The organism is Paenibacillus sp. Paensp111, assembly GCF_059492195.1.
The window spans coordinates 568,700-747,500 of record NZ_CP168527.1; the positions used below are offsets into that span (position 1 = coordinate 568,700).

The following is a 178,801-nucleotide window of genomic DNA, read 5'->3' on the forward strand; positions in this document are numbered from 1 at the left end:
TCCGCACGGATTCAAGCAGCCTTTTTGGATAGAGATACGGTAGGCGGAAGATTTGTAGAGAAGATTCTCGAGATGAACAACCTGGATAAGAACGACCGGGATTCGGAGTTCTACAAGAAACACCTTCGTGACCTTGAATATGACACGACCAAGGATATCTGCATTGACAACCTGGCTGCAGGACAGAGCGTATTCATGATCTCGCCGTTCACCTCCGAGCTTAAGAATCAGGCCTGGATTGAAGAGGTAGTGGCTGCGGCCGGGCTCACTCTGAGTGAGGTTGACGTTAAGGTTGTTGTGGTTACACTCAGCGATATGGACGTGCAGAAGGAACGGATTATTGAGAGAAAGACCGAGCGGGATACCTGGAAGCTGAATCACTGGGATAACTTCAAGCAGCGGGTTGAATTTGTGCCGGAAGTGAATTGGAATATTCCAGCTTCCTCCGTAACCGTATTTGATAACAGCGGAGAGCTGACCGATGCGAAGATCGAAGGCTTGTATCAATTTATCACGGCTGATCCGGAAAAGAACTAAGTGGAGCGCTGCGGATACCCGCCCTGCCCGTCTGATGACACTTAAATTGGTGTATGTAAGCTTCATGATCTTCTTATAAAAGAGTTCAAATGGCCTCGCCCTTTCTGATCAGGGCGAGGCCATTGTGTTTGTTGTGGGGAGAACTGCGCTCTGGAGGGGATGCTGGAATTGTAATGGTAGACGACTATCAGCAGCATGCAGCTGAACCTGTAGGTGCGCAAGCACAATTCCTTATTCATATAACACAAACAGGGTCAGTCCTTATAGGACTGACCCTGTTTAAACTTCTTAAAGTTGGTCTGACAACTTACAAATCGTCAAAACCGTTATCGTCGCCGACTTTACCGTAGTTACGGGACTTCGCTTCGAAGAAGTCGGTCTTCGTAGCATTTAGCGCTTCATCGGAGAAAGGCTTGATCCAAGGCATGCAGTTCACATCCACGCCTTCATAAGCTTTTTCCAGACCCATGAGGGTCAAGCGTTTGTTGGCAATGTATTTGATGTAATCGGACAGCTCATTCAGGTCGATACCGCGAACTTCTTTCAGTGTATAGAAGGCCCAGTTCGTCTCGAGCTCTACGGCGCGGTTGATGGTGCTGTACGCCCAGTCCATGTTGGCTTTGGTGTTCAGCTCTGGATAATCCACCAGCAGCTGCTTGAATACCTCAGCGAAGAAGTAGCAGTGCTGATTCTCATCACGCTGAATGTAAGAGATCATTTGGCTCGTACCCATCATTTTCTGGTCGCGTGCCAGGTTATAGAAGAAGGCAAACGTACTATAGAAGAAGATCCCTTCCAGAATCAGGTCAGCCACGAGCGCTTCGAAGAACGTCTGCGGCGTAGCATCATTACGGAAGTTCTGATAAATATCAGAGATGAACTTGTTGCGCTCCAGCAGAACTGGGTCATGCTTCCAATATTCGAAAATTTCCTTCTGCTCCTGCTCGGACACGATGGAGGACAGTACATAGGAATAAGACTGGTTATGGACAACCTCCTGCTGACCGATAATCGCGGAGATCGCTTCGAGCGAGGAATCGGTGAAGTAGCGCTTCACGTCGCCCACGAACATGGTCTGCATGGAGTCCAGCACCGCCAGCAGGGAGATGTTGATCTTGAACGTCCGCTGCTCCTCACTATCCAGACGTGCGAATTGCTGCGCATCCTTGGACATCGGAATCTCATCTGCGATCCAGTGGTTCAGAAGGAGCACTTTATACAGCTTATACATATGAGGCATCCGGATGTCGTTCCAGTTCAGAATCCCTGAACACTCCCCGCCAATGATCCGGGTGGATTGGTTAGGCGCCTCTGTATTAAAAATCGTTTGTAATTGCATAAAATCATCTCCTTAAAATAATGCGAGAGGCGCTCCGATAACGAAACGATCAGCCTTGTTACGTAGAGACGCTCCGAGTACGAAACGATCCTACGACCGCTGTTATCTCCAAGTTTCTTGATTCGAACCGCAGCAGCAGTAGAAACTCGGAGATAAAGGCGGACGCTCCGCTTCTACGGATTCGTTTCGTTCTCTCCGCTCCCGTTGCAGCAGAACTGATAAAAACCTATCCCGGCTCAGGGTACTCCTTGCCTCTCGCTCCCGCTGCTCTGCACCAAGCCCGAGCGAATCCCAAAGGGAGAGCGCCACTCAGCAGACCAAAACAACAAAACGTTCGAAGTCCCGTCCACGCTGATCTGTACCAAACCCGAGCGTATCCCAAAGGGAGAGCGCCCTCTCAGCACGCACTCCCTAACAACAATCAACCTAACTCACACACCAGCCGCAGGAGCTCCACAAGTAGAGCGTGCCCCAAAGGGGCGACAAGCGGCTCATATATCCAAAGTCACCCGGGTGCGAACTCAGCAGCTCCCAAGCGACTGAAACAGGTAACTAAACACAGCCAAACTGTAAGCGGGTCCCGAAGGGACGGCAAGCGATCCTAACACCCACCTAACTCACATCCGCCTCTGTAACTCCCACGTTACCTCCAGTGGGTGTCCAGAGGGCGGAGCCCTTGGGGCCCTCCCTTAGGAAGGGAGGGTTTGGGTGGGTTGGAAAAAGCCTTTGAAGGCTCTTTCGGATGTTACGATGCACACGACTCGCATTCCTCGATCGTCAGCGCGCGGCTGCGAACATAGTACGTGGATTTGATGCCGGCTTTCCAGGCATGCAAATGCAGGTTCAGGAACTCGGTCGCCTTGATGTCAGGGCGCACGTACAGGTTGAAGCTTTGGGCCTGATCGACGTGACGCTGACGGGCGGAAGCCATTTTGATGGACCAGTTCTGGTCGATCATGAAGGCTGTTTTATAGTACCAAATCGTCTTCTCGGACAGGTCCGGAGCCGGATTGGCGATTTTGTAAGTCGTCTTCTCTTCGTAAGACAATAACTCATACAGTGGGTCGATACTTGCGGTAGAACCGGCAATGATCGAAGTCGAGCCGTTCGGCGCGATGGCGAACATCCAGGCGTTACGAACGCCGTTCTCATGAACTTCCTTCTGGAGCGCACGCCACTCTTCTGTGGTTACATATTTACCTTCACGGGTTCCGTCAGTGTAATGACGGTAAGTGAAGTAATGGCCTGTATCCCAGTCAGAGCCTTCGAACTTCGCGTAGCGGCCTTTCTCCTTGGCCAGCTCCATGCTGGAGCGGACAAGCAGGTAGTTGATCTTCTCGTAGAGGGCATCGTTGTAAGCCACAGCCTCGTCGGATTCCCAGCGGATGCCTTCCAGGGCAAGCAGGTGATGCAGACCGAAGGTACCAAGTCCGATTGCACGGTACTGGCTGTTCGTGTATTGAGCTTGCAGCACTTCAATATTGTTGATGTCGATGACGTTGTCGAGCATACGTACCTGAATCGGCACAAGACGCTCAAGCACTCCGGCTGGAACAGCACGTGCCAGGTGAATGGAGTTCAGGTTGCAGACAACGAAGTCACCAGGGATCTTGGAGATGACGATACGGGTCTGTCCATCCTTCGTTACAAGTTCTTCTTGCTCAACCACGGTTGCCGACTGGTTCTGCATAATTTCGGTACACAGGTTGGACGAGTAGACCATACCATGTGCACGGTTCGGGTTGGCACGGTTCACGGTATCCCGGTAGAACATGTAAGGAGTTCCGGTCTCCAGCTGGGATTTCATAATCCGTTTCATGATATCGATAGCCTGTACCGTAATCCGGGACAGTGTAGGATGCGCCACGGCTTCCTCGTATTTCTCGCGGAAAGCACCTTCGCCAAAGTTATCATCATAGAAGTCTTCCAGACCGAGTGGGCGGCCGTTCGCGTCTTTCCAGCCCATCGTCTTCTTCACTTCGTGCGGACAGAACAGATTCCACTCATCGCGGTTCTCTACTGCTTCCATGAACAGATCGGGAAGGCAGACCCCGTGGAACACGTCATGCGCTCTCATGCGCTCGTCGCCGTTGTTCAGCTTCAGATCAAGGAAAGCGAGAATATCTTTATGGAAAACGTCGAGGTATACAGCAATGGCACCTTTGCGTGTACCGAGCTGATCGACGCTGACTGCGGTGTTGTTCAGCTGGCGAATCCATGGGATGACGCCGGAGCTGGTATTCTTGTGGCCGCGGATATCTGAACCGCGTGCCCGTACTTTGCCGAGGTAGACACCGATACCGCCGCCCATTTTGCTCAGACGGGCTACATCTGTATTGGAATCAAAGATGCCCTCAAGGGAGTCGTCCACGGTATCAATGAAGCAGCTGGAGAGCTGTCCGGCCACTTTTTTGCCCGCATTGGACATGGTTGGTGTAGCGGCGGTCATGTAGATATTGCTCATCGCCCAGTAAGCTTCCTTCACCAGGTGCATACGAGTCTCAGCAGGCTCCTTGTGCATCAGGAACATGGCGATTACCATGTAACGCTCCTGCGGAAGCTCCATCACGCGGCCGTCGAAATCGTTAGCCAGGTAACGCTCAGCCAGGGTAAGCAGTCCGATATAGTCAAACAGCAGATCGCGCGAAGGATCAATCATTTCGCCGAGTTCTTCAATCTGCTCTTTGGTATAAACTTCGAGCAGGTCCTCTTTGTATATGCCGGCTTTGGTCAAATCGACAATCAGATGATAGAACGATCCGTAAGGCTCTTCCGGATAAGCTTTGTACCGGCGGTTATTGGCCGCTTTCTTGTATAGCGTGGTAAGCAGGGCGCGTGCGGCTGCGAATTTCCAGTCCGGCTCTTCTTTGGTTACAAGCTCAAGGGCGGACATGGTAAAAGCACTGCTGATTTCTTCTCCTGTTACTTCATCCCGGCGGAGCTTGGAGGTCACGCCGCGAAGCAGGCGCTCCTTATCCAGTGTAGGCAGGCCTTCGAGTATACGGTCTGCATAAATGCCCAGACGGTTGTTGTCGAAAGCGAGTTGACGGTTGTTCGGTTTATTGACGAAGGATGGCATAGAAGAGAATCCCTACTTTCTAAATGAAATAAAATGTATGCATGGTAAAATTACAGCTGCCAGATTGGTATTAACTGTAATGAATAATCTGATTCTGGAAAAAATTAACCCGTTCCGGGAAAAAAGGACCACAAGAAGCAATTATACTAGAAAGATGGATAGCGATAAAGAAAGAATTAAAGACTTTGCTGCCGATATTTGTATTCGTGCAATTCGGTGTTTCTATTTCATTTACGTGGTGAACGAAGATTGCCATAGTACGGCCTCACCCTGCTCAAGGCTTTGCTTGATGTCGATGAGCCTCTGATTGGAGCTTCCCCGGTACAGCAGGGAGGGGTCGCGCAGGGCTTCTACATAACGCCCATCAACCAGTACATCACAGCGGCCGAGAAGCGCATATTCCTCTGAATCCGGCGCAGCGCTTAATTCCTCATAGGTATAGCCGCTGTAGATCCACACGGGGACCGGGCCGGCTTCTAGATGAAGCAGATCGATGAATCCGCTGACCTCCCGGGCAGAGAAGAATGGATCTCCGCCGAGAATCGTCAGCCCGTCCAGCAGGGGATTGCCGGCAATATCCCGGATGATCTCCTGCTGTCTTGCTAGCGTGAACGGCTCACCGTATTCGAAATTCCAGGTCTTCGGGCTGAAGCAGCCCGGACAGTAATGCTTGCAGCCGCTGATGAATATGGCTGCCCGAAGCCCTTCGCCTTCATTGATCGACTCCGGGGAGTATCCGCATAGGTTCATGGGGTGTGCTTCACCCGGTCTCTGACTTCGGCCTGCTTGGCACTGTTGAACCGGGTCTGGAAGTCCCCGGTCAGATAACCGGTGACCCGGCGCAGCCTGCGGATATGAACCTCGTTCTCATGGCTTCCGCAGGAAGGGCAGGTGGCCCCGATAATGCCCTCGTGGCCGCAGGCCGAGCAGCGGTCAATCGGATGATTAATACTGAAATAGCTGACCTGCTGCTCTAGGGCATACTGAATAATTTTCAAGAATGCAGCCGGGTTAGCACGGGCATTGCCGTTAAGTTCAATGTAGGAGATCGCTCCGGCATTGCACAGATCGTGGAAGGGGGCCTCTAGCTTGATCTTGACGGCTGCGGTAACGGGATAATACACAGGAACATGGAAGGAGTTCGTGTAATAATCCCGGTCGGTTACGCCGCTGAGCGAGCCGTAGAAGGCCCGGTCGCGTTTCGTGAATTTCCCGGACAGGCCTTCTGCCGGTGTGGCGAACAGCGTCACATTGAGGTTCAGCTTCTCGCTCTGGCGGTCACAGAAGCTGCGCAGGTAGCGAATCAGCCTTACCGCCTTCTGATAGACCTCTTCGTCCTCGGCATGATGCTTGCCGTACATCGCCTTCATGCACTCGGCGAGACCGATGAATCCGATCGACAGACTGCCATGCTTCAGCAGCTCTCCGACCGGCTCTTCTGGAGCGAGATGCTCGCCGCCTTCCCAGACACCTTCACGCATCATGAAGTCGGAGGCTTTGGCTTTCTGGGCAGACTGGATACGGAAGCGGTGGAGCAGTCCTTCCATGGCAATGTCCAGATAATGATCCAGCTCCTGATAAAAGCCTGCTTCATCAGCTTCCCTGCGGCGTCCGAGGACAATTCCGTGTTCGATTCCCAGCTTCACCAGATTCAAGGTATTGAAGCTCAGGTTCCCCTTGCCGGACAGATGATTCCGGCCGAACCGGTCAGCCAGGACACGCGTGCGGCAGCCCATTGTTGCGAACTCGGTATCCGGGTCACTCGGATCGTAATAGGCAAGGTTCAAGGGAGCATCCAGATTGGCGAAGTTCGGATAGAGCCTGCGGGCCGAGCACTCGGCCGCCTTCAGGAACAGGTCATAGTTCGGTTCACCGGACGCTTGATTGATCCCCTTCTTGCATTTGAAGATCTGGATCGGGAAGATCGGCGTCTCGCCGCTTCCTAGTCCCTTCATGGTAGCTTCCAGAATCGAATCAATCACAAGCCTGCCTTCCGATGAAGTACAGGTTCCGTAGTTGATGCTGGTAAAAGGAATCTGACCACCGGCCCGGCTCGACATCGTGTTCAGATTATGAATAAGGCTCTCTGCGCCCTGCAGCGTCTCGCTCTCGGTCTCCCGCATGGCATAGCGGAAGGACCTTGGGTAACGCTCCTGCAGATCAAGGCGGCTCATCGAGATCTCACCAAGGTCTGTGAGCTCATCCTGCTCTTCAAAGTAATCCAGCCCTTTGAGGAAGTATTTGGCGAAGGATTTGGCCACATAAGGGGCCAGGTCATGATCCAGCTTGTTGCCGGATACTCCGCCGTACTGGGAGTTCTGCTGGGATTGAAAGATAATGGCGACAAGGGCCATAGCCGTCATGATCGAGTTCGGCGGCCTCACGCTGCCGTTGCCTGTATTGAATCCTTGGCCAAGCAGCTTGCCGAATGGAATGAAGATACAGTTCGTAGTTCCAATTGCATATTGATCTAAATCGTGGACATATACGATATTATCCTGAATGGCCTGCACGAGCTGGCCGGGCATGATGAAGTGGTTAGCATACCACTTGGCATATTCACTGCCGAATTTGCTCATTTTTCCGGAGAAGCTCTCTCCATTCAGGTTGGCGTTCTCTCGCAGCATCTCAAGATCGCGGCTGTCGACAATATCCTCACCGAGCCGGATGACCTCATCCAGAATATGATCCTCTTTGCTGAATGCTTTGGTAATAAGGGCCATGACTAACTACTCCCCTCGATTTACTTGTATATACGGATGCAAAAGAAACTCCCTTGCCGGCAAGAGTACTCGTACCGTAATGCGAGGCAGTGCAGCTTATATCTTGAAGTATGTAATCCGCATCCGGACACCTGAATTCGCCATTAGCAGAAGATAAGGTGTCGTGAAACAGGCACAGGCAGGTATATGGGTGATTCTCTAAAGCAAAGGCCGTTTACACTATATTTTGTTTCGGTTTAATTACATTACCACAATATCTAGTGGTTAAACAAGGTTTGAAAATCCAAAACTACCTATAAAAAGTTCTTGACATGTCCCTTTCCCGCATCCCGCTTGGGCCTGTCCCCTTCAAATAAATTTCATAAAAATATTTTGTTGAAATTTGAAGGAAATTGTATGTATGGGAGCTTGAAAATTTCATAATTTTCAGACCAAGTTTTGGTTTTTAAGCAGCGAACTGTTAAAATAGAAGGAAAGATTTACGGTGGGAGATGCTTCAAAGCCAAGGAGGAATTTGATTATGGCAATTGCAGAGGTAACGATCATTCCGGTGGGGACGGGATCAACCAGCCTAAGTGCGTATGTGGCCGAAATGCAGCATGTCCTGGAGCGTCAGGAAGGGGTCGAGTTTCAATTGACCTCGATGAGTACGATCATTGAAGGACCGCTTGAGAATGTGTTCGCGGCCATTGCTGCGCTGCATGAGGCGCCATTTCAGGCGGGGGCGGGGCGTGTCTCTACATCCATCAAGATTGATGACCGCCGGGACAAGCCGTCTTCCTCGGAGCAGAAGCTCCGCTCAGTAAGAGAGAAGCTGTAACTAACTGCAGCTCTCTCTAGAACGGTAGGAACATACCACTTGAGTGGTCCCTATATGGATTCGAGTCTAGTCCTCCCCTAAAAGATGGCCAAAACGGAGCTTGATATAACCCGCGGAGCAAACGAGATACAGCAGAAGTTCGGCTAACAGGCTCCATGGCTGGAGGCTGATCAGATTGGAACACCACGTACACAGAACAATTAAAAGTTCAAAGAACAGAAGATCGGCCAGAAATATAACAAGCCCGGATTTGAAATAGGAGAAGAGCTGCAGGGCCCTAAAGTTCCAGGTTGTAGCAAGTACCTCCAGGGCTATGACGCCCAGAGACATGCTCAGGTATCCGAGTCCAGGCCGAGCGGCCACCATATAGAGTATGGTGAAGTTCGTCAATATTCCCAGTGCGAGTCCCACAAGAGGGACTCTTTTTTGATTTTGGGCCCATAATAGGCTGGTGGTGATCTCCCGGAGGCCGACGATCAGCGGAAGCAGCGCGAGTAGCTTGATGGACAGCTCAGCGTCCGGAACTCTAAATATATACCGTGATATTTCGGGAGAAAAGTTGAAGATAAACCAGCTGCAAGCCCAGCCCCACACCCAGGTGAGGTTAATGGCTTTGTTCCTTTTCTCATAGTATTGATCAAATCTTCTATGGATCCAATCCGAAGAGATTCTCATCGTCAGGGTGTGTGTTAGCGCAGCGGTGAATAGAGTAGGCATATAAGCCACAACAAGAGCGATGCCAGAGAAGACCCCAAGCATCTGCACGGCTTCACCGGAGGTAAGTCCGGATACCTGAAGCCTTTGGGGAATCAGGATGGCATCCACAAAGTCAGAAGCGGGGACCAGGAGGCGGGTAAGGGTAATCATCAGAGATACTTTTAGTACGGTCTTGAAGCCGGAGCTGTTATCCACTGATACTGTGGTTAGGAAGGCAGGCTGCTTGTACCTCATAACGACAATAATAAAGACAAAGGCGAGCACCGCTGCCAAGGAGGTGCCTACAATCGCCGCACCTACAGCCCATTTGAGACCCGAGCCTATAAAGATAGGAATAAGGAAGATTAATGAACCTATACGGACCACTTGTTCGACCAGCTCGGATACAGCGATAATTCCGTACTTCTCGTGACCCTGCAGGTATCCTCTAAGCAGGCTGAGCAGAGGAACTGCGAGGATGGCCGGTGCAAGGCAGCGTATCGCAAAATCCAGCTGCGGATAATGAAGCAGTGAGGCAATCTTAGAAGATAAGAGGTAAGTTAGAAGACTGCAGGCTGCTCCGATTAGCAGCAGAATAATAGAGAATTTCCTGAACAAGGTCCAGCCCTTGGCGGGATGGCTTGAAATATACATAGCCAATGCGGTCGGAAGGCCGCCTGATATCACCATAAGGACCAGGGCATAGAAGAAATAGGTCAGTTGATACAGACCCATTCCTTCGACGCCCAGGGTTCTTGTAATATATATTTTGCCGAAGAGACCAACTGATTTCACTACAATCATGGCATTGGCTCTCACAAGAGTTTGTTTGACAAGCAGAGGTAGCTTCAATTTCGGTCCTCCCCGTTAGACGGCTGTCCAATAAATCTTATGACAGCGGTCTTGGGGTTATGAACAAAGAGAAGCTCCTTAGTCCCGAATGTGAATGACCTGGTACTTCGTGTATTTATCCCATCCCAGATCGAAGGGAACCTGGAAGCGGTCAGCCGTGTGGGAATTAACCAGCGGATACCCGCTTTGATCGAAGCCTGTAATGATCGAGAAGTGGTCGATATCGCCCTTGATCTGGTAAGCGATAAGGTCGCCTGCCTGAAGCTTGTAAAGCTGGGATTCATCCTGCTGGATTTGGTTCGCGAACTTTACAACTTTGGCGAAATCTCCATGAGCCACCACAGTTCCATAGCCCGAACGAACCAGAAAGCCCTTGAAGGAGTCCGTTCTTACCCAGGCTGCGCTTCCTCCGCTGCCGTCGTAGTAGTGCCACCCCCCTCTCATCCGCAGCCCGCCGCCTTCCTTGTCCCCGATGGTCTGAGAAGAGAAGTTGGTACAGTCTCCCCCTTGGGAATTGTAGTCCTTATACTTTGGATTATAGCGGTGTTTGTTCCCCGCACCCCAGGCTAGCCCGGCATACTTGTTGGCATATTCAACTGCCCGCTGGCGGTTGTATCTAGGATTGTCCTTGGACTGCATTGGGGCCCTTAGGGGGACAAAATCCATCTCGCATTTTTGGATCGTCTTGGGATTCTCCTCAAGAGGGTCAAGGTACCACTCGCGTTCCACAGTCCAGACGTTGTTATGCTTGTGCAACTTGATGGCATGGCGGGTTCCGATCCCGAAATCTTGATGACCCGGATACTTATCCAGATACTCGTAGCCTAATTTGAGAGCCTGCACCACAGATACCCTCGCGGTTTCTCCCTCAACCTTCAAGCGAACAATCCGAATAGTGCTCTCGGCATTCATGAATTTCGCTCTTCGCTCCCGGGCCCAGGCCTGAATATATTCGGACCGGTTCATCTCATGATGCATGGCATGCCGGCTGTATGGATTGCCTGGAAGGTAGTGATCCTTAATATGAGCCATGTTGTGATCAAGAAGCAGCTGGGTACGGTCTGCGAACAGATCCTGCAGAAACCGTGTAATCTCTTCGGATTCCGCTGGTTTGGGGGATTCAGCGTAAGCCCGTGGTGGGGAACCGAACCAGCCAAGCTGCGGCAGGGTAAAAATGACAATAAGGAGAGCCTTTAGAATTCGTTGCACGATTGTATACTCCCTGTGTGTTTGTTGAAATTAGAGTCATGGCCAAGTTATAAGTCATGTTCGCTAGGCTTGCTGCTGTACAATTTGGTATATACAACAAGCCTTCCCTCATGCTCATGACGGCTTCTGCTGTAACGGCCGGCGCAGGTAATCAGATTAAGGCCATGTTCAGATGATGGTCCGAAGATCGTCCCCACTGGAGCGTCTGCCGTTGGGTAATAATTTACGGACTTTACAATGAAGCGAAGCTTGTATCCTTTGGCATTGAAGATATAGACGGAATCGCCTTTTTTTAATTTCTTCAATGGATAGAACACGGCCGGACCCGTATAGGTATCCACATGCCCATCCATTACAGCATTCCCCGCTGAGCCAGGTAATACTCCGGAAGCCAAATAGCCTACACGATCAGTTCTAGCAGGGACGTCCATTTGTCCATTCTTCAGATATCCGACAGGCTCAGTTCTTGCCTCTATATGAACAGCAGGAATGCTAATGTGAGAAGGAGTGATTCCTTTGAAGCGGCTTGTCCAGCTGCGAACCTTTTCTTGTGGCTGCTTTATAAGTATTTGTACGGGCTGATGCTTAATTTCTGACTGCATTCGTATAGGGCCTGAATGAGGAGCCGGCCTTGATGGAGATGAAAATGAACAGCCTGTACAGGACAAAATATATAATATTCCCACGATAATAAGGCCGATACGGATACTTTTCATTTTAGAAAAAAGAGAGGATCATATAACCTCCTCTCTTGTCCTCCCTATTCCATTTGCTCGCTGGCACCGCCAAAACCTGTTTTAGGCATTTTGTTCGTTGTTGCTTTCGTTTTCAGGCTCTTTGCTCCGATACTCTTCGCATGAAGCTTCTTAGCATGGCTAGAGCTTTTTGCGTGCATTTTTGATGTTTTGTGTGCCGCATGTGTTTTGTGCTTAGCATGAGCTTTGTGTTTATGGGTACTTTGGGCATGGACCTTTGTCTGGTTCTTTTTGTGTCCGGAATCCTCAGCGGCAGATGATACTGCCATACCTGCATTTAGAAGAACTGCCAGCGATGCAATAGTTGCGATAAGCTTCTTCATTTGTGTAGCCTCCTTGGTGGTGTAATGGAAGTTCGACTTTATGTTGTGCAACTTGCAGTCATTTATGGTGCGAAATTTTTGCCATCTAGATTGTACCGGGTCGTTCTGGCAGTGTCGGCTTGTTCTTCTACGTTTAGCTCTATGGAGGATGGTTAAATACATTACAAATATCTGCACGCCTTAGGCAACTAGGGAACAATGGAGGTTAATCATATGACCGAGAAAATTGTAGGTGTATTTCAGACTGAGGACGAAGCGACAAGAGCGATATTGGAATTGAAGAATCAGGGATTTAAAGCGGAGGATATCTCTATCATAGCTAAAGACCGAAGTCATCTGAGTTCAATAAATGACGAGACAGGGACCAAGTCGCCTGAGGGCATAGCGACAGGAGCGGCGGCGGGCGGTGTGCTCGGGGGAGTAACGGGACTGCTTGCCGGGCTTGGAGCCTTGGCTATTCCCGGAATAGGGCCCATACTGGCGGCTGGTCCAATAGCTGCTGCCTTAACAGGAGCTGCGGTTGGCGCTGGCGCAGGGGGACTTGCAGGCGGGCTTATAGGCCTTGGAGTTCCGGAGGAGCAAGCCGGTGAATACGATACGATGGTAAATGAAGGCCGCATTCTCGTTCTACTTGATGCCGAGCCTTACCAGATGAATGGAATTTATCAGGTGTTCCGGGATCATAACTCCTTGAATGCCCATTATTATAGCAACAACAATTCTACTGATCAGACCGAAGAACAGGAGATAGTGGGTACGCATGTAAGCAGAACGGACAAGGAGAACATGCCTTGGTATAACGAAAAGGATGTGCCGCCTGATCCGGAGGCCGTTGTCTCGAATGCGGAGAGCAAGGAGAAGGAGCTTCACCAGCTGCATGAAGAGCAGGTTAGAAAGCACCAATGATTCCTATATAACGAGCACCAATAGACCGCCTTGCCGCAGGCGGTCTATTGGTGCTGGGGCTGAATTTCTCATGTACAGCCAGTCCTGCGAGAGGAGCTACTTCAGTAGGTCCATGGTGGATATTACCTTTGAGTATATCTTGTAATTTCATGTTTAGCTCTCGGAGCAGTGGTTAATTACATGTTACGCTTTACGAATCACCTATACGGAAAGCACTAAGCTGTTCAACCTTAGCTTTTTCCCTATGATGGATTCGGTTAAGCAGATTAACTACAAAAATACGAACAACCTGGAGGTAACCAACATGACTAAGAAAATTGTAGGCGTATTTAGAAACGACAACGAGGCAACTAATGCGATTGAAGAGCTAAAGCGTCAAGGTTTCAAGGCAGAAGATATCTCCATCGTAGCTAAAGACAAGCGTGATATATCCGCAATTAGTGATGAGACAGGTACCAAGGCACCTGAAGGAGTAGCGACTGGTGCGGCTACCGGCGGAATTCTAGGAGGCGTGACTGGCCTGCTTGCAGGACTTGGCGCACTCGCAATTCCCGGCATCGGACCGATCGTAGCAGCCGGCCCAATTGCGGCGGCACTCACAGGTGCAGCTGTAGGAGCAGGTGCAGGCGGCTTGGTTGGCGGTCTGGTAGGGCTTGGTATTCCTGAGGATGAGGCGAAAGAATACGATACCATGGTCAATGATGGCCGTATTCTGGTTATGGTTGATGCCCACCCTACTCAAGAGGGGAGAATTTATCAGGTTTTCCGTGATAACAACTCCTTGAATGCTCATTATTACAATAAATATCAAGATGGCACCCAAGCTACAACCCAAGATGCGGTTGGAACACATTTGAGTGCTACAGACACAGGCATCAAGCCGGTGTATAACGAAACGGATACTGTGGGAACTTCCCCGGTAACAGATCGTACATCTGCTGAGACAGAATCCGACAAGCTGCGCCTTCATGAGGAACAGCTGAAAGTAGACAAAAACCGCGTTCAGACAGGCGAAGTTCAAATTCACAAGGAAATTGTTGAGGAGCAGAAGACGATCAATGTCCCTGTTACTCACGAAGAGGTCGTTATCGAGCGTAGAGCGGTACAGGACGGGGTAACCGACCAGCCGATCGGCAAGGATGAGACGATCCGCATTCCGGTCAGTGAAGAGAAGGTCGAAGTGAACAAGCAAAATGTGGTGACCGGTGAGATTGAGGCCCGCAAGCGCGAGGTTCAAGAAACCGAGCAGGTGCAGGATGTAATCCGCAAGGAAGAAGCGCGTGTGGAACGCAGCGGATCTCCTGAAGTGAGAGAAGAGCAGCTGAATAACCGCCGCTGATCAATTAGAACTTGATAATAACGGGCCGCCCTTAGGGGCGGCCTGTTTTTTGCGATTCAAAAATGGATTCAAAAGGTAATAAAAGGAACAAAAGTACATAAAAAGGGGTGTTAACGCATGGACATGGATCGGAAGAAATCCTCAAACTGGCTGTATCAGCTAATCTTTGTCGGGCCTTCCGCCGTTTTCTTCTTCCTGATTGTGGCGGTCCCGTTCTTCCTGGGGCTGTATTATTCATTCACTAGTTGGAATGGAATCTCCAAGCATGTCACTTGGGTTGGGCTAAACAACTACATTCATATTTTCACCAAAGACCCGGATTTCCTAAACTCCTTCTGGTTCACGGTTAAATTCACGGTGCTAGGCGTAGTTCTGACCAACTTGCTCGGGTTCATACTTGCCTATCTGCTGACGAAACCGCTGGCTACCCGAAATGTGATGCGTACGGTGTTCTTCATGCCGCATGTCATTGGGGGACTGCTGCTCGGGTTCATCTGGCAGTTCATCTTCGTTCGCGGATTCCAGTCGATAGGCGGGCCCTTCTTCAGCCTTCCTTGGCTCGGAACGGAAGCGACTTCATTCTGGGCGATCGTAATCGTCTTTATCTGGCAAAATTCAGGTTATCTGATGGTCATCTACATCTCCTCGCTGGGAGCCATACCAAGCTCGCTGATCGAAGCAGCCAAGGTAGACGGGGCAAGCCGCAAGCAGGTGCTGCGCCACATTATTCTTCCTCTGGTCATGCCGGGAGTAACCGTCTGCCTCTTCTTGGCGATCTCCTGGTCGTTCAAGCTGTTCGACCTGAACCTGTCGCTGACCAAGGGCGGTCCATTCAAGTCTACGGAATCGGTAGCGCTTAACATTTACAATGAAGCCTTTAACATCAGCCGGTTTGGCATGGGCTCAGCGAAAGCAATTATTTTCTTCATCATTGTCGCGATTATATCGATTCTCCAGGTCCGGGCGACCAAGAGCAGGGAGGTTGAGGTCTGATGGATACAATCAAAAAGTACCGGTCGTCGTATTTCCTGATCGAGATCATTCTGATTCTGCTGGGGCTGGTGTTCCTGGTTCCGTTCTACTTCCTGTTGGTCAATTCGGTAAAAGAATTCGGCGAGATTCTGACCAACTCGGCAGGCTGGCCGGCCGCATATAAATGGAGCAACTATACCGAAGCCTGGACGAAAACGACGTTCCCGCAGGCTTTCGGCAACTCGCTGGTGATTACCATCATCAGTAATATCCTGCTGGTTCTTATGTGTTCGATGGCCGCTTACCGGATGGTGCGTCACGCCACGCTATTTAACAGGCTGTTGTACGGCGCATTCGTGGCGGCGATGGTCATCCCGTTCCAGTCGCTGATGATTCCGCTGGTGAAAGTGGTCAGCGCGCTTGGCGTTATGGATACGCGGACAGGCCTGATCCTGTGTTATCTGGGATTCGGAGCCCCGATTACCGTCTTCCTGCTGCACGGATTTGTGAAGACCGTGCCTGTCGACATTGAGGAAGCCGGCCGGGTTGATGGCAGTTCGACCTTCGGCATTTTCTTCCGGCTTGTGCTGCCCTTAATGCAGCCGATTATTGTCACGGTCATTATTCTGAATACGCTGTGGATCTGGAATGACTACCTGATGCCGTCCCTTATTCTGCAAAGTCCGGAGATGCGTACGATTCCCATCGCGACCTACGCTTTCTTCGGCCAGTTCACGAAGCAATGGGACTTGGCGCTGCCGGGACTGGTGCTTGGCATTGCCCCTGTGGTCATCTTTTTCCTGGCGATGCAGAAATACATCATTGAAGGAATTGCTCAAGGGTCAGTAAAAGGGTAGGCGCAGCGGAGGGGAAGCTTGGAACTGTAGGAACGAAGTGATCGCCTTTGTCTCCGGATTTCATCCGTACTACGGTATGAATCAAGAAATCTGGTGACAACAGCGACCGAAAGTCCAAGCATTCCACGTAGTATATAGATGGGAAAAAGGGAGGTTGCAAGATATGAAAGCTTGGGCGAGAGGACTCGCGCTTCTGATCATCACCGCATTGACCACTACCGGCTGCGGTAAGAGCGGAAGCGAGAACGGCGGCACGAAGACGGTGCATATTTTTCAATTCAAGGTTGAGATCTCCGAGGCGATGAGCCGCCTGAAGGTGCAGTATGAGAAAGAGCATCCGGGTGTGAAGCTGGACATACAGACCGTAGGGGGAGGCAGTGATTATGGAGCCTCGCTTCGGGCCAAGTTCTCCTCGGGCAAGGAACCGGATATTTTCAATATCGGGGGTTACCGGGAGCTGGACATGTGGCAGGATTACCTGGAGGACCTGTCGGGTGAGCCCTGGGTGAAGGATGTCAAGCCGATTGCGAAGGAGCCGATGACCAAGAACGGGCATCTATACGGTCAGCCGATGAACCTAGAGGGCTACGGGTTTATCTATAACAAGGATCTGTTCAAGAAAGCGGGAATCGATCAAATTCCCGTGACACTGACAGAGCTTGAGGAGGCCGCGAAAAAGCTCAAGGCGGCGGGAATCATTCCTTTTGCCAATGGGTATCAGGAATCCTTCGTCCTCGGGAACCATAATATCAACCTGGCCTTTGCTTACCAGAAAGATCCGGGGGCCTTCATTCAGGGATTGAATAACGGCAGTCAGAAGTTCTCCGGCAATGAGGTGGTCAAGGAATGGTCGGACCTCTTCGATCTGACCCTGAAGTACGGCAACGATAATCCGTTAACGACGGATTATAATACGCAGGTGACTATGGTAGCGAGCGGCAAGGCTGCCATGATGCAGCAGGGGAACTGGACCCAGGGTCAAATTGACGGTATTAATCCGAAGCTGAATCTGGGGATCCTGCCTATGCCGATCAACAACGATCCGGGGAATGACAAGCTGTTCGTGGGGGTTCCGAATAACTGGGTAGTGAACAAGAACTCCCCGGTGAAGAAAGAAGCCAAGGAGTTCCTGAACTGGCTGGTTACCTCAGAGACAGGCAAGAGTTATATTACGAAGGAGTTCAAGTTCATCCCGGCGTTCGACAATATTAAAGGCCGGGAAGAGGACTTGGGGGCGCTGGGTATGGAGGTGCTGAAATATACGGATACAGGCAAGGCCTTGACCTGGAACTGGTTCCGCTTTCCTAACGGCATGTCTCCCGAGTTCGCCAGCAGTATGCAGGCCTATATTGGCGGCAAAATCAACAAGGATGAAATGTACGAACAGTTCCAGCGGAACTGGGACAATCTAAGTGCCCAGTAGACGCCAAGTTACCAAGAGAACTACTATAGTAAGCTTCAGTAAGGGTGCCTCCAAAGGTCTACGGGCCTTGGGGGACACCCTTTGTCTGCTGCCTTGTCACAAAATTTAACACGACTAACCCTATGGAATATGTTACTTTTTAACTATTTACATATAATATTGGTAGATTTATTGTAATAATAGGAAATAATTTACTTCATGGAAATTACATCTATTTTCATAAGGGAGGAGGAATAGAAAAGCTTAGTGGATAGGATCAGGTCTGACGTTGATGGAAGACTGCAGTACACCAAATTAAATTAGAGGAGTGGAGTTTTGTGAAAGCAATGAAGAAACTATTTGCTGGATTGATGATGTTTTCTCTGATTTTTGGTATAACGTTTACTGGATCGGCATTTGCGAGCGGGGATGAGGTCAAGCTGATCGACTCGGATGTCAGTGTTATATACAAACCTGGATATGTCGGCTTCAGCGGCGATGTTGAGGTTGCAAATCTGGGGCCTGTGAAGAACGTGACCGTACATTACACAACAAATAACACAACTTGGTATGATACGAGTGCGTCTTATGTAGGGCCGACGGATGCAAGCCACGAGAAATGGCATTTTGGGATTTTCACCAATGATTCTACTACGGCAGAACATGCCGAGCTGAAGAATCTGTCCTTCATCAAGTTCGCTATTAAATACGATGTGAACGGCCAAACCTATTGGGATAACAACGGGTCAGCGAATTATTACAATGAAGTAAATAATCAATATCCGCTTACCTCCATCATTCTGGGAACTCCTAATGTGCTTAACGCCAGCAGCTCTCTGAGCAATGGTACATTCAGCGGCAATATCTATGTGAAGAACCTGGATCCAACAAAAACAGTGAAAGTACGGTACACCACGGACAACTGGGCAACGAGTCATGAGGGCAACGCCACTTATTATGGCCGCTTGAATAATTTCAACACTGTTGAAGGCTGGAAGTACAGCTTCGACGTTCCGGGTGCAACCAATGTTAAATATGCGATTTCGTATACAGTAAACGGACAAACGTACTGGGATAATAACTACGGCCATAATTACGAAGTACAATAACTGAACGTGGCTGAGGGCCGATTAAGGCCCGGCAAAATAGACGCGAGCGCCTGACAGGGAAACCTGCGGCGCTCGCTTTGTTTTACATATGAATTATTGTAATCCCTGTCTTCGTGTACACGTGCCGAAAACAAGGCGATGTTCCTGCTTCAGATCATAACTGACGTTTTTCTAAAACAACAAAAGCCCTACCTCTCTCTTGTCCTTGCGGCTCCAATGACCGCGCCAGTGTGAATCAGAATACTCCAAAATTCTTACTCTTAGGGTTAGTTCAAATAGGAATTTCATACAGATGCTTAAGGAGAGTTATCATCTTTTGAGGAACTACATATATGAGGGTTTACAACCTAAATATTTATTATACAGCATATTCAATAAGAATACAACACCACTTATGAAATGAAAGCTTTTAGGTTAGAAATAGACTAGGGTGTTTATTAAATCATACGAGGTTTTTTGGCTTGTTCTCTAAATATGGAAGGGGAGTTCGAAATGGGTTTTGGTTCAGCAGAAGATGTATGGTATACCGTAGGTTTCTATGTGCTCCTGGCTGTCGGCATTATTGGTCTGGGCGGCTGGCTGATGTGGCTTAACAAGAAGGCTAAGAATAGCAAGAGATAGGCGACGGATCCACTCCATAGGGTACTGGACAAAAGAGAAACCCGCCAAAGGTTAAATGCCTTTGGCGGGTTTTTGCCGTCTAGGTGGATCGCGGAACGGAATGTTGATCCTCTATAAGGGGTCCTTCAGATCGGGCTCGCCGGGCTCCTTGCTCTTGCTGAGATCGGGTTCTCCCGGAATCAGTTCAGGCTCGGGAGCCGCAGGAGCAAAGGGAACCTCCTGGAAGCGGAACACATTCTTAATCCGTTCCCGCTCCGACTTGGGACCGAGGATATACAGCGTATCGCCTTCTTCGATCATCGTATCTCCAAGCGGGGTGACAATCTCCTCACCGCGTATAACGGCGGTCACCAGCACATCAGGGGGCAGCCCTAAGTTTCGGATTTCCTGGCCGATTACGACCATGCCTGCATGTACGTGCAGATGATTAATCTCGGACTTGGTCTTGCCTAGAGAGACAAGCTCAAGCAGCGAGTGGGACTGATTACCCGTAGCATCGACGAGACCGAGCTTAACCGCAAACGGATTAATGGTAGCTCCCTGAATCAGTGCTGAAGTCAGGATGACGAAGAAGACGACATTGAAGAACATCCTTCCGTCAGGCAGACCGTTAATGAGCGGATAGGTGGCAAGCACAATGGGAACGGCCCCTCTTAATCCGGCCCAGGAGAGCACGAGCTTCTCTTTGTAGCTGAACTTGGAGAACAGGGTACTGGCGAATACACCGATTGGACGGGCGACCAGCATTAATATAAGGGATAAGGCAAGACCCTGGAGCATGATTGCCGGCAGTTCACTGGGGAACACAAGCAGACCGAGCAGGGTGAACATCGTAATCTGCATGATCCAGCCAAAGCCCTTGTTAAAGTGGAGGATCGACTGCCGATGGGTGAGATCGGAGTTGCCGAGCATGAGAGCCATGACATACACAGCGAGCAGGCCGCTGCCATGAAGTGCCGAGGTTACACCATAAGTCAGCACGGCAAAAGCAATCGCGAGCACAGGGTACAGTCCGGATGAATCGAAGTTAATCCGGTTGATCACCTTCACGGCGATCCAACCGAGCAGAAGTCCCAAGCCGAGGCCCAGGCCCATTTCCAATGCAAAATTGAAGATTAATTTAACGATGCTGTGGTCGTCCGGGTGCTGAATCCAACCAATCAGAGTGACCGTCAGAAAGACCGCCATCGGATCATTGCTTCCGGATTCGGCCTCAAGCGTTGAGGTGAGACGTTCCTTGATATTCTTGCCGCCAAGTACCGAGAATACGGCAGCAGCATCGGTCGAGCCTACGATCGCACCGAACAAAAGACCGTCCACGAGGGGAACATCCAGAATCAGCATGGCGCTTACGCCGATGACAGCGGTTGTAAATAGAACACCTACAGTAGCGAGAGAGAGGGCGGCGGGTAGAATGGGTCTTATGGTGATGAACTTGGTCTGCATCCCTCCCTCGAACAGAATGACGATCAAGGCGAAGGTGCCGACGAGCTGGGTGATAAAGGCGTTATCGAAATAGAGAAAATTGCTAAGGATCATTCCGGCTGCGATGAAGAACACAAGCGCGGGCAGGCCGAAACGGGTTGAGAATTTAGTAGCTATAACACCAACTAACAAAAGGCTGGCCAGCAGAATGATAATCGAACTGGTTAAGGCTGTTAAGTCCATGGCCACCTCCGGAAATAGAAATATTTTTACCATAGTGTACTTCTTCTCCACTGAAATTATTAGACATAAATCGTATTTCTTGAAACAACCTGGGATACAGCAAGCTTAAGGTTCATAACCGGGCAGAAGGTAAATATGATGCGACCGCCGAATATTATGTAGGGTACTGTCAATTTATTGTCAGAATGTGCCGATAATGACTAGGTAGTCTTTTTTAGCAAAGGGAAGGGGCGACAGGCCTAGATGATTTACCGTACCTTTATTTCCCGGATTATGCTTAATTATCTCATTGGATCCATTACCGCCGTTGCCGGCGTAGGCGGTCTGATGATATTTACGACACTTGATATAACGAGCACGGAGTACCTGTGGCTTGTTTTTGTTCTGGCCATCTCCCTGATCTGCATGCTGGCCCTGGAATGGACGGTCTTCCGTATTCATATCAGGCCGATTAAGATGGCCTTTCACCAGGATATTTGCGATTATTCGCAGCTGCAAAAGATCTACATGCGTCTTCATCAGCTTCCTTCCTTGGCGGTAAAGAGGATACTTGGGCCGCATTTCTTCGGTCTGTCTATTCCTGCCGTTATCCTTACAGAGTGGCTGATTTATTCGGGAAGGCTGCATTTCCCGCCCGAATTCGTTATTCTGGCGATTCTGGGTGCGGTGCTCGTCGCTGCCATGCATGCGATGATTGAATTCTTCTTAACCTCCTACGCGATCCGGCCGGTGCTCGAAGAGGTTCAGCGTATGAGCAGCCGCAGATTCGGACTTGAACTGTCTCTGGGTGGTCAGGTTCTCATCTCCATTAAGCAGAAGTTCAGATGGGGTGCCTTCCTGATCGGGGCATTTCCGCTGCTCCTGTACGGACTTGCCGTACAGCTCCGAATTGGCAATCTTCAGGGCTCAGGTGAGGAATACTGGAAATGGGCCGGTTATATTCTGATCGTGGCACTGGGGTTCGCCTTCTTCGGAGCCTGGCTGCTGACAAGGGATGTGGAAATTCCGATCCAGCATCTGTATGAACGTATGGCCGAAGTGAAAGAGGGCAACCTGAATGTTCAGGCTAACGATATGTTCTCGGATGAATTCTCCAAGCTGGTATCCGGATTTAATCACATGCTCAGCGGGATTAAAGTGCAGTCGAATCTTAATAATCAGCTGATTGAGAGTTACTTTGCCACCCTGGCAGCGGCACTGGATGCGCGTGATCCTTATACGGCTGGACATTCGCTGCGCGTGGCGGATTACGCAGTCCAGATTGGACTGCTTGCAGGCCTCTCAGCCGAGAAGGTGGATGCGCTCCGCAAATCCGCCCTGCTGCACGACATCGGTAAGATCGGAACAAGGGACTCGGTTCTCCTTAAGGATGGCCGTCTTACCGATGAGGAATTTGAGCAGATCAAGCAGCATCCGGTTATGGGGGAGAGCATTCTGCGGCAGATTGAACCTGCAGATGCGATGGCCCCTTTTCTCCCCGGGGTCAGGTCCCATCATGAACGGTTTGACGGGAAAGGTTATCCCGATCAGCTAAAGGGAGAAGAGATCCCGCTGTTCGGGCGCATAATTGCTGTTGCGGATGCCTTTGATGCCATGACTTCCAACCGGCCATATCGGAAGGGCCTGGATGCAGACCGGGCGATACAGATCCTTGAAGAAGGCAGGGGAACCCAGTGGGACCCCTATTATGCCGGACTGTTCGTAGAAGACTATCGAAAGCGCAAGAATAGAGATGAACATGCAGGTTAATACATTAGAAGACTCTCCGGTGGAATTGGAGAGTCTTCTTTTTTGTACTGCCTAATGGAGCGGAACCAGGCATAGCTGACGGGGGGATTCAGGCACAGGGCAAAGGGGTAATATATGAAAGAACATCCTTCATCGTCACTTCGTGAACTACATCAATTATAGATTTCAAGGAGCTGATAATCATGGATAATAACGTATTTAAAGGGAAATGGAACCAGATTAAAGGTGAAGCCAAAGTACAGTGGGGCAAACTGACGGACGACGATCTTGATGTTATCGGCGGCGAGAAGGACAAGCTTGTCGGTAAGCTTCAGGAGCGCTACGGCCATACGAAGGATGACGCGGAGCGCGAATACAACGAGTGGGCTCGCAGCCGTCAATAACATAATCCGGGAATAGATGGATATTAGACATAAAGACGCAGACCTTTCCTAGGTCTGCGTCTTTATTTGCTGCTGCCAAGCTATCCCTATATTCTGCTTCATGCTATGATAAGAAAGATGGAATATTTCCGAAATAGTTCATAATATCAACGGTTCTAACAACAGGAGTGAGCGAATGGGCTTTAGGGACATGTTCCTGATGAATTTGGGAATGTTGATCAGTGTGGCTTACCTGGCCAATGTACTGCATAAGTATCTGTTCAATTTTACTTCGGGTAAGGTAAGGTATGTCGGTTCCGTCGTATTGATGATTATTGCCGGCTGGATCTGTATGAAGTTCGGATTTCGGCTTAGGGATAATGTGATCTTTGATTTGAGATTTGTACCTTTGCTCATCTCGGCATTCGTCTATTCACAGCCGCTGACCATTCTGATTATCGGGGTAGGAATCGGGCTGGCAAGGCTTACCTTCGGGATTAACGAAGCGGCCATGGCAGGTCTGTTCAATCTTACGATCCTCGGCATCCTGTGTGCAGGGCTAAATATATGGCTGAGGCGAAGCCAGCTCCGCCTACTGGTGAGAGCATGCATCATGATCCTGATTGTAAATATCTTTAACACGCTTGATGTCAGCATCCTCGGCGTTATTCCTTTCGACCAGTACATGCTGGAGATCGCACCTATTGTCTTCCCATTAGGAATTGTCTTAAGTGCAGTATTCGCTTTGATCCTGCGAGACTTTCAACTGGAGAAGAAATTGAATATGGAACTGAAATACACGAATGAGCTGCTCAAGAACCAGGCTGAGGAGCTTCAGAAGACCAGAATCAAGCTGGAGGAGCGGGCCCACCAACTGACGCTCGCCTCCCAATATAAGACTGAATTTCTGGCTAATATGTCTCACGAGCTGCGTACTCCGCTTAACAGCATCTTGAATTTGGCCCAGATGATCGAGGAATCCGGCCCTAAGAGTGCGGATGATGATAACCCGGTATACGGGTCGATTATTCATAAATCCGGCCAGGATCTGCTCCAGCTGATTAACGATATCCTGGATCTGTCGAAGGTGGAAGCCGGCCATCTGGAAATTTCCCAGGAAGAGATTAGTCTCAGGGAGCTTGCGGAAGTTACCGATATGCAGTTCAGGCATCTGGCAGAACGCAATGGACTTGAATTCGAAGTAAGGCAGGATGAAGGATTGCCGGATACGATGGTGTCAGATTCTCTGCGGTTACAGCAGGTGCTACGCAATCTGCTGGCGAACGCCTTCAAGTTCACCGAGAAGGGCAAGGTCAAGCTGGAGATTCGCCGGGAGAAGCCGGAGGACCTTATTCCGGGAGAATGGATTGTATTTGCCGTGACGGATACCGGAATCGGCATTGCAGAAGACAAGCATAGCGTAATCTTTGAGGCATTCCAGCAATCGGATAGTTCGATCAGCCGTACCTACGGAGGAACAGGACTCGGACTATCCATCAGCCGGGATCTTGCCGGACTGCTTGGAGGCTTCATACGTCTGCAGAGCAAGAAGGGACTGGGAAGCACATTCTTATTCTTCGTCCCTCTAAATAACCATATAGAAAAGGAAGGGATTTCACAGTGAACAAAAATGCTATCTCAACTACAGAGGCGCCCGGCGCTATTGGACCTTATTCGCAGGGCGTGGAAATTGGCGACCTGATCTACACGTCAGGGCAGCTTGGACTCGATCCGGCAACCGGAGAGCTTGCTGAAGGGGTCGAGAAGCAGACGGTACAGTCGCTTCGGAATGTTCAGGCTATTCTCGAAAAAGCGGGAAGCGGCATGGATAAGGTAATCAAGACCACGGTATTTCTGAAGGACCTCGGGGATTTCGCCAAGGTGAACGAAATCTACAGCACCTTCTTCGTAGAGCCATATCCAGCCCGCAGTGCGGTTGAGGTGGCTAGGCTGCCGAAGGATGGACTGGTTGAAATTGAAGTTATTGCCCTCAAGAAATCCTAATGATGGGACCTGCGAAATAGATGCAAGCAGAAAGAGACAGCTCCAGTTGAAGAGCTGTCTCTTTCTGCTTGATATCCCCTTATCTTAGTCCCGTTCACGTGTTCGAATGATCAGCAGCCAGATTGCATATACAAAGAGGATAAGAGCCAGCAGGCCTGCTACGAGGTATACATTACGTGTATCTTGCTGCTTGAGCGCGATGGCGATATAGGCCCAGACGAACACCAGCGGAAGTACACCGTCACGCGCCGGATAACTGATAAGCACCGCTAGAATAGCACCGATGGCCAGCATGATGATGGCCCGCCCTGGACTGGAGAGTCCGAATCCATCCCACTCATTCTTGGAGAAGACCACGGCCACATTGACAAGGGTAGCCACCAGGATCCAGCCGAGATACACGCTGAACGGCAGACGGACGAACCAGGTTTCGCCAAGTGTGGGGAAGGTCACGGCGCGGGTTCTGCGATAGATCACAAGTAAGCTGAATAATAGTGCGAACATAGCTATTAGAGAAAGCTCTATGTATAAATACTGCCACAAGATAATCCAGCTCATATTGAAGATACAAGAAAGTACGAACCAGATCCCGATGGCTTGTACCGAATCCCGGCCTTCATGGGACCGGTTCGCCTGGTAGATCACAAAGCCTGCCAATAGCAGGTAGATGACGGACCAGATGGAGAAGGCATATCCTGCAGGAGTGATCGGAGTAGGGTACATATCCGAAATTTCGCCTGTAGATCTCCCGCCAAGCGGCAGAACAACCGCAAGGGTATTGATGATGATTACGCCAATATAAAACACGATATTCCACCATTTATAGGGATTTCGAGTATACATGCAGACCCTCCAGTTCATTGTTTATTATAATGAATATACCCACAAGCTGGATATTACAAGCGTTCCGGCAGATAGACCGGATTGCTCTTGTCCTCTCCTCAGATTCATATGCGGGGTCTGTGGATTCAAGGACTAATTTGAAACATTTTAGGCGGAAAAGGCAAGGACCGTTTTTAAAACTACGGTTTTTCGTATAATATGTTAGTAATGTATGTGTATCGGCTATGCAATCGTGAATAGACAGGAGAAAGCAATGAATCAACATCTGTATGGAATTTGGCTCGGAGACGTATTCTTCTGCTTCTCGGGAGAAGCATCAGAATCGAAGGTCGATGCCTGGACCGCCTCACTGAGAAGGCTTGAACTTGCTTACGGGGCCCGTCCCTTTCAGCAGGCGGCACTGCGGCTGGCTGAGCTGCGCTGGACGGCTCCGGCTCTTCGCGGAGTGCCCCGCCGCGCTGAACGGAAGGGACTGCTGGGCAGAACCCTTGAAGGGCTGGCTCTTGCCACGGAGGAAGCCTGGGCCATGCTGCTCAATTATGAGGAGTCCGAGCTGACGGCAAAAGGAATTATGCCTGGGGCGGAGATGAACTATTGGAGCGGCGCGGCCAAATTCGCGCTGGAGCTCATGCTCCGCGGCGCAATTGCACCTTCCGCCCGTCCGGCTGCAGTGCCGGGCGCCCGCAGACGGAGCGGCCAGCTGGCGCTCAGGGCGGTATGGGGACCTCGTCTGGATGATGTCAACGACGAGGCAAGATTCCGCCAGCTTGCCAGCAGCATGCCGCCTATCGGTCTTGCGCCTGTTCAGCTTACAGCCGTAGATGATGAGCCCTCCGTAGAAGCTCGTCAGCTTGGTGTGCTGCATTCTTTTCTAACGGCATTCATTGATCATGAAGTGCGCAAGACCACCAAGGAGCTTGGTAAGGAGCTTAACTCTGTAAAAGGCAGATACCGCAGAGGCGTGTCGCCGCTCATGGAATTATGGTGGGAAGGACTCCTCAGTGGAGACAGACCCCTTGATATCCAAGGCACGGCGGCAGAAATAGAGGAGCTGACGGAGGAGATCTCCGTGCTTGGCGGAGAGCTGCCGAGTGCATCCTCAGAGGATGAACCGGCTACTGGTGCCGGATTCCGTCTCTGCTTAAGGCTGGAGCCGCCGGATGAAGCAGGGACCGCTGAGCCTTCAGCCCGCACGTGGGGGCTGTCGATCTGGGCGGAGGTGCCCGAGGATGCTTCGCTCCTGCTTCCGGCTGCCTTGATCTGGAACCAGCCGAACCAGGAAATGCTCATCCGCGGACGGAAGTACAGCGGTGTCCAGGAGAACCTGCTGCTGCGCCTGGCCAAGGCGGCGGAGGTATCACCGGAAGTGGCGGCTGCCATGCAGGCACCCCGGCCGGAATTCGCCAAGCTGAGTCCTGAGGAAGTCTATTCGTTCCTCAGCAAATCGGTACCCGTTCTGCGCAGGCATGGAGTCACCGTGCAGATGCCGGTGCGCTGGACCAAAGAGGGCAAGCGGCGGGCAGGCGTTCGCATCAAGACTTCAAGCTGGGACCCGGCCCAAGCAGGCAAAGGCGAGAAGCCTAAGCTTGGGGTGGAACAGGTCGTTCATTTCGAGATGGAGGCTGTGCTCAGCGGCCAGAAGCTTACCCAGGCGGAGCTTGCAGAGCTTGCTTCGGCCCGGGCACCGCTGGTGCTTTTCCGCGGCGAATGGATTGAGATTGATGTGAAGGAGATCCGGCAGGTCCTTCGCTATATGAAGAAGCACGAACAGGGCAGTATGACCTTTAAGGAGCTCATGCACCTGACGAATGACACTCTGGACGAGGGGCGCTATGAGGGCCTTTATGTCGAGGGAGTGGAGACCACCGGCCTGATCGCCGCGCTCATGGAGGGGGGAATCCTTCAAAGCCTCAGACCTCTTCCGGTTCCGGTATCTCTACAGGGGACCCTCCGGCCGTATCAGGAGCGGGGATATCAGTGGCTCTCTACGATGAAGTCGCTGGGATTCGGGGCGCTTCTGGCCGATGATATGGGTCTTGGCAAGACCGTTCAGGTGATAACCACGCTCCTAAGCGATTCTGCAGAAGGAACCAGACTGATTGTCTGCCCGACTTCGCTTCTCGGGAACTGGCAGAAGGAGCTAAGCCGCTTCGCTCCGGAGCTCCGGCTGTATATCCATCATGGAACGAACCGGCTGCATGGAGAGCCTTTCATGAAGGCCTGCCGGGAGCATGATATTGTTCTTACGACCTATCATCTGGCTGGGCGGGATGCCAAAGAGCTGAAAGAAGCCCAGTGGGAGTCCATTATTCTGGATGAGGCTCAATATATCAAGAACTACAGCACCAAGCAGGCTCAAAGTGTCATGAAGCTGAGTGCCCCGCATCGTATTGCCATGACGGGCACACCGGTAGAGAACCGGCTTAGTGAGCTGTGGTCGATCTTCCAATTCTTGAATCCCGGGTATCTTGGCACGTATGCTTCCTTTCGCAAGCAGTATACGGGAGGCGGTGAAGAGCAGGCGGTAGAGCTGCTTCGTCTGCGCAAGCTTGTAGCTCCATTTCTGCTGCGCCGCTTGAAAAGTGATCCGGATATCCGCAAGGACCTGCCGGAGAAAATCGAGATTAAATCCTACTGCTCCCTGACGGTAGAGCAGGCTAGGCTGTACCGGGTGGTCACCGATGATCTGATGTCCCGGATTGAGGAGAGCACCGGTATTGCACGCAAGGGACTCGTGCTCTCCTCCCTAACCCGGCTCAAGCAGATCTGCGATCATCCATCGCTGTTCGATCCGTCCAGGCGGGAAGGGGCGAACGGACGGTCAGGCAAGACGGAACGCCTCTTGGAGCTGCTTGATATGATTCGGGAGAACGGCGAGGCCGCCCTGATCTTCACCCAATATGTACAGATGGGTGAGCTGCTTGTGAAGCAGCTGGCTGACCATTATGACACCGCGCCTTTCTTCCTTCACGGCGGCATAGCGAAGAATGACCGTGACCGGATGGTGAATCTCTTCCAGGAGGGCAAAGGCCCCTCCATCTTCATCCTGTCTCTTAAGGCAGGGGGTGTGGGGCTTAATCTGACCCGCGCCAACCACGTTATTCATTTCGACCGCTGGTGGAACCCGGCGGTGGAGAATCAGGCCACCGACCGAGTATTCCGGATTGGCCAGGAGAAGAATGTGGAGGTTCACAAATTGATCTGCCAAGGTACACTGGAAGAGCGGATAGATGAACTGATCGAACGGAAGAAGTCCCTGTCCGAGCAGGTGGTAGGCTCCGGCGAGCAGTGGCTGACCGAGATGTCAAGCGAAGAGCTGCAAAGCCTGATTACCCTGCAAGCGGGCGATTGGAGCTAGGTTATGAGTTAGACAGCCCGCGCTGCATGCAAGCTTTGTCAGGAAGCGGGATGTGGATATGTTCTTCTGTACGGTTGTGGGTTCGAATACAGTGTGGAGTCCTATGACGAAGATGACAGGTGAACGTGTGAGAGTGCAAGTTCGTTAGAGCTTAGCTGATCGGGATATATTAGTTCGGAATTGTGATCGAATTGCAATCCAGAAGGAGGGGTTAAGGTGAAGAAGACGACTCAGCCGCAGGGCCGGGTGACGGCTGCCGAAGGCGAGCTTCAGGTGGAGCTGAATGTGAACGAGGTTCGCCCTGAAGCGGATGCAGCGGATGGGAAAAGCGTGAGCTCCGTCTGCACCGTAACGTTCCCTCTTGCTTCGCCAGACGCCGGGCTGCTGGCCCGGCTTGTGAACCATCTCGGCTCGCACCCCCTGGAGCTCGCCGAGCTGCTCCAGGGCGGGCAGCCCGCTGGCGCAGCGGCGCTGCTGCCGGCGGAGCCGCCATGGGCGCAGGCGCCCGGCGCTCAGGGCGCCTGCAGCAGCTGCGGCACAGCCGGCTGCGCGCATGCCGCCGCGGCCGCAGAGCTGGCCGCGGCGCAGTGGGCAGCATCGCCGCCGCTGCGCTGGGCGGCGCTGGGCCTTACGCCGCAGCGCCTGCAGGGCGCCGTCTTCGCGGCCTGGGCCGCGGATGCCCCTGCGGGCGCATCCGAGCTGCCGGCCGCGGCTGACCGCCGGGGCGAAGCGGGCAGCCGCGCGGAGCGCCAAGGCCCGGCCCTGGCCGAATGGCTGGCAGAGGCGGCGGAACAGGACCGGCTGCATGTGCCCGGTCCGCAGTTCCATGACGTCAAGATAGACTTGACGTCCGGGGAAGAGCAGCCGGGGCCAGCTGCAGATATGCAGGCCTGGGCCGAGCTGCTGCCCGGGATTCCCGGTGCAGCAGCCGGGGTAAGACGAATCGAGGCCCGGCTGATGGAGCGGACCCGGGAACAGGGGAGAAGACTGGCCGCCATGCGGCAGTCCCCTTCATCTTAGAGACGGACGGCTTGTTCGCTTGAATAACAATAGGGCTGGCTTTGCGAGAATTCTCGCAAGGCCAGCCCTTGTTTTTTGAGTATCCAGTTTTTATTTATTAGTCGGTGAACCCTCGCCATAACCCTTGTGATCATAATCCGAATTCTCGAGCTTGCCGAGTACCCCCAGGCTTTCAATAGCCAGCCTTGTCTTCTCATCGCCGATCTGATGCAGGTACGCATAGACTTCCATAAGTTTGTCATTGTAATGATCGGTAGCCTCGTCCTTGTCAGCCGATTTATACGGTACAGGTGCCCGCTTCAGGGTGTATTCATCCTCTTTGGAGAGATCGTCCAGCTTATCCCGGAGCAGCCCGAGCTCTTCATCGTCCAGGTAGACTTCATATTCTGTCGATTCATTCTGTACATCTTGAATGAGATGATGTGTGACCGAAACGTAATAACGCGTTTTCGCATTATTCATCATGAGTTCACTCCCGGTTTTTTTATACTTTAATACACGGGGTTACGCCGGATGAATCAGAGCATTTTCCCAGAAAGGTTGAAATCTGGTATGATATATGGGATGAATGATATACGGCATGAACAAGCCTGGTTTGCTCAGGTCAATTATTCATAGGATGAAATATTAGGAATTTGACATGGATATCGGTTTCAATTCATAGTGAAGTGTATAAGACAATTAAGAAGCCAGAGTGCCGCCTTTCAATTCAGGGAAGGTTTTAGGGGAAATGGGAGGAGAACGTTTATGGATTTCTTGCAGCGAATCAAAAAAGGTGCAGGCAAGGCGACTGAGCGTGCGCAAAATGCGGTTGAAATCAGCAAGCTAAATAACCAAATTTCAAATATTGAACGTGAGATGGGGATTTACTTCCAGCGTATGGGGCAGGTCTTCTATGAAGGCTACCGCGATTCGGATATGTCCAAGGCGGAGAAGGAAATGATGGATCTGGCCAAAACCTGTGATCTTCTGCACGAAGAGAAGGATGAAGTCAGATTGAAAATCGCTTCTTTGCGCAATGAAAGATTGTGTGCGTGCGGTAAGGTCGTTCCGGAAGAAGCGATCTTCTGTCCTTATTGCGGACGGAAGCTGGAGCGTTATGACGGAGCAGCGCCGGTAAGGAAAGCTCCAGAAGACGAGCCTGAGGCGGAAGTCCGGGAAGAAGCAGCCCCTACATACCAGGAGAAGAAATCCATTGATTTGGATCCGATTATTCTGGAACCAGAATATGTATCGCAGCGTGAACGGCTGAGCCCGGAAGAGGAAGAACGCCGCCTGCGTGAGCTGGAGCGGGAACGGGAGCGGCAGCTCGAACTCGACCGTCGTATCCGCACATGGAAAGAGAACGTGCTGAGCCCTGACCAAGAGCGGGAACAGGAGAAGCCGGCACATTCGGATTATCCCGCGGAAGACAAAGAGTACGCGGATGCTCCGCTTGAGACGACGAACTGCCAGATCTGCGCAGCCCCGATTGCCAAGGGGAGCAAGTGGTGCCCAAGCTGCGGATCGGAACAGATTTAAGCTCTTGGCATTTTGGTAGTTTGGCAGTGAAATAACGCACATCGCATTAATTTAATCTGTATTAGGGTAGACTTCTAGAAACGACCAAGGAGTGTTGAAGATGGAGTGTATCGTGCATTTTGATGTGGTTCATCCGGATCAAGTCAAGGAGCTGCGGGGATTGATTATGCTGGATGCGGGCAAAGCCCCCACGGAGGCTGATTTTCTCAGCATGTTCAAGGATATGGGATATGAACTGAGACTGTCGGACAAGGAGAAGCTGGTATTTACTCCGCTGAATGCGAACGCAGACTATAAGGAGATTCGTATTCGCAATCTGGATACGGGGCAAGACTCGTATGTGGAGGACCGCAACTTGAAGTCGGTGATCTCCAATCTGCTTCCTCCACAGTCCAAGCCGCTTTAGGTAGCAATTAGAATAGGACTGCTCTGATAAAAGAAGGCCAACCGAAATAGGTTGGCCTTTTGTTACGCCTGCCCCGCTCCCTCAGCCTCCAGCACCGAGGTGCAGTGAGCGCACCGCGTCGCTTTGGCGGGAATATCGGACATGCAGTATGGGCATTCCTTGGTAGTCTTCTCGGGCTCCGGCTTCTTCTCTTCCGCACGGCGAACGAAGTTAATGCCTTTAATTAACATGAAGATACATAAAGATACAATAATGAAATCAATCAGCGTATTGATGAACTGGCCGTAGGCGATAACGGATTTGCTATGTTCTGTAACCTGCGCAAGTGGAGGCCAAGGGGATCCTACATCGTCCAGCGGAAAATAAAGATCCTTAAAATTCACATTGCCCAGAATCTTGCCGATCGGAGGCATGATGATATCATTGACCAGTGAAGTGACGATCTTCCCGAAAGCCGCCCCCACAATCACCCCGACTGCCAGATCAATCACATTTCCTTTTACCGCGAATTCCTTGAATTCTTTTATAAAACCCATTCTCATACCTCTCTCTTCCCTAAGTTAAAGTCCATGCTGTTAATTGTACATGAATGCTCGTATTGGGCAATAGTGTCTTTAACAGTAAAATTTTAGGATGCACATGATGAGAAAGTTGTCGTAATTTGCAAAAAAATCAAAAACTCCACGAAATTCCTCTTTATTTCTGGGCTTTCTTTAAGTTATACTTCTAACATTGAATGAAACCTATTTTTTATATTTTCATTTCTTTTTCATTGGGAAATGATTCATATCTTCTCGTATATGTGCAGGAATGGGCCTGCACGTTTCTACCAGATCACCGGAAATGATCGGACTACGAGTACAGGCGGATCGTAATTCATTCTGTGCATGAGTGAATAACGTTCGCCGATTCTTAGCCCATTCTCCGTTACCGGAGGGTGGGCTTATTCATTGTTCAGGAACAAGGCGGTCTGCTGTTCAGAAATTTGAGGGGGAAGAAGAAGTGAAGCTGCTAAGAGATAAGGTTATGGAAGAAGGGATCGTGCTGAGCGATCAGGTGCTGAAGGTGGATTCCTTTCTGAATCATCAGATGGATCCGGTACTCATGAAGGAAGTGGGGCGGGAATTCACCCGGCGCTTCGCCAGTGAGCAGATTACCAAAGTGCTGACGATTGAGTCTTCGGGCATCGCTCCGGCCATTATGACTGCACTCGAACTGAATGTGCCGATGATTTTTGCGCGTAAGCATAAGTCGTTAACCCTCCGGGATAACATCCTGGTCGAGAAGGTCTACTCCTTCACGAAGAAGGAGACGAATGAGATCACGGTATCGAAGAAGTTCCTGTGTCCCGAGGACCGGGTGTTGATTATTGACGATTTCCTGGCTAACGGGGAGGCTGCCTTCGGACTGGCCCGTATTGTGGAGCAGATCGGCGCGAAGGTAGCGGGTATCGGTATTGTGATCGAGAAGGCGTTCCAGCCGGGAGGCAGACTGCTGCAGGAGGCCGGTTACCAGGTGGAATCCTTGGTACGCGTGGCCTCACTGGAGAACGGAACAGTCACTTTTGCAGAAGAAGTTATTTCATAATTAGGAGGCCCATTCATCATGGCAAGAGAACGAATTTTTCAGAACAACAGACATCCCCTGCAGACCTTCTCACTCGGGATTCAACATGTACTGGCTATGTACGCCGGTGCGGTCATCGTACCCCTGATTGTGGGCGGTGCTCTGGGCTTGTCTCAAGAGCAGTTGACCTACCTAATCGCTATCGATCTGCTGGCTTGCGGAGTGGCATCCCTGCTCCAGGTATGGGGGAACAAATATTTCGGGATTGGACTCCCGGTTATGCTTGGATGTGCCTTTCAGTCGATCTCGCCGATGATCGCCATTGGAACCGAGAAGGGAATGGGCGTATCCGCCATATATGGCGCAATTCTCGCCTCCGGGTTGTTCGTGTTCCTGTTCGCAGGAGTATTCAGCAAGCTGATTCGCTTCTTCCCGCCGGTAGTTACGGGTTCGGTCGTTACCATTATTGGTGTGACCCTGATACCTACGGCACTCGGTGATCTTGGTGGCGGGAATCCCGGCAAGAATCCCGAATTCGGCAGTCCGCTGAATTTGGCGCTGGGCTTTGGTGTCCTCCTGCTGGTGATTCTGCTGAATCGTTTTGCAAAAGGATTTGTGCGTTCGATCTCCGTCCTGTTAGGCCTCATCTTTGGAACCGTGGCCGCGGCCCTTGTCGGTAAGGTGGATTTCACTCCTGTGCTTAAAGCAAGCTGGTTCCACGCGGTTCAGCCACTTTATTTCGGTGTACCGACCTTTCACGTATCTGCAATTCTGACGATGATTCTGGTTGCGATTGTCAGCGTGGCCGAATCCACAGGGGTGTTCCTGGCACTTGGCAAGATCGTCGGCAAAGAAGTAACCTCGAAAGACCTGGCCAAGGGCTACCGGGCCGAGGGACTCGCTATTATGCTGGGAGGGCTCTTCAATTCCTTCCCTTACACCACCTATTCGCAAAACGTCGGACTTGTCCAAATGAGCCGCGTGAAGACCCGCGATGTCATTGTTGTAGCTGGCAGTCTGCTTGTTCTGATTGGCTTCGTACCGAAGATCGCGGCACTGACTCAGATCATTCCAACGTCCGTACTTGGCGGAGCGATGGTATCCCTGTTCGGCCTGGTTCTCTCCTCAGGCATTCGGATGCTCGGAGACCAGGTGAACCTGAACCGGTATGAGAATCTGTTGATTATTGCCTGCTCGGTTGGAATGGGTCTTGGAGTAACTACGGTGCCAACCCTGTTCGATCAGCTTCCAAGCTGGCTGCGTATTCTTGTAGATAACGGCATCGTAGCGGGCAGTGTGACCGCCATTGTGATGAATCTGTTATTTAACGGGCTTCGGGGGGCTGCCGAAGCATCGTCCGCAAGTTCCTCAGGCGCAGCATCAGACGCTGCCAATGAAGAATCCTCTGTTGCCTAAATTTAATATTCACATTATAAGCCGCAAGATCCTGGTCTGGGATCTTGCGGCTTTTTTAGCTGTGTGACATGAGGGAGGGCGTGGCCCTTTTCCTGGAGACCCGTTTATTCGCCAAGACTACAAGTCCTATTCTGACATACTTATGAATTATTACTGAATTGAGGTGAATAGAGATGGTTCAGTCCAGGGTGAAGACATACAAATACCGCATAGGCAAGAACAACTTTATTGTAATTAAGATATATCAATCCACCCATGCCAAAGCTCTAAGCGGTAATGTGCTCGCGAGTAATGCAGTAAATGTGAAGATATTTGAGAGACCAGGACGAAGATAATGTGGCCGCTGGGGCTAAAGGGAGGTGATGATGTTGTCCAGAGTGAAAAGAAGCCGCTTCAAGAACAAGAAGATATCCGTAAATGTCCGCCAGTCCTCATCCGCCAGAACAGGACAAGGGGGCAATCCGATTGCCATTAATGCCTCTGATGTGGGTGTCGTTAGGACAGAGGTTCGGGAAAATAATTAATAAAGAGCCGCAGTATCCCGGATGGGATACTACGGCTCCAACTATAGACGCCGCATCTGATGCTCCGCAATATCGCCGATGTAAGGTACTTTATAGAATTTCCCCTGCAGGGCCGCCAGCATGAGCAGGAGCCAGAAGACCAGGCCGGTCAGATGGAGCAGCATAGCGAATAGCATCCCGATCAGCGGGATAAAGCCAGCCACCATGTGACCTGCGATCAATAGGCCGAATAGAATTATAGATTGTAGTGCGTGGAACATTACATATTGGCTGCGCTTCTCCAGGGCAAGCATAACCGCACCCCCGGCAAAAGGGACGAGATAACAGAGAAAGCCCGCCAGATTCTCGGGCAGACCTGTGGATGATCTAAAGGGCGACACGGGATCACCTTCTACACATGCAGGATGAAGGACGGCCCTTCGGCCACTTGTCCTTCTCTCTACATTCTATGCCTGGTCTGCCATCGCAGAACCGTTTCCTTCATCTAGGCTTAGACGGCTCCAACCGGAGTGAGCTCTGCACCAGCTGCTGCAGGACTCTCTTCCGCAGAGAACCACTGCTCCAGAATATCATTTACAATGACCTCAGCGGAGTTGGGCCTCCGCAGCAGATCGATCCGCTCCTGCCTATCTGTGAGAATATCTTCAGCTGCGAACAGCTCCTTCACCTGGTGAACCAGTTCGGAAGGCGTGTAAGCAACGGAAGCGATACCCTTACTCTCCAGATAGAGCGCGTTATTAAGCTCCTGCCCAGGCACCGGCCGGTACAGGAACATCGGCAGGCGGCTCGCCAGCGATTCGGATAGGGTAATACCTCCCGGTTTGGTAATGATGCAGTCACAGGTCTGCATGAGCCTTGCAACCTCATTCACGAAGCCAAACACCTGAAAGTTCGGTCTATCCCCGTACTGTTCCTGGAGGATGCGCTGCAGCTCTGTATTTTTGCCGCAGGCGGCAATAATCTGGAACTCCTCACTGTCAACAAGGGGCTGAATCATATCCCGAATCCCCTGCATGACACCATATGCACCGGCCATAAGCAGAATGGTCTTCTTCCGGGAATCCAGCTTGCTGGTAAATTGGGGATCAGGTTCATGGGTCCGCTCAAAATCCGGCTTGATGGGGATACCGGAGGCCAGAACACGATGCTCCGGGATCCCGCGGCTGACGGCCTCATCCCTTAAATCTTCCGTTGCCACATAGTAGCGGTCTACCTCCGGGTGAATCCAGCGCCCATGGAGGTCGAAGTCAGTCACGATATTAACAAGCGGAAGAGAAAGACCCGTCTTCTTCATCAGCTTGGGCATCACCATCTGGGGAAAGGTATGAATAATAAGATCCGGTTCATGATCGTTGATCATCTGCTCAAGCTTGCGCATCCCGAATGAGTGCAGAATATTGGAGAAGGGCGTATCCGGCTGCATATCCTTGGTGATGTTGTATACCCAGCCATAGACGGCGGGAAGGGTCCTGAAGCTTTGCATATATACGAATTTGGTAAGCCCGTTAATGACAGGATGTGCCATGGCCATAAGATCGAGAAGCATCACATTATGAATACCCTTTTGATGAAAAGAAGCTTCAATTGCCTTGGAGGCCTGATAATGACCGTCCCCGTAGCTTGCGTAGAGCACCATAATTTTCGGTGATTTAGAATTCATAAAGTTCAATTCCTCCTCCTGACATCTAGGGCTTGAATGTACGATTCTTAGGTTCGTAATGCGGGAATGATATAGTTCCTCAGCAGCTGCCGGGGGTTTCTCCAGCGGCTCACCGTGCTGTCGGCCGTAAATACCACGGCGGCATCCAGGGAGGGAATCAGGATGATCTGCTGGCCTCCATGACCATGGGCATATGTAAAATCAGTTCCGTCTTCAGTTCCATTCCACCACTGGCATCCATAGCGCCCATATCCGAAATAAGGCTCGGACTGCGGGGCGAACGACTGTTTCAACCATGCTTCGGATACGATCCGCTCTCCTTCCCAAAGGCCGCCACTTAGGCACATCTGACCGAATTTGGCCATGTCTCTAGAGGTAAGCGAAAGTCCTATATGGCCCATAGTATGTCCTTCCGCGCTTGCTGACCATCCGGCGTGATGAATGCCGAGGGGCCCGAATAAGTGGGTCTGCGCATAGCCGAAAGCACTGGTTCCCGTCATCTCTGTCAATAGAACCGAGAGCAAATGGGAATCGGTGCTTCTGTATTGAAACAGACCCTGCTTCTCCTCCTGGACGGGAAGCCGCAGGATGAATTTCGCTAAGCTTCGGCTTTTGTGGAACCGGTGTATGAACCTCTCCCCAAGCTTGGAACCGGTCTCCCAGTAGAGTCCCGAAGTCATGGTCAAGAGATGTCTCAGCGTTATTGTACTCCATAGCGGGTCAGGCCGGTGAGGGGCATATTTACTGACTTGCTCCCATACCGAACTATCGAGCCCCAGCATCTCGCCCCGCTCCATGGCAATCCCGATAAGTACAGACATAAAGCTTTTGGTTGCAGATCTAAGATCGTGAAGTGAAGCCATATGATAGCCATTATAATATTTCTCATAAATCAGCTTGCCGTGCCTGACGACGAGGAAGCTGTGCATCCGCGGATATTTGCGCAGAATGGCTTGATCCGCCGCATCCAGTAATGCGGGATCCGTATCCAGATCGCCTGGCATTGCAGACGGGAAGGATGGAATTGAGACAGCGGATGAGACAAGAATAGGTGTGAGCGGGTTCATAGTGATCCGTGTCCTCCTGCTGAATTTTTGGACGCTACTCTTATTTTAACCACTAGCTTGCCCGATAAATAAACTATATGCAAATTATTTACCTTATTGCCGGGCAAAAAATGTGCGAAATGAAGAAAGCTGAAACCCTTTGGTGAATATGATACAATGGAAAAGGATAGGAGGTCGTTCCATAAACCGGATTCAGACTAGAGAGACCGGTCTGTGCGACAAGAGACTTATCAGGCTTGTTTCAGTAAGACTCAAGAAGGGTATTTAAAATGTCAGATGCCTGCCGGAAGGCAGAGTAATGTTCCTGGACCGCTGCTAAGCTTGGTTATTTTTTTTCGCGAAAGCTTGCCGGGTGGCTGTGAGGACATGTTGGTCCCACTCAAACTCCATAGCGGTATACAACCACCATATGATAGTACTTGCAGATCTTTTCGGCATTCTCAAAATCGGAGCATTAACTACACGCGTTCTGGGAGGGAATTACTATGGCAACGAAAGGTCATAATGAAGTCAAAGAAAGTCTGCGGGAGATGACACGGATTTTCAGGCCAAAGGACCCCAAGAAATTTGTCAAGGAGTATGTCCGTAAATACCGCATCATGGGTGGCTATGAAGAAGAACTTACACATCTGGTTGAGCACGAAATGGGCAAATTGGACTCCTCTGTATCCTGATCGTCTAGAACAACGAAGTAATAACGCAACACTACCATATAGACTTACACCAAACCGCCTACGAACAGGCGGTTTTTTTTCTTATCCTGCATACATATATTAAATCACTCTGTACGGAGTGGACTTAACGAGCAGGAGGCGGGGACGCGCTTTGAAACCAAGTATAAAGTCAAAGGAAGAAATCAAGCGGATGCGCGAAGCGGGACGTATTCTTGCCGCATGTCACCGGGAGATCGGAAAGCTGCTTGCCCCGGGAATCTCTACGCTTGAAATTGATGCTTTTGTGGAGAGCTTCCTAATCAAGCACAAGGCTACGCCCGAGCAGAAGGGTTATCGGGGCTTCCCGTATGCCACGTGCGCTTCCGTTAACGATGTGGTATGCCATGGGTTCCCGGATTCCCGGCCGCTGCAGGCGGGTGATCTGGTAACCATAGATATCGTAGTGAACAAGGATGGCTGGCTGGCGGACTCAGGCTGGTCCTATGCAGTTGGAGAAGCCGGTCCTGCCGGCAGGTATTTGCTTGATCAGGCCCATGCGGCGCTTTATGCCGGGATTAAGGAGGCTGTTCAAGGCCGCAGAACGGGAGATATCGGTCATGCGGTGCAGCTAGCGGTGCAGAATGCCGGTCTCGGCATAGTCACTCCGCTGGTCGGCCACGGCATCGGAAGGAAGCTTCACGAGCCGCCGGATGTACCGAATACGGGCAATCCCCGCACGGGCACTCTGCTGCGGCCCGGAATGGTGATAACGATTGAGCCGGTAGTCACGATCGGCGAGACCGGGGCGGTATTCTGGGAAGAGGATGGCTGGACCATAAGGACAGCGGACGGCTCCCTGGGTGCGCAATTTGAGCATACGGTGGCGATCACGGAAGAGGGCCCGTATATATTGACCGACTGAGAAAAGAGAGGAGACTCTCTTTTTTTGTCTTTCATTTTCGTGAAAATGGGAGGAAAGTTAAGAAAAATGTCATATTTTGAAGCTAGCATTTAGAGCTCGGAAATAGCTTGTCAAGAGTACCTGCGGAGTGAGGCAAGGCGAAAAGTAAATGGCTGAAATCGCTTGCAAACCCAGTATTGACGCGACTTTTCGGAATTTTGAACAATTTGTGAACTACCCTTGAATCATTGACAAAATTGTGTACTAATCATATATTTAATTAGTGATTGTTCGAATTGACAGGATAGCAGTTTCCGTGATAGAGCAAGTCGATTGTTTCCTGATTATGGGGAAGGTTACTTGTCACTACGAGCGGAAGACAAACGTTAAAAGTGGGGTAGATCAATGATGAAACGGTGGCAGGCTGTGAAACGGCTCCTTCCTTTATTTGCGGGGCTGGTGCTGTTATTGTCCGCTTGCGGTCGCGAGGATTTGTCTGCATTAAGACCTCAGGGACCTGTAGCGCAAGGACAATTTGATTTAATGAAGCTTTCCATTGCAATTATGATTGTCGTTCTGCTCATTGTGTTCGGTATTGCGGCCTATGTTTGGTTGCGTTTTCGCCGTAGACCGGAACAGACAGACATTCCTGAACAAGTGGAAGGTAACTTCAAGCTTGAAGTGCTCTGGACGGTAATTCCTCTGGTATTGGTACTTATTCTGGGGGTTGCAACGGTTCAAAAGGTATTTTCTTATGGTGAGAATTACTGGAATGACAAGGACGCGGTGAAGGTGAAAGTTACTTCGCACCAGTTCTGGTGGGAATTCAACTACCCTGATTATGGGGTGACTACAGCTCAAGAGCTGGTTATTCCGACAGGCAAGAAAATTGCATTCCAATTGAAGACAGCAGATGTGCTTCACTCGTTCTGGGTTCCTTCACTTGCAGGGAAGACGGATACCAACCCTGAAGGCGCGATCAATAACGCCTGGTTCACTGCAGATAAAGAAGGCGTTTACTTGGGTAAATGTGCTGAGCTATGCGGTCAATCCCATGCTCTTATGGAATTCAAGGTCAAGGCGGTTAGTCAGGCTTCGTTCGACAGCTGGGTGAAGGATATCAAAGCACCTGTGGCCATGCCTGAAGACAAGGCAACCGCAGAAGTCTTCAAGAATCAGTGTCTGACCTGCCATGCGATCGGCAGCGAGGGCGGTCCGTCCGCGCCGAACCTGACAGGAATCGGTGGACGTGAGTCAGTAGCCAGCATTCTTATTAACGGCAAGGACGGTACAACGAAAGAAAATATCAAGACTTGGCTTGAAGATCCTCAAGCGGTGAAACCGGGCAACAAAATGCCGAATCCGAAGAAGGATCTGAAGCTGACGGATGAACAAATTGACGCAATTGCCGATTACCTGGCAAATTCAAAATTAAAGACCCAATGATTCACCGCACGGCGCAACTTGGATAGGAATTTTTAAAGGGGGTACAAACCTTGGCTCACGCTCACAGTGTCAAGCGCCATACGGGGCTGATGGACTGGTTAACTACCGTTGACCACAAGAAAATCGGCATCCTGTACTTAATTGCCGGGGCTTTATTCTTCGGAATCGGCGGAATCGAAGCCTTGATGATCCGCTGGCAGCTTATTAAACCCATGAACGACTTTGTTTCGGCCCAGACTTTTAATGAACTTATAACCATGCATGGTACCACAATGATCTTCCTTGGCGTAATGCCACTTATCTTCGCCTTGATGAATGCGGTTGTTCCGCTTCAGATCGGCGCGCGCGACGTCGCGTTTCCTTTTCTGAACTCACTCGGCTTCTGGACATTCCTGTTCGGTGGAATTCTGCTGAACATCAGCTGGATGATGGGCGGAGCACCGGATGCCGGATGGACGGCTTACACGCCGCTGTCCACGGTTGCATACAGTGGCACACACGGGGTAGACTTCTACACCGTAGGTCTTCAGATCGCGGGTCTTGGAACCCTGATCGGGGGCATCAACTTCCTGGCTACCGTTATTACGATGCGTGCGCCGGGAATGACGTTCATGCGGATGCCAATGTTCACATGGACTGCATTTATTACTTCAGCCATTATTCTATTCGCTTTCCCTGCCATTACCGTAGGCCTTGTCCTGCTAAGCTTTGACCGGATTCTTGGCGCTAACTTCTTCGAAGTCAGCAATGGCGGTAACCCGGTTCTCTGGCAGCATATATTCTGGATCTTCGGACACCCTGAGGTTTACATACTCATTTTGCCGGCCTTTGGCGTCATCTCCGATGTTATTCCAACCTTTGCCCGTAAGCGGCTGTTCGGTTACAGCTCGATGGTGTTCGCAACCATCCTGATTGCCTTCCTGGGCTTCATGGTATGGGCTCACCATATGTTCACGACGGGAATGGGTCCGGTAGCGAATGCGCTGTTCTCAATTTCTACTATGCTGATTGCGGTTCCTACGGGAATCAAGATCTTCAACTGGCTCTTCACCCTGTGGGGAGGGCAGATCCGCTTCACGGCAGCTAACCTGTACGCATCTGGCTTCATTCCTACGTTCGTTATGGGTGGGGTTACCGGGGTTATGCTTGCATCCGCACCTGCGGATTACCAGTTCCATGATACGTATTTCGTAGTGGCACACTTCCACTATGTTATCGTTGGTGGTCTGGTTCTCGGATTGTTCTCCGGCCTTCACTATTGGTGGCCTAAGATGTTCGGTCGTGTACTCGATGAGAAGCTTGGCAAAATCGGCTTCTGGTTCTTCATTATCGGCTTCCATCTGACCTTCTTCGTACAACATTTCCTGGGCCTGATGGGGATGCAGCGTCGTATCTTTACTTATTTGCCTGGTCAAGGCTTCGATACTTTGAACCTGGTAAGTACAGTGGGCGCCCTGATGATGGGTGTTGGCGTTCTCGTATTCCTGCTTAACGTAGTAGTGACTACAAGAAGACCTGCGGATGCTCCTAACGATCCTTGGGAAGATGGCCGTACACTGGAATGGTCCATTCCATCCCCTCCTCCAGAATATAACTTCAAGCAGACTCCGCTTGTGCGTGGGCTTGATGCTTACTGGAAAGAGAAGATGGCTGGACATACGGAGATGACCCCGGCAGAACCGGTCGGTCCGATCCATATGCCATCGGCTTCCATTCTTCCATTTGTCATGTCAGTCGGTATCTTCGTTGCCGGACTTGGATTTATGTATCATCAATATGTAGTAGTTGGCCTTGGTCTGTTAGTTACCTTCATCTGCATGGCGATTCGCTCCTTGTATGATGATCATGGCTGGCATATTGATCCAGAGGAAACTACAGAGAAGGGGGTCAAAGCATGAGTGCACCCCATGCTGAACAGGTGACATCGGCTCTTCCCCATGAACCGGAGAAGGCCACACTTGAAGGCCGCAATAAAGTACTTGCGTTCTGGTTGTTCCTGGGCGGTGAGTCCGTTCTCTTCGGAACACTCTTCGCCACATTCCTGGCGCTGCGGGAGCAGATCGCTGACGGTCCAAGCGCGGATGAGCTGTTCAAGCTGCCTACAGTTGCAGCGGCGACCTTCATCCTCCTGGTAAGTAGTTTGACAAGTGTATTTGCCATCCAGGCTATGCATAAAGGAAATCGCAAATCGTTATCCTTATGGTTGATCGTTACGGTTATTCTCGGACTTGGCTTCTTGGGACTTGAGATATACGAGTTCGCGGAATATGTGAATCACGAGAAATTCGGCATGACGACGAGTGCGTTCAGTTCAGCGTTCTATACGCTGGTCGGCTTCCACGGTGCGCACGTATTGTTCGGGGTTGTATGGATCTCGCTGCTGATTGGCCAACTGGCGAAGAAGGGCCTGACCGTAGTTACAGCACCGAAAATTTATGTATCCGCGATGTACTGGCACTTTATCGACGTCGTCTGGGTATTCATCTTCACCGTCGTATACCTCCTTGGAAAGGTGGGTTAAGACATGTCAGAGCATAATACAAATCAAGGCAGTGCGGTGAGACATAGACACCGTACGGAAGGTCCCCAGAAACACGTAATTGCCTTTATCTTCTCCATCGTGCTTACCCTGATTGCCTTTGCGGCAGTAGCTGCTGGTGGAGTCAACGCCTCATTTACGATCATTCTATTGGTCGTCATGGCCGTCCTGCAGGTGCTCGTTCAGTTAGGTTACTGGATGCACCTCAAAGACAAGGGACACATGATCCCGATCCTGTTCATGGCCTTCGGATTCTTCGTAGCCGGGACAGCCGTAATTACAGCTTTATACTGGGTTTGGTGGTAAAATAGAGAGGAGGCTGGGTGACAGCCCCCTCTTTTTTGTTCAGTGAGACATTTGTCACACAATCGACAGTAAATCCGTGCCAGCAGATAAGGAGGTTTTGGTATGCTGGGATTAGAATATTTCAGCTTTAGAGATTTATGGAGCCCGTTGTTCATGGCCGCTGATCTTCTGATTATTGCAGGCTATTTACTGCTGATGGGCCCGCTAAGTGAGCGGTTTAAGAGCGGCCGCCCCGTAAGTGCCGGGAGGAAAATCGCTTTTATAACCGGAATGCTCGTGATCTATCTGGCCCAGGGAGGGCCCATCAGTCTGATGGGCCACATCATGTTCAGCTTCCATATGCTCAGCATGGCACTGACCTATCTCGTTGCGCCTCCTCTCCTGATGCTGGGAATCCCGGATTGGGCGTGGAGAGGGATTCTGAAGTACAATCCCTTGCGGAGGCTGTCCTTTCTGGCTCATCCCATCGTAGCGGCCGTGCTGTTCAATGGCTTGTTCTCGTTCTATCATCTTCCGGTCGTCCATGATTACGTCATGCTTCACTTTGGAATTCATCGTCTGTATTACGTGATCTTATTCGCTGCCGCAGTCCTCATGTGGTGGACGCTGGTGAACCCGCTTCCGGAATATTCGGAGACCAAGGGTCTGAAGAAGATGGCCTATATCGCCATTAACATGGTGCTGCTTACCCCGGCATGCGGACTGATTATCTTCTCGTCAACCAGTCTCTATGCGACTTACAATGATCCGGCCGTGTGGGCCAAGGCAATGGGATATTGTGTGTCGGGAGATACGACTATGCTTCTGCGGACATTCGGCGGGCCGGGATATTTCGCCTATATGGATCCCCATGTTGACCAGCAGGTGGGCGGAATTGTAATGAAGTTCATACAGGAGATTATTTTTGCATCCATGCTTGCTGTAGTGTTCAGAAATTGGTACAAGCAGGAGAACAAGGATGATGAAGTATATGGCAATGAGTTAAAGAATGCAACAGGAGGATGAAATTAAGATGGATGTGTATACCCTGTTTCCCACAATCAGTACTTCCTTTATCGTCATTAGTGCGATTCTGGTTGCCATTGGCTGGGGACTCATTATTAAGGGAAGAAGAGAAGCGCATAAGAAGGTGATGCTTGCCGGAGCTGTAGCGGCTCTGATCTTCTTCATCATTTATGCGTCCCGGACGATATTAATCGGGAATACGAACTGGGGCGGTCCGGCTGATCTGGCGATCTATTATCAGATCTTCTTGATCTTCCACATTATTTTGGCCACGGTTGCCGCCGTGTTTGGTATTACGACGATCGTTCTTGCTTTCAAAGAGAGATTCGCCAAACACCGCAAATGGGGCCGGGTTACGGCCGTGATCTGGTTCTTCACCGCAATTACTGGTGTAGCCGTATATGTTCTGCTGTATGTTATGTATCCAGGCGGACACACCAAGTCGATGATTGATACGATTTTCGGGTTATAGACAAGTGATTTTAACTGAATAAGATGATCGATAAGAGCCGGCGAGGGGATCGCCGCCTCAGTCTGTAGACAAAGTTCCAACCGGAGCGGTCTACAGACTTTTTTTTGTTGAATAAGTAAGGAGAAGGTTGAGTTGAGGTGTCTGGGAGATTGTCTGCAATTTGAGCAGCTATGAAAGGTGCCCTTTTTATGAATAATTGTTAGTTCAAGGTTCTAGCAGTTTAGATCGTGGAGAAACTTTGAACCAGTTATCAGAACCGATTTGGTCTAAGATTCGTTCTTTATCGGTAGTATTCTGGAAAGCCTCACTATACTTAAATTTCTTAATATAATCATTTCCCTCTGAATCAATAATGTACATATAGTATTCTGAGGTTGAGGTACCGTTCATTTCATAATCATACTGAAAAATATAGATACGATCGATTTTTTCGGCTGAGGGGAGCGCAGTAGCCATACTATTGTCCTTCCAGTCATTCACATGATTTAAAATACTCTTATCCCTTTGTACCGAAAATAATTCAGGCTGAGGCTTTTTTGATCCTGTCTTGTAAACAGATACATAAGCTATTGTCGGAATCTGCTTAGTTTCAGTTAAACTTGATTGGCTTTCAGTGGAATTTGAATGAGTACTTGCAGTTTGGTTTTGGGTCTTAACCTCTGAACAAGCTGTTAATGTTACAACTAATATAGATGTAATTAATAAAAGTTTCTTCGGCACTTTCACAAAATAACCTCCAAAATATAATTCTTTAAATATAGAATTTTACATATACTGTATAGGATTCCTATTATAGTAGATTGTTTGATACAAAAGGAAGGCGTATTTTTATATTAGACTTAACTGACTCCTTTAATTTGAAGCAAGTATACGATACGGATAAATCAAGGAAAGGCAAGGCTAAGGTCGGTTTCAGAGAACGGACTGGACAATCTTATCCGTAGAATCATATGGAAACAAGAAGTGTGTCTGGAATTGAGCTGGCGAATTTATTCGCCAGTCTTTTTTTTTGTAGAAATTTTACAAAAAGCTCATTGACATGGTTAATTCTGGACATTATACTGTGTATAAAGATATACACACTAAGCACACAGTATGCACAGTAAACAATACAGCAAATGTGCTTACACACTGTACCCTACAAAACGGATCTTTTACATCAAGACAAGAAAGGTTGATTTTGATTGAACACGTGGAGAGAAGGTTGGTTTATTTTTTGGAACAATTTAAGGAGTGCGCCACTCTATCTCTTATGGAATGTCGTCTTCATGCTCTATATGGGCCTGACAACCAGCTTTTTGTTCACGAGGAGTGACAACGGCCCTGTTGATCCCCTGCCGGATTTCATGCTTCTGCTGCTCGTTCCGCTTACAGGCTTTCTATTCTGCCGGAGGGGATTTCGTTACCTTAAAGATGACTCCTATACGAAGATGCTGTACTACTACCGAATTCTTCCTATCCCGCTGAAATTTATCATGAGCAGTAGAATCATTCAGTTGTTATTCGCCCTGGTATTCAATAATGTAATTTTCTTCGGCTTCCTGCTGGTTATGTCCTATTCCTACTGGGTGGAGATGAACGCAGTAAGCTATATATCCTTTGTTATTACATGGGTGGGTTACGGGCTGCTCATGACAGGCAGTTATATCTATTACGAATTCCTGAAGCGGGGAGTGATCTACATGTGGGCAAGCATTACCGTGAATGCGTTGGTCGCCTCCCTGGCTTTCGTAATCTATATGAACGGGGGCAATCTTGTCCGCTTTGTGATGGATTATTCGAAGCAATATGGACTGCTCTCCCCGTTAATGTGGGGAACCTTGGCGGTAGGAGGACTGGTTCTAGCCCTGATCTGCCGGATTACGCTCCGGAAGATGGCGGTAAGGGATTTGGCTTAAGTCTTCGGGTGACGATCATTTTGAGCCTTCAGTCCCGCTGCATATACAACCAACATAATTGACTTAGAGAACTGAAGGTGAGGTGCGAAGGGTGTGGATTCCCATTCAAATTAATGAGAACAGCGCCGAGCCTTTGTATCACCAGATCAAGACACAGCTTCGCTCGCTTATTGTCAGTGAGCAGATTGAGGAAGGAACGTTGCTTCCTTCCATCAGGGAGTTCGCAGGAAGTCTGAACTGCAGCGTGATTACAATTCGGCGCGTATATCAAGATCTGGAAAACGAGGGATTTCTACGAACAAGGCAGGGAACAGGTACGTTCGTAGCCAAGGTGGACCAGGGCGAACGAAGTGAGTACCGGAGAACGGTTGTACAGGAAGCGGTAGAGGCTGCTGTAGACGCTGGGCTTGCCGTTCAATTTGGAGAAGACGAGCTTAAGACACTGTTTTTACAAATATTGAAGAAGAAGTATCACAGCAATCAGAAGGAGGAGGATGCCAAGTGACAGAAGCATTGGCCGTGCAGATGAACGGGATCCGCAAGCGCGGAAGGCGGAAGCCGATAGGGCCGCTGAATCTGGAAATACCGTCCGGTTATGTAGTGGCTTTGGTTGGACCTAATGGCTCCGGGAAAAGCACAATCATGAATCTTATCCTGCAGACGCTCCAGCCAGATGAAGGGGAGATAATCTGGTTCAGCAGGAATGCTCACGGGGTGCTGCCAACAGAGCTTAGACAGCTGATTGGTTATGTGCCTGAGGTTCCTCTATATGAAGAGAATCATAAGACTCCCGAGGAAGCGGCTGCTTTCAGGGCACGCTGGTATCCAAGATGGGACCAGCATAGGCTTGAGGAATTGCTCAGACGCTTCGAGGTGCCTGAGAAGGTGAAGCTGAGCAAGATGTCCAAGGGAGAGCGGCGAAAGTTCGAGATTGCGGCAGCGTTAGCCTGCCGGCCCAAGCTGCTGCTGCTGGATGAACCGTCATCGGGACTGGACCCTTTTGCCTGGAAGCATATGATTGACGTGCTCCGCAGCTGCCTCGAGGAAGAGGAGATCACGATTGTGCTGTCCACTCATATTGTGGATGAGGTGAAGCGCCTGGCCGACTATATCGCGCTAGTTCATCAGGGCGAAGTCAAAGGCATGGTGGAGAAGGATGTGCTGATGGGGAACTGGAAGGAGCTGTGGGTTCGGACAGATAGAGCCCAGCTCGAAGGACTGCCGGATATTCTTGAGATTCACGAGGATGGCCCGTCCAACTGGCGGCTTCTGGTACAGAATCTGGCAGAACTTGAAGACATTTTGGTAGACCGCGGTGTTAGTATATTGAAGAGCCGGGGGCTTGAGCTGGAGGACATTCTCACACTATGGATGAAGGGCGAGTTGCCTGAAGAGATCAAATGGAAGAGGGGAGAATTTTAATGACACAACCTTTGGTAATTGACAATCTGTTCAAGCAGTATGGGGAGAAGACAGCCGTGAACGGGGTCTCGCTCGATGTGAAAGAAGGCGAGATTTACGGACTGCTTGGCGGGAATGGCGCCGGAAAGACCACGACGATGCGGATGGTTCTGGGGATTATTTACCCCGATGGAGGACGTATTCAGTATCACGGCAAGGATTACAGCAGCGAGCTTCAGCACGGCATGGGTTACCTGCCTGAAGAGCGGGGCTTGTATCCGAAGGTGAAGGTTAGTGATCAGATTAATTATTTGGCCCGTCTGCGCGGGATGTCATCCAAGGATGCCGACAAGAGTCTCCGCTACTGGCTGGACCGGTTCGAAGTGCCTGAGTATTACGACAAGAAGATTGAAGAGCTCTCCAAAGGGAATCAGCAGAAAATGGGCTTTATCGCAGCCGTGGTTCACCGTCCGAAGATCCTCATTCTGGATGAGGCTTTCAGTGGTCTGGACCCGGTGAATGTTGAAATTCTTAAGTCTACCGTGAAGGAGCTTCGCGATAACGGCACCAGCATCCTGTTCTCCACCCACCGAATGGAGCACGTTGAGGAGCTGTGTCAGCGGATTACGATTCTTCACCGCTCCAACCCGGTTCTGCAAGGCAACATCAGAGAGATCAAGCAGCGTTATCCGAGAGAGCAGATTGTACTGAACACCACAGGAGAAGTAACAGGACTTGAACAAATACAGGGCGTGCAAAGTGTTGAGAAGCGTGAACGCGGCTACCTGATACATATTACTAACGTTGCGGCCGCACGAGAGATTTTGAATATGGCAATGCAGCAGACAGAAGTTGAACATTTCGAGATTAAAGAACCGACGCTTAACCAAATCTTTATTCAAGAGGTGGGTGAATCCAATGAATAAGCTGGGTACGGTAATTGGCTTTACATTTTGGAATAAGGTGAAGACTAAGGCTTTTGTAATTACAACGATTATATTCGCACTTCTGGTTACCATTGGGGTTAACGTGCCATATCTGATCAAATTGTTCACTGGGGATGATGGCAATAAAGACACCAAGATCGGGCTGATCTACGGCAGTCAATCCGAGATTGCTCTTCGTCTGGAGCAGTTCGCAGCAAGTCAGCCGAAAGCGGGCTTCAAGCTGGTTAAGTATGAACAGGCCGATGAGAAGGTTCTCGCCAAAGATATTGAAGATAAGAAGATAGACGGGTACTTGCAGTTCAAGGATGCACCAGCCGGGCAGTTCCCGCAGGCAGTGTATACCTCGAAGGATGGCAGTCTCGACATGGGACTTCAAAGCACCCTGCAAAGCGGACTGCAAATTGTGAAGACACAGTATATTACCAAAGGGTCCCTAACTGATGCTCAGGTAGCCGCATTGAACCAGCCGGTTCAGATCGACGCCCAGCAGGTTAAGGGGCAGGACGGTAAGGAAGCTTCGGGCAAAGGTAAGCAGACCGGTGCAAACTATGTGTTCGTCTATATTATGATCGTGCTGTTCTGGATGACGACCATGATGACCGGGAATATGATTGCTGCCGAGGTAACTTCCGAGAAGAGCTCGCGGATTATGGAGATTCTGATTACCAGCGTGTCTCCGTTAACCCAAATGTTCGGCAAAATTGTAGGCATGTTCCTGATTGGGATCCTGCAGATCGGAATCTTCGGGGCGGTAATTGCGATCAATGTAATGCTGCCTCATAACCGCGAGGCGTTCAGTCAGCTCAATATTGATATCAATCAGCTTGATCTCAGTGTGCTGCTCTATGGATTAGTGTTCTATGTACTCGGATATATGCTGTTCTCAACTTTGTTCGCTGCTGTGGGTTCTATGGTCAGCAGAACCGAAGACCTGGGTCAAGCGGTTATGCCGATTACGATGATCAGTCTGGCTTCGTTCTATATTGGAACTTTCAGTGCTTCATCTCCTAACTCAATGATTCTCAAAGTCGCATCCTATATCCCATTTACTTCCCCGGTATCGATGCTGATCCGTGTGGGCCTTGGAGATGTAGCGATGTGGGAGGTTGGCTTGTCACTCCTGATCCTGCTTGTCTCGATCTTCGTGTTCGGATGGCTGTCCGCCAAGATCTACCGCACCGGGGTGCTGATGTACGGCAAGCGTCCTACTTGGAAGGAAGTCCGCAAGGCTATGCAGGCTTACAAGATCTAAGGGAGGAATTGAAATGACAAAGCAATTCTATCTGTTAATCATGCTGATGCTGTGTCTCACTAATACATTGATATTAACGAATCACTATGAGCTGCCCATTAATGATTTCTTTAAAGGGATTATAAGTGGTATCACGATAGTCGGGAACATCTATATCCTTGTCCAGTTGAGCAAGAGAAAAGGTCTAAAGAAAGTATAGATTTCTGATAGCCCAACAGCAGACTAACAAATAAAGTGAGGTGCTGCCATGATGAGAAGAAAAAGCATGGGAAGAGGATTGGCCATAGGGATTGCGTTTGGAGCTGCACTGGGTGTAACTATGCACAATATAGCTGTCGGAATTACTATTGGAGTTGCTCTGGGAATCGCGTTCGGGGCTGCCTATGACAGAAGGAACCGACATAAGTAACAGGATAGAGAAAAGATAATTGACCAGCAGGATGAGTGATCCTGCTGGTCATTTTCTTTTTAATGAGAGATAGTATGGGTTTAATTGGGCTGGTTGCGTGTCCCGCCACTTATCTGCAGCAGTTTAGCTCAAGTTATCCGTAGAAGTCTCGAATCCCCTTTTCGAACCAAACAACTTGATTTTCAACCCAATACATGCAGAAGCAAGCACGAGAAACAATACTCCACTCCAAGCAATCAGGTGTGTTCCCATCTGGGATAGAAACCATCCGCCTATGGTGGTGCCAATCGTGATCCCTAAGTTTCCAAAGGAGACAAACAGGCTATTAGCAAATTCAGGTGCTTCTGAGGCTTCAGAAGTTAACCAAGTTTGACTTACAATCAGGCCGCCGGTAAATACAGCCCCCCATATAATTATGATAATACTCATGGGAATGGAATAGCTTCCGAGGTAGTAGATCAGACAATAGATAGCTCCGAGCACAAGAGGATAAGAAATAATGGTTTTTACCATATTTCTGCTCAGAAATTTAGCGGCCTGCATATTGCCAATGATCCCGCTTGCGCCAAATAGAATTAACATGATGCTTACCATTTTACCGCTCATCCCTGTCACGACCTCGAGATATTCAGCAAAATAGGCATAGACAGAGTATAAGGACGCCAGGATACAACAAGCGGCTGCAATATTAAGCCACAATTGGGGCTTGGTCAGAACATTTAGCTGTTTCCCGAAGGATAACCGTCTCTCAGCGGGCATAGATGGAAGGAAGATCAGAATGCCAAGCAGTGAAATGGCATGGACGACGGAGGAAAAAAGAAACGCGGCTTCAAGTGAAAACTGATCTCCTATAAAGGATGTGATCGGAACGCCTAATACCATCCCCACCGTTAACCCGGTGAACACTTTAGCTACCGCTAGGGCACTTTGTTCTTTTGGGACAGAGCTTGCCGCTGCCGCAAAGGCAACTGAGAAGTAGACAGGATGGAGAAAAGCAGGAATTAGCCGAAACATCATCAAGAGGTTATAACTTGGGGCAAAGGCGGATAGAAGGTTAGAGATCGTAAAAACAACTAGCACGCCAGCCAAAATCTTTTTCCGATTTACTCCAGAGAATAATAAGGTCATGAATGGACCGGAAATGGCAATGATCAGGGCAAACATGCTAACGAGCATACCAGCTTGGGATGCACTTATATGGAATTTATCGGTTATGATTGGCAATATGCCCACGATACCAATCTCTGTATTTGTAATGCCAAATACGCCGAGGGCAATAGCATAAGTGAGAAATGATTTTTTGGAATGCAAAAGAATTCATCCTTTCATTATACATATTAATTTCATGTGTTTAGTTGGTATTGTGAGTGAAACTCTCCAACACCAAATGAAAAATAGCCGTGGACTCATCCATTTGATGTTCGTGAGTTTTAAATAGAGAAGATCTGTGCTGCTTACCCGGAGGATTTTTGCCTTAATCGGTAATTATCTTCCATTCCTTTATAAGTCACGATTTTATCAGCCAGTAAATCAAGATTTTTCTGAAGTTCCATAATTCTGTTCTGAACTTCAGTATAATGCTCTTCGAGAAGAATCCTCCTTGCCGTTAGAGTTGGATCACCTTGCCTCCGGAGTTCAGCAATTTCCTGCATTTTGGTAATAGACATTCCCGTGGCTTTAAGACGGGTTAGAAATTCAATCCAAGTAACGTCCATTGAAGAATAACAACGATACCCATTTTCATCGCGATCAATGGAACACAGAAGGCCTATATTCTCATAATAGCGAAGAGTATGGACACTAAGACCAGTGACAGCTGCGACCTGACGAATGGTTAATAACTTTTCCATGAACCCAATATACACCTTCGAGTTAACTCTAGAGCAAGCTTTTTTTGCGGGGGAGGAAATATAGAATAAAAGACCCGTAGAATCAGAATTACCTGATCTTACGAGTCTTTTTTGGATTGGTGGCTCTATTGTTAATTAACTTTAAGACTGAAAAGAAGGCTTCTTCAGTGAACAGTTCGAGGCAACATCCCTTAACTCAGGTACATAGGCACTTAAGCTTATAAGGAAATAGCAGGTCTCGGGGAAATGATGCTCAAGGAACCGAAGGTTTGTCTTGTTAAATACCTCCGTGTTCTTGAAACGCGTGACCACCATACTGATGAAGCTGTTCATCTCAAGTACGGTTACGCCTACTTCATGAGCCATAAGCTGCTGGCGTCTGAATCCGGGAGGAGTGAACCGGAGATAACTTTTCATTTCCCGGTTCTGGATCATAAAGCTCTCGAATTTCTGGGAGTAACCATCGAGACGATGAATAAGATCTATCTCTATGGGATCAAGCATATTTCGTAGCAGAATAGCATGCCCAAGCTGGTCTTCCAGCCACAGATCGAGCAGCTCGACAATGGAGAGCACGGGTGCCGGTTGTCCCTGTACATAATATGACAGCTGGCGTAAGTACTCCTGGTTCTCATTCAGAGTACCGTTGAAATAAGTGGGAGAGAGACTAATCTGCACTTCATTGTTGATTCGATGTCTCTGCAAACTCCCTTCAAAATCATAGTATCCCTTGGCGACAGGCCAGATTTCCTTGGCTAGCTGGATCATTCTTTCTGAGCTTACAGCTTCATCCCCAGGCAAATTATTCAATTTGATAAGAAGATCTCCAAATGCTTGAATATATTGATCTGCCGCAGCTATCCACTGTTTCTCATAAGGGGCCAGCCCTTCGAGTACGAATATGGCATGATCCTGCAATATGGCAATCCAGAAGGCATGTTCCTCCCAAGTTGAAATGTTCCTAATCCCTGTCAACATGATTCACCCCGTTCTACCGATATCTTCCTGAAATTCATGCATCTAATTATATGTGCCGGTAGGAGGGGAAATTCCTGATCCAGACTTAGAGACTGGGGAATTATTCTTTACATTTTGAGCTGCTCCTTGTTATAATGACGCTAGAATTGGATATCGGAGATCACCGGAGGAGCCTGCCAACAGCGGGCTCTTTTTGTCTTTTTCTCATTGTGAAGCTTAGCCGGGCTCAGCAAGTGCTTTAAACTATACATACCTGGTTATGATGAGAAAGAGAAAGTAAGCTCCTTAGTCAGTATGGAGTGCGCTGTGGAGTTCAGATATAGAGATGAAGGAGGGCCAAATGGGTCATGCATCAATTTAACGAAATTTTCATCCAATTATTAATTCTTCTGGCGGTCTCCATGTTCGTGATTGCGATTGCCAAGAAGCTGAACCAGCCTTATTCGATAGCGTTGGTTATCGTCGGTCTTCTGCTGGGTGTGACGCATATTCCTTTCCTAGAGGAGGCTGAGGCGTACATAACACAGTCGCATGTTTTTCAGGCGGTCATTATCTCCCTATTCTTGCCAATCCTGCTTGGAGATGCGACACTTAAGCTGCCTTTCTCGCATCTAAGAGAGCAGAGCAAGCCCGTACTGGCCTTATCCCTGGGAGGAACCCTGTTGTCCTTCCTGATTATTGCACTCAGCAGCTATTATGTGATGGGCCTGCCGCTTATTGTGGCGTTTACCTTCGCTTCCCTGATGAGCGCAACAGATCCGATTAGCGTCATCTCGATCTTCAAATCACTCGGTGTGCCGAAGTCAGTGGTCACGATTATTGAAGGCGAGTCGTTGTTCAATGACGGTATTGCCGTGGTATTGTTCCAGATATCTTCTATTTACCTGCTGTCTTATATGGAGATGGGCTGGGCTCTTGGAATCGGAAGTGGAGTGCTCCTTTTCCTTAAATTTGCACTGGGCGGCATGGCCATTGGGGCGGTAATGGGCTACATTTTCTCGCAGATTATCCGATTCTACGATGATTATCCGCTGGAGATCGGGTTCTCCATGCTGCTGTTCTTCGGCAGCTACTTTATCGCAGAGCATTTCCACGTATCGGGCGTTATTGCGGTGGTGGTAAGCGGACTCATCTTTGGCAGTTATGGCGCGAAGATCGGCATGTCGGAGACCACGGAAATGAACATTAACTCGTTCTGGGATGTCATCACCTTGATCGCAAATTCACTGATTTTCCTGATGATTGGACTGGAGATCAAAAATATTGATTTTGCCCACAGGTGGCAGATGATCCTGCTGGCCATTGTGATTGTGCTCGTTGGACGGACCCTTGCGCTGTATACCAGTGTATCGGTGCTGCGGAATTTCCCAAGGTCATGGAAGTCCGTACTCAATTGGGGAGGCTTAAAAGGAAGCCTGTCCATTGCGCTGGCACTTAGTCTGCCGCAGTCGTTCGAAGGGCGGGAAGATGTGCTGGTGCTGACCTTTAGCGTAGTTCTGTTCTCGCTGCTGGTACAGGGATTAACGATTAAGCCGCTAGTATTGAGGCTTGGTCTCAGCGGTCAGAATCAGAAGTCCGAGCACAATTAACCTTTACATGTTCAGGTACGCCTTGATATAATAGCTTAGAATTTGATATCGGAGATCACCGGAGGAGCCTGCCAACAGCGGGCTCTTTTTGTCTTTTTCCGGGCATATTATCATCCACAGAGAAGCACACAGAACACGGACGACGAAGGGGAGGGACGTATGGAACAACAGGCTTATTGGGCAATAGGTATATTTCTTGTTATTTACGCACTGATTATTTCAGAAAAGATTCACCGGACCATTGTTGCCATGCTGGGCGGTATACTGATGGTATCCTTCGGGATCGTCAGCCAGGAGACGGCTCTGGAACACATTGACTTCAATACACTCGGACTGCTCGTTGGAATGATGATTATCGTAAGTATTACCGCGGAGACGGGACTTTTCAAGTACATTGCGATCTGGGCGGCCAAGAAGGTCAAGGGCGAACCCGTACGTATACTCATTGTACTGGGGATTATAACGGCCTTTGGCTCGGCGTTCCTCGATAATGTGACAACCGTACTGCTCATGGTCCCTGTAACGTTCAGCATTACCAGGCAGTTGAAGGTGAACCCGGTGCCGTTCCTGTTCACCGAGATTATCGCCTCCAATGTCGGGGGGACGGCCACACTGATTGGAGATCCGCCGAATATTATGATTGGCTCAGCGGTCAAAGAATTGACGTTCATGGCCTTCATCTCCAATCTGACGCCGATTATTATCATTATCATGCTGGCCTATATTCCTTTGCTCGTTTTGATGTTCAGGAAGAAAATCCAGACGACACCCGAGCTCAAGGCAAGCCTGCTGAAGCTCGATAATTCGGAGCTGATCACTAATCATAAGCTGCTCCGCAAATGTCTGGTTATCCTTGGGCTAACCATCCTTGGATTCTTCCTGCATCAGACGCTGCATCTGGAGTCAGCAACTGTAGCCCTTGCGGGAGCATTCCTGCTCCTGTTAATGACCGGGGAGCATACGATGGAGAAGGCACTAAGCCGGGTAGAGTGGACGACGATCTTCTTCTTCGTCGGACTGTTCGTTCTGGTCTCAGGTCTTGTGGAGACTCATGTGATTGCCAGGCTGGCGGCAGGGGCTATGGAGTGGACAGGAGGAGATCCGCTGGCTACCTCCATGCTGATACTGTGGCTCAGCGCTATTGCTTCAGCCTTCCTGGATAACATTCCTTTTGTGGCTACCATGATTCCCATGATTCAGGAAATGGGCCAAATGGGTATGCAAAACCTGGAGCCGTTATGGTGGAGTCTTGCACTTGGTGCCTGCCTGGGAGGGAACGGTACCTTGATTGGGGCGAGTGCCAACCTGATTGTGGCAGGCCTTGCCGGCAAGGAAGGTCACCCGATCCGCTTCGTGGACTACCTTAAGCTTGGATTTCCGCTGATGCTGCTATCCATAGCACTGTCGAGTGTCTATATCTACCTGCGTTATTTGATGTGAGGAACGGGGGATGGTTATGCTAACCTATAAGTTTGATTCAACTGTACTTGATCTCCAGGAGAGCCAGGATGGCACGGATGTGGAGTTCAGTATCAAGCTTCACGATGGAAATTCTGTCGATCAGTTACGGCTTGTTCAGCAGGTCTTCGATAGTAATACAGACTACACGGATGTGCTGTTCTATGCGTACGCGAATTATGAATATAAGATTATCGTGCGGCAGGAGCACTACAACGATTTCGTGATTGAGTTGTTTAAGGCCCGCTTGCTTCGGAGTCTGGAGTGGGCGGATTAGAAGACATCTAACATTTGAATAGGTTGTACCTGGAGGAGCCTGTCACCAAGGGAGATCTGTGTCTAATCACAGTTATCCCGTGGTGGCAGGCTCTTGTTGTCTATATAGCAAGGCCATAACTATTGCGATACAGAAGAAAGGGAAGGTGGAAGCATATGCTGATTTTTGACATGGCGATTATTTTATTGGCGTCCAAGCTTGCCGGGGATCTGAGCGTGAAGATGCGCCAGCCCGCGGTGCTTGGCAAATTATTGATTGGGATTCTATTAGGACCGGCCCTGCTTGGACTTATTCAGGAGACGGATGTCTTGAATGAGATTAGCCAGATCGGTGTGATTCTGCTGATGTTTATCGCGGGACTGGAGACCGACACCGAAGAGTTCAAACGAACAGGGAGAGCTTCGGCTTATGTTGGGCTGGCTGGTGTGATATTTCCGTTAGCCCTTGGCTACGGAGCCGGAGTTCTTCTGAGCATGCCTCCGCTGCATGCCGTGTTCCTGGGACTGCTGCTGTCAGCCACAAGTGTAAGTATCTCGGTGCAATCTCTGAAGGAAATGGGGCAGCTGAAGTCTAGGGAGGGCACGACCATTCTGGGTGCTGCCGTTATCGATGACGTACTGGTGATTATCGCCCTTGCTTTCCTGATGAGCCTGTCTGGTGGAGATGTTAATCTAGGTCTGGTTATTCTCAAAAAAATAGCTTTCTTCGCCATAGCGATCCTGTGCGGATGGAAGCTGGTTCCGTGGATAATGCGGAGGCTTGCGAAGCTGCGCGTCTCCGAGACAGTCGTGTCTGCTGCACTTATACTCTGTTTTGCCTTCGCATATTTGGCGGAATACGCCGGAGTCGCGGCGATCATCGGAGCGTATATCGCTGGGATCTCTATCAGCTTGACGGGATACAGACATGAAGTGACAGAGAAAGTGGAGACGATCAGCTACGCGTTCTTTGTTCCGGTCTTCTTCACAACCATAGGAGTGAAGGTGGATTTCACAGGCATGTCGGCTCATCTCGGTCTGATTGTACTGCTGAGCCTGCTGGCCATCGCGACCAAGCTGTTCGGTTCGGCAATCGGCGCAAGGGTGGCCGGCTTCAACTGGCGGAGCGCCATGGCTGTTGGCGCAGCGATGGTGTCACGTGGTGAAGTTGCGCTGATTATAGCCGCAATTGGGCTTGAATCCGGGTTATTATCCCCGGAAATGATGACCGTATTGGTTATTGTAGTGCTCATTACCACGATGGTTACGCCGATACTGATGAAGCTGTTCTTCAGAGAACGGAGCGAGGATATGCATGTGGGTGTAACAGAGAGGGACTAAAGAGAGAAGCCAGAAACACAGCAACTCTAGGTCAAGCCAGCGAATCAGTTACCTGAAAAAAGGCTGATTCGCTGGCTTTACTATTTATTCGAAGCTGTTTATTTTCAGCAGGAGTAAGATTCTAAAGTGCTAGACTGATGCAGTTTCAATAAGTTAATGGGCAGTTTATCAAACAGCTTCCATACATAAGATGGGCGTAGAAGTTTATTTTTCGCTGAACCCTGTTGACAGATCTAACAAGATATATTATCTTTAATTCAAGATAATTAAATCAAAGATAAAAGGTGGTGACCATCATGACAATGGTCAATAAGCTCCTAAGCAAGGAATTCGAGGCGGCCTTTGAAGGTAGAGGGTAGAAGAGTCCGAGGTGGGGTGCCCTCAGGCGAAAGCTTAAAGTTGAGCATTCGAAACGATTGGCAAAAGTCAGTTGGTGGCTCATATAAACAGCAAGTCACTTTTTCAGAAATGATATCTTGAATTAAAGATAAATTCAAAAAACTAAAATTGGAGATGATTATTATGATGGAATTAGGGTTGTTGATTATTCGGGTGGTTATTGGGTTATTGTTCATTGGTCACGGGGCACAGAAGCTGTTCGGGATGTTCGGGGGTTATGGACCGAAAGGAACGGGAGGTTGGATGGAGTCAGTTGGCATTAAACCGGGAGTAGCCATGGCGGTTATCGCAGGCTTGATCGAATTGATCGGAGGAACTATGTTCGGTATCGGACTGTTCACTCCCGTGGCAGCAATTCTGATTGCCTTGACTATGGTAGGCGCGATTGTAAAGGTGCATGGACCGAATGGTCTGTGGGCAACTTCTAATGGTTATGAATATCCGCTGGTCGTTCTGGCGGTAGTCATTGGTGTAGCTCTTACAGGAGCCGGTGCTTATTCCTTGGATGCAGTTCTTTTCTGATTGCCTGTAACAGAACGTGCTGCCTTTCCCATTCAAAATTAGGTTCAGAGGAGCATAGCTATGATCTCAATCGATCCATCTCTGCAGGAAGATAGGGATAATTATAAGCTGCTTATTGGAAGTGTCGTGCCGAGGCCGATTGCTCTCGTTACTACACTTACAGAGGATGGGGTGCTGAATGTCGCCCCGTTCAGTTATTTCTCTATCGTATCCAGTAATCCGCCACTCTTATCGGTGTCGGTCCAGCGTAAGAACGGGGAAATGAAGGATACAGCCCGCAATGCCATCAGGCAGGGTGAGCTTGTCATCCACATTGTCGATGAATCGAACGTTGAGGCAGCCAATCAAGCGGCAGCCAGCCTGCCGCCTGAAGAAAGTGAAGCTGCTGCTGCCGGGCTAACCCCGGTGAATAGTGAAGCAGTCCGCGTGCCGGGAATTGCTGAAGCAAAGTTCAGAATGGAATGTATTCTTGATCATGCCTTCCAGCTTGGAGGTACCGGGGGAGAGCCAGGATGCGACCTGCTCATTGCCCGTGTAGTCCGGTTCCAGGTCGCGGAAGAGATTCTTCAGGACGGACGAATCGATGCCGGGAAGCTGGCTCCCGTCAGCCGTATGGCGGGTGACTATTACTCAACATTGGGACGGTTGTTCTCTATAGAGCGGCCGCAATAAATAGATTGAAAGAAAGCCAGCATAAGATGCTGGCTTTCTTTGTTATTTCCTCATTTATGGTAGTATTAACATATTAAGGAGAGAGGAAGTGACTGCGGATGAGTCAAACCGTTAATTTTAAGATGAAGCAATCCTTGCCAGAAGATTATTACTGGGTAAATGAGCCAAAGCGTGTGGAATGGAAGGAGAGGCAAGGGCTGGTAATGACTACAGAGCCGGATACCGACTTCTGGCAGAGGACGCATTATGGCTTTCAGCGCGACAATGGGCATTGTCTGTTCACGAAGGTGCAGGGAGATTTCGCTTTTACCGCGGAGGTCTCATTTGAACCCCTGACTCAGTACGATCAGTGCGGCGTGATGCTGCGTGCTAATGAGGATCACTGGATCAAAGCCTCGGTAGAGTATGAGAATGAAGCCTTCAGCCGGCTCGGGTCGGTGGTCACGAATAAGGGCTATTCGGACTGGGCGACAACCGATATTTCAAGCAATATTAAGTCGATGTCCTACCGGATCAGCCGCAGGGGAGATGATGTATTAATCGAATATAGAGCCCCGGGGGCTGATTCCGGCTGGAAGCAGATGCGGATCGCCCACCTGCATGAGGCTGAGGCAATGATGGAAGTAGGCATCTATGCCTGCAGTCCGCGCGACCGTTCATTTATCTGTTCAGTTATTGAGCTGGCCATCGGGCCTAATCAGTGGGAGCAGGAGGAATAGAAGCTGGAGGCTTAGCTGGAGGAATGGGTTCTCTAAGCTGTACGCTTACGAACTCCAGCATCGTATCAGCATCAAGGCTGTACGGGGAGCCCGGCATAATCTCCAGCACGTCGCCGGACTTGACGGCCCGTGGGCTTTCATTAACCTTCACTTGTCCTGAGCCGGATAGAATCATCCAGATCAGCCTCCATTCCGGCCCGGCGGGTTCCCCCATGTGCTTGCCTTGGAGAACATGAACGACGGATATGATCTCATCCGGTGCCTTCACAGGTCCGGATCGGCGCAGGATCCTTGTACTTCCCCAGCTGTACTCTGTAATGGAAGGAAGAATAGTTCGTCCCGGATCAAGTTCCTTAATCCGGCTGCTGTTCTCTTTGGAAGCAACCAGGATCCCGTCGGGACTTGCGGCAACGATCAGATCAGAGACCCCGATCACATGAATCGGCTGGTCCAGCTCGCTGACAAGATGAGTATCTATGGAATCCCCGGAGATGCTTCCGGGTCCAATGGAGTTCGTACCCAGGTGCTTGGTGAATGTATCCCAGCTCCCCAGGTCTTCCCAAGCCCCCTCATAAGGAACTACAACCGTATTCTTGGTATGCTCCACGATTTCCTTGTCAAAGCTAGCCTCTGACAACCCTTCATACAGCTGCAGAAGCTGGTCATAATCGCTTGGCAGACCATACCCTAGAAGTGCTTCAGAAATGAACCTCAGCGAGAAGGCAAACACCCCGCAGTTCCATAATGCTCCCTTCTCCAGTAGGCTGCGTGCCTGGTTCATATCCGGTTTCTCCGCGAATTTGGACACCCGCTGATAGATATCACCCTTATTGGACTCCGCAGCTTCGGGCACAATATAGCCGTATTGGGTTGAAGGGAATGTAGGCCGGGTCCCGATCAGCGCAATATTAGCGCCTGAGCTTGAGAGAACCGATGGCAGGGTGCGAAGCAGCTCGAAGAAGCTTCCCTCTACATAAGGATCGACGGGCATGAAGACGAGAGACTCGTCCGGGTCAGCTCCCGGCTGAGACTGAAGATAGGTGCAGGCAAGCGCAATTGCGGTCAGAGTTCCCCGCTTGTGGGATTCGGTCAGAATCGGTATGAGATGCCCGATCTGACTGCGCATAAGCTCAAGCTGACTGTGATGGGTGACAATGGTAGCGGAGTCCAGCAGTCCGGCCTCACCGAGCTGCCGGCATACCCTTTGAATCATCGATTCCCGGCTCCCGTCAGGGGCGGGCAGCAGCTTGAGAAAGGTTTTGGAGCGGACCTCTCCGGATAACGGCCACAATCTTTTACCGGATCCTCCGGACAACAGGATGATTTTCATATGCACACCTCCTTGGGAAGACAAATCTGGGAACAGACAACGGCGTTATACTGACTTCTTGGGGCGGAGGGAATAGCCGCTGCGTTTATGGAAGGACAAGGAGCGGAAGGAGCTGGATAACTGCTGCCGTTCTGCAGCGGGAACCGCCAGGATGGATTTCTTGAATTCCTTGTTCAGGGCAGGTCTCAGCTTGATCGAGCCCGGATAATTGGTGCGGACGTAATTGCCATAAGTCTCAAATTCCGAGAAGCCGAACTGTTTCTTGCGGTTAAGCTGCTTCAGGATAGCAGTGTACCAGCGGGCCCCATGTCTCTTCTCTATCATCTTCTTGAGCCTGGCGAGCTTGACCGAATCATAGAGCATATAGTGATTGACAAAAGATTGGGGTGAGCTTGCCTTCTGCCCGGTCAGCCGGGCGTGAATATGGAGGTATTCCGGATGCGTCCATTTCCGGTAGAAGAATGTGGTCTTGCCGTCCGCAAGAAAAGTATGGGGCCGAATCATGACCGTATCCGCATCGGTCACCAGAAAGTGCCGATTCCTGCACACCTTGTCACCGTTCAGCTTGAGCAGCTGCTGATAGAGCCAGCCGGAGCGGTCCCACGTACTGGACCGGTAGGTAATATCCTTCTTGGTAATTGGCAGTACGGTATTCTCATGTACAAAGGTACATTTCTTCAAGCGGCATAGACTTCGGATTCGGGCACTGTCCGGGGATACGATATAAATGGTGCCAACGGGATGGTTGACATATTTGCGTATTCCGTCAATCACAAAGGGCAGGGTGCCCAGATCCTTCTCAATAGCGGGTATCAGCACATCGATTGGGGTTCGTGCGCTTAACGATGCTTGAGACACGGTGTCATTCATCTCCCTTTTATGGAATCTATAAAACTCATGCCGTCTTGAAATTCGCAAGCTATGGTTACAAGATATGCTGCGGATTCCGCCGCTGTTTGTGTATCTGTCTTCGGCCCTGTGTTACTCATCAAATTCTTATTTTTCTCTCATGCTGCTGTAATTCAGCCGTGTTACATTGGGCTTACAAATGCAGAGGAAAAGGTGACTTCAAGATGTTAAGCAATCTCGATTATGATATATTTCAGATGATCAACCACTTCGCCGCAAGCGTCTCTGTACTGAATCCGGTTATGAAATTCTTGGCGGAAGACGCAGAATATCTGTTTTTTGCCGGCGTGCTGCTGTATTGGTTCATCCGGACCGACCGCAACCGGAGAATGACGTTCGAGGCACTAATTGCAGCATGCATAGGCCTTGGAATTAGCGGATTGATCGGGCATTTCCTGTACCGGGATCGTCCCTTTGTTACACATCCTGTGATTCAGCTGATAGCTCATCCGGCGAATGCATCTTTTCCAAGCGATCATGCCCTTGGAGCTTTTGTTATTGCGTCTACGATCTGGTTATATCATAAGAAGACGGGCATCCTATGGCTCATTCTGGGTGGATTGATTGCACTGTCGCGGGTCTGGACAGGGGTTCACTATCCGTCGGATGTCATCGCGGGTGCGGTGATGGGTAATCTCATTGCGCTTACTGTGCATGGGGTATTCAAGTACTCGGCACGCCTTCGCAGAATAGAGACGACAATCATCGGCATATATGAGAAAATTGAACATAAGATATGGGCCAAGAAACCGGCCGTGAAATCTTCATAATAGAGACGATCAAGGTCAAGTAGAAGGGGGAAGCTGATTTGAAAAACACGTTGTTAGTGCTTCTTCTATCCGCTGCGCTGCTGTCAGGCTGCTTCTCTAATGGAGCATCCGCCTCGAATCCCGTGCCTGCTAAAGGCAGCACGAGTATAACCCCGGCTGAATCTTCCCGCCCGGCTGGTGCCGTGAAGAAGTATGACCATGTGGTTATCCTCGTTGAGGAGAATCACTCCTACAACCAGATTGTGAACAGCAATCAGAATCCGTTCATGCAGTCCCTGATCAAGAAGGGCGCCTTGTTCACAGACGCTCACGGGATTACTCATCCGAGCCAGCCGAACTATCTGGCGCTGTTCTCGGGTTCTACGCAGGGCATCAAGAGCGATGCCTGCAAGGGTCCGTTCCAGGCTCCCAATCTGGCAAGCCGCCTTGCCGCAGCGCACCTTAGCTTTGCAGGTTATTCCGAAGATCTGCCGTCTGTCGGCTTCGCCAAGTGTTACTCTAAGGGATATGCACGGAAGCATAATCCCTGGGCCCAGTTCACGAATGTGCCGAAGGAAGCGAACCGGCCCATGACCGATTTCCCTACAGATTTCTCGAAGCTTCCTACGGTATCGTTCGTCATTCCTGCGCTGGAGAACGACATGCATGATGGAACTGTCAAGGAAGCGGATGATTGGCTGAAGAAGCACCTTGGTGCTTATGCAGCCTGGGCAGAGAGTCATAACAGCCTGCTTATCATCACTTGGGATGAAGATAATTTCGCAAGGCCGAATCATATCCCGCTGATCTTCGCCGGCGCGGGGATCAAGCCGGGCAAGTATACACAGACCGTGAATCACTATCATGTTCTGCGCACCCTTGAAGCGATGTATGGGCTTGACCCTCTAGGAGAAAGTAAGAAAGCTCAGCCTATCACGAATCTGTGGGCAGCACCCGCAGCCCAATAGCACACTTTGAACGTCCTTCTGCTCCGGCAGAAGGATATTTGTTCATGAGGACAGGAATGAATCACTTAAGAAAAGGGCTGGCAGATAATGAGTGACACCATATTAATTATTGAAGACGAGGATAAAATAGCCCGCCTGCTGGAGATGGAGCTCAGCTATGAGGGTTATAAAGTCGAGCGGGCATCCACGGGACGGGAAGGGCTGATGAAGGGGCAGTCGGGAGGGTGGAGTGTCATTCTGCTGGACATTATGCTGCCGGAGCTGAGCGGAACCGAAGTGCTCAGACGTCTTCGTCAGACGGATCCAGCTACTCCCGTTATTCTGCTTACAGCAAGGGATGCCGTACCGGATAAGGTAAGCGGACTGGACTTGGGAGCGAACGATTATATTACGAAGCCGTTTGAGATCGAAGAAGTACTTGCCCGGATTCGGGCATGTATCCGTAACCGGAGACAGGGGGATACCGGGTATCTGGAGATGCAGGAATTCCCCGAGCTTAACCTGGGCGACTTGACCGTCGTTCCTCTAATGCGGAAGGTGACCCGGGGAGAGGACCTCATTGAGCTGACACCCAAAGAGTACGAGCTGCTGCTCTATCTGCTGGAGAACCGCAACCAGGTGCTGACGAGAGATCAAATTATTAGCCAGGTCTGGGGTTATGATTTCTCCGGGGACACGAATGTGGTGGATGTGTATATCCGTTATTTGCGCAAAAAAGTGGATTATCCCTATGAGCATCAGCTCATTCATACCCATCGCGGTGTAGGCTACTCCATAAAGGAGACCTGACATGACCATCAAGAAGAAGGTGGTCCTCCTCACCACACTGTGGCTGATTGGGATCCTGCTAGCTTTTAATATTACGGTATTCTATGCCTTTCTCAAGATTACGACCCAGAATGAGAAAGATCTATTGATAGACCGGGTGAACAGCATATTCGAGAAAGCTGGGCCTGAGGATATTCTAGGAGGGAGGAGAACAGAGCTGCTGACCAGCTTCTTGCCGGACGACGGCATGATCCGGGTGCTTGATAATCAGGAGAAAGAGATTCAAATGCTGCAAAATGATGATGATATTGTCCCCATGGAGCGTGAGGCCGTCGAGAAGCCTGAATCCGAATTGTACTACCAGAGGAAAGGAACGGTGCTCGTTGTCCGGGTTCCCATCCTCCTGAATGGCAGCGTGGCCGGAACGATTGAAATGGGTGAAAGTCTGAAGTCGATCAAGAACAACATCAGCATTCTGATCTCGATTCTAGCCCTTGCCAGCCTTGGAGCTATCGGCCTGAGTCTGGTCGGAGGAATCTATCTGTCCAAATGGATATCGCGGCCTATATCGGGGATGGTCACGACTATGGAAGAAATCGAACAGAGCCTGGAATTTCGCAAAATCCCGCTTAGACCGGATGCAACCGACGAGCTGAGCATGATGGGCAGCACGTTCAACCGGATGATTGACCGGCTTGAAGAGAATTTTGCCCGGCAGCAGCAGTTCGTATCCGATGCTTCGCATGAGCTGAAGACACCGCTCACCAGCATTGAGGGATACGCCAATATGCTTCGCAGATGGGGACTGAGGGACGAGGAGAGAGGCAGAGAGGCGGTAGAGCACATCTACTCCGAAGCGGTTCGCATGAAGGAAATGACCCAGCAGCTGCTAGACCTGGCTTCCACGGAGAATCAAGCCCGTTATATGCCGGAGACGGTAGAGCTGGTTGGGCTCAGCAGGAAGACGGCGAAGCTGCTTGATAAGGTATACAGTAGGCAAATAAAGGTTCGGGCTTCTACGGAGAAGCTATATCTGAATGCGGATCCTTCGCGGATCAGCCAGCTGCTGCTTATTCTCCTGGATAATGCACTCAAGTACAGTAAGGAACCGGTCGAGCTGAGTCTGTCCGAACAGACTGACTCTACAGCGGGCCCGCAGGGACTCCAGGTTCGAGTGAAGGATTCTGGGATTGGGATCCCGCAGGAGGACCTGAACCGGGTGTTTGAACGCTTTTACCGGGTAGATTCCTCCAGACATCGTAAGACAGGCGGTACCGGACTCGGTCTGGCTATTGCGAAGAATCTGGTGGAACTGCATAAGGGAACCATCCGGATTGAAAGTGAAGAGAACGTGGGAACGGAGATTATCGTATTCCTTCCCCTTCGTTAATCATAGAATACTCAGGACCCGCATTGTATTGACAATGGGGGTCTTTCTCTTTATAATTACCCTAGCCAATAATGATAATCATTATCAATACCATCATTATCATTTAGTTCGGATGTTTTACATTTGCTTAAAGACAGGGAGTTGAAGATATGTTAGGCATGGGCTCGAAGTGCAGTCGGGTTCTTCTCATAGTGATGTTCTTGCTTATCCAGGCGGGAGGTACGGTATCTCCGCTTAGCCTGGTACCCTCTACAGCAGCAGCTGCAGAGGAGTCCGGTACGAGCAAGGGGATAGAGGGAGTTCTCGGCCATGTGGGCGAGCTCAAGACAGCTCTTGGCCAAGGTGATCTTGAACAGGCTGCAGCAGCCTTCCGGCCGATTAAGAAATGGTGGACTACGAGCAAGAGCGAGGTCAAGAAAAATTCGCTTGCGATGTCTCTCGAGATAGAGGGGCAGATTGCCGGAATTTCGATCGCTTTGCTGAACAAGGAAGCTTCTAAGGCTTTGGATAAAGCGGGCACCCTGGAATTCTCACTCGTTAATTACCGCGATGGAGCCTATGTCGGCAATGACGGAAAGCAGCAGATGACCTTAAGCGTCTATATTATGAAGCTTAGAGGTGCTGCAGATCTCATCGGGAAGCAGCAGTGGACCGAAGCAGGAGCCGAGGTTAAGCAGCTGCAGCAGCAGTGGTTGACCGTGGAAGGCGATATTGTCAGCAAATCAGCTGAGGTCTACAGCAGCACCGAAAGGGATCTGGTACTGCTGGACGCTTACCTGGCAAGTCCTGATCAGAGAAGTCAGGCCAAGCCGGTCATTGACCGGATGATCAGCGGACTTGCGCCGCTGGCCGGCGCGGAGTATACCTGGATCGATGCGGCTCTTATCCCGTTACGCGAAGGGCTTGAAGCGCTGCTGGTGGTTGGCGCCCTGCTCATGTACGGGAAGAAGGCTGAATCCAAGGCTGCCAGCCGTTATGTGGTCCTGGGTTCGGCAGCAGGGCTTCTCACCTGTATAGCTGTGGGATTTGCCGTTGCCGTCTTCCTGTCCTCCAGCTCGTTCGGTACGAGCAATTCCTTGATTAACGGCTGGACCGGCGTACTCGCCAGCTTCCTGCTTCTATATGTCAGTTACTGGCTGCACCGCTATGCGGATGTGAAGCGCTGGAAGCAATTTATGGAGAGCAAGAGCTCCAAGGCACTGTCGGGCGGGAAGATGTTCTCGCTTGCCCTCCTTGCTTTCTTCGCTATCGTACGTGAAGGACTGGAGACCGTCATCTTCCTTATCGGTATGGTTGGCAAAATGCCGGGAACAGCACTCGCCGGCGGCATCGCTGCTGGGTTCGGTGTGCTTGCCCTGGGTGCGGTGATCCTGATTAAGGCAGGAACCAGGCTGCCAGTACGTCCTGTATTCCTGGTATCCAGCGTGATTGTATTCTATCTATGCTTCAAATTCATGGGTTCGGGGATTCACAGCCTGCAGATGGCGGGCGTACTTCCGTCCACGGTGAAGGAGTACCTGCCGGAATATGCGGCAATCAGCCTGTATCCATCCTGGTACAGCACGCTGCCGCAGCTGATCTTCCTGCTGACCGGAATTCTGATGCTCGTCTGGGGCAGAACATCTGGAAGACGCACAAAGACAAAGCTTCACACGATATCATCGGTGTAAGAACACTTTTAATCATAACGGGGGAATATAGCTTATGTTGTTCAAAAAGATAACGTCCATCGCTTCAATATCAGTTGCCAGTGTACTACTGCTGAGCGCATGTAATCAGGCAAGTCCGAAGGAGGCGGCTCCGGCCGTACAGACAGCCGATAGTAAAGAGCAGGCTGCTGCAGATACGAAGAATCCGGTTGCCGAGGATGCAGGAAAGCTGCAGGAAGAGGTCAAGAAGCTTCAGGATGCAATCAGCAAGAAGGATGCAGCTGAGGTTAAGAATCTGGGCAAGTCGATTAACGATATGTGGCTTTCTTTTGAGAATACGGTACGCCAGGCATTCCCGCTGGAATATACAGAAGTTGAGAAGTATGAAATGCCGATCTTCTCGGCATCCGCGTATGACAAGGTGGATTTCGAGAGCTTGAAGCCTACCGCCGACAAGCTGCACGGGGCACTCGAACAGCTGAAGAATGCCAAGCCGAGTACGGCGAATACGTCTGAGCTGCTTAATAAAGCTGTAGAGAACTACAAAGCATTTGTTGATGAACAGGCCGATAATCTGGCCCTGCAGACCAAAGCCTTCGCAGAAGCGGTGAAGTCTGGCGATGCGGAGCTGGCGAAGAAGGAATATACGAAGGCCCGGGTATATTTCGAGACGATCGAACCGATCGCAGAGAGCTTCGGAGACCTGGATCCCAAGATTGACGCGCGCCTTGCAGATGTCGAGGATGAAAGCACATGGACCGGGTACCACCGGATTGAAAAGGCCTTGTGGAAGGACAAATCTTTGAAGGGCCAAGATAAGTATGCCGACCAGTTGATCAAGGATACCGAAGAGCTGCAGAAGCAGATCAAAGGCCTTAAGCTTGAGCCAAAGGTTATGGTTGCGGGTGCCATTGAACTGCTGAATGAAGCAGCTACGTCCAAAATCACGGGTGAAGAAGAAATCTATTCCCGTACAGATCTGGTCGATCTGGCAGCTAACGTGAACGGCTCCAAGACCGTGTATCTTGCCATTATTCCTGCGCTGAATGAGAAGAATCCGCAGCTTGCGGATCAACTGGATAAGCTGTTCCTTGCAACAGAAGAGCTGCTTCGCGGCCATCAGAAGGATGGACAGTATGTAACCTATGACAAGCTGTCGACCGAGCAAATTCGCAAGATCAGCGATCAACTCAGCCAACTGTCCACGTTGATGACTCAGACAGCAAGTATTCTGTAGGTATCGGGGGAGATAAGAATGGAACTCGAACCTAAAGAGACGCAGAAGCAGAGTGTATCACGACGGGACTTCCTCAAGTTATCGGCCATAGCCGGAACTGGAATTACGCTGGGTGCGGCAGGCATGGGAGCCATCATGGGAATAGTGAAGCCGGAGAGCGGGAAGGCGGCTGCGCTGTCAGATGATCGGATATCCCTCTACGGACAGCATCAGGCCGGAATTATTACTCCCCAGCAGACCTATATGTATCTGGCGAGCTTTCATCTTAGCGGTAATGACCGTTCTTCGGTTATTCGCCTATTCAGGGACTGGACCAAGTTCTGTGATCTAAGCACGGCCGGAGGAACGATGAAGACGGGAGACAATACCCTGCTTCCGCCAAGTGATACGGGGGAGACGCTGGATCTGCCTGCCGCAAAGCTGACTATCACCTTTGGGTTCGGACCTACCTTTTTCAAGGAGAATGGCAGGGACCGATTTGGTATTGCAGCGAAGGCCCCGCGCTATCTGAAGGATATTCCGCGTATGCCCCGCGAGAATCTTGACGCTTCGCTGTCAGGCGGAGATGTCTGTATCCAAGTGTGCGCGGAAGATCAGCAGGTGGCGTTCCACGCGGTGCGCAACCTGATCCGTCTGTCGACGGGCTATGCCACTGTGAACTGGATGCAGGAGGGATTCATTAGTGCAACGCCGGGGAAGACGCCCCGGAATCTGTTCGGATTCAAGGATGGTACGGCGAACAGCGAGCATGATACCTCTACCGGTTATGATGATGTGGTCTGGGCTGGGGAAGGAGAACCCGAATGGATGAAAGGCGGCTCTTATCTGGCTTACCGCAAGATCCGCATGCTGCTGGAAGTGTGGGACCGCACTTCACTGAAGGACCAGGAGGATACGTTCGGAAGATATAAGGAATCCGGAGCTGCCTATGGGAAACCGGGTGAATTCGATGCTGTGGATCTGTCGAAGCAGCCCGCTTCGGCCCATGTGAATTTAGCCAAGCAGACGGGCCAGAGAATTCACAGGAGAGCCTATTCCTATACGAATGGGGTAGACCCGCGTACAGGCAATGTAGATGCCGGGCTGCTGTTCCTGAGTTATCAGAAGAACCCCGATACACAGTTCATTCCCATGCTGAGAATGATGCAGTCCAAAGATAAGCTTAATGAGTACACTTCACATGTGGCGAGCGGCCTCTTCGCATGTCCGAGAGGACTTAGGGAGGGGCAGTATATTGCCCAGAATATTTTAGAAGGATAAGTCTTGAATCTCCTCCCATAAATGGGCAGGAGATTTTTTTGTGAAATTTAATTGACAAAATAAAGGGGGAAGATTATATTCTTAGTAAGCGTTTACGTTATGTGCTGCGTAAGGGCTGAATGCAATCGGCAGGGCCGATTGATATTTTTTAATCCTGAAGTTAAACGTTTACTTTACTTCGAAAGACAAAAGGGTGGTGTTGGTTAGAATGCTTGCTCACCGTAAGGTGTGCCAGCTGCTCGTGGCCGCCGCAGCGAACCATTTATAGTACTTATGTGGCGAAAGAGACTAAAGGATTTTTGTAAGCGGTTTATTTTGCTCGTGAGATGGGAAAGACACCTTGGAACCAAATCATCAATGTTATTTTACAGAAATAAAGTAAACGTTTACTGCCTGTATCCTTTCAAACAACAAAACCTTATTCAGGGGGAAACTACAATGAAAATGAAAAAAGCCATCATGCCGCTTCTTGCAGGAGTGTTAGCTATGTCGATGTTAAGCGGATGCGGATCCAAGAGTGACGGAGGCGCGTCAGGCGGAGCGGTAAAGATCGAGTTCTTCCAGAATAAGACCGAAGCCAAGGCTACCTTCGATAAGCTGATTGCCAAGTTCAACTCAGCGAATCCGAACATTAAAGTCACCCAGGTGAATCCACCGGATGCGGAGACCGTGCTCAAGACACGCGTCGCCAAGAAGCAAATTCCAGATGTCATCGGTATTGGTGCAACAGACACCTACTCCACCTTGTCCAAGAGCGGCCTGTTCGAGGATTTCTCGAATGATCCGCTGACCAAGAACATTCAGCCGGCCTACCTCGATATGCTGAAAGCCCAGACCGGACTCACCGAGCTGAACGGGATACCTTTCTCCACGAATGCCAATGGTGTGATCTATAACAAAGCCATGTTCAAAGAAATGGGCCTAACCGTGCCAACAACATGGGATGAATTCATGGCTACCGCGCAAAAAATTAAAGATGCAGGCAAGGTGCCATTCTATCTGACGCTGAAGGATTCCTGGACTACACTCATTCCATTTAACGGCCTGGAGCCAGGGGTTGTAGGGATCGACTTCTTCAAACAGCGCAAGGAAGGCACTGTTACCTTCAAGGATAAATTCCGTGAAGTCGCTGACAAGCAGCTGCAATTGCTGTCGTTCGGTCAGAAGGACATGTTCGGTAAAGGGTACAACGACGGTAACGTAGCGTTCGCGAAGGGTCAGTCCGTAATGTACCTTCAAGGCGTATGGGCGATTCCTGAAATTCAAAAGGCTAACCCTAGCATCGAGCTTGGCGTATTCCCATTCCCGGCTACCAACGATCCATCGAAGAACAAGCTCGTATCTGGGGTAGATACCCTGCTGACTGTGTCCAAGAGCTCTGAGCATAAAGCGGAAGCCAAGAAATTCATTGACTTCCTGCTGCAGCCTGACAACGCGAAGCAGTACATTACCGAGCAGAAGGCATTCCCGGCGATCCAAGGTGTAACTCAGGATGATCCGAGTGTAGCTGATCTGAAGCCTGCCTTCGAGAAAGGCGACCTGGTTGACTTCGCAGATCACTACATCCCGGGTGCCATGAAGGTTGATACCATCATTCAGGGCTTCCTGCAAAAGAAAGATGTGGACGCTTACCTGAACTCCCTGGATACAGAATGGGATAAAGTCGCTAACCGTAAGTAATCAAGCAAACAAGACGGGAGAAAGGTGAAGCTGATCCTTTCTCCTGTATTTGTCAGGGAGGACTCAAGATGGCTAAGCGCCGAATTGCCTATTATCTGATGACCATACCAGCTCTCGTGCTGTTCTTTGCTTTTCATACGTTCCCGGCGATCAAGGGGATCTACTACTCCTTCACGAACTGGGATGGATTTAGTAAAACCCTCGACTTTGTAGGTTTCAAGAATTACGGTAACCTCTTTAAGGATGAGAACGTGCTTAATTCCTACTTGTTCACTTTCAAATACGCCATAGTGGTCACGATTCTGATTAATGTGCTCAGCCTGCTTATTGCGCTTGGCCTCAACGCAAAGATCAAATTCAGGAACTTCTTCCGCGGTGTGTACTTCCTGCCCAATATTCTAAGCATTCTTATTGTGGGCTATATCTTCAACTATATCTTTGCCAACGTGATCCCTGTATTCGGGGAGAAGATCGGCAGTGCATTTCTATCTGACAACATTCTTGGGAATGAGAACTGGGCCTGGATCGGAGTAGTTATTGTAGGCGTATGGCAGGGCATTGCCTTCAACACGATTCTGTACCTTGCCGGGCTTCAGACCATCTCCAAGGACTTGTATGAAGCCTCAAGCCTGGATGGAGCCAGCCGCTGGAGAGAATTCTGGAGCATTACCTTCCCGCTGCTTGCTTCATTCTTCACGATTAACATGGTGCTTGCGATGAAGGGAGCCTTGATGGTATTTGACCAGATCATGGCCTTAACGGGCGGCGGACCGGGCCGGGCGACGCAATCGATCTCGCTCCTGATCTATACCGGCGGCTTCCAGGGCGGGGAATTCGCTTACCAATCGGCCAACGCAGTCATTTACTTTATCGTGATTATCGTGATCTCCGCGCTGCAGCTTAAATTTTTACAAAAACGGGAGATGGATATGTGATGAGAAAATCTACGAATTGGACGATTACCACCCTCGTTGCGCTGGGATCACTGCTCATTTTATTCCCACTGTACTTAACCGTAAGCATCGCCCTGAAGAATCCGGAAGAGATGGCGAGCTCCCTCTTCGCACTGCCGACAGGGCTGCACTTTGAGAATTTCGCGAATGCGATTGCGGCCACTGACTTCTTCACCGCGTTCAAGAATAGCGCGCTCATCACGATCATATCGGTCCTGTTCATTCTGCTGACGAACTCGATGGTGTCCTATGCCATTGCGCGCAATATGAACAAGAAGTTCTTCAAAGGCCTGTATTTCTACTTCATCAGTGCGATGTTCATTCCATTCCAGATCATCATGCTTCCAGTCGTCAATCAGACAACGACCTTCCACATGAATAATATTGTGGGATTGATGATTCTCTATGTTGTGTATGGACTTGCATTTAATGTATTTGTATATGTAGGTTATATTCGTTCAATTCCTATTGAACTGGAAGAAGCGGCGACTGTGGACGGGGCAACGACTTGGGGAACGTTCTGGAGAATTATTTTCCCACTGCTTGCGCCTATCAATGCCACTATAGGAATTCTGGCCTGCTTGTCCTCCTGGAATGACTTCCTGCTTCCACTGGTCCTGCTGGGCGACCCGGAATCCTACACACTTCCGCTGGTTCAGTACGTGTTCCAAGGGCAGTTCAGCACGGATTTCAACCTGGCTTTTGCGTCGTATCTGCTGGCGCTCCTGCCTATGGTCATTGTATATCTGTTCGCACAGAAATGGATTATTAACGGGATTACTCAAGGGGCCATTAAGTAAGACTTGGTGGGTCAGGTAAGAAGTCAGCATGATTAACATTAGAGAAATATAAATTCGCAATAAGAGGAGAATGGAAATGGATAGACAGTGGTGGAAAGAAAGCGTAGTGTATCAAATTTATCCGCGCAGCTTCATGGACAGCAACGGAGACGGTATAGGGGATCTGCAGGGCATCATCTCGAGGCTGGATTACCTGAAGACGCTGGGAGTGGACGTAGTATGGCTATCCCCGGTGTATGAATCTCCGAATGATGACAACGGATATGATATTAGTAACTACCAGGCGATTATGGATGAATTCGGAACGATTGAGGATTGGGAGGAGCTGCTTCAGGGCCTTCATGAGCGGGGGATGAAGCTCATTATGGATCTGGTGGTCAACCACTCTTCCGACGAGCATAAGTGGTTTGTGGAATCTCGTAAGTCCAAAGATAATCCTTACCGTGATTATTATATTTGGCGTCCGGGCAAAGACGGCAGGGAGCCGAACAACTGGGGATCCTTCTTCAGCGGCTCGGCTTGGGAATATGACGAACACACGGAGGAGTATTTCCTTCATCTATTCTCCCGCAAGCAGCCTGACCTGAACTGGGAGAACCCGAAGGTTCGCCAGGAAGTATACGATATGATGACCTGGTGGCTCGACAAGGGCATTGACGGTTTCCGGATGGACGTCATCAACCTGATCTCCAAAGAGCAGCAGCTGCTGGATGCGGAAGGTCCCGAGGGACAGTACCATTTTGGCGGCAAAAGCTTTGTCAACGGACCGCGCATTCATGAATTCCTGCAGGAGATGAACCGTGAGGTGCTGTCCAAGTATGATGTGATGACCGTGGGAGAGACCGTTGATGTGACGCCTGAAGATGCGGCGCTGTTCGTCGGCAAGGATCGCGGCGAGCTGAACATGGTCTTCCAGTTTGAATTAATGGGGATTGACAGCGGCCCCACCGGCAAGTGGGATGTGACTCCGTGGACTCTCGCAGATTTCAAACGGGTGGTTAGCAAATGGCAGACCGCGCTGCAGGGCAACGGCTGGAACAGTCTGTACCTGAACAATCATGATCAACCGCGGATGGTGTCCCGGTTCGGCAATGATTCATCTCCGGAGCTTCATAATGTATCCGGCAAAATGCTGGCTACTCTGCTTCATACGCTGCAGGGAACGCCTTACATCTACCAGGGCGAAGAGCTTGGTATGACCAATGTGCGCTTTGAGTCGATTGAGGATTACAAGGATATAGAGATACTGAATATGCATAAGGAATACATGGATGCCGGCCGAGATGAGAAGACGATCATGGAATCCATCTACAGCAAAGGCAGAGACAATGCCCGTACTCCAATGCAGTGGAACAGCGGCCCGCAAGCCGGATTCACGACGGGAACTCCGTGGCTGACGGTTAATCCCAATTACAAGGAGATTAATGCGGAGCAGGCGGTTGCTGATCCGAATTCTATTTTTCACTACTATAGAAGACTGATTGAACTTCGTAAGCAGCATGACATCATTGTATATGGCGACTATCAGATTCTTAGAGAAGAAGATGAACAAATCTATGCTTACCTGCGTTCACTAGGGGATGAGAAGCTGCTGGTAGTGCTGAACTTCTTCGAAGCTCCGGCAGAGTTCGTGCTGCCTGATTCGATCCATTTCTCCGGGCAGGAGCTGCTCATCAGCAACTATGAGGTTCCGGCAGATAGCAATATTAAACATATGAATCTTCGACCTTATGAGGCTAGAGTCTATAAGCTATAAATCAGGTTGAGAGGAGCCCGTGAACTAGAGTTTGCGGGCTTTTGAAATCAGCGGCTGGCGATGAGTACGAATCCTGTCTCTATTCCGGATTTTGGGAAAATGAGTTATGCTATAGAAATAAAATGATTCATTAAAGAGGAATGTGTAATTATGAATCCAACCATTAAGGATGTGGCCAAGAAGGCCAATGTCTCCATAGCGACAGTATCGCGGGTTCTGAATAACCTGACGGGATATTCGGACAAAACCAAGCAAAAGGTGATGCGGACGATTGAAGAAATGGGGTATCAGCCCAACATGATCGCCAGGGGCTTGATCAATAAGCGAACCCGTACCATTGGCGTGCTGTTCCCCAACGTATCAAGCTCCTTCTCATCGGCCCTGCTTCACGGGATTGAGGAGTTCGCTTATAACCATAACTACAGTGTTGTAGTGTGCAATACAGACGAGGATGGGAAAAGAACACTCAAGTGTCTTCAGGTGCTAAGAGAGAAGCAGGTTGATGGTATCGTCTTCGCAAGTGAGCTGCTTAAGGAAGAATACTATAAAGCACTTGAAGCTATAGGAATCCCGGTCGTTCTAATCTCGTCAGAGACGAATTATCCGGGTATACCGTATGTCAAAGTAGATGATAGAGTAGCAGCTTATGAGGCAACTGAGTATCTCATACATAAAGGGCACAGACGAATTGCGATGATCGGGGGGACAAAGAGTGATCCGATTGCCGGTGTGCCCAGAGTAGAGGGATACATGAAGGCTCTCAAAGAACATGGCATTCCTTGTCTGGAGGAGTATATTGCTTATGGAGACTTCGGTTTTGCCAGCGGTTGTAGTGCTATGGAAGAGCTGCTCAGCCGTTCTCTGGATATGACAGCCGTGTTCGCAGCCAGTGACGAGATGGCCATTGGCGTGCTCTCGGTGGCCGCGCGGCGGGGAATTCGAATACCTGAGGAATTGTCAGTAATTGGATACGATGACGTCGAGCTGGCGGAGATGGTCGTTCCTCCGTTAACCACGGTGAATCAACCTCTGAACGAGATGGGAAGCTCAGCTTGTATGAAGCTTATTGATATGATTGAGACGGGCAAGATTGCCCAGAATTCAATCGCCCAGCACCATATTGTGGAAAGACAGACCGTAAGGGCGCTTGATTGAGGGAGCAGCTCTGATATAATAGACAGCTTAGTGTAACTTTTATAAGTTGAACTTAAGAGTTACCCATAGGCAAGAGTGTGAAATGATTCTGGAGAAGCGAAGCGTTCGCCTTTGTGACTGGATTTCCCCCTTATCAATTTAATTAAGAAATCTGGGAGCAACAGCGATCGGAAGAATATTTCACACGGCTGCCTAATGTGTAACTTAATAGCTCAACTTATAGCAATCAGAGGTGTGGGTAAGCGTGAATATTTTAATAGGATTATTATGTCTGATCTGGGGATTTAACTGGGTATTTATGAAGCTTGCGAACGGGGTATTCCCGCCCGTATTATTCGCAGGTTACCGGTTCGCCCTCGGTGCGCTGGTGCTGCTGGCCGTGTGTTATTTCAGAAAGGTGCCGATCCCGCGCGGGAAAATTATGACCTGGTACGCTATCTGCGGGATTCTGCAGACCATGTACTTTAACCTTGCAATCCAGTTGTCACTGGTGGATCTCAGTGCAGGTCTAACCTCGGTGTTAACCTATAGCATGCCGCTCTGGCTTACGCTGATGGCTCATTACTGGCTTCCGGGTGAACAGCTCAGGGCTCGTAAGCTGATCGGCATTGTTGTAGGGATAATCGGGCTGTTCGTTGCTATGGATGCGCACTTTGGCGGAACAACGGGAGCCATGCTGCTGGCGCTGTCTTCAGGGTTGTCCTGGGCATTCTCGAATTTGATTATCAAGCGCAAGCTGGCAAGCTGCGACATGCTTCAGTTCACGACCTGGCAGATGGTATTCGGGGCTGCAGGGCTGCTGCTGTATTCCTTCGTCTTCGAACATGGACCGAGTCACTGGGGCCTTATGCCGATTGTTTATGTGGGCTTTGCAGGTGTGGTGGGCTCAGCGCTGGCTTTTGTGATGTGGTCGTACATTTTGTCCAAAGTGGAAGCAAGCAAAGCGTCGATCTCCCTGCTGCTCGTCCCCGTAGTCGGCGTAATCTCCGGCTGCCTGGTTCTGCACGAAAGTCTGAACCAGTTCATGGTGGTCGGCATTGCGCTGGTCCTGCTGGGGATCTGGCTGGTAAATGGAAAGTCACAAGCGGCCGCGCCAGCCGGCAAGTTAGGCGCTTGAATAGTAAGGCGAACAGGAACTGGACTCATGTCGGGTTCCTTTTTTGTTGCGGGAACAGAGCGGTACGCGGACCTGCCAGGAAGGAAATTCCTTTCCAAAAGAGCAGAAATATTAACAATCGATACTAGGTGCGGTTTGTATAATTTTTTAGAATGAAGAGAGATAGACAAAAAGGTATAATAGGAGAATCCCATTCGGGCGTGATACCGCTTTCAGCGCTGCCGTGAAGCGGATATTTATAAGCGGCGGGAAGCCGCCTAATTCTATAGAAGCAAGGTGTGAAGCTTGTGCCCAGACTAACGCTATTTCGCAAAATGGCTATTTTACTCATCGTGATGTTGATCCCGATTATCATACTCTACTTCTATTCCAACCGCACCAGTACAGAGGTGCTTGGCAAAGAGCTCAACAAATCCAATTCGAGCCAACTGGACTTCTTTCAGTCCCAGGTGAATTCCAATATTGATCTGTTCTCCCTGTGGCCGAATTTGATGATCCAGGACCCGGATATTTTTGGATTCAAGGATATATTCCTGAACAGTGAGTACTTCAATCTCGATTTCATTAATCTGGTGAAGCGAATTGAGACCAAGCTGAATATTCAGGAGAGTTCCTCCAATTGGAAAACCAAGCTGTTCATCTACTCACCCTCGCTGGGGAGGGTGGTATCGGATAACGATATCCGGGTCTATAACGATGCGGATCTGAAGAGACGGATGAAGCCGGGGTGGCAGGTTACACGGGAGGATTCAGGGGAGAATGAGCATTTCACCTTTTCCCTGATCACGGCGTATCCCTATTCCTCCTTCAATCATCCGGAGGATGCCAACCTGATTATTGAAGTCCGGTTCGACAGCAGGAACATTCAGGATATGCTGGATAAATTCAAGAGCGACAGCCGCAGAGATCCTGTGTATTACAAGAAGGATGTCGGGATTATCTACAACCGGTCGGCGAACCGTTCCCTGACGCAGGAATTAATGAATTCCTTGAAGGATCAGCACTTGGAAGATGTGGAGAACCGGACTGTACAGCTGCGGGGAGAGGACTATATGGTCAACATCGTCTCTTCCGCAACAACGGGCTGGTATCTGGTCGATTACATGCCGCTGAAGGATATTGTGGCGCCGATCGAGAAGTCCAACCGGCTGTTCTACTTCGCTGTCGGTTCATTACTGCTGATGAGCTGTCTGGCTGCTTATATGCTGTACGCCCAGGTTCAGGTGCCGGTGAAGAAGCTTGTGCTTGCCTTCAGCAAGCTTAAGAACGGGGATTATTCCGTTAGGCTGGAGGTCAAGGGGAAGAATGAATTCAGCTTCGTGTTCAAAAGGTTCAACCTGATGGTGACGCAGATTCAGGAGCTGTTCGAAAATGTATACATGGAGCGAATCCATGTTAGAGAGGCCCGGCTCAAGCAGCTGCAGTCGCAGATTAATCCTCATTTCTTCTATAACTGCTTCTCGTTCATTTCCAGCATGGCCAAGCTGCAGAACATGCAGGCGGTTGTGGCCATGTCTCAGAATTTATCAAGCTACTACCGTTACACTACACGGCAGGAAAGGGATGTTGTGCCGCTGGAGGAGGAGCTCGGGTTTGTCAGGAACTATCTCGAAATTCAGAAGATGCGTAAGCCTAAGCTTGAATTCTCCATCGATATTCCCGCACGTATGCTGAAATGGGAAGTTCCTCTGCTGGTGGTACAGCCGCTGGTTGAGAATGCGGTTCTGCACGGAATTGAGTCGGGATCAGGCGGGGGACAAGTCCGGATCTATAGCGAACTGCAAGAGCATGAGACCTGTGTCGTAGTAGAAGACAGCGGCAAAGGAATGACTGAAGAAGCCATGGAGGAACTCCGCAGTAGCCTTGATGTGCCTATGGATCAGGAGATGGGCTGCGGGCTGTGGAATGTGCAGCAGCGAATGCGGATTCGTTATGGTGATTCTGCCGGGCTGCGCTTCTCCCGGTCGGAGATGGGCGGTGTTAAGGTCACACTTCACTGGCCGAATCAGCTTGAAGATATGAACAACAAGGGGGAGCTTACATGATTGAAGTTCTGTTAGTGGATGATGAATCTTACGTTACCGAAAGTCTTGCCGCTACGATTCCCTGGCAGGAGCTGGGGGTTAAGCAGGTGTACCAGGCAAGCTCGGCTGCGGACGCGTTATCCATCCTGAGGGAACAATCCATTGATATTGTAGTCTCAGATATTCGGATGCCCGAGGTAGACGGGCTCAGCTTAATCGAGTCGATTAATCAGGAATGGCCGCACATCCGCTCCATGCTGCTTACCGGATATTCGGATTTTGAGTATGCCAAGAAGGCGATTCAGCTGCAGGCTTCGGACTATATTCTGAAGCCTGTGGATGATGAAGAATTCATTAATAGCCTGTCCAGTATGATCGAGTCTTTAAAGGACGAATGGGAAGCGTCCGATAAATACAACCAGATGCTCTACACGATGAAGTCGGAATCCGGTGTGCTTCGCTCCAATCTTATGCATGATCTGCTCCTCGGAAGAACCTGGTCCAAGCAGATGATCAGCGAGAAGCTTCAGCAGTACGGGATTGGATTGAATGTAGATGAACCTGTTGTCATGCTGCTTGTTCAGCTCGGACATCAGTTCGCCCACTATGATTACCATTCTTCGTCTCTGATTGAGTTCGCGGTGGGTAACATTGCCGAGGAGATATTTGCCGAGGCCTTTGAGGTATGGCACAGCAAGGCCCCTCATGAATGCATGGTCATTCTGCTCTCGCTCCAGTCCTCCTATCAGGCTGGTATGGAGCTGGCAGTAGATTTCGAACGGCAGCGCAGAAGCAAGCTTCAAGAGCTGGCCGGCCAGTTCCGCAAGCAGGTCAGCAATTACCTGAAAGGGGATATCTCCACGGTCATCACCGGCTGGTTCTCCTTCCCGGACGAGGTCGCTGCGGCTTACCGGGCCGGGCTCAGCACCTTTATTGTCTCGGGACTTGAAGAGCAGGGCTCGATCCTGTTCATGGAGGATCTTCCGGGCGGCTCAAGCGCGCCGGTTAAGTCGCTTGAAATGCTGTACAAACCGCCTACCTTGATTCATTTACTGGAATCCAAGCAGTGGGAGGCTGCCCGGCAGAAGGTCAGTGACGTGTTCGCAGACCTTGAGAAGACGAGGTACTCGAGAGAACATCTGTATGAGGTGTACCTGTCGGTAACCAATGCTTTCATGTACATTGCCCATAAGCAGGGGCAGTTCGTCTACCAGATCGATCAATCCGGCTTCGATCTTCTGCACGATCAGAGCATGATCCTATCCCTGGATAAGCTGAGGGCCTGGTCCATTGGCATGCTGGAGAAATTCAAGGCGGAGCTGTCCGCGAGCGATCACTACACCCGGAGCTATATTATCAAGGAGGTTCAGGAGCTGGTATCCAGTGACCTGGGCCAAGACACCTCTGTCAAGACGATTGCGGACAAGGTGTACCTGCATCCGGTCTATTTGTCCAAAATTTATAAGGCAGAGACCGGGGAGAGCCTGGGCGATTATATTATCCGGATGAGAATGGAACATGCCCTGTACCTGCTCAAGAAGACCAACAAGAAGATCTATGAGATTACCGCTGAGCTGGGCTATCAGAATCCGCAGTATTTCAGCAAGATGTTCAAGAAGCATTACGGACTCACTCCGAATGAGTTCCGGGATCAGTAACAGGTTGCAAAAGGTGCAGAAATCTTCCGAGAATGACATAGGCCGCGGGAAATACGCCCTCTATAATTAGAACTGTAGAACACGATCACTAAGAGGGGGAGCTACATGAAAGCTTATACAAAGAAACTGACAGCGCTTGCATTTAGTCTGGTTATGGTTGGCGCATTGTTCACCGGATGCTCTGAGGATAAAGGAGCTACAGAAGCTGCGGGGACAGCTTCGACTAACACTGGGAATGTCTATAAAGAGAAATATGATCCACCTGTAACGATCTCCACGGTATGGGGTGTAGACCCGGAGCTTAAATTCAAGAACGGTGAGAATATTGAGAATAACGTGGCCACGAAGTGGGCGAAGGATACGCTGGGGATTGATATCAAATCCTTGTGGTCCGTGACAGACACCAACAATGCTTTTGCAACGAAGCTGAGATTGTCCATGGCTTCCGGTCAGCAGATGCCTGACGTTGTGACGGTGGGGGATGCCCAATTGGCACAGGACTTGATTGATTCCGGCATGTTCCAGGATGCAGGAGCGCTCTTCGACAAATACGCTTCTGATACCTGGAAGAAGGCTATGGAACAGGACCCTAATGTGTGGAATACCTATATCCGTGATGGCAAAAGAATGGGTATCCCGGTTCTAGACTATGCCTACAACCACGATTATATCCTGTGGATCCGCCAAGACTGGCTGGACAAGCTGGGAATGGCTGCACCTAAGACGATGGATGAGCTTGAGAAGGTCATGGAAGCTTTCAAGAACAACAACCCGGATGGACTTAAGCCGGAAGATGTTATTCCGCTGAGTATCGGATTCAAGACTACGATGAACACGTGGATGGGTGACCCATCCTGGATCTTCGGCGCTTATGGCACCATTCCGCAGCAGTGGAACAAGGGCGCAGACGGCAAGCTGGAATATGGCTCCATTAACCCGGCTATGAAGCAGGGTCTAGTGAAGCTGAATGAATGGTATAACAAGGGCTTTATTCCAAAAGAAGCAGCGCTATGGGATGAGAACAAAACTTCTGAGCCTGCGGTTGCAGGTAAAGCCGGTATTCTCCCAGGACCTTACTGGATGAGCGGCTGGCCGTTGTCCGACACGGTTAAGAATGTCAAAGGTGCGGTATGGAAGCCGATCGCTCTTCCAACTGGACCTGACGGGAAAGCGGGCCGTCACGGAACCCAGTTCACGAATGGTGTAACCTTGATTAGCACCCAAATGCAGCACCCAGAGGCTTTCTTCACTTATCAGAACTACATGTTCAAGAACTTGGCTGATTCCCAGCCTGGCGGTGTATTCGACAACGGTCTGTTCAAGGGCTACGACTACGATATGGATGCAAGCGGCAAGGCACTTCGGTATGAAGACATTCCAGGCGGTTATGTGAACAGTATCCGTTACCTGCTTGTTCGCGATGGCGCCCGTATTCCTGACGCTCAGATGAAGGCACTGCTGAATCTGGCGGATGGTAAGGAAGCGACTACCAGACTGGAAAAAGAAGTGAAGCTGAACTACGGCCTGGATACTCCAGCCGCTGCGAAGGTATTGATGTCCCAAGAGGGGATTGCTTATCCGAACCTCTATACAGGTCCTACAACACCTACCATGAAGTCTAAGATGGATTATCTGAACAAGATTGAGAACCAGTCTTTGAATGAGATTATTTACGGCAAGCAGCCTGCGGATAGCTTTGATAAATTCGTAGAGAGCTGGAAGTCTGCCGGCGGAGACCAGATCACCAAGGAAGTGAACGACTGGTACTCCCAGCTGAACACCAAATAATACCCTTTTTGGGGACGCTACGGCATGCTGAGGCATGCCGTTTTGTCGTCTTTGCAGGTTTTTTTTCAAGTCGGTGCCAGGGCAGTTTCCAGTCTGTAGGAGGTTCATTTCAAATGGTTGCAATAGTGCCATTTATATTGGTTTTGTTAGCTATTTATGCGGATTTGGCGTTGCTATAATGACCATACCAAATAGATTTCAAGACTATATACAAAGGGGATTAACGCAATGAAACATCTCAAGCGCAATTGGCCGCTGCACCTGATGCTCGTCCCATCGCTGATTTTTCTGATCGTCTTCAGCCTGGTGCCTATGGGAGGCATTGTCATGGCATTTCAAAATTATAAACCCTTTCTTGGATTCACCAAATCCGCATGGGTCGGATTAGATAATTTCCGGGCCCTGTTCGAGCGGCAGGATAGTATTGAGGTGATCTGGAATACGCTCATTATTTCGGGTCTCAAGATTATATTCAACCTGCTTGCGCCCTTCGTGTTTGCTCTCTTGCTCAATGAAGTGAGGAAGGCCTTCTTCAAACGCTTTGTACAGACCCTGGTCTACCTGCCCCATTTCCTCTCTTGGGTAATTCTCGGAGGAATCCTGCTGGACGTGCTGTCCACAGACGGCGGATTTGTGAACCAAATCCTGACCTCCTTGTTTGGAATTAAGCCGATCTTCTTCCTCGGAGACAACAACTGGTTCCGGTTCACGGTTATCGTCTCCGATGTCTGGAAAGAGTTCGGATTCGGAACGATCGTATTCCTGGCTGCCCTTGCGAATGTGAATCCTTCCCTGTATGAAGCGGCTGAGATTGACGGAGCTTCCCGCTGGAAGCAGACCCTTCATATTACGATCCCCTCCATGCTTCCAATTGCTGTCGTAGTCGGTACCCTGGCACTCGGAAACATTCTGAATGCGGGATTTGACCAGATTTTCAACTTGTACAACCCGCTCGTGTACCAAAAAGGCGATATTATCGATACGTTCGTGTATCGTACAGCCATTTTGAATGGAGAAATGGGACTTGGAACAGCAATCGGGCTGTTTAAATCCGTGATCTCCATGGTGCTCATTCTGGTGTCCTACAGACTAGCCTACAAATTAGCGAATTACCGGATTTTCTAAGAATGGGGGAAGATGAACGATGTATCACAAAACAAAGGCGTACCGCCTGTTTAGCGTAATAAATACGATAGTCCTGATTATATTGTCCCTGCTGTGTATCATTCCTTTAATTCATGTGCTTGCGGTATCCTTCAGCTCTAAGGCTGCTGCCGATGCCAATCTGGTTAGCTTATGGCCCGTCAACTTCTCGCTGGAAGCCTATAAGAAGACGATCGATAATCCGGTCTTCCTGCATTCGATCTGGGTATCCGTGAAGAGAACGGTGATCGGAACCGGTTTGACCCTGCTTCTATCCTTCATGGCTGCCTATCCGCTGTCGAAGGAGAACTCCGTATTCAAAGGCCGGAACTTCTACTCCTGGTTATTCGTATTCACCATGATCTTCAGCGGCGGTCTGGTGCCGTTCTATATTGTCATTCAGAAGCTCCATCTCATGGATTCCTTCTGGGTCCTGGTTCTGCCGGGCGCTGTGAATGTGTACTTAACCATCCTGCTCATGAACTTCTTCAGGGGAATTCCAAAAGAACTTGAGGAAGCAGCATTCATCGATGGGGCCGGGCATTTCCGTACACTGTTCAGTATCTTCCTGCCAGTCTCGCTGCCGTCCATTGCAACGCTTGCGCTGTTCAGCGTGGTCTTTCACTGGAACTCGTGGTTCGACGGACTGCTGTATATGAACAACTCCAAATCGTTCCCGCTGGCAACGTTCCTGCAGACGGTGATCGTACAGAAGGATATGAGCTCCATGAGCATCAATCCGAAGGAGTTTGAACTATTGTCCCAGAAGACGGTCAATGCGGCTCAAATCTTTATTGGAGCGCTGCCGGTGCTGCTCGTATATCCTTTCCTACAGAAGTATTTTGTTAAAGGGCTTGTAATGGGATCCGTGAAAGAATAACAGGAGGTAAGCAGCATGACACACACGTGGATCAAAGGAATGGATGTCTCCTTCCTCGATGAAATCGAGCAGGAGGGAGGCAGGTTCTATACTGAGCCGGGCGGCGAATCGGAAGATTGCCTGGATATTCTGCGGGCGCAAGGCACGGATTCGATCCGCCTGCGGCTATGGAATGATCCGGCTGGAGGCTATTGCAACCTGGAGCGTACCTTGTACATGATCAAGCGGATCAAGGAGAAAGGCTTTCATGTGCTGCTGGATTTCCACTATTCCGACAAGTGGGCGGATCCTGCCAACCAGTGGAAGCCGAAAGCTTGGGAGAACCTGAGTTACGATGAGCTGAGACAGGCTGTCTACGACTATACGTTCGTGGTGCTGAACATGCTGAGGGCTCAGGGTACACTGCCGGACATGGTGCAGATCGGGAATGAAATTACACCCGGTATGCTGTGGGGTGAAGGTCGGGTGGACGGCGAGGGATATGACACGGATGAACAGTGGGAGCGTTTTGCTGGCCTTGTGAAGGCTGGGATTGCAGCCACTCGGGAGGTAAGCGAATCAATCCGTATCATGATTCATATTGACCGGGGCGGGGACTATGCGTCCAGTCAGAAATTCTACGACCGGTTCACCTCGCTTGAAGTCCCTTTTGATGTCATCGGATTGTCTTATTATCCATGGTGGCATGGGACCTTGGAGGACCTGCAGTTCACTTTGAACAGCCTGGCTCTGCGCTATCATAAAGACATTGTTGTTGTGGAGACGGCGTATCCTTGGACTTTGGAGCAGAAGGAGGAAGGCTTCCCGCTGATTGTGGAGAAGCCGGAGCAGCTTCATCCAGGATATGAGGCATCCCCTCAAGGACAGCTGAAATATATGCAGGATTTCGTTCAGGTGATCCGGAATACCCCGGAAGGAAGAGGGATCGGATTCTATTATTGGGAGCCCTGCTGGATTCCGTCGAAGACCGAGTGGTCAGTAGGACATGCCAACAACTGGTCGAACCTGACGATGTTTGATTACAGCGGAAGCGTGCTGCCAGCGCTAAATATCTAACAAAGAGAGTGGGAATGTCATGACTTATTCATTCAAGCCAATCAGCCCCAAGCTGACGGGATTTATGCATGGAGCAGATTATAACCCGGATCAGTGGCAGCATGCCCCCGAGGTGCTCGCGGAAGATATCCGTCTGATGAAGCTGGCCAAATGCAATGTGATGGCAGTCGGGATCTTTGCCTGGGCGGCACTTGAGCCTGAGGAGGGTACGTTCACCTTGGAATGGCTGGACAGGGTACTGGATACGTTCGCGGAGAACGGCATCTATGCCTGGCTCGCAACGCCGAGCGGGGCCAGACCGGCCTGGATGTCCGAGAAGTACCCTGAGGTTCTGCGGGTAGAGAAGAACCGGGTACGCAACCTTCACGGCGGCCGTCATAACCACTGCTATTCCTCTCCTGTGTATAGAGAGAAGGTCACCCTCATGAACAGCAAGCTGGCTGAGCGTTATGCGAATCATCCGGCTGTGATCGGCTGGCATATTTCCAATGAATACGGTGGTGAATGCCACTGTGACTATTGTCAGGAGCATTTCCGTGAATGGCTGCAGGAGAAGTACGGCACACTGGAAGCCCTGAACCGAGCTTGGTGGGCGACCTTCTGGAGCCATACGTATACGAGCTGGTCGCAAATTGAATCCCCGGCTCCTCACGGCGAGAGCATGGTTCATGGCCATAACCTGGATTGGAGAAGATTCGTAACCGACCGGACAGTGGACTTCTGCAAGCATGAGATCGCACCTCTGAAGGCTGTTCGCCCGGATCTTCCCGTGACAACGAATATGATGGACTGGTTCGATGGCCTGGATTACCGTAAATTTGCCGATGTGCTTGATGTCATCTCCTGGGATGCCTACCCGACATGGCATGATCTGCAGGAACCTGGGAAGCTTGCGGCCTGGTTCTCCTTCAACCATGACCTGTTCAGGTCGCTCAAGGGCGGACAGCCGTTCCTGCTGATGGAGAGCACACCGAGCCTGACGAACTGGCAGCCGGTAAGCAAGCTGAAGCGTCCGGGCATGCATAAGCTCTCTTCTCTTCAAGCGGTCGCGCACGGCTCCGATTCCGTGCAGTACTTCCAGTGGCGGAAGAGCCGCGGATCCAGCGAGAAATTCCACGGTGCCGTGGTGGATCATGTAGGGACAGAACACACCCGGGTCTTCCGTGATGTTGCCCATCTAGGAGATACGTTAGAGCGCCTTGCCGAAGTGGTGGGCAGCAGCGTTCCTGCCGAGACCGCAATTATTGCTGATTGGGATAACAGATGGGCCGTAAATGATGCGCAGGGTCCGCTCAACCGGGGGATCGAATATGAGCAGACGGTGATGCAGCATTACCGGGCTTTCTGGGAATTAGGCGTGCCTGTAGACATTATTGGTTCGGACGACGACCTGTCGAAGTACAAGCTGATTGTGGCCCCGATGATGTACTTGGTTACGGAGAAGGCAGGAGCCGCCATTGAGGCTTTTGTAGCGGGAGGGGGAACTTTCGTTACAACCTATTGGTCCGGTATCGTCAATGTGAGCGACTTATGCCATCTGGGAGGGTTCCCGGGTCCGCTCAGGAAGACGCTTGGAATTTGGTCGGAAGAGATTGAAGGTCTGCATGCCGATGAGACCAATAAGATCCAAATGTTAGAGAATAATGAGTTTGGACTGAGCGGATCCTATGAGTCCTATGATTTGTGTGATCTTATTCACCTGGAGGGTGCTGTGGCGCTGGCAGAGTATCAGGAAGACTTCTATGCCGGACGGCCTGCTTTGACCGAGCATGCATTTGGAGAAGGGACAGCCTATTATTTGGCTACCAGAGCCAAGGAGCCCTTCTATGAAGCTTTCTATGAGAAGCTGATCCAGAAGGCTGGGATTCGGCGCGCAGTAGATACGGAGCTGCCGAAGGGCGTTACCGCCCAGGTGCGGACGAAGGGTACAGAAGAATATCTCTTCCTGCTCAACTTCAGCGACCGGGATCAGACCATCCAGCTGAACAGACGAACATACACAGATCTGGAGACGGGCGAAGAGACGGGAGCCACCGTAAGCCTGGAATGCAATGGCGTAAGGATCCTCAGATCCCAGGTACAGTAATACCCGAAGCGACAATACGCAGAAGGAAATAATGCTTGAGGGAAATAATGCTTCAAGGAACCATCCTTTGAATTGGTTGTTCTACACTTCCAATTTACCAAAGGGTGGTTTCTTTTTTACAACAGCGATTGGAACAGCAGTCTTGTTCGCGGAGCGCCCCACTAAGCGATTATGCCTTTTTCGAGATTCCATATTGTGACATTAGGCGCAGGGATGTTAAGGTTAAGTGAGGAGTTTATTTTACAAGGGCAGGGCGGGAAAGAGTGTGCAGCAAAAGATATTGTTAATTGAGGATGATCAATCCATAAGTGAAATGGTGCGAGACTACCTGATCCGAGAGGGTTATGAGATCACTGCCGTATTTGACGGTATTGAAGCGGAGAAGGCCTTCGCCCGGACTACCTATGATCTGGTTCTGCTTGATCTGATGCTTCCCGGAAGAAGCGGGACAGATGTGCTTCAGCTGATCCGGCAGCAGAGTCTGGTCCCGGTTCTTATTATGTCCGCCAAGGATAGTGATGTCGATAAAGCGCTGGGTCTTGGATTCGGTGCTGACGACTACATAACCAAGCCGTTCTCCATGATCGAGCTTGCAGCCAGGGTGAAGGCGGCGATTCGGCGGGCCGGATATCATTCAGCTTCAGAGCAGCAATCAGAGACCACGAGCAAGCCTATACATATTGGAGAACTAGCCATTGACCTGGATAACTTCTCCGTGAACAAGGGCGGGGAAGAAGTGAAGCTGACCGCCAAGGAGTTCAGTATTCTTAAGCTTTTCGCAACCAATCCAACCCGGGTATTCACCAAGGCTCAGGTATACGGATTCGTCTGGAACGATGATTATTTCGGGGATGAGAACGTAATTAATGTACATATGCGCAGACTGCGCGAGAAAATTGAAGACGACCCTTCGCATCCCAAGTATATTCAGACGCTGTGGGGGATCGGCTATAAGCTGGGGGAATTTTAACGTGATTCTGCTATTAACCATCATGGTCCTGATCTTGGCAGCCCTGCTTATTATGCAGCTTATGAAGAACAGGAACCGGTCCCGGCAGCTGGATGAAATTCACCAGATTGTACATGCGATCCAGGATGCCGGCACCATGGAGAGGGTCCTGCTGTTCACTGACGATGGGCAGCTCCAGCGCCTGCTCGTGGACATGAACCGCTTAATTGAGGCCACACATCAGGTGGATGCGAGGCAGAGAGAGCTGGAGTCCTCCATGCGAAAGATGCTGTCCAACATTTCTCATGATCTCAAGACCCCCCTCACGGTAGTCCTGGGATCTATGGAGACCGTTCTTCAGGATGATCGCCTCTCAAGTGAAGAGAGGGACAAGCTTCTGCTTAAAGTTCACAGCAAGGCGGCAGAGGTGTTGGAGCTGATCAACAAGTTCTTTGACCTGGCCAAGCTGGAATCCGGAGACAAGCAGCTGCCGCTCACTCCGGTAAATGCCGGAGAAGTGTGCCGCCGGAACATCCTTTCCTTCTATGACTTAATTGTCTCTCAGGGGATGGAGGTAAGCATTGAAATTCCGGACAGCCCCGTCTTCCTACTCTCGAATGAAGAGGCGCTTGACCGGATTCTGAACAATCTGATCTCCAATGCGATTCGCTACGGAAGCGAAGGGAAGATGCTGGGGCTTAGTCTGCGCGCCGAAGAATCAGAAGTGGTGATCGAGGTATGGGACCGGGGGAAGGGGATCCATGAGATCCACCAGGATAAAGTATTTGAGCGAATGTACACGCTGGAAGACTCGAGGAACAAATTCTACCAGGGAAGCGGCCTTGGCCTAACCATTACCAAGCGGCTTGTAGAGCAGCTGAATGGCCGGATTGCCTTAAGCAGCAAGCCTTATGTGCGCACTACGTTCACGGTGATTTTTGCGCGGATGAAAGTGTAGAAGATGTCCGAAGGGATTCATACTTAAGATTTAAGTAAGATTCAGTTAATAAAAAAGAGAAGTCCTCTCCTTAAGATAAAGATATACAGATGAAGCAAAGGAGATAAGGATATGGGATATATACTAAAAACCAGTCATTTAACCAAAACGTTCGGCGGTCAAGAGGTTGTTCAGGATGTAAGTATGAAGATAGCGCGAGGGGAAATTTACGGTTTCCTCGGACCCAACGGTGCCGGCAAGACCACGGTCATGAAGATGATTACCAATCTGGTTAAGCCAACAGCCGGAGAGATTGAGATTTTCGGGGAGAAGCTGACAGACAAATCATACAGCGTGCTCAAGCGGATGGGCAGTATTATTGAGTATCCGGTGTTCTATGACCGGCTGACAGCCCGTGAGAATCTGGATCTGCATTGTGAATACATGGGCTTCTATGACAAGAAAGCGATCAAGGATGCCCTGGAGCTTGTGAACCTACAGAATATTGAAAAAAAGGCAGTCAAGGACTTCTCCCTCGGGATGAAGCAGCGCCTGGGTATTGCAAGAGCGATCATCACCAAGCCTGAATTCCTGATCCTGGATGAGCCGATCAACGGACTCGACCCCGTAGGGATCAAGGAGCTTCGGGATATATTCAAAATGCTCAGTCAGCAGTTCGGAATCACCCTGCTTATTTCGAGTCACATTCTTGGAGAAATGGAGCAAATCGCCGATACGATTGGCGTCATCCGGGAAGGGCGGCTTCTTGAGGAAGTGGCGATGAGTACGATCCGGGAGAAGAATACGGAATATATTGAGCTGACGACGAATGATTATAAGAAAGCTGCATTCGTGCTTGAGAACAAGCTGAATATTCGTAATTACAAGGTGATTGACGATAAATGCCTGCGAATATACTCGGACGGCTCAGACGGGGTCTCCCAGCGGGACCTGACCAAAGCTCTGGTGCAAGAGAACGTGGATATAGAATCGCTTAACCTTAAGCGCCTTTCGCTTGAAGATCACTTCCTTAGCTTGATTGAAGGGGGTGAGGGCGTTGCTTAAGCTGATGAGACTTGAGATGAAGAAGTATAAGCTTGGGGGACTGCTGAAAGGGGTAATCATCTGTAACCTGGCGATAATGGCTTTATTGACCATGATTTATTTTGCGGATAAAGCGGACTCAGCAGATACATTTACTTCATATCATACGATCTTCGGTATCATTGGTTCACTTGTCCGGATGACCTTTGTCATTTATGCGTCTGCTATAATTGCAAGGATCATTATAGACGAATATAAGAATAAGACGATTAACCTTATGTTTGTCTATCCGATCAGCCGTAAGCATATTATGGTTGCCAAGCTGAGCATTGTATTCTTGTTCACTTTAATTACCGTGCTGCTGTCCAATGTATTTCTGGATGGTATGGTCATGCTGGTAGATCGGGCGTACGACATTGTTCCTGAATCTTTGACGATGGACATGGTAAGGGGTCAGGCCTCCAGCGTAATGTTGTCGGCTGTGTCGGCTGCGGGAATCAGTCTGATTCCTTTATACTTTGGAATGCGCAGACGTTCAGTGCCAATTACGATTGTATCCGCTATGTTAATCGTTAGTCTGATATCTTCAAATAACAACGGCTTTGCACTGAGCAGTATTATCGCCATACCTATCGCGTTATGCTTCATAGGGATTCTGATTGCCTATATGACGATAAGGAATGTGGATACCAAAGACGTCGTATAAGAAAGGAATGCAAGGATGTTCTACAAAATAAGCGGTTATAAAGGCATTATTATTCTGTGCCTCATGAATCTGCTGCTGAATTATCTGGTCCTCTATCCGCTTGGATTAGATCAGTATATAGGGCCGGAGCACCCGTACTTGTTCGGGATCATTAATCTGGTCATTGGACTTATCATGCTCGCTGTGACGATCCTATATATCCGAAGAGTCGACCGTAAGCCGGTCGCCTCTATCGGACTCAGGAAGGGCCGTAAGCACTTGATCTTTTCGCTTGCGGCCATCGCAATGACGATTGTCCTGCATCTTGTCTATCTGAAGAGTCTGGACGAGGCAGGGATTCTGAGGGCGTACTTCAATGTCCATTATTTCGAGAATGTGCAGATTGTCCCCATGCTTCTGGTGACCGGGGCAGGCTGGTTCGTCAACGCTTTCTATGAAGAAATGCTGCGGGCCTATATTGCGGTGAAGCTAAAGCACTGGGGTCCGCTGCTTATGTTCCTGACCCTGGGTCTGATCTCTATCGTGATGTCCATATTTAATGGGCTGGATCTGATCTACTCGATTCTAATCTTTATTGTGAGCTCCGCCTTCTTGTATGTGTATCTTAAGAGCGGCTCCATCATTCCGACGGCCTGCGCGCATTTCATCTATAACTTTACCCTTGGGCATCTCTTTGGGAGTGGAGCCGTAGCCTTCCTCAGAGTGGAAGGGGAGACCACGCTATGGTATGGACTTGCGCCATTCCTGCTCTATATCATTATCCTTGTAGTGATGGCCAAGCTGATCTATGGAGATGCTTCTGTAGGGCACTGTATCAAGAGAATAGATAAAAGTGGACATCAATCCACAGGCCAATCGCATTCATCAACGATGTAACTTGGTGGGACAAGGAGGCTACAGACACACAGCCGATCCAGACCGCCCTTAGTCATAAGGAAATCCACAGCCCAAAATGGCCCCGGAAGAGATACCTCTCTTGGGGCCATTTTGCTGTGCTGTTCTTGACTAGTCCGAGGCCTTAGGCCGCGTCTGACTCAAGTCAGTCCTGTCAGCTTGTCATGAGCCGCCTTCATGCAAGCTGACTCTCCGTCCAAACAGCTGGCGGAGTGCCGGAGCATTGATCAGAATAAGTCCGGCAATAATGGTCAGCACGCCGGTGAATGTGTTCCAGTAGACGGGCTCATGGTACAGGAGCATGCCTAACAGCAGCGCAATGACGGGGGAGATGTACAGCCAGGTCGAAGGAAAGAGCGGCGTAGTCACGGCGACCAGCCAGTAAAAAATCGTATGAGCAACCATGGAGCCCATCACAATCAGATAGAGCAGGGAGTAGACGGCATGAGGCTGAAGCAGGGACCTTGGCTGGATATTTTCTGTGAAGAAAGACAACACCAGCAGTCCAGCACCCCCATACATCATCTGGGCCGCATTCAGCGCGATTGGAGAGACCCCCTTAAAGCGGGGCATAACTTGCTTGGAATAGAGTGTTCCGCCTGCATAGAATATTTCACCAATCAGGATGGTGAGTGAGGCCAGAAGCCAGAGGGAACTGACCCGGACGGTAATTCCCGGCAACAGCAGCAGAACAACACCTGCGAGCCCAATCAGACAACCGAATATAGCCGTTAATCTTGGCCGCTTATGAAGAAGCACCGTCTGAAGCAGCAGAATCATAATCGGCCCTGTGGCAGACAGAACCGCAGCAATGCCCGAAGATACATATTGTTCGGCCCAATATAACGAGGCGAAGGTCCCGAAGGTAAGGCCAAGTCCTGTGAGCATCATTTCCTTGCGGAGCAGCAGAGAGAGCGGGGCCCGCCTTGTCCCTACCATGAGGCAGAAGAGAATCAGCCCGGCAAGAAAGAATCGGCACCCTCCCCCGAAGAATGGAGTAAGCCCTGCATCAATTCCCCATTTGATAGCCAGAAAGGTAGTCCCAAATATCATACACATGATAGAAAAAGCCAAATAAACCATGCACGTATCCCCCTTTTGACTCTATTATAGTGAATATACAATAGAACAGATGGAATCCAAGCAGACCAGATATCCCGGATAGGCCGGTATTATGAAATGAGTTAAGGGGTGTTGACATGAATAAGCGGTTATTCCGGCAGGTCTATGACTTACTGCTTGGGAAGCTTGAGAATAAGGAGTGGAGAGAGCATGAGAAGCTCCCTTCTGTACGAATTCTGGCTGAGGAGCTGAGTGTGAACCGGCTTACGGTGCTTCGGGCTTATCAACTGCTGAAAGAGACAGGACTGATCTACGTCAAGGAGAAGTCAGGCTATTACGTGCTGCCGGAGAAGCAGCGTGAAGGCCAAGCACGCACGGGGGCGGAAGTACATCCCCGCGAATTAGCATCCGGATCTGAGCACGGTGTAGGACGGTCCGCCGGGCGGAATTCGTTCTCACAGGCTCTCGTTGATCCGGCTCTGCTGCCGAATCGATACTTCTCGGAGTATGCCAAGAAAGTGTTCGACTTATATCCGAAGGTGCTCAGCACCTATTCCTCAGTGCAGGGAGATGAGGAGCTGCGATCTGTACTATGCCATTACTTCGCCAAGACCCATCAACTGCATCTCAATATGGAGGACCTCATGATCACAACCGGAGCCCAGCAGGCGATTGACTTAACGGCAAGGGCTTTCTTACAGAGCGGCGATATCGTTCTCATCGAGAGACCTACCTATCATGCGGCGATCAACATCTTTGAGGGGTGCGGAGCCCGGCTGGTCCCCGTGGAGATTCATCCGAACGGGTATGACATGGACCACCTTGAGGAGCTGCTCAGACAGTATCAACCCAAGCTGTTCTATATCAATCCCACCTTTCATAATCCGACCGGGTATACCGTGCCTGTCCGGCAGCGCAAGCTGCTGGCCGAGCTCGCCGAGCGATACCGGTGTCTGATTGTAGAGGACGATTCCTTTCGCGACATCTATTTCGGCGAGGCACCGCCTCCACCTGTGGCATCCTATGACACGGAAGGATGGGTGATCTATATCCGAAGCTTCAGCAAATATGCAGCTCCGGGTCTGCGAGTGGCAGCCTTATGTGCCCAGCCGCCGAGGATGCACCTTCTGCTGCAGTATAAGTATCAGATGGATAACGGGGCGCCGCTGCTGAATCAAAAGGTATTTCTGCTGTATCTGGCCTCCGAGCGGTTAACCGGACATTTGGAGAAGCTAAGAATAGCGCTGGGCATTCGCAAGGCTGTCATGGAAGAGGAGCTCCGTGCTGCCGGCTGGACATGGGAAAGTCCGCAGGGCGGGTTAAGCTTATGGGTTCGGCTTCCGCACGGAGGCGTGCCGGCCGAGGTGCTGCTGGAACGTTGTGCGCAGCATGGCGTCTCGTTCTCTCCCGGGACTGCTCACGATCCCCTTCGGGAACTGCGAAGCTATATCAGGCTTAGTTACTCCTTCGTCAATGAAGCAGGAATCCGGGATGCAATGAGAAGACTGATCTCCTGTACGGATACACCGGATGAAGGGTAGGCGGCAGTTTACCATACCAGACGCAGGGTCACTTCATAACAAATAAGCTGTCTATTCAACTGCCCTTAAGGGGTGGGGATAGGCAGCTTTTTTGTGTTCATCCCATATATTTGCTGGATTTAGGCGGCTGGTTCAGACCATTTGTTATGCGCACGCATACGATATTTCTGAAATAACTTATGTGCGTTTGAGATTAATAGAAAGCTTAGGCATCGCCCTAAGACCCATGTATCTCGAATAGACAGGGACGGTGAAGAAATGGCAACGGCAACCCAGAAGAAGAAATTTGTAAGAACTCTCACAAGCAAGTGGATAAAGACCAACGTACTGCTTAAAAATGCGAAGATCCGCAAGTACATTCCGGATACCCGAAGATTTAATGCGGGGAACCTGAAGAGCATGCTGAGCAGCTACAGCATGGTCTACATCAAGCCCGAGCGGGGGACCCATGGGCTGGGCGTAATCCGTGCCGAGCTGGGTCTGGAAGCTTCGAACAAATATAAATACCAGTTCGATACGACGACAAGATCTTTCAGCACCTTCGAGGCTTTTTACGCAAGCTTGAAAAAGGCGATAGGAAGCCGCAGCTATCTGATCCAGAAGGGGATCCACCTGCTTAAGTACAAGAACCGCCGGTTCGATATCCGCATCATGGTTCAGCTGAGCCCCTCAGGGAAATGGGAGACTACGGGGCTGATCGGCAGAGCGGCGAAGGAGGGCAAAATTGTCACCAACTATCACAGCGGTGGACGGCCGATGTCTGTGCCAGTTCTGCTCTCTCAGCACGTCACTGGTGCCAAGCAGGCCGCTCTCCTTCAGGAGCTGAGACAGTTCGGTGAGCGGATTGCCAGAGCGTATCAGTCTACGTATCCGAATTTCAGACAGATTGGTGTGGACGTCGGCTTAGACCGGTCGCTGACCCCGTGGATTATCGAAGTGAATACCAATCCGGACCCGTATATTTTTAATCAGCTAAAAGATAAAACCATGTACCGCAAGGTTATGCGATACAGACGGGCGCAGGGCATCAAGTAACTTCAACTGTTATGGTGGGCGGGCTGTCTCTACAGGGATGGCCTGGTTTCCATTTCAGGCTTCTTGGACACTTCCCGGCAAATGGACCCATTCTTGCGAGAATGGCGTCCGGCGAAGAAGGCCAGCAAAGTTCTCTTTGTCCACGGCTTCCTCGGTCTGTGCATCATCCATTCCGTCCGGTTGATCCGGTCCAGCCTCTGCTGCTCACTCTCAAATCTCTTTTCAATAAAATAAGGGTGCATTTCAAATCCTCCTTCTCCTCACAGCTTGAACTGGGTTACAATATGGCATATCTTTCTATTCGGTGATTTCATTGTAAGTTCAATTTTTGTTCACAAAAAGGGTAGAGGTTGTGAGTTTATTTTCACCTTTTCCCGAAAAAGGAGGACCCTATGCGGTTGGTCGAGGATTATCTGCAGCTGCGCATCACGTTTGCCGGGATGAAGGAGTATCAGCCTTTTCCGGCTTCACTGGCACAAGTGGCGGATGCCCTGTACTGCAGCCAGAGAAATGCCAAGCTGATTATTATCAAGATGGTGGATCAGAAGTGGGTGGGCTTCGTACCCGGCAGAGGACGGGGGAATACATCGGAGCTTACTTTTCTCAAATCCGGCGAGGAGGTCCTGCTTGATGGGGCCAAGGAGAGTGTGAGGCTCGGGGAAGTCGAAGCCGCCTTGAAGCTGATCTCAGAACATGGAAAGGGAACGGAAGTAAGAAGACAATTCGCGGAATGGCTGTCCCTATATTTCGGATATCAGGCTGACATTCAGCCCGAGCAGTGCTGGGAGAGCTTGAAGCTGCCGGTCTATCGTCCCATACATACGCTGGACCCTGCCAGAGTGGTCTATGCCTTTGACGGCAATCTGGTCAGCCAAATTTTCGATAGACTCATAGAGTATGATAGCCAGAACGGACGATTCATCCCTGGAATCGCGCATTTCTGGAGAACGAATGAGGATAAGACCGTCTGGACCTTCTATCTGCGAAAAGGGGTCATCTTCCACCATGGCAGGGAGCTTGAGGCCTCAGATGTTGAATTTAGCCTGACTCGGCTGCAAAGCGCACCCGTTGCCTGGCTGGTCAAGCAGATCGACGAAGTCAGGATACTCTCCAGGTATGGAGTCGAGATTGGGCTCAAGGCACCCAACCATCTGCTGCTGTGGTATTTATCAGGAAATACCGCATCGATAGTACCTCAGGATGTGTACCGGGATTATACGGAACAGGAGCCGCTCATTCCCGTAGGAACCGGGGCGTACCGCGTAACCAAGCGGACAACCGGGATCTGCCAGCTGTCGGCGTATGACCGTTATTTTCAAGGCAGGCCTCTTCTGGATGTGGTCGAGATCATCTATGTCCCCGAGGATTGCGGGGATCTCCTTCAGACGGAGGAGCAGGAGCTGCTGGTTGTGCATACGGGTGAGAGTCAGGAGACGCCTATCGCGGGACAATGGAACGAACAGAAGATGATCTCAGGCACTTGTCTGCTGACCTTTAATCTGCGCAAAGACTGCCTTCTGCAGAGTCCGGCTCTACGTAAAGCCCTGACTCTCCTGATTGATCGCAGACGTATGGTTAGGGAGTTAGGTGCCCCTCTTGTGGCCCCTTCAGATAGCTTTCGGCTTAAGGAAGCTCCGGTAGACAGAGACTGGAATTTCGATCCGGAGGAAGGAATGAAGCTGCTGCAGGAATCCGGTTACCTCGGAGAACCGCTTCGTCTGTATACCTATTCCCGGCATATCCGTGATGCCGAGTGGCTTAGGCAGGAGTACGGGAAGTATGGGGTTCGGATGGAAGTGTGTCAGGTAAGCTGGGAGGGTATGCTGAGGGATGAGCATGTGGACCGGGCTGACTTTATCATATTCGAAGCTGTATCCGCCCAGGGAATCATCTCGCTGATGGAGAATTATCTATCGGACAACAGCTTTCTTCGGATGCATCTGGGTGAGGAACTGGGGACATTCATTGATGAAGAAATCGCAGGAATTCTAGGTTCTGCCGGAGCAGAAAGCGAGAATGAGGTTATCCGGAGGATGGAGCCTTTGGAGGCCAAGCTTCGCGAGGAGTATGCGATTATGTTCCTGAGCTACAAGGTTATTGGCTCCATGTATCATCCGAGTCTGCAGAATGTAACGATTCAATCCCAAGGATGGGTGGATTTCAAGAAGCTGTGGTTCCGGAACTATTGACAAAATATGACTAAATGGTAGGCAAAAGATGAAGATAATGAAACTTTGAATCCCGGATTTTCGTCTATTATGGAGAAATAGATGGATTGAAAACTAAAGCAGATTAGTAAGAACAGGGAGGAAGAGGTTGTAGTGGAACCAAGAACATTACCCCGCCGGTCAACGGTGCGCAATCAGAAGAAGACACGGGGAAATCGGAAGAAAAAGAGAGGCTTCTTGTACGTACTTTCCAGGGTGTGTCTGATTGTCCTGCTGCTGCTCGTTGCTGCAGGGAGCTGGCTCTACTGGGCCCCATCGGCCAAGAATCTCAGGTACCTTATAGCAGATACGTTAATAACAACACAGCATAGAAGCTGGGCTCAATATATTATTGGCAAAGATGAAATGAAGAGACGGGTAGCCGAGTATAATGCCCGTTTTGAGCAGATGGGAGATGAGAGAGACAACCATGTGATTGACCGTACTGCGGACCAGAAGAATAAACCGCTTGTAGAGATTGAGAATGTATCGGGGAGCGGCTACAAAGGTTATGTCATGATCGTCAATGATCCCACCAAGATCAGGCTCGGTGTTCCCGGCAAGGCCGGCTCCGGGGAGAAGGTGTCCAGTATGGTGAAGCGCACTGGCGCCATAGCTGGGGTCAATGGCGGGGGATTCGTCGATCCGAATGGGAAAGGGAATGGATTTAAGCCCATCGGCGTCGTGATCGCCGAAGGCAAGCTGTACTATAACGGGAACGGCAGTGCCTCTACTCAGATCGTGGGCATTGACAAGCAGGGCAAGATGATTGCGGGCAATTATACGTTAAAAGAGCTTTCCAGACTTGGACTTCAGGAGGCGGTGACCTTCCAGCCCCGGATGATCGTGAATGGGAAGGGCTTGATCAAGAACGCTGCCGAAGGTTGGGGAATTGCCCCAAGAACTGCCATGGGACAGCGGAAGGACGGAGCCATCATCTTCGTTGTCATCGACGGCCGCCAGCCGGGCTACAGCATCGGGGCCAATCTCTACGATGTACAGCAGATCATGCTGGAGCATGGTGCGGTGATTGCTGCGAATCTGGATGGAGGCTCTTCATCGGTGCTTGTAAAAGACAATGAAATTATTAATAAGCCGTCTTCCCAATACGGGGAGCGGTATCTGCCTTCCGCGTTCCTGGTGTTCGAGCACCCCGAGGGCGTGGAGATCCCGAATATTTGGAAAGGCCTTGATGCGGACAGCATCAATGCAGCGAAGAAGCGCAGCCGATAATGAATTGGCAAATAGTAAGAGCCGGAGAGAAGATCTCCGGCTCTTGTTTGTGTAGATGTTCAGTTATGAGTAGCTTTATCGGTGGCCGATGGGTAAGTATTAGCCCGTGTAATTAAAGTTACGGATTGTGCTATAGGATTAAGCTAACGGGCAGTTTACTTCCAATGTGTGGTAATATTTAGTTAAATAACAATTCATTTTTAGGAGGGGAAGGGACTGATAATGAGCATCCCTACTGAGCTAGATGGTGCAAAGGTAATTCAACACACATCAAATTCTATTGCAAACCAATATGGGGGTGTAGGAATACAAAATGATAATAAAGAAATAATTGACAAGCTTCCCATTACCGCAATGGCAATTTGTCAGTATGAAGGAAGTCATGAATATTATCTATTTTCTTGTGACTTGGATTGGCAAGTCATTGGAGATTTTGACTTTAATACGCTGGAAGAAGCAATGTTGAGTGCTAAACTAAGCCATAACGTTAATGAAGAAGATTGGATAACTATCTAATAGTTCTATTCAATTATAATGGAAGTTAGTTCAGAACAGGGGCGCTCTTTATGGAAAAGAAGCAACTGAATCGTGAAGAATCATTAAATATTAAAGCGAAACTAAATTCTGTATGGGACATTACTGGTTACTATTGGTACCCTTTGGCTGAAACGAATAGAAATGATGTAATTGCGTTTGACTTCCCTTATATAAATACTGATTTAAAGATGAACTTCTTGAAAGATTGTCTTATTACACATGGTGTTACAGACATTTATGAATATTGGGCAGGTAAAGAACTTTGCTATAAATTTGCTTTAAATCATGACGTAGAACAGCTTTTCTGGAAGAGTGACCCTTACTTTTCTGAATGTTATAACGAAGGCTTCTGGTTTTCAAAAGAAATGGATTGGATTATTTATTTTACCCATGAAGAAACTTGTACATTAGGCGGCGAATGGTTGATAACCACAGTGAAGCAGGGATGGTACGATTGGAAAAAAAACATAAAGTGGGATACAAAGAACGATAAATCATTCAACTAACGGGATACAATAGCAGAGCGTTGGAACCGATCCATCGCTTGTTTTGCATTGCTGGAAGTCGGCTAAGCTAACTCGCAGTTTTGCATGATTTTACATCACTTCTCGTTTGCAACCAATTCTTCTCTCAACTCGTTCATATGTAAATACTTAACTTGGAGGGTGACCATTTTGAAAAAAGTGTTTGTTTTACTCGTATTCGTTATGGTTCTGGCAACAGGATGTTCATCCGACAATAATAGTGAATCAGACGAGCGTTGGAATCATAAAGAAGGTTTTGTTGTTGCGAAAGAAAACGGTAGAGTCCTGGTAGTGCGTGATAGGGTTGATAATATTGAAGCACCACTTAACAAAATATTGGAAGAAGCTCAGCCGAATGCAATCTGGCTTTCAGTGGACAAAAAAGGTTTCGATGCTGTCTCGGTAGGTGACCAAGTGAGCGTAAATATCCCTAATGGTGCGATAGACCAATCCTATCCAGCTCAGGCGTCGGCGGACGTGATCAAGAAATAGTAACCCCGCTAACGGGGAACGATAGTTCAGCGATCCAGGGAGCAGTTTGATGCGCGGCAGCTGCTCCCTCTGCCGTTCCCCTAACGGGCAGTTTAGCTTAATAATTTGCTTGGTATTTATTGATCGAGTGGCAAAGGGGATGTTGATTTGCTCAAAAGCAACAAAAAGAAAATCAGAGGTTGGAAAAGACACGTCCGAAAAATTGAAAAGTGGAAGCAGCGAGTTATTGATTTAGACATACAACATCTGAATCAATACCAAAGGGATTACGCTAAACTTTGGATTCATCCATTTTACGCACTCCAGCGCATAAATCCTCCTGTTTGGTTTAACCGCCTTCTTCTAGAAGCAATGTTGGATGTTTATCAAAGTTGGTATCAGAAGTTGAACGAATTAGGAGAACCCTTTTATCTTAAATTATGGATATTCGACCCTCACTTTATCAACTCGCAGGTGGTAGCTGCTTATAAAGATTATCTTCACTTTTACGACCAAACATTTGAAGTTGGATACCAAGAGAAAGAGTTCCCTTTTGGAAAGTACACTTACCTTAGAGAGAAGTTAGAAATGTTCGATTGGCACCGCCATATTGATTGTGACGTTTACACAGAGAGCGACCTTCTTGATAATATCCAGCGAGGTTGGATGAGTCAAAATGAACTTGAAGCTATTAAACGGAAGGCTCACAAAGTCGAAACAATTCATCTATCAAATGGAGATATAGATAGAACGTATAGCGTTCAAGTCGGAGATGTCTGGGTTGGTTCAATAAAAAGTTATTAAACTAACGGGATGCGATAGTTGAATAAAATCTCATCTCGAAGCTGCCTTGGAAATAACCTGCGGTTTCGTTGCGCTAACAGGCAGGAAGGCAACATATAGCAAAAAGGATTCGTATAATATTATTGAGAGCCAAAGAACGGGGGCAATAACCATTTGAAAGATAGAAACATTATCTGTTTACTTATTGTCTTGTTCATCAGCTTGTTATCATCATGTGCGAATACTAACAAACCAGAAGTAAGAGATAGCCAATCATTGAAGATTATTATTTTCCAGGGACTAAATTACATGGTAACTGATGAAAAAGTAAATGACCAAAGCATTGAAAAAAAGGTTGGGGAAGTGAAGTCATACTCCAATAAAAGTGGTGAGCACTACTTTGAAGATGCTTTTTCAAACACTTATCAACTCGGCACGGAACTTTATAAAATAAACGAACAAGATGTTAAAGAGGCGGTTGCTGTAAAAACGGAGGAAGCATATCTTAAAGCAGTTAAACGATGAGATTAAACTCGGGACACGTTGGTTCAATCAAACAGCGGTAGTCTCGGACTTTAATCTCCGGTCCGAGGCTACCGCTGAGTTTTTTATTAAAGTCATTCATTCATTCATTGTCATTATTTAATAAACACGCCCCCGAAAGGTATTACCTCCCGAAGGAAGCGCTTGACGATCCCGTCATCGCCCAGGTCCTTCTCCAGGCGGTGGCTTTGCCGTCCGGCTTGAAGAATGACTTTGCCCGAGCCCGTCATCTTCCACTGGTAGCTCATGTGCTGACTGGCCAGATGATTCCCGTATACAGACAGCTCCATCCTCGCATTCTCCGGGTATGCCACCACGCTTCCGGCATCGACATACAGCGGCTCTTCCGGATCCAGGGCCACCTCGCACACTTGACCTTCAGTCAGAATGCCGATCTGTCCGCTACCCGAGAATTTCATCTTCACGGCATCCCGGGTGATCAGCATATTCTTCATATTCAGAATGCGAGTCTGCATCGTCACTCCCTCCGTATAAAAGAAAAGATGGCGGAAGTCGTACAGCAGATCGCTCTCCGGAGTCAGCACAATCGGCTTCATACTGTAAGACGCGGGAAGAGCAGCTACAAATTCGCAGCTGCCTTTCAGATCCGCCTGAATGAGCTTCTTCTTCCTGTACATCCCTTTCACATTCATAAGCCGGTCGCTCCGGTTGCCGGACGGCCCCTTGAAGGCGATGATCTGCTGGGGGTGAAGGACGTGAATCTTCTCATTCTCTTCAAGCAGGAAGCGAACAGCCTGTCCACCGATGTGGCTTGATTCAGTCTCGTGGATAAGCTGCATGGCGGGTCTCCTTCCTTTGTCTAAAATGTTGCCGCAGCGCGGCGCAGGGTTCAGCACGCTTACCGCCGCAGGACGACTCTGAGCACCCGCAGCAGGATGAAATATCCGGCGAGCAGCGCGGCTCCGGTAATTAACAGGACCCGAATCCGCTTGGAGCTGGCCTGGCGGTCAGCTTCTGCGTCCATGAGGGATTGCACGGTCTCGGTCAGCTTTTTGTTCTGCTGAATGAGGGCTTCGTTCTGCTGTCGGTAGGACTCCAGCGTTCCTTTAGCCTCATCCAGCTTGCTCACTGTACTTTTATATTCCTCTTTCAATTGGTTGACTTCGCTGGGGAGCTCCGATATTTCCTGGACTCCATTGAACAGGTCGTTAAAATATCCGGCATTCGCCGTAGGCGCAAGATAAAGCGCGCCTACACATAGCATCGGCAGGAGTGCAAGAGCCATTTTTCGAAATAGGCAGTGCTTCATCCAGGTTCACCACCTTACCATTAATAGATTCAATCAGTATTACGTATAGAGTCTGCGCAAAGTTTCCAAGGTAAGAGCCTTCCCAAGAGGGATATATCTTATTACCCGTACAGGCCCGATCTGCATATCAAGCGGCATCTAAATCTATATCCACTACCATTGAATGTAAAGGTTTGGAAATTATAAGTATTCGGAAAGCGTTATCAAGAGAAACGCTGTCTGAATTTTCGCGGTGACAGTCCTTCCTGCTTGGCAAAAGAAGAGGTGAAATAGGCAGGATGGTTAAATCCTACTTCCTCGGAGATCCGGGTGATGGACAGGTCAGTCTGCAGCAGCAGCAGCTTGGCCCGTGAGATCCGGTATCTCAGTAAGTAAGCCGCGGGCGAGCAGCCGAATACCTTTTGCATACAGCGGGCGATATACACAGGGTGAAAGTTCACATGTTCTCCGAGCGCTTTGGCTGTCACGTCTCTCTGATAATGAGCCCTGAGATAGGCGGCAGCACGCTCTGCACAAGCGGTCTGCGGAGAAGGGGCATCAGTCGTCAGCGTATCGGACAGCTGCTGGATTACCTCCTGGAACAGGGCCTGCTGACGCAGCCTCGCACCCGGCAGGTGAATGTTCTGGTTCATCAGCGTGAGCTCCCGAAGAAGGGTGTAGAACTTCTCGGGCTGCAGCAGGGGAGTATACTTTGGAACCCGGATCATAAAGGGAGTAATCGAATAGGCCGGCAGAAATGTAGGAGCCTCTATGGGAGCTTCCCGGTGATACGCGGACTCCTGTTCATCGGCTGGAAGCCAATCTCCCTCGGTATTGAAATGCAGCCAGTAGTAGCGGGTCTCCTCCGTACAGGCAAGGGTAGGGTAGTGGTAGGCGTCTGGGCGGAGAATGAGCGACTGTCCTTCTCTAACCTCAAAGTGCCGGTCTTCCTCGCCAATATATAGAGCGCCTTTCATGACTACGAGCAGATCGAACACGCCAATATTTCTTCTCGCAGGATGCTTGCTCCCGCAGGGGACCTCGGCTAATCCGCTAACGATGTAATAAGGCAGTGGAGGGATCGTGAATTGTAATAGCGGCACAGGCCTCACCTCAAGATATGAATTCAGGTTGGAATTTTAAAAGTTTGAGTTCAAATACTGATACTTCCATCCCAGTATACCATCTATAATTTGTTTACAAATACAATGTTACTTGGGAAGGTGTTATAACCGTGAGCAGCTTGGAAAAAGATAAGTTTACTCTATGGGCGCTGTCTTGGCCTATTTTTATTGAATTGTTCCTGCAATTTCTGCTGGGGGCGGTGGATACCTTGATGGTCAGCCGCATTTCAGATGATGCGGTTGCGGTCGTGGGCTTCTCCAATCAGCTCTTCAATGCGCTCACCACGCTCTTTGCCACGGTTGCAGGCGGGGCTGGCATTCTGATTGCCCAGAAGCTTGGCTCGCACAAGGAAGAAGAGGCGAGAACCGTAGCCATTATCTCGCTCAAAGTCACCGCTCTGATCGGAGCCTTGTTAAGCGTGCTCCTGATTGCCGTTCCAGGACCTATCGCGCAAATGCTTCAGATGCCGGGCGAACTGCTGCCTCTTGCGAGGACGTATATCTCTGTTGTGGGAGGCGGCATGATTCTGACCGCTATCATGTCTACGCTCAGCACAGCGATCCGGAATACCGGGAATACGCAGGGACCGATGTATACGGCGGTTGGTATGAACATCATTCATATTGTTATGAATTATGGTTTTATTTTCGGTGCCATCGGATTCCCGCAGTGGGGGCTCGCCGGGGTAGCGCTCTCCACACTAGTCAGCCGGCTTATTGCCACACTCGTGCTTCTGTTCATCTTCGTCGGCACATTTCAGCGTAACATCGTCTGGTCGGATATGCGCATCTTTGACCGCAAGCTGTTCAAGGAGATCATGCAGATCGGATGGCCGCTTGGCGTAAATATGGGCTGCTGGGTGTTCTCGCAGCTTGCGATATTCTCATTTCTGGCCATGCTGGGTACGGAGGTGCTCGCGGCGAGAACCTATATGAATACACTCGAATCGTTCTGCTTCCTGCTAGGTTATTCCATCGCACTCGCTGCACAGATTCAGATCGCCCACCTGTTCGGAGGCGGAAAGACGAAGGAAGCTTACAAGTCCGCCTACCGCGCACTGAAGTTCGGTCTGCCCCTGGTTACGATGAATGCATTCATTCTGTTGCTATGCGGTAAGAGCCTGCTGGGATTGTTCACTTCCGATCCGGAAATTCTGGCAATTGGAGTATCGCTGCTCTGGATGAACCTGCTGCTCCAGCCAGGCAAAATGCTGAATATGGCGATTGGCGATGCATTAAGTGCACTTGGAGATACGAGGTTCGTCATGTATAACTCGCTGATCTCCATGTGGATCATTGCCACCGGATGTTCTTATTTGTTCGGCGTATCACTCGGATGGGGCGTTGTTGCCATTTATGCATGTATGATTATAGATGAGTATTTCCGGGGAATTGTGGCGCTGCTCCGCTGGAGGGGACGCAAATACCTACGGAATAAGGAAGCAGAAATGGAGCGCGAGCGCAGTGACAGCTTCAGAGCCTGCAAGTGTGCTGCGAATGAGGAGGGACTCAGCTTCAGCTGAAGCTGAAGCTGAAGTGTTCTTGAACTGCAGTTGACGAAGAAGCATGTCCTTTGTTAAAATTTAGTAGGAATTGAACCGCAGGTACTCCCCGTGTTCAATTCATACATTTCAATTGGTAAGGGGAAATCTTAATGTTGGTGACCGTTCTTAACTAGTAAATTTCATAAGGCTGTTACGAAGGTGACGACTGGCGCTGCTGCTAATAAGTGGATGCCTTGTTCGATTCTGCCCTTCTGCGGTCTGAGATTTAGTTAAGAACACGCGGTACATCAAACGGCGCCTTACCTGCTGTTTTATTTCCAATGTACACCACACCGTGCTGTTTTTCAGCACGGTTTTTTTGTGTTACGGCGGGATATGAGACAGTTATATATGAGATGGACTGAAGATGCCTGATGCCCGGCTGCTTTCCTACAGAACGCAGTATGAGCGGCAGGTATATCTACAGTTCAATCCATGTTAGAGGGCAAAGAATGACGTTAGCATTCTTTGCCCTCTTTTTGTTTTTCCATCATAAATTCAGGAGGTTTCACCAATGGAACAGCAGTATACACAAAGCACACTGGAGTACGACCAGATCAAACAGGATATCATGACGTATGCCGTCTCTTACGCAGGCAGGGAGATGGTCAGCAATCTTCAGCCTACGAATCAGATTCATGTGATCAGAAGGTCCATGCAGGAGACGCTGGAGGCAAGGCTGATACTTGAAAAAGGGTCCAGCATCCCGCTCCCCTCCCTGGATGGAATTGAGCAGGTCATGTCCCTGCTTGGAACAGGATACCTGTTCCGGGAAGAGGATCTCACGGCGGTATATACTTTCCTGCACAGCTGTACTCAGCTGCGGAAGTACATGGCCAGCAAGCGGGAGCTGGCTCCGGAGATCAGCTCTTATGCCGCTTCGCTGCGCGAGCTCCCGGAGGTGCAGAGCGAGATTCTCAGGTGTATCCGCCACGGGCGGGTAACCGATGAGGCCAGCCGGGAGCTGGCGAAGGCCAGACAGCGGATGAATTCGGTGAAGGACCGGATTCAGAAGAAGATTCAAGGCATCATGTCCAGATATCAGTCGATCCTGCAGGAGAGTCTGGTCAGTGTCAGGAACGGACGCTATGTCATTCCGCTGAAGAAGGAGTATTACCGCCAGGTTAAAGGCAGTGTGCTGGACTATTCAACGAGCGGCCAGACTGTATTCGTGGAGCCTTATGAGATATCAGGGCTTCAATCTGAGCTCGAACTACTGCAGGGCGATGAGAGCAGGGAAGAGGCCAAGGTACTCAGCATGCTGTCGGATATGGTGGAGCAGGGAGCAGAAGAGATTCATACGAATATCAGGATCACTGGAACCTATGATTTTATATTCGCAAAAGCCAGGTATGCGGTGACGACCGGAGGGCAGGCGGTCGAGCTTAATGAGGAGGGGCAGACCCGGCTGCTCGGCGCCAAGCACCCCAAGCTGCTTCAGAGCATGGTTCCACTCGATATTGAGATAGGAAGAAGCTTTAAGACGCTGATCATTACAGGGCCGAATACCGGGGGGAAGACCGTTGTGCTCAAGACCCTGGGCTTATTGACGCTGATGGTGCAGTCCGGTCTGCTGGTTCCGGTCCTGCCCGGCAGTAAGTTTGGCGTATATTCCAGAGTGATGGCCGTGATCGGGGACGGACAAAGTATTGAACAGTCCCTGAGTACCTTCTCTGCCCAAATTCAAAGCCTGGTGAACATGCTAGCTGCAGCGGATTCGCAGACGCTGCTGCTTATTGATGAACTGGCTGCGGGGACGGACCCCGGAGAGGGCATTGCACTCTCTACAGCCATTTTGGAAGAGCTGAGCGGCAAAGGAGCTTCAGTGCTTGTGACCACGCATTTCAATGAGCTTAAGGTATTGGCAGCGAGAACACCGGGCTTCGAGAATGCCCGGATGGAATTTGATCCGGTATCCCTGCAGCCCCTGTACCGGCTGACCATTGGTCAGGCAGGTAAGAGCTATGCGATAGAGATTGCCGAGAAGTTGGGCATCCCCGGTACGGTGCTTGGCCGATCACGAGCGCTGCTTCATAAGCAGCCTGCGCGTTCAGATGAGGAGAGACAGCCGGATTACAATCATGGGCTGCACGAATCGGAGATCCGGGATTTAGAGGGTGATGAGGAGGATGGCTCTAAGGACCAGCCAGCATGGGGCACATCGGAGACAGGAACTGGGCGGACAGAAGCCGCAGACGATCGTACAGAAGCCGGAATTGAACGGCTGGAAGAAGAGCACAGTGATCAAGCTGCACCCTCTGATTCAGTGGATGAGCGTGAAGATCAGACGAATCCGGTACAGCAGCCGGCTGCGGCCCGGAAAGCTTTTGAAGTTGGGGATGCGGTTAAGGTCACGTCTCTTGATAAGGTGGGCATTGTCTGCGAAGCCCAGGACCGGTACGGGATCGTAGGCGTTATGGTTCAGAAGCAGAAGATGCGAATCAATCATAAGCGTCTAAAGCCGTATATCTCCAAGGAAGAGCTGTATCCCGAGGATTACGATTTCGATATTGTGTTTGAGACGAAAGAGAACCGTAAGAAGAAGAAAGTGATGAGTAAACGCCATGTGGAAGGAATGACGATTATTCATCGTACGGATAAGGAAAGGTAAAAGGTACAGAGCGAGCTAATTGCAGCTGCTCCCAGCCAAGAGATGTGAACAATAGGCGCTGGACAGCCAATCAGCATGAACAGCATAACTCGTATGACGAGCATAACCAGCTGCAAAAAGGACATCAGCCCATCCATATTGGATAAGGCTGATGTCCCTTGGTGTAAGAGCAGATTCAGACAGCTGCCAGTTCTTCGGTAAGAACCTGGACGAACTTCTCAAGATATTCCTTGTCCAGTTCATCGAATCTTCCTTTAAGCGGACTGTCAATATCCAGCACGCCAATAAGCTGGTCATTCTTAATGACAGGAATAACAATCTCGCTATTGGAAGCCGCATCACAGGCAATATGGCCCGGGAAGGCGTGTACATCCTCGACAACGAGCGTTCTTCGCTCCGCCGCAGAGGTTCCGCATACTCCCCGGCCAAGCGGAATGCGGATACAGGCCGGAAGCCCCTGGAACGGGCCAAGCACCAGCTCGGTACCGTCGAAGAGGTAGAAGCCAACCCAGTTCACATCCTTAAGAAATTGGCCAAGAAGAGCTGAGGCATTTGCCAGATTGGCAATCAGGCTGGGTTCTCCATGAATGAGTCCACCCAGCTGACTAAGTACCGTCTCATATTGTTCATGGCGTGTGCCATTATATTGATCTGCTTGAAACATAATCGTTCCTCCTTTGGTGAATCAACGTTTTAATTAGAGACCTTTTCGCGCTGAATGTCAACAGGTCAATCCCAGAGAACTGAGGCCTGGCAAGGCGTCAGGGGGGTTGTGTGTTTCCTGCGAAGCCTTTGGGGGTAAGTACAATCTGAATATCTCACACCGGAAGGAGAGTTAAGTATGCGCGCAGATGTGCAAAATTTGTTTATCCGTATTCACATGCTCCACAATGCTGGAATGGAAGATATTAATATGGGGGACATGCTGCTGCTGCTTGAGAAGCATGGCTACAAAGTTGCAGAACGCGAAGTAAAGCAAGAGCTTGAGAGGCTGACCGAGGAGAACTTCCTGACTCCCCATGACGATCAATATTCAATTACCGGTGCGGGAATTGAGGAGCTCAAAGAGATCAAGGTTGTGCTTCAAGAATTGTGCAGCGAAGTACTTCAGCCAGAGACGGAGCAGACGGGATCTCCCACTTCTAAATGAGTGTTAACATATTCAAAAAAAGGCGGCCCAATTACTTATTTCAGAAGGATTTTCCATTTTATCCGGTGAATAACTAATAGGGTGGCTTTTTTTCTGCTTTTAATTAACCAATTGTTAAATATATGTAATTTTGCTATTATATGAATATAGATTAGGAGGTGCTGAATGGAGTCTATGAACTCAATTCGCTCGGAAATAGAGGATCGTCTTTCGAGCTCAGGTTATACACTCACCACATTTGGGCACCTTTCCGGAATGAATAGGGGCAGTCTTAGTGCAATCCTGCATGGATCTCCCCCCAAGCCTATAGCCATTAGACAATTGGATATTATTACAGAGACGCTGGGATACCCGGAAGGGTGGTTCTACCCCTTATATCTGGATGAGTGTTTTTCGGGAACCAAGGTGTCACGAAGAAGGCTGGAGCCTTATCTGCTTCGCTGTGCAGAGCTTAATAAGCAGGACTGCCTTAAGGCTGCAATCTTAAGAATGCTTGAGATCCCCAAGCCCATTGGCCTTCTGTTCGATATCGGCGAGAAGCTGTATATGAACGGCAGGCTGAGTGAGGCAGCTTTATTCCATGAAGCTGTTGCTGAGATGGAGCAGGACAGCTACTCCGAACGGCTGGCGATCAGCCAGTACCGCTTATTTATGGGCAAGCAGGGTCATGATGCGGAAGAGAACTGGAAGGCCGTGATCCGGTTCGAGCATTTCCGCAAGAGGCTCCCGGAGAATCACCAGCTTGATGCCCTCCTGAAGCTGGCCAATGTCTGCTTCACGCTGCATAAGTGGAGGGAAGTGGAGAAGTACTCCGATGAGCTAAGAGCATTGGCCCAAGCGGTGTATCGTGATCAATTAAGACGGAAAGTGCGGGAGAAGCCAGGTGAAGTGCTTGAGACGGAGCGGCATCTGGTTGTCTATTACGGGCAGGGCTATCTGCTTAAGACGGTCGCCCTTCAGAAGCAGGAGCAGTATGATCAAGCGAAGAAATACGTCAGTGGCTATGCCGATCTAGGCTGGTTCGAGAATTTGAATGAGTTAGGCTGGGTGGAAGTTAACAAATTCAAGGTCTGGGCTCAGGCGAATGCCTATACACTGGAGATGCTTACTGGGAATATTGATATTCTGCCGGAATACTTCCATTTCTTGCAGGAACATCCGCAGGAGATGCTTCCGGGTCTTCTGACCATTATTGAATCTGCCAATAAATACGGCTTCTATGCTGATCCTATTATTGAGCAGTGTTCCCAGGTCATTCAGAAGATTGATCATTATAATTCTATTGAGATGGACAGGCATTTCTCCTACCGCTACCAGCTCGCAATCTACCATTTCAGGAAGAATCAATATACAGAGGGAACGGCGAACATCTTATTTGCCTTAAAGCTGGCTTTCATCCAGAACCATGATCGAAATGTTATTCAATGTGTGACTTTGTTCGAGGCATATCGCAGTTATGCATCTGAACAGCATAAGAGCGAATACCAGTTCATGATGGAGGAAGCTAGGAACAAAGACAGAAGCTATCCCTTCAGCGATCGCCGTGTCCAGATTGTGTAAGATTCTAATTTTTGATGTATTCGCACTCTATCAGGAGTGCTTTTTTTTATGTCAGTTCTATCATTTAAAAGTTCTTTACAAGGATAGAATGTACCTAGTATTATAGGATTTAACAGGGAATATTATCCAAAATAGTATATGCCTGTGGGATGCTTACAGATCTATTCCGGCATAAGTGAACGTGTAAAGTCTGAAACGGGGGAGGTGAGCAGAATGAAGAAGGTTATTTTGTCTCTAATCTTGGCTGTAGGAATCTTTAGTGGTATTGCTGCACCAGCTTCTCCAGGCATCGTTCAGCCTTTGCTCAACCATGGTGTTGGCGGCTAGGTATTTATGTCCAAAGAGCACTCGGGAGAGTGCTTTTTTACTTTATAGAAGATGGGGACGAAGACGTTGGGAGCACGGCCAGGTAACCCCGACAAAGAGTGCTATATTTTTTTGTTTTTTGAAAAATATGTTTTTTTGGCATCATGAGGTATGATAGTTTAGTAATGATAAGAGAGAAGGTGAGAATATGGCATCCAAAGCTTATCAACCGCATGAACGACCAAAAAAAGGCAGCAGAGTGAATGAGGAACTTCTCACAATTATAGAGAATCTTAGATATGAGCTCGCAGCTATGGCCGGAGAACGGGACTTCACGAACCCCCATGTTCTCGAACTCAGCCAGCGGCTGGATAAATATATCGTTATGGCGCAGCATCAAATGGTCAGCGGTTATGCAGTGGAGTAAATAATGGCTACATGCCTGTATATGAGAATATAAGCCGCCTTAAGCTTGAATGTAACAAGCATAAGGCGGCTTTAAGACGTTACGGTGTTCTAGTGATGTAACGGTGAGGCTGAATCTGGGGGAGCTACGGGCCGTACGGCCTGCTCCGCAGCAGCCGGTAAGGAGGCTGCAAGAGCCTCGTCGATGAAGCTGTGCACTTTTCGCGTATATCCTGCGGGGTCCACACCATAGGCATTGGCATGAACCGCTCCTTCAACAATCAGCAGCTCCTTCATTCCAGACTTGGCTTCATACATATCCTTGCTCATCCGGGTAGGGACATAAGTATCCGCCGAACCGTGGATGAACAGAACCGGTAAGAGACTCTCCCGGACTGCACGAATGGGACTGACCTGATTCAGACGGAATCCGGCCTTGCGCTCAAGTTGGTTATCGATTAAGGACATGAACGGGAAGGCAGGCATCTTGTTCAGGACCGTCATTTGATAACGGATTAATTCCGTTAGATCGGAATAAGGGCAGTCGGCAACCACGAATTTGACACTCGGATGGGCTATGCTTAAGTATTCCAGCACCGTACCACCGCCCAGTGACTGGCCGTGAAGTCCAATAACTGCATCCTCCCCATAATGGTCAAGCACCCACTTCACCCATACCTCCACATCATATTTTTCCTGATATCCATAGGTGGTATAGCTTCCCTGGCTTCTGCCGTGACGGCGCTGATCCACAAGCAGGATATTAAAGTTCCTGTCTTCGAACATACCTGCAAATTGAGCCGAAACCTCCAGGGCGGCCGTATATCCATGTACGATGATCGCCCAGCGTTTGGAGTCCGGATGGGACTCCAGCACATGGCCGTTCAGAAGAAGACCATCGCGTGAAGTCACGCTAACTTCTCTTTTGACCAGAGCCTCAAACTTCTCACGAGTAAATACGCCTGTCTCTTCCATAAAGTTAAAGAGCCCTTCGGATGTCTGCAGCCGCATTTGTGTAATCTGACGAAAGCCAAAATGGGTCACGCCGCTAACGGCAAGCAGGATTAACAACAGTACAATAATCAAAATGGTGTAGACCATCCCGCGACTCCTCCAAACTTTATTCTTGATGAATATATTATCACCTAAATGATACCAAGAAAATCGCGCCCCCAGGAATTGTTCGCGGAATTGCGGCGGGCTTTGACTCAGCGGGATAAAGTATGGTTTTCTAATGTAAAAGGGTCAGGAATGCCGGTTCACAGGGAGGATGGATGGGATGTACAGATGCGGGGGAGTTATTCCCGAGCTTGAAAGCAGCCGCCTGCGGCTCAGAAAGCTGGAAGATCGCGATGCGGCGCAGCTCTTCAAGTATTGGGGAGATGACGAGGTAGTCAGATATATGAATATGTCCAGGCTGGAATCTGTACAGGATACACGGGATATGATTAACTTACTTAATGGCTTGTCCGAGAGTGAAGATACCCTAAGATGGGGTGTTGAGCTGAAAGAAACAGGGACTCTGATCGGCAGCTGCGGGTACAATGTGTGGCAGCTGGCCGGCGCGTGCAGAGGGGAGATTGGCTATGATCTGGGAGCGGCATACTGGGGCAGGGGCTATATGCCCGAAGCACTGGTAACGATGCTGGAGTTCGGCTATTCCGTAATGGGGCTTAACCGGATTGAAGCGCTTGTCCTGCCAGAGAATACGGCCTCCAGAACCATGCTGAACAAGCTTGGCTTTCAGGAAGAGGGATTGCTGCGGGAATACCAGCAGAACGAGCAGGGCGAGGGATATATTGATCTGCATTTGTATGCCCTTTTGAGGCGAGAATTTGTGCAAAGAAGGAGGTCATATTGAATATGAACACTACAGAATCAAGGAACCGATTCGTGCTGTACAAGTTCGATCCGCTAAGCAAGCTGGTCGCACTGATCAGCCTGGCGGCGCTTGCGATGCACTGGAATAATCCGCTGCTGCTGGGGATCATGCTGGTCTTCTTGGCAGCGGCAGCGTGCTTCGGAGCTGGAATGGAGTTCAGAACATTGCGGAAGCGTCTCAGTTTTATTGGCGGATTCAGCCTGCCGCTGTTCCTGCTCACGGCGTTGGCGGCTCCGGGCGGCCGGGTTCTCGGATCACTTGGACCGCTAGAGCTTACCACGGGGGGGCTGTATGAGGGAGCAGCAGCGGCCTTGCGAATCATCTGTCTGTTCCTCTCGTCGATGATCTATATTGCTTCCACTGATCCGGGGGAATTCGTGACCATTGTGGTTCAGAAGCTGAGAATACCTTATCGGTTGGCATTTGGCGTGTCTATTGCGCTTACGTTCATTCCCCTGTTGGAAGCAGAAGGAAGGGTTGCGGCAGCAGCTCGTGATATAAGGGGAGGGCGTCCGGCCAGGGGATTAAGAGGACAGATGCAGCGGATAAAAAGTCATCTGGCAGCGATGTTCACGGCGGCGATCAGGAGGGTCCAGCAGACGGCGGGCGCCATGGAGTCGAAAGGCTTCGGAGCTTACCGGGACAGGACATTTTACAGAGAAGTGCCGCTTAAGAAGAAGGGAATAATCACGATGGGAGTCAGTGTGATAATGGCAGCGCTGATGTGGGTTCTATAGACAGTCTTGGCCTGAATTTGAGAAAAAGGACTTGACGCGGATTTATTGTTAACCTAAATTAGTATTGTTAGTTGACAATAGAAAGGGAGATTTAGATGGCAAGTTCTAGAAAAAGTGTGTTCGCAGCATTCACAACCATGGAAATTGTATTAATGGCCATGCTGGCCACAGCCAACGCGGTGATGACTACGTACATATCGCCCATTAATCAGGCACTCAATACATTGGGAGGACCGATTGCAACATCATCCATTACCGGAATATATATGATTTACGGACTTCTAGCCTATTATATTATTCGCAAACCCGGTACGGCTGTCATTACATATGGGATCGGCGGTGTAGTTCAGGCCTTTATGGGAACGGCATATGGCATTGCTTCTTGCTTCGTTGCGGCGGCATGTTATATGGTGATTGCCGAGCTTGTCTTTGCGATCGTCCGCTACCGGAAATGGAACCTCGGCGTTCTGATGATTGCAGGAGGAGCCATGGTGCCGATCTGGTTCTTCTTCGCGGCGAACATGTTCCATTACACGAAGTGGGGAACTTCAATCCTGCTTATCGCCCTAGGGGTAAGAATTGTGAGCGGTATTCTGCTGTGCGGTCTTCTGACTCAAGTTCTGGGATCTGCGCTAATCAGAACCCAACTGCTGAGACGGTTCGCGATCAGTCGGGGACAAGGAGCCTAAGCCTTGAAAGCTCCGGTAATCGAGCTTGAACACGTGACTTATACGTATGAGATGGAGACACGGCCTGTACTAAACGACCTGTCCCTTCTTGTTGAGCCTGGAGAGTGGGTCGCCATAACCGGACGGAGCGGGAGTGGAAAGTCCGCCCTGTGTCAGCTTCTGAATGGCTATCTTCCTCGTATTGGCGGTGGGGAGCGGAAAGGGAGTGTTCGCGTTGGCGGCCGAGATCCGCTTGAAGCCGAAATCGCCGAGATCGCCGGGCGCATCGCCATTGTCTTCCAGGACCCGGATGCCCAGCTCGTTCAGGGAAGGGTAGAAGACGAAGTTGCCTTCGGTCCCGAGAACTTGCGCGTTCCCGCGCCAGAGATTGCCGGCCGGGTAAGCGAAGCCCTTGCCGCCGTCCGGCTGACGGAGCAGCGGACAAGCTCTGTTCATGCGCTGTCCGGAGGACAGCGGCAGCGCACCGGCATTGCCGCTGTCCTGTCCATGCAGACGCAGATCATCGTCTTCGACGATGCGGCGTCCAGCCTGGACAGGGCTTCGCGGGAGCAGCTGCTTGCGCTGCTGCAGCAGCTGCACGCCGAAGGGCGCACGCTCTTGACGGTGTCCAGCCGCGTCGATGAATTCGCGTCGGCGGCTGGGCGCCTCGTGGTGCTCGAAGGCGGCGCCGTGGCCTTGGACGGCCCCGCCGCAGAGCTTGTGCGCACCCGGCGGGAGCGCCTGGTGCAGCTCGGCGTGCTGCCGCCGGGCGAGGCGGGCGAAGGCCTCGCGGCGCAGCCGGGCACGGCGTGCGAAGGCCCCGCGGCGCAGCCGGGCACGGCGGGCGAAGGCCCCGCGGCGCAGCCGGATGCGCCGCCGCTGCTGGAACTGCGGAACCTTACGTTCCGCTATCCCGGCAGCGCCGCCGCGGTGCTTCACAGCATCAGCCTCTCGCTGCGCCCCGGTGAATGGGCGCTGATCTGCGGGGAGAACGGATCCGGCAAGACGACATTGTCGCAGCTGCTGATGAACCTTCTGCCCATGCCAAGGGGGGCGCTGTATTGGGAAGGCAGGGAAGCTTCCCGAATGAAGACCTATGAGCTTGCGGAGCAGATCGGGTATTTGTTCCAGGAGCCTGAGCATCAGTTCGTTACCTCGAACGTACTGGATGAGATGCTGTACGGACCCAGGCTGGAAATGGCGCTGGCACCCGAAGCTTCCGTTCCGGGTGAAGTGCTGCAGCGGGCTGAACGGCTGCTTGAAGCGGCTGGCCTCAGCGATAGACATGATGCCTCTCCCTATCTGCTGAGCGGAGGGGAGAAGCGCCTGCTAGGTGCCGCGGCCCAGTTCATGTTACGCAAAAAGCTCTACATTCTGGACGAGCCCACTGCAGGCACGGATTACGCAGGCGCCAAGGTTCTTACTAACCTTTGCAAAGCGGCCTCCCAGGAGGGAGCCGCACTGCTGGTTATCACCCATGAGCCTGAGCGTTTTGAAGAAGAAGCGGATACGATATTTATATTGGATCAAGGTGAACTACGCAGATCACCTGTCAGATAGCTGTTCGAAGGAATGACCTTCGGACAGCTTTTTTTGCCCGGGCAGGACATGGACTTCCCTCGGTCTGAGGTTTATAATTAAGTTTTGCAATTTATATGGGATGAACTAAAGAAGTGGATGTTAGTTCAATCCATATATATATTAAGAAATATATAAGTAGAACTTAATAAATTGCCCATAGGCAAGAGTGTAAATCTATAGTTCAACCTAAATAGAAGGGCAGGTCATATTCAAGTGCAATCCTCATTAAAGCGTAATTATATTTTGGCCGGCCTTCTGCTGTCGACCTTTCTTGCAGCCATTGAAGGCACGGTTATCGGACCCGCAGGGCCAAGAATCGTAGGTGATCTTGGCGGCGCCCAGCTGCTCAGCTGGGTATTTACCGCCTACTTGCTCACGATGTCGGTAACGACGCCGATCTTTGGCAAGATCAGCGATTTGTTCGGACGGAAGCTGGTGTTCGTAATCGGCTCGATTCTGTTTCTGGGAGGCTCCCTCATGTGCGGGTTCGCCATGAGTATGGAGCAGCTGATCATTTTCCGGGCGATTCAAGGGATTGGTGCGGGAGGATTAATTCCGGTTACCTTCACCATCATCGGAGATATTTATTCCATGGAGGAGCGTTCCAAGGTACAGGGCTATCTCAGCTCCGTCTGGGGAATCTCCTCCCTGGTGGGTCCTCTGCTGGGCGGGTATGTGGTAGATTACTTGAATTGGAGATGGGTATTCGGCTTTAACATTCCGTTTGGTCTCCTTTCGCTTGTGTTTATAATCAACTATTTGAAGGAGAATATAGAGAAGAAGAAGGTCAATATCGATTATCCGGGTGCGGTGACCTTCACGATCGGGGTGGCGGCCCTGCTGTTCGGGCTTGCGGCAGGCGGTCAGTATCTTGACTGGAACTCGCCTGAGCTTCTGGTTATCTTTGCGGTTGCCGTAATCGCTCTGGTGTTGTTCTTCATTGTAGAAAAGAAAGCCGAGGAACCGCTTGTTCCCCTTAAGCTCTTCCGCTACAAAGACATTGCCTTCTCCAATATCGCAAGTCTGTTGACCAGTGCTCTATTGATCGGGCTCACCTCCTATTTCCCGTTATGGGTTCAGGGGGTATTGGGTAAAAGCGCCACCGAGTCGGGGCTGCTGCTTGCCCCGATGTCCTTCTCCTGGCTCATTGGATCGGTGATCGGAGGGCGCTGGATCGTCAAGCATGGTTCACGTCTGACTTCGTTCATCGGACTTGTATTCGTACTGATCGGGGCCAGCGGTATGGCCTTGGCTGCGGATACGACACCAGAGTATCTGCTTATGGTATGGAATGCGTTGTACGGGCTCGGCTTCGGCTTCTCCTTCACCGTGTTCACGATCATTGCTCAATCCTCTGTAGGCTTCAGCCTCAGAGGGGCTTCTACGGCGCTGAACTCGTTCGTGAAGTCGCTTGGCCAGACGATCGGGGTTGCCGTATTCGGCGTATTGATTAACCAGCACATCTCAAGTGCAGCTGCAGCAAGCCGCAAGCAGGGAACTGAGGTATCCCAGGACGACATCAACAAGCTCCTGTCTCCTGAGAAGATAGCAGAGCTGCCGAAGGAGCTGTGGAATACGCTTCGTCACTTCCTTGAAGGCGGCCTCCACCTTCAATTCATCATCATGGCCGTAATCGCTCTGCTTGGGGCGTTAAGTGTACTCGGACTGCGGAGCAGGCCGCCAGGCACGGATGAACCCGGGCGTGCACAGTCCGGAGCCAAGCAGAAGGCGTAAGAAGCAGCCATTTTTGATAAAGCCGTAGTATAAAAAAGGGTATGCCTCCACACCTTAACAGTAAGGGGAGGTGTAATAGATGAACGAATCGTTCAACGTGGACCAGAATATGCTGGTCCATGCCTGGCAGCAGCAGCTGCCCGAATTTCTGAACTCGGGAGACAGCGCACAGGTGCTTGCGGATGCCAAAGATCCTCAGAGTCTGCGGATTCATATTAATGCAGCAGGACATCAGTTCTATTCCTTTGACTTCCAGTGTACTTATCTGGATCCTCGCGAGATCAAAGTGAGCCTGGTGGATGTAGAAAGATCCGGGGATCATGTGGATGAGCGAGGAGAGGTCATTCAGGACCTTGCCGCCGATTATTCCCGTCACCTGCACGAATGTGCACAAGCCCTGCACCGCATCACGAATCAGTCCTGATTTAGGCAAAGAGAAGAAGAGCAGCTTCCCACCCGGAAGCCTGCTCTTTTTTTATAGAAATCCCGCGACTTTTTTGGCAACTTTTGCGTATTTTTTTATATTACGTGATGGACAAGACGTTATATGATCAATAAATCAATTTAGTAAGCTGGGAGTGGGCGGTTTGAAGGTACCAGATGAAAGCGTGATTCAAGTACATATTGAAGAAGCCGGGTATGAAGCCGGACAGCCGAGGATCCGGAATGTAGATATCGATGTGCGAGCGGGAAGACTGACAGGCTTAATCGGCCCGAACGGGGCAGGCAAAAGCACGACTATCAAGACCATCCTAAGCCTGCTGCCGCATTCCAAGGCAGAGATCAAATTCGGCGGGGCGTCCGGGAGCTACGCCTATGTTCCGGAACAGCCCGTCTATTATGATACGCTGACTCTGTGGGAGCATCTTGGCCTGGCTGCAGCTGTCTACGGGCTGGATGAAGCGGATTTTGAACACGAGGCCTCTTCTTTGCTGGATAAGTTTCGCATGAACGAGGTTCGTGACCACCTGCCAGCGAGCTTCTCCAAAGGAATGCAGCAGAAGATGATGCTCATGCTTGGATTCCTGATTCGTCCAGATGTATATATCGTAGACGAGCCGTTCATCGGTCTCGACCCAAGAGCGACCAAAGACTTTCTGGGGCTGCTGGAAGAAGAGCGGAGAAGAGGAGCAGGCGTGCTGATGTCGACGCACGTGCTGGATACTGCGGAGCGGATTTGTGATGATTTCATCCTGATCTCGAACGGGCAGGTCGCAGCAAGCGGGACCTTGGAGGATATACGGGAAGTAAGCGGACTGCCGGGGGCTTCCTTATTTGATTGTTTTGACAAATTGACCTAGCTTGTCCTGAATCCTTAAATAAAAGGAGGAATCCTATATGCAAGTGGGCAGCAGCCGGCGTTTGTTTATGCGCAGATGGATAGATCATTATCGTAAGCAGTATGGCGCGATCCGTTCAGTCGTTGATATTACAGTTGCCCTATATATTGTTATCCCAGGCGTTCTGCTGCTAGCGCGCCTATATTATGATATGCTGTCCAGTCCTCCTGAATGGCTGCATCGGCTTCCTTTCGGTGTAATTCCGCTGGTGCTTATGCTGGCGCTGCGCCCAAGCGGCGGCATCATTCTGTACCGGGAAGCCGCGGATGTGCTCTTCCTCAAGCAGCGTGAGCGCTGGCAGAGCTCCATTCTGCGATGGGGCTGGTTCTCCAGCCTGCTTTTTCAAATAATAGTGACAGCCATTCTGGTGCTTATTCTTATGCCTCTTCTTATTCAAGTCTTCAAAGTTAACCTGACCGGAATTATGCTTCTATTCGGAATTACGGCTGCATATAAACTGACTCTGATGACCGCGGAGCATCTCATCCGGGTCCTGCTGTCCGGCTGGGTGGGCTATGTGGTGAAATACCTAGCTTTGCTCTTGCTTTCAGGCCCATACATCCTGACGGCCTCGTTCCTCACGGCATCGCCATCCGGTATCCTTGCTGTCATACTGGGATTCACTGCCCTAACCGCCGTGCTGACTGTTCTCCGGTTCCGATTGCGGGGAACCTTTCTGGCCGATGTCCGCGAAGACGAGAGGCAGAAGACCCGGCTGACTGCCGCGCTGCTCTCGGGAGCCGTTGACAAGCCCCGCGGGCAGAAGCCAAGACCGTGGATATTCCGGCGCTCGGACCGGCTGTTCCGTTCACGGGAGGCTCCAGAGCGGATTGCTGAATCTGCAGTCAAGGCATTTTACCGCAGCCGCGTGAATATCAAGTTGTATCTTCAGTTCTCGTGCATCGGGATGGCCGCGTGTTATCTGCCTCCTTTTCCTGTCAATGTACTGGTCTATGCAGCGCTGATTATGCTGCTGTCTTACTGGATGAACGGGTATCGCAAATATTTTCTTTCCTCCCGGTTCATGAGTATGTTGCCTCTGGCTGAATCCGACGCCTATCTGCTGTCGTCTCCGGCAATGAGACTGCTCATGCTTCCAAGTATCCTGCTTCTAAGCTTAACCCTGGGCATTAGAATAATGCACGTCTGGTGGGCTGTACCTGTCTTTCTGATCGCGGGATTCGGATTGAACTGGTGGGCAGGATCTGCATTATGGAAGGTATTCGGGAGCGGCCGAATGGGCCGAAGAACCATAGAAGGATAGGGAAGGGATCGCGGCTATAGCCTTTATGGAGCGTAGCAAGCTTAAATAAACAGGAGCTGATGTGAAATGGAGTACCGTGTTCGTCCGATGAGTACGGAGGATATCAGGCAGGTTCAGGAAGTAGCGAGAGCTAGCTGGAATGCGGTCTATGAAGGAATTATCCCTTATGAGGTGCAGGACCGGTTCTTGAACTCGGCATATAGTGATGAAATGCTGCACAGACGTATAGAGCACTCATTTATGTACGTTGCGGAGGATCGTGACCGGATTGTCGGATTCGCCAATTTCTCACCGGTAAATGAAGACAACGCCGTAGAACTCACGGCAATCTATCTGGTGCCTGAAGCGCAAGGCAGAGGGATAGGCTCAGCCCTGCTCCAGCAAGGCATCCTCGGTTCACCTGGTGCGAAGATGGTCTATGTTAACGTCGAAAGGCATAATGAGACCGGGCGAAGATTCTATGATGCCAAGGGGTTTATGAAGGTTACCGAGTTTGAGAATGAATTTGACGGGCATGTGCTAAAGACACTCCGGATGGCACTCCAGCTGTAAGCTTGGCCTTACAAGGAACGTATAACGCCTATAAAAGAAATGAACAGGCCACCCACGGAAGGATCCGTGGGTGGCCTGTTTGGGTTCATCGCCCGCCAGGGAAAGGCTAGCGCTGATGACGATGGCTATCCCCGGCGTGAGTTCCCGCCGTATAGCCTGTGGTGAAGGCGGCTGTGATATTATATCCGCCGGTGTAGCCGTGGATATCGAGCACCTCGCCGCAGAAGAAGAGACCGGGCATCAGCTTCGACTCCATCGTCTTCGGATCAATCTCCTTGAGGTGCACGCCTCCTCCGGTTACAAATGCTTCTTCGAAAGGTCGAGTCCCCGTTGCTTTGACCGGGAAGGCTTTGAGCACAGCTATGAAAGAGCTCCAGGGCTCCTTCGGTAAATGCTCGTACGTAGTGTCGCCGGGAAGATCGGCCCGGCTGAAGAGAAGCGGAAGCAGCCGCTCCGGTATCGTTCCCTTGAACACATTCTTGAGCGCCTTCTTCGGCTCAGCCGCGGCAAGGCGGCGAAGCTCCTGTTCAAGTGAGCCGGCGGAATGATCCGGGAACAGGTCGATCTGGAGCAGGGCTTCCTGCACCTTGTGCTTGTTCTTCACCTGCCGGATGAACTGGCTGCAGCGAAGCGCGATCGGACCCGACAGCCCGAAGTGGGTGAAGATCATGTCCCCGCGGTGCGAAATGACCGCTTTTCCTTTCGGATTCATCACGGAGAGCTCTACGTCCCGGAGCGATAAGCCTTGAAGCTCACGGCTCACAATGAAGGGCTCCTTGGAGACAATAGGCACTTCCGTAGGATAGAGCTCTGTGATGGTATGTCCTGCGGCCTTGGCCCAGGGGTAACCATCCCCTGTAGAGCCGGTGTGGGGAACGGATCGCCCGCCGGTAGCGACAATAACAGTGGGCGATGATATTTTTTTGCCTGATTCCAGCAGAACACCCTGTACGCCATCAAGACTGTAGAGGATTTCCTTCACCGGCTCATGGGTGAGCAGCTTGACCCCGAGCGAGAAGGCTTTGCCAATAAGGGCATCGACGACCGTCTTGGCCTTGTCGGATACGGGGAACATCCTTCCGTTGTCTTCTTCCTTGAGAGCAATGCCGAGGTCTTCGAAGAACTGAATAATGTCCCGGTTATTGAAATGAGCAAAGGCGCTGTAGAGAAATCGTCCGTTGCCCGGAATGAACCGGATCAGCTCATCGACCTCCTTGGCATTGGTCACATTGCAGCGTCCCCCGCCGGAAATGCCCAGCTTACGTCCCAGCTTGTCCCCTTTGTCCAGGAGAACTACCGAGGCTCCCTGCTTGGCTGCTGCAATGGAAGCCATAAGTCCCGATGGGCCGCCTCCGATTACAATTACTTCATATCGATTCATGATGTCTTCCTTTCGCTAAACCTTGTTGTTTTTAAGTATATCCTATACGAAGGCACCCGCAATAAAAATCAGGACTCTTATCATAAATAAACCCTATAAAACACAAACCTCTGCCGTGGTAATAGGTTATTGTAAAATATTGTCGGCTGTGATTTAATCGATTACAGAACATGCTCCGCAAAGGAGGAAAAACGTGGTTGCTGTCAAGGAAGTGTTGCTTCAATTACTCATTGCGTGTTCGCCGGCCTTTCTTTTTCCCCTTGTCTTCGAAAGGCGCAGTCCACATCCTGTTCAGAACAGCCGGCTGGAGAGAACATCGTATTATAATATGCTTTTGGTGTCCTGCCTGATCAGTATTCTTATTTGTTCATCGTTCTCATCTGTTTTATTCGGAATCATTCCTCTTAATTATTTTTTGCCTTCCTTATTTGTGGGTATGCTCTATGGCAGACGCCGTGATGCCGTAATACTTGCCATGGTAGAGCTGGTTATTTACGTCATTATAAAGCCTGCATTCAGCCCATCAAGCTTCCTTCTGGATACAGGGGTTTGTCTGTACCCTGTAGTACTTATGGTGGCAGGTCGATTCAAGCGAAGTGGACGGCATGCGAAGTATGTCACTCTTTCTTTTTTTCTGCTTGTAGGTCAATATATGTCGACAGCGCTTTCCTTTCTGAACTGGCCTATGTCTTACAGGATGGATCTGACCATTATTATCTTTGGAGTTATCAACATAGCGGTGGCTGTCCTGATTGGAGCGCTTCTGCTCTTTGTGATTGAAAGTACGCTGGACAAAGAGAAGCTGCAAATGCAGGTTACCCTGATATCCAGGCGATATTTCCGCGAAGCCGAGAAGCTGCAGCAGATGATGGATGCGGCTCCGTTGTCGATCCTTCTGCTGGATCAGGAGGGACGTATCGTATCCCTTAACAGCACATTCCTCACCTATTATCGAATGGAGCATCCCGAAGCCATCAAGGAAGAATTGATAGGGAGCATGCTCAGGGAGGCTATAGAGGATTTTGACTTCGAAGTTCTAGGTACCCGGGTAGATATGACGCTACTGAACAGAGAGAGCACCAGTGAGATCATTCAGATCAAGGGAAGAACTTTCTTTGCAAGCACCTCGCCTATAAAGCGTGGCCACACGGAAGAAACCGTCGGTGCCGTGGTTATTATTCAGGATATCACTGAACTGGAAGCGCTTAGAACGGAGCTGTTCAATGCGGATCGGCTTAGTCTTGTCGGACAGATGGCAGCTGGCATTACCCATGAAATCCGGAACCCCATGGCGGTGGTCAGGGGCTTCCTGCAGTTAATGAAGGAGAAGAGCCCCTCGTCCCTGGATCATTATTACCGCATTGTGATGGAGGAACTGGACCGTGCGAACAGTATCATTAGTGACTTCCTCTCCCTGGCACAAAGCCGCAGTGTGAACAAAGAGGAGTGCCATCTGCACGACATTATTCATGAACTAAGCCCGCTGCTCTGGGCAGATGCGAATCTGCGGGGACAGAGCATAGAGCTGAAGCTGGTGGAGAATCTTCCAAGGCTGAAGCTGAATACAAAAGAAATTAAGCAGGTTATTCTGAACCTGTCCCGGAATGCTATGGAAGCGATGGAGGAGAAAGGCCAGCTGACACTGGAGACACGCAGCACGCCCGAAGGGGTGGAGCTTCTGGTCACAGATACAGGCCCGGGTATTTCGCCTGCAAAACAGGAGAAGATGTTTGAGCCTTTCTTCACAACCAAAACCCAGGGTACAGGTCTGGGTCTTGCCCTTTGCCTGAGCATAATTGAGCGGCATAATGGCAGGATTTCCGTTGAATCCGAAGAAGGCGTCGGCACTACTTTCTCGGTATTGTTCCTGCGTTCTGCGGGATTTAGTGCGGAGGTCGGCTAAGGCTGCCGGAATTTGCTTTCCTGGCTTGGCGTTGTATAATAAACTTATCTTTGCGTATTACAATGCTATGAGAGATTAGTAAGTTAAGGAGTGAAAGATCATGTCCATGTCATTTGACCAATATATGAGAGATATGGTTCAACCCATGAGGGATGAACTGACTCGTCTGGGAATTCAAGAGCTTCGTACACCGGAAGAGGTGGAAGCAAGCTTTCCAGCCCTGAAGGGTACTTCATTAGTAGTGATTAACTCGGTATGCGGATGCGCTGCCGGACAATGCCGCCCGGGTGTAGCGAAGGCGCTTGAGAACGACCTGACACCGGATCACTTGTTCACGGTGTTCGCAGGCCAGGATAAAGAAGCAACGACCAAGGCTCGCGAATATTTCGCCCCTTATCCGCCGTCTTCTCCTTCCATCGCGCTGCTTAAGGACGGAGAACTTGTTCACTTTATTGAACGTCATCAAATCGAAGATCGTTCTGCAGAAGAAATCGCGACTGACTTGACCAGCGCGTTCGACCGTTTCTGCCGGTAATAGCTACAGGATGCGCCCTGCAGATCGGTGAGCCGATACTGTAGGGCGTTTGGTTTACACGGAAGTGGGTAGTTTACATAGTGAAGGAATAGCTCGTTAAAGCCAATAGAGAGGTGATCCTATGAGTTTGCAGCAGGAAATTATTGAACGTTTGGGCGTTAAGCCAACCATTGATGTTGATCAGGAGATCCGCAGACGTGTAGATTTTCTTAAGGAGTATGTGAAGAATTCCGGTACAACGGGGCTGCTGATTGCCATCAGTGGCGGGATCGATAGTGCAGTGGCGGCAGGTCTTTGCAAGCAGGCAACAGATGAGCTGACAGAGGAGCTCGGTAAGGAATATATCACCCTGGGGGTCTATCAGCCATATGGAACCCAGGAGGATATTGCACACAGTTACGCAGTTTCTGAGGCATTCGGATTGACCAAGACGGTAGAGACGAATATTGAGGAGGCTGTGAATGAGATTGCGCTTGAAGTTGAGCACGGTCTCAAAAATATCGGCATCTCCCGGCATATCAGCTATCAGGGGAAAGGAAATGTCAAAGCCCGCACCCGGATGGTGGTTCAGTATGCTATCGCCTTTGAACTTAACCTGCTTGTGGTAGGTACGGACCACGCTTCTGAAGCCTTGACCGGATTCTACACCAAATGGGGCGATGGCGCAGTGGATATTACGCCGCTCAGCTCGCTCAACAAGCGTCAGATCAGACAGGTCGCTGCCAAGCTTGGCGTGCCGCAAAGCATCCTGGACAAGGCGCCAACGGCGGGACTTTGGGAAGGCCAGACCGATGAGAAGGAACTCGGCGTGAGCTATGATGACAATAGTGATTACCTTGAAGGCAAGGAGATCAATGAAGAGGCGCGTGAGCGTCTGGAGAAATTTTACCGGAGAACGGAACATAAACGCAGTCCGATTCCGGGTATCTAAGGTTCGCTGAAGATATCCGAGCCGCTAATTGAATTCTTTACTGCAAAGCCAGGGCCGCCCCTATTGGGACGGCCCTATTGTTATGAACAGGATGAATAACATTAAGCAAGTTATTCATTAATCCATTGAATGATTTCGATTGCGGAGTACATCCGAGATGAACGATTCACTGGCATTGATGGCATCCTTCAGCTGACGGCTGGCTCCTTGAAAAGGGTGGACCGTATTGAAGGTATGATTGCCGCCTTCAATCTGAATCCAGGGGATATGGGGATTCGCCTGCACAAGCCGGCGGGACCCATCTATAAGATGATCCGCAGTGCCTTGAACAAGAGCAACCGCGAAATCGGCAAAAGCAATACGACTGTGAATATCATATTTGGCCCTCTGATCCTCTGTGAAGAGATCAAGCTTCGTAACGCCATTCCAGGACAAGACCCCTGTTAAAGTGCGCGGATGGTCGAATCCGTAGATTAGACACACTCCCGCGCCGCGGCCGTGTCCGATCAGAAAGAGGGGAAGTAGGGAGAGCTGCGGGTCCTCGCGAAGATAGGAGATAAGTATCTCCAGGTCACGAAGCTCGGGCTCACAGGTATCCACCGTGAACTTCTCCATTTCCGATAACGCCTGCGGATTATCCCAGGCTTCATTATGGGAGAAATTGAATGTAATGACTTCATGATGGCGGCTGAGCTGATCGGCTGTATAGGGGAACAGGGCATATTCCTTGAACCCTTTGAGGCCATGGGCCAGAATAATTAAGCTCTGCGGCTCTGAATCCCTGGAAGGATAGCGGGTACACCTGAGTATGTCTGTATGGTCCAGCGGGATATTGAAATCTATGGGCATCAAGCTCACATCCTTATCTGGGTTATGAATTCATTCATAGGTGTATATGCCATTCCATTATATCACAGGCGGTGTAAGGACTCGCATGACAGCCCTGTAGTTGATACAATGAGAGGATAAGAGCTTACACAAGAAAGAGAAGGAAGGGTGTACATTGATCCATGGCATCGGGCATGATGTGGTCGAGATAGACCGAATTAAGAGACTGACCGGCAGCATGCACGGGGAGCGGTTTGTGAATCGGGTCCTGACGGCCGAGGAGAGGGGGCTGGCTGTAGGACACAGCCGGGCTGCCGAATATACGGCGGGGCGATTCGCGGCCAAGGAAGCCGTGAGTAAGGCTTTTGGATGCGGGATTGGCAGCATATTAGGCTTTCAGGATATTGAGATTATTCCGGATGCGTCCGGCAAGCCATGGGCGAAGCTTACGAGAGAGGCCTGGGAACGGCTTAACATTGCAGACCCCGGAATCTACACAATCCATGTGAGCATTACACATGAGCGGCAGCTTGCCTCAGCTTTTGTCATCGTGGAGCGTATATAGTTCATATCACATATAAGGAATTTTATAGGAGACAAGGAGATAGAATGCAGCAGGATAACCAACAATTTTTTAGTACAGAGCTTCTGGAATGGTACGGACACGCCAAAAGAGACCTGCCCTGGCGCAGACACCGGGACCCTTATTTCATATGGGTATCCGAGATTATGCTGCAGCAGACCCGGGTGGATACGGTTATTCCGTATTTTCACCGTTTTATTGAGAAGTTCCCTACCATCGCAGCTCTAGCCCAGGCACCGGAAGAAGAGGTGCTTAAATGCTGGGAGGGGCTTGGATACTACTCTCGCGCAAGAAATCTGCAGGCGGCTGCCAAGCAGGTCACTGAACTGCACGGCGGGGTCATTCCTGAAGACCTGAACGCCGTGTCGGCGCTCAAGGGAGTGGGGCCTTATACCCGGGGCTCCATTATGAGCATCGCTTTCAACCGGCCAGTTCCTGCGGTGGACGGAAATGTAATGCGGGTGCTGTCGCGCTTCTTCTTAATTGAAGAAGATATTATGAAGGTTAGCACACGCAAATCGATGGAGGTGCTGGCCGAAGCGCTCATTCCTGAAGGCCGTGCCTCTGACTTTAATCAGGCACTAATGGAGCTCGGCGCACTCGTCTGTACGCCTAAGTCGCCCCACTGCCTGACCTGCCCGGTCATGCAGCACTGCCAGGGACGAATTGCCGGCATGGAGACGCAGCTGCCGGTAAAGACCAAGGCCAAGAAGCCGCGGCCGGAGTATCGCCTGGCCGCGCTCATTGAAGGCAGCGGCGCCGACGCAGGCCGCGTGCTGGTTCAGCAGCGGCCAGCCACAGGCCTGCTGGCCCGCATGTGGGAGCTGCCGCACATTCTGGCGGCAGCGGAGGACCCGGCCGGCGGCGCCGGGCTGCCTGATGAGCCGGCTATAGACCGGCTCACGCAGGCCCTGGCCGCCGAAGGCCATTACGCGCAGCCGCAGGGGCTCTATATGGAAGCTGAACATACGTTCAGTCACATCCACTGGAACCTGCGCGTGTACCGCTTCCGCCAGTCGCCGGAGCTCGGCGCCCTGGCGGCACTGGGCGCTGTAGCGGAGTCCGGCGCGGAATATGAGATTGCGGCATCAGGGGAGGATGCCGCGCTTAGGACTCGCTGGATCAATCAGGCCGACATGGAGCAGCTTGCTTTTCCCAATGTGTTCCTGAGGATTCTGAATCAGTACTTTGCCGGCGGGGATGAACAGGAATAATTCTCGGCCTTATAAATAAGAAACAGCCTTCAACACCGTTATGGCGGGTTGAAGGCTGTTTGTCGCGGGATTCAATTCTTCCTAGATCATGCGATTCTCAACGGATTTCATTTTGTTCTGCTGGTCGGGGACGCGGCTCTGATCTAGAATTTCCTGATCATGCGGATGCGCCATCTCTCCATTAACACTGCGGGCAAAGCTTGTGAACTGGGCCTTCTGCTTGTCAGCTTCATGCTTAGACTTCAATAGTTCCTGCGGATCATTGGTAGTCATTTTTTCACAACCTCCTTATCAGAATGGATGGAACCAAAAGGACCAAGTTTTGGGGTGACCATGATAGTTCATCCATCAGAGTTGTTATTACTTTACCCATTTCCGCTGTTTCAAACCATTTTTATTTGGTTAAAACATGTGTTTTTTTTCATTTTTCTTTATTTAAGTGAAGTATTTATACAGGCGGGATGCTAGAATGAAGGGAAGGTATGGATATTATTGGATTATACGCAATGATAATTATCACAACGACATAAGAACTATGCCGATAGACCTGTAGACCGTTGGGAAATCTAGTATGTTCAGAGAAAGGATGAGTAGGATTACTAGTTCGTTAAGAAGCTTGTTCAAAAAGGGGATTATCGCTTTTCTAGGAGCACTGATCATGATATCAAGCTGCTTCTCTCTGCTTCATTATGACAACACCGCGATGGCCGCGACGAATACCATTTCGTTCAGCGGGCCACAATCCGATGTATTCGGATCTGATGGTATCGCCACAGACGGAGAAGGGGGTTCTACAGACATCTCCGGAAAAACCATTCAAGTTTACGGCATCAATCCTGACGGAAGCCAGATGGGTACAGGGGGGATGTATTACTTTGATGGGAATAACCCAAGTTGGCCAGGCTATTTGCCGCTAGTGGCTTGGTATGACTTTACGGATAACCCGAATTATGGGCTCGCCGTAAAATCGGCTGACGGATCCAACTTTAAGCTTAGTTCGGTGAATTTTCTGGACTGGGGAAACTTTGACGGCGATACCTATGCGATTGAAGCATTTAAAGATGGAGTATCGCAGGGAAGAGTCACCTTTCTGGGCAATATCTCCATGAACTATGTTGCTCTGGATCACAATTCCACACTAAATACGGACTTTGACAATATTGATGAGTTTCGGATTTACAGAAGCATAGGAACTCCTGACTCCTACGTGGCCCTTAACGATATTGTCATCACTGATCCGGTAGTTCCTCTCAGTACTACAAAGGCGATCACAGCATTCGACTTCGGTGCCCTGAATGTCACTGGAACGGTGAACGAAGCGGCTAAGACGGTTGCGTTAACCGTTCCGTATGGTACGGATGTGACGAGCCTTACGCCGACCATTACACATACGGGCGTGAGCATCACCCCGAACAGCGGGACGGCGCAGAATTTCAGCAGCCCGGTGACCTATACGGTGAAAGCGGAGGACAATTCAACGCAGACATACACGGTGACGGTAACTGTAGCGCCGAATCCGGCAAAGGCGATCACAGCGTTCGACTTCGGAACCCTGAACGTCACCGGAACGGTGGACGAAGCAGCGAAGACGGTTGCGCTGACCGTTCCGTATGGAACGGATGTGACGAGCCTTACGCCGACCATTACACATACGGGCGTGAGCATCAGCCCGAACAGCGGAGCGGCGCAGGACTTCAGCAGCCCGGTGACCTACACGGTGAAGGCGGCGGACAATTCGACGCAGACGTACACGGTGACGGTAACGATAGCGCCGAATCCGGCAAAGGCGATCACAGCGTTCGACTTCGGTGCCCTGAATATCACCGGAACGGTTGATGAAGTGGCGAAGACGATTGCGGTAACGGTACCTTATGGTACGGATGTAACGAGTCTTGTGCCGACGATTACGCATACGGGTGCAAGCATTAGCCCGAACAGCGGAACAGCGCAGGACTTCAGCAGCCCGGTGACCTATACGGTGAAGGCGGCGGACAATTCAACGCAGACGTACACCGTGACGGTAACGATAGCGCAGAACCCCGCTAAGGCGATTACGGCATTCGACTTCGGTGCCCTGAATATCACCGGAACTGTTGATGAAGTGGCGAAGACGATTGCGGTAACGGTACCTTATGGTACGGATGTAACGAGTCTTGTGCCGACGATTACGCATACGGGTGCAAGCATTAGCCCGAACAGCGGAACAGCGCAGGATTTCAGCAGCCTGGTGACCTACACGGTGAAGGCGGCGGATGATTCAACGCAGACGTATACCGTGACGGTAACGGTAGCGCAGAACCCCGCTAAGGCGATTACGGCGTTCGACTTCGGAGCCCTGAACGTCACCGGAACGGTGGACGAAGCAGCGAAGACGGTTGCGCTGACCGTTCCGTATGGTACGGATGTGACGAGCCTTACGCCGACGATTACGCATACGGGTGCAAGCATTAGCCCGAACAGCGGAGCGGCGCAGGATTTCAGCAGCCCGGTGACCTATACGGTGAAGGCGGCGGATGATACAACGCAGACGTACACCGTGACGGTAACTGTAGCGCCGAACCCGGCTAAGGCGATCACGGCGTTCGACTTCGGAGCCCTGAACGTCACTGGAACGGTAAATGAAGCGACGAAGACGATTGCGTTGACCGTCCCGTATGGTACGGATGTGACGAGCCTAGTGCCGACGATTACGCATACGGGTGCAAGCATTAGCCCGAACAGCGGCTCGGCACAGAATTTCAGCAGCCCAGTGACCTATACAGTGAAAGCGGCGGATAACTCGGTTCAGACGTATACCGTGACGGTAACGATACAGGCCCGGGTTGCTGCGCCGATCGCAGGCCCGGCAAGCGGTGCGGTGGCTTCCGGTACAACAGTCACGCTGACCAGCGCTACGTCTGGAGCCGTCATTCATTACACCCTGGACGGCAGCACGCCAACAGCAGGCAGTCCTGTGTACAGTACACCGATCAGCATCACAAGCGCACGGACAATCAAGGCGATTGCTGTGAAGTCAGGTATGGCGGACAGCGAGGTTTTGACCGCAAGCTATACGATTGCGGTTCCGAATCCACCATCTTCTCCTGTGCCAGCCACGCCAGCACCGGTAACAAGTAACGTGGACGTGCTGGTGAACGGCAAAATTGAATCTGCCGGTATCTCCTCAACGAGTCAGCAGGACGGCCAGTCGGTTACAACGATTACAATCGATGAGAAGAAGCTGGAACAGCGGCTGCAATCGGAAGTTAGCGGGGCAGTCATCACGATCCCGGTTAACACGGGTTCGGATGTAATTATCGGGAAGCTGAACGGTCAGATGGTCAAGAATATGGAGGGTAAGCAGGCCGTTATAGAAATCCGTACGAAGAACGCGACCTATACAATCCCGGCCAACCAAATCAATATTAATGACCTCTCGAAACACATGGGAAGTGGTGTTGATCTAAAGGATATAACAATCAATATTGAAATATCCTCACCCAAGTCAGATACTGCACAGATCATCCAGCGAGCCGCGTCGAATGGCGGCTTTACATTAGTTGTTCCAGCCCTGCAATTTACAGTGAACGCCGTGTATGGCAATCAGACAACGGAAGTAAACAAGTTCAACGCTTATGTAGAGCGGACGGTTGCTATTCCTGACGGTATAGATCCGAACAAGATAACGACAGGGATTGTGGTGGAGCCGGACGGTACAGTGCGTCATGTGCCGACCAAGGTGGTCAAGAATGAGAACGGGTATTTTGCCAAAATCAGCAGCTTGACGAACAGCACGTACGCCGTTGTATGGCATCCGGTAGCTTTCTCTGATGTTGCTGCACATTGGGCGAAGGACGCTGTCAATGACATGGGCTCACGGATGGTTGTAAACGGCTTTGAAGATGGGACATTCAAGCCGGATCAGAACATGACCCGTGCCGAGTTTGCAGCGATAATTGTCCGCGGATTGGGTCTCAAATTAGAGAGCGGAACCGCGAAGTTCCGTGATGTTCAATCCAGTGACTGGTATGCGAATGCGGTGCACACGGCATCGGCTTACGACCTCATTCGTGGTTATGAAGACGGGAGCTTCCGTCCGAACGATAAGATCACCCGTGAGCAGGCCATGGTGATTATCGCCAGGGCGATGAAGATCAGCGGCTTGCAGGACAAGATTCAAGGACAGGATACGAAGGCGCAGATTCACGATTTCGCAGATGCGAATGCCATTTCCGCCTGGGCGGCAGATGGCGTATCGAGTGTGCTGCTTGCGGGGATCGTAACTGGTCGAAACGGCAAACTGCTCGATCCGGGTACCTCTGTGACCCGTGCCGAGGTGGCTGTGATGGTTCGCAATCTGCTTCGGAACTCGGGGCTAATCTAGCAGGCTTTGAAGACTGCCCCGTATGCTTTTGTTTAATGTAAAATGTTAGTAAAGCAGCGGTTCTCCGGTTAATGGAGGACCGCTGCTTTTTATTCTTGGCTGTTGGCGGCTCGCCTCAGTAATTGAGAGGCAAGCGAAATCTACGGCAGCAGCCCGAGAGCACAGCGATTCGAACAGCGATCCGTTCGAGGGAGCGTTCACTCCAAATTTTCACGCTAGTGGGGTGTAGGCGAACAGCACACAAAAAAGACCGCTTGCGCGGTCTTCTCGGTGTAGAGCTTATTATTTTTTTGCAGCCTCGTAACGTTTGTTCACTTCGTCCCAGTTGATGACATTCCAGAACGCTGCGATGTAGTCAGGGCGCTTGTTTTGATATTTCAGGTAGTAAGCATGCTCCCATACGTCCAGACCTAGAACCGGAGTTTGTCCGTCTTGAAGCGGATTGTCCTGGTTAGGTGTGCTGGTTACTGCAAGCTTGCCGTCTTTGCCCACTACGAGCCAAGCCCAGCCGCTGCCGAAACGGGTAGTTGCTGCTTTAGCGAAATCTTCTTTGAACTTGTCGAAGCCGCCAAGCTCGCTGTCGATAGCCGAAGCAATTGCGCCAGTAGGGTTGCCGCCGCCATTAGGTCCAATGATCTCCCAGAAAAGAGTATGGTTGGCATGGCCGCCACCGTTGTTGCGAACTGCAGTACGGATGTTCTCAGGAACGGCATCCAAGTTGGAAATCAATTCTTCAACGCTCTTATCTTGCAGCTCTGGTGCACTTTCGAGTGCTGCATTAAGATTGGTGACATATGTGTTATGGTGACGATCATGGTGAATATTCATGGTTTGTTCGTCGATATGTGGTTCAAGTGCATTTGCTGGGTAAGGCAATGCTGGTAATTGATGAGCCATTTGTGAATCCCTCCTGAAATGTTATTAGTATTTAACACATGCAAAAGAGCACCAATGTATGTACCGATGCTACTATATTTATTAAACCTTATAATTAAAAGTAAATCAATAGGGATGTATGGAAACAGCTGGATATTGGCCGCCTTATATGGCATTGTAATGTTAGATAGAAACAGCGACAAATCAATATGCAGGTGGAGGAGATTCAAACCATGCACAAGGAAAATACTGCATCGCCGGGCTCATCCAAGCCCGAACCGTCAAGGCTATTGGAGATCCTTGCGGTGTCCACAAAGCTTGGGCTTACCTCTTTTGGAGGACCTACTGCGCATCTTGGTTATTTCCATAACGAGTATATCCGCCGAAGGAAATGGATGGATGAGCGAAGCTACGCCGATCTGGTTGCGCTGTGCCAGTTCCTGCCCGGGCCGGCCAGCAGTCAGGTTGGCATCGGAATCGGCATGATGCGTGCCGGCGTGCTTGGAGGACTGATTGCCTGGCTTGGCTTCACACTACCTTCCGTTGCTGCCCTCATCCTGTTCGCAGTATGGATGCAGGGCATGGACATCAGCGCGTCAGGCTGGATTCATGGGCTCAAGATCGCTGCCGTGGCGATCGTCGCTCATGCGGTTCTTGGCATGGGACAGAAGCTTGCCTCCGATAAGAAGCGGGCGACGATAGCTGTCCTGTCTGCAGCGGTGATATTGCTGTGGCAGACGGTATTTAGCCAGGTTGCTGTAATTGCGGCTGCGGGGCTTCTCGGTCTATGGCTATATCGCAAGGTGGACGTGCCTGACATTCCGGATACGATTGTACCGGTGAAGCGCAGCTTTGCCCTGCTATGTCTTACGCTGCTGATCAGCCTACTGCTTATACTTCCCCTGCTTCGGTTATTTATCCACCAGCCGCTGCTGGCCTTATTCGACAGCTTTTACCGATCCGGGTCGCTCGTATTTGGAGGAGGACACGTTGTGCTTCCTCTCCTTGAGAGGGAGACCGTAGGAGCAGGCTGGATCAGCAAATCCGATTTTCTAGCAGGTTATGGGGCTACTCAGGCAGTTCCAGGTCCGCTGTTCACCTTCGCCTCCTACCTGGGGCAGATGTCTGAAGGATATATCGGGGCCATAACGGCCACCGTTGCCATCTTCCTGCCGGCCTTTCTGCTCATCGCCGGAACGCTTCCGTTCTGGAGTCTCATTCGCCGGAACAGCAAAGTTCAGGGAGCGCTGATCGCCATCAACGCCGCTGTTGTAGGGATTCTTCTTGCCGCCTTGTATAATCCGCTGTGGACAACGACGATTATGAGCTCCAGGGACTTTGTGCTGGCCGCTATTTTATTCCTGCTGCTTGTCTATTGGAAGCTGCCGCCATGGGCTGTTGTCGCTGCAGGGGCAGCTGGAGGCATGATCATATCCATCTTATAGAACTGCATTCCGGATAGTTGGTATTTATTGTAATGACATCTGCCCAAATCTATTCCTGACAGGCTGAAAAATAGGAAAAACCCTTTACTGTAAAGGCTTCTCGATAAGAGGAGCTTTTTGTCTTTGAAGAGGGTAAAACATCAAAAATAATGTAAACGCTTCCTATTAAGCGCTTTCAGAAGAAAACAGGTGATTTGCTTAGATAAATGTGGTTTAATGGTCAAGGAAGCATTAATTTATCGGTTTTTGTCATGAAATATGTTTGATTAATGTAAAATTTATATCGGCTCTTGTGAATAGTGTCTATGCCGATTTTACTTTGCGTTAATCTATCTTGTCAGGAAAAGGGAGATAATGTCATGCGGGTTCGTTCCTTTCAATTGAGTGACGCTAGTCAGGTAATGGAGCTTTTGCAGGTCGCCTTATCGGAAGATTGCTACGAAGATACTAAGCGGGCCTTTGCCCGTCAGCTTTCTTGGGATTCCGAACTCATCGTGGTTACGGAAGTGGATGGGGAAATTGTAGGTGCTTTAATTGGAACGATCGATCAGAACCTGGGTTGTATTTACCGGGTCGCAGTTCATCCAGAATATCGCCGTCAAGGCGTAGGCAAGAATCTGGTATCGGCTATGGAACAGCGTTTCCAGCAGCGAAATGTAAGCCGTATTATGGTTGCAGGTGATGAGCACAATCTTGCTGCCATGCCACTTTATGAAGCGATGGGTTATGCGGGGCGTATTCTTGAAGCTTTTCAGAAGCTCGGAATTGCAGCTACCCACACGTTATCCAGATCATAGAATAAGTCCGAGTTATATCTCTTATAAGCATATCTTTCCGCTCATTGCATTTGGCGGTTAGATATGCTTTTCTATTATTATGTATCAACCGAAAGTCGGGGCATTTCCCGTAATTACGACCCTACTCAATTAAGAGCGAGGTGCCGCATGGAACCTGTATTTCCTTCAAGCAACAAGCCAGACCGCAGGCAGCCCGCTGGATCTGGAGAGAGTCAGCGCAGCTGGCGTACCGAGCTTTGGGATATCATCCGAACAGTGGGGATTGCTCTCATTGTATTGCTGCTGCTTCAAATTTATGTCTTTAATTTATCCGTGGTCAAAGGACAGTCTATGGAACCGACGCTGGAAGAAAGCGAAAGACTGTTCGTGAATAAGATAGTCTACGATTTCCGGGGACCAAAGCCGGGTGAAGTGGTGGTCCTGAAGGATCCGAGCTTGGGACCGGACAAGAAGGAGTACCTGGTTAAGCGCATTGTGGCTGTGCCCGGAGATACCGTGGAAGTAAGAGGTCACCAATTATTTGTGAATAACACCGCTGTGAACGAGTCTTACACAGATATCCAGATTGAGGATGCAGACTTCGGACCTGTCATTCTGAATGCTGACGAGTATTTCGTGATGGGCGACAACCGTCATGCGGGGAGAAGCAAGGACAGCCGATATTTTGGGAATGTGAAGCAAAAGGAAATCATAGGGCGTGCCGAATTTGTATTCTGGCCGTTAACTAAGATCCGTGGTTTGTAGCGGATAATGAGGAATATGAGGTGAGAAGTATGACGCAGGAGGAACATACCGGCGAACAGGTGAATTCCCGCTGGAGCCTGCTGAAGCGTGAAATACAAGAGGCTGCGTCATCCCTTGGCATTGACGATATCGGATTCGCTTCGGCGGACCCGTTTCTTTCTCTCAAAGAAGTGCTGCAGGATCGGCGCCGAAAAGGCTATGAATCCGGCTTTGAGGAGCCTGACATCGATAAAAGAATCTATCCGGAGCTTTCACTTGCGAATCCGGCTTCGCTCATCTCGATTGCGGTGGCCTATCCATCCAAGATGGAGAATCCGCCGAAGTCGGAGCCCGGTGCTAATCGGGGAATCCTGGCCCGTTCGGCTTGGGGAAAGGACTATCACCATGTTCTTCGCGAGGCGATGAAGAAGCTAGAAGCCTTCATCAAGGAGCGGGTTCCAGGTGCCCGGATCGAAAGCATGGTGGATACCGGAGCACTTAATGACCGGGCGGTTGCCGAGCGAGCGGGTATCGGATTTCGCGGAAAGAACAGCTTGATCATCTCGCCCAAGTGGGGCTCATGGATCTACCTCGGCGAGCTGATTACGAATATTCCCTTCCCTCCGGACACCCCGGTTACCGAGGACTGCGGAGAGTGTACGAAATGTCTCGATGCCTGCCCGACTGGCGCGCTTGTGGGTCCAGGGGAGCTGAATGCCCAGCGCTGCGTGTCCTTCCTTACCCAGACGAAGGGGCTCCTTGAAGAGGAGTTCATGCAGAAGATTGGGAACCGTCTGTATGGCTGCGATACCTGTCAGACGGTCTGTCCCAAGAACCGGGGCAAGCACTGGAGTCACAGACCGGAGCTCCTTCCGGATCCCGAGGTGGCCAAGCCGCTGCTGCTGCCTATCTTGGATATCAGCAACCGGGAGTTCAAAGAGCGGTTCGGAGAGAGTGCCGCGGCATGGAGAGGCAAGAAGCCGATTCAGCGAAATGCGTTAATTGGGCTCGGGAACTTCAAAGATCGCCTGGCTGTGCCGAAGATAATAGAAGTGCTGCTTCACGACCCGCGGCCCGAGCTTCGGGGTACCGCAGCGTGGGCGCTTAGCCGGATTGGCGGCCAGGAGGCCATGCAAGGTCTGGAGAGCGCGGCCGGGGCGGAGCAGGATGAAGCTGTGCAAGACCGGATCAGCCGCGCGATTAGTAAGCTTGCGGCAACTGGCCTCGCCGGGGATTCCCGGCACGCTTCAGCCAGTCCGCAGACGAATTAACAGCTGCGTATCAGAATACGGCGGGGGGATCATGTATGAGGTACGTCAGCATAGAGAACATCGAACCAGGACAGCATCTTGGAAGAACGGTATACTCTGCCAATGGAACGGTTCTATTGTCCAGTGGCGTTCAATTAACAGTGTTCATGATTAATACGCTTAACCGCATCGGGGTTACGATGCTGTATATCCAGGACGAACAGTATGCGGATATTGAAGTCGAGGATGTGCTTAGCGAACAGACGAAGCAGGCGATCTTCCGTGAGATGAGCGATACTTTGGATGCGGTGCGTTCCGGCAAGGAGTGGAGTACCCGCAAGCTCAGCTTGTCTATCGATCAGCTCCTGAATGAGGTATTGGACCAAAAAGGGGTCATGGTCCATCTGACTGATATCCGGACGGCTGATAACAATCAGTATCTTCATGCTGTGAATGTCTGTCTGCTGGCTTCCATGATGGGCCTTAATATGGGACTTAATTATACGCAGCTTAAGGATCTTGCGATCGGTGCCATGCTACATGATATCGGCAAAATGGTGGCCGTGCCGGCTGAATCAGCGGAGGAGACAGGGAAATTCCATCATACCTGGCGCGGCTTTGAACTCCTCAAGCAAAAGCGGGAGTTCAGTCTGCTCGTTGCGCACACAGCGCTTCAGCATCATGAGAAGCCGGACGGCACCGGAGTACCGCGCGGACTTGTAGATGAAGAGATTCATCTGTATGCCAAGATTGTTGCGGCAGCGAACCGGTATGACAACCTGATTGGAGCCGGGACAGACGGCTTTAGGGGAAGGGTACTGCCTCATGAGGCCTGTGAGACCATGATGGCTGCATCGGAGCACGATCTTGACCGTAAGGTCCTGATTGAGTTCACACGAATAGTATCCATTTATCCCAATGGAACGTCGGTTCGGTTATCCACCAAGGAGACGGGAGTTGTAGTGCGCCAGCACCGCGGACTTCCGGGACGCCCGGCTATCCGGATTATTCGGGGTTCTGGCGAAGATATGCAAGTGAAGGAAGTCGATCTGGCCACCGAAACAACCCTGTTTATCGAGGCGGTTCTAACGTGATTTTCGGTTTGCCTCGCATGGTTAAAGAATGCTATTATTATTGAGTGCGTCCGCATGTCCGGATGCTGATAAGAATCATAACTTAGAGGTGATCGACCGTGGTTTATGTCGTTGGTATTATTGCGCTTATCGTTGGTTTGATCGGCGGCTTTTTCATCGGTGTCGTATATTTACGCAAGCAGCTGACGAAGATGCAGAGCGATCCGCAAATGCTCCAGAAGATGGCCAAGCAGATGGGCTATAACCTGAATGGCAAGCAAATGCAGCGTGCGCAGCAAATGATGAAGAATCAAGGCGGAATGCCGCCTGTGAATCGCAAGAAGAAGTAAGTCAGATAAGCCGTTATTCGGCTTTTGGAAGGAGGGGGTCAAGTAATGGCAGGCGTTAAAGATTACTTGAATACCCAGGTCGGTAAGAACCGGGAACAAGTTGAACACCATGTGCGGGAGATATTGAAGCTGATTGGTGAAGATGTAGAACGTGAAGGGCTGCTGGACACACCGGCCCGCGTTACCCGCATGTATGAAGAGATTTTTGGCGGATATGAAGTTGATCCTAGAGATGTGCTCGGGGTGACGTTCGAGGAGAACCACGAGGAGCTTGTCATTGTGAAGGATATCGTATACTACAGTCAATGTGAGCACCATATGGCGCCTTTCTTCGGCAAGGTACACATCGGTTATATTCCAAGCGGAAGAATAGCCGGGCTCAGCAAGCTGGCTCGTCTGGTCGAGGCGGTTACAAGACGTCTGCAGGTCCAAGAGCGGATTACTTCACAAATTGCTGATATTATGGACGAAGTTCTAAGCCCTCAAGGGGTTATGGTCGTGGTGGAAGGCGAGCACCTGTGCATGTGTGCACGGGGAGTGAAGAAGCCGGGAAGCAAGACGGTAACTTCTGCAGTACGCGGTACCTTCCGCAGTGAAGCGGCCTCCCGGGCGGAGTTCCTGTCTTTGATCAAATCCTAAGATATTTAGGCGCATTATAATAAATAAAAGGGGCATGCCAGGCTGTGTATTCTGCCTTGGACATGCTCCTTTTATATGTGTTTCATAGTGAAAAGACTGCTTAGAACGGCTGCCATTTCAGCTTGCGGGCCTCGCCGTAGCGGGCAGCGACTTCCGGCCAGTATACAACTTTCCACCAATCGGCAATATACTTCTTGCGTTCATTCTGATGTTTAAGATAATAGGAGTGTTCCCACACATCAATCGGAAGCAGAGGGACTACATCCCATTGGGAGAGGTTCTGGTGCTTTTCAGCTTGTAAAATCTCCAGCCGCTGGCTACGCGGGCTCCAGACCAGAATGGTCCATCCTCCGCCTTCTACCTCTTCAGCCGCTTTGGTGAAGTGCTTCTGAAAGGCTTCATAGCTCCCGAAGTCCTTTCGAATCTGGTCGGCAAGAACTCCCTCTGGGCGGCCTCCGCCTTTCGGGTTCATGGTTGACCAGTAAATCGTATGCAGGTAATGGCCCGCGCCATTGAAGGCGAGCTCCCGCTCCCAGTGCTTAACCAGGTCAAAGTTGCCTGTTCTACGCGCCTCTTCGAGCTTTTTCTCGGCCTTATTCAGGTTGTCAACGTAGCTCTGATGATGCTTGTCGTGATGAATACGCATGGTCGTCTCATCAATATGTGGCTCTAGTGCATTGTACGGATAGGGAAGGGGAGGCAGCTTGTGTCCGCCAATCGGAACCGGCTGGTCCTGTACCGCGGCAGCACCGTTAGCGGAGGCGCCAGAACCCATGGCGGGGTTATTAGGGGTTGCAGCTGCAGCACCGTTATTGAGAGTTCCCGCTCCCATTGGAGTCGTGTTCCCGGCCGCACCGGAGCCCGTCGTGGCGTTGTTCCCTTCATTGCTTGGGCCCAAGGCATGGTTTGAATCCGCACCGGAACCACTCAGGACATTCTTCCCGGCAGAACCTAAGCCCAATCCTGAGTTGTTCTGACCAGCGCCATTTCCCGTCTCGGCTGCGGCTCCCTCCGGTCCCGCCTCTCCTCGAGTGTAATTCATGGCCTGCTGATAAGGATCCAGAATGGGTGGCGGGTTATGCACGGCGTCTTCAATTACGCCCGGTTTGTTGAGCGTCTCAAGCACGCCGAGGAAATACTCAGATTCCCGAATGATATGAAGGATGACGACCTTGGCTAGTGGAATGGCTTTTACGGCAGCGCTTTGATCCAGAACAATATACAGCTGGCGAACCCATTCCCGTGATTGGCGGAAGGAAGCATCGAGCAGCCGCTCAATCTGCTTCAGAAGCTCGGGATGCAGCTGGTTGTGCTGAACTTGGAGAGTATGCTGAAGCAGATCGTTGGCCGCCTTCTCGGTTTCCTCGAACACTTTGGACCAGTCGTCCAGCAGTTTGACATAGGGGGGTTCGAGTGTAGGGACAATAGCTTTAATTACATCGGTATGTTCCTTCTCCTGTTCCTTCCAGAACCGGATTTCTTCCAGAATACGAACAGGCAGATAAGGCCCGTAAACGTAGAGCATAACATGCGTACCTCCTCTAAAAATAACCTCAATAATGAAGTTATGCTGAGAAGAGTTTGGCCTATGCTTTCCCGTTACGGGCCTTATTTATTCCTGCTTTTCTCTTAAGTATGCCTGAGTCTGGCCAAGAAAGGTGGAGACACGGCGTAAATATTCTCTCGGATGCTCACGGAAAATAAGCTCATGGTGTGCTTTATCCACGATCCAGACACTGGAGATCGGATTAGTCTGATTGGAAGCCAGCTTCTCGGCGATCGGATAGGGCGCCTTCTCATCTTCCGTACCATGAATGAACAGGATCGGGAAGGGGTAGTCCTTCTTCTTGACTTCCTGATAAGGAATCTGGCGCAGACTTGTCCCGTTCTGAATAGGCAGCAGCAGTTCCAGGATTTCAATAGATGGATGCTGCGGCAGGTTCATCTTTTGGCGGATGTTATGGTACAGCGTATCCGGTTCAAGCAGGAAGGTGCTGTCCAGAATCATGGCGTCAATATCTTTGCTGACCAGCCCCGCCTGAAGTGCAGTTCCTGCTCCCATGGAGAATCCCCATACGACAATCTCCTTGGCTCCGCGGTGCTTGGCAAGCTGAATAGCGCCAAGGAGCTGCTGAGTCTCCTTCTTCCCACCGGTAGCCACTTCCTTGCTGTTCTGGGCGGCAAATCCGTAGTCGAACATAATGACATTGAAATTCAGCCGGTGCGCGTAATGGGCAAGGTCGTACATAGGTATCCAGCTCTCTTCCCGGTTGGCCCCATAGCCGTGGCTGAACACAATCGTCTTCTTGGAACCCGCGGCAGGTATATACCAGCCCTGCATAGAGCGGCTGCCGTCTATAGCTGGAAAGGATACATCTTCGTATTTCATACCTTTAGCCAACATGGGATTGGAATATAAAGGAGCCACGGTAGGATTGGAAAGTACCCACGCAATATATCCGTGCAGGGCAACAAAGCAGAAGACCAGGAAAAATATAATAGACAGTACCAAAGCTACTAGTACATGCTTGAATTTGATGAATCGTGTGGGCAGGAGCGGTGATGTCTGAGAGCCTCCTTGTGCATTGGAGGACAGGGAAGCATCGCTCCGCGTCGTTGTTGTGGGGTTCATGCGTTCCCTCCTTATTCATATTATCTATGGTGATTACCCGATGAGGGACTCTTAAATCGGAATTGAATTTATAAATTATCGTATGACGGGGAATGGGTAAAGTCAATGCCGGGAAAAATATGGGCCTTTATTGAAGGATTACGTTGGAAGCTGTAGACGAGGCCTAGCATTTTAGATATACTTTATGTAACTGGGTTTCATACAGTGAAACGTTGGGGGAGGGGCTTTCAGAGTGGAAGACCGGAAATTAACTGTACGTGCCGTGGAAAGGGCACTGGATATATTAATGTGTTTTACCAAAGCAACTGATCTGGGACTCACGGAAATCTCCAGCCAGATTGGGCTTCACAAAAGCACGGTTCACCGCCTTATGGCCACACTGGAAGAGAAGGGCTTCGTCATCCGCGATGCCTCTACGGAGAAATACCGGCTTGGACTGAAAATCTGGGAGCTGTCGGCCCATTTGTCCCATAGTGATGACCCTGCTGTATTGCTGCTGCCGCAGATGGAGCAGCTTCGTGATCGGCTCGGCGAGACGGTGAGCTTGTATCTCCTGGATGGAATGGAGCGTCTTCGCATCCAAGCCGTGCAGAGCAACCAGGCCATACGCCGGGTGGCCCCGGTGGGAGCAAGGCTTCCACTGTACGTGGGTGCCTCCAGTAAGGTGCTTGTAGCCTTCTCTGATCCGGGAACTCTGCAGGAAGTTCTAAGCAGTCCGGACTGGCCCGCCTCGGTGGACAAGGAGGATTACATCCGCCAGATGGATGAGATCCGCAGCAAAGGGTATGCCACAAGCTACGAGGAGCGGGAACCGGGGGCGGCTGCCGTATCGGCTCCCATCTTTAATCATGCGGGCCAAGCAGCAGCTGCGCTGTCCGTCTCGGGCCCCGTCAGCCGCCTGTCTCCACAGACGCTGGTTGAATTCGGGCCCATCCTGGTCCAGGCTGCCCGTGAGATGGGCATGATGATGAATTGATCCACGGCAAATGAGGAAAACTTGAAAGACCCGTTTCCGTGAAGATGGGAGAGGGTCTTTTTTTGAAAAGTGCAGCGTATACAGAGGGAGGGGAATGGGTTGATCCTATGGTTGGTTTTTTGGGGTCTTGTTCTGCTGCTCGGCTTCTCCATCAGCCGCGGCAAGCTGTACAGCATGGCGACCAAAGGCCGGGGAAATGCGATGCCCGGAATGGGAATGAACCGGATATTCAGATGGATTGGATTATATTGTTACTCCATCGCCGCAGTCGGTGCGTTAAGAGAGCTTGTTCCCTTGGTCATTAATATAAATCGTTATCTCCATATGTTAAATATTATCCTGGTCTCTTATGTATTTACTGCCACGCTGATTATGCTTGTGAAGCTTCGTCAGGTGAAAGTCGAATCTTAACATTGCTTGCTCCTATTGTCATTATTCTCATTCGTCCTATAAATAAGCAAAGGCCAACCCGTACGGGTTGGCCTTGTTTATTTATGTTCACAGGTGCTTAGCTCTTGGTAATACTCTTCACCCAAGCGGCAATGTCATTGACCATGGATTCCGTTACATGAGCGGCTTGCGAGTATTCTGCTCCGGTCGATACCCCGTCATATTCACTCAGCAGGTGGTTGACCTTTGGATAGGACTTGTACTGTACATCGGTCCGGTTCTGCAGTTCGTTCTTCCACGTGTTGAACTGGGTCATCGGCACCTGCCAGTCATTCTCTCCAGCCAGAATCAGGAGAGGTCCCTTCTGTGTCTTGGCCACATCTACCGGCTTATAATCCTTCAGGGTATACCACCAGTAAGCTGAACCGAGTGGGAAGCTGCTCGGGAGATGATCAGGAGAATACTGCGGATCGCTGAGCAGCTTGGCGGCCGCTGCCCATACCTCGGCGTTCTTCTCATAAGGAGTTGGATCGCCGCCCAAGCCTTTTACCCGATTGATGAGCTCCTGCTGCTGCTCCAGAGCCACATCGATGAAGGAGCTGCTAGGCCCGGCAAGCATAATGGAGCCCTTGATATTACGTTCGTCCTTATCGGCGTTCACGATAAGTGGCAGGGCGAAGCCGCCTTGACTGTGGCCGGCGACGAAGATGTTGGAACGGTCAACATCCTTGCGGGTACTTAGATAGCGGACTGCCGAGATGGCATCGTCTACAGTCTCCTGCTTGATCGTAGCCCGCGGGTTTGCAGCGAATTTGAAGGTGTGCTCATAGCTGATTTTATCATAACGAAGTACGGCAATTCCTTGGCTCGCAAGGCCGTTAGCCAGATCCCGGAAAGGCTTAGAGCCGCCGATAGAGGAGTCTCTATCTTGAGGCCCCGACCCTTGTACTAATACGACCACGGGGGCCGGTCCGCCGGAAGCGGGCTTGGTCAATACGCCCGGAAGAGCGAAGACGCCTTCCCCAATCGTGACTTCCTCTTCCGTATAGGAAGAAGGATTCACGTAAGAGGGATTCGCATAAGGGGCCGTACTTGCTGGTCCGATAAAGAGATCGTCTACTTTCCCTTCTTTGTTCAGGCGCAGGGTGTAGTTAATCGGAGCTGCAGCTGTCTGAAAAGAATACGTAATATTCGTATGCACGCTGTTCGGCACAACGGTCCTCGATAGCTGGGCAGTAGGCGTCCCATACACCTGGGCGTATCCTTTCCATAGACCCTGAAGCTGGGAAGCCGTAAGGGATAATTGAAAAGCCGGGCTCATCAGCTTCTGGGCTTTTGCAGAATCCCCTGATTTCAAGGCTTGGATAAAGGAGTCTCCCGGAAGGCCGGCTTCAGCAGGGGGAGCTACAACTACCGGACTGTCTTTGAACCATGGGGTAACTGCGCCCGGAGAGATCATAGCCTGGCTGCGGACCACCCGTAAGGTATCGGAGAGGGTGACAGGCTTGCCGTTAAGCTTGGCGGATTTTTTTTCGACCGTCATAACAAGAGTGGTACTTTTCTTGGTAAGCGTCACAGTCTGTGTCTTTGGGTTCCAGGTTACGGAAGCCCCGAGCTTGACCGCGGTATCCCGGACTGGAGCTATAGCTGAGGAGCTACCCGCCGCTGCCCCTGCGGCGGCGGGAAGAGAGAGAGTAAGTGCAAGTGCAGCAGCTGCTGCGGATTGCAGTAATTTGTTGCGCGGACCTTTCGACATCATGATTGCCTCCTAGAAAAAAGTGATGTATGAGTGAATGCTGGCCTAAGGGGCCAGAAAGCTGATGATAAGTATAATAATTACAAATGGAGCAAGGAAGATCAACCAAGCTAGCGGCCTCGCCATATTCAGGGTCCAGCCTATGCCCATTCTTTTCTCGACAAAAAGGGAAGGGTCCTTCGCGTTAAAATACATGCTGCCTAGCTTCCAATTGGCATCATCATGAACGGCTTCCTTACTCCGGCTATCCGATGTACGCCCAATTCGGCTTCCGCCCTGCCCGGTCTGAACGGACAAGATCAAGGCCGAGACAAGGATAAAGGCCGGTATGATCAGGACTGCGGGCATCAGCACTTCCGGGCTGATCTGATGGAACATGCTGAGCTGCATCAAGGAGAAGAGGAGCATCAGGACGAAACTGGCCCCAAGCGTAAACATGGACCATTTGCGGCGGAACATCACATTTTGCCGGACAGAGGCTTCGGCTTTACCCGGGTCGAGCTGCTGCTTGCTGTTATGGATGACCCGATTCAAGGTATAGAACAAGATGAGCATGAAGACCTGCATAATATTAGGGAAGAAAATAGATGTATACGACTTGTCTACAGTTCGGAGTACTTCTCCATTTAAGTTGTATTTCATGGCAATGGTATTCGGAGCCTGATCGTAGTACATCAACGCGAGAATACAGCTTGCTGCGGTAACAACTAGGTGGATGAGGAACCATCTATCAGAGTAGACGAGTCTCTGCTGACGAAAGCTCGTATCAATGATGAGCCGATCCGGGGCATGAGTTGTCTCGGGCTGTGAGGCCTTGTAGCGTTTCATAGTCGTATAGAAATACCCTTGGATCAACATAATACTGATAATAAGAATGATCGAGTAGGCTGGGAGCACATAGCTCAGAGTCTGCTCAGATGCGGCGAACAGGAAGACAGCCATCCCCAGAATCAGGATCGAGTGCAGGACCCCGGTGATCCAGGCATAGGCTCTGCGCATCCGGCGGACGGGTTCACTGAAATACATCTCTTCGGACACGGACACCCCAAAGCTTACGGTCCTTCTGGAGAGATAGGGAATTGCGATGAGAGAGGCGGATATCGCCCCGAACATAAGAATCAGAATTAAGGCTGAGAGCCAATACATAGTTAGCTGCCCCTTTCTTGGTCATTTGGTCTGAGATCATCATAAATTTGTCCTACGATATTCAGAAGCTGATCCCGCGTCATTCCCCGGCAGATCGCCTCGGCGGTAATGGACCTGAGCTGCTTGTGCTGCTGCTGGGTATAGTCTGTAGTAATGGGCGGCATCCCGTCCGGATTAATGACGACGCCTTTCTGGCGATGAACGAGAATGAAGCCCTCCTGCTTAAGCAGTGTATAGGCTTTGTTCACCGTGTGGAGGTTAATCCCGATATCAGACGCCATGCCTCTAACCGAAGGCAGCGCCTCTCCGGGCTTGAGACGCCCGCTTGCGATGCCTTCTATGATCTGGTTGATTAGCTGAGTGTATATAGGAACATCGGATTGCATGTCTAGCTCCATAAGCATGGGGGGAACACCTTCTTTCTATCTGTTATATATGAAATATAACAGATGCGTTGTTGTTTGTAAATGGGGACGCGATTTGAGTATTCATGGTTCTTCCCGTATATTAGATGGAAGCTGATAAATCCGATTAACCTGACCTAAAAAGACTAATTTATGCGAAAGGGATGTACGAATGGCGAAGATTGCGAAGAATTTAACAGAGCTCATTGGGAATACTCCGCTGCTTGAACTCAGCAACTATGCGGAAGATCAGGCGCTTCATGCGCGTATTTTGACCAAGCTGGAATATTTCAATCCCGCCGGGAGCGTCAAGGACCGGACCGGGTTCGCTCTAATTAAGAGTGCGGAAGAGCAGGGCCTGCTGAGCAAGGATTCCGTCATTGTAGAGCCGACCAGCGGGAATATGGGGATCGGGCTCGCTTTTGCCGCGGCGGCACTTGGGTATAAGCTTATGATTACACTCCCGGAGACCTTTAGTATCGAGCGCCGCAAGCTGATGCAGGCTTATGGGGCAGAGATCGTATTGACTCCGGCTAGCGAAGGAATGGCCGGCGCCATTCGCAAGGCAGAGGAGCTGGCGGCCGAAATCCCGAATGCGTTCATTCCGCAGCAGTTCAACAATCCGGCGAACCCCAATATACATAAGACGACCACTGCCGAAGAGATCTGGCGGGACACGGACGGAGAAGTGGACATTTTTGTAGCAGGGGTAGGAACTGGCGGGACGATTAGCGGAGTAGGCGAAGTGCTCAAGAAGTATAATCCGAAGGTGCAGATCGTTGCTGTAGAGCCGTTCGATTCCCCGGTGTTATCCGGCGGCAAGCGCGGAGCGCATCAGATTCAGGGGATTGGTGCAGGCTTTGTGCCTGATAACTATAACGCGAAAGTGGTAGACGAGGTGATCCGAATCAAGAATGAGGACGCCTTCGAAACCTCCCGCAGACTTGCCCGGACCGAAGGGCTGCTCGTGGGGATATCCTCTGGCGCAGCCGCCTATGCGGCGACAGTCCTTGCTGCTCGTCCGGAGAATAAGGACAAGACGATCGTAGTCGTCCTTCCGGATACCGGGGAGCGGTATCTGTCTACGAACCTGTTCCAGGATGAGTAGGAAGAAGTTAAAAAAGCCTGCAGCTCAGGGTTATCCCCGAGCTGCAGGCTTTTCTATTATATCTTAGTTCGCTGCAGATTCTTTGATCATCTGGCGAAGTACGGTTTGTAGGATACCGCCGTTATGGTAGTAATCCACGTCAACCATGCTGTCCAGACGGGCAACTACATGGAATTCGAATTGAGTTCCGTCTGTCCGTGTAGCAACCACGGTCAAAGTTTGACCAGGCTTCACTTCATTGTCAATACCCAGGATATCGAAGGTCTCTGTTCCATCGATACCAAGCGTCTTCCAGCTGATTCCTTCTTGGAATTGAAGCGGAAGGACACCCATGCCGACCAGGTTGCTGCGGTGAATACGCTCGAAGCTTTCAGCGATAACCGCTTTGACGCCGAGGAGGAAGGTACCTTTGGCTGCCCAGTCACGGGAGCTTCCTGTACCGTACTCTTTACCAGCCAGAACGACAAGGTTGGTACCATTGCTTTGATAGTTCATCGAAGCATCATAGATGGACATGACCTCATCGGTTGGAAGGTACTTGGTCACGCCGCCTTCAGTTCCTGGAGCGACCTGGTTACGGATACGGATGTTCGCGAACGTACCGCGCATCATGACTTCGTGATGACCTCGGCGGGAGCCGTAGGAGTTGAAGTCCTTGCGGGCTACGCCGTGATCGTTCAGGTACAATCCAGCCGGGCTGGTAGGTGTAATGTTACCTGCTGGAGAGATATGGTCCGTTGTAACGGAATCGCCAAGCAGGGCGAGTACACGTGCGCCGCGGATTTCTTCAATATCCTGCAGGCCGTCTGCAAGCTTCTCGAAGAACGGAGGATTTGCGATATAAGTGGATTTCTCATCCCACTCGTAAAGCTCGCCTTGCGGTACAGGGATGGAGTTCCAGCGTTCATTCTGTGTAAATACGTTCTCGTATTTGCTGCGGAACATCTCAGGGCTGACGGACAAGCCGATTGCATCCTTGATCTCTTGCGATGTTGGCCAGATGTCCTTCAGGTAGACCGGGTTACCTTCCTGGTCATGACCTAGTGGATCGTTCTGCAGATCAATGTTCACAGTACCTGCAAGAGCATAGGCCACAACGAGCGGAGGTGAAGCCAGGTAGTTGGCTTTAACCTGAGCATGGACACGTCCTTCAAAGTTACGGTTACCGGAGATGACAGCCGCTACGGTCAGATCATTGTCTGCAATAGCCGCGCTGACTTCATCCGGAAGCGGTCCGGAGTTCCCGATACATGTCGCACAGCCGTAGCCGGCAACGTGGAAGCCGAGCTGCTCCAGGGAGTCGATCAGACCCGCCTTCTGCAGGTATTCGGTTACCACAAGGGAACCAGGCGTCAAGCTGCTCTTCACATAAGCCGGCTTAGTCAGACCGCGTTCCACGGCTTTCTTCGCAAGCAGGCCTGCACCCAGCATAACGCTTGGGTTAGAAGTGTTCGTACAGCTTGTAATTGCTGCGATAACAACCGCGCCTGTACCGAGCTTAGTCTCGCGTCCATCGGGATGCTTCACATCCACGGAGCTCGCGATCTTCTCATCGCTCAGGCCGTATCCACCCTTCTCCACTGGAGTACGGATAATGTCGTTAAAGTTCTTCTTCATATCTGTCAGTTCAATACGGTCTTGAGGGCGCTTAGGACCTGCAAGGCTTGGTACAACCGAAGCAAGGTCAAGCTCGATCAGATCAGAGAACTGTGGATCTTCAGTCTGGCTGGTACGGAACATGCCTTGAGCCTTGTAATAGGCTTCAACCAGAGCTACCTGCTCGTCTGGGCGGCCTGTGCTGCGAAGGTAATTCAAAGTCTCGTCGTCAACAGGGAAGTAGCCGATTGTTGCGCCGTATTCAGGAGCCATGTTAGCTACTGTTGCACGGTCAGCAAGACTGATATTGGCAAGGCCTGGTCCGTAGAACTCTACGAATTTACCAACTACACCTTTCTTACGAAGCATTTCAGTAACGGTCAGAGCCAGGTCAGTTGCCGTTGCGCCTTCAGTAAGGCTGCCTGTAAGCTTGAAGCCAATAACTTCTGGAGCTACGAAATACAGTGGCTGTCCAAGCATACCTGCTTCGGCTTCAATACCGCCGACACCCCAGCCTACCACGCCAAGACCATTGATCATGGTGGTATGGGAATCCGTACCTACAAGGGAATCTGGGAATACGACAGTCTCCCCATCAATCGTCTTCGTAGCTGCCACGGAAGCAAGGTACTCCAGGTTAACCTGGTGAACGATACCTGTAGCCGGTGGAACAGCGCGGAAGTTGTTGAACGCGGTCTGTGCCCAGCGAAGGAAGCGGTAACGCTCTTCATTACGCTCGAACTCTACGTTCATGTTATATTCAAGAGCTTCAGGTGTACCGAAGGCATCGACCATAACGGAGTGGTCGATAACAAGGTCAACCGGTACAAGCGGATTGATCTGTTTCGGATCGCCGCCGGCTTTCTTCACGGTGTCGCGCATCGCCGCCAGATCGACAACCACCGGTACGCCGGTGAAGTCCTGCAGTACGATACGTGCGGGAATGAAAGGAATTTCCTTGTTGCTGTCCTGTCCTTCAGTCCAGTCAGCAATTTGCTTCACATGCTCTTCTGTGATAGCCCGGCCGTCAAATTGTCTGACCGCAGCTTCAAGAAGCACTTTAATGGAGAAAGGAAGCTTGGAGACATTGGCAAATCCTTGAGCTTCAAGTGCCTGCAGATCGTAGTAACGATAGGATTTGCCGCCCACGTCTAGACTGCGGGCTGCAGAGTACTGATCATTAATGGACATGTAGTTGACCTCCTAATAATTATGCGCGAAGTAAGCAGTGGACCAAGTAAGCTAGTAGCCATAGTAGAATTCGATAAGATCGAGAACTAGTTAGTCGTGCTTTTTCGACTTAGTTTCATCAGATGAAACGCAATTTCAAAATATTATCTTCTATAATTATACCGCTTACTTTGAAGTGAGTAAAGTATTTTTTGTTGGGTAAAAGCACGGTTTCAGCGGTTTTTATGAAGGGAAGCTCAGGCTCGCTCCTGCCTGAACATACTGCCTGCTGTCTGCTCATATAAATGAAGAAACAGAGGAAGGCCTAAGGGGTATGGACGGCCTCTCTGATGTGGATTTGTGGAAGGAGGCATAAAGTTATGGCGGAGGAGTGGAAAGGTGCATTATCCGCTTATATACAGCAGCAGAACAAGGACGAGGTGGATTTTCGTCCCAACGCTGTACCTACGATCGTCACCGATCTGGAATATTTGATTCGCCGGGGGGAGAGAAGACAGGCACTGTCCGAGTGGTATAGTCAGAGAAAGGCGACTCCCTTGCGCAGTGAGACCCGGGCCAAGCTGCTTAGAGAGCTTGCGAACCGCCAGGATGAGGTTCAGGTGGAGCTTCAGCTTCACCGGACGATTTATTATGAGAAGGGCGGGGTCACGCACAAGGAAGAACGAATCGATGTGGAGCGGCTGACCCTACAGCGTGAGGATAGGGAGTGGGCTATCATTCGGGTGGACATTCAGGTGGCGGAAAGGCACCCGCGTACCGGTCTGCCTTATACCGCCGAGGATATGGATCTTGAGATTCCCCGCCCGGTGGCGAGTCCATATCTGAACCGTGAGGTGCTCGGTTACGGAGGACAGAGCCGCGGGAATATGTACAACAGGGCAGAAGCCGCTGCTTACGCGGACCGCTGGTGGAACAGCTCGAATCCGGAATTCCAGGAGTTCGGGGTGGATTGTACGAATTTCATCTCCCAAAGTCTCTTTGCAGGCGGAGCCCCAATAAACTATACTGGAAAAAGAGAATCGGGCTGGTGGTATAAGGGCTACGTTGGCGGAAAAGAAGCCTGGAGCTTCAGTTGGGCTGTTGCGAACAGCCTGGAACGCTACCTGAGCGGCGGCGGGCTGGGTGCAGAGGTGCTGGAACGTCCACAGCAGTTAGAGTTAGGCGATGTCATTATCTATGACTGGGACGGCAACGGCGCTTATGAGCACAGCACGATCGTGACCGCCTTTGATGCGGGAGGGATGCCGCTGGTCAATGCCCATACCACGAACAGCAGGCACCGGTACTGGGATTACCGTGACTCCTATGCCTGGACGAAGAATACGGTATACCGCTTCTTCCATCTGGCAGACCGGTTCTGATCATAATTAAGTGAAGAGAGGTTAACCATGGGACAGGATAAGTTAACCGTCGGTCTGATCTACGGCGGTAAGTCTGGCGAGCATGAAGTGTCGCTTCAAACGGCCTTCGCTGTGATGAATGCTTTTAACTATGATAAATATGAAGTGCTTCCTTTCTATATTACGAAACAGGGAGAATGGAGAGTGGGGGGAACGCTCTCAGCTCCATTTAGTGAGCTCGGTGATCTTCGCCTGGAGAACGGGGCAGGCAATACCGCGGACGCAATCCAGCGGTTGTTCAGCAAGCTGGCTACCGGCCAGGCTGCCGTAGATGTGGCCTTCCCGCTGCTGCATGGAACTTATGGTGAGGACGGTACCATTCAGGGTCTTCTGGAGATGGCCGGACTTCCTTACGTGGGTGCAGGTGTCTTGTCATCGGCAGCCGGAATGGACAAAGCGGTGATGAAGAAGCTGTTCGCCGATGCCGGACTTGAGCAGTGCAAGTACTGCTATTTCACAGGTGCTCAGTGGGAGCGGAGCAGTCATACCCTCATTCAGGGAATCGAGGAGAGACTGGGTTACCCTTGCTTTGTCAAGCCTGCCAATCTGGGTTCGAGTGTGGGGATCTCCAAAGCCTCCAATCAGGATGAACTGAATAAGGCTGTAGCCTATGCCCTGCGTTATGATACCAAAGTGGTTGTGGAGGAGTTCGTAGAAGCCCGTGAGGTCGAGGTTGGCGTACTCGGCAACGATGCCGCTGAGGCATCCGTTCCCGGTGAGATTGTATCCTCCAGTGAATATTACGACTATCAGGCGAAGTATCTGGACGGCAAATCCCAGATGGTCATTCCAGCCGAGGTAGATCCAGAAGTCGCTGACCGGATTCGTGAGCTTGCAGTCAAAGCGTTCAAAGCTACCGAGGGCAGCGGCCTGTGCCGTGCAGACTTCTTCCTGAAGGCAGACGGAACCCTTCTTATTAATGAAGTGAACACGATGCCGGGCTTCACCCCGTTCAGCATGTATCCGCTGCTCTGGAGAGAGACAGGGGTATCTTACGAAGCCCTTCTGGATCGTCTGATTGAGCTGGCCCAGGAACGTTATGATACAAGACAGAATCTTGATTTCAGTAATGGAGTGAATTAAATATGGGATTCCAAACCGAATTCAATTCCGTCTGCAAGTTCAAGAACGAGCAGGAGCTGTATGAGCTGCTGGAATATGGACGCGGCAAAATGGTCAAATCCGGCCTGCGCGTGTTCCCGACCGGCCAGAAGGTGATCGCCTACACGCCGGACAACCGTGCCGTTGCCATCGTGAAGATTCTCGGCTGTATCGCCGAGATTAACTTTAACGGGGACGAGGTTACCGAGGTGGAGATGTCTCTCGTCCGTCCGCTGAACGAGGAAGAATCGCGGGTTCAGACCGCGCTGGCTTACGAGATGTTTTTTGGTGAGCATAGCGGGTAATTCTATAAATGAATGATTATTCCCGATTGGTGGAATAACACAAGAAGAAGACCGTTAATCCCTTGAGGATTAACGGTTTCTTTTTCACTCTGAAGAGGAGCAGGTGAGTGCTGAGATGATTGTCCGTTTTGGTTATGTAGCCATGTCAACCGTCGTGAAAAATGCTTCCCCCTCGAAGACCATGACCTATAAAAGCTTTGGGCAGCTCGCTGATCGCGCTGCAGCCCTGCGCAGACTGGAGCATGTCGCCGCTGAGAATCTGCATAACACGCTGCGTCTGCTGAAGCACAACCGTGCTTATGACATTCAGGTCTACCGCTTCTCGTCCAAGCTCATCCCGCTTGCCACTCACGGGGAGCTCTCGGATTGGGATCCCTTTGCTGCCCTTGGAGATGATTTCCGCGCGGTAGGAGACTATGTGAAGAAGGAGAAGATGAGGGTCTCCTTTCATCCGGACCATTTCACCGTACTCAGTACACCCCGCCCCGAGGTGCTGGAGAGTTCGATCAGGGATCTGATGCATCATGTAAGCATGCTGGACGCCATGGGTCTGGACGCGAGAGCGAAGAACAACATCCATGTGGGCGGTGCCTACGGGGATAAGAAATCTGCGGCGGAGCGGTTTGTACAGAACGTTAGCGCGCTGCCGGACAAGCTGAAGAAGCGGCTGACTTTTGAAAATGATGACAAGACCTTCAATGCCCCTGAGACGCTGGAGCTCTGTGAGCAGCTTGGCATTCCAATGGTCCTTGATATCCACCATCAATGGGTGAACAACGAGGGTGATGACCCTGCGCAGCTATGGCCCCGTATTCTGAAGACGTGGGAGTCCCCGTTCGCTCAGGCGGATTCAGAACCGGAGAGCCCGCTTCCTCCGAAGATTCATGCTTCCAGCCCGAAGAGTGCGAGCGATGCAAGGAGCCATGCGGACCACGTGGAGGCCGGCCCGCTGCTGGAGTTCCTGCGCCGGATAGCACCTGTGACCGATCGGCTTGACGTGATGCTGGAAGCGAAGCTTAAAGATGGGGCTTTATTCGCTTTGATGGAAGAGCTGGCGCTCCATTCAGGTGAAGGGGTTCGTATCATTAATGAAGCTTCAGTAGAGATCAAACCCTGAGCTTGGATAGGGCCAACCTTGAAAACTTATGGGAAATAAGGTAAGTTGGACTTAAGATGCGTGTCACACGCGACTGAAGGAGGACTTATTTAATGAGCAATTTATTGGAAGGCAAGAATATTATTATTATGGGTGTGGCTAACGACCGCAGTATCGCTTGGGCTATCGCACAGAGCCTCGCGGAACACGGTGCCCGCCTGGCATTTACATATGAAAGTGAACGGGTGGAAGGCCGCGTACGCAAGCTTGCCGAGACGATCCCGGGTTCACTCATCCTGCCGTGCAATGTAACGGTGGATGAAGAGATTGACACCCTGGCCGCGACGCTGAAGAGTGAATTTGGCGTCCTGCACGGACTTGTGCACAGCATTGCTTTTGCCAAAGCCGAAGATCTCGCAGGTGAATTTGCGGATACCTCCCGTGAAGGCTTCGCGCTCGCTAATGACATCAGTGTGTTCTCCCTGGTGACTGTGGCCAAGCGTCTCTCCCCGCTGATGACAGAAGGCGGCAGCATTATGACGATGACCTATATGGGTTCGGAGCGTGTAATGCGTAACTACAATGTCATGGGTGTAGCCAAGGCAGGACTCGAGGCTTCGGTTCGTTATCTGGCGAACGACCTTGGACCGAAGAATATTCGCGTTAATGCGATTTCTGCAGGACCTATCCGTACCCTTGCGGCCAAAGGCATCAGTGATTTCAACTCCATCCTCAAGCAGGTTGAGGAGAAAGCGCCTCTTCGCAAGACTACTGAGACTGCTGAAGTTGGAGATACAGCGATGTTCCTGCTGAGCCATTTGTCCAGAGGAATTACAGGTGAAGTTATTTTTGTTGATGGCGGTTATAATATCGTCGGAGCTTAAGCATATGTTAATTAAAGGTTCGTTACCGGGGATGTACGAGTTAAGTCCCGGGAACGGACTTTTTGTTCCTCCTGGGAAGGGAAGGACTGTCCAGGAAGATGCGCGGATACTTTGCTGACAGCTGCGAAAAGGGCACCTTTTTGCTCAGAATACGGTTGACGAATTGCTCCTTGTTCAAGTAACGTATAGAGAGTGGAAAAAAAGGAAAATTTTAGTAGAATATTACAGAAAGTAGAGTGAGAGATTTGAACCGGAATGTGAACCAGAGCCATGATCAAGACCAAGTTCCTTACACAGTCAGCAGTAAAAGCCCGACAGCCGTAGCGATCAACGCTGCTGCCAAGACCGGAGAGTGGATCAAGACTAGACTCGGTAATCACAAGGAGCTGAACACGAAGCTGTCTCCCCAGGATCTGGTGACGGATGTGGACAAAGGGGCCGAGCTGATGATTCGTAAGCTGATTCTCACCCATTTCCCAGATCATGAATTCTTGGGCGAGGAAGGGATCCAGCCTGGTCCTGAGGCTTCAGCGGAAGCTCTTGCCTCTTACGAGGATGCGGAATACTTGTGGATTGTAGATCCCATCGACGGGACTACGAATTTCGTGCAGGGATTTCCCGGCTTCTGTGTATCCATCGCGCTGGCTCATCACGGTGAAGTGATTGTAGGTGTAATCTACGACCCGGTACGTGATGAGTTGTTCGTGGCGGAGAAGGGCAAAGGGGCTTATATGCACGGAAATCCAACGAGGGTATCAGGGGATAAGGATCTCGCGGGCAGCGTGATGGCGATCGGGTTCAATCCTGAACGGGATTTCGCTCTGCCGCTGAATATGAAGGGCATTGAAGCTTTGGCAACCAGAACGCGGAGCCTGCGTGCAGTGGGATCGGCTGCCCTGCATTTGGCTTATGTTGCCGCTGGGCGAATGAGCGGATACTATGAGGTTGGGCTGAACTCCTGGGATATTGCGGCAGGAACACTTCTGGTACAGGAGTCTGGGGGTAAAGTGACCGACACGAAGGGGAACCCGTATCATCTGGGTGTTCGCCACATGCTGGCTACCAACGGGCTAATTCATCAGGAGCTCCAGCAGGTCATCGAGGAAGCCGGAGCCACTGGACTTTAATTCTCTGAAGGGGGTTAACAGGATGAGTGAGGACAAAGAACTTGAACGTCAGCTTAGCGAGCTGCTTACTGAAGAGGGTGAACTTAGCGAGGAAGAGCGCCACGAGGAAGAGCGCAGGCGGCTCTCGCCCAAGTACGAGATTCGCATTCAGACGGAGCTTGACCCCATAGTGGAGGAGACCCTCAAATACCGCAGAATCGCTAAAGAAATTGACGGACGTTATGATGAATATATGAATAAAGCAGATCAGGCCAACAAGAAATCGGATTGACGGGGAGCGTGTACTTATTGAATTTACGGGCAGTTAAAAAAAGCCATATCCTCAGCGGCGTAATGTCGCTGATTCTCATGATCTCAGGAGCGGGTTCCGCAGCCGCAGCGGCAGGCGGAGCGGTTCAGGCAGCAAGCTCAAGCAGCTACAAGATTGTAGCCCTCGGGGATTCCATAACTGCCGGCTTCGAGCCGGCTATGATTACGCAGGTTAACCCGAAGGCCTATGGGTATGTGGATCGGCTCCAGGAGCAGGGATTGTTCCGCGGACGCACAGTGACTGTGAATTATGGAATTCTTGGCTTGAAGACTGAGGGACTTAGTCATTATGTAAAAGCGATTAAGGAAGGCCGAACTCTGACTCCGGATGAGCTTCAGCCCGCTTTGGTAGACCCTAGGGCAGCTTCCTTTGGGCAGGGAACTGCCGCAGCCAAGGCCGATCTGCAGGGAGCCAATCTGATCACCATTACCATTGGAGGTAATGATGTATCGCAGGTCATGGCGGCCGCAGCAGAAGGCGGGGCAGCATCCAGTAATCTGGATGCGAGTGTTGCCCAGCTGCTTGCGAATTACAAGACCAATGTGAGCCAGACCTTAAGCGATCTGACGGAGCTGAATCCGAACGCACAGATTGTGATTGCGGATCAGTATCAGCCTGTACCGAGACTTGCGGGTGCCGCTGCTTATGAACAGCTGGAGAAAGCTGCTGATGCCTTTACCGCATCGGTTGACGCCTTGGCAGCAGAATTCACAGCTAAGGGAGCCAAAGTCAAGGTGGCTCATGTGGCCAAGGAATTTGTAGGCGGCGAAATCTCCTATACTCATATTATGGAGAAGGATATTCACCCCAACCAGTTCGGTTACGAGGTGATTGCCAAAGTATTCGCCAAGGAAATCTGGGGAGAGTACCTGCAGCCTTCCACCCGGTCCAGTGACGTGCCGCTTACGATTATTGTGAAGGGCAAAGAGATCAACAGTCCCTACAAGCCGGTCGTTAAGAACGGCCAGACCTTTGTAGCCATCAAGGATATCGTAACCGCCATTGGAGCCCAGACAGCCTGGGACAATCGCACCAGCACGGCTACCATCAGCAGCGCGGGGCGCAAGGTTGTGATTCCGGTGGGTTCGAAGACGATCAAGGTAGATGGGAAGAATGTGGCAACAGCCTCACCAGCCTATTTGAACAAAATTGGCAAAGAGACAAAGACCTACGTGCCGCTCGCACTGCTTGCCCAAGGTCTTGGATTGGATGTGCAGTACAGCTCGCATTTGAAAGTGGTATTTATTAATCCTTAATGGCATTATTAATCCTTAATTGTACGGTTCACGATTAACAAGAAAAGCCGTTCACCTTGGTCATCCCCTGTTATGTATACAGGTTCATGACCATCCTGGTGAACGGCTTTTTTATAATGTCTGTGAATTACCGAATATCTCATGTCCTAATTCATTTATGGGATTGAATATTCAGGTTATCGGTACTCTGACCGCTATTCTGAGATGAAATAAAGTCCCAGGGGAACGGACAGGAACGGCTGGATCATTGTGGTTAAGGTGAATGATGGGGCATTGCTGATGACCCGGGTCTGCTTGTTCCCATAGCTGTAGGACTCGACGGGGCCGTTATCGATCCGGTAATGAACAAATCCGGTTGATTCACTGCGGGGAGCAGCCCCATACAGCGTATAAACATTCGCTTGGTCAGATGAATTCTGAATTTGGATGTTATAGATGAGATCGGTGAACCAGTAGGAGCCGCGCTGTTTGTTGTTTTTGCCCACCACTTCTACAGGGGATTTCAAGGGCTCGCCCTGCACATTCCAGTTCGTAGTCAGACGCTCCTGTTCACCGGAATAGGCAAAGGGCTCAGAGTCACTTACCTTGATGTATTTAGCCGGTGTATCTTCGGTGAGCTGGACCTTCAGGTTGACCTTCCGGGCGGAATACTTGAGCAGTCCGCGATAGTCATCGCCAGTCTTGAAGTCAAAGTTCGTAGCGGCAATGTGAGAGCTGCCGGCGTATTCCTCCAGCTTGGCAGTGCCGTTATTCGTAACCACATCCGATACGATTATCGTCTCGCTCTGCCCTGTCTTCACGTTGACGGCACGGAAATCGCCAATAAAATTCATAACCTGATATGGGGCTATAGAGGTGGAATAAGGCAGCACGTAAGATTTGCCGGGTGCAATCGTAGCCAGATAAGTTCCGCCGGTTCCCGCAGGCTGATTCAGGAACTGCGCGGTAGCTGCCTTCAGGTTGGTAACCGGATCGGCGGAGCTTCCGCTGGAATAACCCTTGCGTTTGATATAGAGCTTGACCGGGTTTGCAGCAGGATTCTTAACATGCATATAGAACGATACCCGCTTCTTGGTTGCATTGGTGTGGACAGACCAGAAGCGGAAGCTGCCCTTCATCTGGTCGCGGTACAGAGTGTTATTGACCTGAACAACTTTGGAGCCGTCGGATCGGTTGCCTTCGAATAAAGTCTCCGGCGCATTGGAAGCGAACACCGGGGTCCCTTCCTGCTTGAAAGTAATTTGGTCGGCAGAGCCTGGTGCTTGCAAGATCTGCACCGCCGTTTCAGGGCGAGCCGCAGTGTCGCCTAGGCCTGCATTCCCGGCTGCAGATAGAGTGGAGGGAGGAATGAGTATTGCAGCTGACATAGCTGAGAGCAATATGGCTTTGTAAAATGATTTCACGGTATACCTCCGATAAATAGGTTTTGAACATAGCTCTGTTCATATGGAGTATAGACGCTTAACAGAAGAGGAAAGTTCCAGAATTTTCAATTTTGATTTTATTTAAGAAGATTACATAAGCCAGTCGAAATTTTACAAGCAGATTAAGTTCCTATGGATTAAAAGGGGGCTATTCGGCTTGTTTTTTACTTCCAATTTACAATTAATGAACTCGATTTCATATGGAGCAAACATATCAGGGCTATGCTAGTAACTAAATATCTTTACTAGAAAGGTAGTGTATGAAGAAAATGAAATCTTCTAAGTCTAAGTTTTTTAAATGCTTGGTGCCTGTCCTTGGACTGGCCCTAATTCTCCCTACGGCCTCCATTCCTGTATCCGCAGCAGCAGGCCCAGTGGCCGCTCCCCTGAGCGTGAAGTCAGTTGAATTCGTAGGCATGGATGCTCCTGCTACAGCGGAACAAATGGCTCAGATCTATACCAAAGCTTCCGTTAAAGTCACTTATTCGGATAATACCGAGAAGACTTTCCCGCTGGCTTATAACAAATTGTTCAAAACTACGGATTCCGTTGGTGGAACCATCGCCGGAGTAGCAGTAGATTCCAAAGGCAAGCCAATCATGGATACTAGTGTTCCGAACAATCCACAGCCTTTCGTGTCCGATGACCCGGACTCCAACAGCCTGCTCCAGGTTCAAGGCGCTCCAGCCACTGGTCTGGGCGGCAATCCGCTGTCTCTGATTACTCATTATGAGTACATCACCCACAATCAGGCCGGCGGTTCCTCTTATGGTCTCGTACCAGCCAGCATGAGCCATACGATTATCGACCAGAACAAGACGACGGGCGAGTTAACCCCGGTGAAGCTGTCTAAAGTCGACTTCTCCGGTGTAGATGGTCTCTGGATTCCATGTAACGGTTCCTTGACCCCGTGGAACACGCATCTGGGCAGTGAAGAATACGAAGCGGATGCGCGTGCCTTCGAGGCCGATCCGAAGCAGACGTATGTGAATCCTTTTGTTCAGAGCTATTACCAGGATCAGACCAAGACAGGCAATCCATATGCCTACAACTATCTGACTGAAGTAACTGTAAATAAAGACAATTCCACCTCAGTAGCCAAGCACTACAGCACTGGCCGCTTCTCTCATGAGCTGGGCAAGGTTGCACCTGACCAAAGAACCGTCTTCTTCGGAGACGACGGCGGCAACACGATGCTGTTCCTGTATGTTGCAGACAAGGCTGCAGATCTTTCGTCGGGTACTTTGTATGCGGCTAAATGGATTCAAAAGAGCGCGGAGAACGGCGGCTCGGCTGATCTTCAGTGGATCAAGCTTGGACATGCCACAGACAGCGAAGTGAAGTCCTATATTGATAAAGGACTGAAATTCAGCGATATTTTCCTGACATCCGACAAAGCGGCTGATGGATTTAAGGCAATCAAGACCTACCCATCGGGCAAGGTGGAATATTTGAAAGTAAAACCGGGCATGGAGCAGGCCGCAGCGTTCTTGGAAAGCCGCCGTTATGGCGCACTGCTAGGTGCGACTTCCGAATTTAATAAGATGGAAGGCGTGACGGTGAACGCTAAGGATAAGAAGACCTATATTGCGATGTCCTATGTGGAGAAAGCCATGGAGAAGGATAGCAAGGGAACCGATCCTGCCGATGATATCCAGGTTAATAAAATTTCTTCCGGGGTTACCTATGAGCTCTCGCTTAACGGAGGACAAAAAGACCGTGATCAGGCTGCCATCGACAGCAGCTATGTTCCAAGCTTCATGAAGGGTCTCGTATGGGGAGAAGATCTCGCTCAGCCGGATGCCAAAGGCAATAAGGCAGCTGATGACAAGGTGGCGAATCCCGACAACCTGTCTTACTCCGAATCCTTAAGAACTCTGTTCATTGGCGAAGACAGCGGAATGCACGCTAATAACTATGTTTGGGCCTACAACATTGATACAGGCAAGCTCTCCCGTGTACTCAGTACACCGGCTGGCGCGGAAGCGACCGGACTTCAATTTGTAGAAGGGCTGAACGGCTTTAACTACGTGATGAGTAACTTCCAGCACCCGGGAGATGAGATGATTGTGGCCGATAACCTGAAGGCTGCAGTGGAAAGCAACATCAACCAGAACTTCAATAACAAGTCTGCTGGTGTTGTAGGTTATATTTCCGGTGTTCCTACTGAGCAGCAAATGCTGGCAGCAGTGGCTAAGGACACGAAGCCGGAACCGGCTACACCAAGCGAGCCGACGACTCCTTCCACTTCGAATGGTCACGATTCCTCGAAGCCAGAGCAGGCTGGACTGATTGGCATTCGTCAAGCGGCTAAAGCTGCAGGTATCTCTCTTACATGGAATGCGAAAACCCACGAGGTCGTATTGGTGAAAGGCAAGCATAAGCTCGTCATTCGTGTGGATTCCCAGACGGCTGTACTGGATGGGAAGACCATTAAGCTGCCGCTGAAGACGGTGATGAAGAAGAACTCTGTTCATTTCTCCGCAGCCGTATTCCATCAATTTGCACAGCTTAAATAATAATTATTTGTAATCAGCAAGCAAGCAGCAGAGGAGAAATTCAAAAATGTCAAAACGATCCCAAGGAACTTCACGGTCAGGTAAGGTCAAAGCACTGCTGGTGCTCTTAACGATGGTGTCCGGTATATTAAGCAGCACGGTCTCCGCCCACTCGGACAGCAGCACAGCCAGCATGAGCGGAATGGAAGCCAGCGAGGCGGGAACCCGGATAAGTGTTAACGGGCATTCCCTGGCGGCTCAGGCTCATATGAACGATGACCTTACGAATCTTCGGGTTCCCCTGCGGGATGTGATCGAGGCGCTTGGACTGCCTTTGAAATGGGATGCCAAACACAAAGCGGTACTAATCGGACAGGAAACGGTCCCCTCCGCCGTGTTAGACAGTGCTGAAATGCGTCATCACGCCCAGATGGGCCATATTGCTCTCTATATTCATGGTCAGCCATCCAAAGCGGATGCAGATCCGATGATGATGAATAACAGCGTATACGTACTGGCTGAGGACTTCGCCCAGGCTATGGACTTGAAGTATACGTACGATGCAGGCGTGCATCAGGTGAAATTCATGACTCAGGCTGCGGCTGATCAATTCACAACCGAGCAGAAGCAGGTTGAGGATGTGCTGAATGGTGTGGGAATGGTGCCTCATATTACGGCGGACGGAACAAAAGAATTTACTTTGAGCGGAGGGCTTCATGACTGGTCACCGCTGCAAGGGGTTCTAACCACAGCCTGGACCTTTAATGGTCAGGCTCCGGGTCCGACAATCCGGGTGACCGAAGGGGACCGGGTGCGGATTGTGTTCAATAACAATCTGCCCGAGCCTTCGACGGTGCACCTGCACGGATTGCTTTTGCCGAATGCGATGGACGGGGTGCCAGGGTTGACTCAGCCCGCCGTTCAACCCGGCAAGTCGTTCAATTATGAATTCACGGCCAGCCATGCGGGGACATTCATGTATCATTCGCATTACGATGATATGAAGCAGATCGGCTCGGGCATGTATGGCGCATTCATTATCGATCCGAAGCAGCCGGTGAACGCCGCAGATAACGGGGGCGTGCTGACTGACAATACGAAGATGGATCATGATTATACGATGCTGCTGTCAGGCTTCCATATCAATACAACAATGGAGGGGGAAGAGGATTACTATACGATCAACGGTCGCAGTTATCCGGATACCCCCCCGATTGAGGTGAAGCAGGGAGAAATCTCGCGTATTCGTCTAATTAATATAGACACGATGGAGATTCATACGATGCATCTTCATGGCATGGATTTCTACGTAGTCGCCCGCAATGGCAGTCCGTTAACCAACCCGGAGCGAATGAATAACGTGATGCTGGGTCCAGGTGAAACCGTAGATTTGATGTTCCGTGCGGATAATCCGGGGAACTGGTCCTTCCACTGCCACATTCTGGACCATACGATGAATGGGGAGTCGGATATGTCAGGTGGGGAGATGGGCGGCCTGGTTACGCTCGTAAAGGTAAAGCCGTGAACCAGTAAGATGTGACCTTGGACAAACGAAGCTTTTGAGCTGTATAAAATTAAAGATCAGAGGAGCCTATCCAGTTGGATGGGCTCCTCTGATCTTTTCAACACTCTAAACTGTAAATCTAGGCTCTAATCTCTAGAATGTAAACTCTATACTGTAAATCTAAGCTCCAAACTCCAAACTCTAATTCTCTAAACCAATCCTCTAAACCAATCCTCTAAACCAATCCTCTAAACCCTACTCTAATCCTCTCATCCGATCAGTTCTGTCCTGCTGTTCCAGTTCTCTTCTGTCTCCAGGGATCAAAGAACCCGCCGGCCACATGGGCCAGCGGGTTCTTTGATTCATATGGCAAGGGACTGCATACTGCATACCCTTCATATTGCAGGGAGGATCTAAGCCTTCAGCTTCGCAAATGCATTCTCCGCCGCTTCCAGTGTAAGGTCAATATCCTCGTCCGTATGAGCCGTGGTCAGGAACCACGCTTCATATTTCGAAGGGGCCAGGTTCACGCCTTGGTCCAGCATATGACGGAAGAAGGCGGCGAACATTTCGCCATCGGTATCTTGGGCTTCGTCATAATTTGTGACCGGATGGTCGCAGAAGTGGGTCGAGAAGGCGCCGCGAATCCGGTTAATCGTAAGCGGCACCCCGTGGCGGGCGGCGGAAGCGCCAAGGCCTTCCGTGAGCCGCACAGCCAGGCGCTCCATCTCGTCGTAGACGCCCGCGCCCTGCAGCACCTCCAGGCAGGCGATGCCTGCCGAGATCGAAGCCGGGTTACCCGCCATCGTACCCGCCTGGTAGGCTGGTCCGAGCGGAGCAACCTGCTCCATGATCTCCTTGCTGCCGCCGTAGGCGCCGATCGGCAGGCCTCCGCCGATGATTTTGCCCAGCGCCGTCAGGTCCGGCTTGATGGCTTCATGGTTCGCGAGGCCCGCGTAAGTCTGCGCGGACCCGTAATGGAAGCGGAAAGCCGTGATGACCTCGTCATAGATAACGAGGGCGCCGTACTCGCGAGCGAGGCGGCAGAGGCTTTCCAGGAAGCCGGCTTCCGGCATAACCATGCCGAAGTTACCGACAATGGGTTCTACCATGACGGCTGCGACGTCATCGCCCCATTTGTCCAAAGCTTCTTGGAGCGCGCCTGTGTTATTGAACGGCACGGTGATGACTTCATGCGCGATGCTGGTCGGAATTCCAGCACTGTCCGGGATCCCGAGTGTGGAAGGCCCGGAGCCGGCGGCCACAAGCACCAGATCGGAGTGCCCGTGGTAACATCCGGCGAATTTGATGATTTTATTTCGCTTCGTATAAGCACGGGCCACGCGGATTGTCGTCATTACGGCTTCGGTTCCTGAATTGACGAAGCGTACCTTGTCCATGGAAGGAATAGCTTCCTTCAGCATCATGGCGAGCTTGATTTCAAGCTCGGTGGGTGTTCCGTACAGCACACCGCTGGCGGCTGCGCGGGTGATGGCTTCCGTGATATGCGGGTGTGCATGGCCTGTAATAATCGGTCCGTACGCAGCCAGGTAATCGATATACTTGTTGCCGTCCACATCCCAGAAGTGCGCTCCCTGGGCTTTGTTCATAAAAACAGGCGCCCCGCCGCCCACCGCTTTGAACGAGCGGGAGGGGCTGTTGACGCCGCCAACAATATGCTTTAATGCTTCTTGGTATAAATGTTCTGATTGATTCCGGTTCATACTATGAGAACTTCCTTTCTATTGGGCGGCCGCGTAAGCGGCAGTGACCTTTCATCCAAAGCTATTATTTTGCTGCTTCAGAAGTAGTGGTTGTGCTTGATGAATTGTCACTGCTGCTGGAGACCGTTCCGGAACTGGATTTTCCGGTATTTGGAGTTCCGTTCAAGACATCCTGAACGTACTCTTTCAATTTCTTCTCACTGCTGACTCCAAGGACAGAACCTGCCGAAGTATTCTTCTCTACGAGCAAGTTCATAGGCGGGATCTGCTCACTGCCGCTCATCTGGCTGTCATAGCCGACCGAAGCCAGCTTCCACATATCATTCACGGACATGTTGGTATCAATGTAAGGATTGATTTTCTCCAGAATGCCCGGCAGGTTCATAATGGAGGTGGTGGATTTCATCTTGTCTGCGACGGCCTTGAGGAAGTTACGCTGGCGTTCAGTCCGGGTGAAGTCGGACATGGCATCATGACGGAAGCGGACATACTGGAGCGCAGTCTTCCCGTCCAGGTGCTGCATCCCTTTTTTAAGGTCAATATCATACTCGTGCTGATCAGCAGCACTGACATAATGCATGTCTTTCTCTACGTTGAAATCAACTCCACCAACCGAATCGACCAAGGCAATGAACCCTTGGAAGTCGGTATAGACGTAATATTGGATCGGGATTCCGAGCAGATCTGAGGCTGTCTTCATGGCCGACTCAGGACCATGGGTAATCGCGGTGTTGATCCGATCCTGCCTGTCTTGGCCCGCAATGTCGACATAGGTGTCACGCATAATGGAGAAGAGGTAACCCTTCTTCTGTACGGGGTCAATGGAAGCGACGAGCATCGTATCGGAACGTGGGATTTCCCCTTTTTTCAGACCGCGGGCATCTACACCCATCATGAGAATGTTAACACGCTCGGTGCCTTCCCACTTGGGAGGATCCGCGATCTTGGTCTCTGTAGGCGAGAGCTGGCTGAATGGAGAATTCTCCCCCACCTTGTGAAAGTTGTTCACTTGATTGTAGATAGCTACGAAATAATAAGTTGCAAAAGCAATAACCGCAACCAGTACAGCGGCAATGGACCATAGAATCGTCCTTTTTGTTCTCTTTGTCATCACGTTCTTCCCTTCGAACCAGAGGTTGCTCTTTAGCCTAATTGGTATTTACATTATAATTTCTTTTATAAATACAATCAATTTTCCTGTATATCCCACAGGTCAAGACAGAGAGGGGCTTTACAAGTGTCAGAGCAGCAGGTTCAACCGGGTCAGCAGGTACCCGATTTCACGCTACCTTCCAGCTCAGGGGAGGATATAAGTCTTAGTCAGTTCCGGGGGAAGAAAGTCGTCATATACTTCTATCCCAAGGATTCTACTCCGGCATGCACTCAGCAGGCCTGCGATTTCCGGGACAGCTCCAGCTTCTTTGCGGCTAAGGGAGCAGCCGTTATAGGAATCAGTGCCGACGATCTGAAGTCACATCAGAAATTTGCGGGTAAGCATGCCCTGCCATTTCCGCTGCTTGCGGACACGGAGAAGGAAGTCAGCCGGCTGTTCGGCGTATGGCAGTTGAAGAAGATGTATGGCAGGGAATATGAAGGAATTGTGCGTTCCACGTTCCTCATTGATGAGCAGGGCATTCTGGTGAAAGAGTGGCGCAAGGTAAAAGTCGGTGGTCATGTGGATGAGGTTCTTAAAGCAATAAGCGAGTCGTAGTTAGTAAGAATTAACGATGAGAGTGCGTTCTTCTTCCTGAAGCCTGGAGGCTGGAGCCGTTCAGAAGCCTGCCGGGCTCTCGGCGCAAGAGCATGAGCAAGGGCCGTCCCTATTGGGGCGGCCCTATTGCTGTTAACGCGATCTATTCCGGTTTCGAGGCTTTAGATTTATTCTTCGATCTGCCAAAGCGTCTTGCGGCAACCTCCCCAATGGCTTTGCGGTAGCGAAACAGAACTACAGCAAGGATGATCCCCACAAGGCCGATCCCCGCGGCGGCCGAGTAGGTAGCTGCCAAGTGGAACATCCGGTTCCACTGCGGGCCGAATATTTTCCCGATTCCAATGAACAGAAGGGTCCAGAAGAGTGCGCCCGTATAGGCGTACAGAGCAAATTTGCGGAATGGCAGTGCGATAATGCCGGAGAAATATCCCGTGAAATGACGGACACCGGGGATGAAGTAACCGATGAAGATCAGCGTATATCCATATTTTTCGAACCAGTACCGGGTAATCTCAAGCTTCTTGGGAGGAAGGAAGAACCACTTGCCATATTTCTGGATAAAAGGCAGCCCGGCCCTGCGCCCGATCCCGTACGTGATCGTGATGCCAAGGGTCGTCCCAAGGAACGCTAGCAGGATCAAGAGCTCCCAGTGAAGAACGCCTTTGTAGGACAGGTATCCGGCATAAGCCATCGTAGTCTCACCGGGAAAGGGGAGGGCGATGAATTCAAGGACAAGTCCAGTAAAGAGGACGAAATAACCATGCTGTTCAAATAAACTTTCCAGATAATTAAGCAAGTTCATAGCTCCACTCTCCAACTACGATATAGTCTATTTCCAAATGTACCTCCATATAATCTATCAAAAGCTATTTCATTCATAGAAACCGATGGAGGTTATATTCAATGTCCAGAACCTTTCTGCACGTATTGAAACGTATGTATGTACCTGCACTCTTGGTGCTGCTTATTTTCGGAGCACTCCGATTGGATTTTCATTCTCCTTTGACAACTACGGTTGACGCACATGAAGGGTTTCATACAAATTCGGCCTTGGGCCAGAATTCTTCGGAGCAAATATCTGTAAAAAACGCAGCAGCTGCTGTGACAACAGCCTCCCATCCCGTGAACAAGAAGACCGTGTATTTAACCTTTGATGATGGGCCGACCAAGCTGACGGATCAAGTGCTCAGTATATTATCCAAGAACAAGATTAAAGGGACTTTTTTTGTGCTTGGAGAGCAGGCAGAGAGATATCCCGAGGTCATTCGCCGCATATATGAAAGCGGGCATGTCATTGGCAATCATACCTATGATCATGAATATAAGAAGCTTTACCACAATTTTAGCGAATTTTGGGGACAAATAAAACAAACCGAGGAAATCCTAAGAACCATCACCGGTTCCAGACCAGAGCTGATCCGGGCCCCGGGCGGATCCTTCGGCCATTTCGATCTTAATTACTTCAAGCTGCTGGAGCAGGGAGGATATACGGTATTCGACTGGGATGTGGATACCCGGGATTCCTCCAGGAAGGGAGTGCCCGCATCAGAGCTTATCCGCAATGTGAAGCAGTCGAAGCTGAAGGATCAAATCGTTGTGCTTATGCATGACGGGTCAGGTCATGAACAGACGGTTAAGGCCCTCCCCGAGATAATTGCTTATTATAAAGCACATGGATACGAATTCGGCACCTTATCTTCCAAGGTGAAGCCGGTTCACTTCTCGGTTCATGTCAGCGCTGTGTACAGTGGAAGAGTCCAGCCTACCCCGAAGTGGATTGCTGCCCATATCGCTCCTAACGCGGCGCTGTTCAAGCATGCCGCTCCGCTGATTGTGGAGGCGGGAGGGGTGGCGACCGAGATGAAGAGCGGGGAATATGAATGGTCCTCCGGACACTATCTGGTTCCGCTCAGAGCAGTGCTGGAACGTCTTGGCGCTGCGGTGAAATGGAACAACGCCGAGCATGCCGCTGTCGTATCCTGGGGAACGCGCACGCTTACCCTAAGAACAGATTCCAATATAGCAGAACTCCGGAAGAGCGGGGATTCCAGTCTCACAACCTATCAGATCCCGATCTCCACGAGGAACGATGCCATCTGGATTCCGCTGCGGAGCCTGCTTGAACTGCTTGGTCATCCTGTTCTTCAGGCTGCTGCCGGTCCGGATAATTACAAGGTCATAGCCTTGTAGAACTAAGATAACGATAGGCTCTATGATGTCTATTTCCGGTGGAAACTGGTGACACTGTTTACTAGATTCCTTTTCGGAGATGGAGGTTATGAACTTGTTAAATTCTTTCGCGTTGTCTCATGCCCAGACGACCGATCTGCTTGAACGGCTCGTTAACCGGGTGGGGCAGGTCGTAATTGGCAAACGACATGAAATCGAGCTTATCCTTATCGCTATGCTTCAGGGCGGGCATGTTCTTCTTGAAGATATCCCGGGTGTTGGCAAAACAACTCTCGTCCGGGCCATAGCTGCCAGTCTCGGAAGCTCTTTCGGGCGTATTCAGTTCACACCGGACGTCATGCCTTCCGATGTGACCGGTGTGGCGGTCTATCACCCTCATTCGGGTGAATTTGAATTTCGTCCCGGACCTGTACTCTCAAATATTGTCCTTGCGGATGAGATTAACCGTGCAGCTCCCCGAACGCAGTCCGCGCTTCTTGAAGCTATGGAGGAGCACCGGGTTACCGTGGATGGGGTAACCTATAATCTGCCCAAACCTTTTCTGCTGCTGGCTACGCAGAACCCGCTGCAGTTCGAGGGGACATACCGCCTGCCCGAGGCTCAGATGGATCGCTTCCTGATGCGGATATCCCTGGGTTACCCGCAGCCTGAGCAGGAGATCGATATGCTCGGCCGCCATCAGACAGGGTCCTTGATTGAAGAGATGAAGCCTGTCCTGCTAGCCGAGGAGATGGCCGGAATGCAGCGCCGGGTTCGTACTGTATTGGTAGACGAGACCATTAAGCGTTACCTGGTTGCAGTGGCCGATTTGTCCCGGCGGCATCCGAAGACTTCGCTCGGAATCAGCCCCCGGGGCACCTTGGCCTGGATGGGAGCTGCCCAGGCTAATGCTTATTATCAAGGGCGGATGTATGTCATCCCGGATGATGTGAAGGCGGTTGCTGCTGCCGTGCTCGCCCACCGGGTCGTGTTAAGCCCGGAAAGCAAGCTTGGCGGGCTTAGTGGCGAGGAATTGGTCCACGAGTGGCTGGGCAAGACGCCCGTACCGATGTCCCCCGGTTCGGCGAAGGCCTCGTCATGAGAATATTCATGTTGCCCTGGCTTTGGACGTCGGCAGCTTTGGCACTCCTGGTGGCCGCCTATGCGGGATACGGCGGTCCCTCCGTATTGTTCCTTCTTCTGGTACTGGGACTAATCATGCTGCAGGGTGCGATTGTACAAGCGGGTAGTCCAAGATGGACTAAGGTCATGCGTGAATGGTCTTCAGGCCGCTTAGCGGCAGGAGAAAGTGCTAGGCTCTCGCTGCATATCGAATTCAGAGGAGGGTTACCCCCACTATGGATTAAAGTGGACGATCCGCTCGCGGTCCGTGCTGGGAGGACAAGCAGGTTTGTTTTGTTTACGGGTTTTCGGCGTCATGTCGTTCTCACGGGAACCGTAAGTGACCTTCGAAGAGGCGTGTATTCCGCGGACCGGTTGAGAATTACCTACGGCGATCTATTTGGATGGTTCGAGCGCTCGCTATGGGTAGAGGCCGAGGGTCATCTTACCGTTATTCCGAGGACTGCCCGTCTGCATAATCCTCCTGAGAATGAGCTCGGTGCACGGGGGAGTGGTGAACCCTTGCATGAAGGGATGCCGGGAGGCCGAAGGGGAGATTTGCTCAGGGAATACACGCCGGGTGACTCCTGGAAAAGCATCCACTGGAAAGCCTCATCCAGGCGTGCTGGCTTGCTATCGAGATCGCCGGAAGCCGGCGGTCTGGCTGAACGGGTTATTTTGCTTGCCTCCGATCCAGGATCCTATACGCCTGATGCCGAGGAATTTGAACTCGCTGTATCCTGTGCAGCATCATTGCTAATGGAGAGCTCAGCCGGAGGACAGGTTAGCCTGATCTGCGGAAGTGCAGAAGGAGGAAGCACCTGCAGCCGGGGGCCGGAACGTGAGGAAGGTATGAACATTCTCGCAAGTGTTAGTCTGGGTGCTCACATCCCTGGACACAATCTGTTGATCGAAACGATACAAGAGCACAGCTCTAAGTTCATTACCTTTATTATTGGCAGGCTCACTCCTGAGATTGCCTCTGCCGCTGCATCTGCAGCAGTCCGCGGAACAGCGCTTGAAATTATAGTTACAAGTAAGGAAGCCGGTTCCCCGGGGATTTCGGCAGAGATGCTAGAACACTTGCTGATTTCCGGAGTTAGACTTTCAAATAAGGCGGCATTTGAACGGGAAAAGGGTCTCCTGACCAAGGGGAGGCCATCGTAATGCGAAAGGTTGAATCACGCCCAGTTGGCGGTGTGCAGACGTTCAGGGGCTGGGGAGAACGTCTGGTACTCTCTTTGTTCATCTTTGGCCTTTTCAGGGAATGGCTGTCCCCCCTGCTGAAGCTGCTTGGTCCGGAGGGGGAGAGACCTCTGGATTTGTTCTATATTCTGACCATTCTGCTGCTGGTAGCAGGATGTCTGAGTGTTCCTTTTGCCATATTCTCGACTATCCCCCCCCTCTTGTGTCTGGGCGCTATGATTTATTTATATGGAGGAGACAAGGGATTAGGCTGGCTGGCGGATTTCATTAACATAATTAAGCGGGATATTACGGGTGTGCTTACCAGCGGAAGGCTTAGTGCGTTAAGTCCGGAAATGCGTATGCTTATCCTGCTAATAGGTTGGGCTCTTCTTGTTGCTTCAGTCCAACTTCTCGCGCTTAGCCGCCAAAGTATTCTGCTGTTCTTCTCTGCGACGGTGATTTATTTGCTAAGTCTGGAATTCGGTCTCGGTCTGCACACTTACCTGGGAGTCGTCCGAACCATCTTGATCGGGATACTCCTTCAGGCCGTTCTGCATACTCTGCATATACAGGAAGAAAGTGCTGATGAGGAGCCCGGGGAAGCAAGCCCTCCGCATGGAAGATTCCGAACTGCAGGCTTTGCTGTGGTAATAACATTTGTGCTGGGCGGAGTTATTGGCATCGCCATACTTGTAGGAACTCTCCCGATTCAGCCTGCGAAGAAGGTTTCCTTTCAGCAAGCTGTGGGCAGCCTTGAGGCTTGGACACAGACAGAGCTGTCTGGACACAGCCCTGGGACTACTAACATGTCGGGCTACGGCAGTCATGACAATGAGCTAGGAGGTCCCTTAACGCTTAGGCAGGAAGTGCTCTTCACAGCCACTTCGCCCCATCCTACCTATTACCGGGGGGAGAGCAAAAGCACCTATACCGGTCATGGCTGGATACAGGGAGATCAGAAGATAGTTCCACTCTCCGCTGATGAACATCTCTATTTAGGAGAGTCAGCTCCTTCTTCAGGAAAAGAGTTCAGTCAGTTCATTACCTTCAAAGAACCCCAGATTGGCCAGGTTGTCCTTGCCGGCGGCGGGATTCCGGTGAAAGTGAACAGAATCACCAATGGAAAGCAGGAGCTTTCCTTCCATAATCTTAAGGCCTATCCCGCCTCCGGCTTGATTCAGTACACCAGTAATACGGATAGGATGAACCTACACTCTGGCAGTAAAAGCAGTTCACAATCCCCTGAGGCACTTCTAGGCTATGAGCTTACCGTACAAGAACAGACGGCCTCACCCGCTGTGCTGAACGCCGCGAAGGGAGACGAGCCGGCATCTATAACAAGTGCAGATACCCAGCTGCCTGAATCACTCCCGAAGGAAGTCAGGGAGCTCGGGGCCAAGCTGACCAAGGGAAGCAGGACTCGGTACGAAGCTGTGAAGTCGGTAGAATCCTATTTGAAGAACCGTTACAAGTACAATCTGAACCCAGATTCTCTGCCGTCAGGCGAGGACTTCACAGTCAACTTTTTATTTGTCCAGAAAAAAGGCTACTGCGACCATTTCTCCACAGCCATGGCGGTGCTGCTAAGGACGCAGGGGATTCCGGCGAGATGGGTCAAGGGGTATGCCCCCGGCCAGATGAGCGAAGAAGATCCCCATCAATTTATCGTTTCCTATTCGGATGCCCATTCTTGGGTCGAAGTATATTTCCCGGGTGTAGGGTGGGTGCCCTTTGATCCCACGCCAGGTTTTGAATCAGCTGCACGTTCAACTGAACCGTCACCTACTATGAATCACTTCTCTTATGGAGATCTCGTTAATCAAGTACATCAAGCCGTGATCTTCAGCATGAGATCGGCCCTGGCGATCCTTATGGGAATTGGAGCGTGGCTGTCTCAGCCGCTCCTTATCTTGGCAGCCTTAGGCCTGGCTGGAGCGCTATGTTTGATGGCTCGTAGATTCTGGCCGGCGGTAGGGTGGAATAGAATGATGGGGCTTCTGTGGAGCCCGGGGCATCGCCGCTTTCCCCAGCGGGAGCAGCTGCTTCGTGCATCGGACAAGGCATGGAAGCAGTTATACGGAGCCTATGGCCCCCGTCCGCCCGGGGTAACGGGAAGAGAATATATTCAGCGTATAAATGGAATAGATCCGAGGAGCCGGGAGCAGCTTGATCATTTTTTGCACATATGGGAATCGTTATATTACGGAGCGAACGATCTGGACCGCATATCAACCAGGTCATTTCTGGAGCATTGCCGTCAGATAGGGCCTTCCAAGGGGTGAATCTATCCCCGATCTTTCTTGACGATCTGAATTGTCGTTTCGTATAATAAGACCCATGAATTGAGGGAGGCTCGGAAATGAATAAGCCAAATGAAATGATTGTCGTTCTGGACTTCGGAGGACAATACAACCAGTTAATAGCCAGAAGGATTCGCGATCTGGGTGTGTACAGTGAACTTCTTCCTTACAACACGCCAGTGGAGCGTTTGCGGGAGATCTCCCCTAAAGGGATTGTATTCTCAGGCGGACCAACAAGTGTATATGCGGAGAATGCCCCGCATGTAGATCCAGAGATTTTTAACCTGAATGTTCCAATTTTCGGGATTTGTTACGGCATGCAGTTGATGGCTCAGCAGTTGAACGGTAAAGTCGAACGTGCTGCCAAGCGGGAATATGGTAAGGCTGACGTGAGCTTCGCTGACCATTCTGCACTTACCAAGGGTCTTGAATCCAAGCAGACCGTATGGATGAGCCATGGAGATCACGTAGTGGAGCTTCCTGAAGGCTTCCAGATCGATGCTTTCACTGACCATGCACCTATTGCTGGATTCAGTAATCCGGACCGCCGTCTGTATGGTGTTCAATTCCATCCGGAAGTTCGCCACTCTGTACATGGCAATGAGATGATTCATAACTTCTTGTACGAGATCTGCGGCTGCGAAGGCAACTGGACGATGGGAACCTTTATCGATGATACAATCAAGGATATTCGTGAACAGGTTGGAGACAACAATGTATTGTGTGCGCTGAGCGGTGGAGTGGATTCCTCCGTAGTAGCCATTCTGCTGCATAAAGCTATTGGGGACAAGCTTACTTGTATGTTCATCGATCATGGTCTGCTTCGCAAGGGCGAGGCCGAGAGCGTCATGGAGACCTTCGTAGGCAAGTTCGATATGAAGGTTGTGAAGATCGATGCGCGCGATCGCTTCATGTCGAAGCTTGCAGGTGTAGATGACCCCGAGCAGAAACGAAAAATTATCGGCAACGAGTTTATCTATGTATTTGACGAAGAGTCCAAGAAATTCGATCACTTCAAATTCCTGGCTCAAGGAACGCTGTATACGGACATCGTCGAGAGCGGTACAGCAACAGCCCATACAATTAAGTCCCACCATAATGTCGGCGGTCTGCCGGAAGATATGGATTTTGAGCTCGTGGAACCACTCAAGACGCTGTTTAAAGATGAAGTCCGTAAAGTAGGCGAAGAGTGCGGCCTGCCACGTGAAATCGTCTGGAGACAACCGTTCCCGGGACCGGGTCTGGCCATTCGTGTTCTCGGTGAAGTCACCGAGGAGAAACTCAAGATTGTACGTGATTCCGACTTCATTCTTCGTGAAGAAATTGCTAAGGCGGGTCTTGATCGCGA

General features: G+C 50.5%; 164 protein-coding genes, 1 pseudogene and 1 riboswitch (2 of these 166 cut by a window edge). Of the genes and pseudogenes, 123 read left to right on the top strand and 42 right to left on the bottom strand.

Annotated features, from left to right (window positions below):
- Positions 1-537 carry the 3' portion of a P-loop nucleotide/nucleoside kinase family protein gene (locus tag ACEN86_RS02715; RefSeq protein ID WP_495632841.1) on the top strand. The gene continues 66 nt to the left of window position 1, outside the view, so 537 of the gene's 603 nt are visible here — the last part of the coding sequence; its start codon lies off the left edge, out of view; the stop codon is at positions 535-537.
- A gap of 307 nt (positions 538-844) precedes the next feature.
- Here ACEN86_RS02715 and ACEN86_RS02720 read toward each other — a convergent pair whose 3' ends face one another.
- The 4 genes from ACEN86_RS02720 to ACEN86_RS02735 all read right to left on the bottom strand — a co-directional run bounded on the left by ACEN86_RS02720 (position 845) and on the right by ACEN86_RS02735 (position 7,678).
- On the bottom strand, positions 845-1,876 hold the full coding sequence (locus tag ACEN86_RS02720; RefSeq protein ID WP_495632842.1) for a ribonucleotide-diphosphate reductase subunit beta: 1,032 nt from the start codon (positions 1,874-1,876) through the stop codon (positions 845-847).
- A gap of 745 nt (positions 1,877-2,621) precedes the next feature.
- Positions 2,622-4,955, bottom strand: coding sequence for a ribonucleoside-diphosphate reductase subunit alpha (locus tag ACEN86_RS02725; protein ID WP_495632843.1), 2,334 nt, complete (start codon positions 4,953-4,955; stop codon positions 2,622-2,624).
- 231 nt (positions 4,956-5,186) lie between these two features.
- Positions 5,187-5,705 carry an anaerobic ribonucleoside-triphosphate reductase activating protein gene (nrdG, locus tag ACEN86_RS02730; RefSeq protein ID WP_495632844.1) on the bottom strand — a complete coding sequence of 173 codons (519 nt, stop codon included), beginning with the start codon at positions 5,703-5,705 and terminating at the stop codon, positions 5,187-5,189.
- On the bottom strand, positions 5,702-7,678 hold the full coding sequence (locus ACEN86_RS02735; RefSeq protein ID WP_495632845.1) for an anaerobic ribonucleoside triphosphate reductase: 1,977 nt from the start codon (positions 7,676-7,678) through the stop codon (positions 5,702-5,704). Before ACEN86_RS02735 ends, nrdG begins: the two co-directional genes overlap by 4 nt.
- Positions 7,679-8,198: 520 nt before the next feature.
- Between ACEN86_RS02735 and ACEN86_RS02740 the strand changes: the two genes are divergently transcribed.
- The gene (locus ACEN86_RS02740; RefSeq protein ID WP_495632846.1) at positions 8,199-8,498 is read left to right on the top strand and encodes an MTH1187 family thiamine-binding protein; all 300 of its coding nucleotides are present in this window, start codon (positions 8,199-8,201) and stop codon (positions 8,496-8,498) included.
- 66 nt (positions 8,499-8,564) lie between these two features.
- On the opposite strand, the gene ACEN86_RS02745 is transcribed toward ACEN86_RS02740, so the two are convergent.
- From ACEN86_RS02745 to ACEN86_RS02760, 4 genes are all read right to left on the bottom strand, one after another.
- A complete protein-coding gene (locus tag ACEN86_RS02745; RefSeq protein WP_495632847.1) occupies positions 8,565-10,046 on the bottom strand; it encodes an oligosaccharide flippase family protein in 1,482 nt (493 codons plus the stop codon).
- Between the two features lie 78 nt (positions 10,047-10,124).
- Entirely contained in the window at positions 10,125-11,255 is a 1,131-nt protein-coding gene (locus ACEN86_RS02750) for an amidase domain-containing protein (protein WP_495632848.1), read from the bottom strand.
- A 47-nt stretch (positions 11,256-11,302) separates the two neighbouring features.
- The gene (locus ACEN86_RS02755; protein ID WP_495632849.1) at positions 11,303-11,857 is read right to left on the bottom strand and encodes a class F sortase; all 555 of its coding nucleotides are present in this window, start codon (positions 11,855-11,857) and stop codon (positions 11,303-11,305) included.
- 158 nt (positions 11,858-12,015) lie between these two features.
- The gene (locus ACEN86_RS02760; RefSeq protein ID WP_495632850.1) at positions 12,016-12,333 is read right to left on the bottom strand and encodes a hypothetical protein; all 318 of its coding nucleotides are present in this window, start codon (positions 12,331-12,333) and stop codon (positions 12,016-12,018) included.
- Between the two features lie 213 nt (positions 12,334-12,546).
- Between ACEN86_RS02760 and ACEN86_RS02765 the strand changes: the two genes are divergently transcribed.
- The 7 genes from ACEN86_RS02765 to ACEN86_RS02795 all read left to right on the top strand — a co-directional run bounded on the left by ACEN86_RS02765 (position 12,547) and on the right by ACEN86_RS02795 (position 19,539).
- On the top strand, positions 12,547-13,239 hold the full coding sequence (locus tag ACEN86_RS02765) for a general stress protein (RefSeq protein WP_495632851.1): 693 nt from the start codon (positions 12,547-12,549) through the stop codon (positions 13,237-13,239).
- Between the two features lie 304 nt (positions 13,240-13,543).
- Positions 13,544-14,578: a YsnF/AvaK domain-containing protein gene (locus ACEN86_RS02770; RefSeq protein ID WP_495632852.1), complete on the top strand. Its 1,035-nt coding sequence runs from the start codon at positions 13,544-13,546 to the stop codon at positions 14,576-14,578.
- Between the two features lie 123 nt (positions 14,579-14,701).
- The gene (locus tag ACEN86_RS02775) at positions 14,702-15,571 is read left to right on the top strand and encodes a carbohydrate ABC transporter permease (RefSeq protein WP_495634200.1); all 870 of its coding nucleotides are present in this window, start codon (positions 14,702-14,704) and stop codon (positions 15,569-15,571) included.
- Positions 15,571-16,407, top strand: coding sequence for a carbohydrate ABC transporter permease (locus ACEN86_RS02780; RefSeq protein ID WP_495632853.1), 837 nt, complete (start codon positions 15,571-15,573; stop codon positions 16,405-16,407). Before ACEN86_RS02775 ends, ACEN86_RS02780 begins: the two co-directional genes overlap by 1 nt.
- A 163-nt stretch (positions 16,408-16,570) precedes the next feature.
- The gene (locus ACEN86_RS02785; protein WP_495632854.1) at positions 16,571-17,830 is read left to right on the top strand and encodes an ABC transporter substrate-binding protein; all 1,260 of its coding nucleotides are present in this window, start codon (positions 16,571-16,573) and stop codon (positions 17,828-17,830) included.
- A 326-nt stretch (positions 17,831-18,156) separates the two neighbouring features.
- On the top strand, positions 18,157-18,918 hold the full coding sequence (locus ACEN86_RS02790; protein ID WP_495632855.1) for a hypothetical protein: 762 nt from the start codon (positions 18,157-18,159) through the stop codon (positions 18,916-18,918).
- 492 nt (positions 18,919-19,410) lie between these two features.
- Complete coding sequence (locus tag ACEN86_RS02795; RefSeq protein WP_281278473.1) at positions 19,411-19,539, top strand: hypothetical protein; 129 nt, start codon at positions 19,411-19,413, stop codon at positions 19,537-19,539.
- A gap of 111 nt (positions 19,540-19,650) precedes the next feature.
- Here ACEN86_RS02795 and ACEN86_RS02800 read toward each other — a convergent pair whose 3' ends face one another.
- Positions 19,651-21,207 carry a potassium/proton antiporter gene (locus ACEN86_RS02800; RefSeq protein ID WP_495632856.1) on the bottom strand — a complete coding sequence of 519 codons (1,557 nt, stop codon included), beginning with the start codon at positions 21,205-21,207 and terminating at the stop codon, positions 19,651-19,653.
- 243 nt (positions 21,208-21,450) lie between these two features.
- On the opposite strand from ACEN86_RS02800, the gene ACEN86_RS02805 reads away from it, so the two are divergent.
- The 4 genes from ACEN86_RS02805 to ACEN86_RS02820 all read left to right on the top strand — a co-directional run bounded on the left by ACEN86_RS02805 (position 21,451) and on the right by ACEN86_RS02820 (position 25,322).
- Positions 21,451-22,956, top strand: a complete 1,506-nt coding sequence (locus ACEN86_RS02805; protein WP_495632857.1) for an HD-GYP domain-containing protein — start codon at positions 21,451-21,453, stop codon at positions 22,954-22,956.
- A gap of 182 nt (positions 22,957-23,138) precedes the next feature.
- Positions 23,139-23,339, top strand: a complete 201-nt coding sequence (locus ACEN86_RS02810; RefSeq protein WP_495632858.1) for a CsbD family protein — start codon at positions 23,139-23,141, stop codon at positions 23,337-23,339.
- A gap of 175 nt (positions 23,340-23,514) precedes the next feature.
- A complete protein-coding gene (locus tag ACEN86_RS02815; protein ID WP_495632859.1) occupies positions 23,515-24,942 on the top strand; it encodes an ATP-binding protein in 1,428 nt (475 codons plus the stop codon).
- Entirely contained in the window at positions 24,939-25,322 is a 384-nt protein-coding gene (locus tag ACEN86_RS02820) for a RidA family protein (RefSeq protein ID WP_495632860.1), read from the top strand. Before ACEN86_RS02815 ends, ACEN86_RS02820 begins: the two co-directional genes overlap by 4 nt.
- Positions 25,323-25,406: 84 nt before the next feature.
- Here ACEN86_RS02820 and ACEN86_RS02825 read toward each other — a convergent pair whose 3' ends face one another.
- Entirely contained in the window at positions 25,407-26,165 is a 759-nt protein-coding gene (locus tag ACEN86_RS02825) for a TspO-related membrane protein (RefSeq protein WP_495632861.1), read from the bottom strand.
- Positions 26,166-26,418: 253 nt separating this feature from the next.
- On the opposite strand from ACEN86_RS02825, the gene ACEN86_RS02830 reads away from it, so the two are divergent.
- Both ACEN86_RS02830 and ACEN86_RS02835 read left to right on the top strand, forming a co-directional pair.
- Positions 26,419-29,523 carry a DEAD/DEAH box helicase gene (locus tag ACEN86_RS02830; RefSeq protein WP_495632862.1) on the top strand — a complete coding sequence of 1,035 codons (3,105 nt, stop codon included), beginning with the start codon at positions 26,419-26,421 and terminating at the stop codon, positions 29,521-29,523.
- 216 nt (positions 29,524-29,739) lie between these two features.
- Positions 29,740-30,543: a hypothetical protein gene (locus ACEN86_RS02835; protein WP_495632863.1), complete on the top strand. Its 804-nt coding sequence runs from the start codon at positions 29,740-29,742 to the stop codon at positions 30,541-30,543.
- 90 nt (positions 30,544-30,633) lie between these two features.
- Here the strand turns inward: ACEN86_RS02835 and ACEN86_RS02840 are convergent, their stop codons facing one another.
- Positions 30,634-31,008, bottom strand: a complete 375-nt coding sequence (locus ACEN86_RS02840) for a hypothetical protein (RefSeq protein WP_495632864.1) — start codon at positions 31,006-31,008, stop codon at positions 30,634-30,636.
- A 282-nt stretch (positions 31,009-31,290) separates the two neighbouring features.
- Between ACEN86_RS02840 and ACEN86_RS02845 the strand changes: the two genes are divergently transcribed.
- Together ACEN86_RS02845 and ACEN86_RS02850 are read left to right on the top strand one after the other, a co-directional pair.
- A complete protein-coding gene (locus ACEN86_RS02845) occupies positions 31,291-32,064 on the top strand; it encodes a zinc-ribbon domain-containing protein (RefSeq protein ID WP_495632865.1) in 774 nt (257 codons plus the stop codon).
- A 100-nt stretch (positions 32,065-32,164) separates the two neighbouring features.
- Positions 32,165-32,470, top strand: coding sequence for a hypothetical protein (locus ACEN86_RS02850; RefSeq protein WP_495632866.1), 306 nt, complete (start codon positions 32,165-32,167; stop codon positions 32,468-32,470).
- A 62-nt stretch (positions 32,471-32,532) separates the two neighbouring features.
- Here the strand turns inward: ACEN86_RS02850 and mscL are convergent, their stop codons facing one another.
- The gene (gene mscL / locus ACEN86_RS02855) at positions 32,533-33,006 is read right to left on the bottom strand and encodes a large-conductance mechanosensitive channel protein MscL (RefSeq protein WP_495632867.1); all 474 of its coding nucleotides are present in this window, start codon (positions 33,004-33,006) and stop codon (positions 32,533-32,535) included.
- Between the two features lie 238 nt (positions 33,007-33,244).
- Positions 33,245-33,345: riboswitch (purine riboswitch) on the top strand.
- 127 nt (positions 33,346-33,472) lie between these two features.
- Between mscL and ACEN86_RS02860 the strand changes: the two genes are divergently transcribed.
- The 4 genes from ACEN86_RS02860 (at position 33,473) to ACEN86_RS02875 (ending at position 35,976) form a co-directional block, all read left to right on the top strand.
- Positions 33,473-34,057, top strand: a complete 585-nt coding sequence (locus tag ACEN86_RS02860) for a xanthine phosphoribosyltransferase (protein ID WP_495632868.1) — start codon at positions 33,473-33,475, stop codon at positions 34,055-34,057.
- Between the two features lie 18 nt (positions 34,058-34,075).
- Positions 34,076-35,452, top strand: a complete 1,377-nt coding sequence (locus ACEN86_RS02865; protein ID WP_495632869.1) for a nucleobase:cation symporter-2 family protein — start codon at positions 34,076-34,078, stop codon at positions 35,450-35,452.
- A 173-nt stretch (positions 35,453-35,625) separates the two neighbouring features.
- A complete protein-coding gene (locus ACEN86_RS02870; protein WP_495632870.1) occupies positions 35,626-35,787 on the top strand; it encodes a hypothetical protein in 162 nt (53 codons plus the stop codon).
- A 27-nt stretch (positions 35,788-35,814) separates the two neighbouring features.
- Complete coding sequence (locus ACEN86_RS02875; RefSeq protein WP_495634368.1) at positions 35,815-35,976, top strand: hypothetical protein; 162 nt, start codon at positions 35,815-35,817, stop codon at positions 35,974-35,976.
- A gap of 41 nt (positions 35,977-36,017) precedes the next feature.
- On the opposite strand, the gene ACEN86_RS02880 is transcribed toward ACEN86_RS02875, so the two are convergent.
- The 3 genes from ACEN86_RS02880 to ACEN86_RS02890 all read right to left on the bottom strand — a co-directional run bounded on the left by ACEN86_RS02880 (position 36,018) and on the right by ACEN86_RS02890 (position 38,703).
- Positions 36,018-36,356, bottom strand: a complete 339-nt coding sequence (locus tag ACEN86_RS02880; RefSeq protein ID WP_495632871.1) for a DUF4870 domain-containing protein — start codon at positions 36,354-36,356, stop codon at positions 36,018-36,020.
- A 110-nt stretch (positions 36,357-36,466) separates the two neighbouring features.
- On the bottom strand, positions 36,467-37,636 hold the full coding sequence (locus ACEN86_RS02885; protein WP_495632872.1) for an MGDG synthase family glycosyltransferase: 1,170 nt from the start codon (positions 37,634-37,636) through the stop codon (positions 36,467-36,469).
- Between the two features lie 47 nt (positions 37,637-37,683).
- Complete coding sequence (locus ACEN86_RS02890; RefSeq protein WP_495632873.1) at positions 37,684-38,703, bottom strand: serine hydrolase domain-containing protein; 1,020 nt, start codon at positions 38,701-38,703, stop codon at positions 37,684-37,686.
- A gap of 485 nt (positions 38,704-39,188) precedes the next feature.
- Here ACEN86_RS02890 and ACEN86_RS02895 point away from each other — a divergent pair, with 485 nt between their 5' ends.
- The 8 genes from ACEN86_RS02895 to ACEN86_RS02930 all read left to right on the top strand — a co-directional run bounded on the left by ACEN86_RS02895 (position 39,189) and on the right by ACEN86_RS02930 (position 46,025).
- Complete coding sequence (locus ACEN86_RS02895; RefSeq protein ID WP_127199002.1) at positions 39,189-39,377, top strand: hypothetical protein; 189 nt, start codon at positions 39,189-39,191, stop codon at positions 39,375-39,377.
- Positions 39,378-39,528: 151 nt separating this feature from the next.
- On the top strand, positions 39,529-40,278 hold the full coding sequence (map, locus tag ACEN86_RS02900; protein WP_495632874.1) for a type I methionyl aminopeptidase: 750 nt from the start codon (positions 39,529-39,531) through the stop codon (positions 40,276-40,278).
- A gap of 384 nt (positions 40,279-40,662) precedes the next feature.
- Positions 40,663-41,703 (top strand): cytochrome c oxidase subunit II, encoded by a 1,041-nt coding sequence (coxB, locus tag ACEN86_RS02905; RefSeq protein WP_495632875.1) that lies wholly within the window; start codon positions 40,663-40,665, stop codon positions 41,701-41,703.
- 89 nt (positions 41,704-41,792) lie between these two features.
- On the top strand, positions 41,793-43,601 hold the full coding sequence (ctaD, locus tag ACEN86_RS02910) for a cytochrome c oxidase subunit I (RefSeq protein ID WP_495634201.1): 1,809 nt from the start codon (positions 41,793-41,795) through the stop codon (positions 43,599-43,601).
- Positions 43,598-44,224, top strand: a complete 627-nt coding sequence (locus ACEN86_RS02915) for a cytochrome (ubi)quinol oxidase subunit III (RefSeq protein ID WP_127198999.1) — start codon at positions 43,598-43,600, stop codon at positions 44,222-44,224. The genes ctaD and ACEN86_RS02915 overlap by 4 nt, the downstream gene beginning before the upstream one ends.
- A 3-nt stretch (positions 44,225-44,227) precedes the next feature.
- Positions 44,228-44,548 carry a cytochrome C oxidase subunit IV family protein gene (locus ACEN86_RS02920; RefSeq protein WP_127198998.1) on the top strand — a complete coding sequence of 107 codons (321 nt, stop codon included), beginning with the start codon at positions 44,228-44,230 and terminating at the stop codon, positions 44,546-44,548.
- Positions 44,549-44,650: 102 nt separating this feature from the next.
- Positions 44,651-45,553, top strand: coding sequence for a cytochrome c oxidase assembly factor CtaG (gene ctaG / locus ACEN86_RS02925; RefSeq protein ID WP_495632876.1), 903 nt, complete (start codon positions 44,651-44,653; stop codon positions 45,551-45,553).
- Between the two features lie 7 nt (positions 45,554-45,560).
- Entirely contained in the window at positions 45,561-46,025 is a 465-nt protein-coding gene (locus tag ACEN86_RS02930; RefSeq protein WP_495632877.1) for a DUF420 domain-containing protein, read from the top strand.
- Between the two features lie 204 nt (positions 46,026-46,229).
- Here the strand turns inward: ACEN86_RS02930 and ACEN86_RS02935 are convergent, their stop codons facing one another.
- Positions 46,230-46,751 carry a hypothetical protein gene (locus ACEN86_RS02935; RefSeq protein WP_495632878.1) on the bottom strand — a complete coding sequence of 174 codons (522 nt, stop codon included), beginning with the start codon at positions 46,749-46,751 and terminating at the stop codon, positions 46,230-46,232.
- 542 nt (positions 46,752-47,293) lie between these two features.
- On the opposite strand from ACEN86_RS02935, the gene ACEN86_RS02940 reads away from it, so the two are divergent.
- The 7 genes from ACEN86_RS02940 to ACEN86_RS02970 all read left to right on the top strand — a co-directional run bounded on the left by ACEN86_RS02940 (position 47,294) and on the right by ACEN86_RS02970 (position 51,932).
- Complete coding sequence (locus tag ACEN86_RS02940) at positions 47,294-47,923, top strand: hypothetical protein (protein ID WP_495632879.1); 630 nt, start codon at positions 47,294-47,296, stop codon at positions 47,921-47,923.
- A gap of 91 nt (positions 47,924-48,014) precedes the next feature.
- Positions 48,015-48,428 (top strand): GntR family transcriptional regulator, encoded by a 414-nt coding sequence (locus ACEN86_RS02945; protein ID WP_495632880.1) that lies wholly within the window; start codon positions 48,015-48,017, stop codon positions 48,426-48,428.
- Positions 48,425-49,345 (top strand): ABC transporter ATP-binding protein, encoded by a 921-nt coding sequence (locus ACEN86_RS02950; protein ID WP_495632881.1) that lies wholly within the window; start codon positions 48,425-48,427, stop codon positions 49,343-49,345. Before ACEN86_RS02945 ends, ACEN86_RS02950 begins: the two co-directional genes overlap by 4 nt.
- Positions 49,345-50,250, top strand: coding sequence for an ABC transporter ATP-binding protein (locus ACEN86_RS02955; RefSeq protein WP_495632882.1), 906 nt, complete (start codon positions 49,345-49,347; stop codon positions 50,248-50,250). Before ACEN86_RS02950 ends, ACEN86_RS02955 begins: the two co-directional genes overlap by 1 nt.
- Positions 50,243-51,523 carry an ABC transporter permease gene (locus ACEN86_RS02960; protein WP_495632883.1) on the top strand — a complete coding sequence of 427 codons (1,281 nt, stop codon included), beginning with the start codon at positions 50,243-50,245 and terminating at the stop codon, positions 51,521-51,523. Before ACEN86_RS02955 ends, ACEN86_RS02960 begins: the two co-directional genes overlap by 8 nt.
- A gap of 13 nt (positions 51,524-51,536) precedes the next feature.
- Positions 51,537-51,722 carry a hypothetical protein gene (locus ACEN86_RS02965; protein ID WP_495632884.1) on the top strand — a complete coding sequence of 62 codons (186 nt, stop codon included), beginning with the start codon at positions 51,537-51,539 and terminating at the stop codon, positions 51,720-51,722.
- 48 nt (positions 51,723-51,770) lie between these two features.
- The gene (locus tag ACEN86_RS02970) at positions 51,771-51,932 is read left to right on the top strand and encodes a glycine zipper domain-containing protein (RefSeq protein ID WP_495632885.1); all 162 of its coding nucleotides are present in this window, start codon (positions 51,771-51,773) and stop codon (positions 51,930-51,932) included.
- Between the two features lie 123 nt (positions 51,933-52,055).
- Here ACEN86_RS02970 and ACEN86_RS02975 read toward each other — a convergent pair whose 3' ends face one another.
- The 3 genes from ACEN86_RS02975 to ACEN86_RS02985 form a co-directional block, all read right to left on the bottom strand.
- Positions 52,056-53,243 (bottom strand): MFS transporter, encoded by a 1,188-nt coding sequence (locus tag ACEN86_RS02975; RefSeq protein WP_495632886.1) that lies wholly within the window; start codon positions 53,241-53,243, stop codon positions 52,056-52,058.
- 143 nt (positions 53,244-53,386) lie between these two features.
- On the bottom strand, positions 53,387-53,782 hold the full coding sequence (locus ACEN86_RS02980; RefSeq protein ID WP_495632887.1) for a MerR family transcriptional regulator: 396 nt from the start codon (positions 53,780-53,782) through the stop codon (positions 53,387-53,389).
- Positions 53,783-53,923: 141 nt separating this feature from the next.
- Positions 53,924-54,760, bottom strand: coding sequence for a DUF2935 domain-containing protein (locus ACEN86_RS02985; protein WP_495632888.1), 837 nt, complete (start codon positions 54,758-54,760; stop codon positions 53,924-53,926).
- Positions 54,761-55,107: 347 nt separating this feature from the next.
- Here ACEN86_RS02985 and ACEN86_RS02990 point away from each other — a divergent pair, with 347 nt between their 5' ends.
- From ACEN86_RS02990 to ACEN86_RS03020, 7 genes are all read left to right on the top strand, one after another.
- Positions 55,108-56,349 (top strand): cation:proton antiporter, encoded by a 1,242-nt coding sequence (locus ACEN86_RS02990; RefSeq protein WP_495632889.1) that lies wholly within the window; start codon positions 55,108-55,110, stop codon positions 56,347-56,349.
- 159 nt (positions 56,350-56,508) lie between these two features.
- A complete protein-coding gene (locus ACEN86_RS02995; protein WP_495632890.1) occupies positions 56,509-57,789 on the top strand; it encodes an ArsB/NhaD family transporter in 1,281 nt (426 codons plus the stop codon).
- Between the two features lie 16 nt (positions 57,790-57,805).
- Positions 57,806-58,084 (top strand): hypothetical protein, encoded by a 279-nt coding sequence (locus ACEN86_RS03000; protein WP_495632891.1) that lies wholly within the window; start codon positions 57,806-57,808, stop codon positions 58,082-58,084.
- A 155-nt stretch (positions 58,085-58,239) separates the two neighbouring features.
- Positions 58,240-59,403 carry a cation:proton antiporter gene (locus tag ACEN86_RS03005; RefSeq protein WP_495632892.1) on the top strand — a complete coding sequence of 388 codons (1,164 nt, stop codon included), beginning with the start codon at positions 58,240-58,242 and terminating at the stop codon, positions 59,401-59,403.
- Positions 59,404-59,925: 522 nt separating this feature from the next.
- Complete coding sequence (locus ACEN86_RS03010) at positions 59,926-60,324, top strand: DoxX family protein (protein ID WP_495632893.1); 399 nt, start codon at positions 59,926-59,928, stop codon at positions 60,322-60,324.
- 60 nt (positions 60,325-60,384) lie between these two features.
- The gene (locus ACEN86_RS03015; protein ID WP_495632894.1) at positions 60,385-60,996 is read left to right on the top strand and encodes a flavin reductase family protein; all 612 of its coding nucleotides are present in this window, start codon (positions 60,385-60,387) and stop codon (positions 60,994-60,996) included.
- Positions 60,997-61,094: 98 nt separating this feature from the next.
- Complete coding sequence (locus tag ACEN86_RS03020) at positions 61,095-61,715, top strand: DUF1349 domain-containing protein (RefSeq protein ID WP_495632895.1); 621 nt, start codon at positions 61,095-61,097, stop codon at positions 61,713-61,715.
- On the opposite strand, the gene ACEN86_RS03025 is transcribed toward ACEN86_RS03020, so the two are convergent.
- Positions 61,690-63,045, bottom strand: coding sequence for a sugar phosphate nucleotidyltransferase (locus tag ACEN86_RS03025; protein WP_495632896.1), 1,356 nt, complete (start codon positions 63,043-63,045; stop codon positions 61,690-61,692). The two genes, ACEN86_RS03020 and ACEN86_RS03025, sit on opposite strands and share 26 nt — an antisense overlap.
- A gap of 45 nt (positions 63,046-63,090) precedes the next feature.
- Entirely contained in the window at positions 63,091-63,915 is an 825-nt protein-coding gene (locus tag ACEN86_RS03030; protein ID WP_495632897.1) for a DUF6492 family protein, read from the bottom strand.
- A 203-nt stretch (positions 63,916-64,118) separates the two neighbouring features.
- On the opposite strand from ACEN86_RS03030, the gene ACEN86_RS03035 reads away from it, so the two are divergent.
- From ACEN86_RS03035 to ACEN86_RS03155, 25 genes are all read left to right on the top strand, one after another.
- On the top strand, positions 64,119-64,724 hold the full coding sequence (locus ACEN86_RS03035) for an undecaprenyl-diphosphatase (RefSeq protein ID WP_495632898.1): 606 nt from the start codon (positions 64,119-64,121) through the stop codon (positions 64,722-64,724).
- Positions 64,725-64,762: 38 nt separating this feature from the next.
- Positions 64,763-65,671, top strand: a complete 909-nt coding sequence (locus ACEN86_RS03040; RefSeq protein WP_495632899.1) for an alkaline phosphatase family protein — start codon at positions 64,763-64,765, stop codon at positions 65,669-65,671.
- An 87-nt stretch (positions 65,672-65,758) separates the two neighbouring features.
- Positions 65,759-66,460, top strand: a complete 702-nt coding sequence (locus ACEN86_RS03045; RefSeq protein ID WP_495632900.1) for a response regulator transcription factor — start codon at positions 65,759-65,761, stop codon at positions 66,458-66,460.
- A gap of 1 nt (position 66,461) precedes the next feature.
- Positions 66,462-67,829 (top strand): HAMP domain-containing sensor histidine kinase, encoded by a 1,368-nt coding sequence (locus tag ACEN86_RS03050; RefSeq protein WP_495632901.1) that lies wholly within the window; start codon positions 66,462-66,464, stop codon positions 67,827-67,829.
- A 149-nt stretch (positions 67,830-67,978) separates the two neighbouring features.
- Complete coding sequence (locus ACEN86_RS03055; RefSeq protein ID WP_495632902.1) at positions 67,979-69,499, top strand: FTR1 family iron permease; 1,521 nt, start codon at positions 67,979-67,981, stop codon at positions 69,497-69,499.
- A 34-nt stretch (positions 69,500-69,533) separates the two neighbouring features.
- Positions 69,534-70,715, top strand: a complete 1,182-nt coding sequence (gene efeO, locus ACEN86_RS03060; protein ID WP_495632903.1) for an iron uptake system protein EfeO — start codon at positions 69,534-69,536, stop codon at positions 70,713-70,715.
- Positions 70,716-70,733: 18 nt separating this feature from the next.
- Entirely contained in the window at positions 70,734-71,975 is a 1,242-nt protein-coding gene (gene efeB / locus ACEN86_RS03065) for an iron uptake transporter deferrochelatase/peroxidase subunit (protein WP_495632904.1), read from the top strand.
- Between the two features lie 438 nt (positions 71,976-72,413).
- Positions 72,414-73,655, top strand: a complete 1,242-nt coding sequence (locus ACEN86_RS03070; protein ID WP_495632905.1) for an ABC transporter substrate-binding protein — start codon at positions 72,414-72,416, stop codon at positions 73,653-73,655.
- A 68-nt stretch (positions 73,656-73,723) separates the two neighbouring features.
- Positions 73,724-74,590 (top strand): carbohydrate ABC transporter permease, encoded by an 867-nt coding sequence (locus ACEN86_RS03075; RefSeq protein WP_495632906.1) that lies wholly within the window; start codon positions 73,724-73,726, stop codon positions 74,588-74,590.
- Positions 74,590-75,408 carry a carbohydrate ABC transporter permease gene (locus tag ACEN86_RS03080; RefSeq protein WP_495634202.1) on the top strand — a complete coding sequence of 273 codons (819 nt, stop codon included), beginning with the start codon at positions 74,590-74,592 and terminating at the stop codon, positions 75,406-75,408. The genes ACEN86_RS03075 and ACEN86_RS03080 overlap by 1 nt, the downstream gene beginning before the upstream one ends.
- A 76-nt stretch (positions 75,409-75,484) precedes the next feature.
- Positions 75,485-77,164, top strand: a complete 1,680-nt coding sequence (locus ACEN86_RS03085; protein ID WP_495632907.1) for a glycoside hydrolase family 13 protein — start codon at positions 75,485-75,487, stop codon at positions 77,162-77,164.
- Positions 77,165-77,314: 150 nt separating this feature from the next.
- On the top strand, positions 77,315-78,319 hold the full coding sequence (locus ACEN86_RS03090) for a LacI family DNA-binding transcriptional regulator (protein ID WP_495632908.1): 1,005 nt from the start codon (positions 77,315-77,317) through the stop codon (positions 78,317-78,319).
- 244 nt (positions 78,320-78,563) lie between these two features.
- Positions 78,564-79,436 (top strand): DMT family transporter, encoded by an 873-nt coding sequence (locus ACEN86_RS03095; RefSeq protein ID WP_495632909.1) that lies wholly within the window; start codon positions 78,564-78,566, stop codon positions 79,434-79,436.
- A gap of 287 nt (positions 79,437-79,723) precedes the next feature.
- Entirely contained in the window at positions 79,724-81,481 is a 1,758-nt protein-coding gene (locus ACEN86_RS03100; RefSeq protein WP_495632910.1) for a sensor histidine kinase, read from the top strand.
- Complete coding sequence (locus ACEN86_RS03105; protein WP_495632911.1) at positions 81,478-83,118, top strand: response regulator transcription factor; 1,641 nt, start codon at positions 81,478-81,480, stop codon at positions 83,116-83,118. Before ACEN86_RS03100 ends, ACEN86_RS03105 begins: the two co-directional genes overlap by 4 nt.
- Positions 83,119-83,223: 105 nt before the next feature.
- The gene (locus ACEN86_RS03110) at positions 83,224-84,906 is read left to right on the top strand and encodes a type 2 periplasmic-binding domain-containing protein (protein ID WP_495632912.1); all 1,683 of its coding nucleotides are present in this window, start codon (positions 83,224-83,226) and stop codon (positions 84,904-84,906) included.
- A 228-nt stretch (positions 84,907-85,134) separates the two neighbouring features.
- Complete coding sequence (locus ACEN86_RS03115; protein WP_495632913.1) at positions 85,135-86,031, top strand: ABC transporter permease; 897 nt, start codon at positions 85,135-85,137, stop codon at positions 86,029-86,031.
- A 19-nt stretch (positions 86,032-86,050) separates the two neighbouring features.
- A complete protein-coding gene (locus ACEN86_RS03120; RefSeq protein WP_127198963.1) occupies positions 86,051-86,929 on the top strand; it encodes a carbohydrate ABC transporter permease in 879 nt (292 codons plus the stop codon).
- 15 nt (positions 86,930-86,944) lie between these two features.
- The gene (locus ACEN86_RS03125) at positions 86,945-87,985 is read left to right on the top strand and encodes a glycoside hydrolase family 53 protein (RefSeq protein ID WP_495632914.1); all 1,041 of its coding nucleotides are present in this window, start codon (positions 86,945-86,947) and stop codon (positions 87,983-87,985) included.
- 19 nt (positions 87,986-88,004) lie between these two features.
- Positions 88,005-90,071: a beta-galactosidase gene (locus tag ACEN86_RS03130; protein ID WP_495632915.1), complete on the top strand. Its 2,067-nt coding sequence runs from the start codon at positions 88,005-88,007 to the stop codon at positions 90,069-90,071.
- 265 nt (positions 90,072-90,336) lie between these two features.
- Positions 90,337-91,041 (top strand): response regulator transcription factor, encoded by a 705-nt coding sequence (locus ACEN86_RS03135; protein WP_495632916.1) that lies wholly within the window; start codon positions 90,337-90,339, stop codon positions 91,039-91,041.
- Position 91,042: 1 nt separating this feature from the next.
- Positions 91,043-91,978 carry a sensor histidine kinase gene (locus tag ACEN86_RS03140; RefSeq protein WP_495632917.1) on the top strand — a complete coding sequence of 312 codons (936 nt, stop codon included), beginning with the start codon at positions 91,043-91,045 and terminating at the stop codon, positions 91,976-91,978.
- Positions 91,979-92,089: 111 nt separating this feature from the next.
- Positions 92,090-93,022 (top strand): ABC transporter ATP-binding protein, encoded by a 933-nt coding sequence (locus ACEN86_RS03145; protein WP_495632918.1) that lies wholly within the window; start codon positions 92,090-92,092, stop codon positions 93,020-93,022.
- Positions 93,015-93,707 carry an ABC transporter permease gene (locus ACEN86_RS03150; RefSeq protein ID WP_495632919.1) on the top strand — a complete coding sequence of 231 codons (693 nt, stop codon included), beginning with the start codon at positions 93,015-93,017 and terminating at the stop codon, positions 93,705-93,707. Before ACEN86_RS03145 ends, ACEN86_RS03150 begins: the two co-directional genes overlap by 8 nt.
- Positions 93,708-93,722: 15 nt before the next feature.
- Entirely contained in the window at positions 93,723-94,583 is an 861-nt protein-coding gene (locus ACEN86_RS03155) for a CPBP family glutamic-type intramembrane protease (RefSeq protein ID WP_495632920.1), read from the top strand.
- 180 nt (positions 94,584-94,763) lie between these two features.
- Here ACEN86_RS03155 and ACEN86_RS03160 read toward each other — a convergent pair whose 3' ends face one another.
- Positions 94,764-95,684 carry a DMT family transporter gene (locus ACEN86_RS03160; RefSeq protein ID WP_495632921.1) on the bottom strand — a complete coding sequence of 307 codons (921 nt, stop codon included), beginning with the start codon at positions 95,682-95,684 and terminating at the stop codon, positions 94,764-94,766.
- A gap of 116 nt (positions 95,685-95,800) precedes the next feature.
- On the opposite strand from ACEN86_RS03160, the gene ACEN86_RS03165 reads away from it, so the two are divergent.
- Together ACEN86_RS03165 and ACEN86_RS03170 are read left to right on the top strand one after the other, a co-directional pair.
- Positions 95,801-97,204 carry an aminotransferase-like domain-containing protein gene (locus ACEN86_RS03165; RefSeq protein WP_495632922.1) on the top strand — a complete coding sequence of 468 codons (1,404 nt, stop codon included), beginning with the start codon at positions 95,801-95,803 and terminating at the stop codon, positions 97,202-97,204.
- 258 nt (positions 97,205-97,462) lie between these two features.
- Positions 97,463-98,239, top strand: coding sequence for a YheC/YheD family protein (locus tag ACEN86_RS03170; RefSeq protein ID WP_495632923.1), 777 nt, complete (start codon positions 97,463-97,465; stop codon positions 98,237-98,239).
- A gap of 29 nt (positions 98,240-98,268) precedes the next feature.
- Here ACEN86_RS03170 and ACEN86_RS03175 read toward each other — a convergent pair whose 3' ends face one another.
- Positions 98,269-98,481 carry a hypothetical protein gene (locus ACEN86_RS03175; protein ID WP_495632924.1) on the bottom strand — a complete coding sequence of 71 codons (213 nt, stop codon included), beginning with the start codon at positions 98,479-98,481 and terminating at the stop codon, positions 98,269-98,271.
- Positions 98,482-98,631: 150 nt separating this feature from the next.
- On the opposite strand from ACEN86_RS03175, the gene ACEN86_RS03180 reads away from it, so the two are divergent.
- The 7 genes from ACEN86_RS03180 (at position 98,632) to ACEN86_RS03210 (ending at position 104,519) form a co-directional block, all read left to right on the top strand.
- Positions 98,632-100,428: an ABC transporter substrate-binding protein gene (locus tag ACEN86_RS03180; protein WP_495632925.1), complete on the top strand. Its 1,797-nt coding sequence runs from the start codon at positions 98,632-98,634 to the stop codon at positions 100,426-100,428.
- 132 nt (positions 100,429-100,560) lie between these two features.
- A complete protein-coding gene (locus ACEN86_RS03185; protein ID WP_495632926.1) occupies positions 100,561-101,679 on the top strand; it encodes a phosphodiester glycosidase family protein in 1,119 nt (372 codons plus the stop codon).
- Between the two features lie 222 nt (positions 101,680-101,901).
- On the top strand, positions 101,902-102,195 hold the full coding sequence (locus tag ACEN86_RS03190) for a hypothetical protein (protein WP_495632927.1): 294 nt from the start codon (positions 101,902-101,904) through the stop codon (positions 102,193-102,195).
- 50 nt (positions 102,196-102,245) lie between these two features.
- Entirely contained in the window at positions 102,246-102,722 is a 477-nt protein-coding gene (locus tag ACEN86_RS03195) for a hypothetical protein (protein WP_495632928.1), read from the top strand.
- Positions 102,723-102,899: 177 nt separating this feature from the next.
- Positions 102,900-103,232: a DUF3221 domain-containing protein gene (locus ACEN86_RS03200; protein ID WP_495634203.1), complete on the top strand. Its 333-nt coding sequence runs from the start codon at positions 102,900-102,902 to the stop codon at positions 103,230-103,232.
- Between the two features lie 147 nt (positions 103,233-103,379).
- Positions 103,380-104,015: a hypothetical protein gene (locus ACEN86_RS03205; protein WP_495632929.1), complete on the top strand. Its 636-nt coding sequence runs from the start codon at positions 103,380-103,382 to the stop codon at positions 104,013-104,015.
- Between the two features lie 153 nt (positions 104,016-104,168).
- Positions 104,169-104,519 carry a hypothetical protein gene (locus ACEN86_RS03210; RefSeq protein ID WP_495632930.1) on the top strand — a complete coding sequence of 117 codons (351 nt, stop codon included), beginning with the start codon at positions 104,169-104,171 and terminating at the stop codon, positions 104,517-104,519.
- Between the two features lie 113 nt (positions 104,520-104,632).
- Here ACEN86_RS03210 and ACEN86_RS03215 read toward each other — a convergent pair whose 3' ends face one another.
- The 3 genes from ACEN86_RS03215 to ACEN86_RS03225 form a co-directional block, all read right to left on the bottom strand.
- Positions 104,633-105,337, bottom strand: a complete 705-nt coding sequence (locus tag ACEN86_RS03215) for an AIM24 family protein (RefSeq protein WP_495632931.1) — start codon at positions 105,335-105,337, stop codon at positions 104,633-104,635.
- 59 nt (positions 105,338-105,396) lie between these two features.
- Positions 105,397-105,807 (bottom strand): hypothetical protein, encoded by a 411-nt coding sequence (locus tag ACEN86_RS03220; RefSeq protein ID WP_495632932.1) that lies wholly within the window; start codon positions 105,805-105,807, stop codon positions 105,397-105,399.
- Between the two features lie 203 nt (positions 105,808-106,010).
- Complete coding sequence (locus ACEN86_RS03225; RefSeq protein ID WP_495632933.1) at positions 106,011-106,889, bottom strand: helix-turn-helix transcriptional regulator; 879 nt, start codon at positions 106,887-106,889, stop codon at positions 106,011-106,013.
- Positions 106,890-107,020: 131 nt separating this feature from the next.
- On the opposite strand from ACEN86_RS03225, the gene ACEN86_RS03230 reads away from it, so the two are divergent.
- Positions 107,021-108,433, top strand: a complete 1,413-nt coding sequence (locus tag ACEN86_RS03230) for an MATE family efflux transporter (protein WP_495632934.1) — start codon at positions 107,021-107,023, stop codon at positions 108,431-108,433.
- Positions 108,434-108,968: 535 nt separating this feature from the next.
- Positions 108,969-111,065, top strand: a complete 2,097-nt coding sequence (locus ACEN86_RS03235; protein WP_495632935.1) for an endonuclease MutS2 — start codon at positions 108,969-108,971, stop codon at positions 111,063-111,065.
- 175 nt (positions 111,066-111,240) lie between these two features.
- On the opposite strand, the gene ACEN86_RS03240 is transcribed toward ACEN86_RS03235, so the two are convergent.
- Entirely contained in the window at positions 111,241-111,729 is a 489-nt protein-coding gene (locus ACEN86_RS03240) for a GAF domain-containing protein (RefSeq protein ID WP_495632936.1), read from the bottom strand.
- A 177-nt stretch (positions 111,730-111,906) separates the two neighbouring features.
- Between ACEN86_RS03240 and ACEN86_RS03245 the strand changes: the two genes are divergently transcribed.
- The 3 genes from ACEN86_RS03245 (at position 111,907) to ACEN86_RS03255 (ending at position 114,508) form a co-directional block, all read left to right on the top strand.
- A complete protein-coding gene (locus tag ACEN86_RS03245; protein WP_495632937.1) occupies positions 111,907-112,215 on the top strand; it encodes a hypothetical protein in 309 nt (102 codons plus the stop codon).
- A 165-nt stretch (positions 112,216-112,380) separates the two neighbouring features.
- Complete coding sequence (locus ACEN86_RS03250) at positions 112,381-113,775, top strand: DNA-binding protein (RefSeq protein ID WP_495632938.1); 1,395 nt, start codon at positions 112,381-112,383, stop codon at positions 113,773-113,775.
- Between the two features lie 514 nt (positions 113,776-114,289).
- On the top strand, positions 114,290-114,508 hold the full coding sequence (locus ACEN86_RS03255; protein WP_495632939.1) for an aspartyl-phosphate phosphatase Spo0E family protein: 219 nt from the start codon (positions 114,290-114,292) through the stop codon (positions 114,506-114,508).
- An 89-nt stretch (positions 114,509-114,597) separates the two neighbouring features.
- Here the strand turns inward: ACEN86_RS03255 and ACEN86_RS03260 are convergent, their stop codons facing one another.
- The gene (locus ACEN86_RS03260; RefSeq protein ID WP_495632940.1) at positions 114,598-115,587 is read right to left on the bottom strand and encodes an alpha/beta hydrolase; all 990 of its coding nucleotides are present in this window, start codon (positions 115,585-115,587) and stop codon (positions 114,598-114,600) included.
- A 178-nt stretch (positions 115,588-115,765) separates the two neighbouring features.
- Between ACEN86_RS03260 and ACEN86_RS03265 the strand changes: the two genes are divergently transcribed.
- The 9 genes from ACEN86_RS03265 to ACEN86_RS03305 all read left to right on the top strand — a co-directional run bounded on the left by ACEN86_RS03265 (position 115,766) and on the right by ACEN86_RS03305 (position 124,244).
- Positions 115,766-116,347, top strand: a complete 582-nt coding sequence (locus ACEN86_RS03265) for a GNAT family N-acetyltransferase (RefSeq protein ID WP_495632941.1) — start codon at positions 115,766-115,768, stop codon at positions 116,345-116,347.
- Positions 116,348-116,349: 2 nt separating this feature from the next.
- Entirely contained in the window at positions 116,350-117,105 is a 756-nt protein-coding gene (locus ACEN86_RS03270; protein WP_495632942.1) for an energy-coupling factor transporter transmembrane component T family protein, read from the top strand.
- Positions 117,106-117,200: 95 nt separating this feature from the next.
- Positions 117,201-117,794: an ECF transporter S component gene (locus tag ACEN86_RS03275; protein WP_495632943.1), complete on the top strand. Its 594-nt coding sequence runs from the start codon at positions 117,201-117,203 to the stop codon at positions 117,792-117,794.
- 3 nt (positions 117,795-117,797) lie between these two features.
- On the top strand, positions 117,798-119,333 hold the full coding sequence (locus tag ACEN86_RS03280; RefSeq protein ID WP_495632944.1) for an ABC transporter ATP-binding protein: 1,536 nt from the start codon (positions 117,798-117,800) through the stop codon (positions 119,331-119,333).
- Between the two features lie 228 nt (positions 119,334-119,561).
- Entirely contained in the window at positions 119,562-121,088 is a 1,527-nt protein-coding gene (locus ACEN86_RS03285) for an MDR family MFS transporter (RefSeq protein ID WP_495634204.1), read from the top strand.
- A 79-nt stretch (positions 121,089-121,167) separates the two neighbouring features.
- Positions 121,168-121,512, top strand: coding sequence for a hypothetical protein (locus tag ACEN86_RS03290; RefSeq protein ID WP_495632945.1), 345 nt, complete (start codon positions 121,168-121,170; stop codon positions 121,510-121,512).
- Between the two features lie 163 nt (positions 121,513-121,675).
- Complete coding sequence (locus ACEN86_RS03295; RefSeq protein WP_495632946.1) at positions 121,676-122,389, top strand: ABC transporter ATP-binding protein; 714 nt, start codon at positions 121,676-121,678, stop codon at positions 122,387-122,389.
- A gap of 37 nt (positions 122,390-122,426) precedes the next feature.
- Positions 122,427-123,692 carry an ABC transporter permease gene (locus ACEN86_RS03300; RefSeq protein WP_495632947.1) on the top strand — a complete coding sequence of 422 codons (1,266 nt, stop codon included), beginning with the start codon at positions 122,427-122,429 and terminating at the stop codon, positions 123,690-123,692.
- Between the two features lie 66 nt (positions 123,693-123,758).
- Positions 123,759-124,244, top strand: a complete 486-nt coding sequence (locus tag ACEN86_RS03305) for a GNAT family N-acetyltransferase (RefSeq protein ID WP_495632948.1) — start codon at positions 123,759-123,761, stop codon at positions 124,242-124,244.
- 106 nt (positions 124,245-124,350) lie between these two features.
- Here the strand turns inward: ACEN86_RS03305 and ACEN86_RS03310 are convergent, their stop codons facing one another.
- Positions 124,351-125,625 carry a BaiN/RdsA family NAD(P)/FAD-dependent oxidoreductase gene (locus ACEN86_RS03310; RefSeq protein ID WP_495632949.1) on the bottom strand — a complete coding sequence of 425 codons (1,275 nt, stop codon included), beginning with the start codon at positions 125,623-125,625 and terminating at the stop codon, positions 124,351-124,353.
- A gap of 193 nt (positions 125,626-125,818) precedes the next feature.
- Here ACEN86_RS03310 and ACEN86_RS03315 point away from each other — a divergent pair, with 193 nt between their 5' ends.
- The 3 genes from ACEN86_RS03315 to nadE all read left to right on the top strand — a co-directional run bounded on the left by ACEN86_RS03315 (position 125,819) and on the right by nadE (position 128,994).
- Positions 125,819-127,528, top strand: coding sequence for a two-component system sensor histidine kinase NtrB (locus ACEN86_RS03315; protein ID WP_495632950.1), 1,710 nt, complete (start codon positions 125,819-125,821; stop codon positions 127,526-127,528).
- 100 nt (positions 127,529-127,628) lie between these two features.
- A complete protein-coding gene (locus tag ACEN86_RS03320) occupies positions 127,629-128,063 on the top strand; it encodes a BrxA/BrxB family bacilliredoxin (RefSeq protein WP_495632951.1) in 435 nt (144 codons plus the stop codon).
- Between the two features lie 121 nt (positions 128,064-128,184).
- Positions 128,185-128,994: an NAD(+) synthase gene (gene nadE / locus ACEN86_RS03325; protein WP_495632952.1), complete on the top strand. Its 810-nt coding sequence runs from the start codon at positions 128,185-128,187 to the stop codon at positions 128,992-128,994.
- A gap of 117 nt (positions 128,995-129,111) precedes the next feature.
- Here nadE and ACEN86_RS03330 read toward each other — a convergent pair whose 3' ends face one another.
- On the bottom strand, positions 129,112-129,843 hold the full coding sequence (locus tag ACEN86_RS03330; RefSeq protein WP_495632953.1) for an alpha/beta hydrolase: 732 nt from the start codon (positions 129,841-129,843) through the stop codon (positions 129,112-129,114).
- Between the two features lie 154 nt (positions 129,844-129,997).
- Here ACEN86_RS03330 and acpS point away from each other — a divergent pair, with 154 nt between their 5' ends.
- Positions 129,998-130,387, top strand: a complete 390-nt coding sequence (acpS, locus tag ACEN86_RS03335; RefSeq protein ID WP_495632954.1) for a holo-ACP synthase — start codon at positions 129,998-130,000, stop codon at positions 130,385-130,387.
- A 44-nt stretch (positions 130,388-130,431) separates the two neighbouring features.
- Positions 130,432-131,619, top strand: coding sequence for an A/G-specific adenine glycosylase (gene mutY, locus ACEN86_RS03340; RefSeq protein WP_495632955.1), 1,188 nt, complete (start codon positions 130,432-130,434; stop codon positions 131,617-131,619).
- Between the two features lie 81 nt (positions 131,620-131,700).
- Here mutY and ACEN86_RS03345 read toward each other — a convergent pair whose 3' ends face one another.
- Positions 131,701-131,892 carry a hypothetical protein gene (locus ACEN86_RS03345; protein ID WP_495632956.1) on the bottom strand — a complete coding sequence of 64 codons (192 nt, stop codon included), beginning with the start codon at positions 131,890-131,892 and terminating at the stop codon, positions 131,701-131,703.
- 385 nt (positions 131,893-132,277) lie between these two features.
- Here ACEN86_RS03345 and ACEN86_RS03350 point away from each other — a divergent pair, with 385 nt between their 5' ends.
- Positions 132,278-135,982 carry an SGBP N-terminal domain-containing protein gene (locus tag ACEN86_RS03350; RefSeq protein ID WP_495632957.1) on the top strand — a complete coding sequence of 1,235 codons (3,705 nt, stop codon included), beginning with the start codon at positions 132,278-132,280 and terminating at the stop codon, positions 135,980-135,982.
- Between the two features lie 282 nt (positions 135,983-136,264).
- Here the strand turns inward: ACEN86_RS03350 and ACEN86_RS03355 are convergent, their stop codons facing one another.
- Positions 136,265-136,879 (bottom strand): superoxide dismutase, encoded by a 615-nt coding sequence (locus ACEN86_RS03355; protein WP_495632958.1) that lies wholly within the window; start codon positions 136,877-136,879, stop codon positions 136,265-136,267.
- A gap of 212 nt (positions 136,880-137,091) precedes the next feature.
- On the opposite strand from ACEN86_RS03355, the gene chrA reads away from it, so the two are divergent.
- From chrA to folE, 7 genes and pseudogenes are all read left to right on the top strand, one after another.
- Entirely contained in the window at positions 137,092-138,303 is a 1,212-nt protein-coding gene (gene chrA / locus ACEN86_RS03360; RefSeq protein ID WP_495632959.1) for a chromate efflux transporter, read from the top strand.
- A 359-nt stretch (positions 138,304-138,662) separates the two neighbouring features.
- Positions 138,663-139,100, top strand: coding sequence for a GNAT family N-acetyltransferase (locus ACEN86_RS03365; protein WP_495632960.1), 438 nt, complete (start codon positions 138,663-138,665; stop codon positions 139,098-139,100).
- Positions 139,101-139,247: 147 nt separating this feature from the next.
- Positions 139,248-139,844: a signal peptidase I gene (gene lepB, locus ACEN86_RS03370; protein WP_495632961.1), complete on the top strand. Its 597-nt coding sequence runs from the start codon at positions 139,248-139,250 to the stop codon at positions 139,842-139,844.
- A gap of 29 nt (positions 139,845-139,873) precedes the next feature.
- Positions 139,874-141,037, top strand: a pseudogene (gene queG / locus ACEN86_RS03375) (tRNA epoxyqueuosine(34) reductase QueG); the annotation flags it as partial.
- 92 nt (positions 141,038-141,129) lie between these two features.
- Entirely contained in the window at positions 141,130-142,167 is a 1,038-nt protein-coding gene (locus tag ACEN86_RS03380; RefSeq protein WP_495632962.1) for an HD-GYP domain-containing protein, read from the top strand.
- 98 nt (positions 142,168-142,265) lie between these two features.
- Entirely contained in the window at positions 142,266-142,496 is a 231-nt protein-coding gene (locus ACEN86_RS03385; RefSeq protein WP_495632963.1) for a YneF family protein, read from the top strand.
- 45 nt (positions 142,497-142,541) lie between these two features.
- Entirely contained in the window at positions 142,542-143,135 is a 594-nt protein-coding gene (folE, locus tag ACEN86_RS03390; RefSeq protein WP_127201095.1) for a GTP cyclohydrolase I FolE, read from the top strand.
- A gap of 100 nt (positions 143,136-143,235) precedes the next feature.
- On the opposite strand, the gene ACEN86_RS03395 is transcribed toward folE, so the two are convergent.
- Together ACEN86_RS03395 and ACEN86_RS03400 are read right to left on the bottom strand one after the other, a co-directional pair.
- Positions 143,236-144,660 (bottom strand): Fe-Mn family superoxide dismutase, encoded by a 1,425-nt coding sequence (locus ACEN86_RS03395; RefSeq protein ID WP_495632964.1) that lies wholly within the window; start codon positions 144,658-144,660, stop codon positions 143,236-143,238.
- 87 nt (positions 144,661-144,747) lie between these two features.
- A complete protein-coding gene (locus ACEN86_RS03400; protein WP_495632965.1) occupies positions 144,748-145,767 on the bottom strand; it encodes an alpha/beta hydrolase in 1,020 nt (339 codons plus the stop codon).
- Positions 145,768-145,999: 232 nt separating this feature from the next.
- Here ACEN86_RS03400 and ACEN86_RS03405 point away from each other — a divergent pair, with 232 nt between their 5' ends.
- Positions 146,000-146,743, top strand: coding sequence for an IclR family transcriptional regulator (locus ACEN86_RS03405; protein ID WP_495632966.1), 744 nt, complete (start codon positions 146,000-146,002; stop codon positions 146,741-146,743).
- Positions 146,744-146,842: 99 nt separating this feature from the next.
- The gene (locus ACEN86_RS03410; protein WP_495632967.1) at positions 146,843-147,154 is read left to right on the top strand and encodes a hypothetical protein; all 312 of its coding nucleotides are present in this window, start codon (positions 146,843-146,845) and stop codon (positions 147,152-147,154) included.
- Positions 147,155-147,251: 97 nt separating this feature from the next.
- Here ACEN86_RS03410 and ACEN86_RS03415 read toward each other — a convergent pair whose 3' ends face one another.
- The 3 genes from ACEN86_RS03415 to ACEN86_RS03425 are packed head-to-tail and all read right to left on the bottom strand — an operon-like array spanning position 147,252 to position 150,439.
- Entirely contained in the window at positions 147,252-148,892 is a 1,641-nt protein-coding gene (locus ACEN86_RS03415; RefSeq protein WP_495632968.1) for a prolyl oligopeptidase family serine peptidase, read from the bottom strand.
- A gap of 42 nt (positions 148,893-148,934) precedes the next feature.
- Entirely contained in the window at positions 148,935-150,035 is a 1,101-nt protein-coding gene (locus ACEN86_RS03420) for a DUF1648 domain-containing protein (protein ID WP_495632969.1), read from the bottom strand.
- A 2-nt stretch (positions 150,036-150,037) separates the two neighbouring features.
- Entirely contained in the window at positions 150,038-150,439 is a 402-nt protein-coding gene (locus tag ACEN86_RS03425; protein ID WP_495632970.1) for a GntR family transcriptional regulator, read from the bottom strand.
- 172 nt (positions 150,440-150,611) lie between these two features.
- Here ACEN86_RS03425 and cysK point away from each other — a divergent pair, with 172 nt between their 5' ends.
- Positions 150,612-151,547 (top strand): cysteine synthase A, encoded by a 936-nt coding sequence (gene cysK, locus ACEN86_RS03430; protein ID WP_495632971.1) that lies wholly within the window; start codon positions 150,612-150,614, stop codon positions 151,545-151,547.
- A gap of 63 nt (positions 151,548-151,610) precedes the next feature.
- On the opposite strand, the gene acnA is transcribed toward cysK, so the two are convergent.
- The gene (acnA, locus tag ACEN86_RS03435; protein ID WP_495632972.1) at positions 151,611-154,334 is read right to left on the bottom strand and encodes an aconitate hydratase AcnA; all 2,724 of its coding nucleotides are present in this window, start codon (positions 154,332-154,334) and stop codon (positions 151,611-151,613) included.
- Positions 154,335-154,693: 359 nt separating this feature from the next.
- On the opposite strand from acnA, the gene ACEN86_RS03440 reads away from it, so the two are divergent.
- From ACEN86_RS03440 to ACEN86_RS03475, 8 genes are all read left to right on the top strand, one after another.
- Positions 154,694-155,695, top strand: coding sequence for an amidase domain-containing protein (locus ACEN86_RS03440; RefSeq protein WP_495632973.1), 1,002 nt, complete (start codon positions 154,694-154,696; stop codon positions 155,693-155,695).
- A 27-nt stretch (positions 155,696-155,722) separates the two neighbouring features.
- Positions 155,723-156,817, top strand: a complete 1,095-nt coding sequence (locus ACEN86_RS03445; RefSeq protein WP_495632974.1) for a D-alanine--D-alanine ligase — start codon at positions 155,723-155,725, stop codon at positions 156,815-156,817.
- 2 nt (positions 156,818-156,819) lie between these two features.
- The gene (locus ACEN86_RS03450) at positions 156,820-157,140 is read left to right on the top strand and encodes a hypothetical protein (protein ID WP_495632975.1); all 321 of its coding nucleotides are present in this window, start codon (positions 156,820-156,822) and stop codon (positions 157,138-157,140) included.
- A gap of 115 nt (positions 157,141-157,255) precedes the next feature.
- On the top strand, positions 157,256-158,257 hold the full coding sequence (gene uvsE, locus ACEN86_RS03455) for a UV DNA damage repair endonuclease UvsE (protein WP_495634205.1): 1,002 nt from the start codon (positions 157,256-157,258) through the stop codon (positions 158,255-158,257).
- A 92-nt stretch (positions 158,258-158,349) separates the two neighbouring features.
- Positions 158,350-159,120, top strand: coding sequence for an enoyl-ACP reductase FabI (gene fabI, locus ACEN86_RS03460; protein WP_495632976.1), 771 nt, complete (start codon positions 158,350-158,352; stop codon positions 159,118-159,120).
- A 245-nt stretch (positions 159,121-159,365) separates the two neighbouring features.
- Positions 159,366-160,247 (top strand): inositol monophosphatase family protein, encoded by an 882-nt coding sequence (locus tag ACEN86_RS03465; RefSeq protein ID WP_495632977.1) that lies wholly within the window; start codon positions 159,366-159,368, stop codon positions 160,245-160,247.
- Between the two features lie 22 nt (positions 160,248-160,269).
- Entirely contained in the window at positions 160,270-160,518 is a 249-nt protein-coding gene (locus ACEN86_RS03470; RefSeq protein ID WP_495632978.1) for a hypothetical protein, read from the top strand.
- A gap of 17 nt (positions 160,519-160,535) precedes the next feature.
- Positions 160,536-161,813: an SGNH/GDSL hydrolase family protein gene (locus tag ACEN86_RS03475; protein ID WP_495632979.1), complete on the top strand. Its 1,278-nt coding sequence runs from the start codon at positions 160,536-160,538 to the stop codon at positions 161,811-161,813.
- A gap of 194 nt (positions 161,814-162,007) precedes the next feature.
- Here the strand turns inward: ACEN86_RS03475 and ACEN86_RS03480 are convergent, their stop codons facing one another.
- Positions 162,008-163,216, bottom strand: a complete 1,209-nt coding sequence (locus ACEN86_RS03480) for a hypothetical protein (RefSeq protein WP_495632980.1) — start codon at positions 163,214-163,216, stop codon at positions 162,008-162,010.
- A gap of 290 nt (positions 163,217-163,506) precedes the next feature.
- Between ACEN86_RS03480 and ACEN86_RS03485 the strand changes: the two genes are divergently transcribed.
- Together ACEN86_RS03485 and ACEN86_RS03490 are read left to right on the top strand one after the other, a co-directional pair.
- Positions 163,507-165,756 (top strand): alkaline phosphatase PhoX, encoded by a 2,250-nt coding sequence (locus ACEN86_RS03485; RefSeq protein ID WP_495634206.1) that lies wholly within the window; start codon positions 163,507-163,509, stop codon positions 165,754-165,756.
- A 46-nt stretch (positions 165,757-165,802) separates the two neighbouring features.
- Positions 165,803-167,260 (top strand): multicopper oxidase domain-containing protein, encoded by a 1,458-nt coding sequence (locus tag ACEN86_RS03490; protein WP_495632981.1) that lies wholly within the window; start codon positions 165,803-165,805, stop codon positions 167,258-167,260.
- Between the two features lie 392 nt (positions 167,261-167,652).
- Here the strand turns inward: ACEN86_RS03490 and ACEN86_RS03495 are convergent, their stop codons facing one another.
- Positions 167,653-168,963 carry a glutamate-1-semialdehyde 2,1-aminomutase gene (locus ACEN86_RS03495; RefSeq protein WP_495632982.1) on the bottom strand — a complete coding sequence of 437 codons (1,311 nt, stop codon included), beginning with the start codon at positions 168,961-168,963 and terminating at the stop codon, positions 167,653-167,655.
- Between the two features lie 64 nt (positions 168,964-169,027).
- Positions 169,028-170,074, bottom strand: a complete 1,047-nt coding sequence (locus ACEN86_RS03500) for an LCP family protein (RefSeq protein ID WP_495632983.1) — start codon at positions 170,072-170,074, stop codon at positions 169,028-169,030.
- A 126-nt stretch (positions 170,075-170,200) separates the two neighbouring features.
- Here ACEN86_RS03500 and bcp point away from each other — a divergent pair, with 126 nt between their 5' ends.
- Positions 170,201-170,674: a thioredoxin-dependent thiol peroxidase gene (gene bcp, locus ACEN86_RS03505; RefSeq protein WP_495632984.1), complete on the top strand. Its 474-nt coding sequence runs from the start codon at positions 170,201-170,203 to the stop codon at positions 170,672-170,674.
- Between the two features lie 142 nt (positions 170,675-170,816).
- On the opposite strand, the gene ACEN86_RS03510 is transcribed toward bcp, so the two are convergent.
- Positions 170,817-171,476 (bottom strand): DedA family protein, encoded by a 660-nt coding sequence (locus tag ACEN86_RS03510; protein WP_495632985.1) that lies wholly within the window; start codon positions 171,474-171,476, stop codon positions 170,817-170,819.
- 101 nt (positions 171,477-171,577) lie between these two features.
- On the opposite strand from ACEN86_RS03510, the gene ACEN86_RS03515 reads away from it, so the two are divergent.
- From ACEN86_RS03515 to guaA, 5 genes are all read left to right on the top strand, one after another.
- Positions 171,578-172,864, top strand: coding sequence for a polysaccharide deacetylase family protein (locus ACEN86_RS03515; protein ID WP_495632986.1), 1,287 nt, complete (start codon positions 171,578-171,580; stop codon positions 172,862-172,864).
- Positions 172,865-172,952: 88 nt separating this feature from the next.
- A complete protein-coding gene (locus ACEN86_RS03520) occupies positions 172,953-173,945 on the top strand; it encodes an AAA family ATPase (protein WP_495632987.1) in 993 nt (330 codons plus the stop codon).
- Between the two features lie 8 nt (positions 173,946-173,953).
- Complete coding sequence (locus ACEN86_RS03525) at positions 173,954-175,132, top strand: DUF58 domain-containing protein (protein ID WP_495632988.1); 1,179 nt, start codon at positions 173,954-173,956, stop codon at positions 175,130-175,132.
- Positions 175,132-177,435 (top strand): transglutaminase-like domain-containing protein, encoded by a 2,304-nt coding sequence (locus ACEN86_RS03530; protein WP_495632989.1) that lies wholly within the window; start codon positions 175,132-175,134, stop codon positions 177,433-177,435. The genes ACEN86_RS03525 and ACEN86_RS03530 overlap by 1 nt, the downstream gene beginning before the upstream one ends.
- 77 nt (positions 177,436-177,512) lie before the next feature.
- Positions 177,513-178,801 carry the 5' portion of a glutamine-hydrolyzing GMP synthase gene (gene guaA / locus ACEN86_RS03535; RefSeq protein WP_495632990.1) on the top strand. Its footprint extends 250 nt past the window's final position, so only the first 1,289 of its 1,539 coding nucleotides appear in the window; the start codon lies at positions 177,513-177,515; its stop codon lies off the right edge, out of view.

What these genes read in the sequence shown, in the direction of transcription:
- ACEN86_RS02800 (WP_495632856.1), bottom strand. Translation starts at nt 21,207, where the DNA reads ATGGACTTAACAGCCTTAACCAGTTCGATTATCATTCTGCTGGCCAGC.
- ACEN86_RS02940 (WP_495632879.1), top strand. Translation starts at nt 47,294, where the DNA reads ATGCTCTATATGGGCCTGACAACCAGCTTTTTGTTCACGAGGAGTGAC.
- ACEN86_RS03255 (WP_495632939.1), top strand. Translation starts at nt 114,290, where the DNA reads ATGGCATCCAAAGCTTATCAACCGCATGAACGACCAAAAAAAGGCAGC.
- ACEN86_RS03265 (WP_495632941.1), top strand. Translation starts at nt 115,766, where the DNA reads ATGTACAGATGCGGGGGAGTTATTCCCGAGCTTGAAAGCAGCCGCCTG.
- nadE (WP_495632952.1), top strand. Translation starts at nt 128,185, where the DNA reads ATGAGTTTGCAGCAGGAAATTATTGAACGTTTGGGCGTTAAGCCAACC.
- ACEN86_RS03395 (WP_495632964.1), bottom strand. Translation starts at nt 144,660, where the DNA reads ATGCTCTACGTTTACGGGCCTTATCTGCCTGTTCGTATTCTGGAAGAA.
- ACEN86_RS03035 (WP_495632898.1), top strand. Translation starts at nt 64,119, where the DNA reads ATGTTAAGCAATCTCGATTATGATATATTTCAGATGATCAACCACTTC.
- ACEN86_RS03420 (WP_495632969.1), bottom strand. Translation starts at nt 150,035, where the DNA reads ATGTATTGGCTCTCAGCCTTAATTCTGATTCTTATGTTCGGGGCGATA.
- ACEN86_RS03525 (WP_495632988.1), top strand. Translation starts at nt 173,954, where the DNA reads ATGTTGCCCTGGCTTTGGACGTCGGCAGCTTTGGCACTCCTGGTGGCC.
- ACEN86_RS03130 (WP_495632915.1), top strand. Translation starts at nt 88,005, where the DNA reads ATGACTTATTCATTCAAGCCAATCAGCCCCAAGCTGACGGGATTTATG.
- ACEN86_RS02740 (WP_495632846.1), top strand. Translation starts at nt 8,199, where the DNA reads ATGGCAATTGCAGAGGTAACGATCATTCCGGTGGGGACGGGATCAACC.
- acnA (WP_495632972.1), bottom strand. Translation starts at nt 154,334, where the DNA reads ATGTCCATTAATGATCAGTACTCTGCAGCCCGCAGTCTAGACGTGGGC.
- ACEN86_RS03305 (WP_495632948.1), top strand. Translation starts at nt 123,759, where the DNA reads ATGGAGTACCGTGTTCGTCCGATGAGTACGGAGGATATCAGGCAGGTT.
- ACEN86_RS03320 (WP_495632951.1), top strand. Translation starts at nt 127,629, where the DNA reads ATGTCCATGTCATTTGACCAATATATGAGAGATATGGTTCAACCCATG.
- ACEN86_RS03080 (WP_495634202.1), top strand. Translation starts at nt 74,590, where the DNA reads ATGAGAAAATCTACGAATTGGACGATTACCACCCTCGTTGCGCTGGGA.
- ACEN86_RS03300 (WP_495632947.1), top strand. Translation starts at nt 122,427, where the DNA reads ATGCAAGTGGGCAGCAGCCGGCGTTTGTTTATGCGCAGATGGATAGAT.
- ACEN86_RS02955 (WP_495632882.1), top strand. Translation starts at nt 49,345, where the DNA reads ATGACACAACCTTTGGTAATTGACAATCTGTTCAAGCAGTATGGGGAG.
- ACEN86_RS03290 (WP_495632945.1), top strand. Translation starts at nt 121,168, where the DNA reads ATGAACGAATCGTTCAACGTGGACCAGAATATGCTGGTCCATGCCTGG.
- uvsE (WP_495634205.1), top strand. Translation starts at nt 157,256, where the DNA reads ATGATTGTCCGTTTTGGTTATGTAGCCATGTCAACCGTCGTGAAAAAT.
- ACEN86_RS02825 (WP_495632861.1), bottom strand. Translation starts at nt 26,165, where the DNA reads ATGTATACTCGAAATCCCTATAAATGGTGGAATATCGTGTTTTATATT.
- ACEN86_RS03345 (WP_495632956.1), bottom strand. Translation starts at nt 131,892, where the DNA reads ATGACTACCAATGATCCGCAGGAACTATTGAAGTCTAAGCATGAAGCT.
- ACEN86_RS03495 (WP_495632982.1), bottom strand. Translation starts at nt 168,963, where the DNA reads ATGAACCGGAATCAATCAGAACATTTATACCAAGAAGCATTAAAGCAT.
- chrA (WP_495632959.1), top strand. Translation starts at nt 137,092, where the DNA reads ATGCACAAGGAAAATACTGCATCGCCGGGCTCATCCAAGCCCGAACCG.
- ACEN86_RS03170 (WP_495632923.1), top strand. Translation starts at nt 97,463, where the DNA reads ATGGCAACGGCAACCCAGAAGAAGAAATTTGTAAGAACTCTCACAAGC.
- ACEN86_RS02720 (WP_495632842.1), bottom strand. Translation starts at nt 1,876, where the DNA reads ATGCAATTACAAACGATTTTTAATACAGAGGCGCCTAACCAATCCACC.
- ACEN86_RS02845 (WP_495632865.1), top strand. Translation starts at nt 31,291, where the DNA reads ATGGATTTCTTGCAGCGAATCAAAAAAGGTGCAGGCAAGGCGACTGAG.
- ACEN86_RS03330 (WP_495632953.1), bottom strand. Translation starts at nt 129,843, where the DNA reads ATGCCCATAGATTTCAATATCCCGCTGGACCATACAGACATACTCAGG.
- ACEN86_RS03055 (WP_495632902.1), top strand. Translation starts at nt 67,979, where the DNA reads ATGTTAGGCATGGGCTCGAAGTGCAGTCGGGTTCTTCTCATAGTGATG.
- ACEN86_RS02755 (WP_495632849.1), bottom strand. Translation starts at nt 11,857, where the DNA reads ATGCAGTCAGAAATTAAGCATCAGCCCGTACAAATACTTATAAAGCAG.
- ACEN86_RS03520 (WP_495632987.1), top strand. Translation starts at nt 172,953, where the DNA reads ATGAACTTGTTAAATTCTTTCGCGTTGTCTCATGCCCAGACGACCGAT.
- efeB (WP_495632904.1), top strand. Translation starts at nt 70,734, where the DNA reads ATGGAACTCGAACCTAAAGAGACGCAGAAGCAGAGTGTATCACGACGG.
- nrdG (WP_495632844.1), bottom strand. Translation starts at nt 5,705, where the DNA reads ATGAACCTATGCGGATACTCCCCGGAGTCGATCAATGAAGGCGAAGGG.
- ACEN86_RS02830 (WP_495632862.1), top strand. Translation starts at nt 26,419, where the DNA reads ATGAATCAACATCTGTATGGAATTTGGCTCGGAGACGTATTCTTCTGC.
- lepB (WP_495632961.1), top strand. Translation starts at nt 139,248, where the DNA reads ATGGAACCTGTATTTCCTTCAAGCAACAAGCCAGACCGCAGGCAGCCC.
- ACEN86_RS03005 (WP_495632892.1), top strand. Translation starts at nt 58,240, where the DNA reads ATGCTGATTTTTGACATGGCGATTATTTTATTGGCGTCCAAGCTTGCC.
- ACEN86_RS03275 (WP_495632943.1), top strand. Translation starts at nt 117,201, where the DNA reads ATGGCAAGTTCTAGAAAAAGTGTGTTCGCAGCATTCACAACCATGGAA.
- ACEN86_RS03245 (WP_495632937.1), top strand. Translation starts at nt 111,907, where the DNA reads ATGCGCGCAGATGTGCAAAATTTGTTTATCCGTATTCACATGCTCCAC.
- ACEN86_RS02865 (WP_495632869.1), top strand. Translation starts at nt 34,076, where the DNA reads ATGGCAAGAGAACGAATTTTTCAGAACAACAGACATCCCCTGCAGACC.
- ACEN86_RS03085 (WP_495632907.1), top strand. Translation starts at nt 75,485, where the DNA reads ATGGATAGACAGTGGTGGAAAGAAAGCGTAGTGTATCAAATTTATCCG.
- folE (WP_127201095.1), top strand. Translation starts at nt 142,542, where the DNA reads ATGGCAGGCGTTAAAGATTACTTGAATACCCAGGTCGGTAAGAACCGG.
- ACEN86_RS02735 (WP_495632845.1), bottom strand. Translation starts at nt 7,678, where the DNA reads ATGGCCCTTATTACCAAAGCATTCAGCAAAGAGGATCATATTCTGGAT.
- ACEN86_RS03235 (WP_495632935.1), top strand. Translation starts at nt 108,969, where the DNA reads ATGGAACAGCAGTATACACAAAGCACACTGGAGTACGACCAGATCAAA.
- ACEN86_RS03425 (WP_495632970.1), bottom strand. Translation starts at nt 150,439, where the DNA reads ATGCTTATGGAGCTAGACATGCAATCCGATGTTCCTATATACACTCAG.
- ACEN86_RS03240 (WP_495632936.1), bottom strand. Translation starts at nt 111,729, where the DNA reads ATGTTTCAAGCAGATCAATATAATGGCACACGCCATGAACAATATGAG.
- ACEN86_RS03400 (WP_495632965.1), bottom strand. Translation starts at nt 145,767, where the DNA reads ATGAACCCCACAACAACGACGCGGAGCGATGCTTCCCTGTCCTCCAAT.
- ACEN86_RS03030 (WP_495632897.1), bottom strand. Translation starts at nt 63,915, where the DNA reads ATGAATGACACCGTGTCTCAAGCATCGTTAAGCGCACGAACCCCAATC.
- ACEN86_RS03415 (WP_495632968.1), bottom strand. Translation starts at nt 148,892, where the DNA reads ATGATGTCGAAAGGTCCGCGCAACAAATTACTGCAATCCGCAGCAGCT.
- ACEN86_RS03190 (WP_495632927.1), top strand. Translation starts at nt 101,902, where the DNA reads ATGAGCATCCCTACTGAGCTAGATGGTGCAAAGGTAATTCAACACACA.
- ACEN86_RS03365 (WP_495632960.1), top strand. Translation starts at nt 138,663, where the DNA reads ATGCGGGTTCGTTCCTTTCAATTGAGTGACGCTAGTCAGGTAATGGAG.
- ACEN86_RS03120 (WP_127198963.1), top strand. Translation starts at nt 86,051, where the DNA reads ATGTATCACAAAACAAAGGCGTACCGCCTGTTTAGCGTAATAAATACG.
- ACEN86_RS02775 (WP_495634200.1), top strand. Translation starts at nt 14,702, where the DNA reads ATGGATCGGAAGAAATCCTCAAACTGGCTGTATCAGCTAATCTTTGTC.
- ACEN86_RS02760 (WP_495632850.1), bottom strand. Translation starts at nt 12,333, where the DNA reads ATGAAGAAGCTTATCGCAACTATTGCATCGCTGGCAGTTCTTCTAAAT.
- efeO (WP_495632903.1), top strand. Translation starts at nt 69,534, where the DNA reads ATGTTGTTCAAAAAGATAACGTCCATCGCTTCAATATCAGTTGCCAGT.
- ACEN86_RS03470 (WP_495632978.1), top strand. Translation starts at nt 160,270, where the DNA reads ATGAGTGAGGACAAAGAACTTGAACGTCAGCTTAGCGAGCTGCTTACT.
- ACEN86_RS03195 (WP_495632928.1), top strand. Translation starts at nt 102,246, where the DNA reads ATGGAAAAGAAGCAACTGAATCGTGAAGAATCATTAAATATTAAAGCG.
- ACEN86_RS03000 (WP_495632891.1), top strand. Translation starts at nt 57,806, where the DNA reads ATGCTAACCTATAAGTTTGATTCAACTGTACTTGATCTCCAGGAGAGC.
- ACEN86_RS03445 (WP_495632974.1), top strand. Translation starts at nt 155,723, where the DNA reads ATGGGACAGGATAAGTTAACCGTCGGTCTGATCTACGGCGGTAAGTCT.
- ACEN86_RS02875 (WP_495634368.1), top strand. Translation starts at nt 35,815, where the DNA reads ATGATGTTGTCCAGAGTGAAAAGAAGCCGCTTCAAGAACAAGAAGATA.
- ACEN86_RS02985 (WP_495632888.1), bottom strand. Translation starts at nt 54,760, where the DNA reads ATGTTGACAGGGATTAGGAACATTTCAACTTGGGAGGAACATGCCTTC.
- ACEN86_RS03110 (WP_495632912.1), top strand. Translation starts at nt 83,224, where the DNA reads ATGAAAGCTTATACAAAGAAACTGACAGCGCTTGCATTTAGTCTGGTT.
- ACEN86_RS03380 (WP_495632962.1), top strand. Translation starts at nt 141,130, where the DNA reads ATGAGGTACGTCAGCATAGAGAACATCGAACCAGGACAGCATCTTGGA.
- ACEN86_RS03010 (WP_495632893.1), top strand. Translation starts at nt 59,926, where the DNA reads ATGATGGAATTAGGGTTGTTGATTATTCGGGTGGTTATTGGGTTATTG.
- ACEN86_RS03220 (WP_495632932.1), bottom strand. Translation starts at nt 105,807, where the DNA reads ATGAAGCACTGCCTATTTCGAAAAATGGCTCTTGCACTCCTGCCGATG.
- ctaG (WP_495632876.1), top strand. Translation starts at nt 44,651, where the DNA reads ATGCTGGGATTAGAATATTTCAGCTTTAGAGATTTATGGAGCCCGTTG.
- fabI (WP_495632976.1), top strand. Translation starts at nt 158,350, where the DNA reads ATGAGCAATTTATTGGAAGGCAAGAATATTATTATTATGGGTGTGGCT.
- ACEN86_RS03530 (WP_495632989.1), top strand. Translation starts at nt 175,132, where the DNA reads ATGCGAAAGGTTGAATCACGCCCAGTTGGCGGTGTGCAGACGTTCAGG.
- ACEN86_RS03165 (WP_495632922.1), top strand. Translation starts at nt 95,801, where the DNA reads ATGAATAAGCGGTTATTCCGGCAGGTCTATGACTTACTGCTTGGGAAG.
- ACEN86_RS02780 (WP_495632853.1), top strand. Translation starts at nt 15,571, where the DNA reads ATGGATACAATCAAAAAGTACCGGTCGTCGTATTTCCTGATCGAGATC.
- ACEN86_RS02790 (WP_495632855.1), top strand. Translation starts at nt 18,157, where the DNA reads ATGAAGAAACTATTTGCTGGATTGATGATGTTTTCTCTGATTTTTGGT.
- ACEN86_RS03075 (WP_495632906.1), top strand. Translation starts at nt 73,724, where the DNA reads ATGGCTAAGCGCCGAATTGCCTATTATCTGATGACCATACCAGCTCTC.
- ctaD (WP_495634201.1), top strand. Translation starts at nt 41,793, where the DNA reads ATGGACTGGTTAACTACCGTTGACCACAAGAAAATCGGCATCCTGTAC.
- ACEN86_RS03115 (WP_495632913.1), top strand. Translation starts at nt 85,135, where the DNA reads ATGAAACATCTCAAGCGCAATTGGCCGCTGCACCTGATGCTCGTCCCA.
- ACEN86_RS02785 (WP_495632854.1), top strand. Translation starts at nt 16,571, where the DNA reads ATGAAAGCTTGGGCGAGAGGACTCGCGCTTCTGATCATCACCGCATTG.
- ACEN86_RS03015 (WP_495632894.1), top strand. Translation starts at nt 60,385, where the DNA reads ATGATCTCAATCGATCCATCTCTGCAGGAAGATAGGGATAATTATAAG.
- ACEN86_RS02850 (WP_495632866.1), top strand. Translation starts at nt 32,165, where the DNA reads ATGGAGTGTATCGTGCATTTTGATGTGGTTCATCCGGATCAAGTCAAG.
- mutY (WP_495632955.1), top strand. Translation starts at nt 130,432, where the DNA reads ATGCAGCAGGATAACCAACAATTTTTTAGTACAGAGCTTCTGGAATGG.
- ACEN86_RS03310 (WP_495632949.1), bottom strand. Translation starts at nt 125,625, where the DNA reads ATGAATCGATATGAAGTAATTGTAATCGGAGGCGGCCCATCGGGACTT.
- ACEN86_RS03160 (WP_495632921.1), bottom strand. Translation starts at nt 95,684, where the DNA reads ATGGTTTATTTGGCTTTTTCTATCATGTGTATGATATTTGGGACTACC.
- ACEN86_RS03485 (WP_495634206.1), top strand. Translation starts at nt 163,507, where the DNA reads ATGAAATCTTCTAAGTCTAAGTTTTTTAAATGCTTGGTGCCTGTCCTT.
- ACEN86_RS03090 (WP_495632908.1), top strand. Translation starts at nt 77,315, where the DNA reads ATGAATCCAACCATTAAGGATGTGGCCAAGAAGGCCAATGTCTCCATA.
- ACEN86_RS03175 (WP_495632924.1), bottom strand. Translation starts at nt 98,481, where the DNA reads ATGCACCCTTATTTTATTGAAAAGAGATTTGAGAGTGAGCAGCAGAGG.
- ACEN86_RS02805 (WP_495632857.1), top strand. Translation starts at nt 21,451, where the DNA reads ATGATTTACCGTACCTTTATTTCCCGGATTATGCTTAATTATCTCATT.
- ACEN86_RS03145 (WP_495632918.1), top strand. Translation starts at nt 92,090, where the DNA reads ATGGGATATATACTAAAAACCAGTCATTTAACCAAAACGTTCGGCGGT.
- ACEN86_RS02920 (WP_127198998.1), top strand. Translation starts at nt 44,228, where the DNA reads ATGTCAGAGCATAATACAAATCAAGGCAGTGCGGTGAGACATAGACAC.
- ACEN86_RS03070 (WP_495632905.1), top strand. Translation starts at nt 72,414, where the DNA reads ATGAAAATGAAAAAAGCCATCATGCCGCTTCTTGCAGGAGTGTTAGCT.
- ACEN86_RS02810 (WP_495632858.1), top strand. Translation starts at nt 23,139, where the DNA reads ATGGATAATAACGTATTTAAAGGGAAATGGAACCAGATTAAAGGTGAA.
- ACEN86_RS03215 (WP_495632931.1), bottom strand. Translation starts at nt 105,337, where the DNA reads ATGCAGCTTATCCACGAGACTGAATCAAGCCACATCGGTGGACAGGCT.
- ACEN86_RS02870 (WP_495632870.1), top strand. Translation starts at nt 35,626, where the DNA reads ATGGTTCAGTCCAGGGTGAAGACATACAAATACCGCATAGGCAAGAAC.
- ACEN86_RS03045 (WP_495632900.1), top strand. Translation starts at nt 65,759, where the DNA reads ATGAGTGACACCATATTAATTATTGAAGACGAGGATAAAATAGCCCGC.
- ACEN86_RS03250 (WP_495632938.1), top strand. Translation starts at nt 112,381, where the DNA reads ATGGAGTCTATGAACTCAATTCGCTCGGAAATAGAGGATCGTCTTTCG.
- ACEN86_RS03500 (WP_495632983.1), bottom strand. Translation starts at nt 170,074, where the DNA reads ATGACAAAGAGAACAAAAAGGACGATTCTATGGTCCATTGCCGCTGTA.
- coxB (WP_495632875.1), top strand. Translation starts at nt 40,663, where the DNA reads ATGATGAAACGGTGGCAGGCTGTGAAACGGCTCCTTCCTTTATTTGCG.
- ACEN86_RS02890 (WP_495632873.1), bottom strand. Translation starts at nt 38,703, where the DNA reads ATGAACCCGCTCACACCTATTCTTGTCTCATCCGCTGTCTCAATTCCA.
- ACEN86_RS03355 (WP_495632958.1), bottom strand. Translation starts at nt 136,879, where the DNA reads ATGGCTCATCAATTACCAGCATTGCCTTACCCAGCAAATGCACTTGAA.
- ACEN86_RS03025 (WP_495632896.1), bottom strand. Translation starts at nt 63,045, where the DNA reads ATGAAAATCATCCTGTTGTCCGGAGGATCCGGTAAAAGATTGTGGCCG.
- ACEN86_RS03050 (WP_495632901.1), top strand. Translation starts at nt 66,462, where the DNA reads ATGACCATCAAGAAGAAGGTGGTCCTCCTCACCACACTGTGGCTGATT.
- ACEN86_RS03270 (WP_495632942.1), top strand. Translation starts at nt 116,350, where the DNA reads ATGAACACTACAGAATCAAGGAACCGATTCGTGCTGTACAAGTTCGAT.
- cysK (WP_495632971.1), top strand. Translation starts at nt 150,612, where the DNA reads ATGGCGAAGATTGCGAAGAATTTAACAGAGCTCATTGGGAATACTCCG.
- ACEN86_RS02795 (WP_281278473.1), top strand. Translation starts at nt 19,411, where the DNA reads ATGGGTTTTGGTTCAGCAGAAGATGTATGGTATACCGTAGGTTTCTAT.
- ACEN86_RS03020 (WP_495632895.1), top strand. Translation starts at nt 61,095, where the DNA reads ATGAGTCAAACCGTTAATTTTAAGATGAAGCAATCCTTGCCAGAAGAT.
- ACEN86_RS02980 (WP_495632887.1), bottom strand. Translation starts at nt 53,782, where the DNA reads ATGGAAAAGTTATTAACCATTCGTCAGGTCGCAGCTGTCACTGGTCTT.
- ACEN86_RS03350 (WP_495632957.1), top strand. Translation starts at nt 132,278, where the DNA reads ATGATATCAAGCTGCTTCTCTCTGCTTCATTATGACAACACCGCGATG.
- ACEN86_RS02995 (WP_495632890.1), top strand. Translation starts at nt 56,509, where the DNA reads ATGGAACAACAGGCTTATTGGGCAATAGGTATATTTCTTGTTATTTAC.
- ACEN86_RS02990 (WP_495632889.1), top strand. Translation starts at nt 55,108, where the DNA reads ATGCATCAATTTAACGAAATTTTCATCCAATTATTAATTCTTCTGGCG.
- ACEN86_RS02965 (WP_495632884.1), top strand. Translation starts at nt 51,537, where the DNA reads ATGACAAAGCAATTCTATCTGTTAATCATGCTGATGCTGTGTCTCACT.
- ACEN86_RS03125 (WP_495632914.1), top strand. Translation starts at nt 86,945, where the DNA reads ATGACACACACGTGGATCAAAGGAATGGATGTCTCCTTCCTCGATGAA.
- ACEN86_RS02960 (WP_495632883.1), top strand. Translation starts at nt 50,243, where the DNA reads ATGAATAAGCTGGGTACGGTAATTGGCTTTACATTTTGGAATAAGGTG.
- ACEN86_RS02725 (WP_495632843.1), bottom strand. Translation starts at nt 4,955, where the DNA reads ATGCCATCCTTCGTCAATAAACCGAACAACCGTCAACTCGCTTTCGAC.
- ACEN86_RS02840 (WP_495632864.1), bottom strand. Translation starts at nt 31,008, where the DNA reads ATGATGAATAATGCGAAAACGCGTTATTACGTTTCGGTCACACATCAT.
- mscL (WP_495632867.1), bottom strand. Translation starts at nt 33,006, where the DNA reads ATGGGTTTTATAAAAGAATTCAAGGAATTCGCGGTAAAAGGAAATGTG.
- ACEN86_RS02930 (WP_495632877.1), top strand. Translation starts at nt 45,561, where the DNA reads ATGGATGTGTATACCCTGTTTCCCACAATCAGTACTTCCTTTATCGTC.
- ACEN86_RS02770 (WP_495632852.1), top strand. Translation starts at nt 13,544, where the DNA reads ATGACTAAGAAAATTGTAGGCGTATTTAGAAACGACAACGAGGCAACT.
- ACEN86_RS03260 (WP_495632940.1), bottom strand. Translation starts at nt 115,587, where the DNA reads ATGGTCTACACCATTTTGATTATTGTACTGTTGTTAATCCTGCTTGCC.
- ACEN86_RS02765 (WP_495632851.1), top strand. Translation starts at nt 12,547, where the DNA reads ATGACCGAGAAAATTGTAGGTGTATTTCAGACTGAGGACGAAGCGACA.
- ACEN86_RS02895 (WP_127199002.1), top strand. Translation starts at nt 39,189, where the DNA reads ATGGCAACGAAAGGTCATAATGAAGTCAAAGAAAGTCTGCGGGAGATG.
- ACEN86_RS03180 (WP_495632925.1), top strand. Translation starts at nt 98,632, where the DNA reads ATGCGGTTGGTCGAGGATTATCTGCAGCTGCGCATCACGTTTGCCGGG.
- ACEN86_RS03490 (WP_495632981.1), top strand. Translation starts at nt 165,803, where the DNA reads ATGTCAAAACGATCCCAAGGAACTTCACGGTCAGGTAAGGTCAAAGCA.
- ACEN86_RS02915 (WP_127198999.1), top strand. Translation starts at nt 43,598, where the DNA reads ATGAGTGCACCCCATGCTGAACAGGTGACATCGGCTCTTCCCCATGAA.
- ACEN86_RS02885 (WP_495632872.1), bottom strand. Translation starts at nt 37,636, where the DNA reads ATGAATTCTAAATCACCGAAAATTATGGTGCTCTACGCAAGCTACGGG.
- ACEN86_RS03450 (WP_495632975.1), top strand. Translation starts at nt 156,820, where the DNA reads ATGGGATTCCAAACCGAATTCAATTCCGTCTGCAAGTTCAAGAACGAG.
- ACEN86_RS02970 (WP_495632885.1), top strand. Translation starts at nt 51,771, where the DNA reads ATGATGAGAAGAAAAAGCATGGGAAGAGGATTGGCCATAGGGATTGCG.
- ACEN86_RS03440 (WP_495632973.1), top strand. Translation starts at nt 154,694, where the DNA reads ATGGCGGAGGAGTGGAAAGGTGCATTATCCGCTTATATACAGCAGCAG.
- ACEN86_RS02815 (WP_495632859.1), top strand. Translation starts at nt 23,515, where the DNA reads ATGGGCTTTAGGGACATGTTCCTGATGAATTTGGGAATGTTGATCAGT.
- ACEN86_RS03105 (WP_495632911.1), top strand. Translation starts at nt 81,478, where the DNA reads ATGATTGAAGTTCTGTTAGTGGATGATGAATCTTACGTTACCGAAAGT.
- ACEN86_RS03155 (WP_495632920.1), top strand. Translation starts at nt 93,723, where the DNA reads ATGTTCTACAAAATAAGCGGTTATAAAGGCATTATTATTCTGTGCCTC.
- ACEN86_RS03515 (WP_495632986.1), top strand. Translation starts at nt 171,578, where the DNA reads ATGTCCAGAACCTTTCTGCACGTATTGAAACGTATGTATGTACCTGCA.
- ACEN86_RS03510 (WP_495632985.1), bottom strand. Translation starts at nt 171,476, where the DNA reads ATGAACTTGCTTAATTATCTGGAAAGTTTATTTGAACAGCATGGTTAT.